The 230686-nt window shown below is 72.0% G+C and carries 185 protein-coding genes, 4 tRNA genes, 4 pseudogenes and 3 riboswitches (1 of these 196 cut by a window edge); of the genes and pseudogenes, 82 read left to right on the top strand and 111 right to left on the bottom strand.

What is annotated here, in order from left to right:
- Nucleotides 1-475, bottom strand: partial view of a bifunctional o-acetylhomoserine/o-acetylserine sulfhydrylase gene (locus EAE32_RS09240; RefSeq protein WP_121864960.1) — the 5' portion only. It extends 1031 nt beyond the left edge of the window; only the first 475 of its 1506 coding nucleotides appear in the window; its start codon is at nucleotides 473-475; its stop codon lies beyond the left edge, outside the window.
- Nucleotides 476-546: 71 nt separating this feature from the next.
- Nucleotides 547-666, bottom strand: a riboswitch (SAM riboswitch).
- Nucleotides 667-784: 118 nt separating this feature from the next.
- Between EAE32_RS09240 and EAE32_RS09235 the strand changes: the two genes are divergently transcribed.
- Nucleotides 785-1423 (top strand): VOC family protein, encoded by a 639-nt coding sequence (locus EAE32_RS09235; RefSeq protein ID WP_121844927.1) that lies wholly within the window; start codon nucleotides 785-787, stop codon nucleotides 1421-1423.
- 28 nt (nucleotides 1424-1451) lie between these two features.
- On the opposite strand, the gene EAE32_RS09230 is transcribed toward EAE32_RS09235, so the two are convergent.
- Nucleotides 1452-2216: a CPBP family intramembrane glutamic endopeptidase gene (locus tag EAE32_RS09230; protein WP_121844928.1), complete on the bottom strand. Its 765-nt coding sequence runs from the start codon at nucleotides 2214-2216 to the stop codon at nucleotides 1452-1454.
- Between the two features lie 103 nt (nucleotides 2217-2319).
- Here EAE32_RS09230 and EAE32_RS09225 point away from each other — a divergent pair, with 103 nt between their 5' ends.
- From EAE32_RS09225 to EAE32_RS09205, 5 genes are all read left to right on the top strand, one after another.
- Nucleotides 2320-3591 (top strand): sensor histidine kinase, encoded by a 1272-nt coding sequence (locus tag EAE32_RS09225; protein WP_121864959.1) that lies wholly within the window; start codon nucleotides 2320-2322, stop codon nucleotides 3589-3591.
- Nucleotides 3588-4319 (top strand): response regulator transcription factor, encoded by a 732-nt coding sequence (locus EAE32_RS09220; RefSeq protein ID WP_121864958.1) that lies wholly within the window; start codon nucleotides 3588-3590, stop codon nucleotides 4317-4319. The genes EAE32_RS09225 and EAE32_RS09220 overlap by 4 nt, the downstream gene beginning before the upstream one ends.
- Before the next feature lie 107 nt (nucleotides 4320-4426).
- Nucleotides 4427-5311, top strand: a complete 885-nt coding sequence (locus EAE32_RS09215) for an ABC transporter ATP-binding protein (RefSeq protein ID WP_121844931.1) — start codon at nucleotides 4427-4429, stop codon at nucleotides 5309-5311.
- Complete coding sequence (locus EAE32_RS09210; RefSeq protein ID WP_121864957.1) at nucleotides 5308-6444, top strand: ABC transporter permease; 1137 nt, start codon at nucleotides 5308-5310, stop codon at nucleotides 6442-6444. Before EAE32_RS09215 ends, EAE32_RS09210 begins: the two co-directional genes overlap by 4 nt.
- 96 nt (nucleotides 6445-6540) lie before the next feature.
- Nucleotides 6541-8988 (top strand): S9 family peptidase, encoded by a 2448-nt coding sequence (locus tag EAE32_RS09205; RefSeq protein ID WP_121864956.1) that lies wholly within the window; start codon nucleotides 6541-6543, stop codon nucleotides 8986-8988.
- Nucleotides 8989-9008: 20 nt separating this feature from the next.
- Here EAE32_RS09205 and EAE32_RS12035 read toward each other — a convergent pair whose 3' ends face one another.
- The 8 genes and pseudogenes from EAE32_RS12035 to EAE32_RS09170 form a co-directional block, all read right to left on the bottom strand.
- On the bottom strand, nucleotides 9009-9776 hold the full coding sequence (locus EAE32_RS12035; protein ID WP_240624966.1) for an FAD-dependent oxidoreductase: 768 nt from the start codon (nucleotides 9774-9776) through the stop codon (nucleotides 9009-9011).
- A 77-nt stretch (nucleotides 9777-9853) separates the two neighbouring features.
- Nucleotides 9854-10027 (bottom strand): annotated as a pseudogene (locus EAE32_RS12030) (FAD-dependent oxidoreductase); the annotation flags it as partial.
- Nucleotides 10028-10353: 326 nt separating this feature from the next.
- On the bottom strand, nucleotides 10354-11073 hold the full coding sequence (locus EAE32_RS09195; RefSeq protein ID WP_121864955.1) for a LysM peptidoglycan-binding domain-containing protein: 720 nt from the start codon (nucleotides 11071-11073) through the stop codon (nucleotides 10354-10356).
- Nucleotides 11074-11501: 428 nt separating this feature from the next.
- Nucleotides 11502-12359 carry an inositol monophosphatase family protein gene (locus EAE32_RS09190; protein WP_121864954.1) on the bottom strand — a complete coding sequence of 286 codons (858 nt, stop codon included), beginning with the start codon at nucleotides 12357-12359 and terminating at the stop codon, nucleotides 11502-11504.
- Nucleotides 12360-12367: 8 nt separating this feature from the next.
- Nucleotides 12368-14686: an NAD-dependent DNA ligase LigA gene (gene ligA / locus EAE32_RS09185; RefSeq protein ID WP_121864953.1), complete on the bottom strand. Its 2319-nt coding sequence runs from the start codon at nucleotides 14684-14686 to the stop codon at nucleotides 12368-12370.
- 158 nt (nucleotides 14687-14844) lie between these two features.
- A complete protein-coding gene (locus tag EAE32_RS09180) occupies nucleotides 14845-15921 on the bottom strand; it encodes a MaoC family dehydratase (RefSeq protein ID WP_121865039.1) in 1077 nt (358 codons plus the stop codon).
- 4 nt (nucleotides 15922-15925) lie between these two features.
- Nucleotides 15926-17308: a 3-oxoacyl-ACP reductase gene (locus EAE32_RS09175; RefSeq protein ID WP_121864952.1), complete on the bottom strand. Its 1383-nt coding sequence runs from the start codon at nucleotides 17306-17308 to the stop codon at nucleotides 15926-15928.
- 49 nt (nucleotides 17309-17357) lie between these two features.
- Entirely contained in the window at nucleotides 17358-18737 is a 1380-nt protein-coding gene (locus EAE32_RS09170) for an acetyl-CoA C-acetyltransferase (RefSeq protein WP_121864951.1), read from the bottom strand.
- Between the two features lie 71 nt (nucleotides 18738-18808).
- Between EAE32_RS09170 and EAE32_RS09165 the strand changes: the two genes are divergently transcribed.
- Both EAE32_RS09165 and EAE32_RS09160 read left to right on the top strand, forming a co-directional pair.
- Nucleotides 18809-19489, top strand: coding sequence for a TetR/AcrR family transcriptional regulator (locus tag EAE32_RS09165; RefSeq protein WP_243635665.1), 681 nt, complete (start codon nucleotides 18809-18811; stop codon nucleotides 19487-19489).
- Between the two features lie 36 nt (nucleotides 19490-19525).
- Nucleotides 19526-21640 (top strand): acyl-CoA dehydrogenase family protein, encoded by a 2115-nt coding sequence (locus EAE32_RS09160; protein ID WP_121864950.1) that lies wholly within the window; start codon nucleotides 19526-19528, stop codon nucleotides 21638-21640.
- 218 nt (nucleotides 21641-21858) lie between these two features.
- On the opposite strand, the gene EAE32_RS09155 is transcribed toward EAE32_RS09160, so the two are convergent.
- From EAE32_RS09155 to EAE32_RS09140, 4 genes are all read right to left on the bottom strand, one after another.
- Nucleotides 21859-22776 carry a PP2C family protein-serine/threonine phosphatase gene (locus tag EAE32_RS09155; protein ID WP_121864949.1) on the bottom strand — a complete coding sequence of 306 codons (918 nt, stop codon included), beginning with the start codon at nucleotides 22774-22776 and terminating at the stop codon, nucleotides 21859-21861.
- Nucleotides 22773-23933, bottom strand: a complete 1161-nt coding sequence (locus EAE32_RS09150) for an adenylate/guanylate cyclase domain-containing protein (RefSeq protein ID WP_121864948.1) — start codon at nucleotides 23931-23933, stop codon at nucleotides 22773-22775. The genes EAE32_RS09155 and EAE32_RS09150 overlap by 4 nt, the downstream gene beginning before the upstream one ends.
- Nucleotides 23934-24000: 67 nt before the next feature.
- Nucleotides 24001-24534: a hypothetical protein gene (locus tag EAE32_RS09145; protein WP_243635664.1), complete on the bottom strand. Its 534-nt coding sequence runs from the start codon at nucleotides 24532-24534 to the stop codon at nucleotides 24001-24003.
- Nucleotides 24531-25511 carry a biotin--[acetyl-CoA-carboxylase] ligase gene (locus EAE32_RS09140; RefSeq protein ID WP_121864947.1) on the bottom strand — a complete coding sequence of 327 codons (981 nt, stop codon included), beginning with the start codon at nucleotides 25509-25511 and terminating at the stop codon, nucleotides 24531-24533. Before EAE32_RS09140 ends, EAE32_RS09145 begins: the two co-directional genes overlap by 4 nt.
- Nucleotides 25512-25759: 248 nt before the next feature.
- On the opposite strand from EAE32_RS09140, the gene EAE32_RS09135 reads away from it, so the two are divergent.
- The 8 genes from EAE32_RS09135 (at nucleotide 25760) to EAE32_RS09100 (ending at nucleotide 34821) form a co-directional block, all read left to right on the top strand.
- The gene (locus tag EAE32_RS09135; protein WP_121844945.1) at nucleotides 25760-26041 is read left to right on the top strand and encodes a YciI family protein; all 282 of its coding nucleotides are present in this window, start codon (nucleotides 25760-25762) and stop codon (nucleotides 26039-26041) included.
- Between the two features lie 253 nt (nucleotides 26042-26294).
- Nucleotides 26295-27878: an acyl-CoA carboxylase subunit beta gene (locus EAE32_RS09130; RefSeq protein WP_121844946.1), complete on the top strand. Its 1584-nt coding sequence runs from the start codon at nucleotides 26295-26297 to the stop codon at nucleotides 27876-27878.
- A complete protein-coding gene (locus EAE32_RS09125; protein ID WP_121864946.1) occupies nucleotides 27875-28138 on the top strand; it encodes an acyl-CoA carboxylase subunit epsilon in 264 nt (87 codons plus the stop codon). The genes EAE32_RS09130 and EAE32_RS09125 overlap by 4 nt, the downstream gene beginning before the upstream one ends.
- Before the next feature lie 21 nt (nucleotides 28139-28159).
- Entirely contained in the window at nucleotides 28160-29242 is a 1083-nt protein-coding gene (locus tag EAE32_RS09120) for a MauE/DoxX family redox-associated membrane protein (RefSeq protein ID WP_121864945.1), read from the top strand.
- Nucleotides 29243-29339: 97 nt separating this feature from the next.
- Nucleotides 29340-31028, top strand: a complete 1689-nt coding sequence (locus EAE32_RS09115; protein WP_424321742.1) for a DUF885 domain-containing protein — start codon at nucleotides 29340-29342, stop codon at nucleotides 31026-31028.
- A 104-nt stretch (nucleotides 31029-31132) separates the two neighbouring features.
- The gene (locus EAE32_RS09110) at nucleotides 31133-32602 is read left to right on the top strand and encodes a dicarboxylate/amino acid:cation symporter (protein WP_121864943.1); all 1470 of its coding nucleotides are present in this window, start codon (nucleotides 31133-31135) and stop codon (nucleotides 32600-32602) included.
- Between the two features lie 174 nt (nucleotides 32603-32776).
- Nucleotides 32777-34300, top strand: coding sequence for an acetaldehyde dehydrogenase ExaC (exaC, locus tag EAE32_RS09105; RefSeq protein ID WP_121864942.1), 1524 nt, complete (start codon nucleotides 32777-32779; stop codon nucleotides 34298-34300).
- Between the two features lie 20 nt (nucleotides 34301-34320).
- Nucleotides 34321-34821 (top strand): DUF779 domain-containing protein, encoded by a 501-nt coding sequence (locus EAE32_RS09100; protein ID WP_121864941.1) that lies wholly within the window; start codon nucleotides 34321-34323, stop codon nucleotides 34819-34821.
- A 210-nt stretch (nucleotides 34822-35031) separates the two neighbouring features.
- Here the strand turns inward: EAE32_RS09100 and EAE32_RS09095 are convergent, their stop codons facing one another.
- Entirely contained in the window at nucleotides 35032-36186 is a 1155-nt protein-coding gene (locus tag EAE32_RS09095; RefSeq protein WP_165860491.1) for a hypothetical protein, read from the bottom strand.
- A gap of 376 nt (nucleotides 36187-36562) precedes the next feature.
- On the opposite strand from EAE32_RS09095, the gene EAE32_RS09090 reads away from it, so the two are divergent.
- From EAE32_RS09090 to EAE32_RS09080, 3 genes are all read left to right on the top strand, one after another.
- Nucleotides 36563-37201, top strand: a complete 639-nt coding sequence (locus tag EAE32_RS09090; protein WP_121864940.1) for a Maf family protein — start codon at nucleotides 36563-36565, stop codon at nucleotides 37199-37201.
- Nucleotides 37202-37305: 104 nt separating this feature from the next.
- Nucleotides 37306-39111: an acetyl/propionyl/methylcrotonyl-CoA carboxylase subunit alpha gene (locus tag EAE32_RS09085; RefSeq protein WP_121845483.1), complete on the top strand. Its 1806-nt coding sequence runs from the start codon at nucleotides 37306-37308 to the stop codon at nucleotides 39109-39111.
- Nucleotides 39112-39301: 190 nt separating this feature from the next.
- Complete coding sequence (locus EAE32_RS09080; RefSeq protein WP_121845482.1) at nucleotides 39302-40711, top strand: MFS transporter; 1410 nt, start codon at nucleotides 39302-39304, stop codon at nucleotides 40709-40711.
- A 94-nt stretch (nucleotides 40712-40805) separates the two neighbouring features.
- On the opposite strand, the gene EAE32_RS09075 is transcribed toward EAE32_RS09080, so the two are convergent.
- Nucleotides 40806-42230 carry an NAD(P)H-quinone dehydrogenase gene (locus tag EAE32_RS09075; protein WP_165860496.1) on the bottom strand — a complete coding sequence of 475 codons (1425 nt, stop codon included), beginning with the start codon at nucleotides 42228-42230 and terminating at the stop codon, nucleotides 40806-40808.
- A 75-nt stretch (nucleotides 42231-42305) separates the two neighbouring features.
- Between EAE32_RS09075 and EAE32_RS09070 the strand changes: the two genes are divergently transcribed.
- Both EAE32_RS09070 and EAE32_RS09065 read left to right on the top strand, forming a co-directional pair.
- On the top strand, nucleotides 42306-43121 hold the full coding sequence (locus EAE32_RS09070; protein ID WP_121864938.1) for a purine-nucleoside phosphorylase: 816 nt from the start codon (nucleotides 42306-42308) through the stop codon (nucleotides 43119-43121).
- 106 nt (nucleotides 43122-43227) lie between these two features.
- Nucleotides 43228-43665 (top strand): hypothetical protein, encoded by a 438-nt coding sequence (locus EAE32_RS09065; RefSeq protein ID WP_121845480.1) that lies wholly within the window; start codon nucleotides 43228-43230, stop codon nucleotides 43663-43665.
- 595 nt (nucleotides 43666-44260) lie between these two features.
- On the opposite strand, the gene mfd is transcribed toward EAE32_RS09065, so the two are convergent.
- Nucleotides 44261-48049, bottom strand: coding sequence for a transcription-repair coupling factor (mfd, locus tag EAE32_RS09060; RefSeq protein WP_121864937.1), 3789 nt, complete (start codon nucleotides 48047-48049; stop codon nucleotides 44261-44263).
- 448 nt (nucleotides 48050-48497) lie between these two features.
- Here mfd and EAE32_RS09055 point away from each other — a divergent pair, with 448 nt between their 5' ends.
- Nucleotides 48498-49439 (top strand): uroporphyrinogen-III synthase, encoded by a 942-nt coding sequence (locus EAE32_RS09055; RefSeq protein ID WP_121864936.1) that lies wholly within the window; start codon nucleotides 48498-48500, stop codon nucleotides 49437-49439.
- Here the strand turns inward: EAE32_RS09055 and EAE32_RS09050 are convergent.
- Entirely contained in the window at nucleotides 49412-50260 is an 849-nt protein-coding gene (locus tag EAE32_RS09050) for a sirohydrochlorin chelatase (protein WP_121845477.1), read from the bottom strand. The two genes, EAE32_RS09055 and EAE32_RS09050, sit on opposite strands and share 28 nt — an antisense overlap.
- A 253-nt stretch (nucleotides 50261-50513) precedes the next feature.
- Complete coding sequence (locus tag EAE32_RS09045; protein ID WP_121845476.1) at nucleotides 50514-51551, bottom strand: glycosyltransferase family 2 protein; 1038 nt, start codon at nucleotides 51549-51551, stop codon at nucleotides 50514-50516.
- 245 nt (nucleotides 51552-51796) lie between these two features.
- Here EAE32_RS09045 and EAE32_RS09040 point away from each other — a divergent pair, with 245 nt between their 5' ends.
- The 4 genes from EAE32_RS09040 (at nucleotide 51797) to EAE32_RS09025 (ending at nucleotide 56234) form a co-directional block, all read left to right on the top strand.
- Entirely contained in the window at nucleotides 51797-52486 is a 690-nt protein-coding gene (locus EAE32_RS09040; RefSeq protein ID WP_121845475.1) for a YveK family protein, read from the top strand.
- Nucleotides 52476-53663 carry a glycosyltransferase gene (locus EAE32_RS09035; RefSeq protein WP_121845474.1) on the top strand — a complete coding sequence of 396 codons (1188 nt, stop codon included), beginning with the start codon at nucleotides 52476-52478 and terminating at the stop codon, nucleotides 53661-53663. The genes EAE32_RS09040 and EAE32_RS09035 overlap by 11 nt, the downstream gene beginning before the upstream one ends.
- Nucleotides 53660-55018, top strand: a complete 1359-nt coding sequence (locus EAE32_RS09030) for a hypothetical protein (protein ID WP_240625032.1) — start codon at nucleotides 53660-53662, stop codon at nucleotides 55016-55018. Before EAE32_RS09035 ends, EAE32_RS09030 begins: the two co-directional genes overlap by 4 nt.
- Before the next feature lie 130 nt (nucleotides 55019-55148).
- Entirely contained in the window at nucleotides 55149-56234 is a 1086-nt protein-coding gene (locus tag EAE32_RS09025) for a glycosyltransferase (protein WP_121845489.1), read from the top strand.
- Here EAE32_RS09025 and EAE32_RS09020 read toward each other — a convergent pair.
- The 3 genes from EAE32_RS09020 to EAE32_RS09010 are packed head-to-tail and all read right to left on the bottom strand — an operon-like array spanning nucleotide 56207 to nucleotide 61161.
- Nucleotides 56207-57745 carry a lipopolysaccharide biosynthesis protein gene (locus tag EAE32_RS09020; RefSeq protein WP_121845473.1) on the bottom strand — a complete coding sequence of 513 codons (1539 nt, stop codon included), beginning with the start codon at nucleotides 57743-57745 and terminating at the stop codon, nucleotides 56207-56209. The genes EAE32_RS09025 and EAE32_RS09020 overlap by 28 nt on opposite strands.
- Before the next feature lie 7 nt (nucleotides 57746-57752).
- The gene (locus EAE32_RS12025) at nucleotides 57753-59714 is read right to left on the bottom strand and encodes an alpha/beta hydrolase family protein (protein ID WP_240625031.1); all 1962 of its coding nucleotides are present in this window, start codon (nucleotides 59712-59714) and stop codon (nucleotides 57753-57755) included.
- Nucleotides 59715-59748: 34 nt separating this feature from the next.
- Complete coding sequence (locus tag EAE32_RS09010) at nucleotides 59749-61161, bottom strand: glycosyltransferase (RefSeq protein ID WP_121864935.1); 1413 nt, start codon at nucleotides 61159-61161, stop codon at nucleotides 59749-59751.
- A gap of 373 nt (nucleotides 61162-61534) precedes the next feature.
- Between EAE32_RS09010 and EAE32_RS09005 the strand changes: the two genes are divergently transcribed.
- Nucleotides 61535-62035, top strand: a complete 501-nt coding sequence (locus EAE32_RS09005; protein ID WP_121846842.1) for a DUF2505 domain-containing protein — start codon at nucleotides 61535-61537, stop codon at nucleotides 62033-62035.
- Between the two features lie 112 nt (nucleotides 62036-62147).
- Nucleotides 62148-63443: a Na+/H+ antiporter NhaA gene (gene nhaA / locus EAE32_RS09000; protein ID WP_121864934.1), complete on the top strand. Its 1296-nt coding sequence runs from the start codon at nucleotides 62148-62150 to the stop codon at nucleotides 63441-63443.
- Nucleotides 63444-63594: 151 nt separating this feature from the next.
- Here nhaA and pth read toward each other — a convergent pair whose 3' ends face one another.
- Both pth and EAE32_RS08990 read right to left on the bottom strand, forming a co-directional pair.
- Nucleotides 63595-64182 (bottom strand): aminoacyl-tRNA hydrolase, encoded by a 588-nt coding sequence (gene pth / locus EAE32_RS08995; protein WP_121864933.1) that lies wholly within the window; start codon nucleotides 64180-64182, stop codon nucleotides 63595-63597.
- A gap of 126 nt (nucleotides 64183-64308) precedes the next feature.
- Nucleotides 64309-64941, bottom strand: a complete 633-nt coding sequence (locus tag EAE32_RS08990) for a 50S ribosomal protein L25/general stress protein Ctc (protein WP_121846575.1) — start codon at nucleotides 64939-64941, stop codon at nucleotides 64309-64311.
- 572 nt (nucleotides 64942-65513) lie between these two features.
- Here EAE32_RS08990 and EAE32_RS08985 point away from each other — a divergent pair.
- Both EAE32_RS08985 and EAE32_RS08980 read left to right on the top strand, forming a co-directional pair.
- Nucleotides 65514-66992, top strand: a complete 1479-nt coding sequence (locus EAE32_RS08985; RefSeq protein ID WP_121864932.1) for a sugar transferase — start codon at nucleotides 65514-65516, stop codon at nucleotides 66990-66992.
- A gap of 376 nt (nucleotides 66993-67368) precedes the next feature.
- Nucleotides 67369-68985: a GH25 family lysozyme gene (locus tag EAE32_RS08980; RefSeq protein WP_243635663.1), complete on the top strand. Its 1617-nt coding sequence runs from the start codon at nucleotides 67369-67371 to the stop codon at nucleotides 68983-68985.
- 97 nt (nucleotides 68986-69082) lie between these two features.
- Here EAE32_RS08980 and EAE32_RS08975 read toward each other — a convergent pair whose 3' ends face one another.
- The 4 genes from EAE32_RS08975 to EAE32_RS08960 form a co-directional block, all read right to left on the bottom strand.
- Nucleotides 69083-70063 carry a ribose-phosphate diphosphokinase gene (locus EAE32_RS08975; RefSeq protein WP_121864930.1) on the bottom strand — a complete coding sequence of 327 codons (981 nt, stop codon included), beginning with the start codon at nucleotides 70061-70063 and terminating at the stop codon, nucleotides 69083-69085.
- Nucleotides 70064-70117: 54 nt separating this feature from the next.
- The gene (glmU, locus tag EAE32_RS08970; protein ID WP_121864929.1) at nucleotides 70118-71593 is read right to left on the bottom strand and encodes a bifunctional UDP-N-acetylglucosamine diphosphorylase/glucosamine-1-phosphate N-acetyltransferase GlmU; all 1476 of its coding nucleotides are present in this window, start codon (nucleotides 71591-71593) and stop codon (nucleotides 70118-70120) included.
- A 64-nt stretch (nucleotides 71594-71657) separates the two neighbouring features.
- Nucleotides 71658-71729, bottom strand: a tRNA-Gln gene (locus EAE32_RS08965).
- Between the two features lie 71 nt (nucleotides 71730-71800).
- A complete protein-coding gene (locus tag EAE32_RS08960) occupies nucleotides 71801-72529 on the bottom strand; it encodes an apurinic/apyrimidinic endonuclease family protein (protein ID WP_121865036.1) in 729 nt (242 codons plus the stop codon).
- Nucleotides 72530-72864: 335 nt separating this feature from the next.
- Between EAE32_RS08960 and EAE32_RS08955 the strand changes: the two genes are divergently transcribed.
- Entirely contained in the window at nucleotides 72865-74733 is a 1869-nt protein-coding gene (locus tag EAE32_RS08955) for an ABC-F family ATP-binding cassette domain-containing protein (protein ID WP_121864928.1), read from the top strand.
- Between the two features lie 9 nt (nucleotides 74734-74742).
- Here the strand turns inward: EAE32_RS08955 and EAE32_RS08950 are convergent, their stop codons facing one another.
- The 7 genes and pseudogenes from EAE32_RS08950 to EAE32_RS08920 all read right to left on the bottom strand — a co-directional run bounded on the left by EAE32_RS08950 (nucleotide 74743) and on the right by EAE32_RS08920 (nucleotide 81932).
- On the bottom strand, nucleotides 74743-75801 hold the full coding sequence (locus tag EAE32_RS08950; protein ID WP_121864927.1) for a GTP-binding protein: 1059 nt from the start codon (nucleotides 75799-75801) through the stop codon (nucleotides 74743-74745).
- Nucleotides 75802-75953: 152 nt separating this feature from the next.
- A complete protein-coding gene (locus EAE32_RS08945) occupies nucleotides 75954-76592 on the bottom strand; it encodes an HD domain-containing protein (RefSeq protein ID WP_121864926.1) in 639 nt (212 codons plus the stop codon).
- 213 nt (nucleotides 76593-76805) lie between these two features.
- On the bottom strand, nucleotides 76806-77111 hold the full coding sequence (locus tag EAE32_RS08940; protein ID WP_121846524.1) for an antibiotic biosynthesis monooxygenase family protein: 306 nt from the start codon (nucleotides 77109-77111) through the stop codon (nucleotides 76806-76808).
- A gap of 139 nt (nucleotides 77112-77250) precedes the next feature.
- Nucleotides 77251-78693 (bottom strand): RNB domain-containing ribonuclease, encoded by a 1443-nt coding sequence (locus EAE32_RS08935; protein ID WP_121864925.1) that lies wholly within the window; start codon nucleotides 78691-78693, stop codon nucleotides 77251-77253.
- 121 nt (nucleotides 78694-78814) lie between these two features.
- Complete coding sequence (locus tag EAE32_RS08930; protein ID WP_121864924.1) at nucleotides 78815-79837, bottom strand: 4-(cytidine 5'-diphospho)-2-C-methyl-D-erythritol kinase; 1023 nt, start codon at nucleotides 79835-79837, stop codon at nucleotides 78815-78817.
- A gap of 173 nt (nucleotides 79838-80010) precedes the next feature.
- A pseudogene (rsmA, locus tag EAE32_RS08925) lies at nucleotides 80011-80886 on the bottom strand (16S rRNA (adenine(1518)-N(6)/adenine(1519)-N(6))-dimethyltransferase RsmA); the annotation flags it as partial.
- 44 nt (nucleotides 80887-80930) lie between these two features.
- Entirely contained in the window at nucleotides 80931-81932 is a 1002-nt protein-coding gene (locus EAE32_RS08920; RefSeq protein ID WP_121864922.1) for a TatD family hydrolase, read from the bottom strand.
- Nucleotides 81933-82091: 159 nt separating this feature from the next.
- On the opposite strand from EAE32_RS08920, the gene EAE32_RS08915 reads away from it, so the two are divergent.
- From EAE32_RS08915 to EAE32_RS08905, 3 genes are read left to right on the top strand one after another with little or no spacing between them, the layout of a single operon-like run.
- On the top strand, nucleotides 82092-83042 hold the full coding sequence (locus tag EAE32_RS08915; protein WP_121864921.1) for an AAA family ATPase: 951 nt from the start codon (nucleotides 82092-82094) through the stop codon (nucleotides 83040-83042).
- On the top strand, nucleotides 83039-84451 hold the full coding sequence (locus EAE32_RS08910; protein ID WP_121864920.1) for a DUF58 domain-containing protein: 1413 nt from the start codon (nucleotides 83039-83041) through the stop codon (nucleotides 84449-84451). The genes EAE32_RS08915 and EAE32_RS08910 overlap by 4 nt, the downstream gene beginning before the upstream one ends.
- Nucleotides 84448-86943: a transglutaminase TgpA family protein gene (locus EAE32_RS08905; RefSeq protein WP_243635662.1), complete on the top strand. Its 2496-nt coding sequence runs from the start codon at nucleotides 84448-84450 to the stop codon at nucleotides 86941-86943. Before EAE32_RS08910 ends, EAE32_RS08905 begins: the two co-directional genes overlap by 4 nt.
- Nucleotides 86944-87028: 85 nt before the next feature.
- Here EAE32_RS08905 and rsmI read toward each other — a convergent pair whose 3' ends face one another.
- Nucleotides 87029-87916, bottom strand: a complete 888-nt coding sequence (gene rsmI, locus EAE32_RS08900) for a 16S rRNA (cytidine(1402)-2'-O)-methyltransferase (protein ID WP_121864919.1) — start codon at nucleotides 87914-87916, stop codon at nucleotides 87029-87031.
- Between the two features lie 147 nt (nucleotides 87917-88063).
- Here rsmI and EAE32_RS08895 point away from each other — a divergent pair, with 147 nt between their 5' ends.
- On the top strand, nucleotides 88064-89683 hold the full coding sequence (locus tag EAE32_RS08895; protein ID WP_121864918.1) for a dolichyl-phosphate-mannose--protein mannosyltransferase: 1620 nt from the start codon (nucleotides 88064-88066) through the stop codon (nucleotides 89681-89683).
- Here EAE32_RS08895 and EAE32_RS08890 read toward each other — a convergent pair.
- From EAE32_RS08890 to EAE32_RS12115, 4 genes are all read right to left on the bottom strand, one after another.
- Nucleotides 89667-90392, bottom strand: coding sequence for a TIGR01906 family membrane protein (locus EAE32_RS08890; RefSeq protein ID WP_243635661.1), 726 nt, complete (start codon nucleotides 90390-90392; stop codon nucleotides 89667-89669). The genes EAE32_RS08895 and EAE32_RS08890 overlap by 17 nt on opposite strands.
- A 7-nt stretch (nucleotides 90393-90399) precedes the next feature.
- Entirely contained in the window at nucleotides 90400-91671 is a 1272-nt protein-coding gene (locus EAE32_RS08885; RefSeq protein ID WP_121864916.1) for a L,D-transpeptidase, read from the bottom strand.
- A gap of 96 nt (nucleotides 91672-91767) precedes the next feature.
- Nucleotides 91768-92379, bottom strand: coding sequence for a DUF3499 family protein (locus EAE32_RS08880; protein ID WP_121846896.1), 612 nt, complete (start codon nucleotides 92377-92379; stop codon nucleotides 91768-91770).
- Between the two features lie 5 nt (nucleotides 92380-92384).
- Nucleotides 92385-92954, bottom strand: coding sequence for a WhiB family transcriptional regulator (locus EAE32_RS12115; protein WP_121864915.1), 570 nt, complete (start codon nucleotides 92952-92954; stop codon nucleotides 92385-92387).
- Nucleotides 92955-93188: 234 nt separating this feature from the next.
- Here EAE32_RS12115 and EAE32_RS08870 point away from each other — a divergent pair, with 234 nt between their 5' ends.
- Nucleotides 93189-93893, top strand: a complete 705-nt coding sequence (locus EAE32_RS08870) for a TIGR03089 family protein (RefSeq protein ID WP_121846793.1) — start codon at nucleotides 93189-93191, stop codon at nucleotides 93891-93893.
- 60 nt (nucleotides 93894-93953) lie between these two features.
- Here the strand turns inward: EAE32_RS08870 and EAE32_RS08865 are convergent, their stop codons facing one another.
- Complete coding sequence (locus tag EAE32_RS08865) at nucleotides 93954-94544, bottom strand: GtrA family protein (RefSeq protein WP_240625238.1); 591 nt, start codon at nucleotides 94542-94544, stop codon at nucleotides 93954-93956.
- Between the two features lie 232 nt (nucleotides 94545-94776).
- Between EAE32_RS08865 and EAE32_RS12185 the strand changes: the two are divergent.
- From EAE32_RS12185 to EAE32_RS08845, 5 genes and pseudogenes are all read left to right on the top strand, one after another.
- Nucleotides 94777-95895, top strand: a pseudogene (locus EAE32_RS12185) (5-(carboxyamino)imidazole ribonucleotide synthase); the annotation flags it as partial.
- A 96-nt stretch (nucleotides 95896-95991) separates the two neighbouring features.
- Entirely contained in the window at nucleotides 95992-96495 is a 504-nt protein-coding gene (purE, locus tag EAE32_RS12180; protein ID WP_424321741.1) for a 5-(carboxyamino)imidazole ribonucleotide mutase, read from the top strand.
- Nucleotides 96496-96848: 353 nt separating this feature from the next.
- Nucleotides 96849-98573 carry an LCP family protein gene (locus EAE32_RS08855; protein ID WP_121864913.1) on the top strand — a complete coding sequence of 575 codons (1725 nt, stop codon included), beginning with the start codon at nucleotides 96849-96851 and terminating at the stop codon, nucleotides 98571-98573.
- Between the two features lie 95 nt (nucleotides 98574-98668).
- The gene (locus tag EAE32_RS08850) at nucleotides 98669-99682 is read left to right on the top strand and encodes a lipid II:glycine glycyltransferase FemX (protein ID WP_121846710.1); all 1014 of its coding nucleotides are present in this window, start codon (nucleotides 98669-98671) and stop codon (nucleotides 99680-99682) included.
- A complete protein-coding gene (locus EAE32_RS08845; RefSeq protein ID WP_121846711.1) occupies nucleotides 99679-100434 on the top strand; it encodes an SDR family NAD(P)-dependent oxidoreductase in 756 nt (251 codons plus the stop codon). Before EAE32_RS08850 ends, EAE32_RS08845 begins: the two co-directional genes overlap by 4 nt.
- Before the next feature lie 73 nt (nucleotides 100435-100507).
- Here EAE32_RS08845 and EAE32_RS08840 read toward each other — a convergent pair whose 3' ends face one another.
- Together EAE32_RS08840 and glpX are read right to left on the bottom strand one after the other, a co-directional pair.
- Nucleotides 100508-102250 (bottom strand): hypothetical protein, encoded by a 1743-nt coding sequence (locus EAE32_RS08840; RefSeq protein ID WP_121864912.1) that lies wholly within the window; start codon nucleotides 102248-102250, stop codon nucleotides 100508-100510.
- 113 nt (nucleotides 102251-102363) lie between these two features.
- Nucleotides 102364-103371, bottom strand: coding sequence for a class II fructose-bisphosphatase (gene glpX / locus EAE32_RS08835; protein ID WP_121846713.1), 1008 nt, complete (start codon nucleotides 103369-103371; stop codon nucleotides 102364-102366).
- Between the two features lie 138 nt (nucleotides 103372-103509).
- Here glpX and EAE32_RS08830 point away from each other — a divergent pair, with 138 nt between their 5' ends.
- From EAE32_RS08830 to EAE32_RS08815, 4 genes are all read left to right on the top strand, one after another.
- Nucleotides 103510-104409 (top strand): DUF4245 domain-containing protein, encoded by a 900-nt coding sequence (locus EAE32_RS08830; RefSeq protein WP_121864911.1) that lies wholly within the window; start codon nucleotides 103510-103512, stop codon nucleotides 104407-104409.
- A gap of 323 nt (nucleotides 104410-104732) precedes the next feature.
- The gene (locus EAE32_RS08825) at nucleotides 104733-105383 is read left to right on the top strand and encodes a carbonic anhydrase (RefSeq protein WP_121864910.1); all 651 of its coding nucleotides are present in this window, start codon (nucleotides 104733-104735) and stop codon (nucleotides 105381-105383) included.
- 329 nt (nucleotides 105384-105712) lie between these two features.
- Nucleotides 105713-107119: a class II fumarate hydratase gene (locus EAE32_RS08820; RefSeq protein WP_121864909.1), complete on the top strand. Its 1407-nt coding sequence runs from the start codon at nucleotides 105713-105715 to the stop codon at nucleotides 107117-107119.
- 234 nt (nucleotides 107120-107353) lie between these two features.
- On the top strand, nucleotides 107354-109096 hold the full coding sequence (locus EAE32_RS08815) for a pyruvate dehydrogenase (RefSeq protein ID WP_121864908.1): 1743 nt from the start codon (nucleotides 107354-107356) through the stop codon (nucleotides 109094-109096).
- Between the two features lie 111 nt (nucleotides 109097-109207).
- On the opposite strand, the gene EAE32_RS08810 is transcribed toward EAE32_RS08815, so the two are convergent.
- Together EAE32_RS08810 and EAE32_RS08805 are read right to left on the bottom strand one after the other, a co-directional pair.
- Nucleotides 109208-109675, bottom strand: a complete 468-nt coding sequence (locus tag EAE32_RS08810) for an NUDIX hydrolase (protein WP_121864907.1) — start codon at nucleotides 109673-109675, stop codon at nucleotides 109208-109210.
- A gap of 81 nt (nucleotides 109676-109756) precedes the next feature.
- On the bottom strand, nucleotides 109757-110296 hold the full coding sequence (locus EAE32_RS08805; RefSeq protein ID WP_121864906.1) for a prepilin peptidase: 540 nt from the start codon (nucleotides 110294-110296) through the stop codon (nucleotides 109757-109759).
- Between the two features lie 79 nt (nucleotides 110297-110375).
- On the opposite strand from EAE32_RS08805, the gene EAE32_RS08800 reads away from it, so the two are divergent.
- On the top strand, nucleotides 110376-111143 hold the full coding sequence (locus EAE32_RS08800; protein ID WP_121864905.1) for a hypothetical protein: 768 nt from the start codon (nucleotides 110376-110378) through the stop codon (nucleotides 111141-111143).
- Nucleotides 111144-111188: 45 nt separating this feature from the next.
- Here EAE32_RS08800 and EAE32_RS08795 read toward each other — a convergent pair whose 3' ends face one another.
- The gene (locus EAE32_RS08795; RefSeq protein ID WP_243635660.1) at nucleotides 111189-112592 is read right to left on the bottom strand and encodes an RNA 5'-3' helicase PhoH2; all 1404 of its coding nucleotides are present in this window, start codon (nucleotides 112590-112592) and stop codon (nucleotides 111189-111191) included.
- Nucleotides 112593-112812: 220 nt separating this feature from the next.
- Nucleotides 112813-113574, bottom strand: coding sequence for an isoprenyl transferase (locus EAE32_RS08790; RefSeq protein WP_121864904.1), 762 nt, complete (start codon nucleotides 113572-113574; stop codon nucleotides 112813-112815).
- A 132-nt stretch (nucleotides 113575-113706) separates the two neighbouring features.
- On the opposite strand from EAE32_RS08790, the gene trhA reads away from it, so the two are divergent.
- Nucleotides 113707-114420: a PAQR family membrane homeostasis protein TrhA gene (gene trhA, locus EAE32_RS08785; RefSeq protein ID WP_121864903.1), complete on the top strand. Its 714-nt coding sequence runs from the start codon at nucleotides 113707-113709 to the stop codon at nucleotides 114418-114420.
- Between the two features lie 32 nt (nucleotides 114421-114452).
- On the opposite strand, the gene EAE32_RS08780 is transcribed toward trhA, so the two are convergent.
- The 3 genes from EAE32_RS08780 to mca all read right to left on the bottom strand — a co-directional run bounded on the left by EAE32_RS08780 (nucleotide 114453) and on the right by mca (nucleotide 117877).
- Complete coding sequence (locus tag EAE32_RS08780; RefSeq protein WP_121864902.1) at nucleotides 114453-116510, bottom strand: thioredoxin domain-containing protein; 2058 nt, start codon at nucleotides 116508-116510, stop codon at nucleotides 114453-114455.
- Between the two features lie 97 nt (nucleotides 116511-116607).
- Nucleotides 116608-116937 (bottom strand): hypothetical protein, encoded by a 330-nt coding sequence (locus EAE32_RS08775; protein ID WP_243635659.1) that lies wholly within the window; start codon nucleotides 116935-116937, stop codon nucleotides 116608-116610.
- 7 nt (nucleotides 116938-116944) lie between these two features.
- On the bottom strand, nucleotides 116945-117877 hold the full coding sequence (mca, locus tag EAE32_RS08770; protein ID WP_121864901.1) for a mycothiol conjugate amidase Mca: 933 nt from the start codon (nucleotides 117875-117877) through the stop codon (nucleotides 116945-116947).
- 140 nt (nucleotides 117878-118017) lie between these two features.
- Between mca and EAE32_RS08765 the strand changes: the two genes are divergently transcribed.
- The 3 genes from EAE32_RS08765 to EAE32_RS08755 all read left to right on the top strand — a co-directional run bounded on the left by EAE32_RS08765 (nucleotide 118018) and on the right by EAE32_RS08755 (nucleotide 119547).
- Complete coding sequence (locus EAE32_RS08765) at nucleotides 118018-118500, top strand: DUF4307 domain-containing protein (RefSeq protein WP_121864900.1); 483 nt, start codon at nucleotides 118018-118020, stop codon at nucleotides 118498-118500.
- A gap of 165 nt (nucleotides 118501-118665) precedes the next feature.
- Entirely contained in the window at nucleotides 118666-119163 is a 498-nt protein-coding gene (gene greA, locus EAE32_RS08760) for a transcription elongation factor GreA (RefSeq protein ID WP_121864899.1), read from the top strand.
- Between the two features lie 168 nt (nucleotides 119164-119331).
- Nucleotides 119332-119547, top strand: a complete 216-nt coding sequence (locus EAE32_RS08755; protein ID WP_121864898.1) for a hypothetical protein — start codon at nucleotides 119332-119334, stop codon at nucleotides 119545-119547.
- Between the two features lie 48 nt (nucleotides 119548-119595).
- Here EAE32_RS08755 and ilvA read toward each other — a convergent pair whose 3' ends face one another.
- Nucleotides 119596-120843 carry a threonine ammonia-lyase gene (gene ilvA, locus EAE32_RS08750; protein WP_121846417.1) on the bottom strand — a complete coding sequence of 416 codons (1248 nt, stop codon included), beginning with the start codon at nucleotides 120841-120843 and terminating at the stop codon, nucleotides 119596-119598.
- Between the two features lie 150 nt (nucleotides 120844-120993).
- Nucleotides 120994-122364: an AI-2E family transporter gene (locus EAE32_RS08745; protein WP_121864897.1), complete on the bottom strand. Its 1371-nt coding sequence runs from the start codon at nucleotides 122362-122364 to the stop codon at nucleotides 120994-120996.
- Between the two features lie 74 nt (nucleotides 122365-122438).
- On the opposite strand from EAE32_RS08745, the gene EAE32_RS08740 reads away from it, so the two are divergent.
- Complete coding sequence (locus EAE32_RS08740) at nucleotides 122439-123041, top strand: nitroreductase family protein (RefSeq protein ID WP_121865033.1); 603 nt, start codon at nucleotides 122439-122441, stop codon at nucleotides 123039-123041.
- Between the two features lie 107 nt (nucleotides 123042-123148).
- On the opposite strand, the gene EAE32_RS08735 is transcribed toward EAE32_RS08740, so the two are convergent.
- The 12 genes and pseudogenes from EAE32_RS08735 to EAE32_RS08680 form a co-directional block, all read right to left on the bottom strand.
- Nucleotides 123149-123949 carry a Bax inhibitor-1/YccA family protein gene (locus tag EAE32_RS08735; RefSeq protein ID WP_121864896.1) on the bottom strand — a complete coding sequence of 267 codons (801 nt, stop codon included), beginning with the start codon at nucleotides 123947-123949 and terminating at the stop codon, nucleotides 123149-123151.
- Between the two features lie 219 nt (nucleotides 123950-124168).
- Nucleotides 124169-124245: transfer RNA gene (locus tag EAE32_RS08730), tRNA-Leu, on the bottom strand.
- A gap of 103 nt (nucleotides 124246-124348) precedes the next feature.
- Nucleotides 124349-125734 carry an NAD(P)/FAD-dependent oxidoreductase gene (locus tag EAE32_RS08725; protein ID WP_121864895.1) on the bottom strand — a complete coding sequence of 462 codons (1386 nt, stop codon included), beginning with the start codon at nucleotides 125732-125734 and terminating at the stop codon, nucleotides 124349-124351.
- A 74-nt stretch (nucleotides 125735-125808) separates the two neighbouring features.
- Entirely contained in the window at nucleotides 125809-127167 is a 1359-nt protein-coding gene (locus EAE32_RS08720) for a S8 family serine peptidase (RefSeq protein WP_121864894.1), read from the bottom strand.
- Between the two features lie 58 nt (nucleotides 127168-127225).
- On the bottom strand, nucleotides 127226-128179 hold the full coding sequence (locus EAE32_RS08715) for a Ppx/GppA phosphatase family protein (protein ID WP_121846423.1): 954 nt from the start codon (nucleotides 128177-128179) through the stop codon (nucleotides 127226-127228).
- A gap of 100 nt (nucleotides 128180-128279) precedes the next feature.
- Complete coding sequence (locus EAE32_RS08710; protein WP_121864893.1) at nucleotides 128280-128831, bottom strand: DUF501 domain-containing protein; 552 nt, start codon at nucleotides 128829-128831, stop codon at nucleotides 128280-128282.
- Nucleotides 128828-129397 carry an FtsB family cell division protein gene (locus EAE32_RS08705; RefSeq protein ID WP_121864892.1) on the bottom strand — a complete coding sequence of 190 codons (570 nt, stop codon included), beginning with the start codon at nucleotides 129395-129397 and terminating at the stop codon, nucleotides 128828-128830. Before EAE32_RS08705 ends, EAE32_RS08710 begins: the two co-directional genes overlap by 4 nt.
- Nucleotides 129398-129528: 131 nt before the next feature.
- The gene (gene eno / locus EAE32_RS08700) at nucleotides 129529-130812 is read right to left on the bottom strand and encodes a phosphopyruvate hydratase (protein WP_121864891.1); all 1284 of its coding nucleotides are present in this window, start codon (nucleotides 130810-130812) and stop codon (nucleotides 129529-129531) included.
- Nucleotides 130813-130917: 105 nt separating this feature from the next.
- A complete protein-coding gene (locus tag EAE32_RS08695; protein ID WP_424321739.1) occupies nucleotides 130918-131787 on the bottom strand; it encodes a MazG nucleotide pyrophosphohydrolase domain-containing protein in 870 nt (289 codons plus the stop codon).
- A complete protein-coding gene (locus EAE32_RS08690; protein ID WP_121845539.1) occupies nucleotides 131784-132950 on the bottom strand; it encodes an adenosine deaminase in 1167 nt (388 codons plus the stop codon). The genes EAE32_RS08695 and EAE32_RS08690 overlap by 4 nt, the downstream gene beginning before the upstream one ends.
- Nucleotides 132951-132952: 2 nt before the next feature.
- Nucleotides 132953-134791, bottom strand: coding sequence for a hypothetical protein (locus tag EAE32_RS08685; protein WP_121864890.1), 1839 nt, complete (start codon nucleotides 134789-134791; stop codon nucleotides 132953-132955).
- A gap of 187 nt (nucleotides 134792-134978) precedes the next feature.
- Nucleotides 134979-135425: pseudogene (locus EAE32_RS08680) on the bottom strand (cytidine deaminase); the annotation flags it as partial.
- Here EAE32_RS08680 and EAE32_RS12155 point away from each other — a divergent pair.
- Nucleotides 135420-135557, top strand: coding sequence for a hypothetical protein (locus tag EAE32_RS12155; protein WP_341537804.1), 138 nt, complete (start codon nucleotides 135420-135422; stop codon nucleotides 135555-135557). The pseudogene EAE32_RS08680 and the gene EAE32_RS12155 sit on opposite strands and share 6 nt — an antisense overlap.
- Here the strand turns inward: EAE32_RS12155 and EAE32_RS08675 are convergent.
- The 6 genes from EAE32_RS08675 to EAE32_RS08650 all read right to left on the bottom strand — a co-directional run bounded on the left by EAE32_RS08675 (nucleotide 135542) and on the right by EAE32_RS08650 (nucleotide 143609).
- On the bottom strand, nucleotides 135542-136870 hold the full coding sequence (locus EAE32_RS08675) for an ABC transporter permease (protein ID WP_121864889.1): 1329 nt from the start codon (nucleotides 136868-136870) through the stop codon (nucleotides 135542-135544). The two genes, EAE32_RS12155 and EAE32_RS08675, sit on opposite strands and share 16 nt — an antisense overlap.
- Entirely contained in the window at nucleotides 136867-138093 is a 1227-nt protein-coding gene (locus EAE32_RS08670; RefSeq protein ID WP_121864888.1) for an ABC transporter permease, read from the bottom strand. Before EAE32_RS08670 ends, EAE32_RS08675 begins: the two co-directional genes overlap by 4 nt.
- Nucleotides 138090-139784, bottom strand: a complete 1695-nt coding sequence (locus EAE32_RS08665; RefSeq protein ID WP_121845534.1) for an ABC transporter ATP-binding protein — start codon at nucleotides 139782-139784, stop codon at nucleotides 138090-138092. Before EAE32_RS08665 ends, EAE32_RS08670 begins: the two co-directional genes overlap by 4 nt.
- 28 nt (nucleotides 139785-139812) lie before the next feature.
- Entirely contained in the window at nucleotides 139813-140901 is a 1089-nt protein-coding gene (locus tag EAE32_RS08660; protein ID WP_121845533.1) for a BMP family lipoprotein, read from the bottom strand.
- 278 nt (nucleotides 140902-141179) lie between these two features.
- Nucleotides 141180-142439 (bottom strand): amidohydrolase, encoded by a 1260-nt coding sequence (locus tag EAE32_RS08655; RefSeq protein WP_165860488.1) that lies wholly within the window; start codon nucleotides 142437-142439, stop codon nucleotides 141180-141182.
- Between the two features lie 54 nt (nucleotides 142440-142493).
- Nucleotides 142494-143609 (bottom strand): mannose-1-phosphate guanylyltransferase, encoded by a 1116-nt coding sequence (locus EAE32_RS08650; RefSeq protein ID WP_121864887.1) that lies wholly within the window; start codon nucleotides 143607-143609, stop codon nucleotides 142494-142496.
- A 356-nt stretch (nucleotides 143610-143965) separates the two neighbouring features.
- Between EAE32_RS08650 and sdhC the strand changes: the two genes are divergently transcribed.
- The 4 genes from sdhC to EAE32_RS08630 all read left to right on the top strand — a co-directional run bounded on the left by sdhC (nucleotide 143966) and on the right by EAE32_RS08630 (nucleotide 147472).
- The gene (gene sdhC / locus EAE32_RS08645; protein WP_121845531.1) at nucleotides 143966-144343 is read left to right on the top strand and encodes a succinate dehydrogenase, cytochrome b556 subunit; all 378 of its coding nucleotides are present in this window, start codon (nucleotides 143966-143968) and stop codon (nucleotides 144341-144343) included.
- Between the two features lie 4 nt (nucleotides 144344-144347).
- A complete protein-coding gene (locus EAE32_RS08640; protein WP_121845530.1) occupies nucleotides 144348-144833 on the top strand; it encodes a succinate dehydrogenase hydrophobic membrane anchor subunit in 486 nt (161 codons plus the stop codon).
- Nucleotides 144834-144938: 105 nt separating this feature from the next.
- Nucleotides 144939-146690 (top strand): succinate dehydrogenase flavoprotein subunit, encoded by a 1752-nt coding sequence (sdhA, locus tag EAE32_RS08635; RefSeq protein ID WP_121845529.1) that lies wholly within the window; start codon nucleotides 144939-144941, stop codon nucleotides 146688-146690.
- Nucleotides 146690-147472: a succinate dehydrogenase iron-sulfur subunit gene (locus EAE32_RS08630; protein WP_121864886.1), complete on the top strand. Its 783-nt coding sequence runs from the start codon at nucleotides 146690-146692 to the stop codon at nucleotides 147470-147472. The genes sdhA and EAE32_RS08630 overlap by 1 nt, the downstream gene beginning before the upstream one ends.
- 88 nt (nucleotides 147473-147560) lie before the next feature.
- Here EAE32_RS08630 and EAE32_RS08625 read toward each other — a convergent pair whose 3' ends face one another.
- From EAE32_RS08625 to glyA, 7 genes are all read right to left on the bottom strand, one after another.
- The gene (locus EAE32_RS08625) at nucleotides 147561-148730 is read right to left on the bottom strand and encodes a YihY/virulence factor BrkB family protein (protein WP_121864885.1); all 1170 of its coding nucleotides are present in this window, start codon (nucleotides 148728-148730) and stop codon (nucleotides 147561-147563) included.
- Nucleotides 148717-149289 (bottom strand): 2'-5' RNA ligase family protein, encoded by a 573-nt coding sequence (locus tag EAE32_RS08620; protein WP_243635658.1) that lies wholly within the window; start codon nucleotides 149287-149289, stop codon nucleotides 148717-148719. The genes EAE32_RS08625 and EAE32_RS08620 overlap by 14 nt, the downstream gene beginning before the upstream one ends.
- Before the next feature lie 95 nt (nucleotides 149290-149384).
- Nucleotides 149385-150413 carry a tryptophan--tRNA ligase gene (trpS, locus tag EAE32_RS08615; protein WP_121845526.1) on the bottom strand — a complete coding sequence of 343 codons (1029 nt, stop codon included), beginning with the start codon at nucleotides 150411-150413 and terminating at the stop codon, nucleotides 149385-149387.
- Nucleotides 150414-150457: 44 nt separating this feature from the next.
- Nucleotides 150458-151297, bottom strand: coding sequence for an exodeoxyribonuclease III (locus EAE32_RS08610; RefSeq protein WP_121864884.1), 840 nt, complete (start codon nucleotides 151295-151297; stop codon nucleotides 150458-150460).
- Nucleotides 151298-151396: 99 nt separating this feature from the next.
- Nucleotides 151397-151930, bottom strand: a complete 534-nt coding sequence (locus EAE32_RS08605) for a hypothetical protein (protein WP_121845524.1) — start codon at nucleotides 151928-151930, stop codon at nucleotides 151397-151399.
- A gap of 188 nt (nucleotides 151931-152118) precedes the next feature.
- Nucleotides 152119-153009: a bifunctional methylenetetrahydrofolate dehydrogenase/methenyltetrahydrofolate cyclohydrolase gene (locus EAE32_RS08600; protein WP_121864883.1), complete on the bottom strand. Its 891-nt coding sequence runs from the start codon at nucleotides 153007-153009 to the stop codon at nucleotides 152119-152121.
- A 1-nt stretch (nucleotide 153010) separates the two neighbouring features.
- Complete coding sequence (glyA, locus tag EAE32_RS08595; RefSeq protein WP_121864882.1) at nucleotides 153011-154285, bottom strand: serine hydroxymethyltransferase; 1275 nt, start codon at nucleotides 154283-154285, stop codon at nucleotides 153011-153013.
- Nucleotides 154286-154603: 318 nt separating this feature from the next.
- Between glyA and EAE32_RS08590 the strand changes: the two genes are divergently transcribed.
- Both EAE32_RS08590 and EAE32_RS08585 read left to right on the top strand, forming a co-directional pair.
- On the top strand, nucleotides 154604-157960 hold the full coding sequence (locus EAE32_RS08590) for a beta-phosphoglucomutase family hydrolase (protein ID WP_121864881.1): 3357 nt from the start codon (nucleotides 154604-154606) through the stop codon (nucleotides 157958-157960).
- 78 nt (nucleotides 157961-158038) lie between these two features.
- Nucleotides 158039-158593: a gamma carbonic anhydrase family protein gene (locus EAE32_RS08585; protein WP_121864880.1), complete on the top strand. Its 555-nt coding sequence runs from the start codon at nucleotides 158039-158041 to the stop codon at nucleotides 158591-158593.
- A gap of 58 nt (nucleotides 158594-158651) precedes the next feature.
- Here the strand turns inward: EAE32_RS08585 and purH are convergent, their stop codons facing one another.
- Together purH and purN are read right to left on the bottom strand one after the other, a co-directional pair.
- Nucleotides 158652-160262, bottom strand: a complete 1611-nt coding sequence (gene purH / locus EAE32_RS08580) for a bifunctional phosphoribosylaminoimidazolecarboxamide formyltransferase/IMP cyclohydrolase (protein WP_121864879.1) — start codon at nucleotides 160260-160262, stop codon at nucleotides 158652-158654.
- Nucleotides 160263-160425: 163 nt separating this feature from the next.
- Nucleotides 160426-161037 (bottom strand): phosphoribosylglycinamide formyltransferase, encoded by a 612-nt coding sequence (gene purN / locus EAE32_RS08575; protein WP_121845518.1) that lies wholly within the window; start codon nucleotides 161035-161037, stop codon nucleotides 160426-160428.
- Nucleotides 161038-161122: 85 nt separating this feature from the next.
- Between purN and EAE32_RS08570 the strand changes: the two genes are divergently transcribed.
- Complete coding sequence (locus tag EAE32_RS08570) at nucleotides 161123-161764, top strand: hypothetical protein (RefSeq protein WP_124035171.1); 642 nt, start codon at nucleotides 161123-161125, stop codon at nucleotides 161762-161764.
- Between the two features lie 40 nt (nucleotides 161765-161804).
- On the opposite strand, the gene EAE32_RS08565 is transcribed toward EAE32_RS08570, so the two are convergent.
- Nucleotides 161805-163727, bottom strand: coding sequence for a cell division protein PerM (locus tag EAE32_RS08565; RefSeq protein ID WP_424321738.1), 1923 nt, complete (start codon nucleotides 163725-163727; stop codon nucleotides 161805-161807).
- A gap of 116 nt (nucleotides 163728-163843) precedes the next feature.
- On the opposite strand from EAE32_RS08565, the gene EAE32_RS08560 reads away from it, so the two are divergent.
- Nucleotides 163844-165007, top strand: a complete 1164-nt coding sequence (locus tag EAE32_RS08560) for a glycosyltransferase family 4 protein (RefSeq protein ID WP_121845412.1) — start codon at nucleotides 163844-163846, stop codon at nucleotides 165005-165007.
- A gap of 100 nt (nucleotides 165008-165107) precedes the next feature.
- Nucleotides 165108-165249: riboswitch (SAM riboswitch) on the top strand.
- A gap of 21 nt (nucleotides 165250-165270) precedes the next feature.
- On the top strand, nucleotides 165271-165567 hold the full coding sequence (locus EAE32_RS08555) for a hypothetical protein (protein WP_121864877.1): 297 nt from the start codon (nucleotides 165271-165273) through the stop codon (nucleotides 165565-165567).
- Between the two features lie 98 nt (nucleotides 165568-165665).
- On the opposite strand, the gene EAE32_RS08550 is transcribed toward EAE32_RS08555, so the two are convergent.
- The 4 genes from EAE32_RS08550 to EAE32_RS08535 form a co-directional block, all read right to left on the bottom strand.
- The gene (locus EAE32_RS08550) at nucleotides 165666-167252 is read right to left on the bottom strand and encodes a GMC family oxidoreductase (RefSeq protein WP_121864876.1); all 1587 of its coding nucleotides are present in this window, start codon (nucleotides 167250-167252) and stop codon (nucleotides 165666-165668) included.
- Nucleotides 167253-167364: 112 nt separating this feature from the next.
- Complete coding sequence (locus EAE32_RS08545) at nucleotides 167365-168858, bottom strand: aldehyde dehydrogenase family protein (protein WP_121864875.1); 1494 nt, start codon at nucleotides 168856-168858, stop codon at nucleotides 167365-167367.
- The gene (gene betT, locus EAE32_RS08540) at nucleotides 168855-171068 is read right to left on the bottom strand and encodes a choline BCCT transporter BetT (RefSeq protein WP_243635656.1); all 2214 of its coding nucleotides are present in this window, start codon (nucleotides 171066-171068) and stop codon (nucleotides 168855-168857) included. Before betT ends, EAE32_RS08545 begins: the two co-directional genes overlap by 4 nt.
- Nucleotides 171069-171205: 137 nt before the next feature.
- A complete protein-coding gene (locus EAE32_RS08535) occupies nucleotides 171206-174325 on the bottom strand; it encodes a hypothetical protein (protein ID WP_121864874.1) in 3120 nt (1039 codons plus the stop codon).
- A 278-nt stretch (nucleotides 174326-174603) separates the two neighbouring features.
- Here EAE32_RS08535 and EAE32_RS08530 point away from each other — a divergent pair, with 278 nt between their 5' ends.
- The 3 genes from EAE32_RS08530 (at nucleotide 174604) to purU (ending at nucleotide 180381) form a co-directional block, all read left to right on the top strand.
- Entirely contained in the window at nucleotides 174604-177594 is a 2991-nt protein-coding gene (locus tag EAE32_RS08530) for a DEAD/DEAH box helicase (protein WP_121845407.1), read from the top strand.
- Between the two features lie 129 nt (nucleotides 177595-177723).
- Nucleotides 177724-178881 carry a VIT1/CCC1 transporter family protein gene (locus EAE32_RS08525; RefSeq protein ID WP_121864873.1) on the top strand — a complete coding sequence of 386 codons (1158 nt, stop codon included), beginning with the start codon at nucleotides 177724-177726 and terminating at the stop codon, nucleotides 178879-178881.
- A 627-nt stretch (nucleotides 178882-179508) separates the two neighbouring features.
- A complete protein-coding gene (gene purU, locus EAE32_RS08520) occupies nucleotides 179509-180381 on the top strand; it encodes a formyltetrahydrofolate deformylase (RefSeq protein ID WP_121864872.1) in 873 nt (290 codons plus the stop codon).
- Nucleotides 180382-180496: 115 nt separating this feature from the next.
- On the opposite strand, the gene sucD is transcribed toward purU, so the two are convergent.
- Nucleotides 180497-181414 (bottom strand): succinate--CoA ligase subunit alpha, encoded by a 918-nt coding sequence (gene sucD / locus EAE32_RS08515; protein ID WP_121845404.1) that lies wholly within the window; start codon nucleotides 181412-181414, stop codon nucleotides 180497-180499.
- 32 nt (nucleotides 181415-181446) lie between these two features.
- Nucleotides 181447-182616, bottom strand: coding sequence for an ADP-forming succinate--CoA ligase subunit beta (gene sucC, locus EAE32_RS08510; RefSeq protein ID WP_121864871.1), 1170 nt, complete (start codon nucleotides 182614-182616; stop codon nucleotides 181447-181449).
- A gap of 225 nt (nucleotides 182617-182841) precedes the next feature.
- On the opposite strand from sucC, the gene EAE32_RS08505 reads away from it, so the two are divergent.
- A complete protein-coding gene (locus EAE32_RS08505) occupies nucleotides 182842-183603 on the top strand; it encodes a hypothetical protein (protein ID WP_121864870.1) in 762 nt (253 codons plus the stop codon).
- Between the two features lie 22 nt (nucleotides 183604-183625).
- Here the strand turns inward: EAE32_RS08505 and pcrA are convergent, their stop codons facing one another.
- A complete protein-coding gene (gene pcrA, locus EAE32_RS08500) occupies nucleotides 183626-186082 on the bottom strand; it encodes a DNA helicase PcrA (protein ID WP_121864869.1) in 2457 nt (818 codons plus the stop codon).
- 51 nt (nucleotides 186083-186133) lie between these two features.
- Entirely contained in the window at nucleotides 186134-186865 is a 732-nt protein-coding gene (locus EAE32_RS08495; RefSeq protein ID WP_240625022.1) for an NHL repeat-containing protein, read from the bottom strand.
- 107 nt (nucleotides 186866-186972) lie between these two features.
- Between EAE32_RS08495 and EAE32_RS08490 the strand changes: the two genes are divergently transcribed.
- Nucleotides 186973-187674, top strand: coding sequence for a hypothetical protein (locus EAE32_RS08490; RefSeq protein WP_121864868.1), 702 nt, complete (start codon nucleotides 186973-186975; stop codon nucleotides 187672-187674).
- A 62-nt stretch (nucleotides 187675-187736) separates the two neighbouring features.
- Here the strand turns inward: EAE32_RS08490 and EAE32_RS08485 are convergent.
- Nucleotides 187737-187809: transfer RNA gene (locus tag EAE32_RS08485), tRNA-Arg, on the bottom strand.
- 59 nt (nucleotides 187810-187868) lie between these two features.
- Here EAE32_RS08485 and EAE32_RS08480 point away from each other — a divergent pair.
- On the top strand, nucleotides 187869-188750 hold the full coding sequence (locus EAE32_RS08480) for a DUF4031 domain-containing protein (RefSeq protein ID WP_121845398.1): 882 nt from the start codon (nucleotides 187869-187871) through the stop codon (nucleotides 188748-188750).
- Here the strand turns inward: EAE32_RS08480 and EAE32_RS08475 are convergent.
- The 4 genes from EAE32_RS08475 to EAE32_RS08460 form a co-directional block, all read right to left on the bottom strand.
- Nucleotides 188737-189018 carry a hypothetical protein gene (locus EAE32_RS08475; RefSeq protein ID WP_121864867.1) on the bottom strand — a complete coding sequence of 94 codons (282 nt, stop codon included), beginning with the start codon at nucleotides 189016-189018 and terminating at the stop codon, nucleotides 188737-188739. The genes EAE32_RS08480 and EAE32_RS08475 overlap by 14 nt on opposite strands.
- Before the next feature lie 362 nt (nucleotides 189019-189380).
- A complete protein-coding gene (locus tag EAE32_RS08470) occupies nucleotides 189381-190358 on the bottom strand; it encodes a C40 family peptidase (RefSeq protein ID WP_121845396.1) in 978 nt (325 codons plus the stop codon).
- 230 nt (nucleotides 190359-190588) lie between these two features.
- The gene (locus EAE32_RS08465) at nucleotides 190589-191173 is read right to left on the bottom strand and encodes a C40 family peptidase (RefSeq protein ID WP_121845395.1); all 585 of its coding nucleotides are present in this window, start codon (nucleotides 191171-191173) and stop codon (nucleotides 190589-190591) included.
- 3 nt (nucleotides 191174-191176) lie between these two features.
- Nucleotides 191177-191341: riboswitch (cyclic di-AMP (ydaO/yuaA leader) on the bottom strand.
- Nucleotides 191342-191674: 333 nt separating this feature from the next.
- Nucleotides 191675-192376: a metal-dependent transcriptional regulator gene (locus tag EAE32_RS08460; protein ID WP_121845394.1), complete on the bottom strand. Its 702-nt coding sequence runs from the start codon at nucleotides 192374-192376 to the stop codon at nucleotides 191675-191677.
- Between the two features lie 263 nt (nucleotides 192377-192639).
- Between EAE32_RS08460 and serC the strand changes: the two genes are divergently transcribed.
- Complete coding sequence (serC, locus tag EAE32_RS08455; protein WP_424321740.1) at nucleotides 192640-193752, top strand: phosphoserine transaminase; 1113 nt, start codon at nucleotides 192640-192642, stop codon at nucleotides 193750-193752.
- Between the two features lie 163 nt (nucleotides 193753-193915).
- Here serC and EAE32_RS08450 read toward each other — a convergent pair whose 3' ends face one another.
- The 3 genes from EAE32_RS08450 to EAE32_RS08440 form a co-directional block, all read right to left on the bottom strand.
- Nucleotides 193916-195142 carry an MFS transporter gene (locus EAE32_RS08450; RefSeq protein WP_121845562.1) on the bottom strand — a complete coding sequence of 409 codons (1227 nt, stop codon included), beginning with the start codon at nucleotides 195140-195142 and terminating at the stop codon, nucleotides 193916-193918.
- A 116-nt stretch (nucleotides 195143-195258) separates the two neighbouring features.
- Nucleotides 195259-196020 carry a DUF3027 domain-containing protein gene (locus tag EAE32_RS08445; RefSeq protein WP_121845561.1) on the bottom strand — a complete coding sequence of 254 codons (762 nt, stop codon included), beginning with the start codon at nucleotides 196018-196020 and terminating at the stop codon, nucleotides 195259-195261.
- On the bottom strand, nucleotides 196013-196396 hold the full coding sequence (locus EAE32_RS08440) for a cold-shock protein (protein ID WP_121845566.1): 384 nt from the start codon (nucleotides 196394-196396) through the stop codon (nucleotides 196013-196015). Before EAE32_RS08440 ends, EAE32_RS08445 begins: the two co-directional genes overlap by 8 nt.
- A gap of 147 nt (nucleotides 196397-196543) precedes the next feature.
- Here EAE32_RS08440 and EAE32_RS08435 point away from each other — a divergent pair, with 147 nt between their 5' ends.
- The 4 genes from EAE32_RS08435 (at nucleotide 196544) to EAE32_RS08420 (ending at nucleotide 199488) form a co-directional block, all read left to right on the top strand.
- A complete protein-coding gene (locus tag EAE32_RS08435; protein WP_121865027.1) occupies nucleotides 196544-196813 on the top strand; it encodes a hypothetical protein in 270 nt (89 codons plus the stop codon).
- A gap of 91 nt (nucleotides 196814-196904) precedes the next feature.
- Nucleotides 196905-197618 carry a response regulator transcription factor gene (locus EAE32_RS08430; protein WP_121845560.1) on the top strand — a complete coding sequence of 238 codons (714 nt, stop codon included), beginning with the start codon at nucleotides 196905-196907 and terminating at the stop codon, nucleotides 197616-197618.
- A 4-nt stretch (nucleotides 197619-197622) separates the two neighbouring features.
- Nucleotides 197623-199095, top strand: a complete 1473-nt coding sequence (locus EAE32_RS08425; RefSeq protein ID WP_206059851.1) for a sensor histidine kinase — start codon at nucleotides 197623-197625, stop codon at nucleotides 199093-199095.
- Nucleotides 199096-199197: 102 nt separating this feature from the next.
- Nucleotides 199198-199488, top strand: coding sequence for a WXG100 family type VII secretion target (locus EAE32_RS08420; RefSeq protein WP_121845559.1), 291 nt, complete (start codon nucleotides 199198-199200; stop codon nucleotides 199486-199488).
- 7 nt (nucleotides 199489-199495) lie between these two features.
- On the opposite strand, the gene EAE32_RS08415 is transcribed toward EAE32_RS08420, so the two are convergent.
- From EAE32_RS08415 to EAE32_RS12110, 4 genes are all read right to left on the bottom strand, one after another.
- Nucleotides 199496-200662: a ribonuclease H family protein gene (locus EAE32_RS08415; RefSeq protein ID WP_121845558.1), complete on the bottom strand. Its 1167-nt coding sequence runs from the start codon at nucleotides 200660-200662 to the stop codon at nucleotides 199496-199498.
- Between the two features lie 187 nt (nucleotides 200663-200849).
- Nucleotides 200850-202484: a chaperonin GroEL gene (gene groL, locus EAE32_RS08410; protein WP_012398905.1), complete on the bottom strand. Its 1635-nt coding sequence runs from the start codon at nucleotides 202482-202484 to the stop codon at nucleotides 200850-200852.
- 263 nt (nucleotides 202485-202747) lie between these two features.
- Nucleotides 202748-203047, bottom strand: coding sequence for a hypothetical protein (locus EAE32_RS08405; protein WP_240625040.1), 300 nt, complete (start codon nucleotides 203045-203047; stop codon nucleotides 202748-202750).
- Between the two features lie 177 nt (nucleotides 203048-203224).
- Entirely contained in the window at nucleotides 203225-203449 is a 225-nt protein-coding gene (locus EAE32_RS12110; protein WP_121845557.1) for a DUF3263 domain-containing protein, read from the bottom strand.
- A 63-nt stretch (nucleotides 203450-203512) separates the two neighbouring features.
- On the opposite strand from EAE32_RS12110, the gene EAE32_RS08395 reads away from it, so the two are divergent.
- Nucleotides 203513-204211 (top strand): uracil-DNA glycosylase, encoded by a 699-nt coding sequence (locus tag EAE32_RS08395; RefSeq protein ID WP_121864865.1) that lies wholly within the window; start codon nucleotides 203513-203515, stop codon nucleotides 204209-204211.
- A gap of 29 nt (nucleotides 204212-204240) precedes the next feature.
- Here the strand turns inward: EAE32_RS08395 and EAE32_RS08390 are convergent, their stop codons facing one another.
- The 8 genes from EAE32_RS08390 to EAE32_RS08355 form a co-directional block, all read right to left on the bottom strand.
- The gene (locus tag EAE32_RS08390; protein WP_121864864.1) at nucleotides 204241-206352 is read right to left on the bottom strand and encodes a threonine/serine exporter family protein; all 2112 of its coding nucleotides are present in this window, start codon (nucleotides 206350-206352) and stop codon (nucleotides 204241-204243) included.
- Between the two features lie 122 nt (nucleotides 206353-206474).
- Nucleotides 206475-207557, bottom strand: coding sequence for a lipid II:glycine glycyltransferase FemX (locus EAE32_RS08385; protein WP_121864863.1), 1083 nt, complete (start codon nucleotides 207555-207557; stop codon nucleotides 206475-206477).
- A gap of 90 nt (nucleotides 207558-207647) precedes the next feature.
- The gene (locus EAE32_RS08380) at nucleotides 207648-209624 is read right to left on the bottom strand and encodes an FMN-binding glutamate synthase family protein (RefSeq protein ID WP_121864862.1); all 1977 of its coding nucleotides are present in this window, start codon (nucleotides 209622-209624) and stop codon (nucleotides 207648-207650) included.
- Nucleotides 209625-209791: 167 nt separating this feature from the next.
- The gene (locus EAE32_RS08375) at nucleotides 209792-210073 is read right to left on the bottom strand and encodes an HPr family phosphocarrier protein (protein WP_121845552.1); all 282 of its coding nucleotides are present in this window, start codon (nucleotides 210071-210073) and stop codon (nucleotides 209792-209794) included.
- Between the two features lie 66 nt (nucleotides 210074-210139).
- Entirely contained in the window at nucleotides 210140-211864 is a 1725-nt protein-coding gene (ptsP, locus tag EAE32_RS08370) for a phosphoenolpyruvate--protein phosphotransferase (RefSeq protein WP_121864861.1), read from the bottom strand.
- Between the two features lie 5 nt (nucleotides 211865-211869).
- The gene (locus tag EAE32_RS08365) at nucleotides 211870-214101 is read right to left on the bottom strand and encodes a PTS fructose transporter subunit IIABC (protein WP_121864860.1); all 2232 of its coding nucleotides are present in this window, start codon (nucleotides 214099-214101) and stop codon (nucleotides 211870-211872) included.
- 54 nt (nucleotides 214102-214155) lie between these two features.
- Nucleotides 214156-215130 carry a 1-phosphofructokinase family hexose kinase gene (locus tag EAE32_RS08360; RefSeq protein ID WP_121864859.1) on the bottom strand — a complete coding sequence of 325 codons (975 nt, stop codon included), beginning with the start codon at nucleotides 215128-215130 and terminating at the stop codon, nucleotides 214156-214158.
- Nucleotides 215127-215918, bottom strand: a complete 792-nt coding sequence (locus EAE32_RS08355) for a DeoR/GlpR family DNA-binding transcription regulator (RefSeq protein WP_121845548.1) — start codon at nucleotides 215916-215918, stop codon at nucleotides 215127-215129. Before EAE32_RS08355 ends, EAE32_RS08360 begins: the two co-directional genes overlap by 4 nt.
- Nucleotides 215919-216120: 202 nt before the next feature.
- On the opposite strand from EAE32_RS08355, the gene EAE32_RS08350 reads away from it, so the two are divergent.
- The 4 genes from EAE32_RS08350 (at nucleotide 216121) to EAE32_RS08335 (ending at nucleotide 220710) form a co-directional block, all read left to right on the top strand.
- The gene (locus EAE32_RS08350) at nucleotides 216121-217866 is read left to right on the top strand and encodes an ABC transporter ATP-binding protein (RefSeq protein ID WP_121845547.1); all 1746 of its coding nucleotides are present in this window, start codon (nucleotides 216121-216123) and stop codon (nucleotides 217864-217866) included.
- Nucleotides 217863-219806, top strand: coding sequence for an ABC transporter ATP-binding protein (locus tag EAE32_RS08345; protein ID WP_121845546.1), 1944 nt, complete (start codon nucleotides 217863-217865; stop codon nucleotides 219804-219806). Before EAE32_RS08350 ends, EAE32_RS08345 begins: the two co-directional genes overlap by 4 nt.
- Nucleotides 219807-219904: 98 nt before the next feature.
- Complete coding sequence (locus EAE32_RS08340; RefSeq protein WP_165860335.1) at nucleotides 219905-220507, top strand: TIGR03085 family metal-binding protein; 603 nt, start codon at nucleotides 219905-219907, stop codon at nucleotides 220505-220507.
- Nucleotides 220508-220633: 126 nt separating this feature from the next.
- Nucleotides 220634-220710 (top strand) — tRNA-Thr (locus tag EAE32_RS08335).
- A 78-nt stretch (nucleotides 220711-220788) separates the two neighbouring features.
- Here EAE32_RS08335 and EAE32_RS08330 read toward each other — a convergent pair.
- Nucleotides 220789-221718 carry a DsbA family protein gene (locus tag EAE32_RS08330; RefSeq protein ID WP_121864858.1) on the bottom strand — a complete coding sequence of 310 codons (930 nt, stop codon included), beginning with the start codon at nucleotides 221716-221718 and terminating at the stop codon, nucleotides 220789-220791.
- Between the two features lie 316 nt (nucleotides 221719-222034).
- Between EAE32_RS08330 and EAE32_RS08325 the strand changes: the two genes are divergently transcribed.
- Genes EAE32_RS08325 through EAE32_RS08315 form a run of 3 tightly spaced genes read left to right on the top strand, consistent with a single transcriptional unit; the run spans nucleotide 222035 to nucleotide 225844 of the window.
- Nucleotides 222035-223651 (top strand): alpha,alpha-trehalose-phosphate synthase (UDP-forming), encoded by a 1617-nt coding sequence (locus tag EAE32_RS08325; RefSeq protein WP_243635655.1) that lies wholly within the window; start codon nucleotides 222035-222037, stop codon nucleotides 223649-223651.
- Nucleotides 223644-224564, top strand: a complete 921-nt coding sequence (gene otsB / locus EAE32_RS08320) for a trehalose-phosphatase (RefSeq protein ID WP_121865026.1) — start codon at nucleotides 223644-223646, stop codon at nucleotides 224562-224564. The genes EAE32_RS08325 and otsB overlap by 8 nt, the downstream gene beginning before the upstream one ends.
- A complete protein-coding gene (locus EAE32_RS08315; protein WP_121864857.1) occupies nucleotides 224561-225844 on the top strand; it encodes a DUF4032 domain-containing protein in 1284 nt (427 codons plus the stop codon). Before otsB ends, EAE32_RS08315 begins: the two co-directional genes overlap by 4 nt.
- Here the strand turns inward: EAE32_RS08315 and EAE32_RS08310 are convergent.
- The gene (locus EAE32_RS08310) at nucleotides 225805-226530 is read right to left on the bottom strand and encodes a TetR/AcrR family transcriptional regulator (RefSeq protein WP_121846838.1); all 726 of its coding nucleotides are present in this window, start codon (nucleotides 226528-226530) and stop codon (nucleotides 225805-225807) included. The genes EAE32_RS08315 and EAE32_RS08310 overlap by 40 nt on opposite strands.
- Nucleotides 226531-226613: 83 nt before the next feature.
- On the opposite strand from EAE32_RS08310, the gene EAE32_RS08305 reads away from it, so the two are divergent.
- Together EAE32_RS08305 and EAE32_RS08300 are read left to right on the top strand one after the other, a co-directional pair.
- Nucleotides 226614-227396: an SDR family NAD(P)-dependent oxidoreductase gene (locus tag EAE32_RS08305; RefSeq protein WP_121846839.1), complete on the top strand. Its 783-nt coding sequence runs from the start codon at nucleotides 226614-226616 to the stop codon at nucleotides 227394-227396.
- 4 nt (nucleotides 227397-227400) lie between these two features.
- Complete coding sequence (locus EAE32_RS08300; protein WP_243635654.1) at nucleotides 227401-228237, top strand: lysophospholipid acyltransferase family protein; 837 nt, start codon at nucleotides 227401-227403, stop codon at nucleotides 228235-228237.
- A gap of 154 nt (nucleotides 228238-228391) precedes the next feature.
- On the opposite strand, the gene EAE32_RS08295 is transcribed toward EAE32_RS08300, so the two are convergent.
- A complete protein-coding gene (locus tag EAE32_RS08295; RefSeq protein ID WP_121864856.1) occupies nucleotides 228392-230398 on the bottom strand; it encodes an acetoacetate--CoA ligase in 2007 nt (668 codons plus the stop codon).
- Nucleotides 230399-230686: the final 288 nt, after the last annotated feature.

Genomic DNA, 230686 nt, shown 5'->3' with positions numbered 1-230686 from the left:
CCACGGTGCTGGGCCGCACGGCGTCCCGCCACTGCTGCGGGTCATCCGGGTCCGCCACGAAGGTGGTCTCCACCCCCAGCCGCGCGAGCGTGTGCTTGAGCAGGTTGTAGGACCCGCCGTAGAGGGAGGGGCTGGCCACCACGTGACTGCCCGCGCCGCCCAGGTTGAGCACCGCCAGCGTCGCGGCGGCCTGCCCGGACGCGACCATCAGTGCGCCCACGCCGCCCTCGAGGGAGGCGATGCGGTTCTCCACCACCTCCGTGGTGGGGTTGGTCAGGCGGGAGTACAGGGGTCCCATCTCCTGCAGGGCGAACCGGGCGGCGGCCGTGTCCGCGTCCGGGAACACGAAGGACGAGGTCTGGTAGATGGGCAGCGACCGGGCTCCGGTCACGGGGTCCGGGTTCTGACCGGCGTGGATCTGCCGGGTCTCGAAGGACCAGCCCTCGGGGTTGTCGGGGGTGGGTGCAGTGCTCATGGCCGTGCTCCTGTGCAGGATCAGGGGCCTGGCGACCGTCCGCACGGCGCCCGCACGAACGGGCAACCGAGGGCCCGCGCTTGCCGCAGACGTCGGACGACGTCCCGGCCAGGTCTTCACCCAGGGCACCCCGCCGCGGTAGGGAGGGTTGCCGGTCAGCAAGCTGGGGCTTGGCGCTGACTCTCGTGACCTAGGCTTCCATTGTGGGAACCACCCCGGGCACCCGTCAAGCGAGCGTTCCGTCCGGGTGGTCCCGTGTGTTGCACCGCCCGATTTGGACGGCCGTATGACGGGTGTCACGATGACTGCATGAAGCTGGACCACGTTTCCTTCGCAGCACAGCCGGACGGGCTGGAGGCCACCACCGAGCGGATCGCGGACCGCCTGGGGATCGAGCCGGTCAAGGGCGGGGTCCATCCCCGCTTCGGCACCCGGAACATGATCCTGCCGCTCACCGACCACCAGTACGTGGAGGTCGTGACCGTCCTGGAGCACCCCGCTGCGGAGAAGGCGCCGTTCGGCCAGGCCGTCCGCGCCCGTTCCGAGGCCGGCGGTGGCTGGCTCGGCTGGGTCGTGGAGGTCCCGGACCTCGCGCCCTTCGAGGACAAGCTCGGGCGCCCCGCCGCCCCGGGTTCCCGGCTCTTCCCGGACGGGCGCCAGCTGGAGTGGCACCAGATCGGCGTCAAGGGCCTGATCGCGGACCCCCAGCTGCCGTTCATGATCCACTTCGACTCCGCGGACGCGATGCACCCCTCCCAGGCCCGTCTCACGGACGTGCGCCTCACCGGCATGGAGATCGCGGGCTCTCCCGAGCGGGTCACGGACTGGCTGGGCGGTCCCGTGGAGGACGTCCTGCGCTCGCTGGACGTCACCTGGAGCGCCCCCAACGGCACCCCCGGCCTGATGGCGGTCTCCTTCGACACTCCGGACGGCACCGTCACCATCTGAGCCCCGGCATCCTGGCGGTGCCACGGTGTCATCCCGCCAGCAGCTGGGGTGCGAGGAAACCGGCCGCGTCCAGCAGGAAGTGGGCCAGCAGCAGCGGCATCACGCGGCCGTACCGGCGGTAGCACCACACGAAGACGAGCCCCATCACGAGGTTCCCCACGGCCGGCCCCACCCCCTGGTACAGGTGGTAGCTCGCCCGCAGCACCGAGGACACCACCGCCACGGTCCACCAGGAGCGGCCCAGCCCGCGCATGCGGTCCGCGAGGAACGCCACCACGATGACTTCCTCCACCAGAGCGTGCCGTGCGGCTGTGAGCGCGAGCAGTGCCACTGCCCACCAGGTGGTGTCCAGCGTGGACGTGGTGATCTGCGCGGTGATCCCGAGCGCACGGCCCACCCGGTAGAGCACGAGCGTGCCGCCGCCCATGGCGAGGAACAGCCCGAGGCCCCAGGCGGCGTCGTGCGCCGGGCGCTTGCCGTCCGCACCCATGCCGCGCAGGGCGGCCGGAATGCGGGATGCGGTGCCCGCCAGGAGGTAGACCGCGAGCGCCACGGGCACGAGGGCGAGGCAAATGCCCGCGAGGCGGCGCAGCGCGTCGACCACCGGTACCCGGCTGAGGGGCTGGTTCAGGGTGGTGGAGCTCTCCGCAATCGAGGACCGCAGCACCATCTCCGCGAGGTCCAGCACGGAGTACACGGCGGAGGCGCCGAGGGACACGCCGAGCACCAGGAGGAGCTGCAGCCGGAGGTCTGCGGGGCTCGCCGGACGCGGCGCGGGGGCTGGGGTCTGCACCCCTTCATTGTGCCCGGGTGCACCGGGTGCACCGGGTGGACCGCGCGGTCCGCTCCCCTGTCAGCGGGCCGCCCCGCGGGCTGGTCTCGGTAGGGTGGGCACCATGCCACCGCGCCGCTCCGCCCCCGACGCCGCCACGCGCCATCGCGCCCTGCCGTCGGGGTGGCGACGCCGCGACGGCCTGGAGGCCGTGGTCCTGGCGCTCTTCGGCGTGGAGCTGGTGTACCTGTCGGACTTCGTACAGAAGGTGCCGTGGCAGGCGGACGTGGGATGGGTTGCCCTGGGCGCCGTCGCCCTGGCCGCGCCCCTCGCCTGGCGTCGGCGCTTCCCCGTCACCGTGATGGTGGCCGTGTCCTTCCTGTACTTCACGCTCGCCACCTGGGTGGGAGTGGAGATGTACGCCTCCCAGGTGGTGCTCTTCCTCGGCTTCTACTCCGTGGGGGCGTGGTGCCCGGACCGCCGTCTGGCCGTCCGGTCCCGGGCGGCGGTTGCCGTGGGCATGGCGGTGTGGCTGCTCTGGGCCACCGTGGACCAGTTCACGGACCCGCAGGTGGGAGAGCGCGGCGTCAACGCCTACATGGCGTTCGCCGCGATCCAGTTGCTGGTCAACATCGCCTACTTCACCGGTGCCTGGATCTTCGGGGACCGCACGTGGCACGCGGCCGTGGAGCGCGAAAACCTGGAAGCCGCCCACGCAGAGATCAGGGAGCAGCAGGACCGGCTGGCCGAGCAGGCGGTGAGCCTGGAACGGCTCAGGATCGCCCGGGAGCTGCACGACGTGGTGGCCCACCACGTGACCGCCATGGGCGTGCAGGCCGGTGCGGCCCGGGTGAGCATGACCCGGGACCCCGACGCCGCGGCCGTGCACCTGCGCGGCGTGGAGTCCTCGGCCCGGGAGGCCGTGGCCGAGCTCAAGACCATGGTGCACACGCTGCGGGACGGCGACGAGGTTCCCGACTCGGTGCCGCGCCTGGCGGACCTCGACGCACTCGTGGCCGATGCCCGGGCCATTGGGCAGGATGCCGTGCTCGAGCGGATCGGACCCGAACCGGACCTGCCGCCCCCGGCCCAGCTGGCCCTGTACCGCACGGCCCAGGAGGGAATCACCAATGCCCGCAAGCACGCCGGGCCCCGCGCAGCCGTCACCGTGCGACTGCGCTCCGGCACGGACCGGGTGGAGCTGGAGGTCAGTGACAACGGCCGTGGCGGCCGACCCGGTGACACGCCCGCACACGGCACCGGGATGGGCGTGACCGGCATGAGAGAACGCATGGCGTCCATGGGCGGCACGCTGCAGGCGGGTCCGAAACCGGACGGCGGCTGGCTTGTGCGGGCCACCGTGCCGGTCCCCTCCGGGGAGAGGACCCTGCCATGAGCCTGCGCGTCCTGCTGGTGGACGACCAGCCCCTGATCCGCGTGGGCTTCGCCACGATCCTCACGTCCCAGGAGGACATCGAGGTGGTGGGAGAAGCCGGTGACGGCGCGCAGGCCCTCGACCTCGCGGCGGCCCTCGACCCGGACGTGGTGTGCATGGACGTCCAGATGCCCCGGATGGGCGGCATCGAGGCCACCCGTCGGCTGCTGGCCACCGGGTCACGGGCTGCGGTGCTCATCCTCACCACCTTCGACACGGACGAGGCACTCTTCGCGGCCCTGTCCGCGGGGGCCTCCGGGTTCCTGCTGAAGTCCGCGGGCCCCGAGGAGCTGATCGAAGCGGTCCGGGTGCTCGGACGCGGTGATGCGCTGCTGGACCCGCTGGTCACGCGGCGGGTGCTGGAGCGCATGGCGGGGGCGAGCGATGCGCCAGGTGGCTCCGCGGCGTCGTCGTGCTCCGAACTGCCCGCCCCGGGGACGGGGGCCGTCCCTGCTGAGCAGGACCGCCGGGGAGCGGACGAGCTGGACCGTGCGGGTCTCACCGCCCGGGAGGCCGAGGTGCTGCGGGCCATGGCGCGGGGCATGTCCAACGACGAGATCGCCCAGCAGCTGGTCGTGGGCAGGGCCACCGTGAAGACCCACGTCTCGAACGTCCTGCTGAAGACGGGGGCCAGGGACCGCGTGCACGCCATCATCTGGGCGTTCGAGCACGGGGTGGCCGGGGGCTGACTCCCATCGCGCTGCGGCACCCTCCCCCTCGGGGCGGAGGAAACCCACGCCGCAGAATCCCCCACGGGACGGAGGTGCGGAAGGCCCGGGCTCCGTAACCTCGAAGCATGATCACAGTGAACGGGGTGAACAAGTCCTTCGGCGCGGCCCACGTGCTCCAGGACGTGACCTTCAGCATCCGCCCGGGCCTCATGACGGGGTTCGTGGGCGGCAACGGCGCGGGCAAGACCACCACCATGCGCATCCTGCTGGGTGTGCTGACGCCGGACTCGGGGCGGATCGAGGTGGACGGGGCCCCGATCACCGCCGACTACCGGGCTGGGATCGGGTACATGCCCGAGGAGCGCGGTCTCTACCCGAAGATGAGCGTCCTGGACCAGCTCGTGTACCTGGGCCGGCTGCACGGCCTGTCCTCCGGCACGGCGAAGTCCCGCGCCGCGGCCTTGCTCGAGCGGCTCGGCCTGGGCGAGCGGGCGGGCAGCCGACTCGAGGAGCTCTCCCTCGGCAACCAGCAGCGCGCCCAGATCGCCGCCGCTCTGGTGCACGACCCGGTGGCCCTGGTGCTGGACGAACCCTTCTCCGGCCTGGACCCCCACGCCGTGGAAACCACCCTCCAGGTGCTGCGGGAGACCGCCGACACCGGCGTCCCCGTCCTGTTCTCCTCCCACCAGCTCGACCTCGTGGAGCGGCTGTGCGACGAGCTCGTCATCCTGGCGGGCGGACGCGTGCGCGCCACGGGCTCGCGCGCCGAGCTGCTGGCCGCACACGCCGAACCCGAGTGGGAGCTGGTGACGGACTCCGACACCGGGTGGGTGCGCGGTGTCCCCGGGGTGGAGGTGCTGTCCTTCGACGGCGGCCACGTCCGGTTCCGCGCCACCTCTGAACCCGCCGCCCACCAGGTCCTTGCCGACGCCGTGGGCAGGGGCACCGTCCACCGCTTCGGCCCCGTCACCCGCACCCTGCACGAGATCTTCACGGAGGTCACCCGATGAGCACCACCGCTGCTTCCACGCCCACCACTCCGGTCCACAGGCCCCGGCGCACCCCCTTCTGGTCCGCGGTGGGCACCGTGGCCGCCCGGGAGATGACGGTGAAGGCCAGGTCCCGTCCGTTCATCGTCACCACGCTGATCCTGATCGCGGCGGCACTGGCCGCCACACTGCTCGTGCCGCGCCTGGGCGACCTGTTCGCCGGGGACGCCATGCGCGTGGCGGTGGTCGACCAGACGGCGGCGTCGGTCCAGGGGCTCGGGGAGAACTACGCGCCGCAGACACTCGGTTCGGAGGAGGCGGCCCGCGACGCGGTGCGCAGCGGGGACGCGGACGCCGCCGTGGTTCCCGATCCGGCCAGCCCCTCCGGCACCGCCGTCCTGGCCATGACGGACGCCCCCACGGAGCTGGTGCAGGCGCTGTCCGCCAGTCCCACCGTGGAGCTGCTCGACCCCAGCGCACCGAACCCCCTGCTGCGCTACCTCATTGCCTTCGGCTTCGGGATCGTCTTCTTCCTGGCCGCCATCACGTTCGGCCAGCAGATCGCGGTGTCGGTGATCGAGGAGAAGCAGTCGCGGATCGTGGAGATCCTGCTCGCAGCGGTCCCCGCACGGGCCATGATGGCGGGCAAGGTGCTGGGCAACGCGGCCATGGCCATCCTGCAGGTGGGCCTGGTGGCCGCAGCACTCCTGCTCGGCATGCAGATCAACGGGGAGGTGCTGCCGCTGGACGGTCTGGGTCTGCCGATCCTGTGGTTCGTGGTGCTGTTCTCCATCGGGTTCGTGATGATCGCCGCGCTCTACGCCGCCGCGGCCTCCATGGTGTCGCGGCAGGAGGACATCGGCTCCACCTCGATGCCCGTGATGCTCATGATCATGCTCCCCTACTTCGGTGTCATCTTCTTCAACAGCAACCCTGAGGCGCTGCGCGTCATGAGCTGGATCCCGTTCTCCGCCCCGGTGGCCGTCCCGCTGCGCATCTTCCTGCAGCAGGGCGCGTGGTGGGAGCACGTCGGTTCCCTGGTGGTCCTGCTGGTCTCCACCGCCCTGGCCATCTGGCTGGCCGCGGTGATCTACGAGCGGTCCATCCTGCGGACGGGCAAGGCCCTGAAGTGGCGGGAGGCCCTGCGGGGCTGACGACGTCGGTGGCGCACCCCGGTCGCGGACGGCCGGTCCGCGGGGCGCACCACCGACCCACCGGGCGGGCACAGGACATCTCCCTACACTGGCCCCATGACTTCCGAGCACCCCACCCCCTCCGCAGAGTCCCCCACCGGCACCCCGTACCCCGTGGCCGAGCGCCGGCCCGTGGAGCGCACGTTCCACGGGCACACGTTCTCCGATCCCTACGAGTGGCTGCGGGAGAAGGACTCCCCCGAGGTCCGTTCGCACCTGGATGCCGAGAACGCGTACTCCGAGGCCGTCACCGCGGACCTGGCCCCGCTGCGGGAGCGGATCTACGGGGAGATCAAGGACCGCACCCAGGAGACCGACCTCTCCGTGCCCGGCCGCCACGGGGACTGGTGGTACTTCGCCCGCACCGTGGAGGGCGGCGCGCACCAGGTGTTCTGCCGGGTGCCGGTCGCGGACCCCGCGGACTGGACCCCGCCCGCCGTGGAGCCGGGTGTCGAGCTCACGGGCGAGGAGGTCCTGCTGGACGCCAACGCCGCCTCGCAGGACCACGAGTTCTACGCGCTGGGCGCCTTCAGCGTGTCCGACGACGGCTCCCGGCTCGCGTGGTCCGAGGACGTCGCCGGGGACGAGCGGTTCACGGTGCACCTCAAGGACCTCACCACGGGCGAGCTGCTCCCGGACCGCGTGGAGCAGACCTCCTACGGCGCGTTCCTCACCCCGGACGCCACGCAGCTGATCTACACCGTGGTGGACGAGTCCTGGCGCCCCCACCGCGTCTACCGCCACGTGGTGGGCCAGGAGGCCGCCTCGGACGAGCTGCTGTTCCAGGAGGACGACCCCGGCCTGTGGCTCGGCGCGGAGCTCTCCGCGGACAAGCAGTGGCTCATGCTGTCCTCCTCGTGCTCGGAGTACAGCGAGTACCGGATCGTGCGCCTGAGCGAGCTGGCCGCCCACGCGCCGTCCGCCTCTCCGGAAGCTGACGACGCCGCCCTGCCCCTCGACCTGCCGTGGCGCACCGTGCTCTCCCGCGAGGACCGCGTGCTGCACGAGGTGGAGCCCCTGGAACTCGCGGGCGAGGACTACCTGCTGCTGTCCCACGACGCGTACGCCCCCAACGGCCGGATCAGCCTGCTGCCCCTGGACGACGCCGGCCGCCCCCTCGCGCAGCTCTCGCTCGTGGACGTCCTGCCCGCCTCGGACGCCACCCGGGTGGAGTCCTGCGTCCCCACCGCCACGCACCTCGTGGTGGCGCTGCGCGAGGACACGACGCCGCGCGTGCGGCTCATCCCCCGCGCCGCGGTGGAGCACCTGGTCACCGGGCCCTCGCAGAACGTGGCGGGCAACGGCGCGGAGGGTGCGTCGTCGGCCCCGGGGCACGAGGCGAGCACGGGGGCCACCGGCGCGGCGGCGTCGTCACCGGAGAACGGGACGCACACGGGAACGAACGGTGCGGCGTCGTCGCCCCAGGGAATCCGCGGGGCGGGTGACGGCGCCCAGGAGGCGGTGCTGCTCGCGGGGACCGAGGCCGCGTTCGACGAGGAGCTCTACAGCGCGGCGGTGCTCTCCGCGGAGTACGAGAACCCCGTGGTGCGGGTGTCCTACACGTCCTTCGTGACGCCCCCGCGCGTGTACGACATCCCCACCGGAGTGCCCGGGAGCGAGGGCCTGGACGCGTTCGGCGTGGGCGAGCCCGTGCTGCGGCGCGAGGCCACCGTGCTGGGCGGCTACCGCAGCGAGGACTACACCGTGGAGCGGGACTGGGCCGTGGCCGAGGACGGCACGCGGATCCCCGTGAGCCTGGTCCGCCGCGCGGACCTGGACCCGTCGGTGCCCGCACCGGTCCTGCAGTACGCGTACGGCTCCTACGAGATCAGCACGGATCCGGGATTCTCCGTCTCCCGGCTGTCCCTGCTGGACCGCGGCGTCGTGTGGGCCGTGGCCCACGTGCGTGGCGGCGGGGAGCTGGGGCGCGCGTGGTACGAGAACGGCAAGAAGGGCTCCAAGACCAACACGTTCACCGACTACGTGGCCGTGACCAGGCACCTGGCCGCGCGCCCGGACGTGGATGCGGGGCGCATCGCGGTGATGGGCGGCTCCGCGGGCGGCCTCCTGGTGGGTGCGGTGCTCAACCTCGCCCCGGAGCTGTACTGCGGGGCGCTCGCGGCAGTGCCGTTCGTGGACGCGCTCACCTCCATGCTGATGCCCGAGCTGCCGCTCACCGCCCTGGAGTGGGAGGAGTGGGGCAACCCCGTGGAGTCCGCGGAGGTCTACGAGTACATGCGCTCCTACTCCCCCTACGAGAACGTGCGGGACACCGACTACCCGCCGGTCCTGGCGGTCACCAGCCTGAACGACACCCGTGTGCTCTACGTGGAGCCCGCCAAGTGGGTGGCCGAGCTGCGCACGCACGCCGAGCACCCGGAGACCGTGCTGCTGCGCTGCGAGATGGCCGGCGGGCACGGCGGTGCCTCCGGGCGGTACTCGCAGTGGAAGGACACCGCGTGGGAATACGCGTGGCTCGCCCGGCAGCTGGGCGTGGCGGTCTGACGAGAGCGGCCCTCGGCGGCTCACGGTCGTGACCCGCCAGGGCGGCTTCCGGGCGCCGTGCCGCCCGGTACCACCGGACCGGGGCCACCTCCGGGCAGACCGCACGGGGCGGGCGGCCCGCCAACGTGCGGTGAGTCGCTTCGTACCGCAGCGAAAGGTCCTGCGGCTGCCGGAGCTCCTGCACGTCGGGGTGGAGGCGGGGGCGGTCGGGCGCCCCGCTCCGGTTGCAGCGCGGCCACCGTGTCCGGACTCAACCACTCGCCCACGCTCCCGGCCACGATCTGCTCGGCGGCCGCGGTGGCCATGGCAGCGCTGGTCTGGAAGCCGTAGCCGCCCTGGCCCGCGAGCCAGAACACACCCTCGGCCCCTGCGTTCCAGCCGCACACCGGGACGTCGGACGCACGCTCGGTCCGCAGCCCGGTCCAGGCCTTCGCCACCTCGGTGATCCGAAGCCCCGTGCAGCTCTGGATGGTCTCGCCCAACCGTTCGACGGCGCCCGGGTGGGGCTGCGCGTCGCACGCCTCGCTGAGTTCGGACTCCCCCATGGAGACCATCGCGCCCACGGGATCGGGCCGGAAGTACCAGTGCTCCGCGGCGTCCATGACTATGGGGTGCTCCGGCGGCATCGGCTCGGTCAGACGCACGAGGGCCGCGGTGCGCCGCAGCGGTTGCAGGCCCTGCGGCGCGGCCCCCAGCAGCGACCCCACGTGCTCGGCCCACGCCCCGGCCCCATTGACCACGGTGCTCGCGCGGACGACGCCGCCGGGTTCCGTTCCGGGCTCGGCCACACGAGGAGCGAGGGCAGATCCGCAGAGGCCCGCGCGAGCTCGGCAACGGACCACCGGGTCAGTTCCAGCACCGGCTCCGGGCCATAGCTGGGGATGAGCTGCTGGGCGGAGCGTGCGGAGGCGTGCCGGGCCACGTCCTGCTCCGCCTCCAGGACAAAGATGCCGCGACCGGTGCCCCGCAGGCGGGCAAGTTCCGAGGCCGCGGACAGGCCCGCAATGCCCGCCCCGATGATTGCGATGTCGTAGGCCATGCGCCCATCGTGCCACTGCCCGCCAAAGGCTCGACAGACGCCCCTCCCGCACGGTGCGGTCGTCCGTCGACCGGGCGACGGTTGGGCCCCGAGGCAAGGACGCTTCCGGCACGCGTGGTCCGCTCGCCCGCCGGCCTGGGAAGGACTGCGTGAGGGCGTCTCGCTCCGGTCCGCCCCGGAGCGGGCGCGGCCGGTGCCCCGCCGTGCAAGGACACACGAAGAACCCCGCCCCTCACCGCAATGGTGAGGGGCGGGGTTCTGCTGTGGCTCCGGCCGATCAGGTCGGCCGGGTCAACCGTTCATCGACGTGCGATGAGGTGCCTGGATCAGGCGGGGATGTTCAGCACCTGACCCGGGAAGATCAGGTTGGCATCCGCCACGGTGCCGGCGTTGGCCGCGTAGAGGGCCTGCCAGCCGCCGTTGACGCCCAGCTTGTTGGCGATGGTGCCCAGGGTGTCGCCGGCCTGCACGGTGTAGGTGCCGGCGGCCGGAGCGGCCTGCTGCACGGGAGCGGCCGGAGCGGTGTACTCCACGGCGGGAGCCTGCGCGGCCGGACCGGCCTGCTGCACCGGAGCGGCCTGCTGCACCGGGGCAGCCTGCTGCACGGGAGCGGCCTGCTGCGCGGGAGCAGCCTGCTGGACCGGAGCGGACTGCTGCACGGAGGAGGCCTGCGGGGCCACGGACGCACCGGAGGCCATGCCGCCACCGTTGCCGTGGAGGCCCAGGCTGGCGGAGCAGGCGGGCCATGCGCCCCAGCCCTGGCCGGCCAGGACGTTCTCGGCCACGCGGATCTGCTCGGACTTGGAGGCACCCTGCGGGGAGCCGGAACCACCGAAGGCGGACCAGGTGGAGGGAGTGAACTGGAGACCACCGGAGAAACCGTTGCCGGTTGCGGTGCCCCAGTTGCCGCCCGACTCGCACTGGGCGAGAGCGTCCCAGGTGGACTCGGAGGCAGCGTTGGCGGGAACGGCGAAAGTACCGACGGCCACACCGCCCATCAGGACAGCAGCGGCACCACGGCGAATAGCGGTAGAAGTCTTCATCATGCTCCGTAAGGCCACCTACGCTCGTTCCCATCCCTGGGTGTCTTCGCGCCGTCGTCTACCCGTGACAGTTGGTGTGAGGGGTAGTAACTACGGAATGCTGCCATCTAGACGACGTACGGTGTTGCGGCAGCATCCAGCACAATCCAGACCACGGATCATGTGTGCCTGGAAGCGAACTTCCGGTCACGAAAGTCCGCTGAGGAAGTTGTTGATAACGGTAGCGTAACGATGGCTTGTAGATCAAGTACTTCGTTACACCCTTGTTATCCCACTTCGGGGGACAGCCCCCGTCGCGGGCATGTGTCACGGCCGCGAGCCGGTCAACCCGGGCTACGCTAGGTCACCCCATCCTGCGGGTCAACCCGACGCTGCTCCCGCACGCGGGCACCGGGGGCATCCCCGGACCACAACGGATTAATTTCGGCGGTTCAGGTGCGCGCCCACGCGGCAATGACACTGGCCAGACGGGCCTTTTCGTAGTCATGTGCTTCTGCAACCGAAGTGCTGTGGGATGTGTCACGCAGAGCCGGCGGCGGTGGCAGGTCCGGTCGCTCCACCACGGCACCCGCCTCACTGGCAATGAGCGCGCCGGCCGCCCAGTCGTGCTCGTGCAGAGCCCGCTCCGAGTAGCCGTCCAGTGTGCCGTCCGCCACCATGCACAGGTCCAGGGACGCCGCACCCAGACGCCTCATGTCCGAGAACCGCTCCATCGTGTCCAGGAAGCCGCTGAACTGCTCACGGCGCACTGCGGCGTCGTAGGAGAAGCCCGTGCCGTACAGCGCACCGCGGCGTCCGGACACCGGCCCCGTGAGGCGGGAGTCCGCACCACTGCGGCGGACCCAGGCCCCGAGACCGGCCACCGCGTAGTACACGCGACCCAGCGCGGGGGCGTCCACCACCCCCGCGAGCCAGTTGCCGCTCTCGTCGCACACGGCCACCGACGTGGCGTAGTAGACGATGTCCCGGATGAAGTTCGTGGTGCCGTCCAGGGGATCCACGGACCAGCGCAGACCGGAGCGGTGCTCGGGCACGAACGTGCCGGACTCCTCCCCGGTGATGGCGTCGTAGGGACGTTCCTCGCGCAGGACCGTGCTCACGGCGTCCTCGGCCGCGACGTCGAACGCCGTGACCCAGTCCCCGTCCGAGGACTTGTTCTGGGCATGGAGCTGGGCGGCGTCCCGGCCGCGGAGCACGTCCGCTCCCGCCGCGGCCGCCCGCAGGGCCACCCGCAGCAGGTCCTCGAGCTCGTCCGTTCCGGGGCCGAGCCCCTCCAGTGGATCCGCCATGTCTGCTCCTACTCCCCCGCGGGGCTCTCGTCGCTGCCGGCCGGGGCGGCGTCGTCCTCGGCGGCGTCCCCGAAGGCTTCTGGGCCCTGCGTGAGCAGCCGCTCGAAGCCGGCCTCGTCCAGCACGGGAACGCCCAGGGACTCGGCCTTGTCCAGCTTGGTCCCGGCGTTCTCCCCCGCCACGAGGAAGTGCGTCTTCCTGGACACCGAGCCGGAGGCCTTGCCGCCGCGCTTCAGGATGGCCTCCTTGGCCGAGTCACGGCTGTAGTTCTCCAGCGAGCCGGTGACCACCACGGTGACCCCGTCCAGAGTGCGGGGCGTGGACTCGTCCTCGGTCTCCTCCATGCGCACCCCGGCCGCGGCCCACTGCTCCACGACCCTGCGGCGCCACGGCTCCTCGAAGAACTCCTGGACCGCCTGGGCGATCACGGGCCCCACGCCGTCGGTTCCGGCCAGGGTCTCGAGGTCCGCCGAGCGGATGGCGTCCATGCTGCGCAGGGACGTGGCCAGCGAGCGGGCCGCGGTAGGACCCACGTGCCGGATGGACAGCGCCACCAGCACCCGCCAGAGGTCGGTGTCCTTGGCCTGCTCCAGCTGCGCGAACATCTGCTCGGTGGTCTTGGAGGGCACGCTCGGGCGGGCTTTCGTGGGCTTGGTCCAGAAGTACGGCACGAGCTCCGGAGTGACCCGCTGGACCCTCTCCCCGGTCTCCTTGTCCGTGACCGTCCGCCGGGAGTCCCGCCAGACCATCACGTCCCGCAGGTCCTCGGGGGTGAGGTCGAAGAGCCCGGCCTCGTTGCGCAGGGGCGGCACGGAGAAGTCGGTGCCGTCCGGGGCGTCCAGCGGAACCGGCTGGGTGAGGGCCTTGGCGGCCTCCTCTCCCAGGGCCTCGATGTCGAACGCCCCGCGGCCAGCCGCGTGGTTGACCCGCTCCTTGAGCTGGGACGGGCAGGTCTGCGCGTTGGGGCAGCGGATGTCCACGTCCCCCTCCTTGGCGGGGCGCAGGGGCGTGCCGCACGAGGGGCACTCGGTGGGCATCACGAACTCCCGCTCGGAGCCGTCCCGCAGGGCCACCACCGGACCGACGATCTCCGGGATCACGTCCCCGGCCTTGCGCAGCACCACGGTGTCCCCGATCAGCACACCCTTGGCCTTGACCACGTCCTGGTTGTGCAGCGTGGCCATCTCCACCGTGGACCCGGCCACGCGCACCGGGTCCATGAGCCCGAAGGGCGTCACGCGTCCGGTGCGCCCCACGTTCACGAGGATGTCCACGAGCGTGGTGTTGACCTCCTCCGGCGGGTACTTGTACGCCACGGCCCACCGGGGAACGCGGGAGGTGTAGCCCAGCCGGAACTGGGTGCGGCGGTCGTCCACCTTGACCACGATGCCGTCGATCTCGTGCAGCAGGCTGTGCCGCCTGTCCCCGAACTCCGCGATGAACTCCAGCACCTTCGCCACGGAGCCCAGCACCTTGGAGTACGGGCTCACGGGCAGGCCCCAGCCCTTGAGGACGTCATAGGCCTGCGACTGCGTGGCGAGCTCGAATCCGCGGGCGTAGCCGATGCCGTGCACGAACATGGACAGCGGACGCCGGGCCGTGACCTGCGGGTCCTTCTGGCGCAGGGAGCCCGCCGCGGCGTTGCGGGGGTTGGCGAACGGCGCCCGCCCTTCCTCCACCATGGCCTCGTTGAGCGCGCGGAAGTCCTTGGAGGAGATGAACACCTCGCCGCGCACCTCCACCTCCTCCGGGAAGTCCTCCCCGGAGAGCCGCTGCGGGATGGTCTTGATGGTGGCCACGTTGTGGGTGATGTCCTCACCCGTGGTGCCGTCCCCGCGGGTGGCCGCCCGCACGAGCACACCGTCCCGGTAGAGCAGGTTCACGGCCAGGCCGTCGATCTTGACCTCGCTCAGCCACGAGACCTCCGGGGCGCCGGGCAGCTCGGCCACCTGCTTCTGCGCGCGCTCCAGCCAGGCCACGAGCTCGTCCGTGGAGAACACGTCCTCCAGGGAGTACATCTTCTCCAGGTGCGTCACGGGGCTGAACGCCGCCCCGACCTCACCACCCACCTCCTGGGTGGGGGAATCGTTGGCCTTCAGCTCCGGGTGCAGCGCCTCGAACTCCTCGAGCGAGCGGTAGAGCGCGTCGTACTCCGCGTCCGAGATCACGGGCTGGTCGTGCACGTAGTAGGCGGCGCGTGCCTCCCGGACGCGGTCCGAGAGCTCGGCGTACTCCTCCCGCAGGGCCTCGCTGGGCTCCTCGGGGTTCAGGCTCTGGCCGTTGGCGTCCGTGGCCCGCTGCGCATTCTTGGCGTTGAGTGTGCTCACCGCACCATTGTGACCCAGCACTCCGACACGCACGGGCGGCCACCGGGGCCCCGAAGCGCGTCCGGCGGGGCCACTGCGGGGACACGGCCGGACCCTGGGGCGGGCACGACGGGACCCCCGCACCGTGGGGTGCGGGGGTCCTGGCCGATCGGCGGCGGCTACAGCGCGGAAACCCTCAGGTCCGCGTGTGGGCGGCCCCGCTTGGGGTCCCACACCTGGACGCGAGATGTGCTCCAGTGGGCGCCCCGGCCGTCGTCGTCCACCGCCACGGCCACCGTGGCGGGCAGACGCACCGGCGTGGCGAACTCGACCGACCACGTGAACGGCACCTCGGCGGGCACCCCGGTCAGCGCGAGCGCGCGCGAGGCCGTGTACATGCCGTGGGCAATCGCGCCCTTCATGCCCAGCGCCCTGGCGGAGGGGTCCGAGAGGTGGATGGGGTTGTAGTCCCCGCTCACGGCGGCGTAGTCCCGCCCGGTGCCGGCACCCAGCGACCACTGCCCCGTGGGCAGCGGTGCCTCGAACGGAGCCCGCTCCGGGGCGACGTCCTGCTCCGGGCGCGGCTGCTCACCGGCAATCGCGGTGTGGACGCCCTTGGCGAGGTACGTGGAGCGCCCGGCCCACGCGACCGTGCCGTCCTCGCGGGTCAGCGTCACCACGGCGTCGAGCATGGTGCCGGAGCGGTGCGAGCGCAGGTTCTCGGTCCAGGCCGTGGCCGTGACCCGCTCCCCCACCGCCACGTCCGTGACGTGGTGCACCGTGTTGCTCAGGTGCACCATGCCCAGCACGGGCAGCGGGAAGTCCTTGCGGGTGAGCACGGACATGGCCACGGGGAACGCGAGCGAGTGCAGCGCCCCGGAGAACACGGCGGCCTCCGCGGCGCCCGGCGCCATGGGACGCGGGCCCGCGTGCACCACGCGGCAGAAGTTCTCGTGCCACTCCGCATCCGCCGAGAGTCCGTCCACCACGTGCGCCACGCGGGGCAGCTCCAGTGCACCGGAGACCTTCTCTGGCCCGGAGGACCGCAGGGACGCGGGCAGCACGCGCCCTACGGGCGAGTTCCGCAGCGCGGGCAGCACCTTGCGGGACGCCGACGACGCCGCGCCGCCGGCCACGGACGTGGCCGCCCGCGCACCGGCGCTCGCGTACAGGGCCGGGAGCTTGACCAGGCCCGAGGGCCGGGTCCGTTCGTAGCCCTCGGGAACACTGGGAACGGTGGGATCCACGGTGCTCATGCGCTCACGCACCCACCATGCTCTGGCCGCACACGCGCAGCGTCTGGCCGTTGATCCCGCCCGCGGCGTCCGAGAGCAGGAACGTGATGGCCTGCGCCACGTCCACGGGCGTGCCGCCCTGCTGCAGGGAGTTCAGACGGCGGGAGATCTGCCGGCGCGCGGCCGGGATCTTCGCGGTCATCTCCGACTCGATGAACCCGGGCGCCACGGCGTTGACGGTGCCGCCCTTCGCGGCGATCAGCGGAGCCGTGGCGGCCACGGCGCCGATCACACCGGCCTTGGAGGCGGCGTAGTTCGTCTGCCCGCGGTTGCCCGCCACACCACTGGTGGACGCGAGGCACACGATGCGCGGAGCGGGGCCCAGCCGGTCCGAGGCCAACAGGGTCTCGTTGATCCGCAGCTGCGACTCGATGTTCACGGCGATCACGGAGTTCCACTTGGCGTCGTCCATGTTCGCGAGCATCTTGTCCCGGGTGATCCCCGCGTTGTGCACCACGAGGTCCAGGCGGCCGTAGCGGCCGGCCACGAGGTCCAGGATCTTCTCCCCGGCCTGCGGGTCCGTGACGTCCAGCTGCAGGGCGGGCACACGCAGCTCGTTGGCGAGCTTGGTGAGCGCGTCCCCGGCTGCGGGCACGTCCACCGGGATCACGGTGGCGCCCGAGGCGGCCAGCGTGCGGGTGACCTGCTCGCCGATGCCGCGCGCGGCACCGGTGACCACGGCCACCTTCCCGGCCACGGGGTGCTCCCAGTCCACGGAGGCGTCACCGCGGTCGTCGCCGACCGTGAGGAACTGACCGTCCACGTACGCGCTGCGCCCGGACAGGAAGAAGCGGATGGCGCCGACGACGCTCGGGGCGTCCGCGGGCACGCCGTCCGCCACGAGCACGCCGTTGGCGGTCACGCCGCCGCGCATCTCCTGGGCCACGGAACGCAGCAGACCCACCACACCCTGGCGGGCCGCGGCCTGCGAGGGGGCGAGCTGCTCCGCTCCGGCCACGGTGCCCGACGCCGCCCCGGTTCCGATCCCGGGGGCCGGGCGGGACAGCGTGATGACCCGTCCGCCCGGGCGCAGCTTGCGCAGCGCGGAGGACAGCTCCAGTGCCGGGCCGCCGAGATCCGAGGGGCTCTGCACCTCGGTGTAGTCCAGCAGCACCGCGCCCACGCGGTCCACGTCCGCGGCGCTGCGCCGGACGTCGAGGTCCCACTCGAGCAGGACGGCCGCAGCGGCGTCGGCCGCCCTGCCCCTGCCGAGCACCAGCACGGCGCCCTGCGGGAAGTCGTCGTCGGCGCGGTAGCGGCGCAGCGTGACCGGGCGGGGCAGGCCCAGCTTGCCCGCGACCTGCTTGCCCAGGCCCGAGTTGACCATGTCCAGATATGTGTCCGTCACTTGCAGTTTCTCCCAGATCTCGTGAGGTCTAGCGGTTGCGGTGGGGTGCTCAGACCGAGCGCAGCAGCATGGCCACGCCCTGGCCGCCGGCGGCGCAGACCGAGATGAGGGCGGTCTGCGGCTTGCCCTCCTTCTTGGCGCGGGCGGCGAGCTCCTTGGCCGTGGAGGCCACGATGCGCCCGCCGGTGGCGGCGAAGGGGTGGCCCGTGGCGAGCGAGGAGCCGTTGACGTTGAGCTTGGAACGGTCGATCGAGCCGAGCGGGGCGTCCAGGCCCAGACGCTCCTTGCAGAACTCGGGGGACTCCCACGCCTTCATGATGGAGAGCACGGTGGAGGCGAACGCCTCGTGGATCTCCACGAGGTCCAGGTCCTGCAGGGTCAGACCGTGGCGGGCCAGCAGGCGCGGCACGGCGTAGGCCGGGGCCATGAGCAGGCCCTCGTTGCCGGTGACGAAGTCCACCGCGGCGGCCTCGCTGTCCACGACCTCGGCGAGCGGGGTCAGGCTGTGCTCTGCGGCCCACTGCTCGGAGGTGATCAGCACGGCGGAGGCGCCGTCCGTGAGCGGGGTGGAGTTGCCGGCCGTCATGGTGGCCTCCCCCGCGAGCTTCTTGCCGAACACGGGGTTCAGGGTGCCCAGCTTCTCCACGGTGGAGCCCGGACGCATGTTGTTGTCCTTGGTCAGGCCCTTGAAGGGCGTGACGAGGTCGTCGAAGAACCCGCGCTCGTAGGCGGCGGCCAGGTTGTTGTGGGACGCCGCGGCCAGCTCGTCCTGCGCCTCGCGGGTGATGCCCCAGTGCTGGGTGGTCAGCGCCTGGTGCTCGCCCATGGACAGGCCCGTGCGGGGCTCGCCGGAGCTGGGGACGGCCGGGGCGAGGTCCGCGGGGCGCACGGCCTTGAACGCCTGGAGCTTCTGCATGGTGGTCTTCGCACGCTGCAGCTTGAGCAGGGCACGGCGCAGGCCCTCGCTCACGGCGATGGGGGCGTCCGAGGAGGAGTCCACACCACCGGCGATGCCGGCCTCGATCTGGCCCAGGCGGATCTTGTTGGAGATGGAGCTCACGGTCTCCATGCCCGTGGCGCACGCCATCTGGACGTCGTACGCGGGGGTGGCGGGGTCCAGCGCGGAGCCCAGCACGGACTCGCGGGTGAGGTTGAAGTCCCGGGAGTGCTTGATCACGGCACCCGCGGCCACGGCACCCAGCCGCTCGCCGGCGATGCCGGTGCGCGCCACGAGGCCGTCGATCGCGGCGGTCAGCATGTCCTGGTTGGAGGCGTTGGCGTACGGGCCGCCCGCGCGGGAGAACGGGATGCGGTTGCCGGCCACCACCACGGGGCGCGTGCCGGTGGCGCCTGCGGCGTGCCTGCCCGCGGCAGGAGCGGATGCTGCGGCCGGGGTCTTGGTGTTCGCGTTCTGCGTGTTCTCGGACATGGGGGTTCCTCCTGGAGGGTGTGTGCGATGTGGATCACTTGAGACCCAGAGTAGCTGATACCCTCGGTATCGTGAAACAGGTCACGACCCCCGTGGACGGCAGGAACAGCCGCTGGCAGCGTCACCGCGCCCAGCGGCGTCTCGAGCTGATCACGGCCGCGCGCGATGCCGTGGCCGTGAACGGCGCTGCCATCTCCATGGAGGAGATCGCCACGGCGTGCGGCACGTCCAAGTCCGTGTTCTACCGCTACTTCAAGGACAAGGCGGGCGTGCAGGCGGCCGTGGGCGAGTACTTCGTGACCCGCATGCGACGTCGCATGGTGGCGGCCGCCAGCGAGGCGGACACGTTCGCAGCCATGATCCACGCGCTGGTCTCCGAGTTCCTGCGCTCCGTGGCGGGCTCCGGCGAGGTGTACCGCTTCGTCGTGACCGCCCCGGACGAGCAGGACTCGACCATCGAGCGTTTCGTCGACTCGGTGCGGGATCTGCTCATGGAGCAGCACGAGCGCCACCACGGCGAGCGGGACCTGCCCGCGGGCGTCCTGCAGTGCTGGGCCGCCTCCACCGTGGGCATGGTCCGCGGTGCCGGGGAGGCCTGGCTCGCGCAGGGCGAGCTGCCGGGCAAGCCCGACCGCCACACCATGAGCCGCATCATCACCACGTGGGCCGTGGAGGGCCTGCGCCCCGTGGCGAGCGCGGTCCCGCCGGAGAACTCCGGCGCGGACTCCCCTTCCATCCCGGTCCGTAACTAGGACGTCCCGACGTCCACGACACCCTCAGGAGTCACCATGTCCACTACTTCGGTCAGCGGAACCATCCCGGACACCGACCGCATCGAGGACCTGCCGGAGGACGGCGCCACCGCCCCCTCCGCGATCGACACCGCCGAGCTCGGCCGCATCCTGCTGGGCCGCTGGCCCGAGGCCCGCCTGGCGGCCCGCAAGCGCGCGGAGGACCCCCGGTTCCAGTCCCAGTACAACCTGTCCTTCGAGGACCAGCGCAACGTCACGTTCGAGCAGCTCAAGCTGCTCGCGGACGCCGGACCCCAGTACCTGGGCATGCCCGAGAGCGTGGGCGGGTCCATGAGCCCCGGCGCCAACCTCTCCGCGTTCGAGGAGCTCGTGCTCGCGGACCCGTCCCTGCAGATCAAGTCCGGTGTGCAGTGGGGCCTGTTCGGCTCCGCCGTGCTCAACCTGGGCACCGAGGAGCACCACAAGAAGTGGCTGCCCTCCATCCTGGACGTGAGCATGCCCGGTGCATTCGCCATGACGGAGATCGGCCACGGCTCGGACGTCGCCTCGATCGGCACCACCGCCACGTACATCCCGGAGACGGACGAGTTCGAGATCCACACCCCGTTCAAGGCCGCGTGGAAGGACTACCTGGGCAACGCGGCGGTGCACGGCCGCGCCGCCACGGTGTTCGCGCAGCTGATCGTCAACGGCACCAACCACGGTGTGCACTGCCTCTACGTGCCGCTGCGGGACGAGAACGGCGAGTTCCTGCCCGGCGTGGGCGGCGAGGACGACGGCCGCAAGGGCGGGCTCAACGGCATCGACAACGGCCGCCTGCACTTCGACCACGTGCGCGTGCCCCGCACCAACCTGCTCAACAAGTACGGGGACGTGGACGAGAACGGTGTCTACTCCTCCCCCATCCCCTCCCCCGGCCGGCGCTTCTTCACGATGATCGGCACCCTGGTCCAGGGCCGTGTGTCCCTGGACGGTGCGGCCACCATCGCGAACCAGGCCGCGCTGAGCATCGCGGTGCGCTACGCCGAGCAGCGCCGCCAGTTCACCACGGACTCGGACATCCGCGAGCAGACGCTGCTGGACTACCAGCGCCACCAGCGCCGGCTGATCCCGCGCATCGCCGAGACCTACGCGATGACCTTCGCCCACCAGCAGCTGCTGGACAAGTTCCACGAGGTCTTCTCCGGCCAGGACGAGTCCGACGGCAACCGCCAGGAGCTGGAGACCCTGGCCGCGGCGTTCAAGGCGATGTCCACGTGGAGCGCCCTGGACACTCTCCAGGAGTGCCGCGAGGCGTGCGGCGGTGCGGGCTTCATGGCCAAGAACCGCTTCGTGCAGCTGCGCGCTGACCTGGACGTGTACGTCACGTTCGAGGGCGACAACACGATCCTGCTGCAGCTCGTGGCCAAGCGGCTGCTCAACGACTACTCCGCGGAGTTCAAGAACGCGGACGTGGGGGTCATGGCCCGCTACGTGGCGGACCGTGCCACGGAGGCCGGGTTCAACCGCTCCGGGCTGCGCAAGCTCACCCAGGCGTTCTCGGACACGGGGGACTCCCGCAAGTCCGTCAACGCGCTGCGGGACCCCGCGGCCCAGCGCGCCCTGCTCACCGACCGTGTGCAGACCATGATCGGCGACATCGCGGACGAGCTGCGCGCCGTGGCCCGCAAGTCCCGCACCGAGCAGGCCGAGGCGTTCAACAACAACCAGAACCGGCTGCTCGAGGCCGCCCGCTCGCACGCCCAGCTGCTGCAGTGGGAGGCGTTCACCGCGGGCCTGGAGAAGATCGAGGACCCGGACACCAAGCGCGTGCTGACGTGGCTGCGGGACCTGTTCGGCCTGCACCTGATCGAGCAGGACCTCGCGTGGTACCTCTCCTACGGCCGCCTCTCCATGCGCCGCGGCCGGGCCCTGGAGTCCTACATCAACCGCCTGATCGCCCGGTTGCGCCCGTACGCCCTGGAGCTCGTGGACTCGTTCGGGCTCTCCCCGGAGCTGCTGCGCGCGGAGATCGGCGGCACGGTGGAGGCCGAGCGCCAGGAGGAGGCCGAGTCCTACTACCGCCGGCTGCGCGCGAGCGGTGACGCCCCCGTCAAGGAGCCCAAGCCCGCCAAGGACCCGGGCGCCCAGACCCGCGGGCACCACGGCTGATCCGCACGGCCACCCGCGCCGTCCCTGAACCGGACGGCGCGGACGCGCCACGCACGGCAAGCGGCCCCGCGGCGTCGTCGGACGACGACGCCGCGGGGCCGCTTTCTGCGTCCGGGGCGCCGTGCCGCCCGGCCGGGGTTCCGAGCCGTGCCGCCGCTCAGTGCACGCGCGGGATGCAGCACGGCCGCAGCCGGCACCGCGTTCCAGGGTGCCTCGGCTCAGCGCACGCGTGGGATGGAGGAGGTGTTCGCCCGCGGGTCGTCCGCGGCGAGGACGTCCGCGACCACGAGCGTCACGTTGTCCCGCCCCCCGGTGCGCAGCGCGGCCTGGACCAGCACGTCCGCGGCCTCCTTGGGGTGGTGCACCGAGTGCAGGACGCGCGCGATGTGCGCCGGGGAGAGCTCGCCGGTGAGGCCGTCCGAGCACATGAGCAGGCGCTGACCGGGCACGGCGGGGAGCACCACGACGTCTGGCTCCCAGATCTGCCCCGTGCCCAGGGCCCGGGTGATCACGTTGCGGCGCGGGTGCACCAGGGCCTGGGCGGGGGTGAGCTGGCCGATGGAGACGAGGTACTGCACCTCGGAGTGGTCCACCGTGAGCTGGGTGACGCCCACCGGGCCGGTGGCCTCCGTGACGGCCTCGCCCGGCGCGGGGCCGGTGAGCTGGTAGGTGCGGGAGTCCCCCACGTTGAACACGAGCCACAGCCACGTGCCCGCGATCCGCACGAGCCACGCCCCGGTGACCGTGGTCCCCGCGCGGGTGCCGCACTCCGCCTGGATGGCCTGGTCCGCCTCCCACAGCACCGAGCGGACCCGGTGCACGGCGTCCAGGGCCTCGTTGGGAATGTCCGGGTCCAGTTTGAGCTGCCGGTCGATCGTCGCCCGGAAGCGGGCCACGTCCGTGCCCGGCTCCGGCTCCACGATCCGGTAGTCGCGGAAGTCCTCCAGGGTGAACAGCTCCGAGGCGCCCAGGGTGGACACGCACAGCGCGCTGGCCACCTCACCGGCCTCGTGACCGCCCATGCCGTCCGCCACCGCGCACATGGTGTCGGTGACGATCAGGGCGTCCTCGTTGGTCTCGCGACGCAGCCCGCGGTCGGTGACGCCGCCCGATCGGATGGTCAGGGGAACGGTCATTCGACCTCGTCTTCCAGTAGGGGCCCGCGGCCCTGGGTGATGGCCACGGGCCGGACGTCCCCGAAACCGCGCACGTTGCGCGCGGGCAGGGGGTCCAGGATGAACCGGTCGTCCCCCGTGAGCACGCGGGCGGTGGACTCGTCCACCACCACCCCGCCGGGCTCGGTGAGCGCCACGAGCCGGGAGGCGAGGTTGACCGTGGGACCGTAGAGGTCCCCCAGCCGGGGCAGCACACGGCCCCACACGAACGCCACCCGCGCCTGCGGCAGCAGGGGGTCGTTCTTGATGAGCCGCGCCAGCGCCAGGGAGATCTGCGCCCCGCCCTCGGGTGTCTCGGACAGGAACATGACCTCGTCCCCGATGGTCTTGATGACGCGCCCGCCGCCCACGGAGATGACCTCCGCGCAGCGCTTCTCGAAGCGCTGCACGAGGTTCGCCAGCGTGCGCTCGTTCATCTGCCGGGACAGGGAGGTGTAGGAGACGAGGTCCGCGAACCCCACGCCGCGCGCGAGCGGCAGCGCCGAACCGCCGGTGTCCGGGGCGGCGTCGTGCAGGGTGAGGGTGGAACCGTCCGGGCGCTCCCCGCGCATCGCGAGGCGCTGCACGGCGGCGGAGAGCTGGCGCCGCCACGCGTAGTCGAGCAGCTGCTCGAGGGGGTCGAGCAGCTCGGGCAGGAGGGTGAGCAGCTCACGGCGGGCCCGGGCGTCGGTCATGTCCCGGTGGGCCACCATGTCCTCGACGAGGGCCTCGACCTGCCATACGACCATGCGGTCCGTCAGCTGCGCCACGGAGCGGGCCAGGGACAGCGCGGCCTCCTCGCTCAGCTTGTCGTCCTGGACCAGCTGGGAGACCACCCGCAGGGCGCGCACGTCCTCGCCGGTGAAGTAGACCTCGTCGTCGCTGAGGTTCGGGAAGCCCAGTGCGCGCCATATCTTCCGCGCGGAGGCCGTGGACAGCTCGGCGTCCCGCGCGGCCTCACGGCGGCGCAGGTGGCGCTGGGAGCCCAGCAGCAGCGAGTCCAGGTGGCGGACGGCCGCCTGGGACTCCTCGGAGCCGTAGAGGTTGGACTGCACGGGATTGTGGAGGTTCAGGTTCAGCTGCTCCGTCTGGGGGCCCGTGACCACGGGGTCCGTGTGTTGCGAGGGGTCATCAGCCACGCGGTCCTCCTTGCTGGGCTGGATGCGGACCGGGGTGGCCCGGGCCGGGAATGGTGCCTGCTCCACTCTAGTTGCCCCGCCCCGCCGCGGCCTCTCGCACGAGCCGCACGAAGCGCGCGGGCTGCGGGCACCCCGCGAGTTTCAGCCCGCCCAGGCTCCCGAAGTCCGCGAGCACCGTGCCGCGGTCCAGGCCCTCGCGGGCCGCGCCCACCTCGGTGGCACCGCGGGTCACACGCACGCAGTGCAGGGCCTGCAGGGGCAGGGCCACCGCGCCGTTCGCGGCGGCCGGGCCCACCAGCGCCAGCCGTGAGGTGGTCAGCACGAAGCGCGTGCGCAGCCACCGCCACGCCGGGGCGAGCACGAACCGCCACGCCGCGAGCAGCGCCGCGGCCAGCAGCACCCACTCCACGAACGTGTGCAGCGCGGTCCACGGGTTCGCGGTGGGCCGCCACGTGAGCTCCAGCACCCGGCTCAGCGCGGAGTAGACCAGCACGGTCAGCCACGCCGCGAGCGCCGGGCGCACGAGCCCCAGCGGATGCGGGTGCGTGGCCACCACGGTCTCCTCCCCCGGCGCGAGCTCCAGGGCGTGCCGGGCCCTCATGCGCGGGTGCTTCCGGGCTCGGCGGCACCGCGCGGGCCGGCCCCCGCATCCTGCCGCTGATCCGTGTCCCGGTCGCGGCTCGCGGGGTGCTCCGCCCCCGGTGCCGCGGGCGCGGGACGGACGTGGACGACGTCGCCCGCGGAGTACTCGTGGTGCGCACCGTCCGCGGTCCGCACCGCCAGCTGCCCGGAGGTGCCGAGGCCCACGGCCGTGGCCACCACGGGTGCCGCGGAACCGGGGAGGTGCACGGTGATCTGGCGGCCCAGGGTGTCCAGCCCGTCCTCGACGGCGCGGCGCAACTCACCCCCGGCGCCCAGCTGTCCCGCGGGGTCCGACGACGCCCGATCCAGGACCTCGGCGAAGCGGACGAGCACCGCGGTGAGCAGCTCCGGGCGGGTGGGAACGGCGTCGTCGGCCTCCAGGCGCAATGACGTGGCCGTGGCGACGGGCAGCTCCTCCTGAGCCACGTTGATGCCGGCGCCGACCACCACCGTGGGGGCGCCCTGGGAGGGGGCGGCCACGAGGCTCGCGAGGATGCCGCAGAGCTTGCGGTCGGCCACGAGGACGTCGTTGGGCCACTTGACCACGGCGGGCACGCCCGTGAGCTCGCGGACCGCGGTGGTGATGCTGTGCGCCATGAGCAGGGTGAGCCACGGGACCAGCTCCTGGGGCCACGGCCGCCCCGCCCGGTCCACCGGCGTGCACACCACCGAGAAGGTCACCGCGGTGCCGGGGGGTGTGACCCACTGCCGGTCCAGCCGCCCCCGGCCCCGGGTCTGGAACCCGGTGACCACGGCCTCGAGAGCGGGCGGGGCAGCCTCCTCCGGGGTGCGGCGGGCCACGTGCTCCGCGAGCCACGTGTTCGTGGAGCCCACGCTACCCAGCACGGTCACCGCGCGGTAGCCGTGCGCGCGCAGGGCGTCCTCGAGCGGCGCCTGCCGGTAGTCGGCGGCGGGGTGCTCGTCCGTGGCGTCCATTGTTCGTGCTCCTCGTGGTTTCGGGCCGGGGTGCGGCGTCGTCGTGGGGGCCGGTGCTGCGGGGCCGTGCAGGAGGCCGGTGGTTCAGATCGGTGGTGCGGACTCTCGATGAGTGCCCGTAGTGCGGTGCGGCAGCGCAGGGCGGGTCGTGGCGCACCGGGGGTTGCCCCGAGTTTATGCCGAGTGGCCCGGGCATATGCTGGGACGGGTCAGCAGCAGCGCGCCATCGACCCGCGGGAGGCACCCTCGTGAACGTCTTCGCCCTGAACTACACCTACGGCGGCCCGGCCGAGATCCTGGCCGAGCACCGCCCCGCCCACCGCGCGTTCCTGCGCGAGCTCCACGAGCGCGGCGTAAACCTGGCCTCCGGCCCCCTGGGGGACGACGGCGCGCTGATCGTGCTCCGTGCCGAGAGCACCGAGGAGGTGGAGCGGCTCATCCGGGAGGATCCCCTGGTGGTCCACGGCGCCGTGACGGCGCACGAGATCCGCGAGTGGTCCGTGACCATCGGCTCCGTGGGCGAGGCCTGACCCGTTCTCCCCGGCCTGGTGCCGCGTCCCGGGGCGGAAAGGCGTTCCCGGCTGGCACGGCGGCGGCCCCGACGCCGGGTCCGGCCCTCGTCGGCGATCGGTGGGCCCGGGAGGCGCGGCCGGCCGCGAAGATTTCTCCGGGCGGTTGTGGGACATCTACAAAGGAGCCTCCGCGGGCGGCCACTACACTGGAGCACGATTCCCGGGCCCCCGTGGGCCCGCACACGCACCCACCACGACCACGCGAGGTGTCATGAGCCACGACCTGTCCACCACAGCAGGCAAGATCGCCGACTTCCGGCGGCGCCGCGAGGAGGCCGCCGCGCCGGCGGGACAGGCCGCCGTGGACAGGCAGCACTCGCGGGGCAAGAACACCGCCCGCGAGCGCATCGAGATGCTGCTGGACCCGGACTCGTTCGTAGAGTTCGACGCCCTGGCCGTGCACCACAGCACGATGTTCGGCATGGACGAGAAGAAGCTGCCGGGCGACGGCGTGGTCAGCGGCTACGGCACCGTGGACGGGCGCCTGGTGGCCGTGTACTCCCAGGACTTCGGGGTCTTCGGCGGCTCCCTGTCCCAGGTCAACGGCGAGAAGATCGTGAAGGTGCAGAAGTTCGCGCTGCGCAACGGCTGCCCCGTGATCGGCATCAACGACGGCGGCGGTGCCCGCATCCAGGAGGGCGTGGCCTCGCTGGCCATGTTCGCGGACATCTTCCGCATGAACGTGCGGGCCTCCGGAGTGGTCCCCCAGATCTCCCTGATCATGGGCCCGTGCGCCGGCGGCGCCGCGTACTCCCCCGCCCTGACCGACTTCGTGGTGATGGTGGACAAGACCTCCCACATGTTCATCACCGGACCGGACGTCATCAAGACCGTCACCGGCGAGACCGTGGACATGGAGACCCTGGGCGGCGCCCGCTCCCACAACGAGCGCACCGGCACCGCCGCCTACCTGGCCTCGGACGAGCAGGACGCCTTCGACTTCGTGCACGAGCTGCTGGAGTACCTGCCCGGCAACAACCTGCAGGACAGCCCGCTGCTGGACCACGACCAGGTGGACGAGGTCACGGACGAGGACCTCGCGCTGGACGAGCTGATCCCGGACTCCGCGAACCAGCCCTACGACATGCGCACCGTGATCGAGACGGTGGTGGACGGCGGCCAGTTCCTGCAGATCCAGGAGCTCTACGCCCCCAACGTGATGGTGGGCTACGCCCGCGTGGAGGGCCACACCGTGGGCATCGTGGCGAACCAGCCCATGCAGTTCGCGGGCACCCTGGACATCGCCGCGTCCGAGAAGGCCGCGCGCTTCGTGCGCCACTGCGATGCTTTCAACATCCCGATCCTCACGTTCGTGGACGTCCCCGGGTTCCTGCCCGGAACGGACCAGGAGTTCAACGGCATCATCCGCCGCGGCGCCAAGCTGCTGTACGCGTACGCGGAGGCCACCGTTCCGCTCGTCACCGTGATCACGCGCAAGGCGTACGGCGGCGCGTACATCGTGATGGGCTCCAAGAAGCTGGGTGCGGACATCAACCTCGCGTGGCCCACCGCCCAGATCGGCGTGATGGGCTCCCAGGGTGCCGTGGAGATCCTCTACCGCAGGGACCTCAAGGCCGCCCAGGAGAACGGCGAGGACGACGCCGCCCTGCGCGCGGAGCTCGCCCAGCAGTTCGAGGAGGACCTCCTCAACCCCTACCAGGCCGCGGAGCTCGGCTACGTGGACGCCGTGATCTGCCCGTCCGAGACCCGCGAGCAGATCGTGAAGGCCCTGCGCGGGCTCGCGGACAAGCGAGCCTCGCAGCCTGCCAAGAAGCACGGGAACATCCCCCTGTGAGCGGCCACGAGTTCTCCGCCGTGGCCTCCCTGCCGGAAGCCACCGCCACCGACGAGCCGCTGTTCACCGTCACCCGGGGCAATCCCACCCCCGAGGACCTGGCTGCGCTCGTGGCCGTGCTCGGTGCGCGCCCCGAGCCCGAGCAGGCCCCGGCGGCACGCCCCCACCGCGCCCCCCGCTCGCAGTCCCGCCGGATCCGGCTGGGCCTGCGTCTGCGACCGGGGCGCGGCGCGTGGCGGTGGACCCAGCCCGAACGCTGACCCCCCCCCTCCGAGGCTCCCGTGCACGCCCTCGCCCTCTCCACCCTCGCCTCGCTGGCCGCGGTCCTGCTGCTGAGCGGGACCGCGAAGCTCGCCGCCCCGGACTCCGGACGGTTCCTGGTGAGCACGGCCGCCCTGCCGAGCGTGCTCACGGCTCCGTGGCTGCACGCCGTGCTGCCCTGGGCCGAGATCGCCCTGGCCGCCGCACTGCTGGTCGCCTCCGGGCCGTGGCTCAGCGCCGCCGCGGCCGCGGCGCTGCTGGTGTTCGGAGGCTTCACAGTGGTGGTCCTGCGCGGTGCCCGCGCCCCCGACCCGGCCCCGTGCGGCTGCTTCGGCGCCCTGTCCACCGCCCCCGTGTCCCGGCGCACCGTGGTGCGCAACGCCGTCCTCACGCTGGTGGCGGCCCTCGCGCTCGGGCTCTGCCTCGCGGTGTTCCACGGCCCCGTCCTCGACCTCCCCGGGAGCGTGCTCGCGGCGGCGACCGTCCCCGTCGCGCTCGTCCTGGTGTCGGTGTGGAGCGAAGGTGCCGGGCGGTCACCGGGTGGACCGAACGACATCGCCCGCGTGCCCCCGCTGCCCGCGCACCTGCGGGGCGACGCCGCGGCGTCGTCCTCACCGGGGTACGCGCCGTCGGTGCCCGGTGCGGCCCCGGTCCCGTACCCGCCGGCCGAGACCCCCGCGGCAGCTGAGCCGTACCGCCCTCGCCTGCCCATCCCCTGGGCGGTGCTGCGGGACGCCTCCGGTGCCACCGTGACCCTGCGGGGGCTGGCCGCGACGCATGCCCGGGCCCTGGTGGGGGTGAGCTCCACGTGCGGGTGGTGCGCGCCCGTGGTGGAACGGATCGTCGCACTCTCCGGCAGCACGGGGCCCGTGGCACTGCACGCCGTCGTCCCGGAGCCCGACGAGCTCGAGCGGATCCCCGGGGCCCTGCGAGAGGCGGCGCTCGTGGACGCGCACCGGGACCTCGTGACCGTGTTCGAGCGTCCGGGCACCCCCTGGGCCGTGGTGCTCGGGGCGGACGGGCTGCTCGCGGGCGGGCCCGTGTCCGGCAGCGGACCCGTGATCGAGCTGCTGGACGAGCTCGCGGAGCGCTTCGGCGCGTGACGCACGGCAATCCGCCGCGTCCGCCCGGATGTGACTAGGGTTACATTCCGTGACGACACCTGAGACCACACCCCAGACCCCGGAGCCCCTCGCACCCATGGGCTCCATCCACCGCGAGAAGACCCCGGCGGACGAGCTCGCGGTGAGCTACTTCCACGAGCGGCTGACCCTGGACCCGAGCGAGGCCACCTTCCACGGCTTCCCCGGGCACGAGACCGAGTACCCGGACTTCGGCCCGGCCGGGCGCGAGGCCGCCGCGGAACTGGTGCGCCGGACCCTCGCCCGCCTGGACCGTGTGGAGCCGCGGGACGACGTGGACCGTGTGACCCTGCACGCCCTGCGCAACGACCTCGAGCTGCAGCGGGACCTCCACGACGCCAACCTGGACGTGTCCGTGGTGAACAACATCGAGTCCCCCGTGCAGGGCATCCGCCAGGTCCTGGACGCCATGCCGCGCGAGACCGAGCAGGACTGGCGCCACATCGCCGGGCGCATGGCCAACGTGCCCGCAGCCCTGACCCAGTACCGCGAGGGACTCGACGAGGCCGTCTCCCTGAACCGTCCGCCGTCGGCCCCGCAGATCGTGGAGGCCTCCCAGCAGGCCGAGCAGTACGCGTCCGACGAGGGCTTCTTCGCCACGCTGGCCGCGGACCCGAGCGCCCCCGAGGACCTCCGCGAGGAGCTCTCCCGCACCGCCGACGCCGCCCGCCGGGCCTACCGTGACATCGCCCGGACCCTGCGCGAGGACTTCGCCCCCGTGGCCCGTCCGTCCGACGCGTGCGGGCTCGAGGACTACCGGTTGCACCTCGCCTCGTTCCTGGGCGCGCGCCGCGAGCCCCGGGAGATCTACGACTGGGCCGTGGAGCGGCTCATCGCCCTGGACTCCGAGCAGCGGGACGTCGCGGACCGGATCCAGCCCGGCGCGAGCATCCAGGAGGCCATGGCCGCACTGAACGCGGACCCGGCACGCCAGCTGCACTCCCCCGAGGAGCTGCAGGCGTGGATGCAGCAGCTCTCGGACACCGCCCTGGACGCGCTGGCGGACACCCAGTTCGAGATCACGGAGCCCATGCGCACGCTGGAGTGCCGCATCGCCCCCACCCAGGACGGGATCATCTACTACACCCCGCCCAGCGCGGACTTCTCCCGTCCCGGGCGCATGTGGTGGTCCGTGCCGGAGGGCGTGAGCCAGCACAACACGTGGGAGGAGACCACCACCGTCTACCACGAGGGCATCCCGGGCCACCACCTGCAGTGCGCCACGGCGCTGGCCAACGCCGGGGAGCTCAACGAGTGGCGCCGCATGGGGATCTGGGTCTCCGGCCACGGCGAGGGCTGGGCCCTGTACGCCGAGCGCCTCATGGACGAGCTCGGGTTCCTGGACGACCCCGGGGACCGGATGGGCATGCTCGACTCGCAGCGGCTGCGCACCATCCGCGTGATCTTCGACGTGGGCTTCCACTGCGGCTTCGAGATCCCGGAGGCCCTCGGCGACATGCTCGGCGGCGCCCGCGCCGGTGAGGTCTGGACCCCCGAGGACGGCTGGAAGTTCCTGCGCCACAACGTGGCCATGGCCGAGTCCACCCTGCGCTTCGAGTGGCTGCGCTACATGGGCTGGCCCGGGCAGGCGCCCTCCTACCGCGTGGGGCTGCAGATGTGGCTCGACGCCCGCGAGCAGGCCATGGCGCGGGAGGGTGAGGACTTCGACCTCAAGCGCTTCCACAGCCGTGCGCTGCGCCTGGGCTCCGTGGGTTTGGACACACTCACGTACGCACTGGCGCTCTAGGCCGCGATCTCCCGGGGAACTCCCGCTGCTCGCCCGCAGAACGGGCGTCACAGTTCGTCATGCGGCCTGGGCGGTCCACACCGCCCAGGCCTACTGTGACCAACATGAATTCCGCAGAAAGTACCCGGCGTCTCCCGCGGTGGACGACGTCCTTCGGGTGGCAGATCCTCGCAGCGCTCGTCCTGGGTGTCCTCCTCGGGTCCCTGGCCGCCGCCATCGGCGGGGACCCGGAGGAGGACCCCAACTGGCTCATGACCACGCTGGACACCATCGGCTCCAGCTACGTGACCATTCTCAAGGCCGCGGTGGTCCCCCTCGTGGTGACCGCCGTGATCACCTCCATCGCGAACCTGCGTGACGTCTCCAACGCGGCGCGGCTGGCGTGGAAGACCCTCATGTGGTTCGCCATCACCTCGCTGATCGCCGTGGTGATCGGCATGGTGCTCGCCGTGGTCGCGCAGCCCGGAGTGGGCACGGGGCAGGCGCAGCCCGAGGCGTACTCCGGCACGGAGGGCTCGTGGCTCGCGTTCCTCAAGGGCCTGATCCCCGTGAACTTCCTGGGTCTGGAGACCACCTCGAAGGTCCTGGACCCGGAGACCGTGACCACCAAGGTCAACTTCAACGTCCTGCAGATCCTGGTGGTCTCCCTGGTGGTGGGCATTGCCGCCCTGAAGGTGGGCAAGGAGGCCGAGCCGTTCCTGCGGCTCATGAAGTCGGGGCTGGCCATCATGCAGAAGGTGGTCTGGTGGATCATCCGCCTGGCGCCGCTGGGCACCCTGGGGCTGATCGGCACCGCCGTGTTCGAGTACGGCTGGACCTCCATGGGCTCGCTCGTGAAGTTCGTGCTCACCGTGTACGCCGGGCTGCTGCTCGTGGCGTTCGTGGTCTACCCCGTGCTGCTCAGGCTCAACGGGCTGTCCGTGAAGCAGTTCTTCGCCGGCGTGTGGCCCGCCATGCAGCTGGGCTTCGTGTCCCGCTCCTCCCTGGGCACCATGCCCGTGACCCAGCGCGTGAGCGAGTCCAACCTGGGTGTGCCCTCCCACTACGCCTCGTTCGTGATCCCGCTGGGCGCCACCACCAAGATGGACGGCTGCGCGGCCGTGTACCCCGCCGTGGCCGCCATCTTCGTGGCCCAGTTCTACGGCGTGGACCTCACGCCCATGCACTTCGTGCTGATCGCGCCCGTCTCGGTCCTGGGCTCGGCCGCGACGGCCGGGACCACGGGTGCCACCGTGATGCTCACGCTCACCCTGTCCACCCTGGGCCTGCCGCTGGACGGCGTGGGGCTGCTGCTCGCCGTGGACCCCATCCTGGACATGGGCCGCACCGCACTGAACGTCACCGGCCAGGCGCTCGTGGCCACCATCGTCTCCCACCGGGAGGGCATCCTCGACCGGCCGCGCTACGACGCGCCGCTCTCCGGGCGCCCCTTCAAGGACGACGACGCCGCCACGGCCCCGGACGCCTCCCTCCCCGTTCCGGAGCCGGTGGGCGCAGGCGCCGCCGCTGGTGCCGAAGCCGGAGCCCACGCGGCCACCCCCGTCCCCGAGACGGACGGGCAGCGCACCGAGTAGCACGCCGCAGCACCACGATCTGCGGGCGCAGGGCGGTCCGGGTTGCTCCCGGGCCGCCCTGCCGCATGGTGGGAGCCGCGAGGTGCTGCGAGTGCCGCACGGACCCCTGGTTGCGCGTCCGACAGCGGGCCTATGATGTGATGCACGTCATACGACAACCACAGGACGGTCACCATGAGCGTGTACGCACAGCCCGGCAAGGACGGCTCCGTCGTCTCCTTCAAGCCCCGGTACGAGCACTTCATCGGCGGGGCGTGGGTGCCCCCGGTCAAGGGTCGGTACTTCGAGGACGTCACCCCCGTCACGGGGCAGCCCTTCACGGAGGTGGGGCGCGGAACGGCCGAGGACGTCGAGGCGGCGCTGGACGCCGCCTGGGCCGCGGCGCCGTCGTGGAACGCGTCCACGCCCACGCAGCGCGCGATCATGCTCAACAGGATCGCGGACCGCATGGAGGAGAACCTCGAGCTGATCGCGGTGGCCGAGACCTGGGACAACGGCAAGCCGGTGCGGGAGACGCTCAACGCGGACATCCCCCTCGCCATCGACCACTTCCGGTACTTCGCCGGCGCCATCCGCGCGCAGGAGGGACACCTGTCCCAGCTGGACGAGGACACCGTGGCGTACCACTTCCACGAGCCCCTGGGAGTGGTGGGCCAGATCATCCCCTGGAACTTCCCCATCCTCATGGCCGTGTGGAAGCTCGCCCCGGCGCTGGCGGCGGGCAACTGCGTGGTGCTCAAGCCCGCCGAGCAGACCCCGGCCTCCATCCTGGTGCTCATGGAGCTGATCCAGGACCTGATCCCGGACGGCGTGGTGAACATCGTCAACGGCTTCGGCGTGGAGTGCGGCAAGCCGCTCGCGTCCAACAGGCGGATCCGCAAGATCGCGTTCACGGGTGAGACCACCACGGGGCGGCTGATCATGCAGTACGCCTCGGAGAACATCATCCCCGTGACCCTGGAGCTGGGCGGGAAGTCCCCCAACATCTTCTTCGAGGACGTGGCCCGCGAGCGCGACGGCTTCTACGACAAGGCGCTGGAGGGCTTCGCGTTCTTCGCCCTGAACTCGGGCGAGGTGTGCACGTGCCCCTCGCGGGCCCTGGTGCAGGAGTCCATCTACGACTCCTTCCTGGCGGACGGCATCGAGCGCGTGAAGCAGATCAAGGCCGGCAACCCGCTGGACACGGACACCATGATCGGCGCGCAGGCCTCCACCGACCAGCTGGAGAAGATCCTCTCCTACCTGGACATCGGCAGGAAGGAGGGCGCCAAGGTCCTCGTGGGCGGGCAGCGCGCGGAGCTCGAGGGTGACCTCTCCGGCGGGTACTACGTGCAGCCCACGGTGTTCGAGGGCACCAACGACATGCGGATCTTCCAGGAGGAGATCTTCGGGCCGGTGCTCTCGGTCGCGAAGTTCGCCTCCTACGAGGACGCCATCGGGATTGCCAACGACACCCTCTACGGGTTGGGCGCGGGTGTGTGGTCCCGTGACGGCAACACCGCCTACCGGGCCGGGCGGGCCATCCAGTCCGGGCGCGTGTGGGTGAACCAGTACCACAGCTACCCCGCGCACTCGGCGTTCGGCGGGTACAAGTCCTCGGGCATCGGGCGGGAGAACCACCTGATGATGCTGGACCACTACCAGCAGACCAAGAACATGCTCGTCTCCTACACCGAGACGCCGCAGGGCTTCTTCTAGACCGGAACGGCGGGAAGCACATGGCAGAGCAGGCAGCGCGGGGAGCGACCGGGGCCCCGGGACGCACGGAACCGGGCACGGACGGGGGCACCGGCGTCGGCCCGGCAGGGATCGACGTGGCGCTGGAGGCCGCTCCGGCCGTGCCCGGGGAGACCGCGTCCCGGGTGGGCTTCACGGCCGCCGCGGTGGATCTGGTGCGCGAGCTGTGGCGGGAGCACGGACCCCTGATGTTCCACCAGTCCGGGGGCTGCTGCGACGGCTCCGCACCCATGTGCTTCCCCGCCGGGGAGTTCCGCACGGGGGACGCGGACGTGCTGCTGGGAACCGCGCACCTCACCACGGCAGCGGGTGGCGACCTCGGCCCCGTGGAGTTCTGGATCTCCGCGGAGCAGTTCGAGGCGTGGCGCCGGACCCGGCTCGTGATCGACGCCGTCCCCGGGCGGGGCTCCGGGTTCTCCCTGGAGACCCCCACGGGGCACCGCTTCCTGACCCGCAGCGAGCTGTGCACCGTGGCGCCCTGAACCGGCGCTCACGCGGGGCACTGGGCAGATCCGAGATCCCCTGGCGGCGCGGGCGGAGTTGGCCCATCCCGAGATCCAGGCGGTGGCGCGCTCACGGGGTGGATGCGCTGCTGGTCACGGGGCGCGCTGCGGACCCCCACCTCCGGATCATCCGCGCGAGCCTTCGGGGCGCCCGGGCAGAACGGCTCCCGCGAAGACACGGTGGTGCTGTCAGGCAACCCCACGTCGGTTCAGGGGCCTTCCTCCGGGCGAGGACCACGCCCGCACTCCTGAGCACAGCCACGGTGCCACCCGACGGGACCACTTCTCACGGGGCACGGTTCCAGCCGGTCTCTGCCCTGCCCGGAGGGGAACGAGCGCCCGCCCGCAGACCACGCCCGCAGCATCCGGCCCGCCGAGCTCACGCGGGGTCCCCGCGCGATTCGACCAGCGCTCCGGAAGCCTCGCTTCGAGCGCGCTGACCCGACTGACCCCCGCCATCAGGGGCAGCCCCTGCACCGGGCGCAAGTGGGCCCGCGGCCCCAGCACGTCGGCGAGTTGATTCGTGAGCACGAGCTGGGCATCGAAGTCCCCGACCCGCTCCGACAGGTGGCGCAGCAACGCACGGTCGGTGTGGACGTCGTCCGCCACGATCACGGTGCGCAGCCCGGTCTCGTCCAGGAGCTGGGGAAGGCGGTCCCAGTGGCGCAGGTTGCACACCACCGTGCCGTCCGCGAGCGCGAGCGCACCCGGGGCGTCCGGTTCGGCGCAGGCGATGGCGCTCACGCGGTAGCCGGCTGCGGGGGTTGCGCGGATGCGCTCGGCCGCCCAGGTCACGCCGGCTCGGGAACCGATCAGCAGTGAGTCCTCGATCATGGCACCGCCACGGCGCATGCGCACGAGCACCTGACGCATGCCCCGGCGACCGACGAGCAGCAGGACCACACCCAGCGACAGGGCAGTGAAGAGGAAGCCACGGGCGACGTCCATCCGCATGAGCACAGCCACCGCGGACAGCACACCACCCAGCATGAACGCGGCGTGGGCTACACGGCGGTACTCGTCACCCCCGATGCCCAGCAGGGCGTGCGAGTACGCCCCGCAGACCACGAGGGCGAGGATCCAGCTCGCGCCGATCAGCGTCGCGAGGAACGGGGGGCTGAGCCAGGCCACCCCCGTCTCCGCGACGGACGCGGCGCCGTCGGGCCTGAGCGTGGTGGCCACGACCATGGCGGTGCCCACGGCGAGGACATCGCACAGCAGGGCAAGACGTCGGTACGGGACCCACCACGGGTGGTGCGGGCGGGGAGATACGTCCCGGCCCATCACGGCGCGCAGGAGGCTGCTCCGCGAACCGACGGGGTTTCTTGCCTCACCCAGGCTCATGCAGCCACCTCCCAGCCCACGGAATTCACACGCCACTCTAACCATGCCCATGCATGTGCGTGCACCTGTCCCCATGTCTGACGTGCTTCTTCCCCCGGGGCTCGGGGCCCCGGGCCCGGGGAAGCGGCGGTGCCTGAGCCCGCGGCGACGCCAGGCGACGGGGGTCGCCCGCGCGCTGCGCAGCCGAGCGGGCGCCGTCGGCCGAGGACCGCGCGATCCACCGCATGCGACCGGGGCGGCTGCCCGTGACGGTCGCACCGGGTTCGCGGACAGCCCGCACGCGGACCACCCCACCAAGGAGGCCGTGGCGCACCTGGTGCGCCCGGGCGTTCTGCACCCCGGGCCCGCCCTCGGCTGAGCGCCGTAGAGTGGCGGGGTGGAACCCTCACTCGTGCTCGCATCCCAGTCCCCGGCCCGCGCGGGCCTCCTGCAGAAGGCCTGCATCCCCTTCGACACCGTGGTCTCCCACGTGGACGAGGACGCCGTGGTGGCGGCGGAGGGCCCGCTCTCCCCTCCGGACACCGCCCTGCGCCTGGCGCGTGCCAAGGCCGAGGCCGTGGCCGCCCTCCCCGGCGGCTTCGGGCGTCTCGTGCTGGGCTGCGACTCGGTGTTCGAGCTGGACGGGCGGTGCTACGGCAAGCCGCACGATCCCGCGGTGGCCGTGGAGCGCATCGGCGCCATGAGCGGCCGGGTGGGCACCCTGCACACCGGCCACTGGCTCGTGGACGCCCGCCGGGTCCCGGCGCTGGGCGAGGGCTCCATCCGCTCGGCGCACGTGCACTTCGCACCGCTGAGCGCCCAGGAGATCCGGGACTACGTGGCCACGGGCGAACCCCTCGAGGTCGCAGGCTCCTTCACCCTGGACGGGCGCGGCTCGCTGTTCATCGAGCGGGTGGACGGGGACCCGAACGCCGTGATCGGGCTGAGCCTCACGGCGGTCCGCGAGCTGCTGCGCGCGGTGGGTGTGTCGATGACCTCGTGGTGGGACGCCACGGCACAGCGCAGCCCGTCCTGAGTTGTAGGACTCCCACACATCCCGCGCCCCGGCCCCGCCACACTTAGGCGTTCCCCCGCGCGGGGCACTAATCTTTCGGCAGAGAGTCGACAAGGAGTTCTGACGTGACAACCACCCCAGGGCAGGCAGACGCCGCCGCAACCCGTCCCCTCACCAAGGTCCTCGTGGCCAACCGCGGGGAGATCGCGGTGCGCGTGATCCGCGCCGCCCGTGACGAGGGCATCGCCTCCGTGGCGGTGTACGCGGACCCGGACCGGGACGCGCTGCACGTGCGCATGGCGGACGAGGCCTACTCCCTGGGCGGAACCACCGCGGCGGACTCCTACCTGCGCATTGACAAGGTGCTCGACGCCGCGCGGCGCTCGGGCGCCGACGCCGTCCATCCCGGCTACGGCTTCCTCTCCGAGAACGCCGAGTTCGCCGCCGCCGTCATCAGCGCGGGCCTCACGTGGATCGGCCCGCCGCCCGCGGCGATCGCCCAGCTCGGCGACAAGGTGGCCGCGCGCCACATCGCCGAGAAGGTCAACGCCCCGCAGGTGCCCGGCACACCGGACCCGGTGTCCTCCGCACAGGAAGTGCTCGACTTCGCGGACGAGCACGGCCTGCCCATTGCCATCAAGGCGGCCTTCGGCGGCGGCGGCCGCGGCATCAAGGTGGTCCGTGAGCGGGACGCCATCCCCGAGCTGTACGAGTCCGCCGTGCGCGAGGCCACCGCGGCCTTCGGTCGTGGCGAGTGCTTCGTGGAACGCTTCCTGGACGCGCCCCGCCACGTGGAGACCCAGTGCCTCGCGGACCAGTACGGCAACGTCGTGGTGGTCTCCACCCGCGACTGCTCCCTGCAGCGCCGCAACCAGAAGCTCGTGGAGGAGGCCCCCGCCCCGTTCCTGAGCGAGGAGCAGAACCGTCGGCTCTACGAGTCCTCCAAGGCCATCCTGCGCGAAGCCGCGTACCAGGGCGCCGGCACGTGCGAGTTCCTGGTGGGCCAGGACGGCACCATCTCCTTCCTGGAGGTCAACACCCGCCTGCAGGTGGAGCACCCCGTGTCCGAGGAGGTCTCCGGCCTGGACCTCGTGCGTGAGCAGTTCCGCATCGCCCGCGGCGAGGCGTTGGGCTACGACGACCCCGAGATCCGCGGGCACAGCTTCGAGTTCCGCATCAACGGCGAGGACGCGGGCCGCAACTTCATGCCCTCCCCCGGCACCCTCACCACGTTCACGGTGCCCTCCGGACCCGGCGTGCGCGTGGACTCCGGTGTGGAGGCCGGTGAGACCGTGGGCGGCAGCTTCGACTCCATGCTGGCCAAGCTCATCGTGACCGGTGCCACGCGCACCCAGGCACTGGAGCGCTCCCGCCGGGCGCTGCAGGAGCTCACCATCGAGGGCATGCCCACCGTGGTGCCGTTCCACCGCGCCGTGGTCTCGGACCCGGCGTTCGCCACGCCGGACGACACCCCGTTCACCGTGCACACCCGGTGGATCGAGACCGAGTTCGACAACCAGATCGAGCCTTTCTCGGCCGCCCCCGAGCCCTCCGCGGAGGAGCCCGAGCGCCAGAGCATCGTGGTGGAGGTGGGCGGCAAGCGCCTGGAGGTCACCATGCCCCAGCTCGCGGGAGCCGCGCGTCCCGCCGCCGCCCCGCCCAAGGCCCGCAAGCAGCGTGCCGCCCGGGGCGGGGCTGCCGCCCGCGGTACCTCCGGCGACTCCCTGACATCCCCCATGCAGGGCACGATCGTGAAGATCGCCGCGTCCAACGGGGACGAGGTGGCCGAGGGTGATCTGATCGTGGTGCTCGAGGCCATGAAGATGGAGCAGCCGCTGACCGCCCACAAGTCCGGCACCGTCAAGGACCTGGACGTCTCCGAGGGGGACACGGTCTCCGCGGGCACCGTGCTTGCGAGCATCGTCTCCTGAGCCCGCGCGCCTCCGAGGCCCCGCACCGCCGCCCCGCCGGTGGGGTCCGGGGCCTCGCGCCTGCCGGCGTCCGGTGACAGCATCGACCGTCAATGGGTTGTCTCACGATGCGGACACCCGAGTTCACCATGCGGTCACCGCACCTCTATCTTGTAGACATTCTTCGATCCGTCTTCGTGTGAGGTGCACCATGTCTTCAACCGCGTCCCCCGTGGAATCCGGTCCCCCCGCGGCCCCCGTCCGCGTGCCCAAGAGCCGCGTGATCCTGGCGTCCCTCGTGGGCACGACCATCGAGTTCTACGACTTCTACGTCTACGCGACCGCCGCCGTCGCGGTCTTCCCCGCCCTGTTCTTCACGGGTCACGACGACACCGCCAAGCTGTTGGCCTCCATGGCCACGTTCGCCGCGGCGTTCTTCGGCCGGCCCATCGGCGCCGTGATCTTCGGCCACTACGGTGACCGGATCGGGCGCAAGGCCACGCTGATCGGCGCGCTGCTCACCATGGGCATCGCCACGTTCCTGATCGGCGTGCTGCCCACGTACTACCAGATCGGAATCTGGGCTCCGCTGATCCTCACCATCCTGCGCTTCTGCCAGGGCGTGGGCCTCGGTGGCGAGTGGTCCGGCGCGTCCCTGCTGGCCACCGAGTACGCCGAGGAGGGCAAGCGTGCCCGCGCGGCCATGTGGCCGCAGCTGGGTGCCCCGTTCGGTTTCATCCTGGCCAACGGGTTCTTCCTGCTGCTCACGGTCGTCATGCAGTTCGGCACCGCGGGCCAGGGCCTCGGCACCGACCACCCCTTCCTGGCGTGGGGCTGGCGCATCCCGTTCCTGGCCTCCGTGGTGATCGTGCTGCTGGGCCTGTGGGTGCGCGTGAAGCTCGAGGAGACCCCGGTCTTCCAGCAGGCGGAGAAGCGCGGCGAGAAGGTCCAGGCGCCGGTGCTCGTCGTGTTCAAGACCTCGTGGGTGCAGATCGTCCAGGGCACGTTCATCATGCTCGCCACCTACGTGCTCTTCTACCTGATGACCGCGTGGGTGCTCTCCTACGGCATCGGCAAGCCCGCCGCGGGTGGACTGGGCATCCAGTACCGCACGTTCCTGGTGCTCCAGCTGCTCGCCGTCCTGCTGTTCGCCGCCATGGTCCCGGTGTCCGGGTGGCTCGCGGACCGCTACGGACGCCGCTCCTCGCAGCTGGTGATCACCGCCGCGATCCTGGTCTTCGGTCTCGCGTTCGGCCTGATCATGGACCCCGCGCTCGTGGGCACGGGTGAGAGCGCCTCCCTGGCCCGGGTGCTGGTCTTCCTCACCGTGGGCATGACGCTCATGGGCCTGACGTTCGGCTCGATGTCCGCGATCCTGCCCGAGCTGTTCCCCACCAACGTGCGCTACACCGGCTCCGGGATCGCCTACAACGTCGCGTCGATCCTGGGCGCGGCCATCACCCCGTTCATTGCCGTGAAGCTCAATGCGAGCTTCGGCGTGGGCTCGGTGGGCCTGTACCTGTCCTTCGCCGCCGTCATCACGCTCGTGGCCCTGTGGTTCTCCCCCGAGACCCGCCACGTGGACATGCACACCGTGGGCTCGCGGGTGGTCGTCGACTGACCCCCGCCCCCACCCGCGCTGCGGGTACGACGACGCCGCGGTGACCTTCCCGGAGAAGGTCACCGCGGCGTCGTCGTACCGGGAGGCGGAGGACTCAGCGGTGCACGTGCAGGCGGCGCGCGGCCTCCGCGATGGTGCCCGAGAGGGAGGGGTAGACCGCGAAGGTGTCGGAGAGGTCGTCCACGCCCAGGCGGTGGGTGACCGCGAGCGCGATCGGGAAGATCAGCTCGGAGGCGCGCGGGCCCACGACCACGCCGCCCATCACGGTGCCGCTGCCGCGGCGCGCGAAGATCTTCACGAAGCCGTCGTCCACGGCCATCATCTTGGCGCGCGGGTTGGTGGCCAGGTTCATGGTCATGCCGGTGAACATGGCGGGGTCCGCCTCCACGTCCTGCTGGGTGATGCCCACGGACGCGATCTCGGGCGAGGTGAAGATGTTGGAGGCCACCTCGTCGGTGCGCAGCGGGTGGACCGTGTCCCCCAGGATGTGCGCCACGGCAATGCGGCCCTGCATGGCCGCGACGGACGCGAGCGGCATCACGCCGGTGCAGTCGCCCGCGGCGTAGATCCCGGGGGCGGTGGTGCGGGAGACGGTGTCCACGCGGATGTGGCCGGACTCGGTCATGGCCACGCCGGCCTCCTCCAGGCCCATGTCCGCGGTGTTGGGGATGGAGCCCACGGCCAGCAGGCAGTGCGAGCCGCGGATCTTGCGGCCGTCCGAGAGGGTGACCCGGACGCCGTCGCCGGTGTTCTCCACCGCGTCCGCGCGGGAGCGGGAGAGCACGCGCAGACCGCGGCGCTCGAAGACGTTCTCGAGCACCTGGGCGGCGTCCGTGTCCGAGCCCGGCAGCACCTGCTCGCGCGAGGAGATCAGGGTGACCTCGGAGCCCAGGCCGTTGTACGCGGAGGCGAACTCCGCGCCGGTCACGCCGGAGCCCACCACGATGAGCTTCTCGGGGATCTCGGTGAGCTGGTAGATCTGCTTCCAGTTGAAGATCCGCTCGCCGTCCGGCTTGGCGGTGTCCAGTTCGCGCGGGTGCGCGCCCACGGACACGAGGACCACGTCCGCCTTCAGCTCGTAGGGCTCGTCGTCGCCGGGCTCCACCACCACGGTGTAGCGGTCCACGATCTTGCCGCGGCCCGGCACCACGCGCACACCCACGCGCTCCAGACCGCGCTTGATGTCCCGGGACTGGGTGGCGGCCAGGCGCAGCAGGCGCACGTTCACCTTGTCCAGGTCCACACGGAGGTTGTTGAGCTCCTCGGTGGCGTCGAGGTCGTCCCCCACGTGCACACCCAGGTCACGCGCGGACGCGAAGCGGTTCATGGTGTCCGCGGACGCGATGAGCGTCTTGGACGGCACCACGTCCGTGAGCACGGCGGAGCCGCCCATGCCCTGCTCCTCCACCACGGTGACGTCCGCCCCCAGCGACGCCGCCACGAGTGCGGCCTCGTACCCGCCGGGGCCGCCGCCGATGATCACGAGCTTCTGGTCCGCGAATTCCCTCTGCACAGTCATGTCTGCCATGGGGCCCAGCCTACCGGGGCACTCCCACACGCTGACGCGGCGAGGACGCTGTCCTACAGTGGGCCCATGACCACCACCACAGAGACCACGGACCCCTTCGACCTGGCCCGGCAGGCCGCGGACGCGCTGCGCGAGCGCACCGGTGTGGCCACGCACGACGTCGCCCTCACGCTCGGCTCCGGCTGGGGCGGGGCCGCGGAGCTGATCGGCGAGACCGTGGCGGAGGTCCCCGCCCACGAGATCCCCGGCTTCTCCCGGCCCGCGCTGGAGGGCCACGGCGGCACGCTGCGCTCCATCCGGCTGGCCGGGGGCTCTCACGCCCTGGTGATCGGGGCCCGCACCCACTTCTACGAGGGCAAGGGTGTCCGCGCGGTGTCCCACGGTGTGCGCACCGCGGCCGCCGCGGGGGCGACGACCATGATCCTCACCAACGGCTGCGGCGGACTCCACCCCGAGTGGGCCCCCGGAACCCCCGTGCTGATCCGTGACCACCTCAACCTCACGGCCCGCTCCCCGCTGGAGGGCGCCACGTTCGTGGACCTCACGGACCTCTACTCCCAGCGGCTGCGGGAGCTCGCCCGCTCCGTGGACCCGTCCCTGGACGAGGGCGTCTACGCCCAGTTCCCCGGCCCGCACTACGAGACCCCGGCCGAGGTGCAGATGGCCAAGGTGCTCGGTGCGGACCTCGTGGGCATGTCCACCGCACTGGAGGCCATTGCGGCACGTCACGCCGGGCTGGAGGTCCTGGGGATGTCCCTGGTGACCAACCTCGCCGCGGGCATCGGTGCCGAGGCCCTGTCCCACGAGGAGGTGCTCGAGGCCGGCCGCGCCGCCGGGCCCCGCATCTCGCACCTGCTCGCGGACATCGTCGCGCGGCTCTGACTCCGGCGAGGTTCCGCGGGCGAATGCCAGCGCACGCGGGCGCTACCCACTAGACTGGCGGCAGAACATTAGCGGGCCCGCTGCGGCGGTCTGAAAGGGTGAACTCATGGTCAGAAGATCAGAAGCCGAGACGAGCGCGAGCCGTCAGCACGCCGCCGGGCGCACCGCGGAGGACGGCAGCCACGCGGTGGGTGGGCAGGAGCACACCGGGCGCAACGCGCACCAGCCGCACGGCCGCCGGATGCCGCAGTACTCGGGCGAGGGCGATGTCGTGAAGAACGCCATCCTCTTCGGCGGCGGCGTCATCACCATCCTGGTGAGCCTGTACCTGTTCAGCACCTACCCGAGCAGCCCCTGGCTGTTCTTCGTCGGCATCCTGGCCTACGGTCTGGCCCTGATGGTCCCCACCCTGTTCCTCAACGGCAGCACCGCCTCCCACTCCACGGGCGGCACCGAGACCACGCTGGACCTTCCCCGCAACGCCTCCCAGATGGCCCAGCGCGCCGTGGGTGACGGGGAGCAGAAGCAGGACCGCGCCGTCTGATCCGAACCCTCCCCCGAGAGCCCCGCTCCGTCCCCGTGACGAGCGGGGCTCTCGCGCATCCCCGGGTCCGGACGACGACGCCGCGGAGCGGGCTGCGGTGGCGGGCTGCGGCGCGCCTACCCCTCGGGGTGGCTGGTGGGGCGCCGCCCGCCGAACGCCGCGGCTGCCTGACGGGCCACCGCGCGTGGTGCCGCGGGAGCCGTCGAAGGAGATGCTGTGCTGCACGAAGGGGGCGTCCGGCAGGCCCGCGGTGGCGTCCGTGAGGCGCTGTCCATCGTCCCGTGCGAGGTCTCCCGAGACCTCGTCCGTGACCGTGTGGTCCGTGCACTGCGGGACGTGGGGCACGAAAGTTGGCGCCGATGAACCCGGCGCCGCCGGTCACGAGCAGAGGGCCCAGGGTTCTTCACCCTGGGACCCGCACCCGGGGGCACGGGACGCCAGCACGTCCCGGTCCGGCACCCCGGTCCCCACGGCTCACCGACCACGGCCGCACCACGAATGGGCGTCGTGACAGGCCCCGGGGTCGCACCGCGGCGGCGGTCGAGCAGACCGTGCCCGGGGGTGCGCGGGCCCCGACCCACCACCCGCGCCGGGACTATCCCCGCGCGGCGGCGGCGTCCTCCCCGGCGGCAGGTTCGAGCACGGGGAATACCGCGTCCAGCACCTCCCGGGCCCACGCGAGGATGTCCCCGTCCACGAGGTCCTTGCCGCCGATCCGCGCGGTCTTGGGCTTGGGGATCAGCACCATGCGCTCCTCGGTGCCCGGGACCGGGCGCACCTGCGACCCCGGGTAGAGCCGCGTGAGCCGCATCTCGCGGGACTCCGCGAGCTCCGCCGGGGAGAAGCGGATCATGGTGCCCTGGGTGGCCACGTCCGTGAGACCGGCGGCGCGGGCCCTGATGCGCAGGCGTGCGACGTCCAGCAGGTTCTGCACCGGGGTGGGCATGGGCCCGTAGCGGTCCGTGAGCTCCTCCCCCGCCTCGGCCACGGCCTCCTCCGTGGTGGCGTTCGCCACCGTGCGGTAGGCCTCCAGGCGCAGCCGCTCGCCGGGCACGTAGTCGTGCGGGAGGTGGGCGTTGACGGGCAGCTCGATCTTCATCTCGGCGGGGCCGGTCTCCTGCTCCCCGCGGTACTCGGCCACGGCCTCGCCCACCAGGCGCAGGTACATGTCGAACCCCACGCCCGCGATGTGACCGGACTGCTCACCGCCCAGCAGGTTGCCCGCGCCGCGGATCTCGAGGTCCTTCATGGCCAGCTGCATGCCAGAGCCCAGCTCGTTGTGGGCGGCCACGGCCTTCAGCCGTTCCAGGGCGGTCTCGCTGAGCGGCTTCTCCACGGGGTAGAGGAAGTACGCGTAGGCGCGCTCCCGCCCGCGTCCGACGCGACCGCGCAGCTGGTGCAGCTGCGAGAGCCCGTAGCGGTCCGCGTGGTCCACGATCAGCGTGTTCGCGTTGGCGATGTCCAGACCGGTCTCCACGATGGTGGTGCACAGCAGGACGTCGAACTTCTTCTCCCAGAAGTCCACGATGATCTGCTCCAGCCGGGACTCCCCCATCTGCCCGTGGGCCACGGCGATCCGCGCCTCCGGCACCAGCTCCGCGATCTCCTTGGCGCGGGCCTCGATGGTGGAGACCCGGTTGTGGATGAAGAACACCTGGCCCTCGCGCATGAGCTCGCGCCGCACGGCCGCGGAGACCTGCTTGTTGGTGTAGGGCCCCACGTACGTGAGCACGGGGTGGCGCTCCTCGGGCGGGGTGGCCAGCGTGGAGGTCTCCCGGATGCCCGTCATGGACATCTCCAGGGTGCGCGGAATGGGCGTGGCGGACATGGCCAGCACGTCCACGTCCGTGCGCATGGCCTTGAGCTTCTCCTTGTGCTCCACGCCGAAGCGCTGCTCCTCGTCGATGATCACGAGTCCCAGGTTCTTGAACTGCATCTCCTTGCTCAGCAGCCGGTGGGTGCCGATCACCACGTCCACCGCGCCGCTGCGCAGCCCCTCCATGGTGGCCCTGGACTCCTTGGCGCTCTGGAACCGGGAGAGCGTGGCCAGGCGCACGGGGAAGCCGGAGAAGCGCTCCGCGAACGTCTCCGTGTGCTGCTGAGCGAGCAGCGTGGTGGGCACCAGCACGGCCACCTGCTTGCCGTCCTGCACCGCCTTGAACGCCGCCCGCACGGCGACCTCGGTCTTGCCGTAGCCCACGTCCCCGGAGATCAGCCGGTCCATGGGGATGGGCCGCTCCATGTCCGCCTTGACCTCGTCGATCGTGGTGAGCTGGTCCGGGGTCTCGATGTACGGGAACGCCTGTTCCAGCTCGCGCTGCCACGGGGTGTCCGGGCCGAAGGCGTGGCCCTTGGACGCCATGCGCGCGGAGTACAGCCGGATCAGCTCGTTGGCAATCTCCTTGACGGCCTTCTTGGCGCTGCGCTTGGTCTTGTTCCAGTCCGCACCGCCCATCTTGGACAGCGACGGCGCCTCCCCACCCACGTAGGCGCTCACCTGGTCCAGCTGGTCCGTGGGCACGAACAGCCGGTCCTTCGGCCCGTTGCGCTTGGAGGCCGCGTACTCCAGCACGAGGTACTCGCGCACCGGCTTGGGCTGGCCGGGAGCCGTCATGGCGCCGGCAATGGGCCGCTGCACGAGCTCGATGAACTGCCCGATGCCGTGCTGCTCGTGCACCACGTAGTCACCCTTCTGCAGGGTGAGCGGGTCCACCTGGTTGCGCTTGCGGCGCTGCGGGAGCTTGCGCTCGCCACGGTTCTCGTACGCGGTGGAGCGCCCCAGCACGTCCGCCTCCGTGAGCAGTGCGGTGCGGGTGGCGTCCAGCGCGAAGCCGCGGCCGGCGCGCGCGGTGGTGAGTTCGACGACGCCCGGCTGCGGGGCCTGCGTGATCGAGTCGTGGCGGGCGGCGGGGATGTCCGCGCCGTGCAGCAGCTCGCTGAGCCGCTGCAGCGGTCCGGGCCCGTCCGTGACGAGCACGATCCGCCACTCCTCGCGCATCCGCTGCGCGAGGAACTCCAGCACGGCGGCCACGTCACCCGAGAACCGGGTGGGTTCCCGCGCCGCGACGGTGAGCGTGTCCGCGTCCGTGTCCGCCAGGCGCACCTCCTCCTCGGAGGTGTCCGCGTCGATCTCGGACGTGGTCACCGCGTTGACGTTCAGCCCGGTCAAGGACCACCAGCCCACGGAGCGCTCCAGCGCGAGCTCCCGCACCTGCGCAATGGTGTGGAAGGAGCCGGAGGAGAGCGTGCGGGACGCGCCGTCGTCCGTGTCGAGCGCGGCGTCGAGGTCCAGGGGTGCGTCGCTGCCGCCCGAGGCGGAGTCCCACGCGGCCATCAGGAACTCCTCGTTGGTGGCCACGAGGTCGTGGGCGCGCGCCCGCACCTTCTCGGGCTCCAGCACCACGGTCATGGAGCCCTCCGGCAGCAGGGACATGACCTGGACCATCTCGTCCGCGAGCAGCGGCGCGAGGGACTCCATGCCCTCCACGTACTGGCCACCGGCAATGCGCTCGAGCATCTCGCGTCCGCCTGGCAGCTGCTCCTTGAGCTTGGCGGCGCGGGACTGCACGGACGGGGTGATGAGCAGCTCGCGGCACGGCGGGGCCACGATCACCGAGGGGTGCTCGGCCGTGGTGAGAGTGCGCTGGTCCGCCACGGCGAACCACCGCATCTCGTCCAGCTCGTCCCCGAAGAACTCCGCGCGCACGGGGTGGTCCAGGGTGGGCGGGAAGACGTCCACGATGCCGCCGCGCACCGCGAACTCACCGCGGCGGGTGACCATGTCCACGCGGGAGTACGCGGCCCCGGCGAGGTCCGCCACGAGCTGCTGGAAGTCGTAGTCCTGCCCGGTGCGCAGGGTCACGGGCTCCATCTGGCCGAGTCCCGCCACCACGGGCTGCAGCACCGAGCGCACCGGGGCCACGACCACGCGCAGCGGCTGCTCGGAAGGGTCGCGGCGCTCCAGCCTGCGCAGCACGCTCAGCCGCTGGCCCACGGTGTCCGAGCGCGGCGAGAGCCGCTCGTGCGGCAGGGTCTCCCAGGACGGGAAGTTCGCGATCTGCTCCGCCGGCAGATAGGCGCCCAGGCCGGCCTGCAGCTCCTCGGCCTCGCGTCCCGTGGCGGTGACGGCCAGCAGGACGGGCCCGGCGGCGTCGTCCGTGGTGCCGGCTCCCCGCGCGGGGATGTCCGTCCCCGGCACCGACGCCGCGGGGGCGCCGTCCGCCATCCCGGCGGCGATCTGCGCGAGCACGGGGGCGCGCAGCCCGTCCGTGGCGCTGATGATCGTCTCCGCGGAGCGCTCCGCGAGCGGACGGGCCGCCTGGGTGCGGATGTTCGCGAAGCTGCGGTCCTCGGTGAGCGCGGTGAGCAGACCGGTCAGGGACATGGGTGGCTGGCTCCTGGTGTCGTGGACGTTCGGGGGCCGCCGGTGCGAGGCGGCACGTGCGTGGGATCGCCACGGTGCGGTGGCCGGGTGCGGCCAACCGTCCCGGGTGTGCTGCGGTGCCGACACCCACGGGCGCCGGACATGCGGACGGGCCACCGCCCGGCTCCCGGGAGCCTGCCCACCGGGGTCCGGTGGGCGCGCGGTTCGGGGCAGTGGTCGGGCGGATCGCGCCCAGCCTACTCGCGCCCTCGGACACGCACAGCGCGGTGCCCCGCCCCGGGGATCCACCTGCAGGGCCCCCGCGCTCCGGGTCCCCGCTTTCCGAGCCCGCGCGCCCGGCCCCCGGGACGTGCCGAGGCCCGCCCGGCGCCCGCCAACCGGCGGCCCCACCCAGCGCTGCGTGCGGGCCGCGGGGCCGCCGGTTGGTGACGGCTCCTACCCTGGAGCCATGAGCGCACCTCTTAACCCCGTCCTGTCCGGCACCACAGTGGCCGTGACCGCCCACCGCCGCGCCCAGGAGCAGGGTGGAGCGTTCGAGCGCCACGGGGCGCGGGTGGTGTACGCCCCCGCCCTGAAACTGGCACCGGCTGACGAGGACGACGACGTCCTGGCCGCCGCCCGGGACACCATCGCGTCCGCGCCGGGCACCGTGCTGGTCACCACGGGCTACGGCGTGAAGCGCTGGCTCGCGGTGGCCCAGGAGCACGGTCTGCGGGAGGACCTGCTGGCCGCGCTGCGCGCGAGCACCGTGCTCGCCCGAGGCGCCAAGGCCAAGGGGCAGCTGCAGGCCCTGGAGATCCCGTGCGCGTACACCGGGGCCTCCGGCCGCACCTCCGAGCTCGTGGACCGGCTGCTGGCTGCGGAGCTCTCCCCCGGCCAGACCGGCACTGCGGCAGCCACCGCCACGTCCGCCACTGCGATCTCGGGGGCGGGTCCCGGAGCGGCGGCCCCTCACGTGGTGGGCCCGGAGGTGGTGGGCCCGGTGACCGTGCAGGTGCACGGCACCACGGACGAGGAGCAGCTCGAACGGCTGCGCGCCGCGGGCCTGGACGTTCGGGTGGTGGCGCCGTACCGGTGGGAGTCCGCGGACGAGGGTTCCCGGCTCGCGGACCTCGTGCACGGCATCGTGGCGGGCCGCGTGGACTACGTGACGTTCACGGCCGCTCCCGCGGTGGACGCCCTGTTCGACGCCGCCCGCTCCCTGGGTGCCCACGACCCGCTGGTCGCCGCGCTGCGGGAGGGGCGGTGCGCCCCGGTGGCCATCGGCCCGGTGTGCGTGCAGCCGCTGGAGGAGGCCGGGATCGACGGTGCCGTGGTCCCGCAACGGTTCCGGCTCGGGGCCATGGTCCGCGCCGTGTGCGATCACGCGGAGGCAGCGGCCTCCCGGTAGTGCTCCACCACGAGGTCCACGAGCTCCGGCGGGACCTCCCCGTCAGCCACGAGCAGCGGCTGCGCGGCGACGTCGGCGGCCGCGGCGAGCACCCGGCCGTGGAAGTAGCCCGGCGCCAGCAGGTACGGGGCGAGCAGGACGCGCCCGGCGGCGTCGTCCGGGCGATCCCCGGAGCCGGGGACCGCGCCGAGAGGTGCGGAGGGGGTGTCCGTCCGTGTCCGGGAAGCCGGGGCGGAGGCGGCGCCACGGCGCGCAATCTCGGCGCGGGCAGCGGCGAGCGCGTCCGGCAGGGACGGTGCGGCCGCGGAGAGGTACGCGGCGCTGACAGGGCGCTCCAGCTCGGCGGAGAGCAGCTGCGCCATCCGTTCGCAGTCCTGCCCCGCCCGGGGATCGGAGGACCCGGCGGCCACCATGACCACGCGGTCCCGCGCGGTGAGCGGTGGCGCACCGGCGGCGTCCAGGGCCTCGGCGAGCCGGCGGGCCAGCACGGCGGCCAGGCGCGGGTCCGGGCCGAGGGCCGCGGCCACCCGGTGCCGCGGGGAGCCTGCCACCGCGCGCGTCATGTCCACGAACACGTGGTACCCCGCGGACAGCAGCAGCGGCACCACCACGGCCTCGTGCTCCGCGACCTCGGCGGTGCGGGCCTCGAGGTCCGGCTCCTGGACGTCCACCCACGTGTCCACCACCCGGGTCCCGGGCAGCCGGTCGCGCACGGCGGCCACGAGGGCGGCCACGGCGTGCTGGCCGCGCGGATCACGCGTGCCGTGGGCGCACGCGAGCAGGACGGGCGGAGGCGTGGCGGGACTGTTCACGCATCCCATTGTGGCGGCTCCGGCGGCGGGGACGCACGCGCGCGCTCGGGTACGCCAGTGCGCAGGACGTGGCGGAGTGGGTGGCGGACGGGACGCGCGCGCTCGGGTACGCCACGTGGGGGAGCGCGGAAGAGCCGGACGCGCCGGTGGAGGTCCGTGCCGGTGGACGTGCGTGCCGGTGTGCGCGGGGAACGTGCCGGGACAAGGTGGTGGCCCGGCGGCGTCGTCGCCGCGCGCGGCCCCGTGCCCGTACCGGGCGGCGTCAGCGACGCATGGCGTCCGTGTACCCCACGCTGGCGTCCACCGCGCGCTGCCGGGACACGAGCCACCGCATGCCGCCCGGCAGCCGGGCGATCCGCGCCTTGAGCGCGACCCGCCGCTGGCTCGGCATCATGGCCGCGGCCGTCTCGAGCAGGCGCCGGGCGTCCTGGGTGCGTCCGTCCCGCATGGCCTGCTCCGCGTCCGACGCCGCCGCGAGCGGGGATCCCTCGCGCAGCCGCCGCAGCAGCTTGTCCCGCTCCCCGGGGCTCAGCTCCTTCTCGAAGCGCACCAGCGTCTTGCGCAGCGCCATCTCCTCCCCCGCGGCCATCCGGTCCCGCTGGGACTGCATGGACCCGCCGGACCACGCCAGGATGGAGGTGACCCGGTCCACGCGGTCGAAGCGCCAGCCCGAGTAGATGGCGCGCAGCCACAGCTCCCAGTCCTCCACGAACACCTGTTCGGGGTCGAAGGCCCCCACCTCCTCGAAGAAGCTGCGGGGGAACAGCCCGTACAGGCTGCCGATGTTGTACTCCAGGATCACGCTGCGCTGCTCCTCCGGGCCCGGCATGCGCTCGCGGTACTGCACTCGCTCGGGGTTGATCCCGGAGGGGGTGCACAGCCAGCCGTTGGCGTAGACCACCGTGCGCTCGCGCCCGGGGTGCTCCTGCAGCTGCTCGTAGCGGGCCAGCAGGGTCTCCAGGTGGTGCGGCAGCAGCTCGTCGTCCGCGTCCAGGAACGTGATGAAGTCCCCGGAGACCAGCCCCAGGGCCCGGTTGCGGGCGGCACCGCAGCCCGCGTTCTCCTGCGTGAGGACCTGCACCGTGCGCCCCGGGCGCTCCACGGTGGTGTAGCCCGCGAGCACCTCGGCCGTGTGGTCGGTGGAGCCGTCGTCCACCACCAACACCTCCACCCGCGGGTGGGTCTGGCGCAGCACGCTGCTGATCGCCTGCCCCACGAGCTCCTGGCCGTTGTAGACGGCGATGACCACGCTCACGAGCGGTGCGTCCGCCGTGCCTGCCGTGGTGGTGTCCGGTGTCATGCTGCCCCCCGTGCTCGGCCCCTGGCCGCGGTGCTCCGCGACCCGCACAAGTCTAGGAAAACCGGGCGGCCCCACCCGCCCGAATCCGTCCACACAAGGGGGCACGTTTGTCCCGAACACACCATTTCCGGCGGTCCCGGCCCGGGAAGCTGGCTAGAGTTCTGGTGCAACCACGATGGGGATCTGGGGACCCCTGTGTGCACCCGAGCGCGCCGCGCCGTGCACCGGGGCCGAGGGGGAGAAACATGAACTTGAGTCAGTACGTCCGATGCTTGAAGCAGCTGTGGCTGCTGGTCCTGCTCGCCACCGTGGTGGGTGCGCTCGCCGGAATCGCCTCGACCCTCGTGGTCCCGAAGTCCTACGAGTCCCAGTCGCAGGTGTTCGTGAACGTGGCCAACCCGCGCTCGGTGACGGATCTGCAGATGGGCGAGCAGTTCGCCGTCGCCCGCGCCGGGTCCTACGCCAAGGTGGCCACCACCAACTCCGTGCTGCAGCCCGTGGTGGACCGCCTGCACCTGGAGGACACGCCCGAGGAGCTCGCCGCCAAGAACGTGGTGGTCACGAACGAACCGAACACCGCGATGATCACCATCACCGCCACGGGGGACTCGGCGCAGCAGGCCGCGAACCTGGCGCAGGCCACCGCCGAGAGCCTCGTGAGCGTGAGCCGGGGACTGGAGACCGTCCCGCAGTCCCAGGACGGGCTGCAGCCGGCGAACGTCAAGCTCAACGTGGTCCAGCGGGCCGCCGTTCCGGAGAAGGCCGCCGGGCCCTCCGCGGCGGTCAACACCGCGCTCGGAGCGCTCGTGGGTCTGGTCGTGGGGCTGCTGCTGGTGCTGTGGCGCGGGCGCCCCGCCGCCGAGCGCCGGACGTCCCACCGCGCGGACGCGGCCACCACCCGGGCCCACGAGCACGTCGCCGACGATGAGCTCTGAGTCCGGCCTGCCGGGGTGCCCCCGGGACATCGTGGTCGTGTGCCCCACGGAGTACGGCGGGCAGCTGGAGCATGCCGCGGACCTCGCGCTCGCCCTCGACGCGAGCCCGGACGTCGCCGCGGTCTCGCTCGTCTCGCGCCCCGGGGCCCGCGAGTACCTCGGCTGGGCGGCGGAGCACCCGGTGCGCGTGGTGGAGACCGTGCCGCCCCGGCGCACCCGGGTGCCGCGCTCCGCCCCCGGCAGGGCGCTGCGGGCCGGTCTGCAGGTGCTGGACCTCGTGCGCGAGCACCTGGCCGTGCGCGCGGTGGCCGCCCGCGCGAGCCACGACGCCGTGCTCGCCCTGGACTCCACCAAGTACCCCCTCCCCGCCGTGCTGCGGGCGCGCCGCGCGCAGCGCACCGCGGTGTTCGTGCACAACGCGCAGCCGCACTTCGACCTGGGCTCCGCGGGGCTCCGGGAGCGCGTCCTGCTCTGGCTGGACCGGGCCTGCGCCCGCCGCGCGGACCGGGTGGTCACCCACGGCCGCGAGCAGGCGGAGATCATCCGCGGCTACACCACCCGGCCCGTCACCGCGGTGGACCTGCCCGTGTCTTCCCGCCTGGACCCGGGGGCCCCCGCCGCGCCGGCCGCCGCAGCGACCGGGCCCTATGCGCTCTGCATCGGCGAGGTGCGCGCCAACAAGGGCATCGAGCTTGCCGTGGTGGCCGCGGGCGAGGCCGGTGTGCCCCTGCTCGTGCGCGGCAAGGCGGAGAGCCCCGAGCTGGCGGCGGAGCTCGCCGCGCTCGCCCGCCGCCACCCGTCCGTGGACGTGGTGGACCGCTTCCTCTCCCGGGACGAGTTCGCGGGCTACGTGAAGGACGCCGCGGTGATCGTGCTGCCCTACACCCACTTCGACGCCCACTCCGGCGTCCTGGCCAAGGCCGTGGGGGCGGGCACCCCCGTGGTGGCCTCGGACCTCGCCTCCCTGCGCGCCCAGGCCGGGGACTACGCCGGCTTCCGCGCCGCGGACGTCCACGACGCCGCGGCGTTCGGCGCCGCCCTGCGGGACGCGTTCGACGACGCCGTCCGCACCCGCGGCGCGCCCCCGTCCGCGCCGGGGGGCGCCACCCCGGGCGCCGACGTGCACGCGGACTGGGGGCCCTCCGTGGCCGCCGTGCTCGGGACGGAGCGGGCGTGAGCACCGTGGCGCAGCCGGGCCTGCTGGCCGGCCGGAGCGGCACCGGCCCCCGCCGCGCGTCCACCCGTTCCCGCGGCGCGGCGCTCGTCACCCCGGGAACGGCCCTGGACCGCGCACTGTCCGGTGCGCTGATCGTGCTCTCGGCCCTGCCCTACGCGGCCGTGCCACTGGGCTCCAACACCAACCTGCCGCTGTCCAGCGTGGTCTGCGTCCTGCTGATCCTGCGCTGCGCCCGGCACATGCCGGTGATGTGGACCGCGCTGCTCGTGGGAGTCGTCCCCTTCGCGGCCTCGGCCGTGCGGATGTTCCTGAGCCCCGTCCCCGTGCAGGTCGCGGGATCCATCACGTGGCTCGTGTTCACGCTGCCCCTGGCCGGCGCGGCCGCCGCCATCCTCTTCCTCGGGCCGCGCGCCATCTCGTGGCTGAGCTGGACCATGCTGCTCAGCGCGGCCTACACCCTCGTGCAGAAGTACGTGTTCTTCGACGTGGTGGGCGTGATCCCCTTCGAGGGCCTCTACACCATCCCCGGCTACGCGAACGTCTCCGACTTCAGCGAGACCTTCCTGACCTACGTGCGGCGGCCCTTCGGGCTCTTCCCCGAGACCTCCTTCATGGTGGGCTCGCTGTCCCTGATGGCCATGGCCCTGGTGGTCGTGCTGCGCCACCACGGCCGCCGCATGACCCCGCGGGACGTCCTGGCCATGGCCCTCGTGCTCTGGGCCGTGGCGGTCTCCGGCTCGGGAGCCGCGGTGGTTGTGCTCGGCGTGGTGCTGATCGCCGCGATCGCCCCCTACGCCGTGCGCCGGGCCTGGGCCGCGGTGCTGCTGGTGCCCCTGGGGCTCGCCGGAGCGGCCTACGTGGGGCTGGACGTCCTGCGGGACCGCAAGGAGTCCTTCAACTGGTCCTGGGCGGACCGCGGCTCCTCGATCACGGCCTCGGTGCGCCACCTGGTCTCGGATCCCACCACGTTCCTGTGGGGCGTGGGGCGGGGCCGGTCCAACGAGCTGTTCCTCAGCGGGCGCATGCCCCTGGGGGACCTGCAGCACTACAACCCGCTGCCGGACATCTACTCCGTGATCGGCCGCGTCCTGCTGGAGAGCGGCATGGTCTTCGGGCTCGCCCTGGTCCTGGTCATGGCGGTGCTGTGCGTGCGCTCCGGCGGGCGCAACCCCCTGTGGCTCGGCGGGTGCACGCTGGTGGTGTGGCTCGTCGTTGCCGGGGCCACCACGAGCTATGACTCCGCGTTCTGGGTGTGGGGCATCGCCGGGGTGTGCCTGGGGCTGGAGCTCTCCCGCCCCGCGGCTGCCGGCAGCGCGGGCGCCGGTGCGGACGACGCCGCCGGGCCGGGCACCTGATCCACTCCGGCGCCACGCCACGCGGCTCCTGCCAACGAGGGCTGCGCCCACGAGGGACAGGGCTGTCGTGCCCGCGGGCGCCGGCATCGCCACACCATGCACCGTCCACCTCCGCAGAAAGGCCCGCACCGTGCGCGTCCTCCACATCGTCAACGACGCCGAGACCGGCGGCGCCCAGACGCTCATCGAGCAGCTGCTGCTCACCCGGCGGCCCGAAGACGAGGCGCACCTGCTCGTGCTGCTCGGCCCGGGAGCCCTCTCCCCGCGGCTCGAGGCCGCGGCCACGAGCACAACGTACGCGCACATGACCCGCAGGGACCTGCTTCCGGTGAGGGCCGCCCGTGCCGTGCGCCGGCTCGTGCGGGAGCACCGGATCGACGTGGTGCACTCCCACCTCCAGCAGTCGGACCTCGTCAACGAACTGACCCCGCACGGCGCCGCGAAGGTCACCACCCTGCACTCGAGCCTGAACCTGGCGTCGAGCCGCGTGGCGGGCGTGGTCTGGCGGCTCGCCGCCGTCTTCTCCTCCCGCCTGGACGCGGTGGTGGCCTGCTCCCCCACCGCACGGGACTTCGCGGTGGACTTCGGATACCGCTTCCCCGGGGAGCGGATCCTGGTGGTTCCCAACGGCACCACCACTGCAGCGGCCCCCGCTCCCGAGCCCCCCGGGGACCCCGTCCTGCTGCATCTGGGGCGCCGCGTGCCCGCCAAGGACCACCCCACCCTGTTCCGGGCGTTCGCCCAGACCCGGGAGCGGCACCCCCTGGCGCGCCTGGTGTGCGCCGGCCACGGGGTGGATCCGCACAACCGCGTGCTCACGGACGAGCTGGCACGGCTTGGCCTGACCGACGCCGTGGAGCTGCTGGGGTCCGTCTCGGACGTCCGCTCCCTCATCCGGGCATCCCACGCCATGGTGTTCTCCAGCAGCGAGGAGGCCCTGCCCATGGCCGGCATCGAGGCGCTGAGCGAGGGCGTTCCCGTGATCACCACGGACACCGGGGACACCCGGGTGCTGTCCGTGGAGCCCTTCACGCTGGTCCCGCCCCGCGACCCAGAGGCCCTGGGCGCCGCACTGACCCGGTTCCTGGACCTCACCCCGACGCTGCGAGAGGGCCTGCGGCACCGCAGCTGGGAGCGCGCCCGTGCGGACTTCGACGCCCGGGTGACCGCGCGCCGCTACCGCGAGCTCTACGAGGAGCTCACCACGGCGTCCTGAGCGTCCGCCGACCGGGCGCTGTTCAACTCCCGGTCGCGGCGCCGGATCCGGCGGAACGCCGCCAGGAACACCGCCCCGAGTGCCGCGCCGCACACCCCGATGGTCAGGACGTCGGGCAGGACCCGGCCCGCCAGGACGAACACCACTGCACCGGCGGCTGCGGCGAGCAGCATGAGGACCCAGGTCCGCAGATCCGCCGCTCCGGCACGGCTGGACTCCGCACGCTCGCTGAACACGAGCTGAACGGGGACGGCCAGCAGCAGCGGCGCAGTGGACGCCGCCATCACCACCTCCAGGTTCCCGGTCTGCGCGGCGAACCACACGGCGGGCAGGGTGACCACGAGAATCCCCAGGCTGATCAGCGAGGCCACGAGGGGACTGCCGCGCAGCGTCATCACCAGGTTCGGCACCTGCCCGAGGGACTCCCCCAGCACACCGAGGACCACCATGGCCAGGGCGGGGGCCGCGAAGGCCATGGCGGGGCCGAGCCACACGCTCAGCAGTTCCGTGGGGATCGCGAGCAGCGGGATGCTGATCATGAGCCCCACCAGCAGGGACACCGTCATGGCCACGCGGATGTGCTCCGCCGCCTCGCCGCCCTGCGACTTCTTGATGGGGTAGGCGAACGGCATGGCGATCCAGCTGATCACCAGACGGGCACTCTGGAACACGCGGATCAGCGCCCCGAAGGCGGTGGCGGCATGCAGCCCCAGGGTGGGCCCCACGATGAACAGCGGCAGCTGGTACACCCCCAGGAGGGACAGCGAGCCGATGGACAGCACGGAGGACATCCGCAGCAGGGGCCTGCCCTGCTCACGCCAGGCACCGGGCAGCGGGCGCGCCAGCCCGAAGCGGCGGTGCACCGCCCACAGGCACACCGCGGGCGGCAGCAGCAGGGAGACGCACTCCACGAGCACCAGGGCGATCAGTCCGCCCTGGAACGGGATGAGCAGGGCGTACCCGGCGGCACGTCCCAGGATGGCCACCACGGCCGCCTTGCGCTCCACGTCCGGGCGGTTGAGGGCCCACAGCACGGAGTTGCACGCGCGCCCGAGCACCGAGAAGAACAGCGTGAACCCCGCGGCGAGCAGCAGGGGAACCACGGCGTGCTGGTCCCGCTCGGGCACGTCCACCGTGGTGAGGTAGAGCGGGAAGAACACGAAGTACAGGCCCGTGAGCACCACCGCGAGCACCAGGAAGACGCCGATGGCCACGGCCACGAAACTCTGGCGCCGCCGGGCGTGGGCGGCGTCGTCCGGGATGTCCGTGAGGGTGCGCACGATGCCCGTGCCGAGCCCGAAGTCGGACATGGTGAGCAGCTGGATGGCGCTGAACGCAATCACCCACAGCCCGTAGGACTCCGCCCCCACGATCGCGATGGCGAAGGGGTAGAGCAGGAGCAGTCCGAAGACGCTCGTGAACCCGGAGACGTAGTTCCACAGGATGTTGGTCCCCACACGGGAGGCCTCGGTCTCGGGCGGGGGTGTGCGCACGGCGGGCGTGTCTGTCATGACGGGGCTACTGAGCCTTCCACTGGTCGAACAGCTCGTCGAGCTGGCGGGCGATCTGGTTGCGCGCGGTGCGCGAGAGGACGGAGTGGTCCACGGCGGGGACGTAGCGCTCCGCGATCTGCCGTCCGCGGCGCTGCAACCGGGACACGGCGCGGTCTGCGGTGGTCTCCCGGTAGCGCTCCTCGTCCTGCGGGCCCACCAGGAGCACCACGCGGCGGCCGTGGCTGGCACGCTCCAGCACGTGGTCCGGGATGGACGCGGACGGGTTGCGGGCCATGAGGTTCCACACGGGCTCCGGGGTGCGGTGGCGCAGCGCGTGCGAGGCGACCTGCTTGCCCTCGGCCAGTCGGGCCGTGGCCCATGTGCCGGCGTCGGACAGGACACCGCGGGCGGCGTCCGCGCACCGGGAGCGGCAGGCCCCGTGCACGCTCCCGGCGCCCCCGTGCGCCGGTGCCGCCGCCCGACCACCCGACGGTGCGGCGTCGGCTGCGGCCGAGGTGCTCTTCGCGCGCAGCTTGGCGTCACCGTCGTAGCTCGGGCGCAGCCCGTCGAAGAAGCCCTGGTGCATCCGCCACTCGTTCTGGTTGATGAGGATCAGGGCCTGGGCGGGCAGCCCCGCGGGCTCGCGCGTGGCCCGCAGCGTGGCCCACGCGCCGGAGCACAGCACCGTGGCCACCACGTCCGTGCGGAAGCGCTCCCCGAGCCAGCGGGCCTGCTCGCGCAGCGCCTGGGCGTTGAGGTAGCGGTAGGGGTTCGGGTCCCGGTCGGACCACAGCAGGGCCCGGTCCCCGGCGCCGTCGCGGTCCGCGCGGAGACTGACCACGCCGCGGCCCGCGAGCCGGCGCGCGGTCTCGGGCCACAGCCCGGAGCCGTCCCGGGGCTCGGACGCCCCGGGAGCGAAGAACGTGACGGGTTTGCCCGGCCACGGGGCGATGGCCCCGCCAGCAGCCTGTGCGGTGGCGTCCGCCGTGGCCGCCGCCGTGACCTCGGGGCTCGACTCGGCACCCCTGCGACCCGCGGCACCCGGCGACGCCGCGGGCCCCCGGCCACCGGTCCGGTCGGGGACCTGTCCCGCCACGGGGCCCGTGAGGATGCCCGGGTAGCCCGCGGGGTCCACGGCCACGACCTCCTCCGCGCACAGCACCCCGTCCCCCGCGAGGAACTCGTTGCGCGCGGGGCCCCTGCCCGCACCCGTGAAGGGCACCAGTCCCGGACGGGGCAGCCTCCGCAGCAGGTCCTCCAGGACGTCGTAGTGCACCCGGACGTCCAAGGACTCCACGCCGTACATGACCTTGGCACGCGGCTGGTCCGCCTCCCGGTACACCTCCACCCCGGGGGGCAGCTGGGCCAGCCGTCGCGGGTCCGGGATGCGCGCGAGCTGCTCGGCCTGCGCGTCGGTGAGCCACAGCCCCATGAGATCCACCCCGTCCCCGGTGGGGATCTCCGGCAGGGTCGCGCGGCGCAGGCGCGACCACTGGTTGGCGAAGGCCTTTCCGCTCACCGGTTCCCACGCGATCACGTGGTCGAAGTGCTCCGAGAGCATGCTCAGCAGACCGGCGCCCACCCGGTAGCCGATGCCGTAGACGGGCAACTCCTCGATGCCGCAGACCTCCCGTGCTTGCTGGGCGGCGTCCAGCACGTTCCGCAGCCACTCCTGGAGCAGGTCGTCCCCCGGGCGCAGCGCGTGCGAGTCGCCCACGCCCCGGTAGCTGACCCGTGCCACGCAGTAGCCCGCGCCCGTGAGGAGCATGGCCAGCTGCCGCAGGGCCCGGTAGCCCTGGACGTGCTCGCGCCCCGCGGGCGGTGCCAGCACCACGAGCCCCCGCGCCCGCCCGTTCTCCGGCGTGTGCAGCCACGTGAAGGTGGCGCTGCTCCCCGTGCCCGTCCACATGCCCGCGCCCGCGGTGCCCGCCGGTGCGGCGCTCGCCCCGCGCTCCGTCCGCGCCGGGGGCGTCCCGATGGTGTTCATGGTGTTCTCCCCTGTCCTCTCCCCAGTAGTTCGGTCACCGCGCGAGGGTGCGCTCCGCGAGCGGCACGCGGATGCCGTAGATCTCTCCCAGCCGCTGGCGCTGCACCTCACGGCAGTTCTCCCACAGCGCCCGGCGGGCCCATGCGGACACGGCGTCCCGCGCCCGCTCGTCCGTGATCTCCTCCCAGTGCCGCGCCACCTCCTGCGGCGAGTCGACGACGACCGGCAGCCCTGCGTCGTCGAACACCCTGATGCGCCGCACGATCACGGGGATGTCGTTGAGCGCCGCCTCCAGCACCGTGATGGGAAAGCCCTCCCAGCGCGCCGTGTGCAGGTAGACGTCCGCCCGTGCGAGGTGCTGGCGCACCTCCTCGTGGCCCACCCAGCCCGTGACCTCCACACCGTGCTCGCGCAGCAGCCGCTCCACGCCCTCGTCCCCGCCACCGATCCACAGCGGGCGCACGTCATGGCCGGCGGCGCGGATGGCGTCCACCGCCTGGGCGAAGAACACGGGGTCCTTCTGCGCCGCCAGACGCCCCGCGCCGGCGAGCACGAGCGGTTCGCCCGGCGCGGGACGGCGCTTGCGCTCACCGCACGGGCGGGCGATGTTGGGCACGTACACCGTGCGGGGTGCGATCGGCCCCCAGTGCGCCACGTTGTTCTCCGCCTTGGAGCACCCGGCGAGCACGTCCGTGCGGGCGGCCAGTGCCCCCTCGAGCAGCCAGTAGCCCAGCCGGGTCAGACGGGAGCGGTCCAGCCGCGAGAAGGACCACGCGTGCGGCGTGTACACCTGCTTGATCCGGGTCAGCGAGAGGTCCAGGTACTTGTTGTTCGTCAGCTCGCGCACCGCCCTCCCCAGCGGTGCCGGAACGGAACGGCCCGGGCGGCGTCCGGCGCCCCGCACGGTGGTCCGCTCCTCCGGTGCGGCAGGCAGCTCGGCACCCGCCAGGAGATCCCCCTGCCGCTCGGCGCGCGTGGTGGGCGCAGCGGGAGCGTTCAGCGGTGAGAGGGTGTCGTTGCGGCGGCGCGGCAGGTGTCCCACGGCCGTGCGTGCGTACACGCCGGCGTAGCTCGAGTGCGAGTGGATGACGTCCGGTTTCACCGCGCGGATGGCCCAGCGGGTGGCCTTGACGTTGGCCAGGTGTCCCCCGGGCAGCGAACGGACCGATGCAAAATCAGCGTCCCAGTTAGCCTCGAGATTCACGGCCTCGGGGCGCAGGTGGCACAGCAGGTGGTGCTCGCACTCCGGGGTGGCGCGGGCGTAGTCCCGCACGGCCGCCGCCACACCCCCTCCGAAGGCCTCCACCACGTGCAGCACCACGGGAGCGCGCCCACCCCCGCCACCGGCCGCCGCGCCGGGAGCCGCGTGGGCGTCGTCGTCGGCATGTGCGCAGGTCGAGGCGGTGACCGGACCGTCGGCACCCTCGCGCAGTTGTTGCTGATACATTCATCCCCCGTTGTCTGCGCGCACCCCGGCACCCGCCGCGGCACGCCCCCGGAAGCACGCACGTCCACGTGCCGCACCGGGATCCCCACCCCGGCACGTGCGGTCCACCCACGCCGTGCGCGCTGTGACCGCCCTCAGTCTAGATTCGCGGCGGAGCCGGAAATGCCGCCACCCGCATCTTCCCTGCCCCTTCTTTGGCGGACACCCCCACCGTGGCACCCCCGGAGTTCGGCACGGCGAACCCCACGCCCTCCCCGGAGCGCACGTGGGGGGGGGTCCCCGTCGGCCGCGCGACTAGGATGGGCGCAGCACCCGCAACGGCCTCTGTCCCGCGCGGGCTCCGACGTACCGGCACCGATCCAGAAGGAGCACCATGTCCGTCAACGCATCCACCACCATCAAGGCACCGCTGGACACCGTCCTGAGGACCTTCGTGGACGAGGCGTTCGTGCGCCACGTCAGCGAGCTCGCCGGGGCGCAGTTCGAGTCCTTCGAGGTGAACGGGGACACTTCCACCGCGTTCACCGCCACGACCGTGCGCACCATGGGTGCGGACAAGCTCCCGGACGCCGTCAAGAAGGTGGTCAAGAACGGTGTGAAGCTCACCCAGGTGGACACCTACGACGCCCCCGCCGCGGACGGCTCCCGCTCCGTGCGCACCGAGATCAAGGCCGGTGGGCTGCCCGTGGGCGCCACCGCCACCCAGCAGCTCAAGGCCCTGGGCGAGCAGGAGACCTCCGTGGACGTCTCCGGTGAGGTGCAGGCCAGCATCCCGCTGGTGGGCAAGAAGATCGCCGCCGCCGCCGAGCCGTACATCGGCAAGGCCCTGACCCTGCAGGCCCGCCAGGCCGAGGCCTGGATCTCCTCGCACTGAGCCACCCTGCACGGCGCGCGACGGCCGGGCGGCACCCGTGCCGCCCGGCCGTCGCGCACTCGACACGACAGACGCGGTCCACCCGAGGCCCGCGCGTTGGGAGACATTCGACTTGAGCACGGACACGCAGACGTCCTCCGAATCCGGCGGACCCATCACCACCTTCCTCCGCCGGGACACCACCGGCGGCCTCCTCCTGCTGATCGCCATGGTGCTGGCCCTCGTGGTGGCCAACTCCCCCTGGAGCGACGTCTACTTCGGGCTGCGTGACGCCGAGGTGGGCCCGGGCGGTGTGGCCGGACTGCAGCACACCGTGGGCCACTGGGCGTCGGACGGGCTGCTCGCGGTGTTCTTCTTCCTGACCGGCCTGGAGCTCAAGGCCGAGTTCGTGGACGGGGAGCTGCACAACATCCGCAAGGCGATCCTGCCCGTGGTGGCCGCCGCCGGGGGTGTCGTGGCCCCCGCGCTGATCTTCCTGGGGATCAACCTCGCCTCGGGCGGCGAACCCACTGCGCTGCACGGGTGGGCCATTCCCACCGCCACGGACATCGCGTTCGCCGTGTCCGTGCTCGCCGTGGTGGGCTCCTCCTTGCCCGTCGCCATGCGCACGTTCCTGCTGACCCTGGCGGTGGTGGACGATCTCATCGCCATCGCGATCATCGCCTTCGTCTACACCGAGAGCGTCAGGTTCCCGTTCCTGCTGGGCGCCGCCGTGCTGCTCGCGCTCTTCTGGTTCCTCACGCACAAGTACATGGGCTGGTTCATGGCCCGGCACTGGGCCGCGTGGGTCATCCTGCTGCCCATCGGCGTGGTCACCTGGTGGCTCGTGTACGAGTCCGGCATCCACGCGACCATTGCCGGCGTGCTGCTGGGGTTCATGGTGCCCGTGCTGAAGCAGAAGCCGCGGATCATCCGGCAGGAGGACCCGCGCATGGGCCTCGCGCCCGCCCTGGAGCACCGCTTCCGGCCGCTGTCCAACGGGCTCGTGATCCCCGTGTTCGCGTTCTTCTCCGCGGGCGTGGCCGTGGGCGGCTGGGAGGGCATCACCTCCGCCGCCACGGACCCCGTGGCCCTGGGCATCGTGGCGGGCCTGCTGCTGGGCAAGCCCATCGGCATCTTCGGCGCCGCGTGGCTCATGGACCGCTTCACGTCCGCCGAGAAGGACAGGGACTACACGTGGTTCGACATGCTCGGCATGACCGTGGTGGCGGGCATCGGGTTCACGGTGTCCCTGCTGGTCGCCGAGCTGAGCTTCGGTGAGGGCAGCCCCCACAGCGACCACGCCAAGGTGGGCATCCTCTGCGGCTCGCTGCTCGCGGCCGTCATCGGCGGCTGCCTGATCGCGCCGCGCAACGCCAAGTACAAGGCCATGCGCGCCGCCGGGCACGACCCGGACACGCTCGACTGACCGGACGACGACGCCGCGCACGTGCACAGTGCCCTCTCCCGACGGGAGGGGGCACTGCTCGTCTCCGTGCGGCGTCGTCCGTGCGCCGGACGGCCGACCGCGGCCCGTAGGTCTCGTGGCCGCGCTCGGCGGAGCGGCGGCGCGCGCCCGATCAGGCGGGGTTGCGCGCGTGGACGTGCTGCTGGGTGGCGGTGAGGCCCTGCTCGGCGAGCATCTCCACGGCGTCGGCGGCGTCCGAGACCAGCAGCGGCAGCTCCTTGGCCTCGGCACCGGAGAACCGCTTGAGCACGTAGTCCGCGGCGTCCATGCGTCCGGGCGGGCGGCCCACTCCCACGCGCACGCGGACGTAGTCCTTGCCCTTCATGGCCTTCGAGATGTCCCGCAGGCCGTTGTGCCCGCCCTCACCGCCCCCGCGCTTGAGCTTCACCGCCCCGAAGGGAAAGTCGATGTCGTCGTGGACCACCACCAGGTCCTCGAGCCCCAGGGAGTAGTAGGTGCTCAGTGCCCTCACGGGCCCGCCCGAGACGTTCATCCAGCTCAGCGGCTGCGCGAGCACGAGCCTCGGGGCTCCCGGGCGCATGCGCGTCTCCGCGACCACCGCGCGCGCCCGGTGCGCCGAGAGCGTCACGCCCGCCCTCGCCGCGAGCTCCGCCACCACCATGGCGCCGATGTTGTGCCGCGTGCCCGCGTACCGGTCCCCCGGGTTGCCGAGGCCCACCACCAGGGTGCGTTCCGTCATGCCGTGCTCCTCGCTCTCGTCCTGGGCGCCGCCCACGCCGGGACGACGACGGCGGCGGGCACCCGAGGCACCCGCCGCCGCTCATCACGTGACCGCGCCACCCGGGAGGTGACGGGGTCGAGAGGCCTACTCGTCGTCCGAGGACTCCTCGGCGGTCCCCTCGGAGGCATCCTCCTCGGACTCCTCACCCTCGGTCTCGGGCTCCTCGCCCAGGTCCTGCTCGACCGGCTCGGACACGTTGACCACGAGCAGCTCGGGGTCGGAGACCAGGGTGACGCCGGAGGGCAGGGTGACGTCCTTCGCGTAGACGTGCTCGCCCGCCTCGAGGCCCTCGATGTCGAGCACCAGGTGCTCGGGGACCTTCAGGGCATCGGCCTCGACCACGAGGACGTTCTCCTCGACGTTGTGGATGGCCGTGGGGGCAACCTCGCCCTCGACCGTCACGGGGATCTCGACCTCGACGCGCTCGCCGCGGCGAACGGTCAGCAGGTCGATGTGGAGGATCTCGGGGCGCACGGCGTGGCGCTGGACCTCCTTGATCATGGCCAGGTGGCCCTCACCGTCCACGTTGATCTCCAGGACGGCGTTCGGGTTGCGGGAGGCCAGCATCATCTGGTGACCCGGCAGGACCACGTGCAGCGGCTCGGCCCCGTGGCCGTAGATCACGGCGGGGATCTGGTTGCTGGCGCGCACGCGGCGGGCGTAGCCCTTGCCGAACTCGGTGCGCAGGGTTGCGGGGATGGTGATGATGTCCACCATGGTGGTGCTCCTTCGGTCGTGGGTCTGGTCGGTCGCCGTCAGACCGTCCGCACGCGGTGCCCGGCACCACGGTCGCGGACGGCGTCCGATCGACGTGGTGCGGCCCCAGGTGTCCCACCGCCCGGGAGGATCTGCACCGGGTGCGGTGGATCGTCAGGATCCACAGGCCGTCGTCGATAACGGGGCAGCACGACTGCCCCCTCGCCTTGGCAACCGGGTCAGGATAGCACGCACCACCCGCGCGGCCGCCGCCGGTCGCACTCCCACCCCGCCTCCGCACGGCAACCGTGGGGCCGATGTCCCTCGCGCACCAGAGTGGCCGACAGATGACCCCCATCCGGTCCACGTCCGGCACCGAACGCGGCTGCCAGATGTCCACAAATCTGTGCTGAACCATGCATTCGGCAGGTATTAGACCAGGTGAGGGAGTATATTCCACTGTTAGCGGGCGTAAATCTCGGGGGAGATGAACACCGTGGTGCGGGGGTCGCCTCTGATTCGAACCCCGGCATCCGAGCGAGCGCGTGGGGTGTCTCGCCGTCGAACGGTTTGTGGGGGAAGGTTCGTCGACCGTGTTCCAGGAAGCCAGTCACCAGCACAAGCACCTCTCGTGGCGCGAGAGCTACCAGCGGGAGCTGCGCGTGTACGACGCCGCCTCGCTCGTCCTTGCGCTCGCGCTCGCCCAGGCACTGCGCTTCGGGTGGCTCCAGGGTCTGCTCAACCTGGAGGCCCTGCCCATCCCCTACTGGCTCGTGGGCCTGCTCCTCGCCGTCGGGTGGTGGATCTGGCTCGAGCTTCGCGGCACCCGCGGGGTCCGGCTGATCGGCAACGGGGCGGAGGAGGCCAAGCAGGTCGTCACCGCATCCCTGACACTCTTCGCCGCCATCGCCATCGCGTCCTACGCGCTCAACGTGCCCACCGCCCGCGGCTACATCCTCATCGCCCTGCCCCTCGGCACGGTCATCCTGCTCGTGGGCCGGCTGTGGGCCCGCCGGAAGCTGATGCGCCGGCGCGAGCAGGGGCTGAACATGTCCCGCACCATGGTGGTGGGCCGTTTCCCGGGGGCCGTGGAACTCGTGGGTGAGCTGCAGAGCCGTCCCGACGCGGGCTTCGACCCCGTGGCCGTCTACATGCCCACCTCGCACCACCGGTTGCCGCAGTCACTGGAAACCGTGGAGCTGCCCTGCAACGCGCTGGCCGCCCAGGAGCGCCCGAGCGTGCAGGGCATCGTGCAGGCCTGCCGTGAGCACGACGTGGAGACCCTGGTCATGGCCGCCTCCGTGCCGCTGACCACCACCGAGATCCGCCACCTGGGATGGGCACTGGCGGACGAGCGCATCCGGCTCGTGATGAACACCGGGCTCACCGACGTGGCCGGGCCCCGCATCCACACGCAGCAGCTCGCGGGGCTCCCGCTGATCCACGTGGCCACGCCGCGGTTCACCCGCGCCAAGAAGCTGGTCAAGCGCCTCATCGACATCGTGGGCTCGCTCACCGCGCTGGTCCTGCTCTCCCCGGTGATGATCGTGCTCGGCATCCTGGTCAAGGCGCACGACGGCGGCCCGGCCTTCTTCGCCCAGGAGCGGGTGGGCATCGACGGCACCCGCTTCAAGATGCTCAAGTTCCGTTCCATGTACGTGGACGCGGAGGAGCGCAAGGCCGCTCTGACCGCCGCCAACGAGTCCGAGGGCGGGGTGCTCTTCAAGATGAAGGACGACCCCAGGGTGACCCGGCCGGGAAAGTGGATGCGCCGCTACAGCCTGGACGAGCTGCCCCAGTTCATCAACGTCCTCAACGGCACCATGTCCCTCGTGGGACCGCGTCCGCCACTGGCCAGTGAGGTGGACAAGTACGAGCAGCACGTCTACCGCCGTCTCCGGGTCCGCCCGGGCATCACCGGGCTGTGGCAGGTCTCCGGGCGCTCCAACCTGGACTGGAACCAGACCGTCCGGCTGGACCTGTACTACGTGGAGAACTGGTCCCCCGTCCAGGACATGGTGATCATGCTCCGCACCGTGCGCGCCGTCTTCGCCTCCGACGGCGCCTACTGAGCCCCGCCCTCGGTCACGCTCGGTCCACCGCTGGCAGGCGGCGCCGCGCGCACGACGACGCCCTCTCACCGGCCGCGCCCCTCCTCCGGGAGGGGCGCGGCCGTTTCGTCGTCCGGGCGGAGCACCCCGCCGCAGAGCCGCCCGCCCGGACGAGGCCTCGGGTGCCGAGCCCGTGCGACATCGAATCTTTTTCCGAATGAAATCTCCCCGTTATGCGCTCCCGGCGGGCGAAATACCCCGAAACTCGATGCGAACAATTACACTTTCCAGTGCGTCCCCCCAGGTTGCTCCCCTTCCCGCCTGCCGAGCAGCTCTCCCCCCGTGCAGTAAGGCATCATGTATGACCACCCTCCACAGAACAGTTCTGCCCGCAGCCGTGACCGCAACCGCACTGGTGCTCACGACGCTCCTGCCCGCCGCGGCGAGCAATGATCCGCACCAGAACCTGAACCCCGGCAAGGGCGATGTGGTCTCCGTGGAGACCAAGGAGCTCAAGACGGTCGTCGACGATCCGCGGCTGCCGGCCGCCCCTCCCAAGACCGGGGACAGGAATCCCGGCGCCACCATGGGCCAGAAGATGAAGTCCATGGAGGACACCACCAAGGTCTCGGCGGCCTCCGAGAAGGAGCTCGAGAAGGTGGAGGCCGCGGTCCTGGGTGGCAGCACCTCGTCCGGCAACCCCGCGCCGTCGGGCAAGAGCTCGAGCGCGCCGAGCGCCTCCGCACAGGCCGCGGACCAGGGCGGCGTGGGTCCCGCCGGTTCCATGTCCCTGGTGGTCCGTGCCGGGTCCTGGCGCCCCGCGGGCATCGCGGGCATGGACGTCTCCGGGTGGCAGCCCGCCATCAACTGGAGCGCCGAGTACGCCGCGGGCGCGCGCTTCGCGTACGTCAAGACCACCGAGGGCATCGGGTACCGCTCCGAGGCTTTCAACGACCAGTACACCGGGTCCTACGCCGTGGGCATGAACCGCGGCGGGTACCACTTCGCCCTTCCCAGCCAGACCGACGGGGCATCCCAGGCGGACTTCTTCGTGAACAACGGCGGCGGCTGGTCCGCGGACGGCCGCACCCTGCCGGGCCTGCTGGACATCGAGTACAACCCCTACCCCTCGCTGGGCGACACGTGCTACAACATGTCCGCCCCGCAGATGAACTCTTGGATCAAGTCCTTCTCGGACCGGTACAAGCAGCGCACCGGGCGCCTGCCCGCGATCTACACCACCGCCGACTGGTGGTACACGTGCACCGGCAACACCGCCCAGTTCAACAACCACCCGCTCCACCTGGCGTCCTACGGGGTGGACTACCCCGCGTACATGCCCAACGGCTGGTCCCGTCACGACCTGTGGCAGTTCTCCGACAACGGCCCGTTCTCCGGCGACTCCAACGTCTACGGCGGGTCCTGGGCCCAGTTCCAGTCCTTCGCATCGTCCGCGTCCTACGCCCCGCTGGGTGGGCGCCCCTCTGGCTACTCGGTCCGCGGCGGCATCGCTGCCGTCTACAACGCGACCGGCGGTGCCGGGGTCTGGGGGCAGCCTGTGTCCGCAGAGAAGGACGCCGCCTACGGTGGCCGGTACCAGCAGTTCTCCCGCAACGGGGTGATCACAACCGCGTATTGGCACCCGAACACCGGCGCGCACATGCTACGCAACACGAGCGGCATTGGCGGCAAGTTCGTAGCAACGGGCCGCGAACGGGGCTACGGATTCCCGGTCAACGAGGAGCGCTCCATCCCGGGGGGTGCCTACCAGGTGTTCCGCACTCCATCCGGTCAGAGCACCAAGGTCATGTGGACCTCCCGCTCGGGATCTCACGCCGTCAAGGAGTACGGGGCCATCGGCAAGCGCTGGTCCCGGAGCGGCATGGAACGCGGCATGGGGTTCCCCACCACGGACGAGTACCGCTATGGTGACGAGGTCCGGCAGAACTTCTCCAACGGGTACATGATCACGTTCCACACCAGGACCGGCCACGTGCGGGTCCTGAACATCTGATCCTGCCCGCCTGAGCCCACGCGGCAGAGAGCCGCCCACGTCGGACGACGTGGGCGGCTCTTCCGCATCCCGGGGCGGGCCCGGGACGGTGCCCGGTTCAGGAGCGGCCGTTGAAGAGGCTCGTGACCGAGCCGTCCTCGAAGACCTCCTGGATGGCGCGGGCGATCAGCGGGGCGATGGAGAGCACCGTGAGGTTCTCGAACTGGTGCTCGGGCGGCACCGGCAGGGTGTCCGTCACGACCACCTCGTCCGCACCGCACGTGGAGAGTCGCTCCACCGCGGGACCGGAGAACACGGCGTGCGTGGCGGCGATGATCACGTTGGAGGCACCCTGGTCCCTGAGGACCTGCACGGCGCCGGTGATGGTGCCGCCGGTGTCGATCATGTCGTCGATCAGCACGCACGTGCGGCCCTTGATGTTGCCCACGACCTCCTTGGAGACCGCCTGGTTGGGCACGGTGATGTCACGGGTCTTGTGCACGAAGGCGAGCGGGGCTCCGCCGAGGCGCTCGGCCCACTGTTCGGCCACGCGCACGCGCCCGGTGTCCGGGGACACCACGGTCACGTTGTCCACGTCCACCACGGAGCGCACGTGGTCGCTCAGCAGCGGAATGGCCATGAGGTGGTCCACGGGCCCGTCGAAGAAGCCCTGGATCTGCGCGGTGTGCAGGTCCACGGACATCAGCCGGTCCGCGCCCGCGGTCTTGTACAGGTCCGCGATGAGCCGGGCGGAGATGGGCTCGCGGCCGCGGTGCTTCTTGTCCTGGCGCGCGTAGGGGTAGAACGGGCTGACCACGGTGATGGACTTGGCGGACGCCCGCTTGAGGGAGTCCAGCATGATGAGCTGCTCCATGAGCCACTGGTTGATGGGCGCGGGGTGGGACTGGATCAGGAATGCGTCCGCACCGCGCACCGACTCGCCGAAGCGCACGTAGGTCTCACCGTTGGCGAAGTCGTAGGCGTCGGTGGGAACCAGGTCCGTGCCCAGCTCACTGGCGATGCGCTCCGCGAGCTCGGGGTGCGCCCGACCCGAGAGCAGAACCATCCGGTTCGAACCCGTGTTGGTGATGCCGGTCATGTGAACTCGCTTTCTCTGACGTTCCTGGGGTTCCTGCTCGCGTGGCGCTCTGGCTCAGGCGCCGGTGCCGCGGTCAGATTCTTGGGCGGCCTCCGCCGCGCGGGCCGCCGCCGTGCCGGGGCGGTGCTTCTGCACCCACCCCTCCACGATGACCTGCCTGCCCTCGGTGAGCACGAGTGCGCCGGCGGGGACGTCCTTGCGGACCGTGGTGCCGGCTCCGGAGTAGGCACCGTCGCCCACGGTCACGGGGGCCACGTACATGTTGTCCGAGCCCATGCGGACGTCGTTGCCGATGCTCGTGCGGTGCTTGTTCACACCGTCGTAGTTCACGAACACGGAGGCCGCGCCGATGTTGGAGTTCTCGCCGATGGTCGCATCCCCCACGTAGGAGAGGTGCGGCACCTTGGAGCCGCGTCCGATCGTGGACTTCTTGGTCTCCACGAACGTGCCGATCTTGCCGTCCTCCCCGAGCACCGTGCCGGGACGCAGGTACGCGAACGGCCCCACGGTGGCACCGGCACCCACCTCGGACTCGCTGCCGTGCGTCCGGGTCACGGTGGCGCCCCGGCCCACGGTCACGTCCGTGAGGGTCGTGTCCGGGCCCACGACGGCGTCCTCGGCCACCCGCGTGCGCCCGTGCAGCTGGGTGCCGGGCAGCACGGTGGAGTCCGCCTCCAGCTCCACGGTGTCGTCGATCCACGTGGTGGCGGGGTCCACGATGGAGACGCCGTTGCGCATGTGGGTCTGCAGCGTGCGCTGGTTGAGGTAGTGGCCGAGCGCGGCGAGCTGCACGCGGTCGTTCGCGCCCTCGAGCTCCATGTAGTCGGCCATCTTCAGGGCGTCCACGCGGTGGCCGGCCTCGCGGGCCAGGCGGGGGACGTCCGTGAGGTACTTCTCGGCCTGGGCGTTGTCGGTGTCCACGCGGGAGAGCGCGTCGCGCAGCACCGCGGCGTCGAACGCGAAGATGCCCGAGTTGACCTCGGTGACCGCACGCTCCGCCTCGGTGGCGTCCTTGAACTCCTTGATCTCCGTGAACCGCCCGTGGGCGTCCCGCAGGATCCGGCCGTACTTGCCGGGCTCGGGGTGGTCCGCGGTGAGCACCGTGACCGCGTTGCCGTGCTCGGTGTGGTGGGCCAGGAAGGAGCGCAGGGTGTCCGCGGTGAGCAGGGGGACGTCACCGTAGGTCACCAGCACGGTGCCGCTCACGGGGGTCTCGGCGTCGAGCACCTCCAGGCCCGCGTCCACGGCGGAACCGGTGCCCGGGACGTCCGACTGGTCCGCGGTGAGCACGCCCGGTGCCACGTCCGCGATGTGCTGGGCCACGAGGTCGCGCTGGTGGCGGACCACGGCCACGATGCACTGCGGCTCGAGCTCGCGCGCCACCTGGAGCGCGTGGGCGAGCATGGAGCGTCCACCGATCTGGTGCAGGATCTTGGGGGTCTTGGACTTCATCCGCGTGCCCTTGCCCGCGGCAAGGACGATGACGGCGGCGGGGTTCTCCCCGGTCGTGGCGGTGTCAACGGTGCTCACGGGCCGGACTCCTCTGGGTGCTCGTGAGGCGGTGGGGGCCATCTTCGCCTCGATGTGTCGTTCGTTCCGCCACTAGGACTCGAACCTAGACTCACGGCTCCAAAGGCCGGTGTGCTGCCAATTACACCATGGCGGAGCGCTGTCACCCGGGGGCGGCAACAGACGATGCACCCGCAGGCACACGGAAAATCACTGTAGCACCTGCGCTCAGCGCGTCAGCACGGGCAGGATGCGCCCCCTCAAGCACTGTTCGCGGTAGCCCGGGAGGCTCCTGCGGAGGACCTCCTCGTCCCGTTCGTCCAGGCCACGGACCACCACCTGCGCCCGGTCCGCGACGCGCCGCACGTGGTGCCACGCGTCGTCGTCGGGCTGTCCCGCGGCCCGGGAGCGGGACACGTCCCAGGCCATCGACGTCACGTGCGGGGAGGTGACGTCCAGGGTGCCCTGCTGGTGCTCGCGGTCCAGCAGCGCGAGGAGCATGAGCACCTCCTCGACCACCGAGCTGTTCTGCACCATGAGGCGCACCCCGTGGTCGGAAGCGGCCTCCGCGAGCGCGGCGAGCATCGAGTACAGCCGCTGCCGCTGCCGCCCCCGGTGGGAGACTCCCCCGAGTGCCAGCACGAGCATCTCCGCGCCCACGCCGCGGCACAGCCCCAGCGCGTCGTCCACCGCGGCGATCACCCCCTCGTCGGGAATGTCCTCGTCCACGGCCACCGGGGCGCGCAGCAGCAGCGGCGCGGCACCGGCCTCCCGCAGCTGCTGCGCGACCTGACGCCGCACCACGGAGCCCATGTGCGAGCCCACCGGGCGGTTCGCCCCGATCGTGACCTCCACCGGACCGGGGTGGGCCCGCACCACCTCCACCGCGGCGGCCAGGTCCTGGGGGGTGTCCAGAACGGTTCCCGGGCCCTGCCGGCCCACGCCTGTCTCCTGCATACCGGCCAGTCTCCCACGGCTCGCCCGGGTTTCGCTGGGTCGCTGGTTCCCGGGTTGGGGTGCTGAGCCGGGGCCACCAGGGGTTGAGGGCGAGGGGTCGGGGGCCTCCCGGGACCCGGGGCTCTGAGGGGGGGGGGACGACGCCGCCCGCGCACCGGGCCAAGCGCCCCTGGGGATCACGTGGCCACGGTGCCGGCACCCCGGTGGCCGGGCAACTGCCCGCGCCCTGCCCACCCGGCCGTGCGGCGTCGTCATCCGACGGGGGTGCGGCAGGGACCCTGCACGGCGGCCCGACGGCACCCGGGGAGCCCGCCGCGCGCTTGTATCCTGGGCGGGTGGCTCATCTGATCGGCGGAGAAAACATACACCTGGAGTACCCCACCAAGACCGTGTTCGACGCGGTGACGGTGGGGATCGACGAGGGCGACAGGATCGGCATCGTGGGCCGCAACGGGGACGGCAAGTCCACCCTCATGCGGCTGCTCGCCGGGCGCATCCGGCCCGACTCCGGGCGGGTGACCGTGCGCTCCGGGACCACCGTGGGCATGCTGGACCAGGCGGACACCCTGGACCCGGACCTGACCGTGGGCCACGCCGTGGTGGGCGACGTCCCGGACTACGTGTGGGCTGCGGACCCCAAGGTGCGCGACGTGGTCTCCGGGCTCGTGGCGGACGTGGACTGGGACACCCCCGTGGGCCAGCTCTCGGGCGGGCAGCGGCGCCGCGTGGCGCTCGCGAGCCTGCTCACCGGGGACTGGGACGTGATCTTCCTGGACGAGCCCACCAACCACCTGGACGTGGACGGCATCACGTGGCTCGCCAAGCACCTGAACTCCCGGTGGTCGCGGAGCTCCGGCGCGCTCGCCGTGGTCACCCACGACCGCTGGTTCCTGGACGCGGTGTGCACGGACACGTGGGAGGTCCACGACCGGATGGTCGAACCCTTCGAGGGCGGCTACGCGGCGTACGTGCTGCAGCGCGTGGAGCGGGACCGCCAGGCCGCCGTGGTGGAGCAGAAGCGGCAGAACCTCATGCGCAAGGAGCTCGCGTGGCTGCGCCGTGGGGCGCCCGCGCGCACGTCCAAGCCGAAGTTCCGCATTGAGGCCGCGAACACGCTGATCGAGGACGTCCCGCCGCCGCGCGACACCGTCTCCCTGTCCCGCATGGCGGTCTCCCGGCTGGGCAAGGACGTGGTGGACATCGAGGACGTCTCGGTCTCCTTCCCTGCCGCGGACGGCTCCGGCACCACCCGCGTGCTGCAGGACGTCACGTGGCTCATCGCCCCGGGCGAGCGCACGGGCATCCTGGGTGTCAACGGCGCGGGCAAGTCCACCCTGCTGGGCCTCGTCACCGGGGACGTGCAGCCCACCTCGGGGCGGGTCAAGCGCGGGAAGACGGTCAGGATCGCCACCCTCACGCAGCAGCTGGACGAGCTGAAGGATGTGGCACAGGACCGTGTCTCGGACGTCGTGGCCCAGAAGAAGACCTCGTACGTGACCGGTGGCAGGGAGATGACGCCCACGCAGCTGCTCGAACGGCTCGGCTTCACCTCCGCGCAGCTGAAGACCCCGGTCAAGGACCTCTCCGGCGGGCAGAAGCGGCGGCTGCAGCTGCTGCTGATCCTGCTGGACGAGCCCAACGTGCTGATCCTGGACGAGCCCTCCAACGACCTCGACACGGATATGCTCGCCGCCATGGAGGACCTCCTGGACACGTGGCCCGGCACGCTGCTGGTGGTCTCCCACGACCGCTACCTGCTGGAGCGCGTGACCGATCAGCAGTACGCCGTGATCGACGGCCGGTTCCGCCACCTGCCCGGTGGGGTGGACGAGTACCTGCAGCTGTCCTCCACGGCGGCCTCCGGTTCCGCGGCCGGTTCCACGGGGGCCTCCAACCCCCTGGCGGCCTCCTCGGACCCGGGTGCCGCCCCCCGCGCCACCCCGTCCCCCGACGACGCCGCCCGGCCCCGTCCCGCGCTCGGGGGCGCCGAGGCGCGTGCCGCCCAGAAGGAGCTGGGAGCCGTGGAGCGCAAGCTGCAGAAGGTGCAGGGCGAGGTCGCGGAGCTGGACGAGGCCATGGCCGCCGCGGACCCCGCGGACTTCGAGGGGCTGGGGAAGCTGGCCGCCCGCAAGTCCGGGCTGCAGGACACCGTGGACGAGCTCGAGCTGCGCTGGCTCGAACTGGGCGAGGCCCTGGAGCAGTAGGGACCGGACTCAGTCGGCGCGGTCCGAGACCGTGGGCCACGCCGGGAAGCGGTCCGGGAACAGGGACCACGCCTCGGGACCGGCGGCGAACTCGGCGTCGGTGAGGGCGGCGTCGTCGAGCGCAGCCGTCAGAGCGGGGACGTCCAGGTCCAGGCCGATGATCCCGAGGTCCTGGCCGAGGGCGAGCAGCTCGTCCTCCTCCCCCAGGTCCTGGTCCACGGCGAGCGGTGAGAACGCGATCATCCGACCCACGTGGTTCCACCGCGCGGTGACGTCCGGGCGCGTGGCCAGGCGGCAGAAGCCCGCCGAGCGCAGCACGGTGCCGAACTCGCCGCTCTCCAGGCGGTGCTCCAGAAGCCGCTCGAGCCGCCCGGGGTGCAGGGGCCGCACGTTCTCGTAGTGCACGGCACTGACGTGCGGGTCGGCCATGAAGGGGTCGTGCTCGCCGTTGAGCAGGGTGACCCACCCGGCACGCTCCTGGGTGATGTCGTAGGGGGTTCCGTCCGTCAGCGCCTCGGCCGTCCACTCGACCGCGGCCCGCCCGTCCGCCGCCCCGCGGTGCAGCTGCAGCCGAGCGTGCGGCGCCAGGTGGTTGAGCAGGGCCATGGTGCTGGACAGCTGCGGGGTGTCCAGCGACTCCCAGTTCACGAGCACCACCGCGGACGCGAACTCCACGTTCATCACGTGCAGCAGGGCGCGGGCGATCTGGTGCCACGGGGCGTGCGGCACGGCGGGTCGCAGCACGCAGTCCTCACGGTTGAGGTCCGCCATCACGTGCGCCGCATCCACCACGCAGACTACGCCGGTGAGGACCGCGGGTGAACCGGGGTGCGCGCAGGCCCCGATCAGCTCGGTGACGTCCGCGTGGTCGGGGAACTCCACCAGGGCGCCCTGTTCGCGGGAGCACCAGGGAACCAGGGCCACCGCCTCCACCACGGGATCCGGTGCCGCCGCGAGCCGCTGCGCCGGGATCGGCATGCGCCCCGTGCTGCGAGCGACCTCCCGCGCGAAGTGCGAGCGCTCGGGCGGGCAGCCGCCCACCACCGCCACGACGTCGACCGGGTCCATGGGTGCCTCCCTGAGTGCGGTGTGCTGTACCGGGGGCGGCCGTCGGCTCACCCCCGCTCACATGATAACCGTTCGCATGTAAATCCGGGGGTGGAACGCGCCGCGGCCCCGCCCGGAGGAGATCCGGACGGGGCCGCACAGGGCGTGGGGACTCACTCCCCCCAGTCGTTGCCCTTGATGATCTCCACGAAGTCGTCCCGCGTGAAGCCGGGCTCGAAGTGCTCCAGCACGTCCGCGTTCATGGTGCCGAACGTGGAGCCCGGACGGTGGGCCATGCCGTGGTGGAACGCGGAGAGGATCCGGTTCTTGAAGTCCGGCCGGGGGTGGGCCTCGACCACGGCACGGCGCTGCTCCTCGCTCACCGTGTCGAAGTGCAGGCCCAGCACGTCCGTCTCCACCCCCGCACTCACGAGCGCGACCTCCGGCGCCATGAACTCGGGGATCCCGGGCGTGGTGTGCAGGGCGATCCCGAGCCAGGCACTGTGCGCGCGCTCCCGGGACGCGCCGCGCTCCATGAGAAACTCGAAGACCTCGTTCGCGCCGTCCACCTCGAAGCGCAGGGTGGAGTCCCTGTGGTCCTCGGTGAGCCCGCGGTCGTGGAACATGGCGCCCGCGTAGAGCAGCTCGTGGTCCACGCTCAGCTCCTGCGCCTGGCCGATCAGCGCCCCGAAGAAGAACACGCGGCGCGAGTGGTGGTAGAGCAGGTCGTCCTCGGTGTCCCGGACGTAGTCGGTGATGTCACGGGTCAGGGCGGTGTCCGGAACGGTGATCCCGGCAACGGTGTCGGTCATGGGGTGCTCCTCGGTCGAGTGGGTGATCTCATGGGTGCGGGCGCCGCCGCCGGGCAGCGTCCTCGGCGACGACGGACGACGGCGGGCGGCGGCGGACCCGCGCCGAGCGTCGTCGTCGTGACGGTCCAGTGCCAGTCACAACCGGCCCTCGTGCCGTCCCGCGGAGCCCGCAGGGCAGGGGCGCGCGGCGTCGTCGTGGCCCGGGCGGTGGGTTCAGTCCGCGGCGCCGAGGTCCACGACCTCGAACTCCAGCAGTGAGGCACCGGTGGCCACGGGCTTGCGGTCCCCACCGGCGTGGGCGGCCTTGGCGTTGCCGTCCCGCCACGCCTCGAAGGCCTCCTGGGTGGCCCACGTGGTCACCACGAAGTAACGGTTCTCCCCCGCCACCGGACGCAGCAACTGGAAGCCCTCGAAACCGGGCTCACCGTCCACGGCGTGCCGACGGGCGGCGAACCGCGCCTCCAGCTCGTGGCCCGAGCCCTCGGGCACCTCGATGGCGTTGATCTTCACGACGGACATGTCAGCCTCCTGGTGGTTGTGGTGGTGCACCCCACTGTAGGCCGGGACGGTGAGCGGGTGCTGGGGGTGCGCTCACAAGGATCGGGAGTGCTCGCCATCGGTGTTCTCCACCGGGGCGGGAGAGCGCAGTTCGTGCCGGTCACCCGGCAGCCGCGCCCGCCACCGGCTCGAACACGCTGCGTCCCGCCGCCGCATCCGCGCTGACCAGCCGCACCCGGACCTCGGCGCCGAGCTGCAGGCCCGGGACCTTGAGGGACGCCTCCACCGCGGGGTCGCGGATGATGATGGTGCCCTTGGAGCCGTCCTCCCTGACCTCCACCACCGTGGCGGTGAACTCCTCGCCCACGCGCGCGGACAGCGCCAGGGTCTCCACCATGTTCACGATGCCCCGCTCGTACGCGGAGGCCCTGCGGGCCGAGGACTCCATCTCCTCGGGCAGTCCGGGGAGGGCCTGGCGCACCCACTCCGGAACGGGCTGCCCGGCGCTCAGCGCCAGGCACACCTCGCTGCCGTAGCGGTCCACGAGGCGGCGCAACGGCGCGGTCACGTGGGCGTAGGGGGTGGCCAGGGCCGAGTGCTCGCTCTGCTCCGGCGGCCGGCCGTCGAAGGCCGCGTAGCCGGCACCCCGGAACAGCAGCGTGCAGGCGTAGAGCATGGCGGCGTGGGTCCCGGTCCCCGGGTCCAGCCCGCGCACGAACTCGGGGTAGGACACCTCCTCCGGCCACGGGATCCGCAGGGCCTCCGCCGTCACGCGGAGCTTCAGCAGCGCGGCGTCCGTGGCGGGTGGGAGCACCCGGAGCAGGCCCACCCCGGCGTCGAGCATGAGGTGAGCTGCGGCAATGCCGGTGAGCAGGGAGACCTGGGCGTTCCACCCCTCCACGGGCAGGGCGCTGCGGTGCACCACGCGCCACTGGTCCTGCTCCACCACCACCTCCTGCTCCGGGATCCGCAGGCTCACGCCACCGCGCTCGCGCTCGATCTGCTCCCGCAGCTGTCCCACGGTGCGCAGCAGCTGCAGTGCGCCGGGGGCGGTGCCCGCATCCAGCTGCTCCTGCACCTCCCGGTACGTCAGCTGGGCGCGGCTGCGCACCACGGCGCGGGTCACGGACGTGCTGCGCAGCTCGCCGTGGGAGTCGAGCCCCAGGCACCACAGCACCGCGGGGCGGAGCTGGTCCGGCAGCAGGCTCGCGGCCTCCTCGGAGAGTTCCGGCGGGTGCAGCGGCGTGCGCCGGTGCGGGGCGTAGAGGGTCTGACCCCGCCGGTGCGCCTCCAGGTCCACGGGGTCGCCCGGCGTCACGAACGCGGCGACGTCCGCAATCGCGTACCAGACGGTGAAACCCTCACCGGCACGTTCGATGAACACCGCCTGGTCCAGGTCCCGGGACCCCTGGGGGTCGATGGTCACCAGTTCCAGGTCGGTGCGGTCCAGGGACGGCAGGCGGGGCGAGGCAGCGGCGGCCGCGGCGGCGTCGTGCACCGGGGCCGGGAAGTCCGCGGGAATGCCCAGCTCGCGCTGCAGGGACTCCAGCGCGGCGACGAGCGGGGCGGGCACGGGGCGGACCTGTTGCGGTCGGATGGCCATGGGGACTCCTCACCCGGTCACGGGCCCGGAGCCGTGGGCCCCGGGCACGCGCCGGCTCTCGAAACCGTGGTACGCATGCGTCTGGTCCCGATTGTGCCCCGCGTCACCCGCGGGCACGGGTTCATCCGCGCGAGTCCACCCGCGCGCCGGGGACCGGGCCCGTGACCGCCAGGGCACGACGCCGCTCACGGCCGAACTCGCCGACCAGCTGCCGGGCGGCCTCCCGCGAGTGCGCGAGGAAGCACACCGTGGGCCCCGACCCGGACACCCAGCCCGCCAGCGCCCCGAGCTGCACCCCGTGGTTGAGCAGGGTCTCCAGCTCGGGCAGCAGGCGGAGGGCGGGGGCCTGCAGGTCGTTGCGCACGCGGGCGGCGAGCGCGTCCGGGTCGGCCGCGGCGAGCGCGGCGAGGGTCTCGGCAGGCACCGGGTCCGGCGCCAGGCCGACGCCCCCGCCCGGGGCCTCCGTGGCACTGGCCACCGCGTGCTCGGCATCCCACTCCCGGTAGACCGCGGGCGTGGAGAGTCCCTGGTCCTGCGGGACGAGGACGAGGTGCAGGGAGCCGTCCGCGGCCACGGGCTCCAGCTCGGTGCCGGTTCCGCGTCCGATGGCCGCACCGCCGAGCAGCATGAACGGGACGTCCGCGCCCAGTTCCGCTCCGAGCCGGGCGAGTTCCTCGGGGGACGACGCCGCCGTGCCCAGGTGCTCTGCCAGCAGCGTGTCCACCGCGACGAGCGCGGCCGCCGCGTCCGCGGAGCCGCCGCCCATGCCGCCCGCAACGGGAACCGCCTTGCCGATGTGCAGCTGGAGACCGGGCACCGCCACGCCCCACGCCTCGCACACTGCGAGCGCCGCACGGACCGCGAGGTTCTCGGCGTCCAAGGGAATGTCCGAGAGCCGAGCCGCCCCCTCCGCGACCATGCGCTCGTACGCGCTGCCGGGGGCCGCCTCCACCGAGACCGAGATGCCGGGGCCCCGCCGGGCGAGCGCCGGGTCCAGGGTTGCCGTGACGGTCTCGCGCAGGTCCACCGCGAGGAACAGGGTCTCCAGCGGGTGGTAGCCGTCCGGGGTGGGGCTGCCCACGTGCAGCAGCAGGTTGGTTTTGGCGGGGGCGCTCGCGGTGATCCGCGTGGCAGGCCCGCTCACGCCCGGTCCTCGCGGGGCTCCGTCACGGGCCGGGCAGGCTCTGCCGCGGGCCGGGCTGCCCCCGGCACGGCAGGGGTAGCGGACGCGGCGAGCTCCTCCGCGGGGTTGGCGGCGTCCGTGTCGATCGGGGCGGTTTCGTCCTCCGGGGCACTGGGCGGGGCCGGGTCCCCGCGGTCCGCGGCCACCGCGTTGGATGCCTCCGCGATCCGTGCGAAGTCCGCCACGTCCAGCTTCTCCCCGCGCTGGGCGGGCTCGATCCCGGCCTCCCGCAGGATCTTCTCCGCGTGCGCACCGGACCCCGCCCAGCTGCTGAGCGCGGCCCGCAGGGTCTTGCGCCGCTGGGCGAACGCGGCGTCGACCACCGCGAACGTGGGAATCCGCAGGCGGTCCGCCACCGGGGGCTCGCGACGCTCGAAGCGCACCAGACCGGAGGCGATCTTGGGTGCCGGCCAGAACACGTTCTTGCCGATCACCCCGGCCTTGCGCACGTCCGCGTACCAGGACGCCTTCACGGACGGCACGCCGTACACGCGCGACCCGGGGCCCGCGGCCAGCCGGTCCGCGACCTCCTCCTGCACCATCACGAGCCCGTGGCGGATGGACGGGAACGCCTCCAGGATGTTCAGCAGCACCGGCACCGCCACGTTGTACGGCAGGTTCGCCACGAGCGCCGTGGGCTCGGTGCCCCCGGGCAGCTCGCGCACGCGGGCGGCGTCGCCCTCCACCACGCGCAGGCGCCCCGCCCCCTCCGGGAAGAAGCGGGCCACGGTCTCCGGCAGCTGGCGGGCGAGCGGCGGGTCGATCTCCACCGCCGTGACCGCCGACGACGCCGCCAGCAGCCCCAGCGTGAGCGACCCCAGCCCGGGCCCCACCTCCAGGACGTGCTCGTCCCGTGAGAGGTGGGCCTGCGCGACGATGCGGCGAATGGTGTTGGGGTCGATCACGAAGTTCTGACCCAGGGTCTTGGTGGGGCGGATGCCCGCCGTGTCGGCGAGTTCCCTGATCTCCGCGGGCCCCAGCAGCGGGCCGGCTGTGCTGTGCTCGGTCACCGGACAATCCTACGGGGCGGGCCCGGCAGCACACGGAACGCGGGTCAGAACTCCCCGTACACCGCCCGCGAGTTGTCCCAGATCCGCCGGCACAGCGTCTCCAGGTCGGTCTCCAGGATCCCGGCCATGCCGCGGACCGTGCAGTTCACCATGTACGGCGCGTTGGGCCGGCCCCGGAACGGATGGGGCGTGAGGAACGGCGCGTCCGTCTCGCACAGCACGAGTGCCGGGTCCGCCACCCGCAGAGCGGCCTGCAGCGCCTTGGCGTTCTTGAACGTCACGGTCCCGGCGAAGGACATGTACCAGCCGTTCTCGTTGCACACCGCGGCGAGCTCCGGGTCCCCGGAGAAGCAGTGGAACACGGTGCGCTCCGGCGCGCCCTCGTCCCGCAGGATGCGCAGCACGTCCTCGTGGGCCTCGCGGTCGTGGATCTGCAGGGCCAACCCGTGCTCCCTGGCCATCCGGATGTGGGCGCGGAAGGACTCCTCCTGGGCGGCCAGTCCCTCCTCGGGGGTGTGCACCCGGTCCATCCCGGTCTCCCCCACCGCCCGCACGCGGTCCTCGGCGGCGAGCGCGTCGATGCTGCGCAGCGCGTCCTCCAGCTCCCCGGCGCGGGCGAGCTGCGGAGCCTCGTTCGGGTGCAGCGCCACCGCGGCGAGCACCCCGGGCACCGCCTGCGCGGCGGCCACGGCGAAGCGCGAGGACTCGACGTCGCACCCCGCCTGCACGAGCCCCGCCACCGAGGCGTCCCGCGCGGTGGCCAGCGCGTCCACCACGGACACCCGCACCCGGCCGTCCTGCATGTCCAGGTGGGTGTGGTTGTCCACCACGGGGTGCGGCAGCGGCTCGGGCAGCGCGGGGAACACGAGGTTGCGCTTCTGCCCGTGCACGTCCGTGTCCGCGCGCCGCTCGGTGCCCTCCCCGTTCGGGGTGTCACCCGCGAGCGCATAGCACTCGGGACGGTACGCGGCGGGGGTCTCGCCCGCCACGGGCTCGGGCCGTTGGCCACGGCTCCACAGGGACTCGGTCAGCGCTGTCTCGATCACGCCCCCACGATAGGCGACGACGCCGCCCGCCCGGCTCCCGCACCGACCGCCCCGACCGCCCCGCCCGTCCGGCAATGCCCATGCACCCCGGAGTTTCCTGAGACCATGGTCCCCAGTCACACCCCCGCCCCCGCCCCCGCCCCCGTGAGACGAGGAAACATGGAGCAGTTCGCCGCCCACACGAAGGCCGTCCTGGACCGCATGAACGCGGTCATCGACGGCAAGCCCGCCGAGACCCGCACGGCCCTCACGGTCCTGCTGGCCGGTGGCCACCTGCTGGTGGAGGACGTCCCCGGCGTGGGCAAGACGATGCTCGCGCGGACCCTGGCGGGTGCCGTCGGCGGTTCGGTGAGCCGCATCCAGTTCACCCCGGACCTGCTGCCCACGGACATCACGGGCGTCTCGGTGTACGACCAGGCGCGCAGGGAGTTCGAGTTCAAGCCGGGCCCGGTGTTCGCGAACATCGTGATCGGGGACGAGATCAACCGTGCGTCCGCCAAGACCCAGTCCGCACTGCTGGAGGCGATGGCGGAGGGCCAGGTCACCGCGGACGGCACCACCTACCGGCTGGGCACCCCGTTCATGGTGGTCGCCACCCAGAACCCGGTGGAGATGGACGGCACCTTCCCCCTCCCGGAGGCGCAGCGGGACCGTTTCACCGCACGGATCTCCATGGGCTACCCGGACGCGGACGCCGAGGTGGCCATGCTCTCCGACCACGGCTCGGGCTCCCCGCTGGCGGACCTCGCCCCCGTGCTGGACATCGACCAGGCCCGCGCGCTCGTGCAGCACGTGGCGTCCCTGCACGTGTCCACCGCGGTGCGCCGCTACATCGTGGCGCTGTGCGCGGCCACCCGCACGCACCCCCACCTGCGCCTGGGCGCGAGCCCCCGCGCCGCCCTCCAGCTCCAGGCCGCCGCACGGGCACAGGCCGCCCTGGCCGGGCGGAACCACGTCCTGCCGGACGACGTCAAGGACGTCGCGGTGCCCGTGCTCGCCCACCGCCTCCTCCTGGAGCGCCGCTCGGGTGCGGACAGCGCACAGGAGATCGTGCGGAGCATCCTCGACGACGTCCGGGTCCCCACCGAAGACGCCCCGCAGACCCGATGACCCCCGCCGCCACCCCGGCCCGGGTGGACTCCCGGGCCAAGTTCACCGTGCGCGGCTGGTGCTTCCTCACCGCCGCCGTGCTGAGCCTGGCTGCCGCCACGTGGCTCGGTCGCAAGGACGTCCTCGCCCTGTCCCTGTTCCTGGGCATGGTCCCGCTGATGTCGGCGCTCGCCATGTGGCTGCTCAAGCCCCGCGTGCTGCTCAAGCGCTCGGTGGACCCGCCCCTCGTCACGCTCGGCGACGCCGCCCAGGTGGCCCTGCAGGTGCGACGCCGCTCGGCCTTCGGAACGCGCGGGCGCACCCCGGGATCCACCACCGCTGACCGCGCGGCCGTGGACGTGCACGAACGCGTGGACCCGCTGCTGGGCCGGGACCAGGACTTCTCGGTGCCCGTCTCGGGGGCGCCGGTGGGCTACACGGTGCGGCCGCGGCGGCGTGGGATCCACGAGCTGGGCCCCGCCACGGTGCGCGTGGACGATCCGTTCGGCGTGGTGACCGAGCTGCTGGACGTCGCCGAGCGCACGTCCCTGCACGTGGCCCCGGACCCCGAGGAGCTCACGGAGCACGGGGCCTCCCTGGCACGGGAGTCCGGCAACGACCCCGCCCGCCGGGCCCAGCCCCAGCCCGGTCCGGACAACGTGACCACCCGCGAGTACCGCCACGGCGACCCGATGCGCCGGGTGCACTGGGCGGCGTCGGCGAAGCACGGCGAGCTCATGGTGCGCCAGGAGGATCCCCGCAGCACGCGCAAGGCCGTGGTGATCCTGGACACCGTGGAGCAGCACTGGCCCGGCGAGCGCGTGTGGGCCGGTGTGCTGCCCTCCACCCACGAGTTCGAGTGGGCCGTGACCGCGGCGGCCTCGGTGGTCGAGCACCTCACCCGCCGGGAGACCGTGGTGCACGCCCTGGACGACCGCGGCAGACCCCTGCCGCGAGGGAACTCCGGGGCCGCCGAGCTGCGGGACACCGCGGTGGGCGACACCGCCGCGACCGAGGTGGTCCACGGCCTGTCCCAGGTGGCCCTGGCCCCGCGCCCCGAGCCCGGGACGGCGAGCGACCCGCTGACCGTGCGACTGGACCGTGAGGGCCTGGTCCATCCCGTGCTGCTGCTCACGGGCACGCTCTCCCCGGACGCCGCACGCCGGTACGTGCAGGCCACCGCGGGCAGCGCATCCTGCTCCGTGGTCATGGTGGTGGCGGCCCCGCTCGTGCGCCCGGAGAGCGCGGACGTGTTCGAGTCAGCGGGCTGGTCCGTGGTGCTCGCGAGCCGCTGGACGGACGTGGACGCCGCGTGGCTGGCCGTGACCGGCGGCGGTTCCCTCATGGCACCACCCCCACCCGAACCCGGTGCGCCCCAGCTGAGCATGGACGACGTCATGGGCCGCACCCGATCGAGGACCACCGCATGAGCTCCCCCGAATCCCCCCGCCGCTCCCCGTGGGACCGCGCCGCCGACGACGCCCGCGCGCCCCGCGGGACGCGCGGGGGTGAGCGTCCCGGCGGGGCGATGCCGCGGCGTCGCCCCCTCGACCGCGCCACCGGGAGCGGCGGCACCACCGGAACCGCCGCAGTGGGCGCCCCGGCTCGTCTCCCCCGTCCCCGCGTGGTGCCGCTGAGCCTCCTGCTGCTCGTGGTGACCGCGCTGGGCTGCGTGGGCATGGCCGGTGCGCTGGACGGGCTCTGGTGGGTGATCCCCGTGGCGGCGACCGTGCTCACCGTGCTGCTCGTGACGGGCGCGGCCCGCTGGCTGCGGCTGCCCTCGGCCCTCGTGACCCTGCTGGGGCTCGCCGCGCTGCTGCTGGCGCTGACGCTGGTGCACCTGAACGACCGCGCGCTGCTGGGGTTCATCCCCACGGGCGGGACGTTCACGGCGGCCTCCGCCCTGTGGGCGCAGTCCGGTGACTTCGTCTCCCGCCAGGGCGCACCGTACGGACCGGACCCCGGCCTGTCGTTCGTGCTGTGCGTCCTGGTGGGACTGGTCACGGTGTTCATGGAGACGGTCCTGGTGGGCCTGCGCACGGCAGGACTCGCCTGCTGGGGCGTCCTGGCGCTGCTGCTCGTGCCCGCCCTCACGCTGCCCGGCAGCGTGAGCACCCCGGGTCTCGCGGCGGCGGCGCTCGCGGCACTGGCCCTGCTGGCCGGCTCCCGCCGCTGGGGCGCCACGCGCGCCCGGCGGATCGCCCCCACCCCCGGTGGCGGCCCCCGCGCCCTGCTGGTGGTCGCGGGGGTGCTCGCCGTGGTGCTCCTCGTGCCCTCGGTGATGCCCGGCTTCTTCAACGGTGCGTTCCCCCAGGGCAGCTCCCTCACCTCGGAACGGGCCGCCGGGGTGGGGCCGCTGCGCGCGGTGGGCCAGGACCTGCGCTCCGACGAGCGCGCGCGGCGCTTCAGCTACACCACCTCGGACGGCGTTGCCCAGTACATGCGCCTGCTCACCCTCTCGGACTTCTCCCAGGACGAGTGGTTCCCGGACACCGAGAACCTGGACGCGGACCTCACCCGGCTCCCGGCCGCCGCGCACGCCGCGGTGCCCGGTGGCACCGAGGTCACCTCCAAGGTCACGTTCGAGAACTACACCGAGCACTGGCTCCCCGCACCGTACGCCCCCGTGGACGTCACCGGGCTCGGGGACGACGGCTGGGGCTTCAGCCCGCGGGACCTCTCCGTCCACAGCTCCGCCGCGGGCATGTCCGGGGCGAGCTACACCGTCACCTCCACGCTGCCGCACGCCACCCCGGACTCCCTGCGCCGGGCCCCCTCGGCCGCGTCCGACGACGCCCTGGCCCCTTACCTGAAGCTGCCCGCCGACCGTCCGCAGGCCGTCGCGGACGCCGCCCGCCAGTACACGGACGGCGCCCGCACCGACTACGACCGGGCGCTCGCGATCCAGAACCACCTGCGCCGGGACTTCCGCTACGACGTCAACGCCCCGCTGGCCCAGGGCTACGACGCGGGCGGCACGGCCTCCCTGGAGAAGTTCATGGCCACCCACGCCGGGTACTCGGGCCACTTCGCGCCCGCCATGGCCCTGATGGCCCGGGAAATGGGCATCCCCGCCCGCGTCGCGGTGGGCTACCTCCCCACGGCTCCGACCACCGGGGCCGACGGCGCCCGGTCCTTCCCCGTGGGCACCGGCGACTCCCACGCCTGGCCGGAGCTGTACTTCCAGGGCGTCGGGTGGGTGCGCTTCGAGCCGACCCCGGGGGTGCCCTCCACCCCGGACTACGCCCCGGAGAACGCCCCGGACCCGGCGGGCGCGGGCAAGGACTCGTCGGCGAGCGCCACGCCGAGCCCGAGCTCCCCCGGGCAGAGCAGCGGCCGTCCGAGCGCAACATCCTCGGACCCGGCCCCGCCCGGTGCCACCCCGACCGGTCCGGCGAGTGAGCAGCCCGCCCCGCCCGAGCAGCACTCCCCCGCGTTCCAGATCCCGTGGTGGCTGCTGGCCGCGGCGCTGCTCGTCCCCCTCGCGCTCCTGCTCGCCGTGCTGCCGCGGTGGCTGCGCGGGCGGCGTCGTCGGGCCCGGGTGCGCGCCATGCAGGACGCCTCGCTGTCCCCCCAGCGGCGTGCGAACGCGGCGTGGGACGAGTTCCGGGCGCTCGCCGAGGACTACGGTGTCTCCTCCCGGGTCTCCGACACCCCCCGGGTCCGGGCGCGGCGGCTCGCCGCGGGCATCCCGGGGGCGCACGCCCCGGTGGAGCGGGTCCTCGCGGACCTGGAGTCCGCGAGCTACGGCGCGCCGGACACCCGGTGGCGCCCGCAGGCCACCCCCGAGGACCTCGCCCGGGTGCGGGACGAGTTCCGGCACCGGGCCTCTCGGGGCCGGCGCCTGCGCGCCGCGTGGTGGCCCGCCTCCCTGTGGCGGCACCGGGGCAGTCGGCACCCGGGCGCGGGCCCCCGCCGCTGAGCCACGACGCCGCCCGGCCCCCACGCGACGCACAGGACCGGGCGGCGTCGCACCCCGCTGGGCACGGGTGCGACGGCGCGGTGGCTCAGCCCTCGGCGCGGGCGGCGATCACGGCGTCGTAGAGCCGGCGCGTGCTCACGCCGCGCTCGGTGGCCACCTGGCGGGCCGCTGCCTTGAGCTTGATCTCCTGCGTGGCCACGAGGTCCTCGACCGCGCCCACGAGCTCCTCCGGCTCGGGCGCGGCGGCGGGAGCGGCACCGTGGACCACCACCACGGTCTCACCGCGCACCTGGTTCCCGGTGGCCCACGCGAGCAGCCCGTCGAGGTCGTCGCGCAGCACCTCCTCGTGGAGCTTGGTCAGCTCCCGGCACACCACGGCGCGGCGCTCCCCGCCCAGGGCGTCCCGCAGGGCGGCCAGCATCTCGGCCAGCCGGTGCGGGGACTCGTAGAAGACCATGGTGCGCTGCTCGTCGCGCAGCCCCGCGAGGTGCCCCGCGCGCTCCCCCGCCTTGCGCGGCAGGAAGCCCTCGAACGTGAAGCGGTCCGTGGGCAGCCCCGAGACCGCGAGCGCGGCGAGCACCGCGGACGGGCCGGGCAGCACGGACACGGTGAGGTCCGCCTCGGCCGCCGCGCGCACGAGCGGGAAGCCGGGGTCGGACACGGTCGGCATGCCGGCGTCGGAGAGGACGGCCACGGTGCGGCCCTGCCGGACCTCGTCCAGCAGCTCTGCGGCGCGGGCGTTCTCGTTGTGCTCATGGTGGGTGACCACCCGGCCCGTGACGCTCACGCCCAGTCCCGTGGCCAGCCGGTGCAGGGTGCGGGTGTCCTCGACCGCGAGGACGTCCGCCGTGGCCAGCACGTCCTTGAGCCGCTGGGAGGCGTCCGAGAGGTTGCCGATGGGGGTGCCCACGACCACCACGGAGCCGCCGCCCTGCTCGGCGCCGTGGGACGGGGTGGATTGTTGCGGATTCACACGACCACTCTACGAACCCCGTCCACCCGGGTCACGCAGGCGGCCGGGCGCGCCCCGTTCGCCCGGAGGGGACCGACGGCGCGGCGTCGGGCTCCGGAACCCGCCGCGCACCCGGCCGCGCCCGGGCCCGCGACCTACCATGGGTCGGTGCCCTCCACCGCCTTCTCCCCCGTCTGCCCCCCGGTCAGCGCTGCGCCCACCCTGAGCGACCGGCTGCTGCCCGCGGTCACGCGGCTGCCCCGGTACTGGTGGGTCCCGCTCGTGCTGGTCACGGTCCTGGGCGGGGTGCTGCGCTTCACCGGACTGTCCTCCCCGCACGCCGTGGTCTTCGACGAGACCTACTACCTCAAGGACTCCTGGTCCCTGCTGCTGCACGGCACCGAGCAGCAGTGGCCGGAGGGCGCGGACGATGGCTTCGTCTCGGGGCAGATCCCGGACACCGAGGGCCGCCCGTCCTTCGTGGTGCACCCGCCCCTGGGCAAGTGGCTCATCGCGGGGGGCCTCTGGCTCTTCGGCGCGGAGGACCCGTTCGGCTGGCGCTTCTCCGCCGCCGTGGTCGGCACCCTGTCCATCGCGCTGATCTGGTGGGCGGGCTGGCTGCTGTTCCGCTCGGTGTCCCTGGCCACGGTCGCCGGTCTGCTCACGGCCCTGGACGGGCTGCACCTCGTGGAGTCCCGCCTCGCCCTGCTGGACATCTTCCTGATGTTCTTCCTGCTCCTCGCCCTCGTCTTCGCCCTGCTGGACCGCGACGACGGACGACGCCGCCTGCTCGCCCGGCTCCCCGGCTCGTCCCTGGGCCCGTGGCTCGGGATCCGGTGGTGGCGGATCGCGGCGGGCGTCGCGTGCGGGGCCGCCGCCGCGGTGAAGTGGAACGCGCTGTTCAGCATCGCGGCCCTGGGCATCCTCGTGGTGCTGTGGGACGTGAACGCCCGCCGGGTGGCCGGGGTGAAGCACTGGACCACGGGCGCGGTGCTCAAGGACGGCCCGTGGGGCTTCCTCACGATGATCGGCTCGGCCGCGGTGACCTACGTGCTCACGTGGTCCGGGTGGCTGCTCACGGACGGCGGCTACGACCGCCACTGGGCGGAGCTGAACCCGGGCGAGGGCCCGCAGTGGCTGCCCCCGGCGCTGCGCTCACTGTGGGAGTACCACGTGTCCGCGTACTCCTTCCACACGGGTCTGGACGCCCACCACACCTACATGGCCGGGCCGGCCACGTGGCCGTTCATGGGCCGCCCCACGTCCTACTTCTACGAGTCCCCGGGCAGGGGCACGGACGGGTGCGCCGTGGACTCGTGCAGCCAGGCGATCCTCAACGTGGGCAACCCCGCCGTCTGGTGGGTGGGCGTCCTCGCGGTGCTGCTGGGCGTGTGGCTGTGGGCGGTGCGGCGGGACTGGCGCTTCGGCACCCTCGTGGGGGTCTACGCCGCGGGCTACCTGCCCTGGTTCCTCTACCCCGAGCGCACCATGTTCTTCTTCTACGCGCTGTCCTACTTCCCGGCCATGGCGCTGCTCGTCGCCGGGGCGGTGGGTGTGCTCACGGGCAGACTCGGCGTTCCCCGGGAGGGTGCGACCGCGGGAACCCCGGAGGCGAGGGCGAACGAGCGCGTGGTGGGCCCCGTGCGGGCCCGGCGGTGGCGGACGGTCACTGTGGTGTACCTGCTCGTGGTGGTTGCCCTGGCCGTGTTCTTCTGGCCCGTGTGGACCGGTCAGACCATCCCGTACGAGCACTGGCGCTGGCGGATGTGGTTCAGCTCCTGGATCTGAGCCGCCGGTCCCGGAGCCGCCGTGCGCGGCGGGACGTCAGCAGCATCGTGAGGAACGCGTCCGCGAGGGTCAGCAGGGCCACCGTGAGGGCGGCGTCCACCCAGAACTGCGCGGGGTAGAGCCGGATCAGGGTGTCCGTGGTGCTGAACGTCCACGTCCCGGAGCTGAAGAACAGCCCGTGGAACGCCGTGAAGAACTGCTCCCAGCCCAGCAGGGCGGAGACCGCGGCCGCCACCAGCAGACCCACCGTGAGCCACGAACCCGCGAACCAGGCACGGGACGCGGCCCCCGGCGCCGTGCGGTGCAGGTACCAGCCCGCGAGCGCGCTCAACACCAGCAGCGCCGTGGCGGCCAGCAGCCCCCACTGCAGCACGTGCCGCACGTCCGTCATGTGGGAGACCTCGGACGGTGTGAAGGCCAGTCCGCCCTCGGGGCTCACCAGCCCACCCAGGTACTCGGGCGGGGCCAGGTTCATGATGTAGTCCAGTCCGTAGGAGCCGAACGTCGTGCGCTCCTCCACGTCCATCCCCCAGCGGTCCGCGGGGAAGCCCGGGCGGTGGTACTCGAGCCACAGGAACACCGGCGTGGCCACGAGCCGCACCGCGAGGGCGAGCCACAGCACCGGCAGTGACAGGGCCAGGAAGCACTGCAGCACCCGCTGCGGCACGGTGGGCCGGGGAGCACGGTTCCAGGGCGCTGCGGAGCTCACGGGCGGATCACCAGTTCCCGTGCCAGTTCTCGTCCGCATAGTGCTCGAAGGGGATGTTCCAGTCCCCGTACCCGTCCGCCGGGTCGGCCTGGGGGTAGTTCGTGTTGACCACTTCCACCATGTCACCGGGGCGGAACACGTCGTAGATGTAGGAGGCGCCCTCCGGCGGCATGCCCACGCAGCCGTGGGACACGTTCGCCACGCCTAGCACCGGCCACGCGGAGGGCAGCGCCTGGTGGACGAACTCCCCGCTCCACGTCAGCCGGGACACGTTGGTCGCGTCGAAGGGCGGGTAGTAGTGCGGGTCCCCCGGCTTGAGGTTCAGGGAGGACGCCTTGAACGGATAGGAGGCGGCCTGCTCCAGGATGACCTTCTTGCCCGTGGTGGAGGGCCACTCGGGGTCCCCCAGCGTCACGGGCCAGCGCCCGGTCTCCTTGCCGTCCACGTACGCCACGAGGGTCTTGGTGGTGTCGTCCACGTACGCGCGCTGCTCGGGCCCGGTCTTGAAGGACACGGTCTTGTTGCCGTTGCCGATCATGCCGTTGCCCAGGTGCGTGCCCAGGATGTTCGCGCTGACCTTGACCGTGGAGTCCGGGGTCCAGGGCTTTTCCGGGCGGAAGCGCAGCTTCTGGTCCGAGTACCACCGGAACTGCCCCTTCTCGTGGGCGCCGTCCACGGTGACGGCCTTCTCCACGGCGTCCTTGTCGGTCACGGGCTCGGAGAACTCGAACTCCACCACCTGCCACACGCCGTACGTCTGCCCGTCCTGGACGTTGAGGCTCACGTCCGCCTCGTGGGCCGCGTCCACGGTGCTGAACACGGACCGCCCCGAACGCTCCTCGTCCCCGTTGCGCGCGGTGTGCTCCACGGTGTAGGTCTCGTGGAACTCCAGCGGCTCGGACGTGCGCCACTCCCGCTTGTCCTCGCTCAGCTCACCGCCCGTGGTCTTGCCGGTGGACGACGCCGTCAGGGTCACCCTGGTGAGCTCCCCCGCGTCCGCGCGCACCACCACGGGGTCCGCGGGGTTCACGGCGGTGGCATCCGTGCCCGGGGTGACCTTCACCGTGGGTGCCGCCGCGGCGCTCGATCGTGCCGGCGCCCCTTCCGCGGCGGGTGAGCCCGAGGCCCCCGCGGGTGCGGCGTCGTCGCCCCCGGAGGCGCAGCCCGTGAGTCCGAGCAGGGCCACGAGACCCAGGCACGTCAGTGCGGTGCGGGCACCGCCGCGACGGGCAGGTGCCACCGGACCGGTGGGCGGGCGGGTCGGGAGCGAAGACGTCATGGGAACCTCGTGGTGGGGAGAGCGGCCTGCCGTCCGCCGGGCACCGGCAGCATCCGGCGGCCGCAGTGCACCTGGTGGCTGCGATGCACCCGGTGGCTACGGACGGCGCCAGTGCGGGATGCGCAGGGACTCGGGCACCGGAACGGAACGGGCGGGCGGCTCCGCGGCCGAATGTGCTTTCGCAACCGAACGGCTGGCCCCAGGATACCCGTCGTCGGGCGCGCCGCCCCCACCGCGAGGGGTGGAGTGCGGGCCCACGGAGGCGTCGTGCCCGGGGACCTGGTCGCTGCGCGGTGCGCCACCGGTCGCCTCGCCGTCCCCGGCCTCGTCGTCGCCCCGGTAGGAGACGTCCCGCAGCACCCGGGCGCCGGGCACGGGGTTCGGACGCGCGGCCCCCAGGGACGGCCCGCGGGTCGAGACACGGCGTGCCGCAGGCTGGTCGTCGGCGCGCACGGCCTGGACGACGTCGTCGAGGTCGTCCCGGTCCCAGCCGCCGGGCGCTTCCAGGCGCACCACGCGCCAGCCGCGCGGGGCGGTGAGGGTGTCGGCGTGGACGGGACAGAGATCGTAGGCGTGGGGCTCGCGCCGCGCCGAGAGGGCACCGATCACCGCGGTGGAGTCGGAGTAGACGTAGGTCAGCGTGCACACCGCGTCCCGGTTGCACGTCTGCTTGGAACAGCTGCGGCGAGCCACCGCGGACTCCGGCACCGGGCTCAGCGTCCCCGGCGGCGCAGCCGGCGCCGCTCGCGCTCGGACAGTCCGCCCCAGATGCCGAACTTCTCGTCGTTGGTCATGGCGTAGTCGAGGCACTGCCCGCTCACGGGGCACGCCTCGCACACGCGCTTGGCGTCCCGGGTGGAACCGCCCTTCTCGGGGAAGAAGGCCTCGGGATCCGTCTGGGCGCACAGCGCATCCGTCTGCCAGGCCAGCTCGCCCTCGGCGTCGCCCTCGCTCACGGAGTAGAGACCGGCCACGGCCTGCCACACGGAGGCGTCCACGCTCTGGGCGTCGTAGACCTCCGTGCCTGTCAGGTTCTGGGGGGTCTGGGTGGGGGGTTCGGGATCGCGGGGCTTCTTGCGGTCGGAGCGCAGGAGCACGTCCCCGGCAACCTCGGGGTGGGCGGCGAGGAAGGCGGAGGCGAGGTCGTCGAGGGTGGTGACGCCGGAGGCGCCGCGGGCCTGGTCCACGGGATCCACGAACCAGTCGACGGGGACGACTCCCCCGGTCGAGTCGGGCTCCGAGTCCTCGCGACCGTCGATCCGGCGGCGTGCGGCCTCTCCCATGTCAGTCCTTCCGTCCCACGCGTGCTGTCGTCTCGGTGCCCTCAACCAGCCCGGTTGTCCCGGTCCGGGAACGCGCGCGCCGCGAGAGGGCTCACACTCCATGGGCCGGGTGGACTCCCTAATTACACGCGTGTAAGTCCGTGGGAGTCAAGCCGAGTATCCTGGGCTTCCCGGCGTCACCGGCGTGCCGCCCGTGACTCCGGGGTTCGGTCACTTACCCTAAGGAGTTTCCGCGTGGGACGCACACCGAGAGACCTTGCCCAGGCCCTGGGGACCATCGCTCGGCGCCCCACCCCGGCGCTGGTCTGGCGCGACGGCCCGGAGCGCGTGGAGCTCTCCGGACGCGTCCTGGTGAACTGGGTGGAGAAGGCCGCGGGTCTGCTCGTGGACGAGCTGGACGTCACCGCCTCGGACCTGGTGACCGTGTCCCCCGTCCCGCACTGGCGCCTCGTGGTCATTGCCCTCGCGGCACTGCGGGCGGGCGCCCGCGTGGAGTTCACGCACCACCCCGAGCCCGATTCCGTGGTGCACGCCCAGCTGGAGACCGCCCCGGACGACGACGCCGCCGCGCAGCTCCTGCTGGTGGTCGCCGAACCGGCCCTCGCGTTCGCGTGCGCCGGCCCCCTGCCGGACGGCGCGGTGGACTTCTGCGACGAGGCCCGCGGGATGCCGGACGTGTACTCGGGCTTCGAGTCCCCCGATCCCACCGAGGGCGCGCTGGCCTCGGGCGTTGCCCACGGAACCCTCCTGGACGCCGCGGTCGACGCCGCGCAGGGCTCCGGTGCGCGCACCGTCCACCTCCCTCTCACCGAGGGCTGGGGTGACGCCGAGCTGCTGCGTCTGCTGGGAACCGTGGCGGGGGGTGGTGCGGTGCTGCTCACCGCGCGGCCCGAGGACGCCACGCCCGAGGTGCTGGCCCAGGAACAGGCGGACGCCTAGCTCCACGCAGCGGCCGGACATCTGGCACCGCGGGGGATGGCGCCTGCTCGGGGCGGATCCTCAGGAAGCGCGGCGGACGTCGTCGTCGTCCGTGCCGCGGGGCGCGCGGCGCTCGGGGTTCTCGTCGCGCGCGTGCACCACCGGCATCTGGCCGGTGACGAAGGCGAACTCCTCGTCCGGGCTGTCCGCGAACTCCGGGTCCTGATCCAGCTCGGTCCTGAACACCCAGAAGCGGTACGCGAAGTAGCGGAACACGGTGCCCAGGATGGTGCCGATGATCGTGCCGGAGATGAACGAGGCCGTGGCGGAGGTCAGCCCCAGGATGTAGTAGCTCACCCCGAGGCACCCGAGCTCGATGGCCATCCCGATGCCGTTGGCCACGAGGAACTGGACGAGCTCCTTCTTCTTGTCGTCCTGGCGCTTGTCCCGGAAGGTCCACATCCGGTTGGCGATCCACGAGAAGACGATGGCCACCACGGTCGCCACGACCTTGGCCTTGATGTGGCTGTCCGCGAAGTACGGGGTGTGCATGAGCAGCCACACGATGGAGGCGTTGATGCCGAACGCGGCCGCTCCCACGAGCCCGAACTTGGTGAGCTCCTTGACGAACAGCTCCCACAGGGCGTGTGCGCGATCAACCAGGGTGTTCAAGGAATCGGTCTCCATCTGCTGATCGGTTGAGGGCCCGGGGCCGCGGTCGCCGGCGCGTCCACGGTGACGGGCGGACCGGGCAACGGCGGCTGCCCGCGCGAAGCACGGCTCGTGCTGCAGAGCATCGTACTCCCACGTGACTGGGCGTCCGCTGTGACGATAGCCTGGGGCGGTGAACTCTCCTGTGACCGGTCCTGTCATCGGCGTGGTGGGCGGCGGCCAGCTGGCCCGCATGATGGCCCCCGCCGCCACCGCACTCGGCGTGGAGCTGCGGGTCCTGGCCGAGGGCCCGGACGTCAGCGCGGTGGCCGCCGTGGCCACGGCACCCACCGGCGACTACACGGACCTGGCCACGCTGCAGCGCTTCGCCGCGGACGTGGATGTCCTCACCTTCGACCACGAGCACGTGCCCACCGAGCACCTGCGAGCCCTCGAGGCCCACGGTGTGGCGGTGCGTCCCGGCCCCGCAGCCCTCGAGCACGCGCAGGACAAGCTCGTGATGCGGCGCGCCGTGGAGACCCTGGGGCTGCCCAACCCGCGCTGGGCCGAGGTGCACTCCCCCGAGGAGCTGGTGGCGTTCGGCGAGCGCGTGGGCTGGCCCGTGGTCCTGAAGACGCCGCGGGGCGGCTACGACGGCAAGGGCGTGCTGAAACTCGAGGGACCCGGGGATGCCGGACGCGGAACCGCCGCGCAGTGGTTCGAGCGCGCGGCCGCCGGAACGGACCGGGGCCTGCTCGCGGAGGAGGCCGTGCCCTTCCGCCGGGAGCTCTCCGCCATGGTGGCCCGCCGCCCCTCCGGTGAGACTGCGGCGTGGCCCGTGGTGGAGTCCATCCAGGTGGACGGCGTGTGCGACGAGGTGATCGCCCCCGCCCCGGACCTGGATCCGCAGGTGGAGCGCGCCGCGCGCGGGGCCGCGGTCCGCCTGGCCCAGGAGCTGGGCGTCACGGGTGTGATGGCCGTGGAACTGTTCGAGGTCCCCGGGACCGAGGAGGGTTTCGCGGTCAACGAGCTGGCCATGCGCCCCCACAACTCCGGGCACTGGAGCATGGACGGCGCCGTGACCGGGCAGTTCGAGCAGCACCTGCGGGCCGTCCTGGACTGGCCCCTGGGGAGCACGGACCCGGTGGCCGGTGCCGCGGTCATGAAGAACATTCTGGGTGGGGAGAACCCGGACCTGTTCGCGGCGTACCCGCAGGCCATGGCGGCCGAGCCCCGCGCGAAGCTCCACACGTACGGCAAGTCCGTGCGCCCTGGGCGCAAGATCGGCCACGTGAACGCGGTGGGCGGCGCGGACGAGGTGCAGCGGCTGCGTCGGATCGCCACACGCACCGCGGGCATCCTGCGCGACGGTGAGGACCGCGACCTGCCGCTCAACGACCGCCGGACGGACGCACCGTGGGGCGCCGTGCCGCACCACCAGAGCGAGTCCCCCCTCGTGGGCCTCGTGATGGGCTCGGACTCCGACTGGGCCACCATGCGCGCCGCCGCCGAGGCCCTGGAGGAGCTCGGGATCCCGTACGAGGCGGACGTGGTCTCCGCCCACCGGATGCCTGCCGAGATGTTGGAGTACGGCCGCACCGCGCACGAGCGGGGGCTGCGCGTGGTGATCGCCGGCGCCGGGGGTGCCGCGCACCTTCCGGGAATGCTGGCCTCCGTGACGCCTCTGCCGGTGATCGGCGTGCCCGTGGCGCTGCAGACCCTGGACGGAATGGACTCCCTGCTCTCGATCGTGCAGATGCCCGCGGGTGTCCCCGTGGCCACGGTGTCGATCAACGGTGCGCGCAACGCCGGCCTGCTGGCCGCCCGTGTGCTCGGTTCCGCACCGGGCACCTCGGCACGCGAGCTGCGGGAGCGCCTGGAGGGCTTCGCCGCGGAGCTGTCCGAGGCGGCACACCGCAAGGGCTCCAGCCTGCGCAAGACCGTGGAGCACGGGGCCACCGCCCAGGACTGAGCGCCCCCCCCCCCGACCCGGGCGGTGGGAGCGCCCGCGACCTGCGAGCTGTCCACCCCGGACAGACCGACGGTGCCGTTCCGCCCGCGCCCGTTTTGCCCGGGCGGCGTCCGCACCTGCTGGGGCCGCCACGCCGTTGAGAACGCCCCCCGGCACGGCGCTGCCCCGACGAGCTCCCGGGTGCTGCCCGCCCCCGTCGACCTGCCCGAGCGACCCGCTTTCAGGGGGTCCCGGGCCGGAGGGGGCACAATGTACGGGTCGGGTTCCGCCCCCAGCCGCCGGAAACCGACCCGGTGGGAGCGCCGCCGAGCACCCACCGCAGCACCGACTTCCCCTGCCGCACGGAGTTTCACGTGAACGGATCCACCGACCGCCCCCGCGGCGACGACGCCCGCCCCTCCGCCACCCGCGCCTACGACGAGCTGCCAGAGGTGGTCCCCTCGGCCGCCGGAACCGGGGAACCCTCCGCGGGCGCCACGGCGGCGCGCCACCCGGACGAGGGCCCGCGCCGCTCCCGCTCCCGTGTGGGCGATCCGCTCTCCCATCCGCGGTTCGCCGCGCCCGGGACCCGCACCAAGCGGGCCTGGTGGCTGCTGGGGGCCACGCTCCTGGTGCCCGGCTCCGCGCAGCTCGTGGCCGGGCGCCGCAGCATCGGCCGGATCGCCGTGCGGATCACCGCCGCGGTCTGGGCGGCACTCGTCCTCGCCCTGGTGCTCTGGTTCGTGTGGCGCACCGCGCTGATCTGGCTGCTCACCAGCTCCATCACCTCCGCCGTGCTCATGGTGGTCCTCGTGGCCCTCGCCATCGGCTGGGTGGTGCTGTGGTTCGACACCCTGCGCCTCATCCGGCCGGGCCTGCTCGGCACCGGGATGAAGCGGGCGGTGATCGTCGTGACCGTGCTCGCCATGCTCGTCACCGGTGGTGGGCTCGGCTACGCCGCCCACCTGGTCTCGGTGGCGCGCGGTGCGATCTCCCACACCTTTGCGGGCGGCCTGCCGTTCGCCCCCTCCGAGGGCCGCTACAACATCCTGCTCATGGGCGGGGACGCCGGCGAGGACCGGGAGGGCCGGCGGCCGGACTCCATGACGGTGCTCAGCGTGGACGCGTCCTCCGGGCAGACCGTGACCGTCTCCATCCCCCGCAACCTGCAGAACGTCCCCTTCCCCTCCGGCTCGCCCATGAGCACCGTCTACCCGGAGGGCTTCAACTGCGGTGACGAGTGCATCATGAACGCCATCTACACGGACGTGATGCAGAACCACAAGGACCTCTACGAGGGTGTCGCGGACCCGGGGGCCCAGGCCACCAAGGAGGCCGCCGAGGGTGTGACGGGGCTGAAGATCCAGGCGTACGCCCTGATCGACATGGACGGCTTCGCCTCGCTCGTGGACGCCCTGGGCGGGATCGACCTGAACGTGGGCGGGCGGGTCCCCATGGGCGGGGGCACCAACCTGGACACGGGTGAGAAGAACCCCATCCTGGGCTGGATCGAGCCGGGCACCCAGCACATGGACGGCTACCACGCCCTCTGGTACGCCCGCTCCCGTGAGGGCGCCACGGACTACGACCGCCAGGCCCGGCAGCGCTGCGTGCAGGCCGCCATGCTCGCCCAGCTGGACCCCGTCACGGTGGTCACCAAGTTCGACGACCTCGCGCGGTCCGGGCAACAGATCCTGGAGACGGACATCCCGCAGTCCTCGATCGGCTCCATGGTCTCCGTGGCCACCAAGGCCCAGCACCACGAGCTGCAGTCCTACGCGGCGGGCCCGCCCTACTACGACCAGTCCTTCCCCACCTACCCCGACTACGCGCGGTTCCAGTCGGATCTCGCGGACGTCCTCAAGAAGGCCGACGGCGCCCAGGCGGCCTCATCGTCCGGCGGAACCGCGGCGTCGTCGTCCGCGGCCGCGGCCCACGCTTCCGGGGCGGCGCCCGCGGGCGGGGTGTCCGTGCTCGGCAGCGGGCCGGGCATCGGGACCGCCGCGGTGGTCCCGGCCGCGCTCACGGCGCCCGCGGGTCTCAAGCTTCCCGCCGAGGAGCAGCTGTCCCCGAACGGGACGTGCTCCCTACCGCAGTGACGTCCCCCGGCAGCAGCGCGTGACGGGGGCGGCGCTCCGTGCAGGGTGACCCGGGTCCCACCGGGAGACACCCCGCGCATCGGTACAGTGGGGGCGTGGCGAATATCCTGCAGTCCCCCGAGTGGGCACAGTTCCAGCAGAGCATCGGACACCGGGTCCTCCAGGCCGAGGGCCCGGGGTGGCGCTACCTGGCGACCGTCGAGGGCGGACGCACCGGGCGCTACCTGTACTGCCCGTACGGGCCGGAGGCCGAGTCCCCCGACGCGTTCGACCGGGCGCTGGCGGACCTCGTGGCACGCGCCCGGCAGGAGCGCTGCTGGTTCGTGCGGGTGGAGCCCGTCAACGGCCACCCCGCGAGCGGGTCGGAGAGCGCCGAGGAGTCCCTGCGGCGCCGCGGCATGCGCCGCTCCCCGCGCCAGGTGCAGCCGGGGCACACCCAGGTGGTGGACCTGCGCAAGGACGCCAAGGACCTGCTCAAGGACATGAAGTCCACCAACCGCAACCTCTACCGCAACATCCACAAGAAGGGTGTGAGCATCGAGCGCTCGCAGGACCCGCAGGACGTGCGGTTCCTGCTGTCGTTCCTGGACGACACCGCCAGACGCCGGAACTTCAACCGTCAGCAGGACGACTACCTGCGGGCCGCGGCCGAGTCCCTCATGCCGGTGGGCGCCGCGAGCCTGTACCTCGCGAAGCTCCACGGCGAGCCCATTGCGGCGTCGCTCGTGTACGACTCCGGGGACACCCGCACCTACGCCCACGCGGCCATGGACCAGGAGCACCGCAGGCTCTCCGCGGGCATCCCCCTGGTGGTCACCATGATCATGGAGGCCAAGGAGAAGGGACTCACGTGGTTCGACCTCTTCGGCACCGCCCCGGAGGAGGCGGGACCCGAGCACGAGTGGTACGGGTTCACGTCCTTCAAGAAGTCCTTCGGCGGGCAGCCCGTGTCCTACCCCGGCACGTGGGACCTCCCGGTCTCCCGCGCGGGCTACGCCGCCTACACCGGTGCCCGGGCGGCCCGCGAGGGACTGTCCACCGCACGCACGAGGGCGCGCGAGCTGCGCACCCGGCTGCGGGAGCGCCGCACGGCGGAGGCAGCGGCATGACGCGCACAGCACTGGTCACCGGAGCCACGGGCGGCATCGGCCGGGCCTTCACCCGTGCCCTGCACGAGCGCGGCTACTCACTGGTCCTCACGGGCCGCAGCGAGGAGAAGCTCACCGAGCTCTCCGACGCGGTCACGGGCGGCACCGCGCGCGTGGTGGCCGCGGACCTCGGCACGCAGGAGGGCATCGACGCGCTCTCCGCGTGGCTGAGCACCGAGCCCGTGGACCTGCTGGTGAACAACGCCGGCTTCGGCAGCCACGGGGAGTTCGCGCGGCTGGAACTGGACCGGGAGCTCGAGGAGCTCACCGTGAACGTCCGAGCGCTCATGACGCTCACGCACACCGCGCTGCGCTCCATGACGGCCGCCGGGCACGGGGCGATCGTCAACATCGCGTCCGTGGCCGCGTTCCAGCCGCTGCCGTCCATGGCCACGTACAGCGCGACCAAGGCGTTCGTGGACCGGTTCACGCTGGCGGTGGGTGTGGAGGCCCGCAAGCACGGCGTGCACGTGCTGAGCGTGTGCCCCGGGCCCGTGGACACGGACTTCTTCGCGGTCGCGGACGCCTCGGCCATTGACACGGGCCGTTCCGCGAGGCCGGACGACCTGGTGGCGGCCGCCCTCTCCGCGCTGGACCGCGGGCGCCCCCGGGTGGTCTTCCCGCGCGTCTATCACGCCCTGGAGCGTGTGGCCGGGCTGCTGCCGCAGCCACTCGTCGCGCGCGCGGCCAACCTGGTCTCCGGCCGGGACTAGCCGCCGCGGCAGCGGTTCCGCCCGCAGCGCGCGGACCCGGCGGCCCCCGGACCCGGTCCGGGGGCCGCCGGGGTCACCAGCGTGCGGCGTCCCGCACGGCGGCCCTGCCCTCGGCCACGGCTCGCCGCACGAGCGCCACGGCGGGCCGCTCCGCACGGCGTGCCGCGGCTCGATCCGTGGACGACGCCGCGTGGCCCCCGTCCACGCCGCCCACCTGCTCGGTGGCCACCCGCTCCGTGGCCGCCACGGGAGCCGCCGCGGTCTCCTCGGCACGTCCCGGTGCCGGAACCCCGGTGCTCCTCCCCTGCTTCCTCGTGCGCGGGGGCTCCTGCGCGGTCGAACGGGCGAATGTCCTCGCGCTGCGGCGCCTGCCTCCCGCGCCCGGCGTCCTGCCGTGCCGCGACTGCTCGCCCGGCGCCGCGGTCACGTCCGAGGGCTCGGCGCTCACGGCTTCCGGAGCACTGTCGCCCGGACGGGCGAGATCCGGATCCACATCCACGGTGGGAGCGATCGGGGTGACCGTGGCGAGGTCATCGTGCGGGGCCTCGCGCTCCGGACGTCCGCCAGGCGTGCCGCTCGTCGTGCGCTGGCCGGACGGGTCGCCCGGGGCCGCGCCACTGTCCCGCATGCCGCCGAAAGCCTCAGCGGTTGCCGTGGCGACACCATGCTCCGCGGCCGCGGTCCCGCGATCCACGTCCTCGGCGGCCCGGTCCGAGGGGGCGCTCTGGTTCGAGGGGGCACCCGAGGTCTGCGGCGGGTGGGAGGCGGGGTCCGGCGTCGTCGTGGCGGTGTGCTCGGAACTCTGCGGCAGCAGCTCCTCCGCCGCGGCCCCGCGCCTGGTGCGGCGGCGGAAGAAGCGCCGACGGGCCTTCTCCGCGCGCCCGGCCACCTGGAACTCCCCCACCAGCGGGTACTCCCACGTGCCGAGCACCTCGTGGTCCTCGGTGGCGAGCTCGCGCAGCACCATGGGCTGGCCCGGCTGGTCGGGATCACCCGCGAGAACCTTGTGGACCTGGCGCTGCTGGAGCTGGACGAGGCCCGTGAGCAGCAGGGCGTCGTCCACCCCCAGCTGACGGGCACGGTCCGTGAAACCCAGGCGGTAGACCATGGCGGACTCGCCGGTGTGCACGAACCAGAGGTAGCCCAGCGCGGACTCGGAGCCGTCCTCGGCGTGCTCGGTGGCCACCAGGAACACCGAGTTCTCCCCCACGGCGCGCAGCAGCTCACGGATGTGCTGGGTGCGCAGGCCCACGTGGCACAGGTCCCGGTCCGCGGCGTTCACGCGGCGGACCCGCACCCCGGAGTCGCGCAGCCCCGCGCGGCAGCGCTGCAGCGTCTCGCTGGAAAGTCGTTTCGAGAGCTCACCCTCCGTCTCGCCCAGGCGCACCACCAGGTGGCGGGGACCGGCCTCGCCGCGGCGGATCCTGTCCCGCCGCCGGTAGCCGGCCTCGGCGAGCTGCGCCGCGAGCTCGGTGGTGGCGTGGGTGTCGGGGCTCACGCGCAGCACGGCGGCGTCGTGCGCGGTGCGCGCGTGCTCCTGCAGCGCCTCCAGGACGGCCGGCAGGTCTCGGGGGTTCTTCACGTGCAGGGACTTCGCGTCCACCACCGTGTGGCGGTCCTCCGGGTGGACCAGCAGCTGGCCGTACCCCACTGTCTGATCGCCGCGGTCCACGGCCACGCGCTCCACGCTCACCCGGTCCTCGGTGAGGGCCTCGGCGTCGCCGATTCCCCACAGCAGTTCGGGATGCCCGCCCGTGACCCGGACGCGCGCGTCCCAGGTCTTGCGGTTGCCGCACGGGGACACGCTCAACGCCACGGTGTTTCCTCTCCTCAGGCCCTGCACACCGCGCCCCAGCTTAGCCGCGAAAGCAGAACGCGCGTGGCCACCCGGGGCGGGTGGGCACGCGCGTTCGGCGGTGCGGGAACGGCTCAGGCGTGCAGCCGCTCGTACTTCTCCCACTTCTTGGCCAGGTGCTCGGCCTCGACCATGCGCACCGTGCCGGAGCGCGAACGCATCACGATGGACTGGGTGGCGATCGTGCGGCCGCGGTAGCGGACCCCGCGCAGCAGGTCCCCGTCCGTGATGCCGGTGGCCGCGAAGAAGCAGTTGTCGGAGGTGACCAGCTCGTCCGTGGTGAGGATCCGGTCCACGTCCAGCCCGGCGTCCTCGGCCTTCTGGCGCTCGGCCTCGTCCGTGGGAGCGAGCCGACCCTGGATCACGCCACCGGTGGCCTTCACGGCGCACGCGGTCACGATGCCCTCCGGGGTGCCGCCGATGCCCATCATCATGTCCACACCGGTGCCCTCGCGGCACGCGGCGATCGCGCCGGCCACGTCGCCGTCCAGGATCATGCGGGTGCGGGCACCCGTGGCGCGGATCTCCTCCACGAGACCCTGGTGGCGGGGGCGGTCCAGCACGCACACGGTCACCTGGTTGGGCTTGACGCCCTTGGCCTTGGCCACCAGGTGGATGTTCTGCTTCACGGGCAGGCGCAGGTCCACCATGTCCGCGGCCTCGGGGCCCACCACGAGCTTGTCCATGTAGAACACGGCGGAGGGGTCGAACATGGAGCCGCCGTCCGCCACGGCGATCACCGCGAGCGCGTTGTTCATGCCCAGGGCGGTCAGGCGGGTGCCGTCGATGGGGTCCACCGCCACGTCCGAGGCGGGGCCCTCGCCGCTGCCCACCTGCTCACCGTTGAACAGCATGGGGGCCTCGTCCTTCTCGCCCTCGCCGATCACCACGGTGCCGTTGAAGTCCACGGTGGAGAGGAACGAGCGCATGGCGTCCACGGCCGCGCCGTCCGCGCTGTTCTTGTCACCGGCGCCCACCCAGTGGCCGCCCGCGATCGCGGCCGCCTCCGTGACGCGCACCAGTTCCAGCGCCAAGTTCCGGTCCGCCACATTTCCCGAGCCCTGCTGGGTCGTCTCTGCCACGTTGTTCCTCACCTTCGAGTTTCGGCTGCGCCCCGCTCCGCCGCGCACGGGGGCCAGGACGCACTGCCACGGGTGCCCCCAGCATATCCCCGGCCCGGCGTGTTGGGCCGGTCCGCAGGATCACGGCACAATGGTCGGGTGAGTTCCTCTGCTTCCGGGCCGGGCCCCGGCCCCTCCGACGATCCCCGCCCCGCCCCCGGTTCTCCCCCCACCCAGGGCGGCCCTGCTGGGTCCCCGTCCGCCGACGACGCCGCCCCCAGCTCCGCGCGGCCGGGCACCCCGGCGACCGGGACCGCGCGCACCGCAGACAGGGCCGGGACCACCGGGACCACCGGGACCACCGGGACCACCGGGACCACCGGGACCACCGGCCGGGATGGTGCCGCACGCGGCTCCGCGGATGCACGCGCCACGCCGGGAACCGCCGGCACCGGCACAGAGGGTGAGGGCGGCGTCGAGCCCGGTGCCGAGGAGCGGCCCGTCCCGCAGCTGACCAGCAAGCAGGCCTCGCGCATCAACGCGCCGATCCGCGGCATGGTCATCTCCATGGTGGTGCTGATCCTGCTGCTGCTGCCCTTCCTGTGGCTGCAGCCCAAGCCGGACGCCCAGCCGTACCGGGCGCAGGTGGACGTGAGCCAGGAGGCGAAGTTCGCCGGGGACCAGGCACCCTTCGCACCCGCGGCCCCCCGGCTCGGTGAGGGCTGGAGCGCCAACTACGCCCGCTGGACGGAGAAGTCCCAGGAGGGTGTGCCGCTGTGGAACGTGGGATACCTCACCCCCGACTACCACCTGGTGGACATGGCGCAGACCACGGAGTCCAACCCCACGTGGCTCGCGCAGCGCACCGAGCTGATCCCGCAGACCGGGGAGAAGACCCTGGGCGGTGTCACGTGGCACCAGCACCACCGGGACGCGAACGGCAAGCAGGAGGAGTTCACCGCATGGGTCGGTGAACTGGAGGACTCCACCGTGGTGCTCAGCGGCAAGGCCCCCGAGGCGGACTTCGAGCACGTGGCCACGGCGCTGTCCGGCTCCTGACCCCTGCTCCGCACCGGGCTCCCGCCGCCCGCCCGGGCCGGAGCGGGTGAACCCGGAGACCGGTGGGGCCGGAGTTGGTGGACCCGGATTCAGTGGGCTCGGAGTCGGTGGGCCGGGGGATCAGTGGGCTCGGAGTCGGTGTGCCCACGGTGGCATGAGCGGCGTCGTCGTGACCCGGGGGCCGCCCGGCGTGCCGCGCCGTCGTGACCCGCAGCCGGCGCCGGGGCCGTCCTCGCCGTGCCGGCGCGGGTCTACCCTGGAGGCGACGCGGTGCCCACCGGCCCGCGACCTCCTCACCCGTCCAGCACCCTTGGAGTTCCCGCATGAGCACGCAGACCGACGCCGTGGACCACACCCCTCGCACCCCCCTGGAGGCGTGGCGGGCCCTGCAGGACGGCAATGCCCGATTCATCGCCGGGGACACCCTGCACCCGCACCAGGACGCGCAGCGCCGCAAGGACCTCGCGCAGTCCCAGAAGCCGTTCGCGGTGATCTTCGGCTGCTCGGACTCGCGCCTGGCCGCGGAGATCATCTTCGACCTCGGGCTGGGTGACACCTTCGTGATCCGCACCGCCGGGCAGGTGATCGACAACGCCGTGCTGGGCTCCCTGGAGTACGCGATCGAGGTGCTCGGCACGCCGCTCATCATGGTCCTCGGCCACGACTCGTGCGGCGCCGTCACCGCCACCAAGGACTCCGTGGAGTCCGGGCAGCTGCCCCGCGGCTTCCAGCGGGACCTCGTGGAGCGCATCACCCCCTCGGTTCTCGAGGCCAGGCGCGCCGGGGATGCGGACCTGCAGGACATGGTCGTGGAGCACACCAGGCAGACCGCCGCCCGCCTGATGGACCACTCCGCGGCGATCTCGCAGGCCGTCTCCCGCGGGGATGCTGCGGTGATCGGCGTGTTCTACCACCTCGCGGACGGCAAGGCCGAGCTGGTCTACAGCGAGGACCCCGCGTTCCAGAACTCCTGACCCGCCCGGCACGCCGCCGACGTCGCGCGCCCACCTCCGGCACCCCTGCCCCACCACCGGCACCCGCCCCGAGCCCACACCCCGACGGTCACGCTGTGAAGTGGAACAAATGCAGATTCCGCGGTGCGGCTGCGCATTTGCTCCACTTCGCAACGTCTGGCTCCCGTGGACGACGCCGCACGGTCAGGTGACGTCTCCCGCGGCACCGCTGCCGGCTGGTCGGCGACGCCGCAGGGGCACCCGGGCGGGCGGCGTCGTCGTCCGTCACGGGAGGGCGGCTGCGCGGACCCTGCGGGCGCGGTGCGGCGCGGATGCCTACACTGAGAGCCATGGCTGAAAACACCGAGTACCGCATCGAACACGACACCATGGGCGAGGTGCGCGTGCCCAAGAACGCGCTCTACCGTGCGCAGACGCAGCGCGCCGTGGAGAACTTCCCCATCTCCGGCACCACCCTGGAGCGCGAGCACATCCGGGCGCTGGCCCAGGTGAAGAAGGCCGCCGCCACCGCCAACGAGGAGCTGGGGGTGCTGGACGCGCAGCGCGCCCAGGCCATCCGTGACGCCGCGGACGCCGTGGCCGCGGGCGAGTGGGACGACAACTTCCCCATCGACGTGTTCCAGACCGGCTCCGGCACGTCCTCCAACATGAACACCAACGAGGTGCTGGCCACGCTCGCCTCGCGCGCGCTCGAGTCCGCCGGGGTGGAGGTCCACCCCAACGACCACGTGAACGCTTCGCAGTCCTCCAACGACGTGTTCCCCACGTCCGTGCACGTGGCCGTGACCAACGCCCTGATCAACGACCTCAAGCCCGCCATGGAGGTGCTCGCCACCTCCCTGGAGAAGAAGGCCGCGGAGTTCAAGGACGTGGTGAAGTCCGGGCGCACCCACCTGATGGACGCGACCCCCGTGACCCTGGGCCAGGAGTTCGGCGGCTACGCGGCGCAGGTGCGCTACGGCATCGAGCGCATCGACGCCTCCCTGCCGCGCGTGGCCGAGGTCCCGCTGGGCGGCACCGCCGTGGGCACCGGCATCAACACCCCGGACGGCTTCTCGGCGCGCGTGATCGAGCTGCTGGCTGAAGAGACCGGGCTGCCCCTCACGGAGGCCCGCAACCACTTCGAGTCGCAGGCCAACCGCGACGGTCTGGTGGAGGCCTCCGGGCAGCTGCGCAACATCGCGTACTCGTACATGAAGATCATGAACGACATCCGCTGGATGGGCTCCGGGCCCAACACGGGCCTGGGCGAGCTGCACATCCCGGACCTGCAGCCGGGTTCCTCGATCATGCCGGGCAAGGTCAACCCCGTGATCTGCGAGGCGACCATCCAGGTGGCCGCCCAGGTGATCGGCAACGACACCACCGTGGCCCTGTCCTCCACCAACGGCGCGTTCGAGCTCAACGTGGGCATCCCCGTGATGGCGGCGAACCTGCTGGAGTCCATCCGCCTGCTCGCGAACGCCTCACGCGTGGCCGCGGAGAAGATGGTGGACGGGCTGCAGGCGAACGAAGAGCGCTGCACGTTCCTGGCCGAGGCCTCCCCCTCGATCGTGACCCCGCTGAACAAGGCCATCGGCTACGAGGCCGCCGCGAAGATCGCCAAGCACGCCGTGGCCAACAAGGTCACCGTGCGCGAGGCCACCATCGAGCTCGGCTACGTGGACGGTGAGAAGCTCACCGAGGAGCAGCTCGACAAGGCACTGGACGTCACCACCATGACGGGCAGCTACTGAGCACCATCGGCTGATCCGATCCGCCCGAGGAACCCGGTCACCCCCCTCCTGCTGGAGGGGGGGGTGACCGGGTTCTTCGTTCTCGCACGCCGTGGGGCGGGGCACGGCCCACTGTTCCGTTGCCCACAAACCTTTTCTCCCGAAAACACCCGCGGCTAGGCTGGACGGCGAGCACATTCGTCGTGCCCGTCCGGCAACCAGGACCGGCGCGGGCGCAGCATCGGAGGAGACAGCGTGAAGCTCGCAGAGCAGATCATCCAGCAGCTCATCGACGCCGGCGTGGAGCGCATCTACGGTGTGGTGGGCGACAGCCTCAACCCCATCGTGGACGCCGTGCGGCGCACCGGCGGCTCCGCCAAGGGCGGCATCGACTGGGTGCACGTGCGCCACGAGGAGGCCGGGGCGTTCGCGGCGAGCGCCGAGGCCCAGCTGACCGGCAAGCTCGCGGTGTGCGCGGGCTCGTGCGGCCCGGGCAACCTGCACCTGATCAACGGGCTGTACGACGCCAACCGCTCGGGGGCGCCCGTGCTGGCGATCGCGTCCCACATCCCCTCCCAGTACATCGGCTCCGGGTACTTCCAGGAGACGCACCCGGACCGGCTCTTCACCGAGTGCTCCGTGTACTCCGAGCTGGTGAGCACCCCGCAGCAGTCCCCCGCCGTGGTCAGCTCCGCCATCCAGTTCGCCGTCACGAGCCCGGGCGTGTCCGTGGTGACCCTGCCCGGTGACCTCGCGGACTCCGACGTGGCCGCCGAGGCCCGCCCGTACGCGGTCCCGGAGCCCAGCGCCGTCGTCCCCTCGGACGAGACCGTCGAGCGCATGGCGCAGGTGCTGAACTCGGCGAAGAAGGTCGCGCTCTTCGCGGGCATCGGCGTGGCCGGCGCCCACGACGAGGTGATCGCCCTGGCGGACACCCTCAAGGCGCCCGTGGGCCACTCCCTGCGCGGCAAGGACCAGATCCAGTACGACAACCCGTTCGACGTGGGCATGACCGGTCTGCTGGGCTACGGCGCGGCGGCCGAGGGGCTGCACGGCGCCGACGTGATGGTCATGCTCGGCACGGACTTCCCGTACGACCAGTTCCTCCCGGACGTCACCACCATCCAGGTGGACACGGACCCCACGGTGATCGGGCGCCGCACGGGTGTGGACATCCCGGTGCACGGTGACGTGAAGTCCACGATCCTCAAGCTGCTGCCCGAGCTCACGGTCAAGACGGACCGCTCGTTCCTGGACAAGACGCTGGCCAAGCACGACAAGCTCATGAACAAGGCCGTGGGTGCGTACACCCGCAAGGTCGAGAAGATGACGCCCATCCACCCGGAGTACGCGGCGTCCATCCTGGACCGGGTGGCGGCCGAGGACGCCGTGTTCACCGCGGACACCGGCATGTGCAACGTGTGGACCGCCCGCTACATCAACCCGCTCGGCACCCGCCGCATCCTGGGCTCCTACCTGCACGGCTCCATGGCCAACGCCCTCCCGCAGGCCATCGGCGCGCAGGTCGCGGAGCCCGGCCGCCAGGTCATCTCGGTCTCCGGTGACGGCGGGCTGTCCATGCTGATGGGCGAGCTGCTGACCCTTTCGGCCTACAACCTGCCCGTGACCGTGGTGGTCTTCAACAACTCCACGCTCGGGATGGTCAAGCTCGAGATGCTCGTGGACGGGCTGCCGGACTTCGGCGTGGACGTCCCCCAGGCGGACTACGCCGCGATCGCCCGCGCCGTGGGCATCCAGGGCATCCGGGTGGAGAAGCCCAAGGACCTGGAGTCCGCGTTCACCTCTGCGCTCGCGCACCAGGGCCCGTCCCTGGTGGAGGTCATCACCGACCCCAACGCGCTCTCCATCCCGCCGGAGATCAAGAAGGACCAGGTGTTCGGCTTCGCCACGGCCATGTCCCGCATCGTGCTCAACCGCGGCGCCGGCGAGGCCGTCTCGATGGCCCGTTCCAACCTGCGCAACATCCCGCGCGGCTGACACCCCACGGTCGGGTCCCTCCCGGCCACGCCGCAGAACCGTCGACGACGCCGTGGGGCCGCCCCGCGGCGTCGTCGCACGTCCGGAGGCGGAACACTCGGCGAACCCCGCCTAGCGCTCGAATCCCGTACGCCCGGTGAACTCGAGCGCCGCACGCAGCCGCTCGGCCTGGTGCTCCGGCATCGGTGGCAGTTCGTCCAGCGGGTACCACCCGACCTCGAGGGACTCGTCGTCCGCCACCCGTGCCTCCCCGGACACGTAGCTGCACACGAACGTGTGGTCCAGGAACTGGCAGCGGTCCCCGTTGGGGAACTCGACCACTCCCCCGGCCTTGACCCGCACGAGGGCGTCCACGGTGATCTCCACACCCGTCTCCTCCAGGCACTCGCGCCGGGCGGCCACGCCGGGGTCTTCCCCGGGCTCCACGATCCCGGTGATGAGCCCCCAGTTGCCGTTGTCCGCTCGCCGACCCAGCAGCACTTTCCCCTCGTGCAGCACCACGGCGGTGCAGCCGGGCAGCCACAGCAGGTCGTGGCCGATGCTGCGGCGCAGCTGCCGGATGAACTCGGGCGTTGCCATGGGTGCGCTCTCCTCGGGGTGACGGGGGTGGTGGCTGGGCCGGACGGGTGCCCGCGGGAGCGGACCCCGCCCCGCGGGCGCTCACGCGAACGCCACCACGCCCAAGCTTCCCACGATCATGAACGGCCCCAGGGGGATCCGGCTGCTCGCGTCCGCCCGCCGCAGCAGGATGAGTCCCCCGCAGAACACCCCGGCCAGCACGAACGTGAGGGCGGTGGCCACCACGGTGTGGGTGACGGAGGAGAACCCGGTGAGCAGCCCGAGCACTCCGGCCAGCCGCACGTCGCCCATGCCCATGCCGGCGGGGTTCAGCAGCCGCAGCACCAGGAAGATCCCGCCCATGATCGCGAGCCCCCACAGCATCCACCACAGTCGCACGGTGTCGTCGGCCAGCACCGCCGCGGCGCTCAGCAGGGTGGCGGTGACGGGGTAGAGCGGGCGGACCACGGAACCGGGGAGGCGGTGCTCGCGGATGTCGGTGGCCGCGAGCCACACCCCGGAGCAGGCGAGCACCAGCACGGCCAGCGCGCACAGCACGGCCGCGAGGTGGGCGCTCAGCGCCGCGTCCTGCAGGTGGTCCCCCACGAATCCCCCGATGCCCGCCGTGTTGGGCTGCATCATGCGCTCATCGTAGGCACCTCCGGCACACGGACCCACTGTGTGTCAGGGGCTGTGGAGGCCCGCTTCGTAGACTGACCGCATGAGTGCCCCCTGGCAGACCGCGCCCGCCGCCCCGGAGATTCCGCCGGCGGCCTTCGCCGCGCTGTGCCGCTCGTCCCCGTGGCGGTGGCACACTCTGCGGTTCGTGCTCACCTGGGAGGCCGGTGGCTCGGCCGCCGCGGAACCGGTGCGGGCCTGGCTGCGCCGCCCCTCGGACCTGCGCGTGGAGACGCTCGACGGTGTCCTCCGCTACACGACCACCTCCCTGGAGCGCTCCCGGGACGACTTCTACGTGGCGGACACCCCGTCCTCCTGGCTGCTGCCGCCCGCCCTCGTGACGCCCGTGTACGACGACCACGGGCTGGTCACCCGCCGCCCCGAGGCCGCGTACGGGGACCCCGTCTTCGGCGGTGGACGCTGGCAGGCCGTCCTGGACCCCGTGGAGTGCGTGGGCCCCGCGCCCACTCCCCCGTACCTCCCGGAGCAGCGCCCGGCCCGGCTGCGTGCCCTCACGGCCGAGGTGTTTGCGGGCCGTCGGGTCTGGTGCGCCACCGTGGAACCCACGGTGCGCTACCGCGCCGTCACGAGCGGCCACCCGCTCGCCCCCGGTCCCACACGCATCGCGGTGGACCACGCCACGGGGGTGTGCGTGCACTCGCACGTCCTGCGGGGCCCGCACGCCGGTCAGGGGCACCGGCTCGTGATCGAGGGCGTGGACGATTACCAGCTGGACGACCTCTTCACCGCGCACGACCTCGACCTCACGGACGTCTCCCGCCACCTCCCGTGGCCGGTGGCCACCACGTAGGTCCGGCGCACGACGCCGCCGCGCAACGTCCGCGGCGAGCGCGCCTCACACGTCCTGGCGCTCCAGGAGATCGGTGACGAGCGCCGCAATGGGTGAGCGCTCCGAGCGCGTGAGCGTCACGTGACCGAAGAGCCGCTGGCCCTTGAGCGCCTCGACCACCGCCATGATCCCGTCGTGCCGCCCCACCCGGAGGTTGTCCCGCTGGGCGACGTCGTGGGTGAGCACCACCTTGGAGTTCTTCCCGATCCGGGACAGCGCCGTGAGCAGGACGTTGCGCTCCAGGGACTGCGCCTCGTCCACGATCACCCAGGCGTCGTGCAGCGAGCGCCCACGGATGTGCGTGAGCGGCAGCACCTCGAGCATGCCGCGGGCGACGACGTCGTCCACCACGGCCGGTGAGACCACGGCGGAGAGGGTGTCGAAGACCGCCTGGCCCCAGGGGTTCATCTTCTCCTCCTCGGTCCCGGGGAGGAATCCGAGGTCCTGCCCACCCACCGCGTAGAGCGGTCGGAACACCATGATCCTGCGGTGCTCGCGGCGTTCGAGCACGGTCTCCAGACCGGCGCACAGCGCCAGGGCGGACTTTCCGGTTCCGGCGCGTCCGCCGAGGGAGACGATGCCCACCTCGGGGTCCAGCAGCAGGTCGATGGCCAGGCGCTGCTCCGCCGAGCGGCCCTGCACCCCGAAGACGTCCCGGTCCGCGGACACCTCCCGGGCCAGTCCGCTCGTCTCCACGCGGGCGAGTGCGCTGCCTGCTGCGGAGCGCACCACGAGCCCGGTGTTCACCGGCAGGCCCTCCGCGCCCGGCACGTGGGCGCGGCCGTCCTCGTAGAGTCCGGACACGACATCGTCGGGCGCGTCCACGTGGACCACTCCCGTGTACTCGTCGTCGCCGCCGAGCCACTCGGCGCGGTACTCGTCCGCGGCGAGACCCAGTGCGGAGGCCTTGACCCGCATGGGCAGGTCCTTGGAGACCACGCACACGTCCTGTCCCTCCTGCGACAGCGCCGCGGCCACACTGAGGATGCGGGAGTCGTTGTCCTTGAGCCGGAAGCTCTGCGGCAGCACGGTGTCCGCCACGTGGTTGAGCTCCACGGTGAGGCACCCGCCGCCGGGCAGTGCCACGGGCCGGTCCAGTCCCCCGTGCGCGACCCGCAGGTCGTCCAGCAGGCGCAGCGCCTTGCGGGCGAAGTACCCGAGGTCAGGGTCGTGCCGCTTGGCCTCGAGCTCGGTGACCACCACCATGGGCACCACCACGCGGTGCTCAGCGAAGCGCAGCAGCGCCCGCGGGTCGGAGAGCAGCACGGAGGTGTCGATCACGTAGCTGCGCACCCCGGCCGACGCCGCCGCCTCCCGTTCCTGCGCAGGCTCGCCCGTCGGGGTGGCCACGTCAGGAGGAGCAGCGGCGAGGGCGGTGGGGGCGGGAGCCAGGATGGTGTCGCGGCGCATGGAGACCTTCCCACGGGGGTGGTGGGCGACCGGCGCGGTGCCGGGTGGTCTCACGCTAGAACGGGCGATGGAGGGGCGAACGCCCGGGCGGTGAACGCGGCATGAACTTCCGCCTTGCCCGCCGCAGCCGGGGCAGCCCGGGGCCCACGTCCGTACGGGCGAGCGAACCCAAGATCCCCTGGCACGCCCGGCACCCGGACCCGCGGCGTCCGCGGTGGGCTCAGCCGCCGAAACGGCGTTGGCGCCGGGCGTAGTCCCGCAGTGCGCGCAGGAAGTCCACCCGTCGGAAGTCCGGCCACAGGGCCTCGCAGAAGTAGAACTCGCTGTAGGCGGACTGCCACATGAGGAATCCGGAGAGCCGCTGCTCCCCGGAGGTGCGGATCAGCAGGTCCGGGTCCGGCTGACCGCGCGTGTAGAGGTGCGCGGAGATGTCCTCCACGCTCAGCGCTGCCGCGGTCGCGCTGAGCGACTCCCCTCGCTGCTCGGCGTCCTCGAAGACCTCCCGGACGGCGTCCACGATCTCCTGGCGCCCGCCGTAGCCCACCGCGATGTTCAGGTGCGGCCCGGCGTTGGTCTCCGTGCGGCGAGCACTGCACTCGAGCTGCTCCTGCAGCGCCCGCGGCAGGGTGGACAGCGCTCCCACGGGCTGGATCCGGCAGATGCCCTCGTCCTGCAGCTCGCACATGAGGTTGGTGATGATGTCCAGCAGCGCGGTGAGCTCCTCTGCGGGCCTGTTGAGGTTCTCCGTGGAGAGGATGTAGAGCGTGACCACCTGGATGTGGAGCTCGTGGCACCAGCGCAGGAACTCCACGATCTTGCGGGCACCCGCCCGGTGGCCCTCCTCCGTGGTGGCGCCGAACTGCTTGGCCCAGCGCCGGTTGCCGTCCACGAGCACCCCCACGTGGTGCGGCAGCTCGTGAGATCCGAGGGTGCGCGCCAACCGGTGCTCGTAGAAGGAGTACAGCACACGGGGGAGCTTCACGGGGCACCCACACCCTGGGATCGACTCGGGCTGCTCGGATTCATACCCACTAAACTACCCGCAGGGAGGGGGCGATCCGGAAGCGGACCCCGCCCGCCACGGAGACAGTGATGGAAGGCAGTGGAATCCAGAATGAAAGACGACCGCGCGTCGAAGCCCTTCGCTCCCGGCCCGGTGACCGTGGTGCGCCACACCCGCAGGGGCCCGCTCACCGTGGAGAAGAAACCTGCGTGGCGCGGGTGGATCCACGCCGGGTTCAGCCCCTTCGCCACCGCCATGGGCGTGGTGGCCATCGTTCTCGCGCCCACCCTGCAGCTGCGGCTCGCGTGTCTCGTCTACACCATCACCGCCGTGATGCTGTTCGGCACCTCCGCGATCTACCACCGCTTCTACTGGAACGCCCGGATGAACGCGGTGCTGCGACGCCTGGACCACTCCAACATCGCACTCATCATCGCGGGCACGTACACCCCGCTGGCCGTGAGCTTCCTCCCGGACGGGCGGGCAACCGGGCTGCTCGCGGTGATCTGGACGCTGGGCGCACTGCTGGTGGTCTTCCGCGTCTTCTGGCTGGGAGCCCCCCGCTGGCTCTACACGCCCCTGTACGTGGTCATGGGCTGCCTCGCCCTGCTGTACCTGCCGGCGTTCTTCGCGGTGAACGTCCCCGCAACCGTCATGCTGATCTGCGGCGGGGTGGCGTACATCGCGGGGGCGGTCTGCTACGCCACCAAGTGGCCGCGGCTGTGGCCCGCCACGTTCAGCTTCCACGAGGTGTTCCACGCGTGCACGATCGTGGGCTTCGTGTGCCACTACATCTCGATCATGCTGGCGATGTTCGCCTCGTGAGGCTCCCCCGCTGACGGATTGGCGCCGCGCGCTCAGCTCCGCAGCTGCGCCACCGAGTACACCGGCAGCTCGCACACACCGTTGCGGCAGCGCCACACCGTGAACCGCCCGTCCTGCGCCGGGGGCGCGCCGTAGGGTGCCGTGTCCGCGTCCAGGACCAGCCAGTCCAGCACCCGGTGCTTCCCCACTGCCTCCAGCACCTCGTGCCACTGCTGCGGCGTGGCGGCCACGACCTGCAGCAGCTCAGGGGGTTGCGCCTGCGCCAGCACGGCGGAGACCATGCCGCCCGCGGCCGTGGGCGCTTTGAGCACCACGCCGGTGGCCTGGCGGGTCACGGCGGCCACCACGTCGGTGGTGGGGCGTCCCGCGGTCTCGGGGCGGGAGAGGTCCGTGAGCCAGCGTGCGAGCACCGCGGCACCGGACGCGGCGACGTCGTCGAAGGGTTCCGCGCGGCCCGTGGCGCCTGCCGCCGCGAGCACCGGATCCACCCGCGCGGACTCCGCCACGGTGTCTCCCATCACGAACCGCTCCACCGCGGTCTCCGCGAGCGCGCGGCTGCGTTCGTACCAGACTGCCGCCCCGGTGGCGCGGTAGAGCCCGAGCAGCCCGGCTCCGAGGCGCGCGTAGTCCTCGAGCTGCCCCTCGTGCGGGTCCACGACGCCGCCGCGCGAGGTCCGCGCGAGCGTCCCCGTCGCGGGGTCCCGGTGCGTGGCCCACAGGAACCCGGCGGCCGCCTCGGCGAGCTCCGTCCACTCCGGGTGGTCGAGGAGCACACTCGCCTCGGAGAGCGCCGAGAGGGCCATCCCGTTCCACGCCGTGACGACCTTGTCGTCCCGGTGCGGGGCGGGACGAGTCAGACGCCGTTCCCACAGGGCACGGCGCACGGACTCGTCGAGGATCCCGGTGACGGAGCCGGCCTCACCCCACGAGGCCGTGACCGGGACGGGTGCCGAACCGGTGGCGTCCTGGACCGGGCGGGAGAACGTGTAGTACGCCCCCTCCCGCTCGGCCCGGGGCTCGTCGGGGCCGGGATCGCTGTCCGCGTCGAGGGACGCCGCGAACGCGTGCTCGGGCGTGACCATCTCCCGCTCCAGCCACGCGACGAGGGTGGTGGCCGCATGCCGGTAGCGGGCCGCCCGCGCCGGATCGGTCCCCCGCCCCTCCAGCTCGTGCACCGTACGGGCGAGCACCCGCAGCAGCTGGGCGTTGTCGTACAGCATCTTCTCGTAGTGCGGCAGGGACCAGTCCGGGGTCACCGAGTAGCGGAAGAACCCGCCGCCCACGTGGTCCTGCAGCGCTCCCACGACCACCGCGTCCAGCGTGGCGCACAGCAGCTCACGGGCCGCGCGGGAGTTCCCGGTGGAGCGGTCCCCCGGCGCGTCCGGCGCCGCAATCCGGGTGAGAGCGTCCAGCACCGGGGACGGCGGGAACTTGGCCCCGGTCCCGAAACCCTCGTGGGCGACGTCGCGGGCGACCTCCAGGCCGTTCAACCACGTCCCCACCAGCTCGGCCGTGGCGTCCGCGGTGACGGTGCCCGGCTCCGCGACGAGCGCGGGACCGGCGTCCGCCAGCATCCGGTCCACGAGCCCCGGGTGCCGGGACAGGGCTTCGGAGACCTGCCCCGCACCGCGGACCACCTCGTCCCGCCGCTGCGTCCACGCCTCCGTGACGGCCGTCATGACCTGCAGGAAAGAGGGTCGCCCGTGCGCGGGCCGCGGTGGGTAGTAGGTCCCGGCGTGGAAGGCACCGCCGTCCGGGGTGAGGAACACGGTCATGGGCCAGCCGCCCTGCCCTGTGAGCAGCTGCGTGGCCGCCATGTACGTGGAGTCCACGTCCGGGCGCTGCTCGCGGTCCACCTTGACGCAGACGAAGTGCTCGTTCATGTAGGCCGCGGTGTCCGGGGCCTCGAAGGACTCGTGGGCCATCACGTGGCACCAGTGGCACGCGGCGTAGCCCACGGACAGCAGGACGGGCACGTCACGCTCCCCGGCCTGCTCGAAGGCCTCGGGGCAGAACTCCCACCAGTCCACCGGGTTCTCGGCGTGCTGCAGCAGGTACGGACTCGTGGCGCGGGCCAGTCGGTTCGACATGACCCCACGCTCTCACGGCCCACCGACACGCACAGGCGGAACGCGGCCGCCGCCCCGGTGCCATGTGTGCCCCGGGCGCCGGCGGGTCCTCCGGAGGCTAGTCCCCCGGGTGCGAGGACTCGCCGCCACTGCGGGGCGAGCGGGCGGCGTCGTCCGGGGAGGCGGGTGCGACGCCGCTCGGGGGCCGGTCCGCGGCGGCCTGCTCCTCCGCCGCGCGCTGCTCCGCGTACTGGGCGCGGTAGCGCAGGCGGCGGTTGCGACGGTTGAAGTCGATCACGAGCAGGACCACCGCCGCGGTCAGCAGGAAGGTCATCAGGAAGCCGATCAGGCCCGGGGAGACCTGGCTCGGGTCCAGCCCGGGGCGAAGCGTGTTCTCCGGGCTCGGGGCGGGGGTGGCGGCGGTCAGGACGCTCAGCAACGTGGGCACGGGGCGCTCACTTCCCTGGGGACGAGGTCGGGGCCGTGGGCTCCTCCGGCCGGATCCCCGCGAAGAGGTCCGTCTCGGGCAGGGAGGTCTCCACGCGGGCCTCCGCGAGGGTGTAGTCCTCCCAGGGCCAGATCTCCGCCTGGGTCTCGGCGGAGACCGCGAAGAACATGCCCCGCGGGTCCACCTGCGTCCGGTGGCTGCTCAACGCCCGGTCCCGCGCGGGGAACTGGTCCGCGCACTGCACCCGGGTGGTGGTCTCGTGGCGCGGCACGGGCGGGCGGTGGCCCTCCGGGTCGGACTCCTGCATGGCCGCGATCCGCTCCGCGTACGGGGACGTCATGCCCCGCTCCTCCAGGCCCTCGTGCAGAGCCAGGAAACGCTCCGGGTTGAACGCCCGGTCGTAGTAGAGCTTGAGCGGTGCCCAGGGCGCGCCCGTTCCCGGGTACGCCTCCGGATCACCCGCCCTGCGGTACGCCTCCATGGCCACGTTGTGTGCCTGGATGTGGTCCGGGTGCGGGTAGCCCCCGTTCTCGTCGTAGGCCAGGATCACGTGCGGTCGGAACTCGCGCACGAGCTGGACCACCGGAGCAGCCGCGCGCTCCAGCGGTTGCAGGGCGAAGCAGCCCCACGGCAGGGGCGGGAGGGGATCGCCCTCGGGCAGGCCGGAGTCCGTGAACCCGATCCACCGGTGCTCCACACCCAGCGCCTCGACAGCGGCCGCCATCTCGTGGCGGCGCAGACCGGGCAGGTCCCGCTCCGCCCAGACGTCACCCTCCATCTCGGCGTTGAGGATCGAACCCCGTTCACCACCGGTGCACGTGGCCACCATGACCCGGGTGCCGAGGCGCGCGTAGTGCGCCATGGTCGCGGCACCCTTGCTGGACTCGTCGTCCGGGTGCGCGTGGATGGCCAACAATCGAAGCTGCGAATGGTCCGTCACCGAACGGATGCCTCCCAAGACGTCGTCGCGAAATCTACAACCCCCGGTATCCTACGCCGCCCGTCCCCCTCCCGGCCCACTGTCCCGCACCCCCGGGCCGTCCACAGGGCGCACCCGTGCGGGCTGGGTACAGTTGGGGCATGAGTTCCGCGACCTCCCACCCCGCAGCAGACGACCCCGCGGGCTCGGGGGCCCCCGAGGTCCTCGTGCGGCGCTACGGAGCGGGTCACCACACCGTCACGCGCACCCCGCGGCAGGGCCCCTCCCAGCGCGGCTGGCTCCTGATTGCCGCGGGGGCCACCCTGGCGGCAGCCCTGTTCGTGGTGTGGATCGTGTGGGGGGACTCCCAGAAACCGGTGTTCAAGGACGTCAGCTTCCACATCTCCAGCTCCGGGCAGGCCTACGCGGACTTCGACCTCACCAAGGACCCGGACCAGACCGTCACGTGCGCGGTCCAGGCGCTGAACCAGGAGCACGCCGTGGTGGGGTGGAACGAGATAACGATCGGCCGCGTGGCGGAGGCGGAGCTCAGAGGCCGCACGAGCACCCACCGCGTGCCGGTGCGCACCACCAACCTGGCCACCACCGCAGGAGTGGACTCCTGCTGGAGCACCAGCGAGTGACGCTCCGGGTGCCGCACGTCACTTTGGGCAGGAGCGCGCCGGTCCTCTAGACTTCTGCCGAGATCAGATCCCCGACCCGGAAGCGCTGGGCCACACGGCTCGCACCGGGGCGGGGTTTTTCACACGTGTCCACCAGGGCGGTGGACACCAGAGAACGGAGGCACTGTGCCTACTCAAGAGGGAGCCTGGCTCACCCAGGAAGCGTACGACCGGCTCAAGAAGGAGCTCGACCACCTCGCCGGCCCCTACCGCCAGGAGATCGTGGACCGGATCGAGCAGGCCCGTTCCGAGGGCGACCTCAAGGAGAACGGCGGCTACCACGCGGCACGCGAGGAGCAGGGCAAGAACGAGGGCCGCATCCAGCAGCTCACCCAGCTGCTCGAGAACGCCCAGGTGGGCGAGGCCCCCGCGGACGACGGCGTCATCGAGGCCGGGATGGTCGTCACCGCCGAGATCGCGGGTGACGAGATGACGTTCCTCATGGGTTCGCGGGAGGTCGCCGAGGACCTCACCGGCGGCGAGGACCTCGAGGTCTTCTCCGAGCGCTCCCCCATGGGTGCCGCGATCAACGGCCACAAGGTGGGTGAGACCGTGTCCTACACGGCTCCCAACGGCAAGGACATCACCGTGAAACTCCTCAAGGCCAAGCCCTTCAGCCGCTGAGCGCACACCCCGCCGGCAGCACGCGGCACCGACCACGTCACCGGCAGCACCGAGGCCACCCCGCACGGCGGGGTGGCCTCGGCCGTTCCGGCACGGGCGTGCGGAGCCGGTTGGCCGCGGGGTTCCGTAAGCTCGGGGGAAACACCCCGCCCCGTTGAGGAGACAACCGTGGTCACCCACTGGAACCGCACCCCCGGCCGATGGACCGTTCCCCTGCTCGTGCTCACCACCCTGCTCGCCGTTGCGGCCGTCGTGGTGCACGTTCTGGGGCAGGGCAACCCCTCCCTGAACGCCACGGGTGGACTGCGGAACATTCTGTGGGTCGCCACATTCGTCGCGGGTTTCGTCACGTACCTCTCCGCACGCGGCGGACGACGCCGCTGAGGCCCGCCCGCGCCCCGGGTCGGCGTCCTCGGGCTCGGTGGGCGCGGGTCAGTGCACCACCACGGGGTGGTAGCCGTGCGACTCCAGGGCCGCGAGCACCTGGTCGCAGTGCGACTGGCCCTTGGTCTCCATGTCGATGGTGATGGAGACGTCCCCCATGGACAGCGACCCTCCGATCCGCGTGTGGTCGACTCCCGTGACGTTGGCGTCCAGGTCCGCGATGAGCTGCGAGATCTGCGCGAGTTCGCCCGGCCGGTCGGTGAGCATCATCTTGATGGTCATGTAGCGCCCCGCTGCCGAGAGACCCCGTTGGATGACCTTGAGCATGAGCATGGGGTCGATGTTCCCGCCTGAGAGCAGCACCACGGTGGTCCCCAGGTCCGGGTGGGTCTGCCGCAGCCTGCCTTCCAGGATCGCGGCGACGCCCACGGCACCCGCGGGTTCCACCACCATCTTGTTGCGCTCGAGCATGAAGATCAGAGCCTGGGCGAGGGAGTCCTCCGAGACGGTGACGACGTCGTCCGCGAGCTCCCGGATGATGCTGAACGGCAGCTGGCCGGGGCGGCCCACGGCAATGCCGTCCGCAATGGTGGAGACCTTGGACAGGGTGACGATCGCATCCCCTGCCAGGGACGGCGGGTAGGCTGCGGCGTTCTCGGCCTGCACCCCGATCACGCGGATGTCCCTGCCCTGTTCCCGGGCCTTCTCCTTGAGCGCCACGGACACCCCGGCGAGCAGGCCACCGCCGCCCACCCCCGCGATCACGGTGTCCACGGTGGGCAGCTGCTCGAGGATCTCCAGACCGATGGTCCCCTGCCCCGCGATGATGTCCCGGTGGTCGAAGGGGTGCACGAACACCGCGCCGGTCTCGTCGGAGAAGCGCTGCGCCTCGGCCAGGGCCTCGTCCACGCTCGAGCCGTGCAGCACCACCTCGGCGCCGTGGTCCTGGGTGGCGGCGATCTTCGGCAGCGCCGCGCCCCGCGGCATGTAGATCCGCGCGGTGATCCCGAGCCTGGCCGCCGCGAGCGCCACACCCTGGGCGTGGTTGCCGGCCGACGCCGCCACCACGCCCCGGCGCTTCTCGTCCTCCGAGAGCTGGGACATGCGCACGTAGGCGCCGCGGGCCTTGAAGGATCCCGCGCGCTGCAGGTTCTCGCACTTGAGGTAGACCTCGGAGCCGAGCGCTCGGGACAGCGCGCGGGAGTGGGCGAGCGGGGTCCGTTCGATGACGCCGTCCAGGAGGCGTGCGGCGCGGCGGACGTCGTCCACCGAGACGGACAGTGCAGTGTGGGCCACAAGAACTTCTTTCGTCGGCGCCGATCGAGGCGGCTCGCCCTGCGGGGGCACGGCCCGGCGGGGTCGCTGCCGGCGGTGCTGCGGGAACACGGAACGCGACGTCCCGGGTGGGGACGCCGCGTTCCATGCTATTACGGGACCGGTCCTGCGCTAGCGCTGGGTGTTACCGGTGTCCAGGTCCTCGGCCTCGGTGGAGGCGTTGTGCCCGGTCTCCTTCTTGTGCTTCTCCTCGCGCTTGCGCTCGGCGTCCTCACGCTCCTGGTGGCGCTTGCCACGGAAGCGCTGCAGCTGGGCCATGACCTCCTCGGAGGTGAGGTTCTTCTTCTTCGCGGCCTTCTTGATCTCCCACGGGTAGAGGAAGGGCTCCCACGCGATCCGGTCGTCGTGCTCCCACGAGCGGGCCGCGAGGTAGCGCACGATCGTGTTGCCGAACGCCATCACGGGCACCGCGAACAGCGCACCCACGATGCCGAAGAGCATGCTGCCGGTGGCCACCGCGAGCAGCACGGCCACGGGGTGCAGGGACACGGCCTTGCCCATGATGAGCGGCTGCAGGATGTTGGACTCGATCTGCTGCACCAGGAGCACCACGCCGAGCATGGCCAGCGCGATCATGGGGCTCACGGCCACCAGCGCGACCAGCACCGCCACGGCACCGGTGACCACGGCACCCACGATGGGGATGAACGAGGCCAGGAACACGAGCACGCCGATGGGCAGCGCCAGGGGCACCCCCAGCAGGAACGCTCCGAGCCCGATGCCCATGGCGTCCACGAAGGCCACGAAGACCTGGATGCGCACGTACTGCGCGAGCGAGATCCAGCCGCGGCGCCCGGCACCGTTCACCGCGGGACGCGCCCGCCGCGGGAACAGCTTGACCAGGAACAGCCAGATGTTCTCGCCGTCGAACAGGAAGAACAGCAGGACGAACAGCATGAGGATGGTGCCCGTGACGATGTTCCCGGCAGTGGAGCCGAACGTCATGGCACCGGACAGGATGGCGTTGGAGTTCTCCTGCAGGGTGTTGCCGAGGTCCGAGAACCACTGGCTCATGGAGTCGGTGGTCAGCTTGAGGGGGCTGTCCTCGAGCATGCCCAGCAGCTTCTGGAAGCCGGCCACGGCCTTGTCGGACAACTGGGCGAAGCCCATCACGATCTGCTGGCCGGAGAGCACGAGCAGGCCCAGGACCACGAGGATCAGGGCGAGCTCCACCGTGATGGCCGCGAGCGCGGACGGGAAGCGCTTGGAGCGCAACCACCTCACTGCCGGTGACAACGGGCCCGCGATCAGCGCGGCCAGGAGCACGGGGATCAGCACGGTGGTCACGTGGCCGAGCAGCCACCAGACCACGCCGACCCCGGCGATGATGAGCAGAACCCGCCAGGACCATGCGGCCGCGATCCGCACGGGTGCGGTGACCATGTCCCGGGAGTGGTCGGCGGAAGACGTAGGCGAAGGGGAGACGTCTGGGGCGCGGTGCGGCGGTGAGCCCGCGGCGGTCGTCTGAACACTGGAAGACATGTCTCTTATCATCGCATCCTTGACCGCGTGCCCGTGACCGTGCCCGGGCCCGCGGAGGTGACAAGATGGCTGTCATGTCCACCACACTGCTGCGAGTCCTGGCCCAGCGACGCCCCGCGAGCGTGCTGACCCAGGAGAGCCCGCGCCGCGAGGACCTCGAACGGGTTCTGCGCGCCACCGCGGGCGCCAAGTACGACGACCGCCCCACGGGATGGCGCGTGGCCGTGACCAGCCGCCGGTCGGCGTCCGTGCTGGCCGCGGCCATGGCGGGACTCACCTCGGTCCCCAACCTCTCCGGGCCCGTGCCGCGGCTCAAGGGCAAGAAGATCCGGGTGCTGGCGGCGTACCGCGGAAGCCTGCAGTGGGCGTCGCGCGGCGGTGTTGCGCTGGCCCTGATCTTCCGCCACCATCCCGAGCTTCCCGAGTCCAAGAAGGACCAGCGGGGTCAGGTCTTCGCCGCCCGCGGCGTGCTGGAGGCCGCCCTGTACGCGCAGGGGTGGGCCACCATGTGGTCCCAGCGCGAGCCCTACGACCGGGACCTGATCCGGGGGTTCTACGGCCTCGACGAGCACGAGGAGATCCTCGGCTGGCTGTTCGTGGGCCGCGCGGCGAGCAACAGCGTCCCGGCGCGGGCCATCAACCTCCCACCCCGGGACCTGGACATCAGCTACATCTGAGCCCGGCGGCGTCGGCGGCCCGGAACGACGCAGCGGCGCCGCGGTGCCGGTGAGCACCGTGACGCCGCTGCGGGCCGGCTCGCGGGTGAGACCGCGAGCGGGTTCGCTCAGTCGCTCATGGAGCGAATGATGGAGAGCAGCCGCAGGATCTCCACGTAGGTCCAGATCAGCGTGACGGTCAGACCGAAGGCCGCGGTCCAGGCCGCCTTGCGCGGGATGCCGCGCTTGACGCCGTCCGTGATGTTCTCGAAGTCCAGCACGAAGCTGTAGACCGCGAGCAGGATGGCCACCGCGCCCACGATCAGGCCCAGCGGGATCCCCGCCACCGAGACCTCGGTGCGCATGTCGAAGCCGCCGATCAGGCTCGTGCCCAGGTTCACCAGGGCGAAGATCGCGTAGGCCATCATGGCCACCATGAAGAACTTGGTCACGCGCGGAGTGGCCCGCAGGACACCCGTCTTGTAGAGCACCAGCACGGACACGAAGACGGCGAGCGTGCCGATGACCGCCTGCACCACGACACCCGGGTACATGGACTCGAAGATCCCGGAAACCCCACCCAGGAACAGGCCCTCGGCCAGGGCGTACAGGATGATGAGCGCGGGGCTCGGCTCACGCTTGAAGGAGTTGACCAGGCCCAGCACCAGGCCCACCAGAGCACCCGGGAAGGCCAGGACGGGCAAGAACCACCCGGCGGCCGCGGCGACGACCACGCAGCCGAGGACGAGGGAGGTGCGCACCACGACGTCGTCGTAGCTCATCCGGCCCGTCTGGGCGGGGCCGGCTGCCGGGGCGCTGTACATGCGCTCCAGCTGCTCAGGAGAATACCGCGGGTCCTGGTAGGAGCCCGGTGCGGTGGTGGCGTTCTTCTTGCCGAAGTCATTGAGGAGGGGGTTTCCGCCGGCCAATGTGACGTCCTTTCGAGGGCGTTAGTCGAGCTGTGCCACCAGGCTAGCAGTGGCGCTCCTGGGGGTGGCCGGTATTTCCGCCGGGCGAACAGGTTCCCCGGATCCTGCCAGCCGCACGGGACGGCTCCGCGGCCGCGCCCCGCCGGGGTCACCCGCGACGGGGCGCGGCCGGCGCGTGCGCGGGTGAGGACGCCCAGCGCCCCCCCGTGCCCGACGACGTGGTGCCCCCAGTGGGATTCGAACCCACACTGAGCGGATTTTAAGTCCGCTGCCTCTGCCGGTTGGGCTATGGGGGCGGGCCTGCGCCCCGGCGCCGCCCCGAGGACGAGCGGGGCGGGTGCCCGGACGACGACGGTGGGGCCGCTCGCGAGCGGCCCCACCGTCGTGCGCTGCGAGGTGCTACAGGCTGGCCTTCTCCGCCGGCAGCTTCTCCCCCGCGGCCTTGCGGAACGCGCGGCGCGGGTTGTGCAGGTGGCGCAGCGCGGTGGTGTCCCGGCCGAAGAGCATGTTGATGCCCCACTCGGTGAACACGCGGACCTTGCGCTCCACGGTGGGGATCGCGTAGCCGTGGTACAGCCGGTGCATGGTCCACGCCGGGAGTCCGCCGAGGTCCACGCCGCGGATGGTGGCCGCGCCCTTGTAGAGGCCGAGGCCCGCCACGGAGCCGAGGTTCTCGTGGTAGTAGTCCTCCAGCGGCTCGCCCTGGTGGGCGGCCATGATGTTCTTGGCCATGGTGGCGGCCTGGCGCACGGCGTGCTGGGCGTTCGGGACGCAGAACCCGCCGGGGCCGGAACCCGTGAGGTCCGGGACGGCCGCGATGTCGCCGGCGGCCCAGGCGCCCTCGAGGGGCCCGTCGTCGCCGGTCACGCGCAGGTCCGCGCCCACGCGGACACGGCCGCGCTCGTCGACCGGGAGGTCGCTGTTCTTCACGAAGCCCGAGGCCTGGACACCGGCGCACCAGATCAGGGTGTCGGTCGCCATCTCACCGGCCGGGGACTTGTCGCCCATGTTGATGAGCTTGACCACGTCGCCGTCCACCTCGGAGATGGAGGTGTTCAGCAGCACCTCGATGCCGCGGGCGCGCATCTCGGCGACGACCTTCTCCGCGCGGTCCTTGGAGACCTCGGGCATGATCCGGCCCATGGCCTCCACGAGCACGAAGCGCAGGTCCGAGACGCGCAGGCGGTCGTTGCGCTCCACGGCGGAGCGGGCCATGTCCTCGAGCTCGGCGATGGACTCGGAGCCGGCGTAGCCGCCACCCACCACGATGAAGGTCAGCGCCTTGCGCTTCTCCTCCTCGCTGTCGGTGAGGGACGCGACCTCGATGCGCTCGAGCACCCAGTTGCGCACGGAGACGGCCTCTTCGATGGTCTTCATGCCGATGGCCTTCTCCGCGAGCCCCGGGATGGGGAACGTGCGGGTGGTGGAGCCGCCGGCGATCACGATCTCGTCGTAGGGCAGCTCGAACTCCGGCCCCTCGTCGATGCCGCGGATGGTGACCTTGTGGTTGGCGTGGTCGATGTGCTCCACGCGGCCGTTGACCAGCTCGCTGTCACGCAGGTGGTGGCGGTGCGAGATCACGGCGGAGCGGGCGTCGATGTTGCCCGCCGCCACCTCCGGCAGGAACGGGAGGTAGGTCATGTACGGGTTGGGATCCACCACCGTGACCACGCCGCCGGACTCCTTGATGCGGGTCTGCAGCTTCTGGGCGAGAGTGAAACCAACGTAACCGCCACCCACGATGAGAAGGCGCGGACGGTCCTTAGCAAGTTGATTGAAAGCCATGACCCGAAGTTTACCCACGGCGCAGGGCTTTTGGTGACGGAGTGTCCGCGCGCGCGACTGCGCCCACCGTGAAATCAGCGGGAGAGCCTGCGGATGTGGAGCACGGCGGCCACGGTGAGCCCTGCGACCACCACCCCGAAGGACGCCAGGACCACCACGGGCAGCGCCCCGGTCTCGTTCAGCGGCGCCTGGGCCACGGGCGGGGTGGCCTCCTGGGTGACCTGCTCCGTGTCCCCCTTGGCCGTGGTGGCCGCGGCACTGGCCGAGGGCGAGGCGCTCTGCGGCCGGTTCTGCTGGATCCAGTGCCGGATGCTGCCCAGCGGGTTCTCCTCCGCGGTCTCCACGTCCGCGGTGACGGCCGCCGCCACGTCCAGCACCCCGTACCCGTACAGCGGGTCCTTGCCCTTGTCCCCGGCGTCGTGGACGGTCTTCACGATGCGCTGCGCCACCTGCCCCGCGGTGAGGTCCGGGTGCTCCTGCTTGACGAGCGCCGCCGTTCCCGAGACCAGGGGCACGGTGGCGGAGGTTCCGGACCACTCGGCGTACCCGTTGCCGGGCATGGCCCCCACCATGTCCTCGCTGGGACCGGCCACCGCGATGGAGATCCCCTGCGAGGAGGAGTCCCAGCTGGCCCTCCCCGAACGGTCCACTCCCCCCACGGTCAGCACGCCGGGGATGGTCGCGGGCGCACCCACCTGGTTCAGCCCCGAGCCGCGGTTGCCCGCCGCGGCCACGACCAGCACGTTCTTCTCCTCCGCGTACGCGAACGCCGAGTCCCAGGACTGGGGCCACGCCGTGGAGTCCGAGCCCACGGACATGTTGATCACGTCCGCACCGTGGTCCACGGCCCAGCGCACGGCCTGCGGGATCTGCTCGTCCACGCTCTTCACCCCCGGGTCCTGCACGCCCAGCCCGAGCGAGACAGGGAGGATCTCGGCGTCCGGGGCAACACCCAGGATGCCCTGCCGGCGACCGGGCCCGCTCTCGTTCGCGGCACCGTGCCCGCGGCCCGCGGCGAGAGAGGACACCAGGGTGCCGTGCTCGGGCTCGGAGCCGAGGCCCTTCCGGCCGTCCGCCTGTCCCACGCCGGAGACATCCGTGCCGGGCTGCACGGCGGCCTTCAGGTCCTGGTGGGAACCGTCCACACCGGTGTCGATCACGGCGATCTTCACGCCCTTGCCGGTCGCCGTCTTCCACGCGTCCCGCACGCCGTAGTCGTCCAGCCAGTACTCACGCTGCTGGATGTCCCCGCCCTCGACGGAGGGCTTGCCGCCCCCGGGAGGAGGCGCCACGGGGGTCTGCACGGGGATCGACGGCGCGGGCCTCGGCACCGCGGGCTCCTGCGCGAACGACGACGCCGCCGCGGCTCCCGCGAGCAGCAGCCCTGCCGCCGTGCCCGAGATCAGGGCGCGCGCCCTCGTCCGTCCGGTCATGTCCCTCAACCCTTCCGTACCGTCCGTGCCTGCTCGTCCCCGCGCCGTCGCGTGGTGCCTAGGACACCAGGGACAGTGCGATGCCGTCCAGGATGTCGTGCTCGCTCGCGGTGACCGTGGTGACCCCGCCGCGGGTGGCCTGGACCACGCGCTCGACCACGCGGCGCCACACCAGGGCACCGGCCCCGATCACGTCCACCCGGCCCTCGTGCATGAATCCCAGGGCGGCACGCTCCTCGCGGGTCATCCCGGTCAGCTCCCGGCACGCCCGGGAGACGGTCTCGACGTCCAGCACCGAGCCGTTGATGCGCTCGGGGTCGTATGCGGTGAGCCCCATGGCCATGGCGGCCACGGTGGTCACGGTGCCGGCCACGCCCACCAGCCGGGTGGTCTCCGCGAGGGGCACGGAGCGGGCGACCACGTCCATGGCCTGGTCCACGTCCCGCAGCACGCGCTCCTGCTGCTCCGCGGTGGGCGGGTTGGAGCCCAGGTGGCGCTCGGTCATGCGCACGCACCCCACGTCCACGCTCCTGGCCGCGAGCACCTCGCGCGGGGTGCCGAGCACGCACTCCGTGGATCCGCCACCCACGTCCACCACGAGGACCCGGTCCGCGGGGTCCAGCTCCGCGGCGGCGTTGAGGGCACCGCGGAAGGACAGCGCGGCCTCCTCGTCGCCGCTGACCACCTCCGGCGTGACACCCAGCCGGGCGCGGATCCCGGACACGAAGACGTCGCGGTTGCCCGCGTCGCGCGTGGCCGAGGTGGCCACGAACCGCACGCGGTCCGCGCCGTGCTCGGCAATCAGTGCCGCGTACTCGTCCACGGCGGCGAAGGTGCGCTCCAGGGCGGCCTCGGCGAGCCAGCCGGTGGCGTCCACACCCTGGCCCAGGCGCACGATGCGCATCTCGCGCACCACGTCGCGCAGAACGGTGTGCCCGCGCTCGTCCGTGACGGCGTCCGCGACGAGCAGACGGATGGAGTTGGTACCGCAGTCGATGGCAGCTGTGCGCATGGCAGGGGAGGTCCTCGGGTCGAAGGTGCCGGTCACGGGGCCCGGCGCGGGGAGGTGCGGGCGGCGTCGTCCGCACCCGGGGCCGTGGCGGGGTGGTGCGTCAGTCCGCCACGCGCCACGCGGGATCGCACGCGCAGCGCTCGGGCGTCCAGGTGTCGGCGATGAGCTCGAGCGTCTCGTCCCCGAGCGGGTTCACACCGGGCCCGGAGGCCAGGCTGTGCCCCACGAGCACGTGCAGGCACTTCACGCGCGTGGGCATCCCGCCCGCGGAGATGCCGTCGATCTCCGGGACCTCGCCCGTGCCCGCGACCTCGCCGATGCGACGCCGCTGGGCCAGGTAGTCCTCGTGGGCGGCGGTGTAGCGGCGGGCCAGCTCGGCGTCCTCGGCCACGCGCTCCGTCATGGCGTACATGGCGCCCTCGGCCTCGAGCCGGGAGACGGCCGCCGTGACCACGGGGTGCGTGAGGTAGAAGACCGTGGGGAACGGGGTGCCGTTGCCGAGCCGCGGCGCGGTGGCCACCACCAGGGGGTTGCCGCACGTGCAGCGCGCGGCGATCTCCACCACGTCCCGCGCGGTGCGGCCCAGCTGGTGGCCCACCACGGTGAGGTCCTGGGGTGTCACGGTGGGGTCGTGCGGGGCGGCTGGGCTCACTGGTCGCTGCTCTCTCGGTTGTCGGGTTCCAGGGTGATGTCCTCCTGGGGGTAGGCGGAGTCCACCACGGACTGCCACAGCCCGTCCGCCCAGGCGGGTTTGCCGGCCTCCACCTGCTCGGCGGAGGACTCCACGGCCTGGTGGCGGTCCTTCTGCGCTCCCAGGACCACGTACGGGTTCTCCCCCGGCTTCACGTAGGACATGCGCTCCCGGGCCTGCTGCTCCACGTAGGAGTCGTCGCCCCAGAGCTCCTCCTCGCGCTTGAGCTGCTGCTGGAGCTCCTGCTCGTGGGCGATGCTCGCCTGCAGCTCGGAGATCTGCGAGCGCTGGTCGATGAAGATCTTGGCGGTGGGCGCGGCCAGGAAGACGATGATGGTGACCACCACGACGAGTGCCACGAGCCTGCCGTTGAAGGAGTGCGCCGGGGTGGGCGCCGCGAGGGTGGACGAGCCGCCGCTCCGCGCGTCCGGCGCCTGCTCCCTCGGGGGCCGCGCGGTGACCTCCGGCGCGCCGCTGCTCGCGGGGCGCGGGCCGCGCCGGGGAATCCGGGGGCGGGGACCGACCATGCGTACCTCCCGGGTGACGTGGTGGGGGCGGTTCGTGCTCGGCCAGTCTACCCGCAGCACGACGCCGCCCGGCCCCGGAACGGGAGCGGGCGGCGTCGTGGGCGGCGGCACACGCGGTGCCGCGGTGCGCGCTACTTCGCGGTGAAGCGGGGGAAGGCGGAGGCGCCCGCGTACGTTGCGGAGTCCCCCAGCTCCTCCTCGATGCGCAGCAGCTGGTTGTACTTGGCCACGCGCTCGGAACGGGCGGGAGCGCCGGTCTTGATCTGGCCCGCGTTCACGGCCACCGCGATGTCGGCGATGGTGGTGTCCTCGGTCTCACCGGAACGGTGCGAGATCATGCAGCGGTAGCCGTTGCGCTGGGCGAGCTCCACGGCGTCGAAGGTCTCGGTCAGGGAGCCGATCTGGTTGACCTTCACGAGCAGCGCGTTGGCCACGTGCTCGTCGATGCCGCGGGCGAGGCGCTCGGGGTTGGTCACGAAGAGGTCGTCCCCCACGAGCTGCACCGTGTCCCCGATGTGCTCGGTGAGCGTGGCCCAGCCCTGCCAGTCGTCCTCGTCCAGGGGGTCCTCGATGGACACGAGCGGGTACCTCGCCACGAGGTCCGCGAAGTAGGCGGACATCTCCTCGGCGGAGCGCTTCTTGCCCTCGAAGGTGTACGTGCCCTGCTCGAAGAACTCGGAGGAGGCCACGTCCAGGGCGAGGGCGATGTCGCGGCCCGGCGTGTACCCGGCCTTCTCGATGGCCTCGAGGATGAGGTCCAGCGCCGCCGCGTTGGAGTCGAGGTTCGGCGCGAAGCCGCCCTCGTCCCCGAGGCCCGTGGACAGGCCGCGGTCCTTCAGCACGGCCTTGAGGCTGTGGTAGACCTCCACGCCCCAGCGCAGGGCCTCCGAGAACGTGGACGCGCCAATGGGGGCGATCATGAACTCCTGGATGTCCACGTTGGAGTCCGCGTGGGAGCCGCCGTTGAGGATGTTCATCATGGGCACGGGCAGCACGTGCGCGTTGGGCCCGCCCAGGTACTTGTAGAGCTCCAGGTCCGCGGAGCTCGCCGCGGCGCGGGCGATCGCCATGGAGGCGCCCAGGATCGCGTTGGCACCCAGCTTGGCCTTGTTGTCGGTGCCGTCGAGCTCGAGCATGGCCTGGTCCACGGCGCGCTGGTCGGAGGCGTCCAGACCCACCACGGCCTGCTCCAGCTCCTCGTCCACGGCGTGCACGGCGTCCAGGACACCCTTGCCCTGGTAGACGTTCTTGTCGCCGTCGCGGCGCTCCACGGCCTCGAACTCACCGGTGGACGCGCCCGAGGGAACCGCCGCACGGCCGTAGCTGCCGTCGTCCAGCAGGGCCTCCACCTCGACCGTGGGGTTGCCGCGGGAATCCAGGATCTGGCGGGCCTGCAGCCCAATGATCATTGCCATGAAAATCTCCTTGTCGGTCGTCGACCCGTGGGGCCGTTCGCGCCCCGGCTCCCAGCCTACCGAGCGCTCCTGGGTGGCTGCGAGACGCGCGGTGGCTGTCCGCTCTCAGCCGTCGAGCGGCCCGTCGTTCTCGGCCACGTAGCGGCGCACCGCGGCGCGCAGGGCGCGCTCGGCGTCCAGACCCCGGGCGGAGGCCGCCTCGACCCGGCGCAGCAGCTGCTCGCCCAGCTCGCGCTCCTCCGCCGCGCGTTGCCCGGCACCCGGCTCGGGGCCCACGGGGGTCACCCCGGGGACGCCGTGGCGCCGTGCCTTGGACAGTGCCTTCTCCGCGAGCGCGAGCGCGGGCAGTGCCGGGGGGATCCCGTCGAAGACCCGGGTGCGCTGCGGCTTCTCCTCCCGCTTCACGGCGTCCCAGCGTGCGGACAGCTCCGCGGTGCTCGGCCGTTCCGTGCCCGACGACGCCGCGGCGCCCCCGGACGCCGAGGCCCCTCCGCGCCCGGTCCGGTCCGCGGAGTCACCCGCCGCACCGGCCGCGGCTTCCCGCGCGACGCCCTCTGCCGCCGCGGCGGTGGGGTCCCCCGGTGCGGGAGGTGGGCCGCTCTCCGGTGCCGCCGCACAGCCGGGCTCCCGGTCGAACACGCCGGGGTGGCGGCGGACGAGCTTCTCGGTCACCGCGGTCACCACGTCCGTGACGTCGAAGCGCTGCTCCCCCTGGTGCTCCTGCCCGATCCGGGCGTGGAACACCACCTGCAGCAGCACGTCCCCGAGCTCCTCCACCAGCTCGTCGCGGCGCCGCGCGGAGGGCTCCAGCGCCTCGACCGCCTCGACGACCTCGTACGCCTCCTCCACGAGGTAGCGCAGCAGGGACTCGTGGGTCTGCTCCGCGTCCCACGGGCAGCCGCCCGGGGAGCGCAGCGTGTCCATGACGGCCACGAGCCGTTCGAACTGCGCCCCGGGGCCGGCCGCCGCGCTCACGCGTCCTCCCCCGTGACGCGGTGTTCGAGCCACTGCTGGTAGGCCAGTGGCACGAACGCCGCGCGCGCCGCGTTGCGCTGCACCCGCAGCTCGTCCTCCGGCGTCCACCCCGCCTCGGCACGCAGCCGGTGCAGCTCGTGGCTCACCGAGGTGCCGCTCATGAGCCTGTTGTCCGGTGAGATGGTCACCGTGAAGCCGTCCCGCAGCATCCGCGTCACGGGGTGCTCCGCGATGCCCTCGCCCCAGGCGGCGCTCGCGCCGGTCTGCAGGTTCGAGCACGGGCAGACCTCCAGCGCGATCCGGCGGTCCCGGATCCACCGCGAGAGCTCGGAGACGCCCTCCCGGTCCTCGTCCAGCAGCCGCACGCCGTGTCCCAGGCGCAGGGCCCGGCCGCTGTCCAGCGCGTCCGCCACGGACTCCGCCCCCGCGGCCTCCCCCGCGTGCAGGGTCACCGGGATACGGTGCGCGGCGAGCAGGTCGAGGGCCGGGCGGTGCGCGGAGACGGGGAAACCGTCCTCGGGCCCGGCGAGGTCGAAGGCGACCACCGCGCCCGGTTCCGGCTCCCCGGGGAGCCGGCCGTGCGTCGTCGTGGTGGTGGGCTGCCCACCGCCGGCGGACGACGCCGCCGCGCCCGCGTGGCGCACCACGAGCTCGGCGATCTCGAGCGAACGGTCCAGGTGGCGCATGGCGCACAGGATCTGCACCACCGAGATGTGCCCGCCCGCGGCCTTCACCTCCGCGACGCCCTCCGCCAGACCGGACCGGACCGCCTCGACGGCCCCGTCCAGGGAGAGGCCGCCCGCCACGTGCTGCTCGGGCGCCCACCGCACCTCCGAGTGCACGATGCCCTCGGCGGCGCAGTCCGCGACGTACTCGCGAGCCACACGGCGCAGTGCGTCCGGGGTCTGCATGACCGCCACGGTGTGGGAGAAGGTCTCCAGGTAGCGCGTGAGGCTGCCCGAGTCCGCGCTGTCGCGGAACCACCGGCCCAGCGCGGCCGGCTCCGTGGCGGGCAGCTCGTGGTGGGCCGCCGCGGCGAGCGCCACGACCGTGGCGGGGCGCAGCGCGCCGTCCAGGTGGTCGTGGAGGCAGACGAGTCCGTGTGGCCCGAGGGCCCCGTCCACGGTGCGGACGGGGCCCTCGGGGCTGCCCTGCGAGGTCATGCTCAGTAGTTCCAGTCCTGCAGGGCCTCGTTCACGTGCTGCGGGATGTTGGAGCCCGTGCGGGGGTACATGCGCAGCTCCTCCAGGTAGTTCTGACCCGGCAGCCGCTGCTCGTAGCGCACGAAGGCCTCCTCGTCCGAGTAGTCGAACGTGAGCTCCGGCGGGACGCCCGGGCGGAAACGGAACATCATGGCCAGCGGGGCTCCGGAGCCCTCCACGTAGGAGTCGTCCTTGAGCTCCTGGACCTTCAGCTGGTCCTCGGGCACCAGGTCGAACGTGGGCCGCTGGTCCCAGAAGCCGTTGAGGCGCACGTGGGTCAGGGCGTCGTAGTAGGTGCCGAGCGCGCGCACGCGGATCAGCACCGTGGAGACGTCACGCGCGGTGCCGTTCTCCCCGAACAGGTGGCGCTGCGCGTCCGCGAGGCGGCCCAGCACGTCACCCGTGGTGAGCACCAGGTTGCCCGGCGCGAGCGCGTCCGGGTCGAGCTCCGGCTGGGCCTCGGGGGCACGGTAGGACGGGGAGACGTCCGTGGCCGTGGCCAGCTGCGGCGCATCGGAGGGGTCGTCCTCGGGGTCCATCGTGGCCCCTGCGGGCACGAGCGGCTCCGCGGTGTCGGTGCCGAACGCGGACTCGTCCACGTGGGCCGGCAGCTCATCGGAGCCACCAGCCCGGTCCTGGGAGTCCACCTCGCCCGGCACGGTGCCGTGCGCACCGTCCTGGTCGTGGTGGTCGCCGTGCGCCTCGGCGGGCAGGCCGTCCCCCGGGGCCGGCGTGTCCTCGAAGTGCGCGGTGTCCTCGGCGGGGGCTGCGTCCTCGGCGGCGGCCGTCTCGTCGGCGGAGTCCGCGCCGTCCCGCTGGTGCGCGGCGTAGCCGGCTCCGGCGAGCCCCGCACCCGCGGCCGTGCCCGCGAGGGCCGCACCGCCGCCGTGGGACTCGGGGGATCCAGTGGACTCGGACGCGAGGGAGTGCTCCGGCGCGGTGTGCGTCCCGGCCACCACGTCACCGGACTCCGCGGGCTGGGTGCCGTGCTCGTCCACCACACGCACGGCGTCCTCGGCGGCGTCGTGGCGCTCGTGCGCGCCGAGGGCGGCCTCTTCCACCGGCGCCGCGGTGCGGTCCTCGGCGGCGCCGCCCACGGGTTCGTGGGTGGCCGCGGCGTCGCGGTCCGTGGAGCGCAGGTCGGTGCCCTGGTGGGCGGCGGCAGCGGTGCCGGGCCCGGCCGCGACGTCGTCCGCGGTGTGGTCCTCGGGGAGGCCGTGGGCCGTCCCGTTCGGGGTCCCGGCGGCATCGCTCGTACCGCCCACACCGGCGTGGCCGTGCGTGAAGTGCTCTGTGCGGGATTCCCCGTTGGGGTAGTCGTAGCTCACGGTGATGTCCCGGCGGCCGTCGTCCGGCGCCGCGACCACGAGGTCCAGCTGCCGCCACGGCCCCACCGGGGTGCTCATGGCCTGGGTGTAGAGGTCCGCGACGTCGTCGAACAGCGGGGACCCCTGGTCCACCGTGCCGTTCTCCACCTCGTCCTCGCCCTCGCCCACGGACTGCCGGGTCTGGTGGGTCATGATGTTGCCGGACTGCACGAGGGTGAGCCGGGCACGGTCCGCGCCGCGGGACAGCAGAAGCTCCACGAGGTGGGTCAGCGCGCCCTTCTCGGGCAGCGGGGTGGTCTCGCGCTCGGGCGGACGCCGCTCGGCGTCCTGGGCGTGCCCGGCCTCCGCGGTGTGCCCCGCGGGCTGCTGCTCGAGCGGGGACTGCCGCCCGGGCTCGGTGGGGCGCGCGCCCGGCGACGGCTGGGGCGTCGGGGCGTCGTGTTTGGTGCTGCGGAACAGATCTCTCAGACCCACGTGTGTGTTTCCCTTCCAGAGCCGGGCTCGGTTTCGTGGCCAGTATAGGCGCGGTGCCACGGGCCCACCCGAGGGCGGGGATCCCGCCGGGTCCCGTGGAGCACACGGGTGGACCGTGCCCGTCCGGTCGATCCGCGCCGCGTCCCCGGACCCCGGTCGGGCCCGGGAGCCGCCGGGGCGCCGCGACCTACAGGTTCTCCGGCCCGAACGCGTCCGGGAGCACCTGGTCCATGGGGCGCACACCGCTCACGGTGAGCAGCTGCATGCCGGGCGCGCGGTGCTCGTAGAGCAGCTGCCGGCAGCGCCCGCACGGCATGAGCACGTCACCGTTGCCGTCCACGCACACGAAGGCGGAGAGCTTGCCGCCGCCCGACATGAACAGGGCGCTCACCAGGGAGCACTCGGCGCACAACGTCACCCCGTAGGAGGCGTTCTCGATGTTCGCTCCCGTGACCACTCGGCCGTCGTCCACGAGGGCCGCCGCTCCCACGGGAAAGCGGGAGTAGGGCGAGTAGGAGTGCTCCAGGGCGCCGGTGGCCGCCCGCTGCAGCTGCCGCCAGGTCGCCTCGTCCACCGTGGTCCGCTCATCCGTCATGGTCCTTGCTCCGTTCGTCGGTCGTCGGTCGTCGTGCTGGTGCTGGTGCTGGTGCTCGTGCTGGTGCTGGTGCTCGTGCTGGTGCTGGTGCTCGTGCTGGGACGATTCTGCCGCGCGGGGAGGGCTCTTCACCCGCGGACCGCGCGGCGGCGTCGTCACTCCTTCACGTAGGGCTCCCCGGAGGCCGCGGGACCGCGTGAACGGCCCACCAGCCCGGCCACGGCGAGGATGGTGACGACGTACGGGAGCATGGCCAGGAACTGGCTGGGCACGGGCGTGCCCAGGAAGGAGAGGATGGACTCCAGGTTGGAGGCGAAGCCGAACAGCAGGGACGCCAGCAGGGCGCCCACCGGGTTCCAGCGCCCGAAGATCAGCGCCGCCAGGGCGATGTACCCGGAACCCGCGGTCATGTCCCGGGTGAACGCGGAGACAGAGACGAGGGTGTAGAACGCACCGCCGAGTCCGGCGACGGCGCCGCCGAGCAGCACGTTGCGCACTCGCAGCGCGTTCACCGGCACCCCGAGGGTGTCGGCGGCCTTGGGGTGCTCCCCCACCGCGCGCGTGCGCAGTCCCCAGCGGGTCCGGTAGAGGGCGAACCACACCACGGCCACCGTGGCGTACATGAGGTAGCCGATCACGGACTGGTCGAAGAGCACGGGGCCCACCACCGGGATCTCCGCGAGCAGCGGGATGCGCACGTGCGGCAGCCGCGGCGGGGAGTTGAACAGCTCGGCGCTGGGCTGCAGGACCGTGGCGAAGAGGAACCCGGTGAGCCCGGAGACCAGCACGTTCAGCACCACCCCCACGATCACCTGGTTCACGCGGTAGCGGATGGCGAACAGGGCGAGCACCACCGACACGAGCACCGAGCCCAGCACGGCCGCGAGCAGGCCCACCCAGGGGCTGCCGGAGACCGTGGCCGCGACGGCGGCGGAGAAGGCCCCGAAGAGCAGCTGCGCCTCGATCGCGATGTTGACCACGCCGGAGCGCTCGCACAGCAGGCCGCCCAGGGAGCCGAACACGAGCGGGGTGGCCAGGGCCACGGATCCGGCGAGCAGAGCGGTCAGGGAGATGCTCGGGGTCTGGGCCGTGCCCACGATCCACACCAGGAACCCCGCTACGAAGGCGAGGCCCGCGAGCACCATGGCCCAGCGCGGCAGTGCCCGGGCCCGCACGCCGGCGGCCACCGCGAGCGCCGCGAGCACCGCCGTGACCACCCAGCCGAAGGGTGCGGCGGCCACCTCCATGTCGGGAAGCCGCACGGCGTCGCCCGTCTCGGAGAACCGGAACTGGACCTCCCGTGCGGAGGTGTGCAGCGCGAAGACCAGGAAGGAGACGAGCGCGAGGATGCCCAGTCCGATCGCGGGGCGGTAGGTGCGCACCCCCACGGCGCGGTTGGCCGCCGAGGTGGCGAGGTCGGCGTCGGGCGCGGGCCCACGGGGAGCCGGTGCGTGGGAGGTGGGCTGGGACGCTGTGGTGCTCACGCGGCCTCCTGCGAGTGGGTGCTCGCGCGCGAGCGGCGCACGGCGAAGGTGAACAGCGGCGGCAGTGCGACGAAGAGCACGATGAGGGACTGCACCACCAGGACGATGTCGATGTTGGTGCCCGTCATGGACTGCATGGTCACGCCCCCGGCGCGGAACGCCCCGTAGAGGATGCCCGCGAAGAACGTGCCCCAGGGTGTGGAGCGGCCCAGCAGGGCCACGGTGATCGCGTCGAAGCCGAAGGAGGCCGCGACACCCGCCGTGAGCGAGTGCTCGGTGCCGGACACCTGCGCGGTGCCCGCGAGACCCGCGAGCAGCCCCGCCAGCAGCATGACCACCACGAAGCCGCGGGTCACGGAGATCCCCGCCGTGTGCGCGGCCCGCGGGTTCGCGCCCACGGCACGCAGCTCGAAGCCCACGGTGGAGCGGTGGAGCAGCCAGGCCACGGCCACCGTGGCGAGCACCGCCAGCGCGAAACCCCAGTGCAGCCGGAAGTGCTCGCCCAGGAGCTTGGGGAACATCGCGGTCCCGTCCACGGCGGGACTGATGGGGTTGGACGACCCCTCGCGCTGGAAGCTCGGCAGCGTGAGCAGCCACGCCACGAGGTTCAGGGCCACGTAGTTGAGCATGATCGTGAGGATCACCTCGTGGGCGCCGGTCCGGGCCTTGACGAGACCCACGATCCCGCCCCACACGGCCCCGCCCAGCGCTCCCGCCGCCACGACCGCGATCAGGTGGATCCCCGCGGGCAGGTGCCACGAGAAGCCCACCCACGCCGCGAGCGTGGCGCCGACCAGGATCTGGCCCTGGGCACCGATGTTGAACAGCCCGGCCCGGAACGCCAGCGCGACGCCCAGCCCCGCGAGGATGAGTGGCGTGCCCACGGTGAGTGTCTCCGTGAAGGGGTAGATCCGGTCCGCGAACGTGGCCCCGGACGGGTTGTACACGGCGCCGTGGAACATGGCCACGTAGGCGCTGGAGGCCGCCGTCCACATCGCGGACAGGGTGTCACCGGGACGCGCGAAGAAGTACCCCGCCGCATCTCGGACCTTCTCGTCCGTGACGGCGATCAGCAGGCCGCCCAGGACCAGCGCGACCACCACGGCGAGCACCGACTGCACGGTGGAGCCCAGCAGGGTGCGGCGGTGCTCGCCCGCGGCGAGCTCGGTGGGCGGCGGGGCGGAGACCTGGTCGGCCCCGGCCGGTGCGGTGGTGGCGCTCATGCCGTGGGGTTCCCCTCGTGTCGGTCGGCCGGGGCCGTTCGCCCGGTCGGGCTCGTCGGTTCGGACGGGGTGGGCGGCGCGGCCGTGGGCGGCAGGGGGTTCGTGGTCCCGCGGTCGGTGCCACCCGACAGGGTGCCCGGCGCCGCGGCGTCGTCGTCCCCCGCGTGGTCCCAGGGCGCCGCGGGCAGGACGGACTCCGCGGGTTCCCCGGCCATCATGCGTCCGAGGGCTTCACGCGGGGTGTCCGGGCCCACGATGCCCATGAGGCGACCGTGGAAGAACACCGCGATCCGGTCCGCGAGTGCGTAGACCTCGTCCAGCTCGGTGGAGACGATGAGCACCGCGGTGCCCTTGTCCCGCTCGGCCACGATGCGCTCGTGGATGAACTCGATGGACCCCACGTCCACGCCGCGCGTGGGCTGGGAGGCCACGAAGAGCTTGAGCGGGCGCCCCAGTTCACGGGCGATCACCACCTTCTGCTGGTTGCCTCCCGACAGCGTGGCCACGGGCGAGTCCACGGAGCCGGCGCGGATGTCGTACTCGGCCACCTCGGACCCCGCGTGCTGGGCGATCGCTCCCAGGCGCAGTGAGGGCCCGGCGGCGAACGAGCGCTCGTGGCAGCGGTCCAGCACCAGGTTTTCTGCCACGGAGAACGAGCCCACGAGCCCGTCCGTGGAGCGGTCCTCGGGCACGAAGCCGACCCCTCGCGCCAGCACGTCCCGGGTCCTGAGTCCCGTGAGCTCGTGCCCGTCCAGCCGGACCGAGCCGGTGACCCGCTCCTCCAGGCCCACCAGCGCCCGGGTCAGCTCGGTCTGCCCGTTGCCCTGGACTCCGGCCACCGCGAGGATCTCCCCGGGCGCCACGTCGAAGTCCACGCCGTCCAGCAGGACGACGCCGTTGTCCCCCACCACCGTGAGGTCCCGCACCTCCAGCGCGGCCCCGGTGGCGAGCGCGGGGGTCTTGTCCACCGTGAGGGAGACGTCGCGGCCCACCATGAGGGCGGCGAGCTCGTCCGTGCTCGTCTCCGGGCCCACCCGGCCCACCACGCGCCCGCGGCGGATCACGGTGATCACGTCCGAGACCGCACGCACCTCCCGCAGCTTGTGGGAGATGAACACGATCGAGGTGCCGCCGTCCCTCAGCTGCCGCATGATGGCGAGCAGCTCGTCCGTCTCCCGAGGGGTCAGCACCGCCGTGGGCTCGTCGAGGATGAGCACCTCGGCGTCCCGCACGAGGGCCTTGATGATCTCCACGCGCTGCTGCACACCGACGGGGAGGTCCTCCACCACGGCGTCCGGGTCCACGGCGAAGCCGTAGCGCTGCGAGATCTCCCGGATCCGGGCGCGGGTGGTCGCGAGGTCAAGGGACGCGCCCCGGGTGCTCTCGTGCCCCAGCGCCACGTTCTCCGCCACGGTGAAGACCGGGATCAGCATGAAGTGCTGGTGCACCATGCCGATCCCGGCCGCCATGGCGTCCCCCGGACCGCTGAAGGCCACGGGCTCGCCGTCGATCTCCACGGTCCCGGAGGTGGGCTCGTACAGCCCGTAGAGGACGTTCATCAGGGTGGACTTGCCCGCCCCGTTCTCCCCGAGCAGACAGTGGATCTGGTGGGGCTCCACCGTGAGGTCCACGCGGTCGTTGGCGGTGAAGTCACCGAACTTCTTGGTGACGTCCCTGAGTCTCAGCTGCACGCTCTGCGCTCCTGCCCGTGGCGCCCGGTCAGGACTTCGGGGCGTTCTTGGACTCCACCGTGACCTTGTGGTCGATGATGTCCTGCTTGAGCTGCTGGACCTGCTTGTCGAGGTCCTCGCCCACCTTCTCCTGCTGGTCGTGGTACGGGGCCAGGCCCACGCCGCCGTTCTCCAGGGTGCCCACGTACTGGGTGTTGTCGAACTTCCCGTCCGCGGCCTGGGTGACCACGTCCTCCACGGAGGTGGACATCTCCTTGAGCACGGAGGTGAGCAGGTACTCCTTGCCGGAGTCCAGCGTCTCGTAGCCGTCCGTGTCCGGCCAGATCAGACGCACGTTCTTGCTGCCCTTGTTCGCCTCGGTGACCGCGTCCACGGTGCCCTGGGCCGCCTGGCCGGCCACCGGCAGCACCACGTCCGCACCGTCACCGATCAGGTTCTGGGTCACGGTCTTGGCCTTGGACGAGTCCTGGAAGGAGCTGAGGAACGTGCCGTTCTGGGAGTCCTTGTTCCAGCCGAGGACCTTCACGTCCTTCTTGTTCTTCTCGTTGTAGTACTTCACACCGTCCGCGAAGCCGTCCATGAACACGGTCACGGTGGGGATGTCCATGCCGCCGTACGTGGCCACCTTCCCGGTCTCGGAGGTCCCCGCGGCGAGGTAGCCCGCGAGGAACGCGGCCTCGGCGGTGTTGTAGACGATCGGCTTGACGTTCTCCGCCTTGATGGAGTTGTCGTCCACGATCGCGAAGTGCTTGTCCGGGTTGGCTCCGGCCACCTTCTTGGTGGTGTCCGCGAGGAGGAATCCCACGGACACGGTCAGGTTGCAGCCCTGCTGGGCCATGGACGTCAGGTTCGGCTCGAACTCGGTCTCGGACTGCGACTCGGCCTGGCTGACCTTGATGCCCTTGTGCTCCTCCGCGGCCTTCAGACCTTCGTAGGAGCTCTGGTTGAACGAGCGGTCCTGGAATCCGCCGTCGTCGGAGACGATGCAGCCCTTGAAGTCCGAGGCCTGGCTGCTGTCCCCGGAGGCACCAGGGGCCGCGCCGCAGCCGGCGAGCGTGAGGCCGGTGACCCCGGCCAGTCCGAGCGCACCCAGGGTGCGGAAACGACGAGTGATCATGGGGTCCTCCGGAGGATCGGGCTCGGGGAAGCCGTGCGGTTGGGAGCCGGGGCGTTGCGCCCGGCGGCCGAGGTGACCGGCGGCTCCCTTCGCGTCCTCGCGTGAGTCACCGTCACCTCCCCTGACCGGGAGCGGACGACGGCGCCGCGTGGACTCCGCGCGCCTCCTCACCGGGGCGGTGTGGTGCGGTGCGCACGGCCGCCCGGAAAGTGACCCGGGTCATAGGTCCGCCCAGTGTAGCCCGTGAGCCGACCGTGCGTGTCCCCCACCGCGGCGTGTCACTCCTCGGGGATCTCGAGGGTCTGCGTGGCATCGCTGAGTTCACGCACCCGCAGCCGCACGGCGCGCAGGGCGGTGGAGGCCATCACCTGGACACCGCAGCGGATCGCCTCCTCCTGGGGGGAGTAGTCGGACTGGTGCAGGTCGTAGGTGCGGCCGCCGGGCTCACGGGTGCCGAGTCGCATCATGGCGCCGGGCACGTGCTGCAGGAACCACGCGAAGTCCTCCCCGCCCATGGACTGCTCCACGAGCAGGATGCTCTCCTCGCCGAGCTCGGCGCGCGCGGCGATCTCCAGCAGGGTGGTCTCGGTCTCCCCGTTCACGACCGGGGGCACGCCGCGGATGTGCTCCAGGTCCACGTTCACGCCGTAGGGCGCGGCCACCTGGCCCACCACCTCGTCGAGCATCTCGCCCGCCTGGTACCACGCGTCCGCATCCAGGCAGCGCATGGTCCCGGCCATGAAGCCGGACATGGGGATCGCGTTGGGCGCCACCCCGGCGTGGATCTGCCCCCACACCACCGCCACGCCGGAGCGGACGTCCACCCGCCGGGACAGCACCGCGGGCACGTCGATGGCGATCTGGCTCATCGCGTAGACGAGATCCTCGGTGAGGTGCGGGCGGGACGTGTGCCCGCCGCGGCCCGAGAGCTCGATCCGGATGGTGTCCGAGGCCGAGGTGATGGCGCCGATCCGGGTGCCCACCTGGCCCACGTCCACCTTGGGCTCGCAGTGCAGCGCGAACATGCGCGGCACCCCCGAGAGCACGTTCTGCCGGATGATGCTGAGCGCCCCGCCGGGCAGCTTCTCCTCGGCGGGCTGGAACACGATCCGCACGGTCCCCGCGAAGGGCGAGGAGCGGTGCAGGTCCGCGAGCACCCGGGCCACCCCGAGCATCACCGTGGTGTGGATGTCGTGGCCGCACGCGTGCATGACGCCCTCGTTGATGGAGGCGTAGTCCAGGCCCGTGTCCTCCAGAATGGGCAGTGCGTCGATGTCCGCGCGCAGCCCCACCATCACGGGCCCCCGGCCCACGTCCACGTAGCACCCGGTGCGCTCGAAGCGCACGGGGTGCAGCCCGGAGGCCTCCAGGGCGTTCACGATCCGCTCGGTGGTCCGGTACTCCTCGTAGGACAGCTCCGGGTGGCGGTGCACGTCACGGCGGAACCGGATGAGGTCCGGGAGGTAGTGGCTGAGCAGGGGCCCGATCGCGGGGGGCAGCCCCACGTCGTCGGCGGAGGGCAGCGGCAGGTCCAACATGCCTGTCAGCGTACCGCCGTGGAGCCCCGGTGCCTCCGCGCGCGTCACGGGGCGTCAGAGGACGTCCGTGTCCCCGTTGCGCTTGAGGGAGTCCACCGCGTTCTTCACGCGCTGCGCGTGCTCCGCGGTGGTGACCAGCAGGGCGTCCGGGGTGTCCACCACCACGATGTCCTGCACTCCGATCAGGGCCACGAGCCGCCCGGTGTCGGAGACCACGATGCCCGAGGACTCGTCCGCGAGCACACGGTTGTTCTGCCCCAGGATGGAGACCTGCGAGTCCGTCCGGGGATCCACCTTGTTGAGGCGGTTGATCGCCGCGAAGTCCCCCACGTCCTCCCAGGTGAAGTCGCCGGGGACCATGGCCACCGCACCGGCGGCCGCCGCGGGCTCGGCCACGGCGTAGTCGATCGCCGTCTTGGTCAGCGTGGGCCACACCTCGTCCACCACGGCGTCGCGCTCGGGGGTGTCCCACGCGTCCGCGATCCGGTCCAGTCCCCTGGCCAGCTCGGGCTCGCTCTCCCGCAGGTAGTGCAGCATGAGTCCCACCGGGGCCACGAACATCCCGGCGTTCCACGTGTAGCGTCCGCTCGCCACGTACTGGCGTGCGGTGGCCTCGTCGGGCTTCTCCACGAACTGCTCCACGGCCAGTGCGTGCGGGGCCCCCGCCAGACCCAGCGACTCCCCCGCCTTGATGTAGCCGAAGCCCGTGGCCGGGGAGGACGGGGTGATCCCGATCGTCACGATCCGCCCGGTGTCCGCTGCCAGCACCGCCTCCCGCACGACCGCCTGGAACGCCTCGGCCGGCTCCACCACGTGGTCCGCGGCGAACGAGCCGATGACGGCGGTGGGATCCCGACGCTCGATGAGCGTGCACGCCAGACCGATGGCCGCCGCCGAGTCCTTGGGGGACGGCTCCAGCACGAGGTCGCTGCCCGTGAGCTCGGGCAGCTGCTCCTGCACCGCACCCGCGTGCGAGCGTCCCGTGACCACCATGATGGGCCCGTCCGTGAGCGCGGCCAGCCGGTCGTAGGTGGCGCGCAGCAGGGAGGAGCCGGAGCCCGTGAGGTCCAGCAGGAACTTGGGCGCGTCCGCGCGGGAGAGGGGCCACAGCCGTGAGCCCACGCCGCCCGCGGGGATGAACGGATGGAATCGTTGCAATGGCGAAGTCACGACCGACAGTGTACGGCCCGACCCGCGCCGTTCAGCGGATCGTCACGCCGTGACCTCCCCCGGGTTCCGCCGCATCCCCCGTCCGGGGGACGTCCGTCCCCGGGGTAAGCCCCCCGACAATGCTCCGGATTGGGGCACCCCGAACTGCGCTAATTCCGCACCAGGACGCCGTTCTGGGGATGGCGACACGTTGTCAGTGAACTCCCGGGAGGCTGGTATCTTGGGTGGGAAATACCGCATCATCCATGACAGAGCCAGCCAGGGCTCCGCCATCGCCGTGCACCCGCGCGAGAACGCTTCCGTTGGTCACCGACCACCAGTGCGCACGACGACGAGCGACACAGGGAGGACATTCCGTGGCGAACTCATCCAGGGGCACCCTTTACCGCGGCCAGTACGGCATGTGGTCGTGGGTAGCCCACCGCATTACCGGCGTGGCCATCTTCTTCTTCTTGCTGGTCCACGTTCTCGACACCGCTCTCGTGCGGGTATCCCCCGAGGCGTACAACGCAGTGATTGCCACCTACAAGAACCCCGTCATGGGCCTGGGCGAGGCCGGTCTGGTGGCCGCGATCGTCTACCACGCCTTCAACGGCCTGCGCATCATCCTGATCGACTTCTGGAAGGGCGGGACCAAGAACCAGAAGGGCCTGCTCTGGGGCGTCCTCGCCCTCTGGGTCATCGTGATGATCCCGTTCCTCATCCGTCACCTGTCAGTCGTATTCGGGGGTTGATACCGTGAGCACTCCTCTCAAGACCAAGATCTCAGTCCCCCGCAGCCGCGACCTCGAGGTGGACGGCGTCAAGTACAACCGCGCCGGGTCCTCCCGCAGCAGCTTCGAGATGTTCGCGTGGCTGTTCATGCGCATGTCCGGCGTGGTCCTCATCGTGCTGGTCTTCGGCCACCTCTTCGTCAACCTCATGGTGGGCGAGGGTGTGCACGCCGTGGACTTCGGCTTCGTGGGCGGCAAGTGGGCCAGCCCCTTCTGGCAGGTCTGGGACCTCGTCATGCTGTGGCTCGCCATGCTGCACGGCACCAACGGCATGCGCACGATCATCGACGACTACGCCGGTCGGGCCACCACGCGCTTCTGGCTGAAGGTCCTGCTGTTCGTGGCCTCCGCGTTCGTCATCCTGCTGGGCACCATGGTGATCTTCACCTTCGAGCCCTGCCCCGCCGGAGCCGATCCCTCCCTGCTGGCGTCCTTCTGCTCCGCGCAGTGACCCGGTGAACGGTGGCGGCCACTCGGCCCCACCGTTCGCGGCCGTTCCCGGTCCCTGATCGACACCGCACTTCTCTCACTCACCCACGTAGAAAGAACATCTGGTATGCAGGTTCACAAGTACGATGTGGTAATCGTCGGCGCCGGTGGCGCCGGCATGCGTGCCGCCATTGAGTCCGGCCAGCGCGCCCGCACCGCCGTGCTGACCAAGCTCTACCCCACCCGCTCCCACACGGGCGCCGCCCAGGGCGGCATGTGCGCCGCCCTCGCGAACGTCGAGGAGGACAACTGGGAGTGGCACACGTTCGACACCGTCAAGGGCGGCGACTACCTGGTGGACCAGGACGCCGCCGAGGTCATGGCCAAGGAGGCCATCGACGCGGTGCTGGACCTGGAGCACATGGGACTGCCCTTCAACCGCACCCCCGAGGGCAAGATCGACCAGCGCCGCTTCGGCGGCCACACCCGTGACCACGGCAAGAACCCCGTGCGGCGCGCGTGCTACGCCGCGGACCGCACCGGTCACATGATCCTGCAGACCCTCTACCAGACGTGCATCAAGCACAACGTGGAGTTCTTCAACGAGTACTACGTCCTGGACCTGATCATGGTGGACACCCCCGAGGGCCGCCGGCCCGCGGGCGTGGTGTCCTACGAGCTCGCCACCGGTGAGTTGCACGTGTTCCAGGCCAAGTCCGTGGTGTTCGCCTCCGGCGGTGCAGGCAAGGTCTTCAAGACCACGTCCAACGCCCACACCCTCACGGGCGACGGCATGGCCATCGCCTTCCGCAACGGGCTGCCGCTGGAGGACATGGAGTTCGTCCAGTTCCACCCCACGGGCCTTGCGGGACTCGGCATCCTGGTCTCGGAGGCCGCCCGCGGTGAGGGCGGCATCCTGCGCAACTCCGAGGGTGAGCGCTTCATGGAGCGCTACGCCCCCACCATCAAGGACCTGGCGCCCCGCGACATCGTGGCCCGCTCCATGGCCAACGAGGTCCGCGAGGGCCGCGGCTGCGGTCCCAACAAGGACTACGTGCTGCTGGACCTCACGCACCTGGAGCCCGCACACATCGACGCCAAGCTGCCGGACATCACGGAGTTCGCCCGCACCTACCTCGGTGTGGAGCCCTACACCGAGCCGGTGCCCGTGTTCCCCACCGCGCACTACTGCATGGGCGGCATCCCCACGGACATCAAGGGCGAGGTCTTCCAGGACTCCGAGACCACCATCCCCGGCCTGTACGCCGCCGGCGAGGTGGCCTGCGTGTCCGTGCACGGCTCCAACCGCCTGGGCACCAACTCGTTGCTGGACATCAACGTGTTCGGCAAGCGCGCGGGCATCTTCGCGGCCGAGTACGCGCAGACCGCCGAGTTCCTGCCCGTTCCCGACGACGCCACCGCCCGCACGGAGGCGCTGCTCGACAATGCGCGCAGCCCGCACGGCAACGAGAAGGTGGCCGCGATCCGCAAGGACCTGCAGGACACCATGGACCTGAACATGCAGGTGTTCCGCACGGCGGAGACCATCCAGAAGGCCCTCGACGACATCGCGGCGCTCGAGGCCCGCTACGCCAACATCTCCATCCAGGACCAGGGCAAGCGCTTCAACCTCGACCTGCTCGAGGCCGTGGAGCTGGGCTTCCTGCTGGAGCTGGCCAAGGTGATGTCCGTGGCCGCCCTGCACCGCGAGGAGTCGCGCGGCGGACACTTCCGCGAGGACTTCCCCGACCGCGACGACGAGAACTTCATGGTCCACTCCATGGTCTACGAGGACGCGTCGTCCGCCACCGCGGGGATCCGGCAGGAGACCAAGCCGGTGATCATGACCCGCTACGAGCCGATGGAGCGTAAGTACTGATGTCCACAGCAGTGACCGAGAACCAGAACCAGGACGCTCAGCAGCCCGGCGCCGAGGGTGAGCGGAGCATCCCCACGTACGACATCGTGCTCCAGGTCCGCCGCTACGATCCCGAGTTCGAGACCGAGGCGCACTGGGACGAGTGGAAGCTCACCATGTACGGCACGGACCGCGTGCTGGACGCCCTGCACAAGGTCAAGTGGGAGCTGGACGGCTCGCTGTCCTTCCGCCGCTCGTGCGCCCACGGAGTCTGCGGCTCGGACGCCATGCGCATCAACGGCCGCAACCGGCTCGCGTGCAAGACCCTGCTCAAGGACCTGGACCTGTCCAAGCCCATCACGGTGGAGCCCATCAAGGGCCTGCCGTGCGAGAAGGACCTGATCGTGGACATGGAGCCGTTCTTCCAGTCCTACCGCGAGATCATGCCGTTCCTGGTGAACGAGGACCACACGCCCACCGGCGAGCGGTTCCAGTCCCAGGAGGACCGCGAGCGCTTCGACGACACCACCAAGTGCATCCTGTGCGCGGCGTGCACGTCCTCGTGCCCCGTGTTCTGGACGGACGGGCAGTACTTCGGCCCCGCCGCGATCGTGAACGCGCACCGGTTCATCTTCGACTCGCGCGACCAGGCGGGTGACATGCGCCTGGAGATCCTCAACGACAAGGAAGGTGTGTGGCGCTGCCGCACCACCTTCAACTGCACCGAGGCGTGCCCCCGCGGCATCCAGGTGACCAAGGCCATTGCCGAGGTCAAGAAGGCGGTCTTCGCGTCCGCCCTGTGAGGCGGCAGACCCCCGCGTGACAGCGGCCCTGGAATCCTCCTGGATTCCGGGGCCGCTTCCTCATCTGGGCGCAGGCTCCGCCAGGGAGTCAGTCCCTCCGGCCCGCAGCGCTGCTCCCCGCCGTCGGCGCCCCGAAGTGTGGCGGGGCGCCGCCGCACACTCCCCGAGCGGCGTCGGGAAGGGCTGCGGCAGCCACCACCGTGACGGCGCGGTTCTCCCGCTCCGGCTGCGCGCGGGCCCCGCGGATGTCCGCCTGCACCACGGCGCCGGTGGCCGCCGCGAGCAGCAGCACCTGGCCGTAGATGTTGAACCAGAGCAGCACGCCCACGAGCACTGCCACGGACAGCAGGTAGGGATTGCCGGCGGTGCCTCCGATGACCTCGCTGCCCCCGTAGCGCAGTGCCTGCGAACCGAGAGCCCCCACCAGGACGGTGGCCAGCGCGGACTTGCGGTGCAGCTTCAGCTGGGCCACTCCCCGCACGAGGGAAAGGCTCAGCAAGCAGTCCACCACGAGTCCCACGGCGAAAGTGACGGCGGACTTGCCACCACCGTCGAGCCACGGCCGGACCCGGGTGAGCCCGATGTCGCCGAGCCAGCCGACCACGCCGTCCACGGCGCCGGAGGCCACGATGCTGACGGTCGCGGAGGCGAGCAGCAGGACTCCGATGACCACGAGCCACGCGAGGTCTCGGGGCACGGCCGCCATGGGAACGCCGGGCGCCGGGGGCAGTTCGAACATCCGGCGGGTGGCCAGCCGCACCCCGGCCACCCACCGCCAGGCCGTGAACAGCAGCACTGCCACGGCCACGGTGGAGGCCACGGAGAACGGGCCCGTGTTCTCCAGCAGGGCCAGGGGAATCACTCCGCCGCTGCCGTCCCCCACGTCCAAGAGCCCAGGGATGTTGGATGAGAGTCCCGCCACGAGCGTCTGCTGCAGCGCAGAGTTGGTGCCCAAGAACGTGGCGAGCGTGGCGAAGCAGATCACGAGCAGCGCCGTGGAGGCGAAGAGGAGCTGGTAGGCGAGACCCGCGGCCATGAGGGGGCCGCCGTGGAACATGTAGTGGGCCACGACGCGGACGGGGAACAGCGCCATGAAACGCGCGAACGCCCAGGCGAAGAAGGCGCCCGCACGTCGCCCGGGGGGCGCGCCGCGGGACGCGAGGTCTCGTCGCACGGCCCGTAGCCGGCGGTGCTCGGCGCGCAGCCCGGCCCGGTCCACGAGGGCCGGGACCACCGGCGGGGGGTCAGTGCGCGTCACGGCTGCGCTCGGCGGGGACACCGAACGGAATGCTCTCCCGCACGTGCCAGATCCCCTGCTCGTCCCCCTCGTAGAGGTGCACGCGGTCCACGAGGAAGCCCGCGGTGTAGGTGCGCAGCATCTGCTGGGCGCGGTCGAGCGTCTCGTCCGTGGCGCCGTGGGCCAGCGTGACGTGGGGGTGGAAGTCGAAGGGGGACGCGGACTCGATGTGCTCCGCGAGCAGCTCACGGTGCAGCGTCGTGCACTGCCCGGCACCGCGCTCCACCCTCAGGTACACCACCTGCGTGACGGGACGGAAGGTCCCCGTGCCGCGGATCTGCACGTGGAACGGCTCCCACCGTGCCGCCACCCGGCGCACGTGGGCCACGAGCTGCTCCCAGTTCCCGGCGACGGCCGTGATCATGAGGGTGATGTGCGCGGGTGCACTGCCGGCCTGGGCGTCCCCGAAGGACGCGCGCCAGTCCTGCACCTCCTGGCCCATGGGCTCGGGCAGCCGGATGACCACCCCGGCGTGGACCCGGCCCGGGAGCACGGTGGGAGAGGGCAATCCCTGGTTCACACGGACCTCCTCGGTTCGGCCGCGTCCCACCCTACCCCCACTACTGTGATCCACCGCACACCACCCCAGGTCCTCTCTCGCCGGATCACGCCGGATCACGCCGCGGGCAGGAAACCCATGCGCTCGTACACCTCGGTGAGCGTGCGGGAGGCGATGGCCCGGCCCTTCTGCGCGCCGCGGGCCAGCAGCCGGTCCAACTCGGCCGGGTCGTCGAGCAGCTCCTGGGCCCGCTGCTGGATGGGCTGCAGCGTCTGGGTCACCACGTCCGCGAGGTCCACCTTGAGGTGGCCGTACATCCTGCCCTCGTACTGCGCCTCGAGCGTCTCGATCGGGGTGCCGGTCAGCGAGGAGTAGACGGTCAGCAGGTTGGAGACACCGGGCTTGGTCTGCCGGTCGAAGCGCACCTCGGTGCCGTCGTCCGTGACGGCGGACTTGATCTTCTTCGCGTTGACCTTCGCGGTGTCCAGCAGCCGGACCAGTCCCGCGTCGGAGGGCGCGGACTTGGACATCTTGGCCGTGGGGTTCTGCAGGTCGTAGATCTTGGCGGAGTTCTCCAGGATCTTGGCGTCCGGCACCGCGAAGGTCTGCCCGAACCGCGAGTTGAAGCGCTGGGCGAGGGTGCGGGTGAGCTCCAGGTGCTGGCGCTGGTCCTCCCCCACCGGGACCTGGTTGGCCTGGTAGACCAGGATGTCCGCGGCCATCAGCACGGGGTAGGTGAACAGGCCCACCGTGGTGTTCTCCGCGCCCTGCTTCACGGACTTGTCCTTGAACTGCGTCATACGTGCGGCCTCGCCGTAGCCGGTGATGCAGTTGAGCACCCACGCGAGCTGGGTGTGCTCGGGCACCTGGGACTGGATCAGCAGCGTGGAGCGCTCGGGGTCGATGCCCGCGGCGATGTACTGCGCGGCCGTCACGCGGGTACGCTCCTGCATGGTGGCCGGGTCCTGCCCCGTGGTGATGGAGTGCAGGTCCGCCACGAAGAACACGCAGTCGTTCTCGTCCTGCATGTCCACCCAGTTGCGCAGGGCACCCACGTAGTTGCCCAGGTGCAGGGAGTCGGCGGAGGGCTGGACGCCGGAGACCACGCGCGGGGTCTGGTTCGCCGGGGTGCTGGTGTCGGTCACGGTGGCAGTCTTCTTTCGGTCGTGCGGTTCCGGCGGGAGCCGGCTCAGCTGAGGCGGTAGTCCACCACGAGCGGGGCGTGGTCGGAGAAGCGGGTGTCGTAGGAGGCGGCGCGGTCCACCGTGGCGCTCTGCGCGCGGGCGGCGAGGCCGGGGGTGGCCATGTGGTAGTCGATGCGCCACCCGGCGTCCGTGTCGAACGCCTTGCCACGGTAGGACCACCACGTGTAGGGCCCGGGCACGTCCCCGGCGAGGCTGCGGGCGACGTCCACGTAGCCCACCTCCCCGAAGAACCTGTCGAAGTACGCCCGCTCCTCGGGCAGGAATCCCGCGTTCTTGACGTTGCCCTTCCAGTTCTTGATGTCCCGCTCGGTGTGGCCCACGTTGAGGTCCCCCACCACGAGGGCGTGGTCGCTCCCGCCCGCGATCTCCGGCAGCCGGGTGAGCATGGCGTCCATGAAGCGGTACTTGTCCGCCTGCTTGGGCGTGTCCACCTCGCCGGAGTGCACGTACGCGGAGACCAGGGTGAGGGTCTCGCCGCTGGGCAGCGTCACGTCGTTCTCGATCCAGCGCCCGGAGTCGTCGAAGTACTCCTCGCCGATCCCCACGCGGGAGGCGGTGGGCAGCAGCGCGCCGTCGAACGCGTCGCGGCGGGTGGCGATCGCCACGCCCGCGCGGCCCTTCGCCGCAGCCTCCGCGTGGCGGACGTCCCAGACGTCCTCGTCCAGCAGCTCGCGCGTGATCTTGTCCGGAGCCCGCACCTCCTGCAGGCACAGCAGGTCCACCTCCCGGGGGGCCAGCCACTCGGCCATGCCGCGCCGGTACGCGGCCCGGATGCCGTTCACGTTCACCGTGGCGATGCGTATGCTCTGCCCTGACTGCGCCATGCGGGTGTGTCTCCTCGAAGTGTTCGTCGTGCGTGGGTCTCGCGAGAGCCCGTCTCCTGTTGCTGGTGGGGCGACGACGCCGCGCTGCCCCTGCCGCGGTCAGTCCACCACGGTACCGCTGACCGCGGTCCCGGAGTCCCTGAGGCTGCGCAGCCCGTTGGCCGCGGTGATGTCGATGGTCTCGAGCGCCCGGCCGATCTGCTCGGGCTCGGGCTCCGGGGAGGACAGCTGCTCCTTGACCACCTTGGACTGCACCAGGATCACCTGCATGCCGTGGGCGAGCTTCTCGTCCCGCAGGGACTGGCCGGGGCCCGCCGGGGCGGTGGCCGCCGGGGCCCTGCCGTGCTGGGCCTGGAACTGCTCCTGCGCCTGGCGCACCTGCTCCCGCCCGAAGCGGGCGGCCTTGCGCACCATGCTCAGCGCCCACACGGCCAGCATGAGCCACCCCAGGGCGATCCCGGCCAGGATCCAGCCCAGCAGCGAGTTGGAGTTGGCAGCCTGGATGAGGGCCACGGCGAAGATGACCACCAGCACGGCCAGGCCGATGATGGTCCCCCACAGGGCGGTGCGCCCCGAACGGGGAGCCCCGGTGGTGTCGGCGGGCTGGGTGGGCGAGGATCCGATCGGCTGCATGGGGCCATTGTCTCAAACCGTGCGGGGCGCACCGAATCGGCACCTGCCCCGGAGGCACCGCCACCCGCGCACCATCCCCGCCGGGCCGCAGCCACCACGACGACGCCGCCCGGTCGCCTCGTGCGGGAGGCGGCCGGGCGGCGTCGTCGGCGGGCGGATGGAGCGCCGGAGCCCTGCGGCGCCGCGGCTCAGTCCGCGGCGGCCACCCGGCGTTCACAGGATTCCACCACGTTGACGAGCAGCATGGCGCGCGTCATGGGGCCCACTCCCCCGGGGTTGGGGGACATCCAGGAGGCGCGCTCCGCGGCGGCGGGGTCGATGTCCCCGGTGAGCCGGCCCTTGCCCGTCTCCGGGTCCGGGACGCGGGAGACGCCCACGTCCAGCAGGACGGCCCCCGGCTTGACCTGCTCCGCCGTGACCATGTGCGGCTTGCCCGCCGCGGCGACCACCACGTCCGCCTGCGCGAGCAGCTCGGGCAGGTTGCGGGTGCCCGTGTGCGCCAGGACCACGGTGGCGTTGATCTCCCGGCGGGTCAGCAGCAGCCCCATGGGGCGCCCCACGGTGACCCCGCGCCCGATCACCAGCACGGTGCGGCCCGCCAGCTCCACGCCGTGGCGGGTGAGCAGCTCCACGATGCCGTTCGGGGTGCAGGGCAGCGGCGAGCTCATGGGCTCGCTCACGTTGAGGACCAGGCGCCCCAGGTTGGTGGGGTGCAGCCCGTCCGCGTCCTTGGCGGGGTCGATCCGCTCCAGGACCGCGTTCGTGTCCATGTGCTGGGGCAGCGGCAGCTGCACGATGTACCCGGTGCACTGCGGGTCCTCGTTGAGCTCGTCGATCACGCGCTCGAGCTCCTCCTGGGAGGCGTCCGCGGGCAGCTCCCTGCGGATCGAGGCAATGCCCACCTGCTCGCAGTCGCGGTGCTTGCCCGCGACGTAGGAGCGGGACCCGGGGTCGTCGCCCACGAGCACCGTGCCCAGCCCGGGCACGACGCCCCGCTCGCGCAGCCGGGCCACCCGCTCGGCGAGCTCCGCCTTGATCTGCCCGGCCGTGGCCTTGCCGTCGAGAACCTGAGCCGTCACCTCACCACTCCTCGAGGCCGGGGTACAGCGGGAACTGCTCCGTCAGCGCGTCCACGCGGGCACGCAGGGCGGAGATGTCCGCGCCCGGCTTCAGGGCCTCGGCGATGACGTCCGCGACCTCGGTGAACTCGTCCGCTCCGAAGCCGCGCGTGGCGAGCGCGGGCGTGCCGATGCGCAGACCCGAGGTGACCATGGGCGGACGGGGGTCCCACGGCACCGCGTTGCGGTTGACCGTGATCCCGGCCTGGTGCAGCAGGTCCTCGGCCTGCTTGCCGTCCAGCTCGGAGTCCCGCAGGTCCACGAGAGCGAGGTGAACGTCCGTGCCGCCCGTCAGCACGGAGACACCGCGCTCCGAGAGGTCCGCGGAGTTCAGCCGCTCGGCGAGGATCTGCGCACCCTCGATGGTGCGCCGCTGGCGCTCCTTGAAGCCCCCGGACGCCGCGATCCTGAACGCCACCGCCTTGCCCGCGATGGCGTGCATGAGCGGACCGCCCTGCTGGCCCGGGAACACGGCGGAGTCGATCTTCTTCTTGAGGTCCGCCTCGCACAGGATCACACCGGAGCGCGGACCCGCGAGAGTCTTGTGCACCGTGGAGGTGGTCACGTGGGCGTGGGGCACGGGGTTGGGGTGCAGCCCGGCGGCCACGAGGCCCGCGAAGTGCGCCATGTCCACCCACAGCTTGGCGCCCACCTCGTCCGCGATCGAGCGGAACGCCTCGAAGTCCAGCTGCCGGGAGTACGCGGACCAGCCGGCCACGATCACGTTCGGGCGCGCCTCGAGCGCCTGCTCGCGCACCTTGTCCATGTCGATCCGGTAGGTGTCCGGGTCCACCTCGTACGCGGCGATGTTGTAGAGCTTGCCGGACACGTTGATCTTCATGCCGTGCGTGAGGTGCCCGCCGTGGGCCAGGGAGAGGCCCATGAGCGTGTCGCCGGGCTGCATGAGCGCGGCCATCACCGCGGTGTTCGCCTGGGCACCGGAGTGCGGCTGGACGTTCGCGTGGTCCGCGCCGAAGAGCTCGCACGCCCTGTCGCGGGCCAGGTTCTCCACCACGTCCACGTACTCGCAGCCGCCGTAGTAGCGGCGCCCGGGGTAGCCCTCCGCGTACTTGTTCGTCAGCACCGAGCCCTGCGCCTCGAGCACCGCGCGCGGGGCGAAGTTCTCCGAGGCGATCATCTCCAGCGTGGAGCGCTGGCGTCCCAGCTCGTCCTGGATCGCCTGGGCGACGTCCGGGTCCACCTCAGAGAGCGGCTGGTTGGTCACAGATTCCGTCATGCTCCACCTTCTTCGTCCACGGTCGGTTCCCCCTCAGCATATCCAGGAACGGGGACCCCTCGTCCCGTGGATCACATCCGTCCCGTGCTGGTGCACCACCGGCTCCGTCGCGGCTCCTTGCCGGTCACCGCGGGGCCACGGCGTCCGGGGCGGCCGGTCGTGTCGTGGCCGGTGGTCGTCTACGGGTAACGTGTGTGCCCGAACCTCACGCGCGTGACGTGCTCACGCGTCGTCGACGCGCTGCAGGGCCGCCGCTCTCCCCGGGGAGACCGCGCAGCACCACCCGTTCCCGTCCCCTGTGCTAGGAGTTCCCGCGCCGTGAACGTTCTTCCCACCGCCCCGTTCACCGCCGCCATGCCCCGTGTGGAGGACGGCCGCGCGCCGTCCGAGCCGACGGATGTGCTGCGCACCCGCTACGCCGCCGTCATCTTCGACATGGACGGTGTGGTCACGGACACCGCGGGTGTGCACGCCCGGGCCTGGAAGAAGCTGTTCGACCAGCTGCTCGCGGATCCCCGCCTGGCTGCGGCAGACGAGGGGGTGGAGGTGGACCGCAGCCCGTTCGACATGGGCAACGAGTACCGCACCTACGTGGACGGCCGACGCCGCGAGGACGGCGTGCGCGCACTGCTCGCGGCCCGCGGGGCCGTCCTGCCCGAGGCGGGCGGCCAGGACGAGCCGCAGCCCGGGGACTGGACCGTGCAGGGCCAGGCCGGCGCCAAGGACGGCTACTTCCACGAGGAGCTCGCCGAGCACGGTGTGCGCGTGTTCGAGGGGACCGTGGCGATGATCGAGCGGCTGCGCGCGGGCGGCGTGCCCGTGGGCCTGGTGACCGCGAGCCGCAACAGCTCCGTGGTGCTCTCCGCCGCGGGTCTGCAGGACTCCTTCGACCGGGTCGTGGACGGCAACTGGGCCGCTGAGCACGGCCTGCCCGGCAAGCCCGCACCGGACACGTTCCACGAGTGCGCCCGGCTGCTGGACGTGGCCCCGGAGAACAGCGTGGTGGTCGAGGACGCCGTGGCCGGCGTGCAGGCCGGCGCCGCCGGGGGCTTCGGCCTGGTGGTGGGCATCAACCGGGACGGTGCCCGGGAGCGCCTCTACCGCGCCGGCGCCCACATGGTGCTCAACGACGTGGGGGAACTGGACCTCGGTGCCCGGCGGGACGATCCCTGGCGGCTCGTGTTCGACGGCTTCGACCCCGCCACCGAGGCCCGCCGCGAGGCGCTGCTCACCCTGGCCAACGGCTACATGGGTGTGCGCGGGGCCGCGTGCGAGTTCCCGGACAACGGCGTCCACTACCCCGGCACCTACCTGGCCGGTGTGTTCAACCGCGTGCTGAGCCACGTGAACGGCCGGGACGTGGAGCACGAGTCCATGGTCAACGCCCCCAACTGGCTGCACCTGGACCTGCGCTTCTCCGAGGGCCGCTGGTGGTCCGAGGGCGGGCTGCGCGCGAGCGACGAACGCGTGGAGCTGGACCTGCGCCGCGGCCTGCTGATCCGCACCCTCGTGCTCACCGATGCGGAGGCGGACCCGGAGTCCGGCGGGCCCGCCCGCTCCCTCGAGATCGAGCAGCGCCGCCTCGTGTCCCTGCGCCACCGCCACCTGGGCGCGCAGGAGACCAGGATCGTCGCGCGTGATGCGGGCGGTCGCCTGCACATCCGCACCGGCGTGGACCCGGCCGTGACCAACAGCGGCGTGGCGGAGTACCGGGAGCTGAACTCGCACCACCTGGCGCTGCTGGAGTCCACCACCCTGCCGGACGAGCACGAGACCCTGCTCTCGCTCGTGCGCACCTCCCAGTCCAAGATCGAGATCGCGATGGCCCAGCGCACGCGCATCGAGGCCGAGGGCCCCGTGACCGAGCGCCGCGAGGTGCGCCCCGGCGGCATCGAGTTCCGGCGCCACACCGTGCAGCTCGAGCCCTGGAGCCCGGTGCTGGTGGACAGCACCACCGCCGTGGTCACGAGCCGGGACGCCGCGATCGGCTCTCCCCGGGACGGTGCGCTGGCCGAGCTCAACCGCTCCCCGTTCGGCGTGCGCAAGCTGCTCGCGTCCCACGAGATCGAGTGGGCCCGCCTCTGGGACCGCTACGAGGTCACACTGGAGTCCGCGGAGGACACCCCCGAGCACCTGAGCACCCAGCTGGCGGTGCGGACCCACCTCTTCCACGCCGCGCAGACGCTCGCTCCCCACCTGACCCTGCGCGACGCCGGTGTCCCCGCCCGCGGTCTGCACGGCGAGGGCTACCGGGGGCACATCTTCTGGGACGAGCTGTTCATCCTGCCGGTCATCAACATGCGCCAGCCCCAGGTGACACGGTCCCTGCTGTCCTACCGCTGGCGGCGCCTGTCCATGGCCCACCAGCGCGCCCAGGAGATCGGCCTCTACGGTGCGGCCTTCCCGTGGCAGTCCGGCTCGGACGGCCGCGAGGAGACCCCGCCCGAGCTGTACAACCACCACTCCCGCCGGTGGCTGCCGGACAACTCGTGGCGGCAGTTCCACGTGGGGCTCGCCATCGCCTACAACGCGTGGGTCTACTACGAGTCCACGGGTGACATGGACTGGCTCTCGGGCCAGGGCGCGGAGCTGATCATCGGCATCACCCGGCTGTTCGCCTCCCTGGCGGAGTACGACTCCCACGACGGCAGGTACCACATCGCGGGTGTCATGGGCCCGGACGAGTACCACGACGGGCCTGCGGGCCAGCACGGCGGAGGGCTCGAGGACAACGCGTACACGAACGTCCTGGCCTCGTGGCTGTTCCGCCACTCCGCGCACATCTTCAACGACATGGTGGAGCACCAGCGCGAGTACCTGGAGTCCCGCTTCGAGATCTCCCCGCAGGAGGTCCAGACGTGGTTGAACATGGCCAAGAACATGTACGTGCCGTTCAACGCGGACGGCACGATCGCCCAGTTCGAGGGCTACGACGACCTCGCCGAGCTCGACTGGGACTTCTACCGGACCAAGTACCGCAACATCGGCCGCCTGGACCTGCTCCTCGAGAACGAGGGGGACCTGACCAACAACTACAAGCTGTCCAAGCAGGCGGACACCATCATGCTGGTCTACCTGCTCGGTCCCGACGGCGTGGTGGAGGAGCTCGCCCGGATGGGCTACACCACGGACGTGGACGCCGTGCAGCGCACCGTGGACCACTACATCGCCCGCTCCTCCAACGGCTCGTCCCTGTCCAGGGTGGTCAACGCCGCCGTGCTCGCGTGGCTGGACCCGGACCGTTCGTGGGGCTCGTTCCAGGACGCGCTGATGATCGACATGGACGACACGCAGGGCGGTACCACGGGCGAGGGCATCCACCTGGGGGCCATGGCCGGGTCCGTGGACGTGGTCACCCGCGCGTACGCCGGACTTCGCGTGCGCGGGCAGTGGCTCGAGTTCCAGCCCGCGCTGCCCCGGGAGATCGAGGCCGTGGACTTCACCGTGCTGTACTACGGCCAGGTCATCGAGGTCTCGCTGGACCACGACATCCTGGAGCTCGAGGGCAGTTCCGTGAAGGCGGACCCCGTGACCATCCACGTCAACGGCGCCGAGTACGTGCTCAAGGGCGGACAGAAGATCTCCGTGGCACTGCGCCACCGCGCGTCCCGCCACCCGGAGAAGGCCACCGCGGCACTGCGGCGCCGCTTCATCTCGGACGTCGGCGAGCTCTGAGCCCCGTGGGCGACGCCGCCCTGCCGGGCACGGCGTCGCCCGCACCACCCGGGACGCGGCCCCACTAGGCTGTGCTCCATGACACACGACACGACCGCCCCGAACCCCTCCCGCGAACCGCTCGTCCTCTCCTACGATCAGCGCAGACCCGTGGTGTCGGAGACGGCCTTCGTGGCCCCGAACGCCACGATCGTGGGGGACGTCTCGGTGGGTGCGGGCGCGGGGATCTTCTACGGCGCCGTCGTGCGCGGGGACCGTTCCCCGCTGCGCGTGGGAGCCAACTCCAACCTGCAGGACAACGTGACGGTGCACTCGGACCCCGAGCACCCCACCACCATCGGTGAGCGTGTGAGCGTGGGCCACGGAGCGGTGGTCCACGGCTGCACCCTCGAGGACGATGTCCTGGTGGGCATGAACGCCACCGTGCTCAACGGCGCCGTGGTGGGCAGCGGCAGCCTGGTGGCCGCGGGCACCGTGGTGCTGGAGGCCACCGTGGTGCCGCCGGGTTCTCTCGTGGCCGGGGTGCCGGGCACGGTCCGCCGCGAGCTCACCGGGGAGGAGCGCCGCGCGGTGAGCCGCAACGCGCAGCACTACATCGAGCTCTCCCGGGAGCACCGCGCGCTGAACTCCTGAGCCTCGCACGGGAACGGCCCGGACTCCACGAGTCCGGGCCGTTCCTCCGTGCGGGGGGTCAGTGGAAGAAGTGCCGCGCCCCGGTCACGTACATGGTCACGCCCGCCGCCTGCGCGGCCGCGACGACCTCCTCGTCGCGGATGGAACCGCCGGGCTGGACCACGGCGCGCACACCGGCATCCAGCAGCACCTGCAGCCCGTCCGCGAACGGGAAGAACGCGTCCGACGCCGCCACGGCACCGTGGGCGCGCTGCGCACCGTCCTCGGCGAGCGTGTTGGCGCGCTCCACGGACAGTCGGCACGAGTCCACGCGGTTGACCTGGCCCATGCCGATGCCCACGGAGGCGCCGTCGTGCGCGAGCAGGATCGCGTTGGACTTCACCGCCCGCAGCGAGCGCCACGCGAACTCGAGGTCCGCGAGCGTCTTCTCGTCCGCTGGCTCCCCGGCCACGAGCGTCCAGTGGGCGGGGTCGTCGCCCTCGGTGTCCAGGCGGTCCGCCTGCTGGAACAGGGCGCCTCCGGAAACCCCCCGGTACTCCAGGGGGTCGCGCTCGAAGCCCTCGGGCAGGGCGAGCAGCCGGATGTTCTTCTTGGCCTGCAGGATCTCCAGCGCCTCGGGCTCGAACTCCGGCGCCACGACCACCTCGGTGAAGACGGGCTGGAGATTGCGGGCCATCTGGGCGGTGACCGGCCGGTTGGCCGCGACCACTCCTCCGTAGGCGGAGAGCGGGTCGCACGCGTGGGCCTTGAGGTGCGCGTCCGCGATCGGGTCCGACGCACCGGGGGTGGCCACGGCCACACCGCACGGGTTGTTGTGCTTGACCACGGCCACGGCGGGCTGCTCGTAGTCGAAGGCGGCGCGCACGGCCGCGTCCGCGTCCACGTAGTTGTTGTAGGACATGGCCTTGCCGTGCAGCTGCTCGGCCTGGGCGATCCCGGGGGCCGCGGCGTCGTCGGTGTAGAGCGCGGCCTTCTGATGGGGGTTCTCGCCGTAGCGCAGGGACTCCGCGCGCTGGAAGGCGAGCCCGGCGTACGGGGGCCAGAAGCTGGCCTCGGGGTCATGCTCGAACTGCTGGGCCGTCCACGTGGCCACCGCGGTGTCGTACGCGGCGGTGTGGGCGAAGGCGGCTGCGGCGAGCCTCTGCCGTGCCGCGAGGTCGTAGCCGCCGTCGTGGGCGGCCCGCACCACGTCCGGGTAGCCCGCGGGGTCCACCACCACGGACACCGCCGCGTGGTTCTTCGCGGCGGCGCGCACCATGGAGGGCCCGCCGATGTCGATCTGCTCCACGACGTCGTCCCGCGCGGCGCCCGAGCGCACGGTCTCCTGGAACGGGTAGAGGTTCACCACCACCAGGTCGAACGGGTCGATGCCCAGCTCGTCCAGCTGCGCCACGTGCTCGGGCCTGCGGCGGTCCGCCAGGATCCCGGCGTGAACGCGGGGGTGCAGAGTTTTGACCCGGCCGTCCAGGCACTCCTGGAACCCGGTGACGTCCGCGACCTCGGTGACGGGGACTCCTGCGGCCTGGATGGTCCTGGCCGTGGTGCCGGTGGAGACGATGTCCACCCCGGCGTCGTGCAGGCCTCGTGCGAGGTCCTCCAGACCAGTCTTGTCGTACACGGAGATCAGGGCGCGTTTCAGCGGCACACGGTTCAGGTCGGAAGTGTTCACGGACTCTCCAGGAAGACGTGGGGACGTGTGGTCCGGCGCTGCCCGCCGAGGACCTCCCGGGCCCGTGCGGGGACCGGGAGCGCGGCCTCTCGGGTGCCGCTCACCGCACCCGTCGTCCGGGGACGACGACGCGGGTGCGCGGCAGCGCAGCGCCCTCGCCAGTCTACGGCCGGGCCTTTCGGACGGCGGCCCGTGCGTCACCCGGGGACGCGGCCCGCTGCCGCCCCAGGGCGTCCAGGGTGTCCACGAGCAGCTGCCGCTCTGCGGTCTTGATCCGCTCGTGCAGGCTCTCCTCGGTGTCCTGCGCCCCGATGGGCACGGCCACCTGCGCGAGGATCGGGCCCGCGTCCACGTCCGGGACCACCTCGTGCACCGTGGCACCGGTGATCTTCACCCCGTGGGCCAGGGCGTCCCGGACGGCGTGCGCCCCGGGGAACGAGGGCAGCAGGGACGGGTGGGTGTTGACGATGCGCCCGGGGAACGCGGCCACGAAGTCCGCGTCCACGATCCGCATGAAGCCCGCGAAGACCACGCGGTCGGGGCGGCGCGCGGCCACCTCCCGTTCCAGCGCGCGGTTCCACTGCGCCCGGTCCGCGTGCTCGCCGGGCGCCACCACGAAGGTCTCGATGCCCGCGGCCTCGGCGCGCCGCAGGCCCTCGCACGGCCGGTCCGCCCCCACGGCCGCGATCTCCACCGGGGACTCGCCGTGGTGGAGGGCGTCGATCATCGCCTGCAGATTCGTGCCGGAACCGGACACCAGGACCACTGTGCGCATGGGCCCATGCTAGCCGTGGCGGCGGCCCGTCCGGGCGCGGTCCGCCCGCCGGGAGGCCCGGCCCGTCTCGCCTAGAGTGGTGGCCATGCAGGACTCCCACGACCGTGCTACGCCGCCCCACGATCCGACGCCCGGCGCCCCGCGCTCCGGGAAGCCCTCCCACCCCCGCGGCGGGAACGACGCCGCCCGGGTCCGGTTCGCCGCCGTGGCCGCCGGTCTCGCGGTCCTGGCCTCCGCCCTCGTGAACAGGGACGTGCTCGCCACGTGGCTGGGCGTCGCCCTGGCCGTGGCCGGGGTGGTCATGGGCATCGTGGCCCTCGTCCGCGCCCGCGGGGCCACGTCACGGGGCCTCGTCATCGCCCTCGGGGTGATCGCCGTCCTGTGGGGCAGCCTCAACACCCTGGGCGGGGCCAGCCGTCTGCTCGTGTGGCCCGCCACGCAGGCCTACCAGGAGTGCACCAACGGCGCACTGACCCTCGCATCCCAGCAGCACTGCCAGCAGCAGCTCAACGACAACGTCTTCAACCAAGTGGGCGGGCGGCCCCTGGAGACCGGCGGCCCCTCCGCGGACCCCACGGCCGCGGAGTCCTCGAGTGCCTCCCCCGGTGCCTCCGGCAGCGAGAGCCCGTCCGGAACCGGCAGTGCGAGCCCCTCCCGAGCAGCCTCCACGGGGGCGTCCGCTCCCGCCTCGGCATCCCCCAGCGGGAGCACCACGCCCTCGCGCTGAACTGGCCGGGCGGACGCCACCCGCCCCGGGCCGCCGTCGCTCAGCGCTCGTTCTCGCGGTCCAGCGCCGCCAGCCGCGCCGCCTTGCGCTTCGCGGAGCGCCGCTCCGCACGACGTCGCCTGGCCTCCTCCCGCCGGGAGAGCCCGTGCCCCGTGCCCGGCTCTTCGGCAGCGGGACGCGTCAGCCGCGTGGAGCCGGAACCCCGCGGGCCAACGGAGAGGGGCCTGACCCCTCCGGTCCTGGCGGACCCGGAGGTCTCGGCGCCACGGCTCGCGCGGGTCGGCTCCGGTGCGGAGAGCTCTCCTGCGGCGGCACCCGCCCCGGGCGAGCGCGACGGCTCCACGCGGACGGCAGCGGGCGCCGTCTCCTCCCGGGACGTGCGCCCACCGGCGGCGTGCGCGGCCACGGGCGGCGCGGCGTCGTCGTCGGAGTCCTGCCACGTGTGGGAGCGGTAGCCCTCGCGCTCGAGCCACGGCCCCACGAGGTAGCCCACCGCCGCACCCACGGCGAGTTCGGCGCCCAGCCACAGGAACACCTCCCCGGCGTGGGGACCGATGTCCGTGAGCCGGCCGATGCCGAGCGAGCCGTGGGACAGCCACGTCAGCACCGCGACGATGCCGGAGCCGACCGCGGCGATGAACACCACGGTGAGAAGGGTGGAGAGCAGGAACGTGAACCAGCGCAGGGGCAGGCGGATGGCCATCCAGTCGTCCAGGTGGTTCTCCCCCTCGCGGCAGAACCACCAGCCCGCGAGCAGCCCGGCGAGCACGGGCAGCGCGAGAACGGCGGGCGCGAAGGTCCACGGGTCACCGGCGGGCAGAGCCGCGAGGGCGGGGAACTGCGGCAGCGGGCCCATTGTGGTCTGGAACGGCGACGTGAGGGTCCCGGACCCCACCGCGAAGCCGGCGCCGGAGGCCCACGCGAGGGCCCAGAGCACCATGTTGGGGAGGAAGCCGAACTGCAGGGCGGTGAGCGCAGTGTCCCCCGCGGTCCCCGTGCCGAGATCCTGGTACACGGTCACGATGCCGCCCCAGTTCCCCGCGAGCGCCACGACGAGCAGCAGCGCACCTCCCGCCACGGCCGCGGCGGCCGCGAGGGATCCCGCGCGGATCACGGCCCACACGTAGGAGCCCGCCCAGCGCGAGTACTGGCTCGTGCGCTGCAGCCAGGAGGCGGCATCCGTCCCGAGGACCGCTGCCAGCGAGCGCGAGACGCTCCAGCCGCCCACGAGTGCCCCCAGGCCCACGGGCAGCAGGGAGCACAGTGCCGCGGAGAGCAGGTCCACGGACACCTGGTCCGTGCGGGAGACCAGTGCCACCACCGCGGCGAGGAGCGCGTACGCCACCATGCCCGCGCAGAACGGCACGAGGAACTGCCCGCGCCAGCAGGCCCGCGCGATCCGCCGCCCGGCGACCACGGCGAGCGCAAACGGGATCAGCGTGAGACCGAGCGGCACCAGGGTGACGGTGCCACCGCCGTCCAGGGGCAACCCCTCGGCGGCCCGCACGTCCAGGGGCGTGCCGTGCGCAAGCAGCCAGCCGAGCCCGGCCAGCCGGAGGCTGCCGCCGGCGCCGAGCGTCGCGAAGCCCCCGGCCACCCAGACCGCGCCCAGCAGCAGAGCGCCGAGCAGCAGGCCCACCAGACCCACCGCGAGCATCTCGACGACGCCCTGCAGGGCCAGGGGCATGGGCAGCCCCGCGTCGTCGCGCTGCACCGCGGGGGGCTTCGCGGCGGGAGACGTCGCGGTGGCGGGCTGCGTGACGGAGCGTCGCGCCCCGGCGCCCCGTGCGCCGTCGTCCCCCCTGCCGAAATCCCCCGTACTGGAGCCTGGTGCGCCGCCCGGGGGGAGCCGTCCGGGTTCCCGCCGGTCGTCTGGGGCGGAACCGTCCGCGGCGGAGGAGCCGCGCGCTCGCCATCGGTCGCGTACGCCCGTGATCGCACCGGGCACTGAGGGAAGTTTCATCACGCTCATCTTTCCACGTCCGGGCGGCCGCGGCCCGCAGCGCTGTTCGTCCGGACTTCACCCGCAGGACACCGGTGCGTGACGCCGCGGTGGGGCACGGACGCCAGGGTGGAGGCGTGAGAATCGCACTGGTGGCAGAACAGTTCCTCCCCCACGTCAACGGCGTCACCCACTCCGTGATCCGCGTCCTGGAACACCTGCGCGACCACGGCCACGAGGCCATGGTGATCGCTCCTTCCTACGAGAAGACCCTCTTCCTGGGCTCCGTGGACCACGTGGACGGCGTGCGTGTGGAGCGTATTCCCTCCCTCCCGCTCGCCGGGTACCCGGAGGTGCGCGTCGCAAGCTGCACCGTGAACCGGATGCAGCGCATCCTGGCGCGCTTCGCGCCGGACGTGGTCCACGTGGCCTCCCCCTTCATCCTGGGCTGGCAGGCCATCCAGGCCGCCAAGGGCCTGGGTCTGCCGTGCGTGGCCGTCTACCAGACGGACGTCCCCGGCTACGCCGCGCGCTACGGCGCCGCGCTCCTGGAGAAGAGCATGTGGTCCCACGTGCGCACCATGCACAACAGCGCCACCCTCACCCTGGCCCCCTCCACGGCGTCCATCGCCTCCCTGCACGAGCACGGGGTGCAGCGGGTCCACACGTGGCGCCGCGGCGTGGACACCGTCCGCTTCAGCCCGGACCGGCGCGACGACGCGTGGCGCGATCGGGTGGGCGGCGGCCGGCGGATCGTCGGGTACGTGGGGCGGCTCGCTCCGGAGAAGCAGGTGGCGGACCTCGTGGTCCTGGACTCCCTGCCGGACACCCAGCTCGTGGTGGTGGGCTCCGGCCCCCAGAAGGAGTCGCTGCGTGCGCTGCTCCCCCACGCCCACTTCGAGGGGTTCCTCTCCGGCACCGAGCTGGCCACGGTCATGGCCTCCCTGGACGTGTTCGTCCACCCCGGCGAGCACGAGACGTTCTGCCAGACCATCCAGGAGGCCATGGCCTGCGCGGTCCCCGTGGTCGCCGTGGGCCGCGGCGGCCCGCTGGACCTCGTGGACTCCTCCCGCAACGGCTGGCTCTACCGCCCCGGGGACACCGAGGCCCTGCGGGATCGGGTGCGGGACCTCGTGGGCGACGACGCCAAGCGTCTCGCGTTCGCGCGCACGGCCCACCGGACGGTGCAGACCCGCACGTGGGACGCCGTGTGCGACCAGCTCGTGGAGCACTACGGGCGAGCGGCCCGCGTGAACTCCCGCACGAACGGGGCACGGCGGACGGGGCTGGGCGCCCGCTGACCGGACGGCCCGGGCCACGAGGCTCCGTTGGTTAAGTTTTGATGACATTCCCGGCCGCTCCCTGGCTCGCACCGGGCAGCGCTGACTAGGCTCGAACCACCTTCACGAGATGCGCCTGCGCACGGGCCACTGGCCCGCGCGCTCACCCGAGCTCCAACTCGGCGCACGCCAACCCTCGGTTCAGGGGTGGTTTGGATGACGAAGTGGCCGATTCACACGTGTGACTCCGGCAAGCGACCAGAAACAACCAGAGGCCCCGGAAGATGAACAGCACAGCACAGCGACCCCCGTCCACCCAGCGGACGAGCCCCGACTCCCGCGAGCAGTGGGTGGACGTCACCGTCCACGCGGACACCGCGCACCACCTCGTGTCGCTCACGGAGCCCGACGGCCAGCAGCACCAGTACGCCACGGACGACGTCCGTGCGGTTGCCGCGGCCGCGCAGCACACCCGCGGAAGGGGCCAGTGGTGCGCCAAGTACCGCAGGCTCCTGGTCCCCGGGGCCTCCGGCGTCACCGGCGGGATGTCCTTCTACAAGCTGGAGCCGCTCTCCGCCTGAGCGCCTCGGCGCTCCCCGGCACCGGGGCAGACCGGTCCGGAGCACGACGACGCCCGGCACCTCACGGCGCCGGGCGTCGTCGTTGGCCGGGTCGAGGGCTACTGCTGCCCGGCCCCGTGGTCCGCCGCGATCAGCTCCGCGGCCCGCTCACCGATCATGTAGACGGTGATGTTGGGGTTCACGGTCACTAGCTCCGGCATCACGGAGGCGTCCGCGACGCGCAGCCCCCTCACCCCCTTGACCCGCAGCTGGGGGTCCAGGGGCGAGTCCGCGTCCTCCACCGGACCCATGCGGCACGAGCCCGCCGGGTGGTACACGGTGTTGTGGGTGCGGCGGATGTAGTCCGCGATCTCCTCGTCGCTCTGCACGTCCTCCCCGGGGAACAGCTCCCTGCCGGCCCACTCGGACATGCCCTGCTGCGCCACGATCTCCCGCGCGCGGCGGATGCCCGCCGTCATGATGCGCATGTCGTAGCCCTCGGGATCCGTGAAGTAGCGGGGATCCACACGGGGCTTGTCCCGGAAGTCACGCGTGCGCAGCCGCACGGTGCCGCGCGAGCGGGCGTGGGTCACGTTCGGGGTCAGGCAGAACGCGTTGTCCGCCGTGGGATAGCCCTGGCGGTAGGTGTGCATGTCGAAGTTCACGCTGCCGTAGTGCATCATCAGGTCCGGGCGGTCCAGGCCCTCGTCCACCTGGTCGAACACGCCGATCTCCCACCACTGGGTGGAGTCCTCCACCATGGGCTGCTTCGCCTCCCACTGGATCACCGCCTCCGGGTGGTCCTGCAGGTGCGAGCCGACGCCCGGGGAGTCCACGAGCACGTCCACGCCCACCTCGGAGAGGTGCTCGGCGGGGCCGATGCCGGAGAGCATGAGCAGCTTGGGGGTGTCGATCGCACCGGCGGAGACGACCACCTCGCGGCGGGCGGAGATCACGTGCGCCTTGCCGAACGCGTTGTCCGTGACCTCCACGCCGGTGGCGCGGCGGTCCTCGTCGAAGAGCACCCGCTTGACCTGGGTGCCCGTGAGAATCGTGAGGTTCTCACGGTCCTGGGCGGGGTGCAGGTAGCTCACGGAGGAGGAGGACCGCGTGCCGTCCTCGCGGGCGCTGATCTGGAAGAAGCTCGCGCCCTGCGTCACGGTCTTGCCGGTGTTGAAGTCCGCGCGGGGGATGCCTGCCTGTTCGGCCGCCTCCAGCAGGGCGACGCCGCTCGGGTCCGCCGGGGGCACGGTGCGCAGCCGAACGGGGCCGTCGTGGCCGTGGTGGGCGCCCGGGTCCTCGTTGTTCTCCAGCTTCTGGTAGAGCCGGAACGCCAGCTCGGAGTTCCAGCCCTGCGCCCCGTGCTTGGACTCCCACTCGTCCAGGTCCTCGCTCGGTGCCCAGAACGCGATGCAGGAGTTGTGGGACGAGCAGCCGCCCAGCACCTTGGCACGGGCCATGCGCATGAAGGAGTTGCCGTTCTCCTGCTCCTCCAGCGGGTAGTCCCAGTCGTGGCCGGACTCCAGCAGCTCCATCCAGCGGTTGAGCTGCAGCACCTCGGGGTACCCGGCGTCGTGGTCGCCGGCCTCCAGCAGGGCCACGGACACGCTCGGGTCCTCGCTCAGGCGCGCGGCGACCACGGCACCGGCGGAGCCTGCACCCACCACCACGTAGTCGTACTCGGCCAGGGTGTTCTTCTCGCTCATGTCTTCTCCCTTCGTCGGGGTGTGCGACGCCGCGCGCGCCCGCCAGCTGCGGGCGGTGCGGGCGCGGCGTCGTCGGCCGGGGCGCCGGGGCGGGCCCGGCGCGGCGGTGCGCTCAGTGCTGCGCGAACCACCCGGTCACGGCCGGTCGGACGTTCTGGTAGACGTGCTTGGTCTCCTGGTACTCCCCCAGCCCGGCGTGGCCCAGCTCGCGGCCCACGCCGGACTGCTTCATGCCGCCCCACTCCGCCTGCGGCAGGTAGGGGTGGAAGTCGTTGATCCACACGGTGCCGTGGCGCAGCTTCCCGGCCACCCGCTGGGACTTGCCCGCGTCCTGGCTCCACACGGCGCCGGCCAGGCCGTAGTACGTGTCGTTGGCGATCGCCACGGCCTCCTCCTCGGTGCGGAAGGTCTCCACGGTCACGGTGGGGCCGAAGGCCTCGTCGTGCACGCAGTCCATGTCCGGGGTGCACCCGTCGATCACCGTGGGCAGGTAGAAGCAGCCGTTCTCGAGCTGCAGCGTTCCGTCCGCGGAGGGCCCCTCGGCGAAGCGGCCGCCGCAGCGGATGCGCGCACCCTGCTCGCGGGCACGCTCCACGTAGGCGTGCACCTTGTCCCGGTGCGCCTCGGAGATCAGCGCGCCGGTCTCGGCCTTCTCGTCGAACGGGCCGCCCAGCAGGATGGCCTCCGCGCGCGCCGCGAGATCGCCCACGAACGTCTCCGCGATGGACTCCTCCACCACCAGCCGCGCTCCGGCGGAGCAGACCTGCCCCGAGTGCACGAACGCGGCGTTCAGGGCGTTGTCCAGCGCGGCGTCGTAGTCCGCGTCCGCGAAGACGACGTTGGGGTTCTTGCCGCCCAGCTCGAGGGCCACCTTCTTGACGGTGGCCGCGGCCTCGCGGGCGACCACACGGCCGGTCACGAGCCCGCCGGTGAAGGACACGAGGTCCACGCGGGGGTCGGAGGACAGCGGCGCGCCGGCCTCCGCCCCGGCACCCAGCACGAGGTTGGCCACACCCGCGGGCAGCCCCAGCTCCTCGAGCACCTGCATCATGAGGATGGCCGTGTGGGGCGTGAGCTCGGCCGGCTTGAGCACGAAGGTGTTGCCCGCCGCGAGCGCGGGTGCGATCTTCCACGCGGCCTGCAGCAGCGGGTAGTTCCACGGGGTGATGAGACCGCACACGCCCACGGGCTCGTGGACCACGCGGCTGACCACGTCCGGGTTCCCGGCGTCCACCACGCGGCCCGCGTCCTGCGCGGCGATCCTGCCGAAGTGCTCGAAGCAGTCCGCGATGTCCGAGATGTCCTGGCGGGACTCGTCCATGCGCTTGCCGGTGTCCAGGGACTCGGCGCGGGCGAACTCCTCGGCGCGCTCGCGCAGCCGGGCGGCCACGCGCAGCAGGAAGCCGCCGCGCTCCCCCGCGGGGACGCCCGACCAGCGGCCGTCGTCGAAAGCCACGCGGGCCGCGCCGATCGCGCGCTCGGTGTCCTCGCGGGTGGCCTCGGCGACGACGGCCACCTCGGTGCCGTCCGCGGGGCAGGTGATGGTGCGGGTGCCGCCCTGCAGGGCGGGGACCCACTGGCCGTCGATGTACAGCGTGCTGCTCACGGTGTGTCCTCCTTGTTCGGTGCGGTCTCGGCCCACATCCCCGTCTCGGCCGTGGGAAGGCCGATCTGGGTGCTGCCGGGGTGCTCGTGGTTGAGCCGGATGAATTCCAGGTGGCGCTCGTAGCAGTCGAGCGCGTCGTTGATGAGCTGCTCGGACGTGTACCCCAGCACGTCGTAGCCCAGTGAACCGGTGGCCGTGAAGACCTCCAGCCGGAAGTACCGGTCCGAGTCCGGGTTGGTGCGGAAGCCTCCGAACCCCGGGGTGGGGAACGCCACGGGGTGCACCCGGTACAGGAAGTCCCGCTCGGGGGCGAGGTCCACGTGCAGGCTGGTCTGCTGCAGCCCGGGGTCCTCCTCCACCGGCGTGGTCGCCACGGTGACCGCGACCCCGGAACCGCGGATCTCCGCCGCGAGGGTCTCGAGTGCCGGCGCCGCCACGTCCTTCACGTAGCGCTGCGCGGCGCGGGGACCCGGGTACGAGCCCAGGCGGGAGAGCCGCGAGCGCCAGTGCGTGTCCCGGCCGGTGCGCCCTGCCACGGCGGAGCGGCTGGCCACGGCGCCGGAGGCCGCGGTGCTGACCTCCACCTGCAGGGCCCGCCACAGTCCCACCATGATGAGGTACATGACCACCGAGAACGGCAGTCCCATGACGAGCGTGGCGTTCTGCAGCGTGGTCACACCGCCCACCAGCAGCATGGCCAGCGTCAGCACGCCCGTGCTCACGGCCCAGAACACGCGCAGCCACTTGGGGCCGTCCTGGTTGGGGTCGTCGATCTTGGAGGTGAAGTTGCTCATCACGAGCGCGCCGGAGTCCGCGGACGTCACGTAGAACAGCAGACCGGTGAACGTGGCGATCGAGGCGGCCACCGTGGCCCCGGGGTACTGCTCCAGCAGGGAGTAGAAGGCCCGCTCGGGGGTGTTCATGGCCACGTCGCCGAACTCCGTGTTGCCGCCCACCACGATGTCCAGGGCGGAGTTCCCGAAGATCGAGATCCACAGCAGGATGAACGCGAACGGGACCGTCATGGTGCCCACCACGAACTGGCGCAGCGTCCGGCCGCGGGAGATGCGCGCCAGGAAGAGCCCCACGAAGGGCGCCCACGCGATCCACCAGGCCCAGAAGAACAGGGTCCACGTGCTCATCCACTCCTGGGGCGCCTCGAACGCGAACGTGTTCAGGGTCATCCCCGGGAAGCGGGAGACGAAGTCCCCGATGTTCATCACGATCGAGTCCAGCAGGAACGCCGTGCGCCCCGCCACCAGCACGTAGAGCATGAGGCCGATGGCCAGGACGATGTTCAGCTCGGACAGCCGCCGGATGCCCTTGTCCACCCCGGAGACGCACGAGACCACGGCCATGCCCACGCCCACGGCGATCAGCGCGGACTGCACCGCGAGGTTCTCGGGCACGCCGAACAGGGTCTTGAGCCCGTAGTTCAGCTGCACCACACCGATGCCCAGGGAGGTGGCCACCCCGAACACGGTGCCGAGCAGCGCTGCGGTGTCCACGGCGTCGCCCGCGGCCCCGTGGATGCGCTTGCCGAGCAGGGGGTACAGCGCGGAGCGGATGCTCAGGGGCATCCCGAAGCGGTACGCGAAGTACCCGAAGGCCATGCCCATGAGGGCGTACATGGCCCACCCGGTGATGCCGTAGTGGAACAGGGTCCACACCACGGCCTGGCGGGCGGCCTCCAGGTTCTGGCCGTCCCCGGAGGGCGGGGCGAAGTACTGGCTCACCGGTTCGGAGACCGAGAAGAACATGAGGTCCACGCCGATGCCGGCCGCGAAGAGCATGGCCGTCCACGTGAACATGTTGAACTGCGGGCGGGCGTGGTCCGGCCCCATCCGCACGGAGCCACCGCGGCTCACGGCCACCGCGATCACGAACACGATCACCAGGGTGGCGGTGAGGACGTAGAACCAGCCCAGCTGGGAGGCGACCCACGCCACCACCCCGCCGATCACGGCGTCGGCCTGTTCCGGGGCGGCGATGGCCCACGCGGAGAGCCCCACGATGACCGTGGCGGCCGCGATCAGCACGCGCCAGTTCACCGGCAGCTTGACCGTCGTGCTCGGGGAGGCGGAACCGTCCAGGGCTGCCGTGGCGTCGGCGGTCCCCGGGGATCCGGGTGCCGCGGTGGAGGTGGCGTCGGTCGCTGCTCGGGGCGAGGACCCTGCACGCTCGGGCGGTGTGGACGGGGACTGGCTCATGGGAGCTTCGCTTCGCTGGGCCGGACGAGGGCGACCCGGGGTCGAGACGTCGTATTACCACTCGGTAGTCCTTGGCGGCCCTCCCACTGTAGGGAGGGCGGCGGCGGGGTCGCAACGCCGGCCCCGCCGCCGTCCTCTCAGCCCAGGAGCTTGGCCACGAGGGCCGCGGCGAACTCCTCGGACACGTCCCCGTAGTTGAGGGAGAAGTCCTCGTCCACGAGCGTGGGCAGCAGCCCCGAGCACAGCACCGCGGCCCGCGCGTACAGGCCCGGCAGGGCCGCACCGATCGGCACGGACAGCAGCCGCAGCTCGGGATCGTAGCTCACCAGCGGGGTGCCGGTGTCCCGGGCCACCAGGTGCTTGCCCAGACCGGAGGACACGGGACGGCAGTGCCCCGAGACCACGTCCTCCTCCGTGCGGTACGCGTAGCGCGTCTTGTGGTGGTGGTTGATCCGGTACAGCCCTGGCTGGTTGCGGTCCTCGGTGGCCTCCCAGGTGGCGTCCGCCGGCACGAAGCGCTCGGCCACCCCGTTGTACTGCATCTCGCGCAGGGGCAGACCCGCCACCACGGAGGACAGCGGCGGGAGGGTGTCCAGCATCTCGGGCCCGGCGTCGTAGACCACGTCGCACATGCCCTCGGGCAGGGACCTGCTCAGGGCGTCGAGGTCCACGTCCTGCAGCATGGTGGTCGCGTGGTCCTCGGGCGAGAGCACCACGGCCTCCCCGCCCTGTGCCGCGGTGGCGCGGGTGACCGCGTCCTCCTGCTCGGCCTTCCACCCGCCCGTGAGCAGCACGGAGCCGTCCACCAGCTGGGTGAGCGCGGGAGAGCACACCTGCCAGCGGCGCACGGTCCAGTTCTCGTCCCGGATGACCTCCAGGAAACCGAGGGCCTGCAGGTGGCCCACGAACCACTCCTCGAAGCGCTCGGAGTCCTCCAGCTGCCGGGCCACGATCGAGAGGGTGGAGCGCTTGCCCCCGCCCAGGAACGTGAGCATGTCCTTGAACGGTGCCCAGGAGCCGGGGTACTCCCCCTCGTCCGGGCCGATGAACTGCAGGGCTTCCACCGAGCCGGTCTGGCCCACCGCGGAGAGCTTGGTGAGGCGACCGGGATAGCGCTTGGTGAGGCCGCAGAACTTGCACCGGCCGAACACCCACGGCGCTTTGGCCTTGGGGTCCATGGGCGGCAGGACCACCTTGTGCTTGCCCGTGACCATGCAGGAGACGTCCGGGGCCTCGGGCAGCTCGTTGCTGCGCTCGGGGAACATCTGGCCCTCGGCGGACTCCCAGCCCGCGACCTCGGGGACCTCCACGTCCGGCAACTCACCCTCGTGCGGGTCCATGTTGTCGAACGAGCCCTGGACGTACTGCTCGGGGAGCTCGTCCCGCGTGACGGCGGTGACGGGCCAGAGGCTCTCCTCCGCCACGTGCACCATCTCGCCCTCGTAGCCGAGGGAGCGCTGGGTGATGTAGTACGACGCGTCCCGCACCCGGAACTCGAGTCGCTGCTTGACCGTGCGTCCCGCGCGCAGCACCAGCGTGTAGTCGTTGGGCTTGAGATGCCCGTCCGCCAGCGCCAGCTCGGTGCGGCCCAGGCTCACCTGGAACGGTGGCACCCGCGGCGGGGTGAGCTTGGTGCTCATGAGCTTGAACGAGTGCGGGTTGCGCCACTCGCACTCCACGGACAGGGGATCGTCGCTGTCCGAGGTCACGGTCAGCTGCGGCGAGCGCAGCGCGGAGAAGCGCTCCACGTCCCCGGGGATCCGCAGCCCCCCGGACAGGGTCAGGGTGGGCACGAGCCGGGGTACGAGAGCGGAGAAGTTGTCGTTCACGGTCAGGGCGGGATCCCCCGCACGCAGCACCTGGACGTCGTCGAAGAGCACCCAGCCCTCGGCCACGCCGTTCTCGCCGGGGCCCACCTCGCGGTAGTCCGGGGAGGCGGAGTCGTCCAGGATGGCCCGGACCTGCTCCACCCACTCCGGCTCGTCCCGCACCATGATCCGGCACGGCCACGCGGTGGGCACGTGGTCCACGGAGAGGAAGGTGTCCGAGTAGGCGTCCTTCGCGAACACCACCACGGGCCGCGGGTTGCGGGTGAGTGTGAGCTCCCCCGCGGTGACCGTGAGCTGGCCGGAGAGCAGGGTGTCGTTGGTCATGCGCGCGCTGTACGCGGAGATCCCCAGGTAGGCGTCCCCGATGTAGTTCAGGAACATGGTGCGCGGACCGGCCGTGGTGGCCAGGTCCACCTCACGGCCCGGGACCAGTCGCTTGGGCACCACGAAACCCAGCTCGTACACGGGGTTGCCCACGAAGTCCGTGCCGTCCGTGAGGCACAGCCCGGGGCTGCGGGGGCCCAGGTGCCGGGAGCCGCGGGGGGCGCCCGCGGCGTCGTCGTCCGGGGCGGACTCCCACGCCGCCAGCTGCGCGAGCGCCACCTGCAGGGCGGGGTCACGGGTGAGCGGGTTGGACCAGATGCTGCGCATGGACTTGGCGACGTCCGTGTCCGCGATGTCCAGCCAGAAGTCGATGTAGATTCCCAGCTCCTGCGCGTTCATCCCCTGCGCGGTGGTCAGCTCGAGGTCCTCGAACATCTGGTGCAGCTGCCGCAGCTCGGAGGGGCCGAACAGGGTCTGGGAGAGCGCCAGGCCCACGGGCCGGTGGTTCACGGCGTAGGCCGAGGGCAGGCCCAGCTGGCCGTCGAAGGCCTCGAGCCAGTAGCGCAGCGCGTCCCAGTAGGTCTCGGTGTCCTTGCGCACGGCGCTCTCGAGCGCCTTGACGTTCTCCTGCCCGGCCTGCAGCAGCACGGCCAGCGGGAGGTAGAAGGTGGAGACGGACTTCTTGCCGGTGCGCGCCGCGAGCGCGGACATGTGGCGTCCGGCCAGGGACAGCAGTGCGAGCAGCGCGACGATGGGCGGGGGACCGATCTTCGTGAGGTCCTCCAGCTGGCGCCGGGACATCCGGTACCAGACCTCGGTGAGCTTGTTGAACGCGTCGAAGAGCGAGCGGCGGGAGCCGTCCGTCACGAGCAGCGGGGTCACCGAGTCCGCGAGCGCCCGCAGGGTGGACGGACCGTCCAGGCCGAACTCCGAGCCGATCTGCTCGAGCATCCTCTCGTCCAGGTCCAGGTGGACCAGTTCCCCCGCCACGCGGGGCCCGAAGAAGGCCCGCGCCACGGCGTCGTTCCAACGCAGGTACTCGACTTCCTGGGGTCCGGATGCAATCGCGTGGTCTCCTGTGTGGAAACCGGCAGCGTCAGCCACAAATCCTCCGTCTGCGCCGAGGGGCGCTCTTGGTCGTCTCAGTCCCTCCCGAGTATAAGTTCCCGCGGCGTGCCCGTCCCACGGCCCCCGTGTGCCGGACGAGCCCGTGCGCGCCGGGCCTGCCCGCCGACGACGACGCGTCCGCCGCCACCGGGTTCTCCTCCGGCGCCGGGACCGACAGTGCCGCTCCTGGGGGCAGCGTGTCCGACGCCGCCGCTGCGCCGGGCCTTTGCCGGCAGCGCCTGCCCGTGTCCGGGCCGAACGGTACGGTAGACGCCATGGATGGTGCTGCGCAGTTCCCGGACGCCCGCGTGCCGGGCGAGGGCCCGGACTGGCGCAGCGAACTCTCCCGGATCGTGCCGGGCTCCGGTGCCGAGCGGGTGGTGGCGGACCCCGATTCCGGACCGGCCGTGGCACTCGAGATGGACCTCGCCCGGGTGCAGAACCGCTCCCCCAGGGCGTGGCGGACATCACCCGAGGAGACCCCGCTGACGCTCACCGCGCGCCCGGTGCTGCGTGGGCGGCGTGGCTGGGTCCACACCGGGATCGACTGGGGCAACCTCGCCACCCACGCCCGCAGCGGTGCGCTGGACCCGGAGCAGCTCGACTGGTTCGAGGAGCTTCGGGCCCTGTCCGAGTCGCACCGCGGCAGCTACGCCGCCGACCGGCACCAGCTGCACGTGGAGCGCTACACCTCCCCGCTGCTGTGGCCTATTCTCTCCCGTGCGGCGACACTGGGGATTCCCCTGGTCTCCCGCGGCACCGGGGCCCCCGTGGTCCTGGACCGGGACGGACGCTTCGAGGTCCGTGTGGAGGCCGGGGAGCACGGGGCGCTCTGCCTGCGTCCCCAGCTGATCGTGGGCGAGGAGGAGATCCCCCTGCGCTGGGCCCGGATCATCGGTCAGCCCGGGCACGGGCTCTTCCACCCCGAGGCCACCCCGGAGGCGCTGGAGTCCGCGGAGGACCTCAACAGGTTCCCGCTGCACCTCGTGGTGCTGGGAACCCGTCTGAACCAGCAGCAGCGCTCGTTCCTGGACCGGGCGGAGTCCCTCACCGTACCCCGGGACGGCGTGGAGGAGTTCTTCGAGACCTACTTCCCGCGGCTGCACCAGAGCATGCACGTGACGGCAGAAGAGGACTCCCTGGTCCTGCCGCAGGTCGCGGACCCGGAGTTCGTGCTGACCGTGCACCACGACGACCTCACCGAGCGCGTGGAGTGGGAGTGGGAGTACCAGAAGGGCCGGGAGCGGGTGCGCCTGCCGTTCCGTCCGCTGGACCCGCTGGGGGACGAACCCGTGGCGAGGGAGTCCCGGTGGGAGTCCTCCATGGTCCAGGCCGTCCAGCGCCGGGTTCCGGAGCTGGACTTCAAGCGCAGCTCCTACGCCGCGGAGGACGCGCTCGTGCTGCTGCGCACGTGGTTGCCGCAGCTGCGACGGATCCCGGATCTGCGCATCGAGGAGACGGGCGGTTCCCCCGCCTACCGGGAGGTCGCGGACCCCACCGAGATCACGGTGTCCACGGCCCCCACCGAGCACCACGACTGGTTCGGCCTGGGGGTGACCGTGAAGGTCGGGGAGCACTACGTCCCGTTCTCCGAGATCTTCCAGGCCCTGGACCGCGGCCAGGACGTGATGCTGCTGCGGGACGGCTCCTACTTCTCCCTGGACCGCCCCGAGTTCGTGCGGCTGCGCACCCTGATCGCGGAGGCGCGGACGCTGCAGGAGGACAGGCACGCCCCGCTCGCGCTGAACCGGTACCAGACGAGCCTCTGGGAGCAGTTCGAGGAGCTGGCCACCGACACCCAGCAGGCCGAGCGCTGGCGGGAGGGTGTCCGGGCCCTCGCGCACCTGGAGGAGGTCCCCTCCCCACCCGTGCCCGCCGAGCTGCAGGCCACGCTGCGCCCGTACCAGTACGAGGGCTACCGATGGCTCACCTTCCTGTGGGAGCACGAGCTCGGCGGGGTGCTCGCGGACGACATGGGCCTGGGCAAGACCGTGCAGACCATTGCCGCGATGCTGCGGGCCACGGCACGGGACCCGCAGCTTCCGCCCTACCTGGTGATCGCCCCCACCTCCGTGGTGGCCAACTGGTCCGCCGAGCTGCGCCGCTTCGCACCCTCCCTGGACGTGACGGTGCTGGACTCCACCAAGGACTCCGCGGCGGGCGCCGCACGCTCCTCCCACGTGGTGCTGACCTCCTACGCCCTGCTGCGCCTTGATGCGGAGGCCTACCAGTCCGTGGAGTGGGCCGGCGTGGTCATGGACGAGGCGCAGTTCGTGAAGAACCCCCGCACCAAGGCGTACCGCGCCGTGAAGAACCTGCGTGCCCGCACCTCCCTGGCCATCACGGGCACCCCCATGGAGAACAGCCTCTCGGAGCTGTGGTCCCTGCTCTCCCTCACCGCCCCCGGCCTGTTCCCGTCCCGGAAGCGCTTCACCGAGCACTACCAGCGCCCCATCGAGCGCGCCATGGACTCGGACGCGCTGGCACGGCTGCGCGCCCGGATGAAGCCGTTCATGCTGCGGCGCACCAAGGCGGACGTGGACCTGCAGCTGCCGCCCAAGCTCGAGCACGTGCTGCCCGTGGGTCTCAACCCGGAGCACCGCAGCGCCTACGACCGCCGGCTGCAGCGCGAGCGCGCCAAGATCCTGGGGCTGCTGCGGGACTTCGACAAGAACCGCTTCACCATCTTCCAGTCCCTCACCACGCTGCGGATGCTGGCCCTGGACCCCGCCCTGGTGGACCCCGGGTCCACGGCGTCCTCCTCCAAGCTGGACGTCCTCTTCGACCAGCTGCCCCAGCTGATCCAGGAGGGCCACCGCCCGCTCGTGTTCAGCCAGTTCACGAGCTTCCTCAAGCTCGTGGCCCGCCGTCTGGACGAGGCCGGGATCGCGTACAGCTACCTGGACGGAAGCACCAGGGACCGCGCGGGCGCCCTCGAGAAGTTTCGCAGCGGGCAGGCCCCCGTGTTCCTCGTGAGCCTCAAGGCGGGCGGCTTCGGCATCAACCTCACGGAGGCGGACTACTGCTTCCTGCTGGACCCCTGGTGGAACCCTGCCGCGGAGAACCAGGCCGTGGACCGCACGCACCGGATCGGGCAGACCCAGAAGGTCATGGTCTACCGCATGGTCGCCGAGCACACGATCGAGGAGAAGGTCATGGAGCTGAAGACCCGCAAGGCGGACCTCTTCACCGCGGTGCTCGACGACGACCGCGTGTTCTCCGCGAGCCTGGACGCCGAGGACATCCGCTCCCTGCTGGCGGTCTGAGGCTCACCCCGTTCCCATCCCCGGGGTCCTCGCCGTCACCGCGGGTCTCACCGCGTTCGGACCGGCCTGCGCCCGAGCTTTCGGCGTCCCGAATTCACCGGCGACGGCGCGTGCGTAAGATCGCGAGCCATGCCCGCACCCCGCACCGCGTCCTCCGTCATGCCCGAGAACCCCGAACCGACCCCCGCCCAGATCCGCCGCTGGCGCCACTACCTCGCGGACGAGCTGGCCGAGGCCGCCACCTACGAGCACCTGGCCCGCAACAGCACCGGGCGCCACGCCGAGATCCTGCACAGCGTGGCCGAGGGCGAGGGCCGCCACGCCGAGCACTGGCGCCGCCTGCTGGGCCCCCACGCGCGGCGCACGGTCCGCCCGGCGCTGCAGGCCAGGATCCTCATGTTCCTGGCCAAGCACGTGAGCTCGGTGTTCGTGCTGGCCCTGCTGCAGCGCGCCGAGTCCCGCTCGCCCTACCGCGAGGACCCGGACGCCACCGACGCCATGGCGGCGGACGAGGCCGTGCACGAGGAGATCATCCGCGCGCTGGCCACGGACGGCCGAACCCGGCTCTCGGGCAACTTCCGCGCGGCGGTCTTCGGCGCCAACGACGGCCTCGTCTCCAACCTCGCGCTCGTGATGGGCGTGGGCGCCACCGGCACGGCCAGCTCCATGGTGCTGTTCTCCGGCATTGCGGGGCTGCTCGCGGGAGCCCTGTCCATGGGCGCAGGCGAGTTCGTGTCCGTGCGCTCCCAGCGCGAGCTGCTGGACGCCTCCCGGCCCACCCAGGTGACCCTGCAGGTGGCCCCCTCACTGGACCTCGACGCGAACGAGCTGACCCTCATCTACCGTGCCCGCGGCATGAGCGAGGAAGCCGCCGAGCACCGCGCGGCCGAGCGGCTCGGCCACTTCGACTGCGACTGCGACCCCTCCCTGTCCTACCGGGACGAGAAGGCGCTGGCCGCCCTGGACGACGACGCCGAGGCACCCTCCTCCACCGACGGCCACCAGGCGCTCGGCACGGACCTCGGCGCCGCGGCGTCGAGCTTCTGCTTCTTCGCCTCCGGTGCCGTGATCCCCATCCTCCCGTACCTGTTCGGTCTCGGCGGCGGCGCGGCGCTCGTGGTCGCGATGGCGCTGGTGGGTGCTGCGCTGCTGGTCACCGGCGGCTTCGTGGGACTGCTGTCCGGCGCATCCCCCCTCATGCGCGGTCTGCGGCAGCTGGGGATCGGCTACGGGGCGGCGATCGCCACGTACCTGCTGGGGCTGGCCTTCAACACCGGGGTCGCCTGAGCCGGCGCCGGACCGGGTGCTCTCGGAGGACCCGGCCGTCCCGAGTTGGGGAACTTCAGTTTGTCCCCTCTAGTGCCCACAACAACATGGGCTATCTAGTACATTTCTCAGAATTCACAGGAGTGAACGGTGAGGAATCTGCTCCACCCCAACGTTCCCCCTAGTCAGATGGGGTTTGTGGGATAAATCTCATTCGTGGCGCCGAATGCCCGGTGGGCCGGCGGGCGATTACCGCCCGAACAAGATTCCACCCGCTCCAAGTCAGCCGAGAAATTCCGATATTCTGGGAGCGTGGTTCTCCGAACCACCGCAACGGGAGACTTCGCACAGGAAAACCGCTGCTCCTGCACTGGGGGGTGCACTGCAGCCGGTGCTGTGTGTCGGTAGCCGCTCAGCCCACGGCTTGATCCCGTTGAGGCGTTATCGCCTGCCGGTGGCCGCTGGTTCTCTCACAGAGGCGCACCTCTCCCCGCGCCGGACGGGCTCCTACCGTCCGCTCTCGCGGCCACCGGTCGATAACGCACCACGGTCTCCGGGACGATAAAATGACCCGTGGCCCGCGGCAACTCCACGATTCTGCATGACGCGGGCCGTCGATCCGTCCCGTCACCCCAGGAGCACCCCCACATGTCGGCCCACCAGCCCACGCCCGACGAGCACGTCCTCACCGCCCACTGCCCCGAGGCCTACGGTCTCGTGAGCGCGGTGGCCTCCAACCTCACCGGCCAGGGCTGCGACATCTTCGATGTGAAGCACTTCTCGGACCGCCACGACAACGAGTTCTTCATCCGGTGCCACACCATGAGCGAGCCGGGAACCGTGACCACGGAGTCCCTCGTGGCGGGCTTCCGACCCGTTGCCGAGAAGCACGGCATGCGGTTCCGGCTCGTGGACGCCCGCAGGAAGACCCGCGTGCTCGTGATGGTCTCCAAGATCTCCCATTGCCTGGCGGACCTGCTGCACCGGGCCCACGTGGGATCGCTGCCCGTGGAGATCGTGGCCGTGGTGTCCAACCACACGGACCTGCGCCCGCTCGTGGACTTCTACGGCATCCCGTTCCACCACGTGCCCGTCAGCAAGGACACCAAGAGGGAGGCAGAGGCGCAGCTGCAGGAGCTCGTGGCCGCGTACGACACCGAGCTCGTGGTCCTGGCCCGCTACATGCAGATCCTCTCCGATGAGCTCACCCGCGAGCTCGCCGGTCGGTGCATCAACATCCACCACTCATTCCTGCCCTCGTTCAAGGGCGCGAAGCCCTACCACCAGGCCTACGAGCGCGGTGTGAAGATGGTGGGTGCCACCGCCCACTACGTGACCGCAGACCTGGACGAGGGCCCGATCATCGCCCAGAGCGTGATCCCCGTGGATCACGCCCACACCCCCGCGGATCTCGTGGCCGTGGGCGCGGACGCCGAGACCCAGGCGCTGTCACGGGCCGTGAAGTGGCACGCCGAGGGCCGCGTGGTGATCTCCGGCAGCCGCACCATCGTGCTGGCCTGAGGCACGCACCCCGGGCACGCGCGCAGCGACCGGGCACGGAACGACGACGCCGCTGCCCCACCGAGGTGGGGCAGCGGCGTCGTCGTTGTGGCGCTCCCGGCGGACCGGGAACCCGTTACTTGCCGGAGAAGATGTCCCGCATGAGCTGCGCGGTCTCCGAGGGGGTCTTGCCGACCTTCACCCCGGCGGCCTCGAGGGCCTCCTTCTTGGCCTGGGCCGTTCCGGAGGAGCCGGAGACGATGGCGCCGGCGTGGCCCATGGTCTTGCCCTCGGGAGCGGTGAACCCGGCCACGTAGCCCACCACGGGCTTGGTGACGTTGGCCTTGATGAACTCCGCGGCGCGCTCCTCGGCGTCGCCGCCGATCTCACCGATCATCACGATGGCCTCGGTCTCGGGATCCGCCTCGAACGCCTCGAGGGCGTCGATGTGGGTGGTGCCGATGACGGGGTCTCCGCCGATGCCGATGGCCGTGGTGAAGCCCAGGTCACGCAGCTCGTACATCATCTGGTAGGTCAGCGTGCCGGACTTGGAGACCAGGCCCAGCTTGCCCTTGCCCGTGATGTTCGCGGGTGTGATGCCCAGCAACGACTCCTCGGGGGAGATGATTCCCGGGCAGTTGGGACCGATGATGCGGGTCTTGGGCTTGCCGTCCGCACCGGTGTTCGCCTGGGAGTGGGCCCAGAACTCGGCGGAGTCCTGCACGGGGATGCCCTCGGTGATCACGACCACCAGCGGGATCTCGGCGTCGATGGCCTCGATCACGGCGTCCTTGCAGAAGGCCGGCGGCACGAAGACGATCGACGCGTTCGCGCCGGTCTCCTTCATGGCCTCGGCCACGCCGCCGAACACGGGCAGCTCGACGGCGTTGCCGTCCTGGTCCTTGTGGCTCACCGTGGTCCCGGCCTTGCGGGCGTTGACGCCGCCCACCACCTGGGTGCCGGCCGCGAGCATGCGTGCGGTGTGCTTGGTGCCCTCGCCGCCGGTGATGCCCTGAACGATGACCTTGGAGTCCTTGTTCAAAAAGATCGACATGTCTTCTTCCTGGTAGCTCTGTTCGTGGGCGATTACTTGGCGGAGTGGGCGAGCTCGGCGGCCTTGTCGGCGCCGGCGTCCATGGTGTCCGCGGTGGTGATCAGCGGGTGGTTGGCCTCGCGGAGGATCGCGCGACCCTCGTCCACGTTGTTGCCGTCCAGCCGCACCACGATGGGCTTGGTGGCGGAGTCGCCGAGGATCTCGAGCGCCTTGACGATGCCGTTGGCCACGGCGTCGCACGCCGTGATGCCGCCGAAGACGTTCACGAACACGGACTTGACCTGGGGATCGCCCAGGATGACGTCCAGCCCGGCCGCCATGACCTCGGCCGAGGCGCCACCACCGATGTCCAGGAAGTTGGCGGGCTTCACGTCGCCGTGCTTCTCGCCGGCGTAGGCCACGACGTCCAGGGTGGACATCACGAGACCGGCACCGTTGCCGATGATCCCGACCTCGCCATCCAGCTTGACGTAGTTGAGGTCGTTCTCCTTGGCCTTCTCCTCCAGGGGATCGGCCGTGGTCCTGTCCGCGAGCTCGGCGTGCTCGGGGTGGCGGAACTCGGCGTTGTCGTCCAGGGAGACCTTGCCGTCCAGGGCGAGGATCTCGCCGTCGCCGGTCTTCACCAGCGGGTTGACCTCCACCAGGGTGGCGTCCTCGTTGGCGTATACCTCACCGAGCTTGACGAGCACGGGGACGACCTTGGCTGCGGTCTCGGCATCGAACCGGGCCTGCTCCACGATCTCGCGGGCCTTGGCCTCGGTGATGCCCTCCGCCGGGTTCACGTCCACGCGGGCCAGGGCTTCGGGGCGCTCCACGGCGAGCTGCTCGATCTCCATGCCGCCCTCCACCGAGCACATGGCCAGGTAGGAGCGGTTGGCGCGGTCCAGCAGCACCGAGAAGTAGTACTCCTCGGCGATGTCCGCGCCCTGCGCGATCATGACGCGGTGGACGGTGTAGCCCTTGATGTCCATCCCGAGGATCTGCTGGGCGTACTCGTAGGCTTCCTCGGGCGTCTTCGCGACCTTGACGCCGCCGGCCTTGCCGCGACCGCCCACCTTGACCTGGGCCTTGACGACGGTCACGCCGCCGATCTTCTCGGCTGCTGCCTTGGCTTCTTCTGGGGTAGTGGCGACGATGCCGGCCAGCACGGGGACACCGTGCTTCTCGAACAGGTCGCGTGCCTGGTACTCAAACAGGTCCACGGATAAGTGTCCTTCTGCGTCGAGGTGTGTCGTCCCGCGCCGGGAACCCCCGGCTGGATCGACCTGGTGTGGGGGGATGTGGCGCAGCGCTGCGCTCACAGTGCCCTCACGGCGATTTTAGTCCATGGGACCCGGATTCGCCGTACTGCGTGCGGGCGCACGGGCTCCGCCCGCGGGCACACGTCCCGGTTCTCCCCCGCGGCCCGGCCCTGGTTGACTGGCCCCATGCAACGCATCGGACTGCCGGAGACCTGGGGCGCCCGCGAGGCGGACCCGGGGTTCATGGCCTCGCTCGCCACGTTCTCGTTCGTGGCCCTGGGCCTGGAGCTCGTGGTGGACGGGACCGTGCTCACCTACACGGGCTCCGCCCCCGCGCTCTACCCGCTGGGCTGGCAGTGCCTGGTGTGGGTGGGGCTGGGGCTCGCGTGGCTGCTCGTGGCGCGCGGGCTCGTGGCCTGGAGCCGCCGCCGCGGGCTCGACCCCCTGCCCGCCGATCCGGACCCACGCGCTGCGGGGAACACCCCCGACGACGCCGCTCTCGTCCACCGCGCCTGGCGCTCGGTGCTGCTGTGCTTCGCCGCCGTGGTCGTGGCGATCACGCTGCCCGCCCTCGTGGGTGTGCCGTGGGGACTGGTGTCCGCGGACCGCTACCGCGAGCTGTACGCCAGCTACGGCGGGTCCGCGTGGCTCGCGGTGTGCGCGTGGGTGGTCTACCACGTGGGTCGCTGCGTGGTCGTCGCAGGCTTCCTGGCCTACGCACACCGCGCCGTGCGAGGTGTGGCCACGTTCCGGGGATCGCACGCGGTGCCGTGGGGCGGACTCGTGGCGGGCGTGGCGATGGGGGCGGTGGCCCTGCTCTCCCGCGGACCCGTGATCGCACTGACCACCGTGGTGGTCCACGTGCTGATCGGTCTGATCCATGTGCGCTCCGGCGAGTCCCTGCGCGTGACCGCGCTGTTCACCGTGCTCGTGCTCGCCCTCCTCTGATCCCGGCGGCGGGTGCCGCAGCTCAGTCCACCTTGCTCATGGGTGCGTAGCGCAGCAGCAGCCGCTTCTCCTCCGCGCCGAACCGCACCTTCGCCACGGTCTTGTCGCCGCTGCCCTCCACGGCGAGCACGGAGCCGCGCCCGAAGGCCTTGTGCTCCACGGCGTCCCCCACGCTCAGCGAGGGGATCTCCTTGTGGGGCTGCACCCGCCCGGTGGTGGCCGGGGACAGCCTGCGGAACGTGGCCCCCGAGCCGGCGGCGGCACCCCACGAGGAGCCCCGCAGCGGATCCCGGGACTCGAACCCGGAGTGAACGGGAGAACCCCAGCCGCCCGCGGCGGGCGCACCCTCGCGCTTCCAGTCGATGAGGTGGGCGGGGATCTCGTCCAGGAAGGGGCTGGCCGGGTTGAACTGGGACTGTCCCCACATGGACCGGGACTCCGCCCGGGTGATGTAGAGCCGCTGCCGGGCACGGGTGATCCCCACGTAGGCGAGCCGCCGCTCCTCCTCCATGCTCGACGGGTCCGCGAAGCTGCGCTGATGGGGGAAGATCCCGTGCTCCATGCCGGTGAGGAACACCACGGGGAACTCGAGCCCCTTGGCCGTGTGCAGGGTCATGAGTGTGACCACCCCGTGGGAGCGCGCCTGCGCCACCTCGTCGGCGATCTGCTGGGCGCTCGCACCCCCCTCGCCGGACGGTTCCGGCTGCGAGGGGATCTGGTCCGCGTCCGCCACCAATGCCACGTGCTCCAGGAACTCCCCCAGGCCGGCGTCCGGGTGGTCCTTCTCGAACTCGCGGACCACGGCCACGAGCTCCGCGAGGTTCTCCACACGGGACTCGTCCTGCGGGTCGGTGGAGGTGCGCAGGGCCTCAAGGTAGCCGGACTGCTCGAGGACCGCCTCGAGAACGGACGACACGGAGGAACCCTCCGACAGCTCCCGGAGGTCGTCCATGAGCTGCGTGAACGCCCGGACGGCGTTCGCGGAGCGGGTGGCCAGTGCGGGTGCCTCGTCCAGTCGGTGCATGGCGTCCGAGAAGGAGATGCCCTCCCGTTCGGCGAGCGCCGCGATCGAGCCCTGGGCCCGGTCCCCGATCCCCCGCTTGGGCTCGTTGATGATGCGGCGCACCGTGATGTCGTCCGCGGGGTTCGCGATCGCGCGCAGGTAGGACATGGCGTCCTTGATCTCCTTGCGCTCGTAGAACCGGGTTCCACCCACCACCTTGTACGGCAGGCCCACGCGCATGAGGATCTCCTCGAGGGAGCGCGACTGGGCGTTGGTGCGGTAGAACACCGCCACGTCCCCCGGGCGGACGCCGTGCTCGTCCTGCAGCCGGTCGATCTCCTCCGCGATGAACCGGGCCTCCTCGTGCTCGTTCTCCGCGGCGTAGCCCACGATCGGAGCACCGTCCCCCTCCGCGGTCCACAGCTTCTTGTCCCGGCGGTCCGCGTTCTGCGAGATCACGGCGTTCGCGGCGGTCAGGATGTTCTGTGTGGAGCGGTAGTTCTGCTCCAGCAGGATGGTGCGCGCCGAGGGGTAGTCGCGCTCGAAGTCGGTGATGTTGCGGATGTCCGCGCCGCGGAACGCGTAGATGGACTGGTCCGAGTCCCCCACCACGGTCAGCTCCGCGGGCGGCAGACCCGACGGATCCGTCCCCTGCGGGGAGTCCCCGCCCACGAGTTCCCGCACCAGGGCGTACTGGGCGTGGTTGGTGTCCTGGTACTCGTCCACCAGCACGTGGCGGAAGCGGCGACGGTAGTACTCCAGCACCTGGGGGAACGCGCGGAACATGTGGACGGTCTCGCCGATGAGGTCGTCGAAGTCCATCGCGTTGGCCGCGCGCAGCCGCTGCGTGTACCCCCGGTAGACCTGCGCCACGGCCGACTCGAAGGGATCGGTGGAGCTGGCCCGCGCCAGGTAGGTCTCGTCGTCCACGAGCTCGTTCTTGAGCGCGGAGATCTTGTGCTGGATGGCTTTGGGAGCACAGCGCTTGGGATCCAGCTCGTGCTGCTTGGCCACCTGCGTGATGAGTCGCAGCGAGTCCGCGGAGTCGTAGATGGAGAAGTTCGTGGACAGCCCCAGGGTGGCGGCCTCGCGCCGCAGGATCCGCACGCACAGCGAGTGGAACGTGGAGATCCACATGGACCGCGCGGAGTCCCCCACCAGCTCCACGATCCGCTCCCGCATCTCCGCGGCGGCCTTGTTGGTGAAGGTGATGGCCAGGATCTCCCCGCGGCGGGCGCGACCGGTGGCCAGCAGGTGTGCGATCCGGTGGGTGAGCACCCGCGTCTTCCCGGACCCCGCTCCGGCCACGATCAGCAGCGGTGATCCGGAGTGCTCCACCGCCGCGCGCTGCGGCTCGTTGAGTCCCGCCACGAGCTCGGCCGGGGAGGCGACGTCGTCGCAGGCGGCTCCGGCGGCGTCGGCTGAGGCGCGCACCGAGGACGCGGAGAGCAGAGGGTTGTCAGAGAGGTAGTCCATGGTGCGCCCAGTGTATCCAGGGGCCCGGACGCGCAGAGTGCCCGCGCGGACTCACACGTAGCGCGGTTCCACCAGGTGGCGGCCGTTGCGGTCCACGACCCACAGGTGCGAGTCCGCGACCGTCACGCGGGTGGGCGCGTCCAGCACCACGTCCTCGTCCCCGAGCTCGTCCGCCCGCTGCTCGGGCCCGCCGTAGATGGTGGTGACCTCCCGGTCCGTGCGGTCCACGTGCCGCAGGGCGTGGTTGCCGGTGTCCGCCACCACCACGGAGCCGTCGTAGAGGATCTGGAGGTCCTCGGGGTGGTCGAACTTGGCGTCCGCGGCCGGCCCGTCCAGGTACCCGGCCCCGTGCCGCCCCACGACCGTGACCACGTGGGGATCGCCGTCGGGCCGGTCCGTGTCGACCACGAGGCAGCGCAGCGAGGACGTGTCCCGGTCCACGAACCACAGGGTGCCGTCCCCCGCCTCGGTGATCGAGACCGTGGCCGCGAACTTCGCCTGGGCCACCTTGCCGTCCCGGCGTCCGGGCTCTCCCGTGCCGCCCCACTCCTGCAGGGAGTCGGTGTGGGCGTCCCAGCGGAACAGCTGGTGCCGCTGCGGGACCGCGGCCACCACGGCGGAGAGCTTGTGGGACCACACGATGTCGGAGATCCGGGCGCCGTCCAGGACCGAGCAGTCGATGCGGCGCCGCACGGTGGTGTGGTCCGCCTCGTACAGGGTCAGTTCCGTGCCGTCGCCGGCACTCATGAGCAGTCCGTCCGGCAGGCCGATGGAGAGTTCCACGACCCTCACCACCTTTCGCGGTGCCCCGGGGCACCTGTCCCCCCACGCCGTCGTCGATCGTGGGCACCCTTCCAGAGTCACACTACGCCCCGGGCGATAATGGAGCCATGGGAATGACCAGAGCGCAGAAGGCCAGGAAGTACGGGGTGGCCGCGGGTTCAGCGCCCACCGGGTCCACGGGCACCCGCGGGGCCACGGCCCGTCCCCCGAGCGTGCACGAGATGCGCGCCGGTGAACTCGCGGCGGAGCCCACCAAGAACTCCTCCGCCGGGATCCTGGTGGGGGCGGCGTTCTTCGTGGGCGTGGCACTGTGGCTCTACTACCACCTGCTCGTCCTGCAGGGCGTCACGGGGAACCTGGCCCACGGGGTCACAGCCCCCGAGCTGCTCGTGGGCGGGTTCGCCCCCGAGCACGTGGCGCAGGTGGCGGGCGCGCTCGGGCCGGACGGCCGCACCGAGTACTCCGGCGTCCACGCCACCACGGGACTGTTCACCCCGCTGCTCACGGGCCTGGGCTGGTTGCTCTTCACCGGCCTCAACACCCCGCAGCGGGCCCGGAGGTGGGTGTACTGGGTGGTGGTCCTCGCCCACGCGGTGGTGTTCCTGGCGGGCAACGCCGCGCTCGACGCCGCCGTGGCCCACCCGGCCGACCAGGGCGCGGCAGCACTTGCCTCGGGCCTCGTGGTGGCGCGCTGGCTGCTGCTCGCCGGACTGCTCCTGATCGCGGTGCTCGTGTCCGTGTCCGTGGTCCGCCGCAAGGTCGACGACTTCGCGCGGGGCAGGCTGCCCGGGCAGCGCCCGCGGGACTGAGCCGGCGCACGGCCCGGCCGCCGCACGACGAGAGCCCCGCCGACCGGGCGGGGCTCTGCTCGTGCCCTCGATTGGATTCGAACCAACGACACCGGCTTTAGGAGAGCCGTGCTCTATCCCCTGAGCTACGAGGGCAACAGTGCCCTACTGTATCCATGCCGCCGCCCACCCGCGAGTCGGCGCACAATGGGGAGATGACCGTCTACATCGATCCACCCCGGTGGCCCGCGCACGGAACCGTGTTCTCGCACCTCGTCTCGGACGCGTCCCTGGAGGAGCTGCACGGTTTCGCCCGTTCCCTGGGAGTCTCGGAGCGGGCCTTCGACCAGGACCACTACGATGTTCCCGCCCACCGCCACGAGGACGCCGTCACCCTGGGTGCGCGGGCCGTGGACGGCAAGCAGCTCGCACGGATCCTGATCGCCAGCGGCCTCCGGATCCCCGCCCGACGCCGCCCGGCCAAGCTCGCGGCCGCACTCACCGCCCGCTGGCGGCACCACTTCCCGGCGCACCCGGACCTCGGACGGGAGCTGCTCGGGCGGTGGGGAGAAACCCACCGGGTCTACCACGGGCCCGAGCACCTCCTGCACGTGCTGGAGTCCCTGGACCGTCTCACGGACCTCCACACCCGCTCCGAGCTGCTGCTCGCCGCGTGGTTCCACGACGCCGTGCACGAGGGCCGGGCCGGGCAGGACGAGCGGGACTCCGCGGACCTGGCCCGCCGGCTGCTGACCGCGAACGGCTGGGCATCCGCCCCTGCGGAGCGCGTGGCCACCCTGGTGCTCGTGACCGCGGAGCACGATCCCGACCCGCAGGACGAGGACGCCTGCCTGCTGGTGGATGCGGACCTCGCGGTGCTGGGAGGGGACCCCGACGACTACGACCGGTACCGCACGGCAGTGCGACGGGAGTACGCGCACGTGCCGGAGGAGCAGTTCCGGGCCGCGCGCGCCGAGGTGCTCACGGCGCTGCGCGGGCTGCCGCAGCTCTTCCACCACCCCGCGGCCGTCGACCTGTGGGAGGAACGGGCGCGGCAGAACCTGGAGCGGGAGATCGCGGAGCTCACCGGTCGCTGACGGGCGGGTTGGTCTCCGTCACCGCCGGGCCCGCGGCACGACGGGTGGCCGAGCGGCGTCGGCGGAAGAGCATGGCGGCCACCACGAGACCCACGACGATCCCGAGACCGCCGAACACGGACAGCCACATGGCCACGTGCCCGGCGAACGCGGCCACGAGGAAACCCACGACGATTCCGGGGATCGCACCGGCAACCATCCCCACGGCGTAGTACGTGAACTCCTGGTCCTGGGGCGTGCGGGCGGCGGTGGAGAAGTCGGTGGACATGCTCCCGATTCTACGGCCCGCTCCTGGACAGACCCCGGAGCGGCCCGTCACCTCGTGTGAACCGGAACGCCCCGTGACCCGGGGACGGGTGGAGCCTGCGGCCCCGCCGCGGGAGCAGCGCGAGCACAGGTCCCGGCGCACGCCGCGACGGGGTGGAAGGCTATGGGGCCCTGGGTGCCGCGGCCCGGGCCCCGGGCTCCTCGGGCGCGCGCCGGGGTACGGAAAAGACGTACGGACCCTGTGGTCAACAGGGTCCGCACGTCTGCTATCTCGTCCTCATCGGAAGCGGGTACACAACCGGTCCCGACTCGTCACGAGGTGCGGCACCGCGTGGATCACCGCGGCACCGGATCTGCGGGGGCTCAGCCCACGCGGATGAACTCGGGGCCGGAGCCCACGTAGGCGGAAGTCTTCACGGTCCGGTTGCCGTTCCAGCCGCCGTGGATGGCCTCGCCGTTGCCGGCGTAGATGGCCACGTGGGCCATGCCCGAACCTCCGTTGGCGTAGTAGGCGATGTCACCGGCCTGGGCCTCAGCGGCGGAGACCGAGCGGCCGAGGGACTTGTAGTCGGCCGGCCAGCCGTGGAAGTTGATGCCCACGGCAGCCAGGGAGTCGGAGACCAGCTGGGTGCAGTCCTGGTACTCGCCGACCTGGCCCTGGGCGGCACTCAGGATGGCGCCGCCCTTGCCCGAGGCGGACACGTGGGACGTGGTCTTGGGCGCGGTGTTCTCGACCGTGGTGGACTGGGTGGTCACGTTGCTCGCGGTGGCCATCTGGCCGCCCTGCGAGGTGGTCCGCTGGGTGGTCTGCTGCGTGCCCTGGTAGCCGGTGCCCTGGGTGTAGCCGGTGTTCTGGGTGTAGTCGGCGTGCTGGGAGAAGACCTGGGCGTCCTGGCGTGCGGTGTTCTCCGCGTCGACGGTCTGCTGCGTGGGCTGCGCGGCGTGGCGGCCCTGGGCGGGAGCCTGCTCGGCCACCGGGGTCACGTTCTGAGCTGCGGGGACCACCTGGGTGGCGGCGGGGGCCTCGAACGGGGTCACGTTCGCCACGGGAGCGGCCTCGACCACGGAGGACTGGACCGGAGCTGCGGCCTTCGGAGCGGGCTGGGCCTTCTCGGCCTTCTTCTCCTGGGCCTTGTCAGCCTTGGCGGCGGGCTCGGCGGAGACGGTGTTCTCGGAGGCGGGCGCCTCGGACACGGCGGCCGCGGGAGCCTGCTCGTCGGCGTTCTGCGTGGCCTGCACGGAGACGGTGGTGGCGAGCGCCAGGCCGGAGAAGGCGGCGACGGCGGCCACGGTGCGGGCCTTGCCCGCGAAGAGGTTCTTGGACGTGGTGTCGTTCGACATGCGTGTGGTTTCCTAACACGTTCGTGTCCACCCAGGGCACGGAGGTGTGCGGTGACCGCGACGTCTGCGAGCGCAGCATCGGTTCACCGGTGTGGGCGGTGTGATGTTTTCTTGCTGGTGCGGGAGATGGGCCGCGCGGCGGCGTCCGGCTGCTGGAGCCGGACGCGCTGACCGCTGCGACGAACTCGGTCGACGAACCCGCGGGCCTCACGATCCGCGGACGTCACCGATCAGTGGAAGGTGTAGAAGCCGTCCAGCTGCATGGCGTTCACGGAGTGAACCTGAGTGCCCTGCGAAGGGTTGAGGGCGGAGATCATCTGGCCGTTGCCGATGTAGATCCCCACGTGCGAGCCGCCGTTCTGGGACACGAGGTCCCCGGGCTGCGGGTTGGCGGTGGGGGTGCCTGCGGCGAACTGCGCCCACGTGGTGCGGGGCAGGTTGATGCCGTTCTGGGCGTACACCCACTGGGTGAAGCCGGAGCAGTCCCAGGCCTTGAAGCCGGTGCCGCCCCAGACGTACGCGCCACCGATGCCCTGGTAGGCGGTGCCGGCCATGCCCCCGGTGGAGTGGGTGGACTGCGTGCTCAGGCCGGAGCCGTAGGCCAGCGTGTCCGACGCCTGCGTGGTGTAGTTGGCCACGGAGGAGCTGTAGGACGAGGACGAGCTGAGGTTCACGACCTCCCCGGCCGCCTGGGCGGGCATGGTGACGCCGGCCACTGCGGCGCCGGCCGCGACGGCGGCGACGGTGGTGTTGCGCACTGCGTGGGACGAGGTCTCAGCGCGGTGACGGGCAGAGTTCTGCTTCATGAAAGACATGGTTGTTCCTCCCTGCGCCTGCGGGGTGAGCTGTCGGGTTCGGATGGGAGACATCCGGCCGCACGAACTGGTGAGTCGTGCCGGCTTGACCCCAAGGATTCGTGGGGCTGTCACGAATCCGGAAGTGGTTCCCCCGCTTCTGCCATGCGGATTGTGTGTGTACGGGTCCCGGGTGCGCATGGCAGAACTCGGCGAGCGCTCGGGAGTGCCGGATCCGACCAGTGATCGGCACGTCGACGACTGTACAGCAGAGATAACGGCAATGTCACGTTTTGATTACAACGGATCACAGATCGGCCACTTCGAGCGGGAAATCGTGGCTACTGATAACTTTTTCAGGATCAATCCGGGACTGGGGAGAACGCCGGGCGGAGCTCTCCATGACGGTTCTGACCAGGGACGATGCCCTCGCCCCGTCCCCCGCGGGTCCACTTCTGGCTCCGGGGTGGCTGTGGCCCTCCACACGCCCGAAAGGTCACGTGCAGAGCGCCTCACGCGTGCTCAGTCGCCCGCTGCGAGGACCCGGACGGCGCGTGCGGTGGCGGCATCGAGGTCCAGCGAGACCCCCGTGGCGACGTTCGTGACCAGCACGCGCTGCTCGTCCCCGGGATTCGCCTCCGCCGTCACGCGGGCTCCGGTGAGGATCCCTGCCGAACTGAGCATCTCGATGAGCTCCGGGTCGGCCTGCACGACCTCGGGCAGCAGCCGCACCTCGTACTCCCCCGGCTGCGGGAAGGAGGCCACGTCCTGGAGGGTGAGTCCCCCGAAGACCTGGGGGGTGCCGTCCCCGTCGTCCCGCCCGGGGATCGGCGTGCCGTAGGGGGACTCCTCGGGATTGCCGAGCAGCTCCACGAGACGCTGCTCCACGCGCTCGCTCATCACGTGCTCCCAGCGGCAGGCCTCCTCGTGCACGTGCGCCATGTCCAGTCCCACCACGTCCGAGAGCAGCCGTTCCGCGAGCCGGTGCTTGCGCATCACGGACACCGCGGTGGCGCGGCCTGCCGGGGTGAGCTGCAGTGCGCGGTCCGGGGCCACGGAGAGCAGGCCGTCGCGCTCCATCCGGGACACCGTCTGCGACACCGTGGGGCCGGAGTGGTGCAGCCGCTCCACGATCCGCGCCCGCATGGGCGTGATGCCCTCCTCCTCGAGCTCGAGCACCGTGCGCAGGTACATCTCGGTGGTGTCGATCAGGTCGCCGCTCATGGTCCGTCCTCGGGTTTCTGCGCACCGCAGCGCGCGGGTCCGCCGTCCCCGGTCGGGGTACTGCTGCTCAGCCAGGTGTGAATGATTCAGAACAAGTGTACCGAGTGGCCCGGTCAGGGACCCGGGGCTCGCGCGTCCCTGGGGCAGGCCCCGCCCGGCAGCATGGCAGCGGGCCGGCGGCGCCGCGCACCGCGTGCACCACCGACCGGGCACAATGGGAGGCAGCATCCCGCCCCGTCCGTGGAGGAGTTCCCGTGACCGACATGCCCGTGATCCCGCCCTCGCTGCTCCCCGCGGACGGCCGTTTCGGCGCTGGCCCCTCCCGGGTCCGGGCGGAGCAGGTCGCCGCACTGTCGCGCGGGGGCACACGCCTCCTGGGCACCTCGCACCGGCAGGCCCCCGTGAAGGACCTCGTGGCCCGCGTGCAGCTGCGCATGGCGGAGTTCTTCCGGATGCCGGAGGGGTACGAGATCGTCCTGGGCATGGGCGGGGCCAGCACCTTCTGGGACAGCGCGGCCTTCAGCCTGGTGGAGAACCGCGCCGAGCACCTCGTGTTCGGGGAGTTCGGCGCCAAGTTCGCGAGCGTCACGGACAGGGCCCCGTTCCTGGAGCCCTCCCTGGTGGTCGAGGCCCCCGCGGGGTCCCGGCCCGCGGGCCCCCGCCCGGGCGCCGGTGTGGACGTCTACGCCTGGCCCCAGAACGAGACCTCCACGGGGGTGGTGATGCCGGTGCGCCGCGTTGCCGCGCCGGGGGCTCTGACCGTGGTGGACGCCACCTCGGCGGCGGGCGGCATGGCCGTGGACCTCACGGAGACCGACGTCTACTACTTCTCCCCCCAGAAGAACTTCGGCAGCGACGGCGGCCTGTGGTTCGCCGCGTTCTCCCCCGCGGCACTCGCGCGCGTGGAGCGGGTGGCCGCCTCGGGGCGCTGGATCCCCGACGTCCTCTCCCTGGCCACGGCGGTCTCCAACTCGCGTCAGCACCAGACCTACAACACCCCTGCGCTCGCGAGCCTGCTGATGCTGGACGAGCAGCTCGGTTGGCTCCTCGAGCAGGGCGGCATGGACTGGGCCGCCCGTCGCACGGCGGAGACCTCGGGTCTCGTCTACGACTGGGCGGAGCACAGCGACGTCGCCCGGCCGTTCGTCGCGGACCCCGCCCACCGCTCCCCCGTGGTGTGCACCGTGGACTTCGACGACGCCGTGGACGCCTCCCGGATCGCTGCGGTGCTGCGCGCCAACGGCGTGGTGGACGTGGAACCGTACCGCAAGCTCGGCCGCAACCAGCTCCGCATCGCCACGTTCGTGTCGGTGCCCCCGCAGGACGTGCGCGCGCTGCTGGAGTGCCTCGACTGGGTCGTGGCCGCGCTCGCCTGAGTCACCGCCCGGGGCCCAGCCGTGCCACCGCGCGGTGCGAGCAACACGGGGGCACCGGCCATCGGCGCCTGTGCTCGTGCCCGGGGCCGCGGGCACGACGGCGGTCGCGTCCCCTTGGAGATGACGTGCCGCCGACGGTGGCTCCACAACCGATGCCGGGGAGTCAGACCGCGGGCACGCCTCGGGACGGGCCGTCCGCGCGGCGTGCGCGCCACGCGAACCACGCCCCGATGAGCGTTCCGACCACCCCGGCCACCACCGCGGAGCCCATGCCCCACCGGGCGCCGAAGGCGTCCGTGAGCCACCCGACCACCGGGGCGCCCACGGGGGTGCCGCCCATGAAGATGGCCATGTAGAGACTCATGACCCGCCCTCTCATGGTGGGCGCCGTGGTGGTCTGCACGTACGCGTTGGCCGTGGTCATGATGGTCAGCGAGGAGATTCCGCAGGGGACCAGCCAGACGGCGAAGATCCAGAGGGTGGGTGCCGTGGCCGCGCCCAGGCACGAGACGGCGAAGGCCGCGCACCCCAGGAAGACGTAGCGCAGCCGGGCGCTCGCCCTGCGCGCAGCGAGCAGCGCTCCGGTCACGGTGCCGAGGGCGAGCACCGAGTTGAGCACGCCGAACTCCTCCGAGCCCCGCCCGAACACCGATCCGGACATGGCCGCGAGGTACACGGCGAAGTTCATCCCGAACGTGCCGATCATGAAGATGGTGCTCATGACCGCCACGAGGTCCGGGCGGCGCAGGACGTATCCCACACCCTCCCGGATCTGTCCTCGGGCGCGGGCGGCCCGGGGAGAGTGGCGCAGCCGGGCGTCGTCGATCAGCAGGATGGCCCAGATCATGGCGGCGAACGTGAGGGTGTTGATCATGAAGACCCACCCCGTGCCCACGGCGGCCACGAGCACACCGGCCACGGCGGGCCCGATCAACCGCGCGGAGTTGAAGGAGGTGGAGTTCAGCGCCACGGCGTTGGAGAGGTGGGTGTCGGGGACCATCTCGGACACGAAGGTCTGGCGCACCGGGGCGTCGAACGTGGCGACGATCCCCAGGGCCAGCGCGAAGGCGTAGACGGTTCCCAGCTGAGCCAGGCCGAGCAGCAGCAGCGCCCCCAGTCCGGTTGCCAGCAGCGCCATGGCGCCCTGGGTCACCACCAGGATCCGCCGCCGGTCGTAGCGGTCGGCCAGCACGCCCGCGTAGGGGGCCAGCAGCAGCTGCGGCACGAACTGCAGGGCCATGACCACGCCCATGGCGGTGGCGTCGTGGTCCGTGAGCTCGTCGAAGACCAGCCAGGACTGCGCGGTGCGCTGCATCCACGTGCCGATGTTGGACACCAGTGCGCCCGTGAACCACAGGCGGTAGTTGCGGATCCGCAGGGACCGGAACATGCCGGTGCGCCCGGGGGCGGGCGATGCCGCGCCGTGCGCGCCCCGGTCCCCAGGGCGACCGTTCCCCGGTCCCGGACCGTCCGCCCCGGGGCCGGGCCCGGTGGTGGAACCGCGTCCTAGGATGACGCGCCGTCCTCCATGCGGGTGGAGTCCGTGGGAGTGGGTTCCCCCGTGCCGGAGCCGCCGTTGCCCGCCCCCGGGTTGAACGGGTCCTGCTGCCCCACGGGAGGAGCGGCAGAGGCGCTCGCGGGTTCCTCGTCCGTGGCCTCCTCACCCCCGGACGACGGACTCTCCTCGGGCGCGTTCGACGCGGCGGCGGAGCCGGAGGGGTCGTCCTCGGACGAGCTGGCCCGGGAGGTGGTCTCGCGGGCCTCGCGCTGTTCACCCAGCCCCTGCTCACCCTGGTCCTGATCGCCCTGCTCCTGCGCGTCCTGTTCCCGGACGGACTGCATGCGCTCCTCCCACGGCACCCAGTCGGGTGCCAGCAGGGAGCTCGGCCCGGAGAGCAGACCGGATTCGCACACGGTCACGTGCTTGGACCGGGGTGCCCGGGCCACGGTCGCGTACCAGGTCCAACCGGGGTACCCGGGAAGCTCGCAGTCGAAGAGGTGGGTGAGCAGCCGGTCCTCGTGGACGCGCACGCCCACGTGCTCCCCCACGCCGGCCGCGTCCGCGCCGCCGAGGACCACGGCCTCCCGCGCCAGGGCAACGGCCTCGGTGAGCACGGGGTCCTGCTTGGGCGCCCGGGCGCGGGGCGTGGACCGGGACTTCGCCCGGGTGCGGGCCGCGGGCAGCTGCTCGGACGTCCCGGTCTCGGCCCCGCCGACCGTCGAGACCCCGGCCCCGGAGGCGTCGGTGGAGGTGGTGGGCTCAGGCATCGAGCTCATCCGCCACGGTGCGCAGGATGGAGGCGATCTTCCGGCCGTGCGAGTGGTCCGGGTAGCGCCCGCGGCGCAGCCCGTTGGACATGCCGTCCAGCAGGCGGATGAGGTCCTCGGTCAGCACGGCCATCTCCTCCGGTGGTTTGCGGGTGTTGCGCGTGACGGACGGCGGGGCGCTCAGCACGGTGGCGGACAGGGCCTGCGCCCCGCGCTTGCCGTCCGCGATCCCGAAGTCCATGCGGGTGCCGGGTTTCACCGTGGTGACGCCCTGGGGCAGCGCGGACGAGTGCAGGAAGACCTCCTGGCCGTCGTCGGTGGCCAGGAAACCGAATCCCTTGTCGGCGTCGAACCACTTCACCTTGCCCGTGGGCACGCGGATCACCTCAGTCTCTCGTCATCACGTGACGGTGACCGCGCCGGGGGCGCGGCACCGTGCGAACACCACAGTTTATCCCCCGCCGTGACGGCCGGCGGCCCGTTCAACCCAGCGCGTAACGTCGGCCTTGGTACCTTGGTGGCCATGCCTCACTCCTCCACACCCCCAGCACCCACGACCACCGGAAGCCGCGCGGCCCGCGCCCCCCGCGAGGGCATCTCCGGTCTCCTCGTGGTGGCGCTCGTGCTCGCGCTGCTGTGCGCCCTCTCCCTCGTGACGGTGCTCCTGGCCGCCTCCGGCGGCCACGTGATCTGGGCAGGATTCACCATCTTCCCCGCGGTCTGCTTCCCCCTGGCCTTCCTGCTGCTGTGCGTCGAACTGGTGCGTGGCGCTCGACGCCGCTCGGCACGCTGAGGCGCGCGGGCGGCGTCGTACGCGCCCGGCACCCAGAAAGCAGCCTGGGCAGCACCAGGAACCGTCCAGGAAACTCGGAGACAGTGGGGTCATGAACGCCAAGACCCCCGAAGCCAAGCTGCTCGTCGTGGACGACGAGCCGAACATCCTCGAGCTGCTCGCCACGTCCCTGCGCTTCGCGGGGTTCGAGGTGGTGACCGCTGCCAACGGGCGGGACGCCCTGGTCAAGGCCGAGGCCGAGGACCCCGACCTCGCCGTGCTGGACGTCATGCTCCCCGACATCGACGGCTTCGCCGTGACCCGCAAGCTGCGCGCCGCGGGACGCCACTTCCCCATCCTGTTCCTCACGGCCAAGGACGACACCGACGACAAGGTCGCCGGGCTGACCGTGGGCGGGGACGACTACGTGACCAAGCCTTTCAGCCTGGACGAGGTGGTGGCCCGCATCCGAGCCGTGCTGCGCCGCACCCAGCCCCTCGAGGAGGAGGACTCCCGCCTGAAGGTGGACGACCTCGTCCTGGACGACGACGCCCACGAGGTGTTCCGCGGGAGCCGCGAGATCGACCTCTCCCCCACCGAGTTCAAGCTGCTGCGGTACCTGATGCTCAACCCCAACCGGGTGCTCTCCAAGGCGCAGATCCTGGACCACGTGTGGGAGTACGACTTCAACGGGGACGCCTCGATCGTGGAGTCCTACATCTCCTACCTGCGTCGCAAGATCGACAACGACCCCGAGCAGCCCTCCCTGATCCACACCAAGCGGGGCGTGGGCTACCTGCTGCGCTCCGCGGACAAGCGCCACTGATCCCTTGAACGCGATCGCCCGGCGGTTCCGCTCCGCATCCCTGCGCTCGCAGCTCATGGCGCTCACCGGCCTGCTCCTGGCCGTGAGCATCATGGTCACCACCCTGGTGGCCGTGTCCGTGCTGCGGGACTCGCTGGTGGCGAGCATGGACGAGGAGCTCCGGCAGTCGGTGCCCACCGTGGCGCCCGTGCTCACCGGGGCCCTGCAGGGCCACGTGAGCACCCCGGTGCCCACCTCCGGGTACCTGCTGGACGCCCACGGGAACGTGATCGCCTCCGCCCGCGGGGGCGCCGCGACCAGCAGCGGAGAGCCGGACCCGGACCTCTCGAAGATGACCCTGGACTACGTGGTCGGCCACGACGGCCAGGCCGAGACGGTGGGTTCCCGGGGGGACTCCGACCACACGTGGCGTGTGCTGCCCACCAAGCTCACGATGTTCGACATGTCGGTGGTGGTGACGGAGCCGCTGGAGCGCACGAACACGATCATCTCCGGCGTGGGTCTGCTGACCTTCAGCTTCGGGCTCGCCACCCTGCTCGCGGCCATGACCGTGGGGTGGGTCATGGTCACCCGGGCCTTCCAGCCGCTGCGGGAGGTGGAGGCCACGGCCGCACGGATCGCGGACGGGGACCTCTCCCAGCGCATGGAGGGCTACAACCCGCAGACCGAGATCGGCCAGCTCTCCTCCTCCCTCAACGCGATGCTCGGGCACATCGAGGACGCCTTCGACGCCCGCACCCGCTCCGAGACCAAGCTGCGCCGCTTCGTCGCGGACGCCTCCCACGAGCTGCGCACCCCCCTCGTCTCGATCCGCGGCTACTCCGAGCTCTACCGCCACGGTGCACTGCAGACGCCCGAGGACGTGGGCAAGGCGATGGACCGGATCGAGTCCGAGTCCAAGCGCATGACCCAGCTCGTGGAGGACCTCCTGACCCTTGCTCGCCTCGACGAACGCCGGGTGTCCACCACCGGTCCCGTGGACCTGCTGCACCTGGCCTATGACGCCGCCTCGGACGCCCACGCCACGGCGCCGGACCGCGCCGTGCAGGTGGTGGGGCTGCGGAACTCCACCCCCGAGGCCGCCTGGGTGCACGGGGACGAGTCCAAGCTGCGGCAGGTGGTGGCCAACCTGCTCACCAACGCCCTGCGCTACACCCCCGCGGGCTCACCACTGGAGCTCGGGGTGGGTCTGGAACCCTCCGTGGACGGCACCCACACGTCCGTTCTGCAGGTCCGCGACCACGGACCGGGCATCCACGGCCGGGACGCCGAGCGCGTGTTCGAGCGCTTCTACCGGGCGGACTCCTCCCGGACCCGGGAGACCGGCGGCACGGGACTGGGGCTGTCCATCGTGGCCGCCATCATCGAGCAGCACGACGGCACCGTGAGGCTCGAGGAGACCGCGGGCGGCGGCGCCACGTTCACCGTGCGGATCCCCCGCCAGGAACCTGTGGACACCGAGCACGACGACGCGTGAGTCCACCCGCCCGGTCCTCCCCGTTCACCCGGCCCGGCCGGTGCCTAGCGTGGGGTCCGCCGGCAGGGTGCCGGCAGCGAACACGTTCCGGGGAGGAACACCATGGCCCACTTCGTCGTCGACAGCGACACCATTGCCGCCAGGTCCCAGCAGGCCCACGGCCACATCGAACGCCTCAGCGCGGAGGTCAACGGCATGACGTCCACGCTCACGGACCTCCAGGGCTCGTGGACGGGCACCGCCTCCGCGAGTTTCCAGGAGGCCCTGCAGTCCTGGCGCAGCGCCCAGGCCCAGGTGGAGGAGGCGGTGGCCCAGATCAACCGGGCGCTCGCCACCGCCGGGACCCAGTACGCCGAGACCGAGGCCGCGAACGCCCGCATGTTCGCGAGCTGACCCCGGTTCAGTCCTCCGCCGTGGCCTGGTGGAACCGCAGCAGCCAGGGTCCCATCTCGTTGTGCTGGTCCTGGCGCACCCACACGGAGCTGCGCCGGGTCACGGCGGTGTCCCCCTCCAGCCGGTAGCTCAGGTGGTAGGCGTCCGCACCCAGCGCGGTCAGGAGAACGTCACCCGCAGTGGCTCCGGGGCTCGAGCACGCGGCGAAGTCCGGGGCGCCGCCCGCCCTGCCCCGCGCGTCCACGCACAGCATGCGCGGGTGCAGGAGGGCTTCGGTCCCGGGACCGGCCGGTGCGCAGACGGCTGCGGTCTCACGCGTGACGGCCTCCGCCACGAGGTGGGGCGGCCACGGGTGCGCGCCCGCCGTGCTCCCGTCCGGGGCTTCCCCGTGCCCGGCTGCCGATCCGTTCCCCGCACCGACCCGGTCCAGGGCCTCCAGCTCGGAGAACAGGTCCGGCTCGGATGCGTCGGAACGATCCAGCACCTCGTACTCGTCCGGCACCGCGAAATTCTCCGGTGCCTCGGACGAGGGCCGCGCACCGGTCGTTCCGGAGACGGGGGGCGTGTCTGCGCCAGCAGCACCTCCACCTGAACCGGGTCGACGGCCAGGGCCGGGTGAGGTGCCCGTGAGCGACTGTGCGCCGCGGGCCTCCCCACCGGCGCCCTCGCCGGACCCCTCGCAGGCTTCCTCGCCGGCGTCGTCACGGAACCCGGGGCCCACGGGCATGTCCCCCGGCGCCTTCTTCGCCTGGTACGCAGTGGCCATGGCGCGAGCACGCTCGTCCGCGGCCTCGTTCAGCTCGTGACCGGCGTGGCCCTTGACCCACTCGAAGTGCACCGTGCGTCCGGAGAGCTCGCGGTCCAGCGCCTTCATGATGTCCACGTTCATCACGGGCTTGCCGTCCCGCTTCTTCCAGCCCTTCTTCTTCCAGCCGGGCATCCACTTGGTGATCGAGTTGATCACGTACTGGCTGTCGCAGTAGACCGTGAGGGGCTCGTCCGCCCGGTGGCGCGTCTGCTCCAGCAGGTCCAGCACCGCCGTGAGCTCCCCCATGTTGTTGGTGCCGTGGGCCCAGCCGCCTGCGCGCCACGAGGTGGGGTCGATGTACCAGGCCCAGCCCGCCGGCCCCGGGTTGCCGAGCGCCGAGCCGTCCGCGGAAGCAATGATCGTCATGGCCCCATCCTCGCAAAACCCGCCGACACGCACAGTGCCGGACCCGGTCACCGCCGCGCCCGGGGCGAGGGCTGGCACGCCGACCGCCCCCCGGACAGGGAAGGACCCCGGACACGACCTGCGCGTCCGGGGTCCTCCTCGGCACCCACCCGCAGGGCGGGTGGGGCACCACTCACGAGGAGTGGGATCACATCATGCCGCCCATGCCTCCCATGGGATCGGCACCCGCGCCCGCACCGGCGGCCTCGGGCTCGGGCTTGTCCGCCACCACGGCCTCGGTGGTGAGGAACAGCCCGGCGATGGACGCCGCGTTCTGCAGCGCGGAACGGGTCACCTTGACGGGGTCGTTGATGCCCGCGGCCATGAGGTCCTCGTACTCGCCGGTGGCGGCGTTGAGGCCCCAGCCGGTCTCGAGCCCGCGCACCTTGTCCACCACCACGCCGGGCTCCATGCCGGCGTTGAGGGCGATCTGCTTGAGCGGGGCGTCGATGGCGACCTTCACGATGTTCGCGCCGGTGGCCTCGTCACCGGAGAGGTTCAGAGAGTCGAACACCTTGGCGCCGGCCTGGATGAGGGCCACGCCACCACCGGCGACGATCCCCTCCTCCACGGCGGCCTTGGCGTTGCGCACGGCATCCTCGATGCGGTGCTTGCGCTCCTTGAGCTCCACCTCGGTGGCCGCGCCGGCCTTGAGGACTGCCACGCCGCCGGCCAGCTTGGCGAGACGCTCCTGCAGCTTCTCGCGGTCGTAGTCGGAGTCGGAGTTGTTGATCTCCGCGCGGATCTGCGCCACGCGGCCCTCGATCTCCTCCTGCGTGCCGGCACCGTCCACGATGGTGGTCTCGTCCTTGGTCACCACGACCTTGCGGGCCTGGCCCAGCAGGTCGATCGTGGCCGACTCCAGCGACAGGCCGACCTCCTCGGTGATGACCTGGCCACCGGTGAGGATGGCGATGTCCGCGAGCTGCGCCTTGCGGCGGTCGCCGAAGCCGGGGGCCTTGACGGCCACGGACTTCACGGCACCGCGCATCTTGTTCAGCACCAGCATGGCCAGGGCCTCGCCGTCCACGTCCTCGGCGATGATCAGCAGCGGCTTGCCGGCCTGCATGACCTTCTCCAGCACGGGGACGAGGTCCTTCACGGCGGAGATCTTGGAGTTCACGATGAGGATGTAGGGATCCTCGAGGACGGCCTCCTGGCGGTCCGCGTCCGTGACGAAGTAGCCGGAGAGGTAGCCCTTGTCGAAGCGCATGCCCTCGGTCAGCTCGAGGTCCAGCCCGAAGGTGTTGGACTCCTCGACGGTGATGACGCCTTCCTTGCCGACCTTCTCCATGGCCTCGGCGATGAGCTTGCCGATCTCGGGGTCCGCGGCGGAGATGGACGCGGTGGCGGCGATCTCCTCCTCGGTCTCGATCTCCTTGGCGGAGGACAGCAGCTGCTCGGTCACGGAGGCCACGGCCTTCTCGATGCCGCGCTTCAGGGACAGCGGGTCCGCACCGGCGGCCACGTTGCGCAGGCCTTCCTTCACGAGGGCCTGGGCCAGCACGGTGGCCGTGGTGGTGCCGTCACCGGCGACGTCGTCGGTCTTCTTGGCGACCTCCTTGACGAGCTCGGCGCCGATCTTCTCGTAGGGTTCCTCGAGCTCGATCTCCTTGGCGATGGACACGCCGTCGTTGGTGATCGTGGGGGCGCCCCAGGACTTCTCGAGCACCACGTTGCGACCGCGGGGGCCGAGCGTGACCTTCACGGCGTCCGCGAGGGTGTTCAGGCCCTTCTCGAGGCCGCGGCGTGCTTCTTCGTCGAATGCGATCATCTTTGCCATGTGTTTCGTCCCTCCTGGACGGTTGACAAACAAGACTTGTCACCACGATGCCCGCGACGGACGGCTCCGCGGCACGGTCCTCACCGTGCCGCGCCACCTCACCGTGGTGTGGTGTCACTCGGGTGCCGGGCAACCGCCACCGGACCCGGTTAGCAGTCCACTCGACTGAGTGCTAACCCAATACTGGCACCCGCGCGCGCGGAACCGCAAACGGTCCCCGTGCCCCGGGCCCGGGTTTCATTCCCGGCTGAACGCCGCCCGGATCAGGCGGGGACGACGCCGCCCGCGCACCGTTGCGACGCCCCCGCCCAGGCGGCGTCGGGTCCCGCCGAGGGGACCGAGAAGACCGGGGATGCGGCCGCGGCCTGCGGCTCCTGCGCCGTGCGCGGCGAGTTCACGAAGCACACCGCGCCGATCACGAGCGACGTCACCCCGGCGGCCACGACGGCCCGCAGCTCGCGGCGGGAGCCGGTGCGGGCCCGGGGGTTGTGGCCGCGGTGCGCGCCCTGCCGGGCACCGTCCTCGGGGACGTCGTCGAACTCGTCGTGGGGGTACTGGCTCATGGTCTGCTTCCTTCTGTGGTCGGGCACCCCTCCCCCGTCCTGCAGCGGCCGTGGTGCCTGCGGGACGGACGGGGCGGGGCCGCGGCGGATGGACTGTGCCGGCCGCGGGCGGTGTGGACGCGGGACGGGACACCACGGCACCCCTCCGGATGCTGGCCCCCGGCACGCGTCCGGCGCTCAGCGCTCCCGCGCGCGTCGCAGCCGGGCGATCAGCATGGGCGCGTGCCGGGCGGCCGCCTCGGAGGAGACCAGGGAGTTGAGCCGCTGGTAGTAGTGGACGGGGCTGAGCCCCAGCCGGGCGCGGATCGCGGACTCCTTCGCACCCCGGTACTTCCAGTGCTGGGCCTCGAGCTCCAGGACGGCGCGGTCGAGCTCGTCGAGATCCTCTCCCGTGGTAGACATGGGCTCAACCCTAGCGCGCGCCGCGGACCCGGCCGTGCGCCGTCGAGCCCCAGGAGGACCGCCGTGAGCACCCCGCGCCCGCTGCACGAGATCATGCACCAGGACTGGGCGGAGGCCCTGGCGCCGGTGGAGCCGCGGATCCGCGAGATGGGTGAGTTCCTGCGCGCGGAGCACGCCGCGGGGCGCCACACCCTGCCCGCCGGGGAGCGGATCTTCCGCGCGTTCCAGGAGCCCATGGCAGCCGTCAAGGTGCTGGTGGTGGGCCAGGACCCCTACCCCACGCCCGGGCACGCCATGGGGCTCTCGTTCTCGGTGGCGCCGGACGTGCGCCCCGTGCCGCGGTCCCTGCAGAACATCTACAAGGAGCTGCACGCGGACCTCGGGGTCGAACCACCCGCGCACGGGGACCTGTCCTCGTGGTCCGGTCAGGGCGTGATGCTGCTCAACAGGGTGCTCACGGTGCAGGCGGGCTCCCCGGCATCCCACCGCGGGAAGGGGTGGGAGGAGGTCACGGAGCGTGCCATCCGAGCGCTCGGCGAGCGCGGGCAGCCGCTCGTGGCCGTCCTGTGGGGCCGGGATGCCCGGGGCACCGCCGCATGGCTGGGTGGAGCCCCCACCGTGGAGTCCGCACACCCCTCGCCCCTGTCCGCGTCCCGCGGCTTCTTCGGATCCCGCCCGTTCTCCCGCGTCAACGACCTGCTGCGGGAGCAGGGGGCGGAGCCCGTGGACTGGCGGCTGCCGGACGGGGTTCCCCGGGGCTGAGGGCACGGCACCCGCGCCGCCGTGCGGCGTCAGCGGCGCCGGTTCCGCCGCTGGGAGAGGTGCTGCATCTGCTCGATGAACGGGCGCATCAGGTACTTGGCGAGCACCACGCCGGCGGCCAGCAGCACGATCGACGCCATGGCGTTGACCAGCTCCGTGATGCCCTGCCCCGAGGACGGGGTCTCCACGGTCAGCGCGTACATCCCCCGGAACAGGGTGAGCCCCGGGAGCAGGAACGTCATGGCGGGGATGGCCAGCACCGCCTGGGGAATCCGGGAGCGCGCCGCGAACAGGGCGGCCACGCAGCCGCTGGTCACCGCGCCGAGTCCCGTGCCGATCCGGCTGCCCGCGCCGAGCGCCGCGGCCCCGTGGTAGAAGAGCAGTCCCACGGCGGCCGCCACGAGCGCCGGGGGGACGTGCCGCGGCTTGACCTGCATGGTCACCGCGATCAGGGCGGTGGAGATCAGCATGAACACGATGTTGGTGAGCACGCCCGTGGGGGTGAAGCTCGACTGCGAGACGTCGATCGGCGGTGCTCCCGCCAGGTTCACCGTGGTGGAGACCCCCAGGGCGATCCCGGCCACGATGCCCAGGAACGCCATGGCCGTGGAGAGCAGCCGCCCAGCGGCCGTGACCGGGAACCCGTTGATCGCGTCCTGCATGGTGGAGACCATGCGCGTGGTGGGCAGCAGCATGATGAGCCCGCCCGCGATGACCTTGGGCGGGGAGAGCTCCACCCCGAGCGCGGAGACGACGATGGCGATCAGCGTGACCACGAACGCGTTGGCCGCCAGGGAGAAGAACTCGGGGATGCGCCACGCCGCCAGCTTGCCCGTGACGAACTGCACCACCGTGGCCGAGCCCACGGCCACGAGGGCACCCGCGAACGACGCTCCCAGCGCGAGGGCGAGGGTCCCCGCCGCGATCACCGTGGCTGCCGCCACCATCCAGCGGGCGTAGGGCTTGGGGCGGGCATTGATCGCCGCGAGCTCGCGCTCGGCCTTGCGCAGGGGCATCTCGCCCTCGATGATCCGGGTGACGAGCTGGTGGGAGTCCGCCAACCCGGAGTAGTTGTCCGTCCAGGAGCGCACCACGCGCATCACGGTGTGGCTGGAGGTCAGCGAGTCGCCCCACGGGTCCTCGCCCGTGCGCGGCGCGCCCGGTTCCCGCCGCTCCCCCGTGGTCCCGGGAGTCCCCGCGAAGGACGCGGTGCGGTCCTCGGAGGCACCGGACCCCGCCGAGGCACCCTGGCCCGCGGCCACGAGCTTTCCGGTGGGCGTGGTCTCCGCGACGTAGTTGATGGTCACCGACTGGTTGGTGATGTCCACCTCCAGGTTCTCCACCCCGTAGGTGGCGCACACCGCGATGATCGCGTTCTCCACGTCCAGGGCGTCCGCCCCGTAGTGGAACATGGTCTCCGCCAGGCGCAGCGCGAAGTTCAGGGTGCGCCGGGCCTGCCGGTCCGTGCCGTCCCCGAACTTGCGCAGGTTCTGGAACGGGGTGGCCGTGAGCCGGTCCAGCACCCGCATGGGAGCCGTGGGAGCGGCGTCGCCCGCCACGAGAGAGCGGAACAGGGACTTCGGTGCGGCCGGGGGCTCCACGCGCGCGGCCGGGTACTGGCCGCGCGGGATGGCCGTGGTGGCCGGGGCGATCTCGTGCTCCACCGTCTCCGGGCGCTCCACCGGCGACGCCGCGGGGGCAGCTCCGCGCCGGGAGGCCGTGCTGACCGGCTCGGTGAGAGCGGCGGAAACCCCCGCGCGGTGCCCCTGGCCCGCGCGGTCGGCGGCGATCTGACCCGGGGTGAGCACGGGCAGTGCCGTGGCCTGCGGGGAACCGGCCGGGGCGGACTGGCCCGTGCGGAGAGGGCGGCTCCCCGTGGTCCGCGGCGTCGCGGCCGTCCGGGGGCCGGTGTACGGGTGGGCGGCCGAGCTGCGCAGCTCGGCGCGTGCGGCCTGCTCCTCGGTGGGGCGGGGCAGGGGGCGCGGGCGGCGCCGCGGCGTGGTGGGCCGCACGGCCTCCCGCAGCGCCGTGTCCCCGCCGGGGCCGAACGGCAGGTCCTCCACACCGGAGGACTCGGTCCCCTCCCCGGAGGAGGGATAGCCCTGGTGGGCCATGCGGGTCAACTGTTCGGTCACGCTCACGTCGGATGAACCTTCCCTGCCGCCGCGGGCACTGCTCGGAACTGGTGTGGCGGGCGCGTCAGGGCGCGTCCATCAGGCGCCGGCGGTGGTGCCGCCGGGCGCGTCGACCGGAAGCCGGCCGCTCAGTAGAACGGCTGCCCCGTGCGGCGCACCCAGAGCTGGCGCTGGACCTTCTCCGCCAGGCTGGTCCACACAGCGTATTTCGCACGGCTGAGCGGCTGGTCCCAGACTCCTGCGTAGTCCACGACAGTCTTGGTGAAGCTCGTCTTGAAGAGGCCCAGGCCGTAGTAGTGGTGCTCCTTGTTCTTGAGCTGGTCCGAGGGCGGGGTGCCGCAGAAGTCGTACTGGGTGATCCCGTGGTCCCGCTTCAGATCCGTGATGGCGCTCCACTGCACCAGGTGGGAGTCCCCGTACTGCCTGCGCCGCGGGGTGGAGCCGCCGTCCTTGTAGGTGCCCTTGCGGCCGTAGGCGATCACGTAGGCGCCCACGGAGGGCTTGCCGTCCTCGTAGGTGAAGTACAGCCGGCCCTGGCCGCGCTCGGCGAAGTTGGTCCAGAACGCCCGGTAGTACTCGTAGGAGCGCAGGTTCACGTGCGCGTGACCCTGGCCCACGGTGTCCATGAGGGCGTACATGGCGCGCATGTTCTCCTCGGTGAGCGGGACCTGCTCCACCTCGCAGCCCTCGCGGGTGGCGCGGCGCACCGCGTTGCGCCCGCGCGAGTGCAGGGACTTCAGCAGGGCCTTCTCGTCCATGTCCGTGTCCAGGACGGCCGTGGAGTCGTTGGGCTGGATCTCGAAGGACTTCACGAGCCCGCACCGGGCCAGCACGCCCGCCGCGTAGTCGGAGGCGAGGATCTCGGGCTCGTACTTGATGGCGAACACGCCCTTGGCGGCACCGGCCACGAAGCGCTCGTTCGCGGCCACGATGCCGGGCATGTCCTCCACCGACTCCACGTCCGGTCCCTTGATCATGTACCAGAGCTTGCCCAGGGCCGGGACGGACTTCTCCAGGACCAGGTTGTAGCTGGGCTGGGACCCGTCCGAGGGTTCGTAGACCACGTGACGCGGCGTCCACCCGTGGTCCTTCTTGACCTGCGCGAACGCCTCCGACTGCAGCAGGTTGCCGCCCGATGGATTGGCCGTGACGTGCTCGTCCCACTCGGACACTTCCTGGGCGGTGGCAAATCGTGCAGTGAATTCTCGCAAGGCTCTCTCAATCCTGTGCCGCGGACGTGCTCGGTCGAAGGGCGGCGCGGCCCGGGGGCGCACGCCGCCTCACATGGTATCCCGCCCGGCTCAGGCGAGCCCGGGGTTGCGGGTGCGGGAGTCGTCGTCCGGGTCCACGTTGCCCGGTTCCGGTGCCGGATCCCGCAGGGTGTGCTGCGCGCCCGGTGCGGTTCCGGGCTCGCCCTCGGGGCGGGTGCTCGTTCCCGGGGTCGACTCACCCGGGGTCTCGGCGGCCGCCTCGGCCGCGGCCGGGCTCGGCGTGCGTTCCGGGGCCGCTCCGGGTCCGGTGACGACGCCGCCCGCGGCCCGGGCGCCGTCGTCATCCCGGAGGGCCGACCCTGTGCCGGGACCGCCCCCGGCCCGGACGCCCGCGCCCGCGAGCGCGTACTTCCGGTCCGCGGCGGGGACCACCCCGCCGGGCGAGAGCGGCCCGCGGTCGTTGAACACGTACTTGCCGGGGTGCCCGGCCGTGAAGCGGTCCGGGTCCGCGTAGTCCCAGTCCTCGCCCCAGCCGCCCTCCACACCCTCGAACAGCTGCCCGGGGGTGAGCCACTGGTAGAGGGACTCGTAGGAGATGCTCTGGGTGGCCGTGACCTTGCGGCGCAGCATCTCGCGCGTGAGCTCCTCGGGGTGGTCGCAGCCCATGGTGGAGATGATCTGCCCGGCCTCCTCCACGGTGAGGCGGTGGTAGCGCTCCACGCGGTCGCCCTTGTCCTCGACGTCCAGGGCGCGGTATAGCCGGGGGTCCTGGGTGGTGACGCCCACGGGGCACTTGTTGGTGTGGCACGCCTGCGCCTGGATGCAGCCCACGGCCATCATCATGGCGCGGGCGCTCATGCAGAAGTCCGCGCCCTGGATGATGTGGCGCACGATGTCGTGGCCCGAGGTGATCTTCCCGGCGCAGCCGAGCTTGATCCGGTCCCGCAGCCCGGCGCCCACGAGTGCGTTGTGCACCAGGATCAGGCCCTCCACCAGGGGTGTGCCCACGTGGTCCTGGTACTCCAGCGGTGCGGCTCCCGTCCCGCCCTCGGCACCGTCCACGATGATGAAGTCCGGTGTCACGCCCTCCTCGATCATGGCCTTGCAGATGGCCAGGAACTCCACGCGGGAGCCCACACAGAGCTTGAATCCCACGGGCTTGCCGTTGGAGAGCTCCCGCAGCTGCGCCACGAACCGCACGAGCTCACGGGGTGTGGTGAACGCGGAGTGGCTGGCCGGGGAGACGCAGGTCTGACCCTCGGGCACCCCGCGGGCCTCGGCGATCTCCTGGGTCACCTTGGCACCCGGAAGCACACCTCCCAGTCCGGGCTTGGCCCCCTGGGAGAGCTTGATGTTCACGGCCTTGACCTGTGGGAGGTTGGCCTTCTCCCGGAAGATCTCGGGGTCGAAGTGCCCGTCCGCGTCCCGGGTGCCGAAGTAGCCGGAGCCGAACTCCCAGATGATGTCCGCGTCGTGGGCCAAGTGGTACTTCGTGAGACCGCCCTCTCCCGTCTCCTGGGCGAAACCGCCCTTGGCGGCACCCTTGTTCATGGCCAGAACGGCATTCTTCGACAGCGAACCGAAGCTCATGGCGGAGATGTTGAGCAGGGAGGCGTCGTAGGGCTGCCGGCAGTCCGGCCCGCCCAGTTGCACCCGGTGCTCGTCCTTCGGGGCCGCCCGGGGGGCCACCGACTGCACGAAGTACTCGTAGCCGGGCTCGTTGACGTCCAGCTCCGTGCCGAACGCCTTGTCCCCCTTGAAGCCCTTGGCGCGGGAGTAGACCAGGGAGCGCTGGTCCCGGTCGAACGGCTTGCCGTCGTAGTTGCGCTCGATGAAGTACTGCTGGATCTCGGGGCGGATCTTCTCCAGGAAGAACCGCATGTGGCCGAGCACCGGGAAGTTGCGCAGGACGGAGTGCTTGCGCTGGGTGGCGTCGCGCACACCCACGAGGAGCAGCAGGAGGAAGACGGCGGCGGGGATCCACCATCCCCAGGGACCGAGCACGGCCGCGAGCACCGTGGCGAGGGTGGCCAGTGTGAGGCCACCGAGGATCAGAAGTCGCACCATGGGGACACCGTACCCCCGCCCGACGCCGCGCACCCTCCGTCCCGCCGTGCGACGCGGGCCCCACCCACCACCGCGGCCGCACCCGGCGACCACCCGCGGAGGCCCCGGACACGACGGAGCGCCGGGCACCCGCGAGGGGCACCCGGCGCTCGGTCACGCGGGGTCGCTCAGTCCGCGTCGAGGTCCGTCTCGATGATCCCGGCGAGGTGCTCGAGCGCCTCCTCGGCACCGTGGCCCTCGGCGGCCAGGACCACCCTGTCCCCGTGGGACGCGCCCAGGGACATCAGGGAGAGCACCGAGGAGGCGTCCATGCCCTCCTCGGCATCCTCACCCTCGGCGCGGATGGTGATCTCGAGGTTCTCGTACTCCCCTGCCGCCTCGGCGAAGATCGCCGCGGGGCGGGCGTGCAGGCCCACTCGGGAGGCCACGGTGGCGGTGCGTTCGGTCATGTCAGCTCCTGGTCAGGTTGGTTGTCGGGTCGGGTCGGTGGTGGAACGGGTCAGTGTGGAACGGGGTCACAGCCCCAGCTCCGCGAGCACGGGCAGCTGCGACCGCACCGCGTCCTTGGCCTCGGAGGCGCTCGTGGCCTCCAGGGCGAGTACCGCGAGCCGCCGCGCCTCGGTGGCGTCCACGCTCGCGAGCACGGTGGCGACCGCGGCGAGCGAGCGGGGGCTCATGGAGAGCGTGTCCACGCCCAGCCCCACGAGCACCACGGCCAGCGCGGGGTCCGCGGCGGCTTCACCGCACACCCCCACGCTCTTGTGCGTTCCGCTCGTGGTGCCCGACGCCGCCGCGCCGCGCGTCACGCACTCCACCATCCGCAGCACGGCGGGCTGCCACGGGGAGTTCAGCTCGGCCAGGGAGCCGAGCATCCGGTCCGCCGCCATCGTGTACTGGGTGAGGTCGTTGGTGCCGAGCGAGACGAAGTCCACGCGGTCCAGGATCTGCTCGGCCGTGAGTGCCGCGGCCGGTGTCTCCACCATGACACCGCACACCGGCAGCCCCGCCTCGTGCGCGAGCTCCTGGAAGTGCACCGCCTCGGACACCGTGGCGATCATGGGGGCCATGACCCACACCTCCGCCCCGCTGCCCTCCCGGGCCGCGGCGATCGCCTCGAGGTGGCGGGCGAGCACGCCGGGGGTGCTCCAGTCCGTGCGGTAGCCGCGCACGCCCAGCGCCGGGTTGGGCTCCTCGGCGTCCGTGAGGAACGGCAGGGGCTTGTCCGCGCCCGCGTCCAGCGTGCGCACCACCACCTTGCGGTCCCCGAACGCCGCGAAGACCTCCGCGTACGCCGCGGTCTGCTCCTCCACGGTGGGCTCGGCGTCGCGGCCCAGGAAGCAGAACTCGGTGCGCAGCAGCCCTACACCCTGGGCGCCGGCCTCCGCCGCCGCCCGAGCGTCGTCGCCCGTGCCCACGTTGGCCAGCAGCGGCACGGGTGTGCCGTCCGAGAGCGCACCGTGGCCGTCGAAGGACGCGAGCCGCTCGGCGGTGCGCCGCCACGCGGCCACGGCCTCCGCCTCGGTCTCGCCGGGAGCGGTGACCACGGTGCCCGCGGCCCCGTCCACGAAGACCGGCGTGCCGGCGTCGAGGTCCAGGACGCCCTGCACCGCGACGACGGCGGGCAGCCCCAGGTTGCGCGCCAGGATGGCGGTGTGGGACTGCGGCCCGCCGGAGGCCGTGACGAGTGCGAGCACCACGTCCGGGTCCAGCACGGCGGTGTCCGCCGGCGCGAGGTCCTCGGCGGCGAGCACGAACGGCTCGCGGCGCTGGGGCACTCCCGGGGCGTCCTCGCCGCGCAGCTCGGCCACGAGGCGGGCGCGGACGTCCTCGATGTCCGCCGCGCGCTCCGCCATGTACCCGCCCATGGCCCGCATCTGGTCCGCGTACGCCGTGGCGGCCTGCCACAGGGCACGCTCCGGGCTCAGCTGCTGCGACGTCACGAGCTTGACGGCGTTCTTCACGAGGGCCTTGTCACCGGCCATGAGCGCGGTGGCCTTGAGGACCTCGGCGGCCGACTCCGAGCGGGCCCGCGCGGCACGCTCGGTCAGCTCGGCCCTGACGGCGAGCGCGGCCGCCCGGAGCCGGTCGGTCGCGGCCTCGGGGTCCTCGGTGAGCGGCTCGCCCTCGGGCGGCTCGCTCACCGCGGGAGCCATGTGCACGAGCGGTGCGATGACGCGCCCGGGGCTCACGCCCACGCCGTCCAGGATCTCCCGCTGCGGTTGCCTACTCTGTTCGTCCATGGTCCTCACGCTTCCACGCCCTGCTGCGTCTGGGGAACCCCCGGCACCTCACCGGCGTGCCGCTCCGCACCTCCGAGGCGCTTGAGCACCGTCACGAGCACGCCGACGATCACGGTGCCCACCAGGATCGAGAGCAGGAAGCCGCCCCACCCGCCGATCACCGGCAGGATCCAGATGCCGCCGTGCGGCGCGGCGGAGGTGACGCCGAAGGCCATGCACAGGGCACCGGTGACCGCGCCTCCCACCATGGAGGCGGGGATCACGCGCAGCGGGTCCGCCGCGGCGAACGGGATGGCGCCCTCGGAGATGAAGGACGCACCCAGCAGCCACGAGGTCTTGCCGTTCTCGCGCTCGGCCGCGGTGAAGTACTTCCGGCCCAGCACCGTGGAGGCCAGCGCCAGTCCCAGCGGGGCCACCATGCCCGAGGCGATCACGGCGGCCATGATCTCCTGCGGTGCGGTGTTCGTGGCGGTCGCCGCCCCCAGCCCGGCCACGGCGAAGGAGTAGGCCACCTTGTTGATGGGCCCGCCCAGGTCCGAGCACATCATGAGACCGAGCACGGCACCCAGGGCCACGGCGGACGCGCCGCTCATCCCGGACAGCAGGCCGGTCAGCCATGTCATGAACGCGGCAATGGGCCCGCCGACCACCAGGAACAGCAGCCCGCCCGCGAACAGCGAGGCCAGCACGGGGATGATGACCACGGGCATCAGGGACCCCAGCCAGCGCGGGACCCTCGGCAGGGTCAGCCAGTAGGCGCACAGCCCCGCCAGCAGACCGCCCACGATGCCGCCGATGAACCCGGCGCCCATGAAGTTCGCCACGAGCCCCGCCGCGAAACCGGGGGCGATGCCCGGCCGGTCCGCGAGCCCGTACGCGATGTAGCCCGCGAGCGCCGGGACCAGCAGGCTCATGGCGAGGTTGCCGATCTTGAACAGCACCGCCCCCAGGTACATCCCCAGGGACACGTCCCCCAGGTTGCCCAGGGTGGCGGTCTGGAGGATGTCGTCGGCCTGCTTCACCACTTCCACGGGGTCCGCGATCATGAACGCCATGGCCATGAGCAGACCACCCGCCGCCACGAACGGGATCATGTAGCTCACACCCGTCATCACGGCCTTGCGGATCCGGGTGCCCCAGCCCTCGCCCGCCGTCAGCGCGGCCGAGGCCTCCGTGCCGTCGCCGGTGACCTTGGGCGCGTGCGGATCGTCCGCCGCGGCGAGCGCCTCCTCGATCATCTCGCGCGGCTCGTCGATCCCGCGCTTCACGGCGGAGGCGGTGTACGGCAGGCCCGCGAACCGGCCGCGCTCGCGCACGTCCACGTCCGTGGCGAAGATGACGGCCTCCGCCCGCGCGATCACCTGCGGGTCCAGGCGCGTGGCACCCGAGGAGCCCTGCGTCTCGACCTGCAGGTCCACACCCATCTCCCCGGCGGTGTTCGTCAGTGCGTCCGCGGCCATGTAGGTGTGCGCGATCCCGGTGGGGCACGCGGTCACCGCCACGAGCCGACGCGGGCCGGGGCCACCGTCCGGATGCCCGGCGGTGGACTCCCCCTCGGACGACGCCGCGGCGCCGCCCCCCGCGGTTCCGGCACCCACCGCTGTGGCTCCGGCCGCGGCAACGCCCGGGACGGGCCGCTCGCGGTGGGCGTGCCCGGCAGCGGTGGTGTCCTGCGCCGTGGCGGGGGTGCCGGCCACGTCCGCGGCGGAACCGGGCGTCGTCGTGGGCGTGCCCGCGGGCGCGGCGCCCTGGTCCGCGGGCCGCGCGGCGTCGTCGTCCTCCGGAGCGAGGCCCAGGGCGCGGTCCACGATGCCCACGATCTCTTCGGGGGAGCTCGCGGCGCGCAGGGACGCGACGAACGGCTTCTTCATGAGCGAGCGCGCGAGCTTGGACAGCAGCTTGAGGTGCTCCTGGTCCGCTCCGGCGGGAGCCGCGATGAAGAAGACGATGTCCGCGGGACCGTCCTTGGCGCCGAAGTCCACGGCGGGGGCGAGCCGCGCCATGACCAGGGTGGCCTGCGTGACGGCCTCGGAGCGGCAGTGCGGGATGCCGATGCCACCCGGGATCCCGGTCGCATTCTTGGCCTCACGGGCGAGGGCGTCCGCGGCGAGCGAGTCCGCGTCCCGCGCGCGTTCCTCCCGGTGGACGGTGGCGGCGAGCTCACGGATCACGTGATCCGTGGACGCGCCCAGGTTCCGGTCCAGCAGGACCAGTCCGGGGGTGATGAGATCCGACATGTCAGGGCTCCTCGAGTAGGGCCGGTGGGGTGGTGGAGCTGTGGAAGAGAGGTCTCAGGGGGCGGGCGGCAGGCGCAGCTCGGTCACCCGCACGGCCTCCGGCGTGGTGTCTGCGACCGTGGGCATCTGGGTGCCGGGAAGGGAGGCGGCCGCCGAGCCGTGGGCCACGGCGTGGCGCAGCCGCTCCTCGGGTGCGTCGCCGCGCTCGGCGGCCACGAGGTAGCCGGTCAGGGCGCTGTCACCGGCGCCCACCGTGGAGCGCACCGTGACGGGCTCGTGAACGGCGTGCCACGCCCCCTCGGGGGTGACGAGCACCGCGCCGCTGCCGCCCAGGGTGCACAGCACCGCACCCACGCCGCGGGCCACGAGGTCCCGCGCCGCGGACCCCGCCGCGAGCGGGTCCGCCTCGAGGGCGTCCCCGTCCGTGCGGCCCAGCAGCTGCGCGAGTTCGTGGCCGTTCGGCTTGACGACGTCCGGCAGCACCGCGGCCCCCGGGGCGAGCGCCTCGTGCAGCGGGGCGCCGGAGGTGTCCAGGGCGTACGACGGCGCCGCAGCGCCCAGTGCCCCGCGCACCCGCGCCGCGATCACGGCGTAGACGTCCGGGGCCGGCCCCGGGGGAACGGAGCCCGCGAACACGAGCCAGGACGCCCTCGCGCCGCGGCGCACGATCCGCTCCACGATCCGCTCCACCGTGTGCTCGTCCAGCTCCGGGCCGGGCTCGTTGAGCTTGGTGGTGGTCCCGTCCGGTTCCGTGACGGTGATGTTGGAGCGCACGGGCACCCCGATGGGGACGTTGTCGTAGCGCACCCCCGCCGCGTCCAGCGCGGTGAACAGCGGGTCCGCGGAGTCACCCGGGGCCACCGCCACGGTCTCCACGCCGCTCGCGGACAGCGCGCGCGAGATGTTCACGCCCTTGCCGCCGGGATCCTGCCGGGTGGCGCACGCGCGCTGCACCCTGCCCCGCTGCAGCGGAGCCGTCAGGTCCACCGTGCGGTCCACGGACGGATTGAGGGTCACGGTGATGATCATGCGAGGACCACTTCCACATCGGCGTCTTCGAGGGCTTGGGCCAGCTCCCCCGTGGGGGCCCGGTCCGTGATGAACGTGTCGATCTCCTCCAGGGAGCAGAACCGGGTCAGCGTCTCCCGGTCCTGCTTGCTGGCGTCGCACAGCACCACCACCCGGCGCGCGGCCCGCACGATCGCGGACTTCACCACGGCCTCGATGGGGTCCGGGGTGGAGAGTCCGAAGCGGGCGTGGGCGCCGTTGCAGCCCACGAACGCGAGGTCCGGGCGCAGCTGGTCGTAGTGCTGGGCCGCACGGGAGCCCGTGGCCGCCCAGGTGAGCTTGCGGATCCGCCCGCCCACCAGCTCCAGCCCCACACCCTCGGCGTCCGCGAGCTTGGCCGCGATGTGCAGGGCGTGGGTGATGACCAGCTGCTCCTGGCCGTTCGGCAGGCGGTTGTCCCGGTGCAGCAGCAGCTCCGCGAGCGCCTCCACGGTGGTCCCCGCGTCCAGCACCACCGCACCCGCTCCGGCCTGCTGCAGCAGTTCGAGCGCCTTCACCGCGATGCTGTGCTTCTCGGCGGTGGCCAGGCGCTGCCGGGAGTCCATGCCCTGCTCACCGCTCGTGGACTGGTCCACGGACACGGCCCCGCCGTGCACGCGGCGCAGCCGCCCCGCGGTCTCCAGCACCGCCAGATCCCGGCGGATGGTCTCCATGGTCACGCCGAAGCGCTGGGCCAGGTCCGCGCCGTTGACGCGGCGCTCGCGGCTCACGGTGCGCGCGATCTCCTCGTGGCGTTCTGCTGCGAACATGGTCCCCTCACGAACGGGTGCGACGGTGGTGGCGCTCCTGTGGATGTGAGCTTATGTCTGTTTATGTGGTTTTACTAGCCCCTGTTCCCACATCCGGTCGCATGACGCACGGTCCATCGACTCGATCCACCGGTTCCATCACCGCGTATATTGGGCCCGTCACCGGCTCCGGCCACGCTGCTCTGCGTCAGGATCGACCGTCATGCTGCTGCGTCTGCTGCGCACCTCTCTCCGCCCCTACATCCCCTGGGTGGTGGGCGTCCTCGTGTTCCAGCTGCTCTCCACGATCGCCACCCTCTACCTGCCGAGTCTCAACGCGCGCATCATCGACAACGGCGTGACACGCGGGGACACGGACTACATCTGGCGCACGGGCTCCGTGATGCTCGCGGTGGCCCTCGCCCAGGTGGTGGCGGCCGTCGTGGCCGTGTGGTGCGGCGCCCGCACCGCCATCGGGCTCGGCCGGGACCTGCGCGGCAGCGTGTACCGCCGGGTGGCCACGTTCAGCGCCCGGGAGGTCGGGACCTTCGGCGCGCCCTCGCTCATCACCCGCAACACCAACGACGTCCAGCAGGTCCAGATGCTCACCCTCATGGGGCTGAACTTCATGGTCATGGCGCCCATCATGTGCGTCGGCGGGATCGTCATGGCGGTGCGCGAGGACGCCGGCCTCTCGTGGCTGGTGTGGGTATCCATCCCCGTGATGGGCGTGCTCCTGGGCCTGGTGGTCTCCCGGCTCATGCCGTGGTTCCGCGTCATGCAGGAGCGCATTGACGGCATCAACGGGGTGCTGCGGGAGCAGATCACCGGCATCCGGGTGATCCGGGCTTTCGTGAAGGAGCCCTTCGAGACGCAGCGCTTCCAGCGGGCCAACCAGGACCTCACGGACATCTCCCTGCGGATCGGCGCGCTGTTCGTGCTGATGTTCCCGGTGATCAACATGGTCATGCACCTGGCCACCGCCGCGGTGCTGTGGTTCGGCGGGCACCGCGTTGACCAGGGCCAGATCGAGGTGGGCGCGCTGACGGCGTTCCTGCAGTACATGCTGCAGATCCTCATGGCCGTCATGATGGCCACCTTCATGTTCATGATGGTCCCGCGCGCCGTGGTGTGCGCCGAGCGGATCACCGAGGTGCTGGACACCGAGCCGAGCATGCACCCGCCCCGCCGACCCGCCACCGCACCCCGTCCGAAAGGACGGGTGCAGTTCCGGGATGTCTCCTTCCGCTACCCCGGCGCCGAGGAGCCCGTGCTGGACGAGATCGACTTCTCCGCAGAGCCCGGCCGCACGGTGGCCGTGGTGGGCGCCACCGGTTCCGGCAAGACCACGCTCGTGAGCCTCATCCCGCGCCTGCTGGACCCGGTCCGCGGCGAGGTGCTCCTGGACGGCGTCCCCCTGACCGAGTACGCCCCCGAGGACCTCGCCGGGCGGATCGGACTGGTCCCCCAGCGGCCGTTCCTCTTCTCCGGCACCGTGGCCAGCAACCTGCGCTTCGGCCGCGAGGACGCCACGGACGAGGAGCTGTGGGAGGCCCTGCGCGTGGCCCAGGCCGAGGACTTCGTCCGCGAGATGCCGCAGGGCCTGGACTCCCCCGTGTCCCAGGGCGGCACCAACGTCTCGGGTGGTCAGCGCCAGCGGCTCAGCATCGCCCGCGCCCTCGTGGCCCGCCCCTCCGTCTACGTCTTCGACGACTCCTTCTCAGCGCTCGACGTCGCCACGGACGCCCGCCTGCGCGCGGCCCTGCACCCCGTGACCCGCCACGCGACGGTCGTCACCGTGGCCCAGCGGATCTCCAGCATCACGGACGCGGACCTCATCCTCGTGCTCGAGCACGGGCGCATCATCGCCCGCGGCACCCACGAGGAGCTCGTGGCGCACAGCGAGACCTACCGGGAGATCGTCACCTCGCAGCTCTCGGCCGACCAGACCACCGGAGGCGAACTGTGAGCGAGACCCAGGAACCGGCCAGGAAGCCGCAGCGGTTCTGGCCCTCGGCCGTGCGGCTCGTGAAACTCATGGCCCCCCACAAGGCCGCGCTCGCTCTCGTGGTGGCCGCCGTGGTGCTCTCCGTGGTGTTCACCGTGTGGGCGCCACGAGTTCTGGGGCGCGCGATGGACGTGATCTTCGCGGGCGTGGTCGGCAGGTCCCTGCCCGCGGGGACCACCCAGGCGCAGGTGGAGGCCGGGATGCGCGCGCAGGGCCAGGACACCATGGCGGACATGATCTCCGCCATGGACCTCGTGCCGGGTCAGGGCGTGGACTTCACCCGGCTGGGCACGCTGATCCTCACCGTGCTCGCCATGTACACCGTGGCCTCCGTGCTCATGTGGCTGCAGGGCTACGTGCTCAACTTGGTGGTCATGCGCGTGGTCTACGACCTGCGGCAGAGCGTGGAGCGCAAGATCAACGCCCTGCCCCTGAGCTACTTCGACACCCGCCAGCGCGGGGACGTGATGTCCCGGGTGACCAACGACGTGGACAACATCCAGACGGCGCTGCAGCAGGCCTTCTCCCAGCTCGTGGAGAACGTCCTGATGGTGCTGGGGATCACCGTGATGATGTTCGTGGTCTCGTGGCAGATGGCCCTGGTGGCACTCGTGGCCCTGCCGCTGTCCGCGGTGGCCGCCGGGGTGATCGGCTCCCGCTCGCAGAAGATGTTCACGCAGCAGTGGCGGGCCACCGGCCGGCTCAACGGCCACATCGAGGAGTCGTTCTCCGGCCACGAGCTCGTGCACGCGTACGGCCGTCAGGCGCAGATGCAGGCGCAGTTCGACGAGCGCAACGAGGAGCTCTACCGGGCCGCGTTCGGCGCTCAGTTCCTCTCCGGCACGATCATGCCCGTGATGCAGTTCATCTCCTACCTCTCCTACGTGGGCATCGCCGTGATGGGCGGGCTGCGCGTGGCCACGGGCCAGCTGAGCCTGGGGGACGCCACGGCGTTCATCCAGTACTCCCGCGAGTTCACCCAGCCCCTGTCCCAGGTGGCGGGAATGGCCACCCAGCTGCAGTCCGGCATCGCCTCCGCGGAGCGCACGTTCGAGCTGCTCGACGCCACCGAGCAGGAGCCCGAGACCCCCACGCGGACGCTCCCCGCCCGGCTGCGCGGCGAGGTGCGCTTCGAGCACGTGGACTTCTCCTACGACAAGGCCGCCCTCGCCCAGGGGGCCCGCCCCATGATCGAGGACCTCACGTTCTGCGTGGAGCCCGGGCGCACCGTGGCGATCGTGGGACCCACGGGGGCGGGCAAGACCACCCTGGTGAACCTCGTGCTGCGCTTCTACGAGATCGACGGCGGCAGGATCACACTCGATGGCATCGACATCCGGGACCTCGCGCGCAGCGACCTTCGCTCCCAGGTGGGCATGGTGCTCCAGGACGCGTGGCTGTTCGGCGGGACCATCATGGAGAACATCCGCTTCGGACGCCAGGACGCCACGGACGATGAAGTGCTCGAGGCGGCCCGCGCCACGTACGTGGACCGTTTCGTGCGCGCCCTGCCGGACGGCTACGACACGCTGATCACCGAGGACGGCGCCTCCGTGTCCGCGGGCGAGAAGCAGCTGATCACGATTGCGCGTGCCTTCCTCTCCCAGCCGTCCCTGCTGATCCTGGACGAGGCCACCTCCGCGGTGGACACCCGCACAGAGCTGCTCGTGCAGAAGGCCATGGCGGCTCTGCGGGAGCAGCGCACGTCCTTCGTGATCGCACACCGGCTGTCCACCATCCGGGACGCGGACACGATCATCGTGATGCGGGCCGGGCGGATCGTGGAGCAGGGTTCGCACGAGCAGCTGATCGAGGCCCACGGAGCGTACGCCGCCCTCTACGAGGCCCAGTTCAACTCGCCCGAGCCCGAGCTGGACGCCGAGTCCGACCCCGCCACCTGATCCCCCGGAACACCCGCGGGTGGTCCGGGACGGTGGCAATCGGCAGGATCCCCGTCTACCGTGGTCGTCACGGTCCGCCTCACAGAATGGATGTCCTCGTGACCAACTTCGCCAATGTCGAACGCCGCCACCTCGCCGCCCTGCTGCGCCGCGTGGGGCCCGAGGCACCCACCCTGTGCGAGGGCTGGAACACCCGGGACCTCGCCGTGCACCTCGCCATCCGGGATGCCCGCCCGGATGCCGTGCCGGGAACGTTCGCTCCCAGGATTCCCGTGCTGGGCTCGCACGCCAAGACCGTGGACGCCCGGTACCGGCAGCTGCCGTGGGACGAGTTGGTGAACCTCGTGGAGCGCCCGCCACTGCACTCCCCCGGCCGGTGGTCCCCGCTGGACAAGCGCATGAACACCGGCGAGTTCTTCGTGCACCACGAGGACGTCCGCCGGGCGCAGCCCCAGTGGCACCCCCGCCAGCTGCTCAACGACGAGCAGAAGGCCCTGTGGTCCATGATCTCCTTCGGCGCACCCCTGATGCTGCGCCGGGAGAACGAGGCCGTGGTCCTGCTCGCCGCTGGTTTCGGGTCCGTACGCGGTGGCAAGAAGAACGCCCGGCGCGTGAAGATCGTGCGCGGTGAGCCCTCCGAGCTGCTGCTGTGGGCGTTCGGTCGCCAGGAGCAGGCGGACGTGGAGATCTCCCAGGAGTAGCCCAGCCCACCCACTCCACACGAGAGCGGCCGCACCCGAGTCCGGGTGCGGCCGCTCGTCCAGTATCATGGAGCGGTCCCTGCACCGTCTCGCGGCAGCCACCCCGGTGCACAGGGACCAGCGCACGCCTCCTTAGCTCAGTTGGCCAGAGCATCTGTCTTGTAAACAGAGGGTCGCCGGTTCGAATCCGGCAGGGGGCTCCACCCTTCCAGCACGAGACCCCCAGTGGAGAGCATGCTCTCCACCGGGGGTCTCGTGCTGGGCGGACCGCAGCCGCGGTGCTACTTCTTCTTCTCGTCCTTGGCCTTGGAGTCCTTGACCGTGGAGGCCTTGGCCTTCGCGTCCTTGGCGTCGATGGCCTTCTGCAGGGTGTCCGAGAACTTGCCCTTCTCGTACCGTGCCCCGTCCACGAAGATCGAGGGGGTCCCGGCCACACCGTTGGTCACGGACTCGCGGGTGGCCACGTTGACCATGGGCCGGTAGGTGTTCTCGTCCAGGTCGTCCGCGGTGATGCTGGCGCCGTGCTTGTTGGCGATGTCCGCGATCTCCTGGTTGCTCAGCCCGCCGCTGCCCTGGTGGGTGAACATCTCCTGGGAGAACTCCATGTACTGGTCGGGGCTGACCTGCTCCGCCACGAGGTAGGCGGCGTTCGCCGAGCGGGACGAGTACTGGTCCGGGGTGGCCTTGTCCAGGAAGTTGAGGTTGCGGTACTCCACCTCCACCTTGCCGGCGTCCACGGCCTTCTTGATGGCGTCCGCGTTCTCCTTCTCGAAGTCGGCGCAGTGCACGCACTCGAAGTCCTGGAGGATCACGAGCTGCACGGGCTTGCCGTTGGTAGCGGCCTTGTCCTTGTCCACCACGCCCAGCGGGGTCTTGGACGTGTCCGGCTCCTCGGGGGCCGGCGGCAGGGTGGAGAGGTCACGCTCCTTCACGTCGGACGTGTTCTGCGCAATCCTCTCCTTGTTCAGGGTGATCCCGCCGTACTGGTTGGCGCTCGCGGGCACGGGCCCGGACTCGGGGATCTTGGCCTTGCTGTTCTGCCACACCACGAGCCCGATGATGAGGGCGATGGCGAGCACGAGCGCGACGATCCCGAGGATCAGTCCGAGCGGCCTGCCGCTGCTGCGCCGGGACTGCCTGTCCGCGATCTGCCGGGCGCGCTCGCGGGCGTCCGCGGCCGAGGAACCGGCGGTGTTGTTCTTCGAAGCCATGGGGGGCTGGTGTCCTTCCAATGGGCGGGACGGAGGTGTCGGTGATCCGCCCTCAGGGTACCCGGCCGGGGTGCCCGTCTCGACCCGGCCGGCTCCCGGGTGCGCGCTCGCGAGGAGGCGCCGTGCGGCGTCGAGCGCGGCACTGCGGGCCCCGCTGCGCCCCGCACCCGGAGCCCGGGCACCGTGTCCGGGGGATGGCGGTGCCGGCCCCCGGGCCACAGCATCAGCCGTCCCGGTCCCGGTGACGACGACGCCGCGCGGCCACCGGGCGCACATAGACTGGTCCGGACACGCCGCCCCGGGGAAGGATGCCAGCATGAGCGCAGAACAGTCTTTGGAAGAGGTCACCATCCCGCGGGACGGCTACGACTTCGTCGTGGTCTCCAACCGGCTGCCCGTGGACCGGGACGTGGCGGAGGACGGCAGCAGCTCGTGGCGCCGCTCCCCCGGCGGACTGGTGAGCGCACTCGCCCCCGTGATGGCGCAGCGCGAGGGCGCGTGGGTGGGGTGGCACGGCGCGCCGGACGAGACGCTCGAGGCGTTCGACCACGACGTCTTCCACCTGGTCCCGGTCTCCCTCTCGGAGCTCGAGGTGAAGCGGTACTACGAGGGGTTCTCGAACGCCACGCTGTGGCCGCTGTACCACGACGTGATCGCCTCGCCGGAGTTCCACCGCACGTGGTGGTACGCCTACCGCCGTGTGAACGAGAGGTTCGCCCGGATGGCCGCACAGACGGCTTCCGAGGGCGCCACCGTGTGGGTGCAGGACTACCAGCTGCAGCTCGTGCCCCGCATGCTGCGCCGGCTGCGCCCGGACGTGACCATCGGTTTCTTCAACCACATCCCGTTCCCTCCCACCGAGATCTTCTCCCAGCTGCCGTGGCGGAAGGCCGTGCTGGAGGGGCTCACGGGCGCGGACCTGATCGGCTTCCAGCGCCCCGGTGACGCACAGAACTTCCAGCGCTGTGTGCGCAGGTACCTGGGGGTGCAGTTCACCAAGGGGGTCGCGCGGTTCAGCGAGAGCACCGCGGGCGGGGAGGAGACCACCTGGACCGTGAACGCGGGGTCCTACCCCATCTCGATCGACGTGGACTCCATCAAGGAGCTCGCCGACGACCCCTCGGTGCAGGCCCGGGCGCGGGAGATCCGGGAGGAGCTCGGCAACCCGGAGACCATCTTCCTGGGCGTGGATCGCCTGGACTACACCAAGGGCATCCGCCACCGCATCAAGGCGTACGGGGAGCTGCTGCACGACGGTGAGCTCTCCGTCGAGGACTCCGTGCTGATCCAGGTGGCCAGCCCGTCCCGCGAGCGCGTGGACTCCTACCGCCAGCTGCGCGAGCTCGTGGAGGGCATGGTGGGCCGGATCAACGGCCAGTACGACACCATCTCCCACACGGCCATCCGCTACCTGCACCACGGCTACCCGTTCGAGGAGATGGTGGCGCTCTACCTGGCCGCGGACGTCATGCTGGTGACCGCGCTGCGGGACGGGATGAACCTCGTGGCCAAGGAGTACGTGGCCGCGCGCCGGGACAAGACGGGCGCGCTCGTGCTCTCCGAGTTCACGGGGGCCGCCGAGCAGCTCAAGCAGGCCGTCCTGGTGAACCCGCACGACATCGACGGCCTCAAGGAGGCCATGCTCCACGCCCGGGACATGCCCGCCACGGAGGCCCGCAAGCGCATGGCCTCGATGCGCCGCCAGGTCCTCACCCACGACGTCGTGGACTGGTCCCACCGCTTCCTGGAGGACCTCGCGTCCCACGCCCGCTCATCCGCCGACGCCGCCGGGTCCGGCAGCGGGGGCCCCTTCGGCTCCCAGCAGGGTTCCGACCGCTCCTCCGCCCAGGGTTCCCAGGACGGCGCGGGCGGCTCCGGTGGCAACGCCCCGGACGGGGACGGCTCCGGCGCGCGGGCGGGACACGATGGCTGACGCCCGCGGAGCAACCGGTTCCGCCGCCGAGGTGGCTGCCGCACGGCGCAGGGGCCCCGCTCCTGACGATTCTCTCTCCCAGGCCCTCGCCGCTGCGGCGGCCTCTGACTGCCTGCTCGTGGCCCTGGACTTCGACGGCACCCTCGCCCCCTTCACACAGGACCCGGCGGACTCCCGCCCGCTCCCGGCCGCCCAGCAGGCCCTGGATGCCCTCGTGGCGCTGCCGCGCACCACCGTGGCGGTCGTCTCCGGGCGCCCGCTCGACTTCCTGCGCACCGTGGTGGACCCGCAGCGCCGCATGGTCCTCTCCGGCTCGCACGGCGCCGAGGTGGACCTCGGGCCCACGGCCCAGGGCCACGGCGGCAGCGGGATCGAGCTGAGCGCCCCGCAGCGCGAGCTGCTGGACCGTGCGGTGGCAGCCACCCGCCGTCTCGTGTCCCGTCACCCGGGTTCCCACACGGAGCTCAAGCCCGCGGGCGTGGCCTTCCACACCCGACCCCTGCGAGACCCGGTCGAGGCGGAGCGCGCGCTGGCAGAGATGGCGCAGGAGTACTCCCGGCTGCCGGGGCTGCGGGTCACCCCCGGTGAGCACGTGCTCGAGTGCTCGGTGCTGAGTGCCACCAAGGGGGACGGGCTCGCCGCCATCCGTTCGGCGGTCCGCCCGGACGCCACGGTCTTCGCCGGTGACGACGTCACGGACGAGGACGCCCTCGCGGTCCTCGGCCCTCGGGACCTGGGCATCAAGGTGGGACCCAAGGACACCGTGGCCCCGTGGCGGGTGGCGGACCCCGAGGCGCTGGCCACCGCGCTCGGTCGTCTGGCGCGCGAACGCTCGAGGCTGTTCGGGTCACGCCCCGGCACCGGCCCTGCGGGTGTCGCGGGCGGCGGCTCGACGGGCACCCCCCTGAGATGACCCCTCCCCCGCCCCCCGACGACGCCGCGGCGTCGTCCGCTCCGCACGCGTCCCCCGGCGTGTCCATCAACACGGCGTTCCCGGACCCGGGTCTGCTGGAGCTGCCCTGGGAACTGCCCCTGGAGGACTGGCCCTCCGAGGTGCTCGCCGCGTATCCGCGGGGCCTGTCCCGGCACGTGGTGCGCTTCGCACGCGTGGGTGAGCGCGTCGTCGCCGTCAAGGAGACCACCGCACGCTACGCGCGCCGTGAGTACGGTCTCCTGCGCACCCTGCAGCGCATGGGCACTCCCTCCGTGGTGCCGGACTCGGTGGTCACGGACCGGTTCTCGCCGGACGGGGACGCGCTGCCCGCGGCGCTCGTGACGGACCACCTCAGCTTCTCGCTGCCCTACCGCGCGATCTTCGAGCAGGTCCCCGCCAGGGACACCATCGAGCGCCTCGTGGACGCGCTGGCGCTGCTGATCGTGCAGCTGCACCTCTCCGGCTTCTACTGGGGGGACGTGTCCCTGTCCAACACCCTGTTCCGGCGGGATGCCGGGACCTTCGCCGCCTACCTGGTGGACGCGGAGACCGGTGAGCTGCACCCGGAGCTCACCCGCGGGCAGCGGGGATACGACATCGACCTCGCCCGGACCAACGTGGCCGGGGAGGTCATGGACCTGCTGGCCGGGGAGCACATGCAGCGACGGCTCGAGGAGGCGGGGGTGGACCCGGCCTCCGTGGACCCGTTCGTGATCTCGCAGCGGCTCGTGGAGAGCTACGAGGGGCTGTGGGAGGAGCTCACCGCCACCGAGACGTTCTCCGTGGGCGAGCGCTGGCGCGTGCAGGCCCGGGTGCAGCGGCTCAACGAGCTCGGCTTCGACGTGGAGGAGGCCTCCCTGGACTCCGACAGCGCCGGGCAGGTCCACCTCCGCCCGCGCGTGGTGGAGGCGGGCCACCACAGCCGCCGCCTGCTGCACCTCACCGGGCTGAACACCCAGGAGAACCAGGCGCGGCGCATCCTCACCGACATCGACCAGTTCGGGCGGGCCCTGTACCCCGGTCTGCCCGAGGACCTCACGGCCCAGCTGTGGATGCGCGAGATCTTCGTCCCCATCATGTCCGCGATCCCCGCCGACCTGCGCCGCAAGCGCGAGCCCGCGCAGATCGTCCACGAAGTTCTGGAGCACCGATGGTTCATGTCCGAGAGCGCGGGCAAGGACATCCCCACGGAGACCGCGGCCGAGGACTACGTGCGCTCCTACCTGGCGGAGCGTCCGGACGAGCGCGACGTCTTCTGAGCCGGCCGTGCGGCGTCGTCCTCCCGGGGCGGCGAACCCGCCAGCGGTGTGCCCGGAGCCTGCGGGCCAGGGATCCACGTGCCCCGGCCCGGCGTGACCGGGCTCGACGTGCCGGGGGTCGCGATCTGGTCCGCGAGCGCACGGTGCACCCGTTCGGTCCAGCGCTCGTCGAGGGAGCCGTAGCGGGCCAGGTGGGCGTAGGCCGAGCCCAGGATGAAGTCGATCACCATGTCCAGGTCCACGGCCGCCCGGATCGCCCCGCGCTGCTGCTCGAGCTGGAGGACGGCGCGCAGCGCGTTCATGCGCGGGCGCACCACGGAGGCGCGCAGCACCCGCGAGGTGGCCGAGTTCGGGTCCTGCAGGAGGGTGATGGCCACTCCCACGCCCATGTCCCGCAGCAGGACGTCCACCGCGGCCGTGAGGGCCTGCTCCCAGCCGGCGTCCTCGGGAAGCACGTGGGCCACGGGCGTGGTGTGCTGCAGCGCGGCCTCGAGAAGCTGCGTGCTGTTGTCGTAGCGGCGGTAGATCGAGGTCTTGGCCACGCCGGTCAGGGTGGAGACGGCCTCGATGGTCACCCGCTGCGGGCCGCCCTCGCGCAGCAGCCTGAGGGCACCGGCGACAATCTTGCGGTCGGTGCGCGCGGTGCGCGGGTCCACGGACGGCGCGGGGTCGGGGGTGGCTGCCATGGGAACCTCCGGGGCCTGGAACGGGGAGCGTCGACGCTGGTGGGACCGGCTGCGCTACGATCACCGTAGTGTATCTTGGGAGCATGCTTACCGCTCTCGTGACCGGTGGGACGTCAGGCATCGGTGCCGCGTTCGCCCGCTCCCTCGCCCGCAGGGGCTTCGATCTGGTCCTGGTTGCACGGGACGAGCCCCGCCTCGTCCAGACCGCGCACGAGCTCGCCGCGGAGCACGGCGTGCACGTGGAGACCCTCACCGCGGACCTCGCCGTGCGGGAGGACCTGCTCCGGGTCGCGCAGCGGCTCGAGGACACCGCCCACCCCGTGGACATGCTCGTGAACAACGCGGGCTTCTCGGTGAAGACCCGTTACACGGACGAGGACACCACCCAGCACGAGGCAGGCTTCGAGGTCATGTGCGCCGCCGTGCGGCGCCTGTCCGCGGCCGCGGCGCGCGCGATGACCGTTCGCGGGTCGGGCTGGATCGTGAACGTGTGCTCCGTCTCCGGCCTGGTGACCATGGGGGAGTACTCGGCGATCAAGGCGTACACCACCTCCATGACGGAGTCCCTTGCGGTGGAGCTGCACGGCACGGGCGTCCAGGTGACCGCGCTGCTGCCCGGCTGGGTCCGCACCGAGTTCCACAGCCGCGCCGGCATCTCCGGCTCCTCCATCCCGGACTTCATGTGGCTGGATGCGGACCGCCTTGTGGAGGAGGCCCTCGCGGACATCGCCCGCGGCAAGGTGCTCTCCGTACCGTCCCTGCGCTACAAGGCCGTGGTCACCGCGCTGCGCCACCTCCCCCGCCCCACCGTGCGCTGGGTCTCCCGCAAGATCTCCGGGGTCCGGCGCCACGAGCTCCAGGCCTGATCACGTGTCACCGTCCCAGGACCCGGCCGCCGAACGTCCCACGGAGCGCACCGGACGACGCCGCCAGCACACTCCGCCCGAGCCGCACCCCCGTGTGCTGGACTCGCTCGAGGGCCCTGCGGGCCCGCCGGACCCCCATCCCCCGGCTCCACCCGCCGAGTCCGCGCCCCTCACCGCCGCCCACTACACGCAGCCGGTGCGCCGCATCGTCCGCCGGATCGTGCAGGGAGTGTTCTTCCGGGGACTCGTGAACCGCACGATCACCCGCACGAACGTGGTGGACCCCGCCGCGTACGGGGTCAAGGGAACGTGCGTGGTGGTGGCCAACCACTCGAGCCACCTGGACGCTCCCCTCGTGATGAGCGGCGTCCCCCGGTACATCTCCCGCGACCTGGCCACCGGGGTGGCTGCGGACTACTTCTTCACCACGTGGTACAAGAAGTTCTTCACCCAGCTGATGTTCAACGCATTCCCCGTGGACCGGAGGGGAGAGGGTGCAAACCGGGGGCTGTCGAAGAAGCTGCTCGCCGCCGGTGTCCCTCTGCTGCTCTTCCCGGAGGGCACCCGCTCCAAGACGGGCAAGATGGCGCGTTTCCAGGTGGGCGCGGCGTCGTTGGCACTGTCCACCCAGGTGCCCGTGGTCCCCGTGGCGCTGATCGGCGCGCACGAGGCGATGCCGCGCGGCGCCAACTGGCCGCGCCCTGGCCGCCCGCCGGTCGTCGTGGCCGTGGGGGCCCCGCTGCGGGCCCGCGGCAACGAGAAGGCGGACGCCTTCAACGAGCGCGTCGAGGCAGCCGTGCGCGCCCTGTACGCGGCCAACCGATACCGCATCCAGGACTAGCGGCAGCCCCCGGCAGTCCGACGACCCACTCCACGGCAACCACGGCCGAGGAGGTCATGGTGCAACGGGGGCCACGTCCCGGCCCCGCACCCGCGACCGGTCCGACCGCGGCCCGGGGCGCGGGCGCCTCCGCTCCCCGGAGGCAGCACTCTTCTCAACGGGTTGTCACGTCGTTCGCATGCCGTCGCGCGGCCTCCGCGTACCAGTCCAGCACCTCCGGGTCCTCTGCCGTCGCACGGTTGAGCGAGCTCGGGTCCGCCCCCTGGTACAGCTTTTTCACGGGAATCTCCAGGAGCTTGCCGGTGCGTGTTCTCGGGACGGCGGGAGCCTCGATGATCTCGTCCGGAACGTAACGCGGGGAGACCTGCTCCCGGATCGCGTCCACAATGCGCTGCTTCAGCTGATCGGTGACTCCCGTACCGGGAACGGGTACCACGAACAGCGGCATGTAGTAGTCCCCGCCCGCCAGTTCCGCACCGATCACCATGGAGGCGGCCACCCCGTCCACGCGGTCCACGACGTGGGTGAGGTCCGCGGACCCCATCCGGATGCCACCGCGGTTGATGGTCGAGTCGGAGCGGCCGTGCACCACGAACGGTCCCTCCGGCAGCTGGGTCACCCAGTCTCCCTGGCGCCAGGCGCCGGGGAACATGTCGAAGTAGGCGGCACGGTACCGCGAGCCGTCCTCATCACCCCAGAAGAAGACCGGCATGCTCGGCATGGGCTTGGTGATCACCAGCTCGCCCACCTCGCCGTACACGCGCTCTCCCTGGGCGTTCCACGACTGCGCGTCCACGCCGAGGTACGGGCCCATGATCTCGCCCCGGTACACGGGCTGGTACGGGTTCGTGCCGATGAACGCACTCGTGACGTCCGTGCCTCCCGAGTCGGAACCGAGCCGCACGGTCGGTGACACCGAGGAGTAGACCCAGTCCCATGTGGCGTCCGGAAGAGGCGACCCCGTCACCAGGATCGACTCCAGCGCCGAGAAGTCCATGCTCACGTTCGGGGTCACCCCGGCACGCTGCGCCATGGACAGCACGCCGGCACCCGCGCCGAAGAACGTGGCACGGTTCCGGGCGACGATCTCGAAGGACTTCTCCGGGCCGCCGAACGTGGGCGACCCGTCGTAAGTGATCACCCGAGCGCCCGTGAGCAGGATCCCAGCCAGCATGTTCCACACCATCCAGGTGGTGGCCACCGCGTAGTAGGCCACGTCCTCGGGGCCCAGACCGGCGTGGAGCCCCAGGGCTTTCAGGAACTCGAGCGTGACGCCACCGTGGGAGTGGACAATCCCTTTAGGTTTACCCGTGGTGCCCGACGAGTAGAGGATCCACAGGGGGTGGTCGAACGGAAGCTGTTCGTAAGAAGGATCGGAGGGCACCGCGAGGATGTCGGAGAGCCGCGTGACACCAACCGGAAGCTCTGGGAGCACGGGCGATGACTCCAGCTGGTCAACCACGATGAGTTGCTCCACGGTGGGAAGCACGGTCAGCAGCGCCGCATAGGACCCGGTCATGTCACGCACGGACCCCGCGAACTCGTAGCCGTCCACCACGAGCAGCACCCGCGGTTCGATCTGCGCAAACCTGTCCGCGACACCCGCGGGACCGAAGTCCGTGTTGACCACGGACCAGACGGCCCCCACCGAGGCCGTGGCCAGAAGCGCCAGGATCGTCTCGGGGATGTTGGGGAGTACACCCGCCACGCGATCCCCGGGGCGCACGCCGGCTTTTCGCAGATGCTGGGCCAGCGAGGCCACGCCCGCTTCGAGCCGGGTCCACGTCCACGCCCCCGCCCGGGCCGTCTCGTGCTCTCCCACGATCGCAACATCGTCCGGTCGGCTCCGTGCCCAGCGCAACGAGTTCTCCGCGTAGTTCAAGCGCGCACCGGGGAACCACCGCGCTCCCGGCATCACGGGATCGTGGAGGGCGCGCGCGCCGGTGGAGGACGCCTCCACCTCGAAGAACTCCCACACGCCCCGCCAGAACTCGTCCGGCTGATCCACCGACCAGGTATGCAACACCTCGAAACCAGAAAGATCCCTCTCGAACCGCTTCTCCGCCCACCGGGCGAAGCCGGCCATCCGAGACCGGCACACCGATTCCTCGGTGGGTGACCACAGGAGGGCACGCTGTCCCTCGTCCGACCCCTGAGACATGATCTGGTCCTCCCCGTGACCGCAGCCTCCTCTTTGAGGCAGCACGTGGTGGAAACCTACCAGCCGCGGGGCCGCCCTGCCTCAATGGGGAGCGCTGGAAAGGCTCAAGCGCCACCAGCGGTACCCAGCTGAGTCATGGAGTCACGGGTGCCGGCGTTCATCGAGCCGGGCGCGAGCCTGCTGTTAAATGTGGGGAGGCCCCACACCATTGCTGGTGTGGGGCCTCGACCCTCTTTTCTGACGTGTATTCCGGCGGTGACTTACTCTCCCACACCCTACCGAGTGCAG

Source organism: Kocuria tytonicola (assembly GCF_003687175.1).
Lineage (GTDB): Bacteria > Actinomycetota > Actinomycetes > Actinomycetales > Micrococcaceae > Kocuria > Kocuria tytonicola.
This window is presented reverse-complemented; position numbering and strand designations above follow the sequence as displayed.

Coding starts and splice junctions, on each gene's coding strand:
- EAE32_RS09235 (WP_121844927.1), top strand. CDS start 785: ATGAAGCTGGACCACGTTTCCTTCGCAGCACAGCCGGACGGGCTGGAG.
- EAE32_RS09225 (WP_121864959.1), top strand. CDS start 2,320: ATGCCACCGCGCCGCTCCGCCCCCGACGCCGCCACGCGCCATCGCGCC.
- EAE32_RS09220 (WP_121864958.1), top strand. CDS start 3,588: ATGAGCCTGCGCGTCCTGCTGGTGGACGACCAGCCCCTGATCCGCGTG.
- EAE32_RS09215 (WP_121844931.1), top strand. CDS start 4,427: ATGATCACAGTGAACGGGGTGAACAAGTCCTTCGGCGCGGCCCACGTG.
- EAE32_RS09210 (WP_121864957.1), top strand. CDS start 5,308: ATGAGCACCACCGCTGCTTCCACGCCCACCACTCCGGTCCACAGGCCC.
- EAE32_RS09205 (WP_121864956.1), top strand. CDS start 6,541: ATGACTTCCGAGCACCCCACCCCCTCCGCAGAGTCCCCCACCGGCACC.
- EAE32_RS09195 (WP_121864955.1), bottom strand. CDS start 11,073: ATGATGAAGACTTCTACCGCTATTCGCCGTGGTGCCGCTGCTGTCCTG.
- EAE32_RS09190 (WP_121864954.1), bottom strand. CDS start 12,359: ATGGCGGATCCACTGGAGGGGCTCGGCCCCGGAACGGACGAGCTCGAG.
- EAE32_RS09180 (WP_121865039.1), bottom strand. CDS start 15,921: ATGAGCACCGTGGATCCCACCGTTCCCAGTGTTCCCGAGGGCTACGAA.
- EAE32_RS09170 (WP_121864951.1), bottom strand. CDS start 18,737: ATGTCCGAGAACACGCAGAACGCGAACACCAAGACCCCGGCCGCAGCA.
- EAE32_RS09160 (WP_121864950.1), top strand. CDS start 19,526: ATGTCCACTACTTCGGTCAGCGGAACCATCCCGGACACCGACCGCATC.
- EAE32_RS09155 (WP_121864949.1), bottom strand. CDS start 22,776: ATGACCGTTCCCCTGACCATCCGATCGGGCGGCGTCACCGACCGCGGG.
- EAE32_RS09145 (WP_243635664.1), bottom strand. CDS start 24,534: ATGAGGGCCCGGCACGCCCTGGAGCTCGCGCCGGGGGAGGAGACCGTG.
- EAE32_RS09140 (WP_121864947.1), bottom strand. CDS start 25,511: ATGGACGCCACGGACGAGCACCCCGCCGCCGACTACCGGCAGGCGCCG.
- EAE32_RS09130 (WP_121844946.1), top strand. CDS start 26,295: ATGAGCCACGACCTGTCCACCACAGCAGGCAAGATCGCCGACTTCCGG.
- EAE32_RS09115 (WP_424321742.1), top strand. CDS start 29,340: ATGGGCTCCATCCACCGCGAGAAGACCCCGGCGGACGAGCTCGCGGTG.
- EAE32_RS09110 (WP_121864943.1), top strand. CDS start 31,133: ATGAATTCCGCAGAAAGTACCCGGCGTCTCCCGCGGTGGACGACGTCC.
- exaC (WP_121864942.1), top strand. CDS start 32,777: ATGAGCGTGTACGCACAGCCCGGCAAGGACGGCTCCGTCGTCTCCTTC.
- EAE32_RS09100 (WP_121864941.1), top strand. CDS start 34,321: ATGGCAGAGCAGGCAGCGCGGGGAGCGACCGGGGCCCCGGGACGCACG.
- EAE32_RS09095 (WP_165860491.1), bottom strand. CDS start 36,186: ATGAGCCTGGGTGAGGCAAGAAACCCCGTCGGTTCGCGGAGCAGCCTC.
- EAE32_RS09080 (WP_121845482.1), top strand. CDS start 39,302: ATGTCTTCAACCGCGTCCCCCGTGGAATCCGGTCCCCCCGCGGCCCCC.
- EAE32_RS09075 (WP_165860496.1), bottom strand. CDS start 42,230: ATGACTGTGCAGAGGGAATTCGCGGACCAGAAGCTCGTGATCATCGGC.
- EAE32_RS09070 (WP_121864938.1), top strand. CDS start 42,306: ATGACCACCACCACAGAGACCACGGACCCCTTCGACCTGGCCCGGCAG.
- EAE32_RS09065 (WP_121845480.1), top strand. CDS start 43,228: ATGGTCAGAAGATCAGAAGCCGAGACGAGCGCGAGCCGTCAGCACGCC.
- mfd (WP_121864937.1), bottom strand. CDS start 48,049: ATGTCCCTGACCGGTCTGCTCACCGCGCTCACCGAGGACCGCAGCTTC.
- EAE32_RS09055 (WP_121864936.1), top strand. CDS start 48,498: ATGAGCGCACCTCTTAACCCCGTCCTGTCCGGCACCACAGTGGCCGTG.
- EAE32_RS09050 (WP_121845477.1), bottom strand. CDS start 50,260: ATGGGATGCGTGAACAGTCCCGCCACGCCTCCGCCCGTCCTGCTCGCG.
- EAE32_RS09045 (WP_121845476.1), bottom strand. CDS start 51,551: ATGACACCGGACACCACCACGGCAGGCACGGCGGACGCACCGCTCGTG.
- EAE32_RS09040 (WP_121845475.1), top strand. CDS start 51,797: ATGAACTTGAGTCAGTACGTCCGATGCTTGAAGCAGCTGTGGCTGCTG.
- EAE32_RS09035 (WP_121845474.1), top strand. CDS start 52,476: ATGAGCTCTGAGTCCGGCCTGCCGGGGTGCCCCCGGGACATCGTGGTC.
- EAE32_RS09020 (WP_121845473.1), bottom strand. CDS start 57,745: ATGACAGACACGCCCGCCGTGCGCACACCCCCGCCCGAGACCGAGGCC.
- EAE32_RS12025 (WP_240625031.1), bottom strand. CDS start 59,714: ATGAACACCATCGGGACGCCCCCGGCGCGGACGGAGCGCGGGGCGAGC.
- EAE32_RS09010 (WP_121864935.1), bottom strand. CDS start 61,161: ATGTATCAGCAACAACTGCGCGAGGGTGCCGACGGTCCGGTCACCGCC.
- EAE32_RS09005 (WP_121846842.1), top strand. CDS start 61,535: ATGTCCGTCAACGCATCCACCACCATCAAGGCACCGCTGGACACCGTC.
- pth (WP_121864933.1), bottom strand. CDS start 64,182: ATGACGGAACGCACCCTGGTGGTGGGCCTCGGCAACCCGGGGGACCGG.
- EAE32_RS08990 (WP_121846575.1), bottom strand. CDS start 64,941: ATGGTGGACATCATCACCATCCCCGCAACCCTGCGCACCGAGTTCGGC.
- EAE32_RS08975 (WP_121864930.1), bottom strand. CDS start 70,063: ATGACCGGCATCACCAACACGGGTTCGAACCGGATGGTTCTGCTCTCG.
- EAE32_RS08960 (WP_121865036.1), bottom strand. CDS start 72,529: ATGCAGGAGACAGGCGTGGGCCGGCAGGGCCCGGGAACCGTTCTGGAC.
- EAE32_RS08950 (WP_121864927.1), bottom strand. CDS start 75,801: ATGGACCCGGTCGACGTCGTGGCGGTGGTGGGCGGCTGCCCGCCCGAG.
- EAE32_RS08945 (WP_121864926.1), bottom strand. CDS start 76,592: ATGACCGACACCGTTGCCGGGATCACCGTTCCGGACACCGCCCTGACC.
- EAE32_RS08940 (WP_121846524.1), bottom strand. CDS start 77,111: ATGTCCGTCGTGAAGATCAACGCCATCGAGGTGCCCGAGGGCTCGGGC.
- EAE32_RS08935 (WP_121864925.1), bottom strand. CDS start 78,693: ATGGCCATCCGACCGCAACAGGTCCGCCCCGTGCCCGCCCCGCTCGTC.
- EAE32_RS08915 (WP_121864921.1), top strand. CDS start 82,092: ATGGAGCAGTTCGCCGCCCACACGAAGGCCGTCCTGGACCGCATGAAC.
- EAE32_RS08910 (WP_121864920.1), top strand. CDS start 83,039: ATGACCCCCGCCGCCACCCCGGCCCGGGTGGACTCCCGGGCCAAGTTC.
- EAE32_RS08905 (WP_243635662.1), top strand. CDS start 84,448: ATGAGCTCCCCCGAATCCCCCCGCCGCTCCCCGTGGGACCGCGCCGCC.
- EAE32_RS08885 (WP_121864916.1), bottom strand. CDS start 91,671: ATGACGTCTTCGCTCCCGACCCGCCCGCCCACCGGTCCGGTGGCACCT.
- EAE32_RS12115 (WP_121864915.1), bottom strand. CDS start 92,954: ATGGGAGAGGCCGCACGCCGCCGGATCGACGGTCGCGAGGACTCGGAG.
- purE (WP_424321741.1), top strand. CDS start 95,992: ATGGGCTCGGACTCCGACTGGGCCACCATGCGCGCCGCCGCCGAGGCC.
- EAE32_RS08845 (WP_121846711.1), top strand. CDS start 99,679: ATGACGCGCACAGCACTGGTCACCGGAGCCACGGGCGGCATCGGCCGG.
- EAE32_RS08825 (WP_121864910.1), top strand. CDS start 104,733: ATGAGCACGCAGACCGACGCCGTGGACCACACCCCTCGCACCCCCCTG.
- EAE32_RS08820 (WP_121864909.1), top strand. CDS start 105,713: ATGGCTGAAAACACCGAGTACCGCATCGAACACGACACCATGGGCGAG.
- EAE32_RS08810 (WP_121864907.1), bottom strand. CDS start 109,675: ATGGCAACGCCCGAGTTCATCCGGCAGCTGCGCCGCAGCATCGGCCAC.
- EAE32_RS08805 (WP_121864906.1), bottom strand. CDS start 110,296: ATGATGCAGCCCAACACGGCGGGCATCGGGGGATTCGTGGGGGACCAC.
- EAE32_RS08800 (WP_121864905.1), top strand. CDS start 110,376: ATGAGTGCCCCCTGGCAGACCGCGCCCGCCGCCCCGGAGATTCCGCCG.
- EAE32_RS08795 (WP_243635660.1), bottom strand. CDS start 112,592: ATGCGCCGCGACACCATCCTGGCTCCCGCCCCCACCGCCCTCGCCGCT.
- trhA (WP_121864903.1), top strand. CDS start 113,707: ATGAAAGACGACCGCGCGTCGAAGCCCTTCGCTCCCGGCCCGGTGACC.
- EAE32_RS08780 (WP_121864902.1), bottom strand. CDS start 116,510: ATGTCGAACCGACTGGCCCGCGCCACGAGTCCGTACCTGCTGCAGCAC.
- EAE32_RS08765 (WP_121864900.1), top strand. CDS start 118,018: ATGAGTTCCGCGACCTCCCACCCCGCAGCAGACGACCCCGCGGGCTCG.
- EAE32_RS08745 (WP_121864897.1), bottom strand. CDS start 122,364: ATGTCTTCCAGTGTTCAGACGACCGCCGCGGGCTCACCGCCGCACCGC.
- EAE32_RS08740 (WP_121865033.1), top strand. CDS start 122,439: ATGTCCACCACACTGCTGCGAGTCCTGGCCCAGCGACGCCCCGCGAGC.
- EAE32_RS08725 (WP_121864895.1), bottom strand. CDS start 125,734: ATGGCTTTCAATCAACTTGCTAAGGACCGTCCGCGCCTTCTCATCGTG.
- EAE32_RS08720 (WP_121864894.1), bottom strand. CDS start 127,167: ATGACCGGACGGACGAGGGCGCGCGCCCTGATCTCGGGCACGGCGGCA.
- EAE32_RS08715 (WP_121846423.1), bottom strand. CDS start 128,179: ATGCGCACAGCTGCCATCGACTGCGGTACCAACTCCATCCGTCTGCTC.
- EAE32_RS08705 (WP_121864892.1), bottom strand. CDS start 129,397: ATGGTCGGTCCCCGCCCCCGGATTCCCCGGCGCGGCCCGCGCCCCGCG.
- eno (WP_121864891.1), bottom strand. CDS start 130,812: ATGGCAATGATCATTGGGCTGCAGGCCCGCCAGATCCTGGATTCCCGC.
- EAE32_RS08690 (WP_121845539.1), bottom strand. CDS start 132,950: ATGACCTCGCAGGGCAGCCCCGAGGGCCCCGTCCGCACCGTGGACGGG.
- EAE32_RS08670 (WP_121864888.1), bottom strand. CDS start 138,093: ATGAGCGCCACCACCGCACCGGCCGGGGCCGACCAGGTCTCCGCCCCG.
- EAE32_RS08660 (WP_121845533.1), bottom strand. CDS start 140,901: ATGATCACTCGTCGTTTCCGCACCCTGGGTGCGCTCGGACTGGCCGGG.
- EAE32_RS08655 (WP_165860488.1), bottom strand. CDS start 142,439: ATGTTGGACCTGCCGCTGCCCTCCGCCGACGACGTGGGGCTGCCCCCC.
- sdhA (WP_121845529.1), top strand. CDS start 144,939: ATGCAGGTTCACAAGTACGATGTGGTAATCGTCGGCGCCGGTGGCGCC.
- EAE32_RS08630 (WP_121864886.1), top strand. CDS start 146,690: ATGTCCACAGCAGTGACCGAGAACCAGAACCAGGACGCTCAGCAGCCC.
- EAE32_RS08610 (WP_121864884.1), bottom strand. CDS start 151,297: ATGGCGCAGTCAGGGCAGAGCATACGCATCGCCACGGTGAACGTGAAC.
- EAE32_RS08605 (WP_121845524.1), bottom strand. CDS start 151,930: ATGCAGCCGATCGGATCCTCGCCCACCCAGCCCGCCGACACCACCGGG.
- glyA (WP_121864882.1), bottom strand. CDS start 154,285: ATGACGGAATCTGTGACCAACCAGCCGCTCTCTGAGGTGGACCCGGAC.
- EAE32_RS08585 (WP_121864880.1), top strand. CDS start 158,039: ATGACACACGACACGACCGCCCCGAACCCCTCCCGCGAACCGCTCGTC.
- purN (WP_121845518.1), bottom strand. CDS start 161,037: ATGCGCACAGTGGTCCTGGTGTCCGGTTCCGGCACGAATCTGCAGGCG.
- EAE32_RS08570 (WP_124035171.1), top strand. CDS start 161,123: ATGCAGGACTCCCACGACCGTGCTACGCCGCCCCACGATCCGACGCCC.
- EAE32_RS08565 (WP_424321738.1), bottom strand. CDS start 163,727: ATGAAACTTCCCTCAGTGCCCGGTGCGATCACGGGCGTACGCGACCGA.
- EAE32_RS08555 (WP_121864877.1), top strand. CDS start 165,271: ATGAACAGCACAGCACAGCGACCCCCGTCCACCCAGCGGACGAGCCCC.
- EAE32_RS08550 (WP_121864876.1), bottom strand. CDS start 167,252: ATGAGCGAGAAGAACACCCTGGCCGAGTACGACTACGTGGTGGTGGGT.
- betT (WP_243635656.1), bottom strand. CDS start 171,068: ATGAGCCAGTCCCCGTCCACACCGCCCGAGCGTGCAGGGTCCTCGCCC.
- EAE32_RS08530 (WP_121845407.1), top strand. CDS start 174,604: ATGGATGGTGCTGCGCAGTTCCCGGACGCCCGCGTGCCGGGCGAGGGC.
- EAE32_RS08525 (WP_121864873.1), top strand. CDS start 177,724: ATGCCCGCACCCCGCACCGCGTCCTCCGTCATGCCCGAGAACCCCGAA.
- purU (WP_121864872.1), top strand. CDS start 179,509: ATGTCGGCCCACCAGCCCACGCCCGACGAGCACGTCCTCACCGCCCAC.
- sucD (WP_121845404.1), bottom strand. CDS start 181,414: ATGTCGATCTTTTTGAACAAGGACTCCAAGGTCATCGTTCAGGGCATC.
- EAE32_RS08505 (WP_121864870.1), top strand. CDS start 182,842: ATGCAACGCATCGGACTGCCGGAGACCTGGGGCGCCCGCGAGGCGGAC.
- pcrA (WP_121864869.1), bottom strand. CDS start 186,082: ATGGACTACCTCTCTGACAACCCTCTGCTCTCCGCGTCCTCGGTGCGC.
- EAE32_RS08490 (WP_121864868.1), top strand. CDS start 186,973: ATGGGAATGACCAGAGCGCAGAAGGCCAGGAAGTACGGGGTGGCCGCG.
- EAE32_RS08480 (WP_121845398.1), top strand. CDS start 187,869: ATGACCGTCTACATCGATCCACCCCGGTGGCCCGCGCACGGAACCGTG.
- EAE32_RS08475 (WP_121864867.1), bottom strand. CDS start 189,018: ATGTCCACCGACTTCTCCACCGCCGCCCGCACGCCCCAGGACCAGGAG.
- EAE32_RS08470 (WP_121845396.1), bottom strand. CDS start 190,358: ATGTCGAACGACACCACGTCCAAGAACCTCTTCGCGGGCAAGGCCCGC.
- EAE32_RS08465 (WP_121845395.1), bottom strand. CDS start 191,173: ATGTCTTTCATGAAGCAGAACTCTGCCCGTCACCGCGCTGAGACCTCG.
- EAE32_RS08460 (WP_121845394.1), bottom strand. CDS start 192,376: ATGAGCGGCGACCTGATCGACACCACCGAGATGTACCTGCGCACGGTG.
- serC (WP_424321740.1), top strand. CDS start 192,640: ATGCCCGTGATCCCGCCCTCGCTGCTCCCCGCGGACGGCCGTTTCGGC.
- EAE32_RS08450 (WP_121845562.1), bottom strand. CDS start 195,142: ATGTTCCGGTCCCTGCGGATCCGCAACTACCGCCTGTGGTTCACGGGC.
- EAE32_RS08445 (WP_121845561.1), bottom strand. CDS start 196,020: ATGCCTGAGCCCACCACCTCCACCGACGCCTCCGGGGCCGGGGTCTCG.
- EAE32_RS08435 (WP_121865027.1), top strand. CDS start 196,544: ATGCCTCACTCCTCCACACCCCCAGCACCCACGACCACCGGAAGCCGC.
- EAE32_RS08430 (WP_121845560.1), top strand. CDS start 196,905: ATGAACGCCAAGACCCCCGAAGCCAAGCTGCTCGTCGTGGACGACGAG.
- EAE32_RS08420 (WP_121845559.1), top strand. CDS start 199,198: ATGGCCCACTTCGTCGTCGACAGCGACACCATTGCCGCCAGGTCCCAG.
- EAE32_RS08415 (WP_121845558.1), bottom strand. CDS start 200,662: ATGACGATCATTGCTTCCGCGGACGGCTCGGCGCTCGGCAACCCGGGG.
- groL (WP_012398905.1), bottom strand. CDS start 202,484: ATGGCAAAGATGATCGCATTCGACGAAGAAGCACGCCGCGGCCTCGAG.
- EAE32_RS08405 (WP_240625040.1), bottom strand. CDS start 203,047: ATGAGCCAGTACCCCCACGACGAGTTCGACGACGTCCCCGAGGACGGT.
- EAE32_RS12110 (WP_121845557.1), bottom strand. CDS start 203,449: ATGTCTACCACGGGAGAGGATCTCGACGAGCTCGACCGCGCCGTCCTG.
- EAE32_RS08380 (WP_121864862.1), bottom strand. CDS start 209,624: ATGGTGCGACTTCTGATCCTCGGTGGCCTCACACTGGCCACCCTCGCC.
- EAE32_RS08375 (WP_121845552.1), bottom strand. CDS start 210,073: ATGACCGAACGCACCGCCACCGTGGCCTCCCGAGTGGGCCTGCACGCC.
- ptsP (WP_121864861.1), bottom strand. CDS start 211,864: ATGGACGAACAGAGTAGGCAACCGCAGCGGGAGATCCTGGACGGCGTG.
- EAE32_RS08365 (WP_121864860.1), bottom strand. CDS start 214,101: ATGTCGGATCTCATCACCCCCGGACTGGTCCTGCTGGACCGGAACCTG.
- EAE32_RS08360 (WP_121864859.1), bottom strand. CDS start 215,130: ATGATCATCACCGTGACCCTCAATCCGTCCGTGGACCGCACGGTGGAC.
- EAE32_RS08355 (WP_121845548.1), bottom strand. CDS start 215,918: ATGTTCGCAGCAGAACGCCACGAGGAGATCGCGCGCACCGTGAGCCGC.
- EAE32_RS08350 (WP_121845547.1), top strand. CDS start 216,121: ATGCTGCTGCGTCTGCTGCGCACCTCTCTCCGCCCCTACATCCCCTGG.
- EAE32_RS08330 (WP_121864858.1), bottom strand. CDS start 221,718: ATGGCTTCGAAGAACAACACCGCCGGTTCCTCGGCCGCGGACGCCCGC.
- EAE32_RS08325 (WP_243635655.1), top strand. CDS start 222,035: ATGAGCGCAGAACAGTCTTTGGAAGAGGTCACCATCCCGCGGGACGGC.
- otsB (WP_121865026.1), top strand. CDS start 223,644: ATGGCTGACGCCCGCGGAGCAACCGGTTCCGCCGCCGAGGTGGCTGCC.
- EAE32_RS08315 (WP_121864857.1), top strand. CDS start 224,561: ATGACCCCTCCCCCGCCCCCCGACGACGCCGCGGCGTCGTCCGCTCCG.
- EAE32_RS08310 (WP_121846838.1), bottom strand. CDS start 226,530: ATGGCAGCCACCCCCGACCCCGCGCCGTCCGTGGACCCGCGCACCGCG.
- EAE32_RS08305 (WP_121846839.1), top strand. CDS start 226,614: ATGCTTACCGCTCTCGTGACCGGTGGGACGTCAGGCATCGGTGCCGCG.
- EAE32_RS08295 (WP_121864856.1), bottom strand. CDS start 230,398: ATGTCTCAGGGGTCGGACGAGGGACAGCGTGCCCTCCTGTGGTCACCC.